This window comes from Paenibacillus sp. R14(2021), from assembly GCF_019431355.1.
Taxonomy (GTDB): Bacteria; Bacillota; Bacilli; order Paenibacillales; family Paenibacillaceae; genus Paenibacillus_Z.
In genome coordinates this window covers 400,113-630,798 of record NZ_CP080269.1, presented here as the reverse complement: position 1 = coordinate 630,798, position 230,686 = coordinate 400,113, and the positions used below count along the sequence as shown (strand labels likewise).

Sequence of the window (230,686 nt, the reverse complement as noted above, 5' to 3'; positions counted from 1 at the left end):
TTAAATGGCGAGCTAAACCTGACAATATAGCGCCGGGATGAACCGCAAAAGCGCGCACGCCGTGGTCTTGGCCTCGTTTGTCGAGCTCAACGGCTAATAATGAGCACGCGGTCTTCGACTCGCCGTAGGAGATAAACTTGTCGTATGGTCTTCTCGTGAAATGCAAATCATCGAATTCGATCGGTCCTGACATATGGCCGATAGACGAGAGCGCGACGACCCGAGCGTTCCCTGAGCGCTTCAACGCTTCCCATAAGCGTACCGTTAATTGAAAATGCCCAAGGTAATTCGTAGCGAAATGAGTATCGAATCCCCGCTCGTCTCGAATAGTTGGCGGGAAGCTAACGCCGGCGTTCAGAATCAGGTAGTCGAGTGGACGACCGGAGCTCAGGAAGGCATCGGCGAACTCGTCGATCGATGAAGGATCCGCTAGATCAAGTCGAATCACTTCGACAGTTGACAGTGGAGCGAGCGTTTCTTGTGCTTTCATGACATCGCGGGCTCCGACAATGACGGTTGCGCCGGCTCCGGCAAGGGCACGTGTTGTTTCCAGTCCGATGCCGCCATGTCCGCCTGTGACGATGGCTACCTTTCCACTTAGGTCTTGTCCAGCAATCACTTGTTGTGCGGTCGTATCAGATCCGAAACCAGACTGCAGCGGTTTTTGTTCGGTAATCATATGTTGGTTGCTCCTTTCCAGTTAGACATTATTCATAAAATGTCTATATGTCTATATTAGACGAGTAGACAAAGCTTGTAAAGTGTATAAAATGGAGATATGGAAGATAAAAAAAAGCTGCATATTGTTGCGACGGCATTAGAGGTGTTCTTCAAGTACGGTTACAAACGAGTATCGATGAATGAGATTGCGGAAGCGGCAGGCATTTCGCGCGCAGGACTGTATCTGTACTTTAAGAGTAAGGAGGAAATATTTAACGCCGTGATTGTTCATCATGGCGATATGCTCATAGAGGAGATCAAGGCAGGGCTGTCGACTCCTCATACAACGGAGGACAAAATTTTATACGCCTTTGAAATATGGTCGATCCGTAATTTCAATGATTCCCTGCATTCGCCGGAACATAAAGAAATAACCGACAGCTCTTATCAATTTGCCCAGGAGGCACTCGATACAAGCTATGGGAAATTGGAAGCCGTACTTACCGCTTTGTTCGAAGTGTACCCTGCCGCCTCCAGCGGGATTCCTCCAGAGCGATTAGCACATCTAGTGACAAGCGCACTACGCGGATTTAAGACGGTTGCCAAAAGCTCGGACGAGCTTCGCCATCTGATTCAAGACTTGCTCCGAGTTATCGAAAAGCGCGGATGAAAGCCGATTAGATGCCATTAAAAAAGTGAACCCCATTACGGGTTCACTTTTTGTAGTCTTGCGGTTCGTATACAGTTAACTCGTTACTTTCCCTTCAAATACAACGTCCTTCAGCGGCAGCCTTGTATTCGGCACTTCACGCTGCTGCATCGCTTCGGGAAGTTCGCTCTTTTCCCCTGGATAGCCCAGCGCAATCATGCAATGAACATCGAACGTATCTGGCACATGCAGCAGTTGCCTTGCTTTCTCTCGATCGATGCCGCCCATGGCATGCGTGTACAATCCAAGCATTCTTGCCTGCAAAGCCAAGTACCCCCACGCCGTCCCCGCATCGAATGCATGCGCTCCGTTCGGATCCCCGTTGCTCCTGTTTTTATCGGATGCGAGCAAGATCAGCACAGGCGCTTTCCCCGCCCACATGAGGTTAAATTCACTCAATATGGGATGGAACACGCGCAGCTGCTCTTCTGTCTTTGCGACGATAAATCGCCATGGCTGGTCATTGTACGATGACGGTGCCCAGTGCGCAGCCTCAAGAATCATGTTCAAGGTATCATCTGTTACTGGCTTGTTCGAGAAAGCTCTTGGAGACCACCGGTTTAAAAATACAGGATTAATCGCATAATCAGATTTACGGTTATGATCCACTTCTGCTGAAATTTGCGTAAGTACATCTAACGAATTCATGTTACTTTCCTCCCCTAGGCTGATTTATACTCATCGTCCCTTGTGTAAATCCTATCCTATACTCGCTATCCTGTACAGTTCGGTCTGAACTGATTTGTCTGTCATCGACTCTTCATTTCAAGTCGCTTACTTAATGTAAGAAACATTACTGAAAAATAGAACAATTATCGTTAAGATAGACAATGTGGCAAGGACATTACGACGAAGACTTCGAGAACCTTGCCCTAAATTCAAAGCATCGGTAATAGCTTGCTTGATCATGAGAGGATGAAATTTTTTTATGTCGACAATATTGGATGTAATGGGACCGCGTATTCAGCTCTTAACGGATTTATCGGAGAACCGGGAATATAGCCTTATGAAGGCTGAAGTTCCGCCTGGCGTGGTCGTGCCTGTTCACAGTCATGATGATCGCGAAACCTTTGTTGTTATCACAGGCGAACTTGAAGCTTTCACGGTAGATAGCTGGAAGACCGTTCGCGCTGGTGAAACGGTTGATATTGCGGGAGATGTAAAGCACGCTTGGAGAAATTCTTCGAATGAAACGGTAACGTTATTAGTCGCATCGACTGCGAAAATGGGCGAGTTTTTCAATGAGATCGGCCGTCCGGTCGAAACCGTCCAACCAGGTCCACCCGATCCTGCTGCCTTGATGCATTTCGTTGAACGGGCAATCGCTTATGGCTATTGGCTCGGCTCGCCGGACGATAATGCAGCGATCGGAATTACGCTTGGCTAAGTGCTAACGCTCATTCTTGGCCCCGCTTATTAGCTAAACCAACCACAGGTCATCGGCCTGGGGTTGGTTTGTTTGTATTGCCGATTCGTCGTTGTCTGTCGTCGATTGCCCTAAGTCTAATTTAGTATACAAAATAACACGCAGGGAATACTTGGATGAATCTGCTTTGAAGGAGAACACCAATGGAATCCACTGGAAAAACGGAACATATATCGGGAACGCAGTTATGCCTATTGATCTTTTCTTTCATCGCGCCAACTATCCTTCTGATCGTACCCAGCTTAATGGCCCAAATTTCCAAACAGGATTCATGGATAGCGATTTTCCCTGCCGTCTTGATCGGGTGCATCACGATTTGGGTCATGCTCGCATTGTCGAATCGTTACCCGGGTATGACGATCATCCAATACAGCTCGCAAATTTTAGGCAAATGGGCCGGCAAAGCGCTGAGCTGTTATTTTATTTATTATTGGATGACGTTCGACAGCATTATTCTGAATCAGCATATCCAGTTCATCAATACCGTTCTGCTCATGAGAAGTCCTGCTATTATTATCAGTTTAACTTTGGCGGTGCTAAGCGGAATTGCCGTCTATATGGGGATTGAATCCATCGCACGATGCAATGAGTATCTCGCTTTAGTCATTTTCGTTTTGCTGATTCCGCTCTTGATCCTCATGCTCGGGGAATCCAGTACGGAGCGGCTCCTTCCCGTACTGAGTAAAGGCTTCGTCCCCGTCCTTCAAGCTAGCGTGTTTCCGAGTGCGTATCTAGGTCAATTTTTTATTCTAGGCTGGCTTCTTCCTTATTTGAATAAGCCCAAACTAGCAGCCAAATCCTCATTCGTTTCCTTGATTACTATTTTTGGTCTGCTTTGCATTACGATTTTTCCCTTAATTATGGTCCTGGGACCATTAATGGAAAAGCTCACGTTTCCCGTTCTCAGCGTCATTCGGTATATCGGCATTAAGGGCAGCTTCGAACGGCTGGAAGCGTTAGCGGTTGCCATATGGGTGGCGGGCTGCTTTGTCAAAATCGCCCTTACCTTCTTCGTGATCAGTTTGAGCGTCAGCCAAGTGTTTAATGTTGGGAAATATCGGGACTTAATCTTCCCCATCGTGATTTTGTCCGTGATTAGTTCGGTTACGGTCTTTATCAATTACTCGACCGAGTTGAATTATTATCTGACCTACACGTTTCCAAGCTTTGCGATACTTACCCAATTGATTTTGCCCATTGGACTGCTCATTATTGACAGCATCAAAAGACAGTTGAAAAAGTCAGTGACCTGAACGATGCTGTGCCAAAATGAATTTCCCGACCGGCTCGAACATTGTTCGCAGCGGAGTTGTCAGGCTTGGTAATTGAACATGGGCAATCCATAACGAGCCGGTGATTACGCATATGCCCATCAAGCAGCTGTAAAAGACAGTTAGTCCCGACTGTTTCTTGCTTACAAACTGCCGTACCTGATAGATCGAGCATCCCATCAGGATGATGATGTAAGTCATTATTTCTAAAATCATTTATCCATCTCCTTATCTCTAAATTCAATAGAAGAACTGACCATACCTGCTCCATGCAGCCTCAGGCTGACGTCGACGCTAATATTCGCCCTCGGAAATTGTGTGTCCCATTGATCGCTCAAACCCGCCCACTTCACAGGGGCATATTTATACATTTCATGTCCAAAGCCCATGCTGTCGGCTCTAAGTTTGGTTTGGGTTTTTAGAATCAAGTCTTGGACCTCTTTCCTTACTGAATCTTCCAGCGCTTTCTTCATCCGTTTCAAATCTGCTGGCTTTGTAACGGTGAGCGGGGTGTTACTCTCCACCAAGCTGCCTTCGCCGAACAATCGGACCTTGAATTTTACGCCATCATGACCGGCCTGCGTGGTGATTTTGCTTCTTGTATGCATCAGCATCATGCCGATTTCCCCCTCGCCATGGGGTAAATCTGTTGTAATTCGACCGAATTTCAGCTTGTTCATCACCCACATCATCGCTAAAGTTTCTTGTTCATCTAATAAACCGGCAAGCTTAAGACCTTTAAAAACACCGGCGCCCGTGAATCTGAATAATTGCGAGCTTTTACCATGGATATCGGGTTCGATTACGCCTAAGACAGGTTGAATGCCTTCGCTTAGGTGCGTAATATAAAAATCGCGCAAGGTGACGGCTAAATCGTCCCCCGATCCATCAAACACCTTCACCGTTTCGATCGGTACTTGTTTTAACGGATAATTGATCTCCAGAATTTTCTTAGCTTCTGTTCCCTTTACAACCATCATGTAGGTCTTCAAACGGTTCCTCGGGTCATGCGTAAAAATATCCATCGCATTGTTAATGCCGTGCCTAGCCAGACGTTCGCTAATATACACAACGCTTCGATGCGAATATGTCAAGGTTCTGGAACTTTTCTTCTGGAGAAGCCGATGGATCTCGTTGCCGTTCTTGCCCTCCGCATAGATGACGTAAAATTTCTCATGATTGCCGCTTCCCCCGCCCGTAGCGCTTCCGCTTCCCGTTGCCGCAGGAATGGCAACTTGGAGGGAGCATAGAATTTTCCCATTGTCCGTTAGGTCGAGCGCTGTACCCATCACGAATGCAAGATCATTCATTTCCGTGCGATCCCAACACCCGCTGATGAAGACAACTGTAAGAAGCAGCGTATATCTGAGTCTCCGCAATTCATCACCCCCGGTCGTTCATTCTGAAGCTATTCATCTAAGCAGCTTAAAGCCAGCTAGCTTTGCTCTCCCTCTTGATTATTCCTTGGCATACGGAATTTCGCCCATGTCGGTATCCGGATCAACACATCCGTTAAGCCAGTCCATTTAAACGGCGTCAATGGAGAGAAATATAGAACCCCGAATGAGCGAAGCGACGTGACATGTAACATGACCCCGATAAATCCAAGTACAATACCGTAAAGACCGAGTGTCCCTGCTAAAAACAACATGGGAAAACGAAGCAGCCGGATCCCATTGGCAAAGCTGTAACGAGGAATCGTAAAGGACGAAATGCCGGTGATGGACACGATGATGACGACAGGCGCAGAGATGAATCCCGCTTCAACCGCCGCTTGTCCAATGACTAGACCGCCAACGATACTTATGGCTTGGCCGATTTGTTTCGGCAGTCGAATTCCGGCTTCCCGCAGCGCTTCGAATATGATTTCCATCAGCAGCGCTTCAATCATCGCGGGAAAGGGAACCGCTTCCCTCGAGGCCGCGATGCTCAGCACAAGATTTGTGGGAATCATTTCCTGGTGGTAGGTCGTAACAGCAACATATAGCGGAGGAGCGAATACCGCTAAATGGATAAACAGGATTCGGATCCAGCGAATAAAGGTGGCAACGGGCCAGCGAATGTAGTAGTCTTCACTCGCCTGAAGGCCCGTCCAGAACGTCATCGGCGCGACCATGACGAATGGGGTCGTATCGACAAGAATCGCGACTTTTCCTTCCAGCATCTCTGCCACGACCACGTCCGGTCGTTCCGTGCTGTGGACTTGGGGAAAGGGCGAAAACGGCTGGTCCTCAATAAATTCTTCGATATAGCCGGAGTCGAGGATACCGTCTAATTGGATCGGCTTTAATCTCGTTCGCACTTCGTTAACTAAGGTGTCGAGCGCAATACCTTCAAGGTAAGTAATGGCGATCCGCGTGCGGGAAAGCTCGCCCAGCGTAATATACTCCACCTTTAATTTAGGCGTTTTGAGTCTGGATCGAATCAGGCTGATATTGGTGGAAATCTGCTCGATGAAGCCGTCCCGTGGTCCGCGTATAACCGGCTCGGATGGCGGCTCTTCTAGACTTCTTTGGGTGGAATCGGGAATAGAAACCGTCAATACATCGCTGCTGCCGGGCATGAGAATGGCGGCATGACCCTCAAGCAGGTTACGGATCGTCTGAGAAATGCTGCTAGAGCAGCTCGTCATGCTGACGGAAATCACATCGTTCTTAAGCTCATTCGGTCCATTGGCGATACGGCCCGCCGCGGCGCTTGCTTGCATGGGCTTAATGACGAATTCCTCGAGCTGCTGCTTATCAATTAAGTTATCGATATAAACAACGAGCCATTGCGTGCTCAGATTAACGTCAATGCTTCGCCATTCCAAGTCGGAGCAACGCTGGAACGTATCTCTGATGATGTTCTCGTTCTGCTGGATATCCGTCGTAAATTTGGCATCTTTGTTTTGCTGGTTAACTTCCTCAAGGTGCATGCTTCTCATCTTAAGCGCGTTTCGGTAATGATGGTTTGCACCTGCTCTTCGATTCCATCTCATGAAAGCTCCTCCAAGGATGACAAATTCAACATTATTATGCCAAATCACGAAGAACGTATGCGATCATCTGCGGACGACAAAAAGCCTCTTGTCCTTTGCATGGACAAGAGGCTTAGCGGGCATGTATGCATTAAGATTTGGAATATTTAATGCCAAGCAATCCCATAAGCAAGGTAATGATGCCGACTACAAGGTAGATTCCGAGTGTAAAGCCATTAGGTGCACTGAATGTAAGCATGATGCACAGCAAGCCTAAGATGATGCACAATGCGCTTAGAATCGTCCGTTTATTCATGGGTGTAATCCTTCTCCTCTTGGGTCATGTAACACGTTTAACGATAAGACATTTAGTGTATCATAATTGTTTGCACGATTCGAATCTCAATTCCACCACCGCGTCTGCCGCCACGGTATACGCCAAGCATTGCAAACAGCTAATCGTTACTCTTGGACGAATGTTGGTGAAGCCGGATAATTAATGATGTTAATCGGCGATCCGTTCAAGAAGGCTTCTATATCCTCGACGATGCCGCGGAAGAAATTACGATACGCGGCTTCGGTGACGTAACCGATGTGCGGCGTGGCCAGCACGTTCGGCAGCGACCGAAGCGGGTCGTCCGCAGGCAGCGGCTCCGTCTCGAATACGTCCAGCCCGGCACCGGCAAGCTTGCCGCTGCTCAGCGCCGCGATAAGCGCCTCCCGGTCAACGATCGGAGCGCGGGAGGTGTTGATGAGATAGGCAGTCGGCCGCATGAGTTCGAGCTCCCTTACGCCTAGCAGTCCTCTCGTGCGGTCGCCGAGCACGAGGTGAATCGAGACGAAATCACTGCTCGAGAGCAGCTCTTCCTTGGAAGTTGCAAGCTTCACCCCTGCGGCATCCGCTTTGTCCGGGGTCAGATTCTGGCTCCATGCCGATACCTCCATGCCGAACGCCTGCCCGATTCGCGCTACGTTGCTTCCGATCCGCCCGAGCCCGAGCAAGCCAAGACGCTTGCCGATCAAATCGACGCCGATCGTGCTCTGCCAGTGACCGCCGCTTCGCAGCGCTTCATTCTCCTGCACCAGCTTCCTCGCTAGTCCCAGGATAAGCGCCCATGTTAGTTCGGTCGTTCCTTCCCCGCCCCCACCTGTCCCGCATACGACGATACCGTTGTCTGATGCGGCTCCCAGATCAATGGAAGCATTGCGCATGCCTGTCGTAATAAGCAGCTTCAAGCGCGGAAGACGCTGCAAGAGCGGTCTGCGGAAAGGCGTCCGCTCCCGCATAATCACGACAATCTCGCAATCCTCGATCGCGGCGGCCAACTCGTCCTCGTTATCGAAATGATTAGGGAATACCTTTATCTCCATTCGATCCGTGACCGTTGACCAATCGGCCATCGACATCGCGACCTTTTGGTAATCGTCCAACACGGCACATTTCATGACATGCAGCCCCTTCCTTATCGGTATCGTTCTATAATGGCGCTAATCTTCATGACCTATTCTTTCCCTCGTGTCCATCTACCGCTCGTCAATCGATGAAGCTTTTCAAATTGGGCGGCCGCCGGAACATCGTCCCCTGCTCGAAGGCATAGGCGAGGCGGATTAAAGTCGGTTCCTCGTAGGCTCTTGCCGTGAACGTTACGCCGAACGGAGGACCGGCCTTCGTGTAGCCCGCAGGTACGGCGATGGACGGGTAGCCCGCCCGCGCAGCCAGCCGCGAGCCGAAATCCGCCGGGAACAACAGCGCGTCAAGCTGATGCTCCTTCATCGTCGCGTCGATGCCTTCCTCCTTGCATAAGCGGATATCCAAAGCACGGTCGTTCAAATACTTAATGTCGGTCAATGTGCCGGAAGAATGGTACTCCGCGTTGATCAGCGTTTTTTGTCCGTATCGTAATGTTTCTACGGGATGCTCGTTGTTGAAAGCGATGATTTCCTTCAGCGTGCGCATGGGAGCGCCGGGACCGAGCTTCGAGAGATAGGCATTTAGGGAAGCTTTGAATTCATTAATCAGCACGGTCGAATAGACAATGCTTCTTGCGGTGGCGATATTCGCCGGATCAACGATTGTTGCGCCCATGTCTTGCATGATTGCGACAGCCCGGTCGAAGATCGCCAGCTGTTCCTCGGTCAATTCCTCGAAATAATAGTCTCGTGGAATACCGATTCTGGCGCCTCTTAGCCCCTCCCGGTCGAGATACGCGGAATAATCTGCCGGCTGCTTGCCGAGGCCCCCGCCCATTGCCGCGTCGCGCTCGTCGTAACCCGTCATGACTTGCAGCATCAGCACTGCGTCCGTTACCGTTCGCGCCATCGGCCCTGCGGTGTCCTGCGAGTTGGACAGCGGAAGAATGCCCGTCCGGCTTAAGAGGCCAACCGTAGGCTTGATGCCGACCACCGAACAGAGATTGCTCGGATTCAGAATCGAGCCCGATGTTTCCGTGCCAACAGCCGCCGCACAGAAGTTCGCCGCAACCGCAACACCCGAGCCGGCGCTCGAACCACCCGTCGGCGTCGAGATGTTGTACGGGTTCATCACCTGACCGCCGCGCGAGCTGTAGCCGGTCGGCATCCCATCGGTCATCATGTTGGCGAATTCGGTCATGTTCACTTTACCCAGAATAACGGCTCCGGCTTCCCGAAGCTTCTTGACGATATAAGCATCCTCGGGCGCATAGCTGTCCGCAAGGGCCAGGGAGCCGGCGCTTGTCGGCATTTTGTCACCGGTATCGACATTATCTTTCAATAATACGGGGATGCCGTGCAAGGGCCCCCGCAGTCCCTTGACCTCGCGTTCTCGATCCATCGCCTCGGCGATGAATAGCGCGTCGGGATTGATCGTGAGCACAGAATTGAGGAGCAGTCCGCTTTTGTCATGGTCCGCGATTCGGTTCAAATAAATTAGAACCAATTGCTTTGAAGTCAGCTCGCCCGAGGTGAACGCCGCTAGCATGTCCGATATTGTCGCTTCTACGATTTCAAATGCCACGCTTGTCACCCTTTCCAGTAATTTCTATCTCATTCTACTTTAATGGGCTTGTCTTCTAACGTCAAACCTGAAATCGAATATCCGGCAATTTCTAACTGAACAGAACAGGCCACCTATCTTAAACGGGTTCCAATCATCCGGAATTGGCCGACGAGATGCTGCAGCAGCGATGTTTGACGCGCCGATTCTCTTGGCTGATGGCCGCAATCCTCCCCCATGAGACCGACGACTTCACCAACGGCCGCTTCCACGGCCCGTGAACGCTGCCCTTCTTCGGCTTGGACTGCCGCAAGCTTCGCGTGCGACGCTTCTACAAGCTATTTACTCTGCTCGATAACGAGTGCGCCTTCATCCATTGAGGTACAGATGAGAATAATTCAATATTAATAGCCGTTTCTTATCGTTAAACGATAAGAAACGGCATTTTTTAGTTTACAATATGCATTATTTCTGGCACGTACATAGGGTTAATTGGTTTGTTCAACACCAAAACTGACTCCAATTCAAAGAATTTCATTCGCAAGTGTAACCTTTTTAACCAAAGGCCCGTCTACAACAACGAAAGCAACAACAAACAACTCCACGAGGTGATTTCGATGAATAAACCATTCAAGATGATTATGTTGTCCACCGCGGCTGTTATAGCGCTCAGCTTTGCAGGTCAAGAGATGGCTTCTGCGGCATCGTTCAAGGATATTGCTAACGTTCCGAGTAAGGATATAATTATTGCCATGCAAAATGGCGGTATGGTCAAAGGGGTCGGCGCACAGCAATTCGCTCCGTATAAATCCGTTTCGCAGGCAGAAGGCGTTGCGCTGATCGTCAAGGCGCTTGGACTGAACCTGGATCTGGTGCGATTCGATCATAAACCGAAAGCCACCGACTACTTCAAGAATGTCAGCAATAACGCCTGGTATTCAAATGCATTCATCATTGCGGCAGTCAACGGATTGGATCTTCCGAAGGATCTGATGCCCAACAAGAAGCTTAGCCGTGAAGCATTCACGTACCAGCTCATTCAAGCGATTGAAGTCAGCGGCAAACTGCCGATGGTCAAGCCGGTTGTTGTGAAGTTTAAAGACCAAGACCGCGTCACTAAGGGCTATTCCGCTGCGATCCAGCGCGCATTGAACTATGGTGTTGTGCATTTGGATGCCCATGGGAAGTTCAATCCGAAGAAGGAAATTAGCCGTGCGGATGCAACTGTAGAGATAAGCAACGCATTAGCTTATCTGAAGGCGCACACTGCTCCGGTCGTAGACAATAAGATGATTACGGGACAAGAAGCGGTACAATTGATCAAGAAAGTCGTTGGCCCTCGTGCGAACCTGCAAATCAAGATTGATCCGAACGCCATCGTAACTCGCGAGTCGTTCACGTCCCTGCTCGTTAATGCCCTTCAAACAAGCGGTCAACTGCCGAGGCTCAATCTGATCCCGGCGGATATTAAGGATAACAATTCCATTAATGTCCTGAACCAAGGCGCCATTCAGACAGCACTCGCCCTTGGCTTCGTGAAATTGGATCAAGCGGGCAACTTTAACCCGACTGCTGGTCTTACCCGTGCTGATGCAACGGAGATCGCGAACCAAGCGATTGCTTACTTGAAAGCACATCACGCTCCAGTTGACGATAACGAGACGATTACGGGTGAAGAAGCTGTACAATTAATCAAGCAAGCTGTTGGTCCGCGTGCGAACCTGCAGATCAAGATTGATCCGAACGCGATCGTAACTCGTGAGTCGTTCACGTCCCTGCTCATTAATACGCTTCAAACAAGCGGTCAACTGCCAAGAGTGAAAGTAAACCCTGCCGCGATCAACGATAACGATTCCATTAACGTCCTGAACCAAGGCGCGATTCAGACGGCGCTTGTTCTCGGCTTCGTGAAATTGGACCAAGCCGGTAACTTTAATCCGACTGCTGGCATTACTCGTGCCGATGCGACGGAGATCGTCAACCAAGCCGTTGCTTATTTGAAGGCTCACCCGGCTCCAGTTGGCGATAACGAGACGATTACGGGTGAAGAAGCCGTACAATTGATCAAGCAAGCGGTTGGCCCTCGTGCGAACCTGCAAATCAAGATTGATCCGAACGCGATCGTAACTCGTGAGTCATTCACATCCCTGCTCGTTAATACGCTTCAAACAAGCGGCCAGCTGCCAAGGGTGAAAGTAAACCCTGCCGCGATCAACGATAATGATTCCATCAACGTCCTGAACCAAGGCGCGATTCAGACAGCGCTTGTTCTTGGTTTCGTGAAATTGGATCAAGCCGGTAACTTTAATCCGACTGCAGGCATTACTCGTGCTGATGCTACGGAGATCGTGAACCAAGCCGTTGCTTATGTTAAAGCTCACCCGGCCCCGGCTGGTGAGAATGAGATGATTACGGCAGAACAGGCTGTACAGTTCATCAAGCAAGCCGTAGGATCTAACCTGCAAATTAAGATCGATCCGAATGCAAGCGTAACTCGTGAATCGTTCACGTACCTTCTCATTCATACGCTTCAAAAGAGCGGCAAGCTGCCGATGCTCAATCTGATCCCTGCGGAAATCAAGGATAACGATGCCATCAACGTGCTGCACCAAGGCGCGATTCAGACGGCACTTGCCTTGAAGATCGTGGATCTGGACGCGGCCGGCAACTTCAATCCTTTAGCCGGAGTGACGCGCGCAGATGCAGCCGCTATGGTTAGCCGCGTACATGATGTATTGAATAAATTCTCGAATCAGTAATCATTCCGAATTCGGAGAGGGCGCTCAGCGCCCTCTCTTTTTTGTCGTTGCGCCCCATTGCCTCCCTTGCTCTCCTCTCTACTCCTTAGAAGGCTCAAAGGTTCGGACGACTTCATACATGCCCGGCTCAAAGGCCGCGATCGTCAATGCTTCCTTAAGATACGGAAGCGGCTTAGGGTCATCGCGCATCGCTTGGTAATCTTCTTCGCTTCGCCACTGCGCATACATCGTAACCTTCGTCCCGTCTAGACTGCGATGGAGACTACAAAGCCGATCCTGATTCTTGGGATCAACCGTAAACACATTAATAAAGGTTAAGACGCGGTTATTCATGGAGATGAGGGTCATAAAGGCAGCTCCTTCGTCGTCAGATGTCAATTAAGCATGCTCCGGTAATCGGAGGCAACCTGCCGTTCCCATCTGTTCTGCTTAGCCTTAGCTTGATGTCATCACGATATACACAAATAACGGCTGCCGTAATCTAACCGGCAGCCGCTGTGTTTTCGTTGTTACTGATGGAGTTATTCTTACATCGGCAGATCGAAACCAGTGATCGTTTTCGTTTCCAGGCAGTCCTGCAGCCCGTGGATACCGTATTCACGGCCGATGCCGGAGTGCTTGAATCCGCCGAACGGGGCTTTCATTTCGAACCCTGCGCCGTTGATGAGTATCACGCCGGCTTGAATGCGTGACGCCAGATCGTTAGCCTTCTTCAGGTTCGATGTGCTGATGTAAGCACCCAGGCCATAGTCCGTATTATTCGCCATTTCAACGGCTTCTTCCTCCGTTCGGTACGTCAGAATCGACAGCACCGGTCCGAAAATCTCTTCCTTCGCGATCGCCATCGCTTCCGTAACGTTAGCGAATACCGTCGGTTTGACGAAGTTCCCTTGTTCCAGTCCTTCAGGATGTCCTTCCCCGCCGATGACGAGCTCAGCGCCTTCTTGCAGGCCGGCTCTGATGTAGTGCTGCACTTGATTATATTGCTTCTCGGTTACGATCGGACCAAGCATCGTATCCGCTTCGGAAGGCAGGCCGACTTTCATCGACAGAACCGTTTCACGGGCAAGCAGCTTCACCTCATCAAGCCGATGCTCCGGAACGAACAATCGGGTACCAGCTACGCAGGCTTGTCCATTATTCATGTAGCACGATCTAACGGCCGCAGGGATCGCCTTGGCAAAGTCGGCATCGTCGAGAACGATATTCGGCGATTTGCCGCCTAACTCCAAGGTCACGCGTTTCATGGAATCGACCGTCGACCTGCGAATTTCTTTGCCGACCCGCGTCGAGCCTGTGAAATTGACCATCGCGACATCCCGATTTCGAGTCAGCTCAGCCCCTACCGTAGCACCGAGACCATTCACGACGTTAATGACGCCGGCAGGAATATCCGCTGCGTGGAAGCATTCCGTAAGCAGCTGGGTTTGAAGCCCGCTCAGCTCGCTCGGTTTAATGACGACCGTACATCCCGCCGCAATCGCCGCGCCCAGCTTCGCTGTAATCTGAGAATAGCTTGCATTCCAAGGCGTAATAATTGCTATCACGCCGACAGGCTCTGATACGACCTTCGCCTTGCCGATATAGTGAACAAATTCGAACTGCTCCAGCGCTTCCTTGCTGTCCATCAAGTTCGCCGCAGCCAGCTTCACCCTGCCCGCAGCCGCCATCCGGGGTGCGCCATACTCGAGGATATTGGCTTCGGCCAGCTCGTCGGTTCGATCCAGGATGGCGTCGTTAAGACGCTGCAGCATTGCCGCGCGTTCCTGCACCGAAGTCTTCGTGAACGATGTGAATGCTGCTTTCGCTGCTGCAATGGCAAGCTTAGCATCTTCTTCGTTGCCTAGCGTTACCGTTCCAAAAACTTCTCTAGTTGAGGGATTGACCAGCTCCTGCCGATCTGTACCTTGAGGAGTCACAAATTTCCCGTTTATATAAACTTGTTCTAAGTTGCGCAATCAAAACACCGCCTATAAATTTATTTTGTTAGATGATTACGAAATGGCTGGCTGCTCTTCTGCTCGCTTGCGATTTCGGGCAAACGGCAAGTAAATGACGGTCGTCACGGCTAAGGCAGCTGACACGGCAATAAACACACCGCGGACTGAATTCGTGTGAAGCAGCAGCTCGATCCCTCTTACGAACAAAGGGCTGAGGAATTGGCAAGCATACACGCATGCCAGCAGTAAGGAAATGCCCGTAGTCAAGCCGAGCTTAGGCACAACCTCCGCCGTCTTAATGAAGGACAGCGGGAACAGCATTCCCTCCGCTAGGCCGATCAAGAATACCGACAGCGCGACCGTCCATACCGTGTGCGCCGATCCGATCATCAGGAATCCGCCGGCCATCACCCCTAAATTCAACGGGACAAGACGCTTCCCTAATGCGCCGCTAAGTCGCGCAGCAAGACCGCCTGCGAAAACACCAAGTAGAGCGAATGCGGTCAAGTAACCTACAGATGTGACACTGCCGATCCCGTTATTGGCCAGAAATAAAGAAAGATTCGTTGGATCAGCGTAAACAGCATCGCATGCAGTCCCCCTGCTATCGCTACGGAATAGAAGAACTTCGACAGCTTAACGGCTGCTTTAGCGCCTTGATTAGCCTGAGCAGGCGGAAATTTAGGAAGAAATACGAGCACCATAATGAATAATACAACAGCATAGAGATACGTTAGAAATACGTCTCTCCACCCCAGCGATGCGATAAATCCGCCGATAGAAAGGAAAATCGCTCCGCCGATCCCATTGATTGAGGTCTGCAAGCCGTTCATCCGCGATCTTTCATTGCCCTGGAAATTCTCCGCAATGAGCGTGTTGAACGTTGGCGAGATCAGGCCAATGCTTAAGCCCAAGATCGCCCTGAAGACTAAAATCATGTCAAACGAATGCATGAATGCCGGCCGACGCACCCAACGATGTACATGAGTAAGCCTGCAATTAAGATGGATTTGCGGTTAAATCGCCTGCCGAGCCTGCCTGCCATGAATAACGTCGGCAAGATAAACAAGGATGACATCGTTACAACCCACTGCACGAGCAGCGCGTTCGTATCCGGGAAAGCCACGGTCAGCAGCTTAACTGCCGGCGCGGCCATCATCGTTCCGAAGGTAGTAACAACAGCCATCGATAATAACGAAATTCTCGCGGTTATTTGCAATGATGCACCTTCTTTCTGCGTTTGGTTGAAGCGGTTAACCCATTAGGCCGCGTTCACGCACTTGCGGCTCCTGCTTACTCGTCCTCAAACTCGTCATACATGCGCGTTACTTCCGGATCCAATGCTTTCGCTTCGAAGTCCGTTGAGATGCTGAGCTTCGCCCAACGTTTCGTTTCCGCCAATTTCCCTGTATCAACCGCGTTTGCGATCGCGACCGCATCGCTTCCGAGCAGCAAACGAAGCGGCGGGTTATCCTCATTGACGATCGCGATGATCGCTTGAGCGGCTTTGCTTGGATCGCCATTCTCCTTGCCGGTAACATCGCGCAGATGCTTCAGCAAGCCGCCGACCGTATCCTTGTACGCGTCGCTCGGCTCAATATGCTGCATGGAGGAGCCTGCCCAATCGGTACGGAAACCGCCCGGTTCAATCAATGTGACCTTTAACCCTAGCGGGCTGACTTCTTTGGACAGTACCTCGGAGAAGCCTTCCACGGCCCATTTGGCCGCTTGATATGGAGCAAGACCCGGTGCGCCGGTCCGGCCGCCGATGGAAGAGAATTGTACGATATGACCATGACCCTGCTCTCTCAGCAATGGCAGCGCAGCTTTCGTGACGTTTATGACGCCCCATAGGTTTGTTTCCACTTGAGCGCGGAAGTCGTCCATTGACGTTTCTTCGATAGAAGAGACATTGCCATAACCTGCATTATTCACAAGGACATCTAACCGTCCAAATGTTTCGAAAGCGGCTTGGATGGCTGCTTCCGCCTGCTCGTATCGATTGACGTCCAGTTGTACGAGGCGGACTTGGCTGCCGTAGCGCTCTTCGAGATCGGCAAGCTGTTCGGTTTTGCGGGCCGTTGCGACGAGTTGATCTCCTTTAGCCAACACCGCTTCTGCAAGACTGCGGCCAAACCCTCGGGAACTTCCTGTGATGAGCCATACTTTAGACATGTATCATGACCTCCTCGAAAATGTTTGGAATGTTTGTTCCATAGTGAGTATAGCTCTTTGGTTGAACTACGTCAATGGATTTTCGGAATGAATATTCCATGAAGATTTATCCAATACATGTATTAATTCAGACATGTGCTTTGATATTTCTGTTCAGAGCACCATAGTTCGTGTGGAACAAGCAAGAAGCATACGGGGTTTTTGCGTTAAAACTGATATATACCGGAAAATTCATTCCATCCTTAAATCGATTGTTTGAACGGTTTCGGAATTAATATTCTAAATTTGAACCGAAGCTTACAAGAGAAATCCACAAAAAAACAGCCCGCTCAGACCGCTGCCGGTCAAAAGGGCTGTTATTAGACGAGGACCGCTTTCCACGAGGCCTCCAGCATTTGTTGAATCTGAATATCGTTCAGCGGGTATTTCTGTACATAATAGCCTTTCAGTATCGAAGTAATAATGCCGTGTATGAGCTGATGGCATAGATGAGAATCCATTTCTTTGATAATCCCCTGCTTCTGGCCTTCAATAATGACGGAAAGCACGACTTCTCGGGAATTGTGCGCATCGTCCATACTACGCAGCTCTGGTGATATATATGGCGAGAACGAATAGCTGTCGATAAACAGATACTCTTTAGGATGATGGATGCCAAATCGCAGTCGATTTAACTGAAGGCACTTAAAGCGCTCATACAGGCTCGCTTCAGGATCGTAACCCTGCAAGAGATATTCCCCCATAAGCATCCGCGCATCCTTGTAGACAGCATTAACGAGCTCTTCTTTATTGGCAAAATAATTATACAGCGTACCGGACCCTACGTTTGCTCGTTTAAATAACTTGGAGAACGTAACCGACTGCAGCCCCTCTTCATGAATCAAGTCGAGCGTAGCAGCCATAATGTCCTGTTTCTTGCTCATGTACTCCACCTCTTGCCACTAACATTAGTACGAGCCGATGTCAGATGTCAAGTAATCGCAGCCATGCGAGCCTCAAGCGAGCGTGTATTCGAATGAATAAAGCATGCGCCAAAACCTTAAATTAATTAACCTAAAAAGTAGAATCCCCGCGTAGCAGCAACAGTTATTTATTTATATAATAAGGCTGTCTATGGTTAAAGAAGATGAATGCTGGAGGGAACTGTTTTGACTTTTGTGAAATTTCCAGACGATTTCCAGTGGGGTACAGCCACGGCTGCTTACCAGATTGAAGGCGCGTTCGACGAGGATGGCCGCGCCCCTAGTATTTGGGATACATTCTCCAAGACGCCGGGGAAAGTGTTGAACGGCGATACAGGCGACATTGCTTGCGACAGCTACCATCGCGTTGATGATGATGTCCGACTGCTGAAAGAGCTGGGCGTGAAGATGTACCGCTTCTCGATCGCTTGGCCTCGAGTCATTCCGCAAGGCGCGGGCGAAGTGAATCCAGTGGGCTTGGATTACTATGAAGAGCTGGTGGATAAATTACTGGCGAACGGCATTGAGCCATTCTTGACTTTATACCACTGGGATCTACCGCAAGCGCTGCAGGATCAGGGCGGCTGGGAAAACCGCGCGACGATTGATGCCTTCGTTACGTACGCCGAAACCGTTTTCCAGCGTTTGAACGGCAAAGTGAAGAAATGGCTGACGCTGAATGAGCCATGGTGTATCTCCATTCTCTCTAACTACATCGGTGCTCATGCGCCGGGCAAGCAAGACCTGCAGGCTGCGCTGGATGTGGCTCACCATATCCTTGTTGCTCACGGCAAGACGGTTGAGCGCTTCAGAGAGCTCGGCATTGTCGGCGAGATCGGCTATGCGCCGAACACGGAGTGGAACGAGCCTTACAGCTCGCATCCGGACGATGTGCGAACAGCGGCGCTTCGGAACGGCGCGTTTAACGAATGGTTCTTGTCTCCGGTATTGAAAGGCACTTATCCGGAACATGTAAAGCGCTGGTATGCGGACAAAGGCTACACGGTCAAAATCCAACCGGGCGACATGGAAATCATCAGTCGGCCGATCGATTTCCTGGGCATTAACTACTACACGGGCACGCTCGTGAAATATAACCCGGGTGCGGGCGATCTGTACGACAGCTTGGATATACGCTCCGGCTTTGAGAAAACGGATTTCGACTGGAACATTTATCCGGAAGGCTTCTATAACGTATTGACGTGGATGACGTCGGAATACGGCGCGCTGCCGATCTATATTACCGAGAACGGCGCATGCTATGAAGCGAAGAACGTAAACGGCGAAGTGAACGACGCGAACCGGATCAGCTTCCTGCATAAGCACATCCTTGCCCTGCATCGCGCGCTGGAGTCCGGCGTTAATCTGAAAGGCTATATGGTGTGGTCGCTTATGGACAACTTTGAATGGGCATTCGGCTACTCGAAGCCATTCGGGCTGATCGACGTGAATTTCCAAACGCTTGAACGTACGCCCAAGGCGAGCTATTACTGGTACAACCAGCTGGCAGTTCGCAACGGACTCGAGGTTTAATGCCGTAACTGAAATTGGGATCAAGTGCTTGTCCGCCATCAGCGGACAAGATACTTGATCCCATTTAATTATGCCTTCTATGCTTATTTCGCAGCCACCGCTTCTCGAACGCGCGGTGCGACTTCGGTTCCCAATAGCTCGATAGCTTTCAGCACTTCATGATGCGGCATAGTGCCTACAGGTAAATGCAGGAAGAACCGCGAGAAGCCTAGATGTTCGCGCATGAACAAAATTTTGTTGGCTACCGTTTCGGGATCGCCTACGTAGAGTGAGCCTTCTAAGTTCCGTGAAGCATCAAAGTACGAACGGGTATATTCTCCCCAACCGCGCTCTTTGCCGAATAAATTAAACGATGCCTGAGTAGGCGGGAAATACCTGTCGACTGCAAGCGAATTCGTCTCCGCAACAAATCCCAGTGAATGTACAGCTACTTTAAGTTTGGATTCATCATGACCTGCACGGGCCGCGGCTTTCTTATAAAGCTTCACGATCGGAGCGAACTGCAGCGGACTCCCTCCGATAATCGCCAAAACAAGGGGCAATCCCAGTACGCCGGCGCGAACCGCCGAAGCTTGATTTCCCCCGCTGCCGATCCAGACAGGTATGGGAGTCTGAACCGGACGCGGATATACGCCGAGATTCGTAAAGGCCGGTCGATGGCCGCCTTTCCAGGTTACGATCTCGGATTCTCTTAATTTCAAGAGCAGTTCAAGCTTCTCTTCGAATAGCTCGTCGTAGTCATTCAAATCATAGCCAAACAACGGGAACGCGTCGACCATGGAGCCACGGCCCACGATCATCTCCGCACGCCCATTTGAAATCCCGTCTAGCGTAGCAAATTCCTGAAACACGCGTACAGGATCAGCAGCCGAAAGCACCGTTACTGAACTCGTTAAACGTATTTTTTTGGTCAATGCCGCTCCCGCCGCCAGCACAATGGTGGTCGCTGAATCCCCGAATTCCTTGCGATGATGCTCACCAACTCCGAATATATCGAGCCCGACCTGATCGGCAAGGGCGATTTCCTCTACGACCTCACGTATACGTTCCGCATGACTGATCGTCTTGCCTGTTTGCACATCAGGCGTTGTTTCGATAAATGAATCTACACCGATTTCCACGTTCGTTTCCCCCTATAGCACATCGTAAATAAACTATTATTAAATAATATAATTATAGGATTAATTTCTGTCAACCTTAAATTGAATAACGCGGGCCAGCGCCGAATGTTAAAAATGGAATCCAGGTTCATTTCCTGGATTCCATCATTTAGGATTACCAAGCGGAAGCTCCGCCGTCAACTGCGTAATTGGCGCCTGTGATGTAAGACGCCCGATCAGAAGCGAGGAAAGCTGCAAGCTCCACGACTTCCTCGGGTTGACCGAACCGCTTAAGAAGCGTCTTGCTGGTTATCGCGTCCCGGGCCGCTTGGTTGTCGCCGAGGTCGCGGTCGCTTGCCGGTGTCAGGATCGGTCCAGGACTGATCGCTACCGCACGGATTCCATGGCGCGCGCCTTCAAGCGCGAATTGCCGCGTCATGCCGATAACGCCCGCGTTTGCTGCGCTGTGCGCAACCATCGGAGGGGTCTCTCCTGCGACCATACCTGCCAGTGACGCGACATTGATGATGACACCGCCCCCGCGCTGTACCAAGTGCGGCCAAGCGTATTTCGATACGAAAAATGGAATATCAAGTTCGCCGGCAATCGTAGCCCGCCAATGATCGATAGAGAAATCCGGCATCGGGCCGAAATACTGCATAGCCGCGTTATTGTAGACGATGTCGAGTCCGCCATAAGCAGCGACGGCATCCTCTACAAGCTTCCGAGCCTGTTCAGGGTCAGTGAGATCGACAGGAGCGAAGCCTGTCATTGTACCGCCTGCTCTGCGTACCATCTCAACCGTCTCGTTGTTGCCATCAACCTTAATATCGGATCCAATAACAATTGCGCCTTCTCTTGCAAAGGTCAGTGCAGCAACGCGGCCTTGTCCGCCTCCGGTACCCGTAATGAGCACGATTTTATTATCTAGAATTCCCATGTCAATTCCTCCTCCTGTTTATCATGCGTGTTTTTACCGGCGTTTAGTTAAAGCCCGGGAAATCGGATAAAGCGGATGCGTGAAGAGCATACAATACGATTGCGATAATCGTCAGAAGAACAATCATAAATGTCTCTTTCATCGAATCGTTAGCCCGAATATGCGTGATAATGCCGCCGATTCCTGTAATACCGATAATGACGGCTCCTAGAGCAATCCAGCTCGCATCCCAATAGCCAACGATTAAAGCTCCGGCTCCGACGAGTTCAATCAGTCCCGTTACAACTCGGAACCATTGCGGCAGTCCCCAGCGTTTGAAGCCTTCAACTTGTACTTTGGCACCCGAGATTTTTCCAGAGCTAGCCATGAGGAACATCAGGGCCAACACGCTTTGTAATACGATGGTTAATATAGTCATTTCAATCTTCTCCTCTTAATTGATCTTTAATTGCAACTTTCACAGGCACATTATGTCTAGATATAACCTGTTATTAGACCGCCCCGCTTGTGCCCAAGGTGGAATGTCATACGCTTTTCCCTCCCGATATATGTGCTTACAATAAGCACATTAAGAATAAAATAAAAAGTGCAGTCCTTAACTGCAACTTTATTAAGCACAGTATAAAACAAAATCGAAAATATGGCTACCCATTCGTTAAAAAAAAATTAATTGACGAAGTAATCGACCCGGTTCATGACCTGAGTCAACGTATACCGACGCAGGAAATCGATCGTTTGCTGCTCAGCTTCTGCTAGGATTTTTTCCAGTTCCAGATCGAGCAGCTCGCCTGCTTCATCACAATCTTCTACGCTTTGCTCTTGTTCTGGTGAACATTGATTAACGGCAGCGTAAATATCCCCTAACGTAATTTGTTCAGCGGGTCTGCGCAGCATATATCCGCCTTCGCGACCTCCCCTGGATTCCACAATCCCTGCGACCGATAAAGTTTGCATGACGCGGCGCATGAACGTTGCGTGGGAATCAACCTGACTCGCGATCATAGCGCTTGATACGATCCCTCCGCTTTTTGCTAACCAGACAACCGAATGAACGGCAATTTTAAACCAAGGAGGACCGATATTAATGCCTCGATTCACTGTGCTCATTTGTTTCCCTCCTAATCATGATGATGCTTCTGTGGAGATGCAACTTTAATAAGCACATTATAGTATGCGAATCGCTTTCCAGCAAGTTTGCCGGTGCATGTTACCAATCTCCCCTACTATTCCCTCGTCGACGGAAGTCTCAGCTTGAATAGGCCGACGCTTCCTCCTTCATAAAATGAACGAATCGGTCGGTTGCCGGGGATAGAAATCGGTCCTTCTTGAGATGCAAGCCGATTTCCCAAACCCATTCCTCCTCTTGAATCGGAATCCATCGCAGCCCTTCGAGGTTCAAGCCGGCTGATTTGGGCAATACGGATACGCCGAGTCCAGCGGCTACGAATCCGGCCACCGTCTGGAGATCCTCGGCATCATAAGTGGATGACAGCGTGAAATTGATATGATGAAAGCGGGTCAGAATCGAGTCGCGTAACGAACAGTTCTGTTTCAGGCTGACAAACGGTTCGCCGGCAATTTCCTTCAGACTGATCGTTTCCATATCCGCAAACGCGTGTTCGGAGGAGACGATTAAGTACAGGGGGTACGTCCGAATTGGCACCCATTCATAGGTGTCGTTTACGGGTCTTTCTGAGGTGATCAACAGATCCGAGAAGCCGTCCTCGACCTGATCCAGGATCGTTCCCTTGTCCCCTTGAGATAACCGGAAGGTTATTGCGGGATTCGCTTTCTGGTATTCACGAATGAGATGGGGAATCAGTTCCACGCCCAATATATTCAAATAAGAAAGGTGGATTGTTCCCGATTCCGGGTTCGAGCATTCTTCAATTTCCTGTTTTCCCCGTTCCACTTCCTGCAATATCTTCTCCACACGCCGAGCAAACATCTTTCCGTAGCGATTAATTTGCAGGCTTCTTCCCTTCCGTTCAAATAACGGTACCCCGAGCTCAGCTTCAAGCTTCGAAATGGAATGGCTAAGCGCAGGCTGCGTGACAGATAGAGCCTCTGCTGATTTAGTCAGATGCTCGGTCTTTGCAACTTCCAGGAAGTATTCTAATTGAGTAAGTTCCATCTGAATGCCTCCTATTCATACGACTCATAAGCAATGTTTTAATCATACATACTTCTCATGATTAATGCCAGATCAGGCTTCAGGGACCACTATACATGAACGAAAATAATGATATATATTATTATAATAAATTAGACTTATGTATCAATAGGGCGTAAGCTAGCACATGTGACCGATACACAACTCATTTCATTCTATACACATGGAGGATATTCAATATGAATTTCGCTGCTTATGAGCATGAATTTCAAGGGAAACGCGCATTAATAACCGGAGGAACCAAGGGAATGGGGTACGCCATTGTGATGCGGCTGGCTGCAGCCGGCGCCACGGTGTTGACGACTGCGCGGACGATTCCGGCGGATTTTGATATCCCGGGGGTTCATTTCATTCAAGCCGATGTTACGAAGCCGGAAGGTACTACGCTGATTGTAGAAGCTGTGAAAGAGAAGCTGGGCGGCATTGATATCCTCATTAATACGGTAGGCGGTGCTTCCACTCCTCCAGGGGGCGCACTTGCCTTAACCGAAGAAGACTGGATCGGAACCTTGAACTTGAATTTGCTTGGCTCCGTCCGCTTGGACAGAAACTTGCTCCCGCTTATGGTCGAGCAAGGGAAGGGCGCGATTATTCACGTAAGCTCCATTCAGAGGAAGCTCCCGCTGTACGAGACGACCTTGGCCTATGCTGCAACGAAAGCAGCCCTTACCAATTACAGCAAGGGCTTATCCAACGAGTTTTCTCCGAAAGGCATTCGGATTAATACCATCGCGCCTGGATTTATTCAGACAGAAGCGGCAGATCGGATGATCGACCGAATCGCAACTGTTGCGGGAAGCCGCGAAGCCGCGCTTCAAGAACTGATGGACTCCCTTGGCGGTATCCCGATCGGTCGTCCGGGGCTGCCTGAGGAAGTCGCCGAGCTCGCTGCCTTCTTGGTTTCTGACCGTGCTGCCACCATTACGGGAAGTGAATATGTCATTGACGGCGGTACGATCCCTACGGTCTAATGGTTTAGTCCTACACGCAAAGGAGGTTTTGTTCATGATTCAATTGCCGGAATCCGTCCATGCTTACTTTAACGCCGCGAATGATGAACAGCCCGACATCTTTATCGCCGCGTTCGACGTTAATGCACAAGTCGTTGACGATAACAGAGCGTACAAAGGGCTGGAAGCCATCGACAATTGGAGCAAATCCGATGTGTTTGGCCCTCATGTTCGTTTTGAAATGACCGATACGTCAGAGCATGACGGGACTTACGTCGTCATCGCTTCGATTGACGGTGACTTCGATAAGACGAATCTTCCCGATCCGTTCTTATTGAAGCATACCTTTAAGCTCGAAGGCGGATTGATAAAACAGCTGCATATTTCTCTTCCTTAACAGGAGAATGGTCTGCAGCGATATAGCTACTTGAAGTCATCTCGCCATCCCATATGAATAACAAATCCCCATCGTAAATGCATAACGATGGGGATTTGTTCGTGTGGAAATCCGTCAATATGAGGCTGCTGCTTCCGACCACAAGCTGCAACGTTCTATGTGCATTTGGGGTAATTATCGCTTTTGCTTCTCGCGAGATTCTTCTACGCATGCTTGACAGATGCACGCGAGTCCGCGGCGATCATCTGGAATGAGGTTGAAGATTTCCTCAGAAAACGTCGTGCTGAAGCACCAGCAAGTCCCCTGCGGCATCCCCTTTAGATTCCCGCAGCGGTTGTCTTTTCCGCAGATCGGGCAAAGCGCGGGATCGACTGCGGATGGTTTGGCATCTTTCCGCATTCGCTCGTTCCTACGCTCAACTTTGTTCGCTTCCTCTGTATCGCTCAAGTCATCCATCCCCTCTCTTTCTGGTCGATAGAAACCTAAACTTCTTCTATTGGTTTACATGTATAGCTCTTATATTCGCCGTTATTTGAAGAGAACTTGAGTATATTACCATTGTCTGGCATCCCTTCAAAGTAAGCCCCAATGCATCCCGTCGTGCACCGATGCCCCGCTATTAATATATGTACATCTCTTGCTCCCGAGTTACTTTCAAGCTCTTTCATGAAATCAAACACCCGTATAACGAAGCCATTTATATCTTCAACACCTTTATATATTTCCGGGTCTGGAACAAGCCCTTTCCATTTCACTTCATCTCGGCGTAATCGATCAGCCTCCCCCAGATCAAAAACATCAAGTCTTGGATCGATGGCAGCTCTCTTTCCTGTTATGATTTCTGCAGTCTGAATAGCCCTTACTTGCGGAGATGAATAGATATGACTGAATGTAATAGAACTCAGCTGCATTCGGAGTGCTTCCGCCTGCTCGATACCTCGGGTATTTAGCTCAATGCCTTGTCTTCCTTGAAGTCTTCCTTGCTTGTTTAAATCTGTTTCTCCATGTCTAACGACATAAATCATGATAAGGTTTTCCCTCCTTATTCCATCCGGGTTTAATTACCCAGACCCTGTATCTGCTGTATGACTGACTGAACCTCAGTAGAATCTTTGAGCCCGCTTTCAAAACCCATATCGTGAAAATGTGAGGTACCGGGTTCCTAGTTTCTTATCCTTCAATTAAATTATAGTATCTTAGGTCACCATCTTTGGTTTCTGCAATTAAAATATCCTGTCTTTCTTTGACACGGTAGATTTTGGTCCCTTTTGCTAGTTTGTTTGCTGTACCATTTTTGAAGTCTTTACCATTGCTCTTTTGTTTACTAATTTCGGTTACCTGTTTATCTTTCGTCAACATTAATTCATCCACCCACGGAACGCCTGTATTAAATATCGTGTCGTTATACATGAAAATATTTGCATCTGGATCCATTCTTAACGCTTCTTCTGCCGTTGGATTTCCTCTTGTATGAGCTGCCTGACAAGCGGATAAAATTACAAGGAACACGAAAATGAAAGTTATCCTGCGCATGAGCTACCACCCGCTTCCTGACATCTTCTTAGGATCTTCCATTCTTCTCTAATCGTGCTATAAATTCCTTTACCTCGTTCCTTGTCTTTAATATTACAACCTGTTTACCTTCCTTCACTCGTTCAAGCATTTCAACAATTCTTGGTCTGCTGCTTTTCTTATAATTCCATACCCAGCTAATAAAAGCCCAATCTAGTTTCTCAGGGCAATCCTCATTTAAATCCGGTCTTGTTTTACCATGATATTGTATTCTTCTTTTGATAATCCGATAAATACACAAAATTCTTGGCATATCTAGAAACACGACCGCATTGGCAGCATGCAATCGAATACCTAATGTCCTCGTATAATTCCCGTCCATAATCCATCGCTCTCTACTTGCAACTTCTTCTAGGAATTCATCCCACTCTTCGCTCGGGGTTGCCAGCCAATTGGGCTTCCAATAATATCGGTCCAAGTGAACGACTGGTAACGAGAGCGCCTCGCCTAATCTTTGTGATAAGGTAGACTTGCCTGAACCGGCAGATCCGATTACAATGATTCGATTCATGATGTTCATCCTTCTCTCGCTCTTGCGACGATTTCTGACCCCGTATTATTCAAACTTCACGTAAAATCCTTCCTGTTTTATATTCGCGAACTGCATACAATCTCCTTTTTCAGGAAATTTAAGGAAGCACTTTCATATTCAAACGGCACCTACCCCAGACTAAAAAATAAAAAGCCTGATTTCTCAAGCTTTTCACCGTTTAAACATGTAGGAATCTTGTTATGCTGCCCGCTCAACCTTTGACCGCACCTGCCGTCATGCCTGCCACAATCTTCTTATTGAAGAAAATGAACAGGACCAGCATCGGAATTGAGATTAGCACGATGTCTGCGAACAGCAGGTTCCATGAGGTCGTGAACCGGCTCATGAAGTTGTACAGCGTCAGCTGCACTGTCGCGTTTGCCGAGCCTGGGAAGAAGTAAAGCGGGTTGACGAAGTCATTGAACACGTTGATCGAGGTAAGGACGATGATCGTCGAAGTCACCGGCTTAAGCAGCGGGAAAATGATACCGAAGAAGAGCCGACCGCCGCCGCAGCCATCAATCATTGCGCTCTCATCGATTTCACGCGGAAGCGATGCAACGAAAGCTTTATACAGAATCGCGGCGAACGGGAAATGCAAGGACACCTCGACAAGCGTAATGCCGGTCAGCGTCTTAAACAGGTGAATGCCGTCCAGTACCCAGATTGTAGGGACGATAGCGGGCGGAATCATCAGTCCGGCGAGCACCAAGAAATTGATCAAGGAGGAGGCGCGCCCACCTTCCCTGCGCTGCAGGACGAAGCCCGCCATCGCGGCGACAAGGACGAGGATGCCAATCGAGAGTATGGTCAGCAGCGCGCTGTTTAGGAAGGCGCGCACAAGCATATGCTCGGACGCAGACAAAACGGCTTTATAGTTCTCGAAGAAATGGAAGCTGGTTGGCCATGCCATGGACAGGTCGGCTGATTGCGTCTGGTTCTTGAGCGAATTGATAATGACGAAGTAGAACGGAATCCAGAAAATCATGGTGCTGATGAAGAGCGCAACCACGCCGAGCGCGAGCTGCCGGCCGCCTCTGCCCATTCCCCGGACTGCCGAGAAGTTCACGTTACGGCGCATGCTTTTACTCACCGGGGTGCTCATCCATTTGCTCATACATCCACCTCGCTTCTGGTCAGAAACTTATACAGCGGGAACGCCAGCACAGACACGCAGATGAAGAGGATGACGTTGCCTGCGGTTGCGAGACCGTAGAAGCCGGCTTGATACTGCTTGTATATGATCGAGGCGATCAGGTCGGTCGTGAAGCCCGGCCCCCCCTTGGTCATGGCCCAAATGAGATCGAACGAGCGTAAACCGCCAATAAACGCCAAGATGATGACCGAGTTCATGGCAGGTCGGCTGAGCGGCATGGTAATGTGCCGAAATGCGGACCAGTTGCTGCCGCCGTCGATCTTGAGCGCTTCATAATATTCCTGCGGAATGGCCGTAATGCCGGCGATGAAGATGACCGTAGCAACGCCGACACCCTTCCAAACATCAACCGAGGCGACGGACAGCAGCGCGAGCTTCGTATTGCCGAGCCAGTCCGGCCCGATGATGCCGATGGCATCCAGCGCCTTGTTCATGACACCTTGGGAGGGATGCATCATGGTGGAGAAGGCAATCCCGACTGCGATCGTACTGAGAAGCGTCGGGAAGAAGACGACCGAGCGCAAGTAGTTCTTGAACTTCACTTGCGAGGTCAGGAACGCGCCGAGCAGCAGGCCGAATACAACCTTCAGCCCGCATGTCACAATCGCATAGATCACGGTATTCTTAAAGCCGATACTGAGCGATGTTTCAGAGAAGAAGGTCGCGTAGTTCTCGAAGCCGATAAAATCCCATTTGGTGAGCGTCCATCTCGTCATGCTGAAGAAGAAGGACAAGATGGTCGGCAGCAGGTAGAAGACGAAATAAATGATTCCGGCCGGCAGCAGGAACAGGTAGGAATACGTCCGCATCGTTACTTTGGTCATCGGTCTCTCCTCTTTCTTTCGAGAAAGGGGCTCTGCAGCGCTTGTGCAGAGCCCTTCCCCATAATAATGCCATTCGTCCGCTGTCTATGCTGACTACCAGCCGGGCAGATTCAACTGCTGCGCCTGCTTCTGGACATCCTTGTCGTAGTCCTTTGCGCCCTTTGCAGCGTCGCTGATGCCGCTGCCGACCGCAACCGTGATGTTCTCGAGGTTCGGTCCTTTGACCGGCGATACGAACTCGAGCGCCGGCGCCGTCTTGCCTGCATCGAAGTACTGCTGCATTTCCTTAACGCCTTCGTAGGAATCCGCAGGCAGATCGATACCCTTGATGACGTAAGGACCTGCTGCTTTCACTTTGGATGCGAATGCCGCTTGTCCTTCCTTGGAGACGAAGTAGGCTACCCATTGCTTTGCCGCCTCGACCTTCTTGCTGTTCTTGTTGATATACATGCCGCTCGGCATCCATACCGTCAGCCCGTTCACGTCCGCCTTCTCGCTTGGAATCGGGAAGACGCCGATGTCGCCGATCTTGTCGGGGCTGTTCTGCATGACCGTATCCAGGCCGCCTGTCAGCATCGGATAATGAACGCCGGTGCCGTCTGCGAGCATCTTGAGTGCTACATCATAGGTTGTGGCGAGGAAATCCTTGTTCATATACCCGGCCTTGAATACTTCGGCCGTCTTCTCGAAGCCGCGCAGCGCCTCAGGCGTCGTGCCGTACTTCGCTTTGTTAGCCGTATAATCGGCAGCGAAGCTAGGCACCTGTGTCGACACGTTGTAAAAATCCCCTAGCACGAACAGCTGCGAGGTCCATGTGTCCTTGTAGGACGCGATGACCGCCGTCTTGCCCGCTGCCTTGATTTTTTCATTATTGGCCATGAATTCGGTCCACGTCGTCGGCACCTTCAGGCCGAGATCCGCATATACCTTCTTGTTGTAGAGAATCGCGCCGGCTTGGGATGAGCCGACCGGGGCGCCGAACACCTTGCCGTCAATGGTGACGACTGTCTTGAACGAATCCATCACGTCACCCATAAACGCTTCGTTCGCCAGATCCAGGAAGTTGTCTGCCGGGTTGAGCGCCTGCAGCAGAGAGCCTGTATTGTACACGAGCAGATCGTCCATATCGCCTGTCGCAAGACGCGTCTTGACGAGGTTGTCGCCTTCCGTGCCGTCTGGCTTAATATCGAATTCGATGGCGATATTGAGCTTCTTCTCGGCTTCGGCCGCGACGTTCTTGAGCGCGTCCAGCGTCGTGCCTGTATTGCCGACCATAAGCGTCAGCGTCTGCTTCTCGGCAGGTGTGTTCGCTGCATTCGCTTCATCTGGGCTAGCATTATCTGTATTGCCTGCTGCCGTGTTGTCTGCTTTGTTGTTCGTTGCCGCTGGTGTGTTTGCACCCGCGTTATTGCTTCCCCCGCTTCCGCCGCAGCCTGCAAGCAGGACGACGATGAGCAGCGTGCTCATAAAAATCGCAAGTGATTGGCGTTTCGTTCGACTCATTCTTGAACATCCTCCCTAATCGGTCTGTTTTTTTGACATCGTCAGCCGTTCCTTACGGACCCCTCGATATTTCAAAATGATTGGATGTATGCGCTTGCAATGAGGAGCGTACTGCCAAGGGCCCGGGCTCCCTTTACCCTTATTTTAGATGGAGCCAGCTGGCCTTGACACCTGCGGATTTGTCAGAATTGGGGGGGTGAATTTTCCTTTTTTCGTTTCGTGTAGGCATGAGGGCTCTCGCCCACGATTTTTTTGAATAAATGGCTGAAATGCTTCGCATCCTCGTAGCCGACCAGACTGCTTACATCGGACAGCCGCGCACCGCCTTCATTCAGCAGTTCCTTCGCCTTGGCGATTCGGTGGCGGATTAAATAATCGGAGAAAGTGAAGCCGGTCTGAGACTTAAAAAGTCTCGATAGATAGCTTAAGCTGATATGATTGTCGAACGCGAATTTCTGCAATGATAAGTCGTTCGGATAGTTCGCATGAATCCAATTCATAAGGACGGGAACAAGCCCCTTCGGGTTCGGATCGATCGGCACATGCTCACCAATGAGCGCGAACGTCTTATCGGTCAACCAGCGCGTCAATTGCTCATACGTGGTAAACGCACTCATGGTGCTGATATCTTCCTGCAGCTTGCCGAGGTTGATCTCGCTTCGCGAGGATGCCTGAAGGTTGTATTTCAGCGAGTAGAACAGGTCATTCACGAACAGCGTCAGCTGCTTCACGGTCATGTCCCTCCTGCTAAGCTCGCTAGCGATTTTCTGGATTGTTTCCCTTCCTTTCAGCATATCACCCTGTTTAAGGTGTATTTGGAGGACGCGAACCTTCTCCCATACGGCGGATAGTTCGGGAAGCTGCCCCTTCTCGCTGCGCGCCTGCGGCTCAGGCTCGATCCACGTTGATTGTCCGAATCTCAGCCGCGATTCGAATGTCTTCAACAGCCCTTCATAGCATCCGTTCAGACTTTTCGCTGCCTCCTTAAAGCAGTACCCGACATGCGCTTGCATCCCCGTCCGCGTTAACCTGCCATACAGCTGAGCAAGGCCGACTCGAAAGGCTCCCGCTAATTCGTCGTCTGGCGCAGGCGCTAGGATTACTTTGCGTCTCGGGTCGATCGTCATGCAGTTCAGCTCTTGGTCGCGCAGGCGGGGATGGCGAAAGTGCGACTTCAGCTCGTCTGTACGAAGTCCAGCACCAGAGTCCCCGGACTCGGCAGAGGCGGGCTTGATGTCGATCTGAATCAGCGCCATGCCATAACGCTTATCCATAAGCGTATCGGCGATTAAGTGATTCGCTGCATCCGCGGTAAGCATCTGCTGCATGAGCGACCAGCAGGCGCGGTCGTCGTTCTTCCTAGAGTCATCGGCGATGCTCTGCAGCGCCCGGTCGATTGCGTTGTAGAGCACGTCCTTCTTAACCGGCTTCAGCAGATAATCGATTACGCCAAGCTTCACGCCCCGCTGCGCATAAGCGAACTGGTCGTGAACGCTGAGCACGATCCCCTTCGCATCCGGATATAAGCCGATCAGCGCCTCGATTAGTTCAAGGCCGTCCATACCCGGCATCGTGATGTCGGTTAGCACGAGGTGCGGGGGGACCGTCGCCGCAGCGAGCAGCGCGTCCTCTCCGTTGCTGAAAGCATGGATGCTGTGGGCGGGCTGATAGCGCTTGAACAATTCCACCAGCTCTGCCAGCGCCCATCGTTCATCCTCGACGAGGAAGATATTCATTGACCGTCTCTCCTTCCTTGTGATCGTACCGCTGGTAAGGCAACGTGTGCCGCACCGTTAATCCGCCTCCAGCATTGCCGGCCAGTTCGATCCCGCAATTCTCTCCGTACAGCAACTGCAGCCGCTGGCCGATGTTTCGCAGTCCAATACCATTCGGCTCCTCCATCGGATCGAACAGCCGTCCGGGATACCGAAGGGTGTGCTGGAGCTCGTGCAGCCGATTCCCGTCCATGCCGGCGCCGTTGTCGGACACCTCCACGATGAGCATGCCCTTGCGCCTGCGCGCGCGAATGTCGATGCATCCCCCCGCTTTCACTTTGCCGAGTCCGTGAATGACTGCATTCTCAACGAGCGGCTGTATGGTGAGCTTGAGCACGGAGGCGTCCAGCAGCTCGTCCGGGATATCGGTGGACAGATCGAACCGATTGCTGAAGCGGTGCTGCTGGATTTTCATATAATTATGGATGTGGTCGAGCTCATCCCGCAGCGGCACGGGGTGCTGCAGGTTCTTCATGCTGTATTGGAACAATTCGGCCAGCGATTCCGACATCTCGGCCACCTCTTCAATGCCCCGAATGCGGCTGATCGACTTCATGATATTCAACGTATTATACAGAAAATGCGGATTGATCTGCGCCTGCAGCGCCGACAATTGGGCGTTCTTCTCCGCGAGCTTGGATTCGTATACCTCGGAGATCAGACGGGAGATACTGTCCAGCATGTTGTTGTAGATTCGGCTCAGACGGCCGATCTCATCGCTGCCCTGCACGGTCATCCGCTGGCTCAGATCGCCCAGCTCGACGCGCGACATTTTCTTCATCATGGAACGAAGCGGCAGGGTAATCTGATGCGACAGGACATAGGAGACAATAGCAATGAGCAGCGTGGCGAGCAGACCGACGAGCAGCAGGATATATTGTGCTTTCTTCTGCTTCGACAATAGGAATTCGTTCGGAATGAGGATGACCGTATTCCAATTGGTATAGGCCGACTTCTCCATCGTGTACAGATACGGTTGACCCTGCCAAACCAGCTCGCCGGAGCGTCCCGAGGGACGGAATGCGGACAGTCCAAGTTCCGCGTCGATCTGTCCCGTCAGCTTGTCCCGGTCATCGTAAACGATATGTCCGTCGTCCGTCACAATGAACACCCTCATATTTCGTTCCACTTCGTTGGCGTCGGAATTGACGAGCATGGATTTGAAGATGCTGACGTTGATGTTGATTTTCATATAGGCGGATATTTCGCGGTAAGGAATACGGTTAATGTTGCGGACGAACGAGATGACCTGGGCTTTGCGGTCGCCGCCCGTATCCTCTTCGGTGACCGGCAGCAGAAGAAATTTGTTCCGAAGAACGGCGTCCCGGTACGCGTACCAGGATTCGTCGCGCAGATGGAAGCTGGTTTTGGGTCCGCTTGCTTTAGAGATGAAATACGCGAAGTTGTCCAAGGAGAAAATATAGATGCTCTGAAGCTGCGGACGCGGCTGTAAATGCGAGAATAATCGGTTGTTGACCTGCAGCTCGATCTGGTTCTGCTCCACCTCGTCCGTTGATTTGTAGTGGTCAATGAGGCTCTGCTGAATGACGGGGTCGCCGATGATGGAGACCGACAGCCGCTCGATGTCCTGCACGTACAGCTCGAAGGTCCGGCTGAACTGACGCGTAATCGTATCGGACAACGCGATCGTCTGTGCCTTGAAATCGTTTACATTCTTAAGGTAAAAAATAAGGCAGGTCAGCGCGACGATAAACAGGGATGTTGCAGCGAACACAATGAACATCTTCGTTTTCAATAAATAGTTTCGCCAGCGAAGCCTGTCATTCATGCTTCATCATCCCCAGTTTCATTTTCAATACCGATTTGCCCGAAGCTTGTTTCTCGATTTATTTCGTCAACGGCCTATCCAAGACCTTTTGCCGCGCGGCCGTTACTTCAGTGACTTCGTAAGAAGAATTTCCAATGGCTCTTCTTCAAGAATCAAGCAGCCCGAATCGCGATAACCTAGTTTTCTGTAAAAGTGCTGCGCCTCTTCATTGGCCAAGGTAGAGGTCATTACGCATGTAAATCCCATCTTCTTCATTTCTTCCTCCCAGAAGAGAACGACTTTCTTGCCGAATCCTCTGTTACGATGCGCTTCGTCTATCCAAATCATATTCATAAAAGGCGTGTTATCCCAAAAGTAACCGTAACGCATCCACCCCACATTCATTTCGCTTTCATGCTGAAGGATGTAAATCTCGTTCTGCCTAATTTTAGGTAAGATTAATTTTTCAATGATATGACGGTCATGCTCTCTAATGTAAGCATAGTCCGAAATCGTTGCGGCGATTATTCTCATTGCGGCTGCACTCCTTTATATCCATTAGATCTCGCTGTCCAGCTGCCTGGCTGGCGAAAGCGCCGCAACCGGCTCATTCAAGAGAAGCTTGGATTCCCCTCTAAGTTCAACCTTGCTCAAGAACAGATGAATTCACAACCGCACCTCGCGGCAGGCAATGGTTGGATTATCGTTATTCGCCTTTAGGCCGTGCCTTGAGCAGCACCATCGTACTCAGAAATTTGCTGAGGCCGATCCATATGAACACGCTCGGTACGACAGCCAGCACGCCCCAGCCTCCATAATCCTGCAAGCCGGTAATCAGTGACATCAAGAAGACAGACGGGACGACAAGCCAGAAGCGAACGAGCCCGGACGATTCCCGAAGCGCATGGTCCGACCATTTGAATTGAGCAAAGTACGGTTCGGCCAGCATACTCCGCCAATGGGAAACGACCCAGGAAGACAGCAGCAGCGCCAGTACGATGAGCAGGAATGGCTTCAGCACCGTAGGCGACAGCAGGACAGCCACGGCGGAAATGACCGTAAAGATGAGCCAGGTCCGAATGAGCGGCAGCCTGCGAACGAACGATTTGATGATCATTTCGGCGAGAACGGCATCGCTCTGAAACCGTTTAAACAAACGGTTGGAGTGGCGAAAAACGACCGGGCGAGTCATGCGAATCCTCGGTTTGCGCGTCATTACGTTTCTTAGCAGCAGCTGCGTGCTGGCCAGCCGAGCCAGCTGTTCTTGTTGAACATCGGAGTCAAACATATCTCTTGCCCGCAGCTTCGACCTCATGAGGAGGATTAGCACCACAAGGCCCACGCAGATCGGAACGATCAGATCCAGCGGCTCCGAACCGAGCACAATCATCGGGATCAGATAGGTGACAGCCAATAGAAGCATGGCGGCGAGCTTGACCGCCCACTTCAGATAACCGGAGTAGCGGGCCTCCAACCTATTTCTCCATACCGCACCCATGCAGGCCCATATCCAGGTATAGATGACCATAACCGCTAGGGATGCTGCCGTAAAATGATGCACGACAACGAAGAAAGGAAGCAGCAGCGCATAAACAATTAACGTTAACAAGAGCAGCATACAAGCCGTGTAGCCAAACCCTCTAAGCTTCAGCCCTCTCCCCCATGTTTGTTTCTGCAGCAGGAACAGTACATCCGCTTCTTCGGTAAAGGTGCGCAGCCTGCCCAGGAAAATCACGAACAGCGGCAAGCGTTCACCTGTCCATATCGGCATGCCCGTTAACCATGATGCAGGATGATGCCAGATATCCAGGTAGGAGCCGCCCCCAAGCCACAATCCTGGTACGATGAAGTAAAGCCATACCGTCCAGTCGAGCGCGGTGCGCCATACCTTCCATTGCTCCATCCAAAACCGCCGCAGTCTTCGTCTAAACAGTACGGCATTCGTCCATTTGCTATATTGTTGATTCACATGCATCCTCCTTAAGTCAGCGCGTAGAAGCAATCCGTTAGCGGCGCATCCACCGCACAGCCCGACTGCTCTCTGACCTCCGCCAGCGTTCCTTGGGCAACGATTGAACCGCTGTTGATGAGAATGATGCGGTCACAAATTTTCTCAGCAGTATCAAGCACATGCGTGCACATCAATACGCCTGCGCCACGCCGGCGTTCGTCCTGCAGCAGCTCCAGGAAGTCCCTCGTCGCGCGCGGATCCAAGCCGACGAAGGGCTCGTCTACGACATAGACATCCGGCTTCAGCAGGAAGCCGATGATCAGCATCATCTTCTGCTGCATGCCCTTCGAGAAGCCTGTCGGCAGCTTATGGCGCTCATCCGACAGACGGAACCGCTCCAGCATCGCCTCCGCCCGCTCGTGAAACGTTGACTCGTCAAGCTCATAAGCGGAAGCGGCAAGCTGAAGATGCTCCCACAGCGTCATATATTCATAGAGTACTGGCTGTTCCGGCACATAGGCATATCGCCCCTGCTCGCCGCCGAACGTCATCTGGCCGTCCACGTAGCGGATGAGACCAAGCAGCGATTTGATCGTGGTGCTCTTGCCTGCTCCGTTCGGTCCGATCAAGCCGACTAACTCTCCTGCGCCAATGGAAAAACCTATATTCCGAATAACCGGATCTTCCGCGGAATACCCCGCCTTGCGAATATCTACTTCAAGCACTTGCATGGCTTAACCTCCATCCGGCTTGCGCCGCTATTCAATCTGCTTCATTTCTGCAACGATATCATACGAGATCTGCATCTGCCGAGCTTCCTGGCAAAAGCAAACTGCCGCCAATAGGCGGCAGTACTGTATTCGAGGTGGACATTTACGATTCAAGATTTCAAATAACGATCCGCGGCAACATTTGCATATCCCTATCATAGGTGATTCGACCAAGAGCGTCAAAACAAATCACCCTCGTAAAGACATTCCCCATTGTTCGACAATAGATCCTGACGGTATACTGGAACTAGGACTAATTTCTTATTCAGGGAAGGATATGCAGCCATGAGCGCCATCGACTCCGCGCGTCTGTTCAACGACATGCTGAACCTGACGACAGAACTGTTTTACCAGCAGGAAGAAAAGCTAATCTTGCGTGAACGACTTCAGTCTGCGTCATCCGTACTGGACATCGGTTCCGGAAACGGCTCCTACTTAGCGGAGATCAAGCAGCACTACCCGCATCTTCGCTGTACGGGTCTTGAGAAAGACGAGCGAATCTTTGCTTATGCCGAAACACGCAGCATGCCGGGACTTGATTTCATTCGCGATGACTATAAGAATTTCAAGGGTAAAGAGCCTTTCGACCTCGTCATATCCAGGCTCGTCGTCCCTCATCTGCCCGATTTGCCTCACTTCTTGGATTGGCTGCGATCTGTTACGCACAAAGACTCCACCATCATAATCATAGATTTGCTGGATGCCGCGACAGGCCCTGTGCCAGCTGAGGGTCTACCACTGTTTGAGGCACTCTTCCGTGCTTCCCGCAAGCCAATCACGGACAAGTTCCCAGGCTCCGTTGCCGAGCATATTCTCGATGCCGCTATCCAAGCCGGGTATAGCGAAGCTGCGATGCAGACTTACCGCATAAATGCTGCCGAGTCCGATTCGCGAAAGCTATTGCACCGTTATATGGGGACGGTTACGGAACTCATGCAGCGCGATGGATTGAAGAACGAACGAAACCGGGAACTAGACGGCTGGTTAACGAACGAAGATGCCTCCTATCAGGTTGGTATGTTCGCATTAACCATGAAGATAGATCAGAGAGGATGATTCAGCAATGCTATGGAAAACGGAGTATGAACAAGAAATGCAACTCGTTTTCAATGAAGCGGAAGCCCGCATCGGAGCATATCCCGCGTCTCTGAATGAACTTGGCTTGAATTACTTGAAGGCTTTCAATCCGTTGAACCCAGCCGGCACCAAGAACTATATTTGCTATCTGCTCCCTTACTGGATGGAACCGATCACCCAACTTCAACCGGAGCATTACCGTAAGCTTTCACTGGCCAACGTATTTGTCATGCTTTACTTCTTCATTCAGGATGACTTAATGGACACCGCTCCGGAAGATTGGAAAAACCAGCTTGCACTCGGCAATTTGTTTCAACTATCGATGCTTGAGCTTTACCAATCCTTATTCCATCATCAATCGCCCTTCTGGAGCTATTATCGTACCTATGTAACGGAATGGTCGATTGCGGTATCCAGCGAGAATACCGGCTATTCACATCCGATTGATATGCAGCAACTCGCGCTTAAAGCGTCTCCTGTCAAATTGGCGAGTACCGGAGCGCTGCTGCTAGCAGGAAAGCTAGAACTCGAACAAGAGACTACCTGTGCAATTGATCTCACGCTTGCAACGTTGCAGCTTTCGGACGACTATTCGGATTGGGAAGAAGACTTCGCGTTAAACACCGCTAACAGCTTATTAAACATGATCGCCCTAGAACAACAATCAACTCCTGCGGTTCCTATGACAATCGTCGAAATCAAAAACGCCATTTACCTCAATGGCGCATTAAATCGGTACGCACAGCTTGCTGCCGAAAACTGCGTACTTAGTCTGAGCTTGAACGTGTCAATCCCCCATTTAAATGCCTTTCAGGCTCATCTTCGTGATCAATTAACCATCGAAGCCTCTTCAATCGACCGTAACAAAAGGCTGCATCTTGATGGTGGATTTTCTCGTTTGTTGTCTACGATAAGGTGAAATTGGTTATACCGTCCTATTTACACACATTTTGTCGTATTTTATCAAATAATAGTAGAACAATAGTCTCACTTAATGGTACACTAGGACTGGTATTATATCCCTATCGAAGAGGTGTTCATCAATGAGTCAGGAACAAGAATTAAAACAGCAAATTATTGAAAAAGCCTGGTCGGACGAATCTTTCAAAGCTAAGCTGCTAGCTGATCCAAAAGGCGCGTTAAATGAAGCTTTTGGCCTGATTTTGCCGGATGACGTAGAAATTATTGTCGTGGAAGAATCGGAATCCAAAGTAGCTTTGGTTATTCCTCAAAACCCAGGTGATGCATCCAAATCGGATGGTGTCGAAGAGGTTTGGTAAAATATCAACCCCATTACATATACAAACGCGAAGGTCACATAGGGACCTTCGCGTTTGTTTTTTCAACGCTTGCAATAGGAAAGCGAATCGTTGCTTCCGTTCCAATTCCCTTCTGACTCTTGAATTCAATCGTCCCTTGCATGGCTTCAATAATCCGAAACGTAACCATCAGCCCTAGACCCGTACCTTTTGTTTTATTAGAAAAATACGGTTCACCGAGCCGGGCAAGAATTCGCTCATCCATCCCGTTGCCGCTGTCTGCGATATGAATAACAACGTGCTCCTTCTCCTGGTAAGCCCAAACGCGAACACTTCCGTCGCCTTCCAAAGCCTCTATACTGTTCTTGATGATATTGATCAACGCTTGTTTAAGCTTGGAAGAATTCCCGATAATCATCAACGTCTTAGGCACATTGATTTCAATTCGACCGCCCTGAAGATTTGCAAGCGGTACGATAATGCCCTCAACATGTTTGATTTCTTCGGCTAAATTAAGCTCAATCACTTGCTCAAGCTGCGGTTTGGCAAAGGTAAGGAAATCCGTAATAATTGTCGATGCGCGATCGAGCTCATCAATGGCAAGCTTATAGTATTCGCCTTCTCTTGTTGAGTAAGTGTTACGCTCTCCTAACAATTGAAGCATGCCGCGCGTCACCTGCAGCGGGTTGCGAACCTCGTGGGCGACTGAAGCAGCCAGTTGACTGATAATTTCCATTTTCTCCGATCGCTGAAGTTCAAGATTATAGATCTCTAAATCTCTAGAATACGTTACGATCAGCTTATGCTGGTAAGTAAATCTGCGGCCAAGAAGAATAATAAGGGAGAGCACAAACGCAACGAGTCCCCATTTCCACCAGGACAAATTATAGGTTTGCGAGGATGCATAAAATTTCAATAACTCAGCTATGCTTACGATCGCAAAAATCGCAAGCCCTGTTGAAAGGATAATGGAATCGATATTTTTCCTTAACAATTGTTGAAGAAGAATACCTAGAATAAGTATAAATTGCACAATCATAATTAAGCCTATGAAAGTAACCGAAACGAAAAAGTATGCATGTTGGAATTTATCCGCTGACATACGGTTAACAGCTAAAAAGATAAGGCCAAAGATGGAATAATAGATTTGAAATCGTCGGAAATACGATACGATATTGCGATAGCCGCTGCCGAATACCAATTCGAAGAAAAACATCAGTGCTGGTAAGAAAATGTACAGGGAGATATCGAAAATTGCTAAATAAATATACCCATATTGACCGTAGAAGGTATACAAGAATGGGGAGTAGCCAATCAAAATTCCACCGATCGGTAAAATAATGAAGCATAACGAAATCCAACTTTTGAGCTGATTGCGGACAAGAAACACGGAGCAAACCAACATAACAAGTGCCACGAAAATAAAAGCGCTGCCGATAATAATATCGAGTATATCGTATTTCGAATACGATCGGACAAGATTCTGATAATCTCCGATCTCCATTCCGGCTCCCAAGCCTAAACGATCCGTATCACTCTGCAGCTGAAAATAAATTTCTTTACCGGAATCTTGTTCCGACAGCGGGATCAAAACGCGATTAATGTCGAACCAGTACTTACGTTCCGAGTGGAACAACACTTGTCCGCTCTTATAAACAGTTACTGTCTGCCCGTAAACTAAAGGAAAGAACAAGCCTTCATTATTATTCAGTTTAGGCAGCTTAAATTTCACCCATGCAGAAACAGTTTCATCCGGTTTTGTTATAAGGGGATGTTGCATGTGAATGGTCTGCCATTCTCCGGCACCAGCTGCTTGTTCAGGAGACGCTGTTTTTTCCGATGCGCGCTCCCAGCGAATCTGCCAAGATGTAATTTCGTTATCGCTCGCGGCATTTGACGCCCCTTGAGCGATGCTTGGTCCAACGCCGACCAAACCAATGAAAATAATCAATAGTCTAAAAACTATTTTTAGCATCATCCCTGCTGGCACCTCAAACCTTTGTAATAGAAGCAATATCATCTCTTATTTCTTAAAAATTCGACAAAATTTTCACAATGCCTGCTAGATGAATGAACAAAATTATTTACTATTATCTTAGCGCATCTGGATGATATTGTCTCTTTTCTTATGCATTTGCAAATAAAAAGCCGCAAACCTGCGGCTTTTGTAATCATTCTTCCTATTTTTAGCGGTAAAAAAAATTACTCGCCAAATTCTACATTATGATAGACCTGCTGCACATCCTCTAGGTCTTCCAGCATATCGATGAGTCTTTCGAACTGTGCTTGGGACTCTTCCGGAATTTCCACATAGTTCTGAGGAAGCATCGTCAGCTCCGCAACTGTGAACTCTGTTATTCCCGCTTGCTTGAATGCGTCCTGTACGGCTTGGAATTGATTCGGCTCCGCATATACAATTACCGCTTCGTCCTCTTCGGTAATATCGCGTACATCCACGTCGGCTTCCATCATCAGCTCGAGAACTTCATCGACGGTTTTGCCTTCCACGCCGAAGACTGCTGTTGAATTAAACATATACGATACAGAGCCGCTGACGCCCATGCTGCCTCCATTCTTCGTAAATGCGGAGCGGACCTCCGGCGCTGTACGGTTCACGTTATTCGTCAGTGCATCCACGATCACCATCGATCCGTTCGGGCCAAAGCCTTCGTAACGCAGTTCAACGTAGTTCTCGTCGGAGCTGCCCTTCGCTTTCTCGATGGCACGGTCAATAATGGCGCGTGGTACATTATACGTTTTGGCGCGCTCCAGAACGAATTTCAACGCTTGGTTGGATTCCGGGTCCGGCTCGCCTTTCTTGGCGGCTACATAGATTTCAAGACCGAATTTCGCATATATACGGCTTGTATTGGCATCCTTCGAAGCTTTCTTTTCTTTAATGTTGTTCCATTTACGACCCATTGTGTTCGATTCCCGCTTTCATATGTTTTCAAATTGATGACAAGAACATTACTTTATTTATTATGACATGTTCGAATAGCCTTGAACAAGTTCTAACCGAAAAAATACCCAAAGAAATGACAATTTCCCGCGTACTTTTGATCGAATTACAACAAATAACCGGCTCCCGCTGCATGCAGGAACCGGTTACTCGTTATTACAGCTATCTTTCCGTTATTTATGGTTTTCGCTTCTTCATGTCTTGAACAATTTCTTTGGCCGCTCGTTCTCCGCTCTCAACCGCTCCGTTCATGTACCCTTGGAATGCAATGGACGTGTGTTCTCCGGCAAAGTGACAATTCCCGCCAGCCCCCTCCCGCTCCCCTTCCACGCCGGCGAATGCCGTATACTGCCCGATTTTGCGAAAGGAATAGGATCCAAGGGAATAGGGATTGCCCAGCCAGTAATCCCTGGCCGCCTTCCCGTTCCATTTCCCGCTGAGCCCAGGTAACACGGGTTCGATCTGCTGCAGAAACTGGATGGCCCGCTCATCAGCCGTTCCTGTAACCATGCCCTCGCCGATACGCCCTCCCGTGTAATCAACCAACATGCCTGCTGTCCCCGGCTGTCCGCGTACGACATCGAATGTGTTCTGGTAACCCGTATCGGCGATCGTGTCGCCGTTCGCATGCAGCGACTGCCAGTGACGGTCGGTGAATTGCAGATGCAGCTTGCTGTTGATCCCCATGCCGAGCTCTTGAATCGCTTGGCGTTTGAGGTGTTTGAACCCGGCCTTGCTTATATCGACGGAAGAACGCAGGATGCTGAACGGCACGGTCAGCACGACCTTATCCGCGATCACATCCATGCTTGCGGAATCGCGTTGGAACGTCAGCTTATAGCTCCCGTCCAATTGTTCGGCGATGGCTGTCAGCCGCGTCCCGCGAACGATATTCGCTTCATCCAGCTTGGTGCTCAATCGATGGATCAGCTGCTCGTTGCCGCCGCGTATATGAAACCGCTCATCGGAGAGGCCAAACATGCGAAAAGCATCCTCTTCCGCCAGAAATCCGTGCAAATAAATAAAATTCAGCGCGCTCTGAACGCTGGATTCCGCGCCGTATTCAATGTTGCAGGCGATATCCAGCAGTCTGCCGAATTTCGATTGCGTGCCGCCGGGAACGTTCAAATTGATCCAATCGATAACGGACAGTTGGTCGAGCTGGAACCCATGCTGCGTGTATCGATTGTACAACGTAGGATACCCCGCTTGCTTCGTATCCCGGTTCAGCTTGTTCATAATCGATTTAAAGTCCTCCGCCGCTTCGGTGAACGTATACGCCCCGCCGTCAAAAAAATACCGCGGCTCCGTACCGGCTGCTTCTGCTGCGAGTAAATCGGTCAATCGAAGCCCCAATTCACGCGCCAATCGAATGACGGCCCGATGTCCGGTATCGATGAGCATCCCTCCGCGCTCGGCGATTTGTCCTTCATCGAATTCGCCGTACCGGGTGCTTACACGTCCGGCATGCGGCTTGTCGTCGGCTTCGTACAGCATCGCGTTAATACCGGCTTGCTTCAGTCTATAGGCGCAAGCCAATCCGGCAAGGCCGGCTCCGATGATGACGATACGCGGCGCGACAGCTGCTTGTCCATGAACCTCTGCCTTTCGGGGGTCTGGTGTTTCTGGCGGAACCAATGCGCTATCCTCTTGTTCAAGCTTCGTCTCTCTCATACGTTGGAGTATGACTTTGCGGCGATCCTGCTGTTCGTGCAGGATATGCCCGATCGGTTGTTTCTTCTCCTTGGATAAGTTTGCAACCACATATATCTCTCGAAGCAATCTGGCTAACGGTGTGCGCGGCATGCTATCATCCTTCGAAACTCGTATTTGCTTGTCTACTTGATTCTCTTAAACCAGCATATGCAAGATCCAAATGATAGGAAGTACGCGAATAACTGTTTTTCGAATTTCCACGATCCACGAGCACATAAGAAAAAGGCCGTCGTTCACCTGATGGTTCAGATGATCGGCGGCCCGCAAACGATAGAAAGAATTAGATCATGAATCCGCCGTTAATGTCGATCGACGCACCCGTGATAAATGCTGCATCCGGCGATGCCAGGTATGCGACCAGACTCGCAATTTCGGATGTTTTGCCGTAACGGCCAAGCGCCATAAGCGAGTTAAGGAACGGCGCATTTGGGCCGTCAGCGGGGTTCATATCGGTATTAATCGGACCCGGTTGAATGTTGTTTACCGTTACGCCCTGAGGCGCCAAATCCCGTGCCAGAGCGTGAGTAAGACCGGCTACAGCAGCTTTGGACATGGAATACAAGCTCATTCCCGGGAAGCCACTCGAATCCGCATTAACGCTGCCGATCGTAATAATGCGATCGCCTTCGCCCATAAGCGGACCCGCCGCCTGCACGGCTGCGAATACGGCACGTACGTTAACGGCAACCATCTGATCGAATTCTTCTGTCGTGAATTCATGATAAGGCTTCGTGAGAAGCAGACCGGCATTATTGACCAGAATATTAACGCCGCCGTATACCTTCACCGCTTCGTCTACCGCGTCCTTAACTTCATGTACATTCGCGCTGTCTGCACGAATAGCTAGCGCACGACCGCCTGCCGCTTCGATCTCTTTCACTAATTCGGCTGCCTTCTGTTCCGCGCTTGCATAGGTGAACGCTACGGCTGCACCGTCCGAAGCGAGACGCTTCACGATTTCGGCTCCAATACCGCGGGAACCTCCGGTTACGAATGCTACTTTACCCGTCAGTGAATTTGTTTGTGTTGTCATATGGTTTGCATCTCCTTAACTAAATTATCGGGAATGAGCATTCCGAAAAAGGTCAAAAAAAATTACTTTAAAAAGGTGAGTGACATCTTTACGATATGATCTAACGACGACCGGTCCATTGCGGAAGCAGAGACGGTGATCCCGTTTCTCACATTCACGAGATATTTCGACAAGGCACGTAAATTAGGGCTGCCCTTCAGCTCGCCATTCGACATAGCGCGAGTCAGCAATTGGTAGAAAGCACGTTCATTGCCCGCCATTGATGCCTGCACTCTTGCCGAAACGTCGGCATGATCGCACATTTCCAAAGATGCATTCACCATCAAACAGCTATGAGGCGTATTATGCGCAATGAATTTATCGAAGAAGCGAAGGAGCAATTCTCTCGTTGGACCCGCTTCATAAAGAACAGCGGTGAGTGATTCACTTGTGCTGTCTCCGTAACGGTCTAAGGCCGATAGATATAGGTCCTTCTTGCTGCCAAAGGTTTCATAAATGCTGCTTCGACTCAGTCCGAGTGCGTCCACCAGGTCCTGCATCGAGGTGCCTTCATAGCCTTTCGCTCTGAACACTTGGATTGCTTTCTCGATTGCATCATCGATATTAAATTCCTTTGTTCTAGCCATTGGCATCTCATCCCCTGCACACATATTACTATAGGGAACGTCAGAAAACAATACTTTAAGGAACGATCATTCCGAATTTTTTTTCCGCGAGACCGCTACCCATGCTTCCAGGGTCAATCATAGTCGTCATGAATGATTTTACGGATTCGTGGTAAGATATACCTGCTCCTGCTCATTGCATATCATCTATCGTCTACTGGAGGGTTTACGCATGCTTTTTACCGTTATTTTGGTCGTTCTGCTCATTCTTATTCTCGTCCCTCCTCTGGTTTTTTTCGGTTATATGCTCGTATTATCCAAACAGCCGAAGCACTCCATCATCCGCTCGCATCCGTTTCTCGGTTGGGTCCGCTACCTGCTGGAGAAGCTCGGTCCGGAGTTTCGCCAATATTGGTTCGATAACGACAACGACGGCAGGCCGTTCTCGCGGGCTGATTTCGTCGGATTGGTCTATGCGGCCAAATACCGGACGGACCTTATCTCCTTCGGCGGAAGGCGAGATTACGAGAAGCCTGGTTATTACTTGTCGAATGCCATGTTCCCTAAGCTTACAAGCGAGCTTCGCGTCGATAACGATATAGTACGGCCAGGCAAGAAATACGTCATTACGAATGAAGGCCTTTTCACGCGCCAGGAGAAATTCATTCAAGATCAAGTGAAGCCATGGCTGCTGCACGAGGATGACGTCATCGTGATCGGACCTGATCGCAGGGAGCCTTGGCGGCTCAAGGGCATGTTCGGCGCTTCGGCCACTTCCTTCGGCGCAGTCGGCGAACACTATATTCAATCGACAGGAAGCGGCGCCTTGATGGCGGGCGGCTCATGGATCAATACCGGAGAAGGAGGCGTTGCGGACGTTCACCTTGAGACCGGTGTCGATATCATCTCCCAGATTGGGCCGGGCTTATTCGGCTTTCGCAATCAAGACGGACGATTCTCCTTGGAAGCCTTCAGATATAAAGCAAGCCTGCCGAATATCAAGGCTTTCGAGCTCAAATTCCATCAAGGCGCCAAAATCCGCGGCGGCCATCTAGAAGGCGCCAAAGTGACAGTGCCCGTAGCGAAAGCGCGCCTCGTCGAGGTTGGGAAGACCGTCAATTCGCCAAATCGCTTCGAGTCGCTGACGAACCCCGAGGAGGCACTGCGATTCATTCGTTCCCTGCAAGACGAAGGCGGCAAGCCTGTCGGCGTGAAGCTCGTCGTCGGCGATGGCAAACGGCTTGAACCGTTCTTCCAGGCAATGCTGGATACCGGCATCTATCCGGATTTCATCACCGTCGATGGCTCGGAAGGCGGTTCCGGCGCAACCTTCAAAGCGATGGCCGACGGCATGGGGCTTCCATTGTTTGCAGGGCTGCTCATCTTGGACGACACCGCGCGTAAATTTGGCATACGGGACCGAATTAAAATTTTCGCCTCCGGTAAGCTGGTTACCCCCGACAAAGTTGCCATAGCGCTTGCGCTCGGTGCAGACTGCGTCAATTCTGCCCGTGGCTTCATGATGGCGAACGGTTGCATAATGGCGATGCAGTGCCATACGGGCAAATGCCCGACCGGCATCACGACAACGGATTCCAAGTACCAGGAAGCGCTGGTCCCGGAAGAGAAGCAGTGGCGCGTCATGAACTATATTCTTCAACTCCGGGAGGGTCTATTCTCGCTAGCTGCCGCTTGCGGCCTGGAGAGTCCGCGCGGCTTCAGGCGCGAGCACGTCGTCTTCACGAATGAAAGCGGACAGAGCACGCGAATTGTCGACTTGTTCCCTTATCCTGAGACAATGGTGTGAGTATCCCTTAAGGAGAGGAATTCGCCACTCGCGAAATAGAAGCTGTCCCTGTCATCATTCAATGATGCGCACAGGACAGCTTCTTTAATGGCAAGCTTTAATTGGATGACACCATGAGGCGATGTCAACAGCAAGCATGCCGCATCGATAACGCTCTGGACATGACATCTTAGCGATCAGCGACTGTCACGCCCCTATACGATGCGTTTAGGCTTACGTAAGTCTTGTTATCCTGTATAATACATAGGAGTGCAATCAACTATACATAGATCAGATAGCAAATCCGTACATACGGATTTGTGAGCGGAGGCAACCAACAATGGATCTTCATTTGCTCCATGTCTTTCATATTACTGCTGCCCAAGGCAGCATTTCCAAGGCTGCGCAGCACTTGGGCTACGCGCAATCCAATGTCACCAACAAGATAAAGCAGCTGGAAGCGGATTTGAACACGCAGCTCTTCTACCGTCATAACAAGGGAATATTGCTGACCCCGTCCGGCCATACGCTGCTGCCCTTCGCCGAGAAAATCCTTCATCTGACGGACGAAGCCAAGCAGGCGATTACCGGCACCACCTCCCCTCAAGGCCCGCTGCACATCGGGTCCTTGGAGACGACAGCCGCCGTTCGACTGCCGACGCTGCTGACTAATTACCATAAACGCTATCCGAATGTCGATTTGTCTATCTCCACGGGGACGAGCGATGAAGGCATAAGCTCCGTACTCCATTATGAGCTAGATGGCGCTTTCGTCGCGTCTCCCGTCGAGCATCCGGATCTTGTTCAAGAAACCTTCATCGAAGAAGAGCTCGTTCTTGTCACGGCTGTCGACCATCCGGTCATCCGCCGGATCAGTGACTTGGCAAGCCGCACCATTCTGGTCTTTCGGAACGGCTGCTCGTATCGCTCGAAGCTATCCAGCATGCTGCACGACGAAGGCGCCGCTCAGGTCAAAATCATGGAGTTCGGCACGCTCGAAGGCATCATCGGCTGCGTAGCCGCGGGCCTTGGCATCACGCTGCTGCCGCGCTCCACCGTCGACATGCCGCAATATCGCGATCAAGTTCGCATCCACGAAATTGCCGAGAAATACGCCAAGGTCAGCACGGTTTTCGTACGACGCAAGGATGCATTGGTAACCCCTGCGCTTCAAGTATTCCTCTCGGAGATGCAGGATTCTAACGAGCAATTGGAAGCCCTATAGAGAAAACACACGCAAATGAAAGAGACCGCGTCTATGATGGCGCGGTCTCTTCTCGTATGACTTATTTTACTTCTCCTTATTTCACTGCTTCTATAGCTTATTTCACTTCAACCATCCACTGCAACCGATCGGTTTCTCTGCCGTATTGAATGCCCGTTAATGACCCGTAGAGTCTCTTCGACAGCTCTCCGGTCTCACCGCCGCATATGACCAGCTTCTCGCCTAACCAGCACAGCTCACCCACCGGCGATATGACTGCTGCCGTGCCCGTGCCGAAGGCTTCTTCGAGCGTACCGTCCCTGCCCGCCTCGTAGATCTCCTCGATAGACAGAACCCGCTCGACGACCGGAATGTTCCAATGCTTCAGCATTTGGATAACGGAGTTCCGGGTTATGCCATCCAATATACTTCCGTTAAGTGCAGGCGTATAAACGGTGCCGCCGATTTTGAAGAAGACATTCATGCTGCCGACTTCCTCGATATACTTGTGCGCAGCGCCGTCAAGCCAGAGCACCTGCGTGTAGCCCTGCTCCTTCGCTGCCGTCTGCGCCCTGAGTCCTGCTGCATAGTTGCCTGCTGTCTTCGCCTCCCCGACGCCGCCGATCATCGCGCGGACGTAATGCGATTCCACGAATATTTTGACGGGATTAATGCCTTCCGGATAGTACGCGCCGACCGGCGACATGATGATGATGAACTGATAGCGCTCCGAAGGCTGCACGCCAAGCGTCGCCTGCGTTGCGATCATGAACGGCCGGATATAAAGCGAGTTGCCTGCATCCGTCGGAATCCAATCTTGGTCGGCCAGCGTAAGCGCCTTAATCGCGGCCATGGCCATATCAATCGGAATGGGCGGCATGTTCATCCGTTCATTCGATCGGTTCATTCGCGCGAAATTGGCTTCCGGCCTGAACAACAAAATGCGTCCGTCCTCGGTTCGGTAAGCCTTTAACCCTTCGAATACCGTTTGTCCGTAATGAAATACTTTCGCAGCGGGATCAAGCGCAATGGATTGGTAGGGCACGATGCGCGATCCATGCCAGCCTTCTTCTGTCGTATAATCCATCACGAACATATGGTCGGTAAAATATACGCCGAAGCCCAGCTGATCCTGCGGCGGCTTGGCTTTAGGCGATTGTGTGCGTTCGATCGCAATCGATGTTGCTGCCTGCATATGAATCCCTTCCTTATTCAAAAGTCCGAACTAGTTGCTATTGTACTACGCGCATGACTATAGTAATAATATCGGTTTTATTAATTTCGCATACCTTCAAGGTATGCTAATGGGAGCTATTATGGAGCTAAAGCAGTTAAAATATTTTCTCGCCATCGCCGAGGAGAAACAGATTACCCGCGCGGCCAAACGCCTGCATATGGAACAGCCGCCGCTAAGCCGCCAGCTTATGCTCATGGAAGAAGAACTTGGTGCCAAGCTCTTCGAACGCGGCAGAAAGCAATTGACGCTGACTGCAGCCGGTGAACTCCTGAAGTCCAAGGCGGAGTCGCTGCTGTTCCAGCTTGACGAAACCATGTTGGAGGTCAAGGAGCTTGAAGAAGGGATCCGGGGTACCTTGTCGATTGGTGCCGTCGTGTCGTGCATCTCCATCCTGCCTGAACCGATCCGTAAGCTGCGTGAAGCCTTCCCTCAGATTACGTACAAGATCAACGAGGGTGATCACTTCCTGCTCGGCGAGATGCTGGAGAAACGAACTATCGAGCTGGTCATCTCGCGGCTGCCCTTCGAGACAGGCATTTTGCCTTCCAAATTATCGATGCTCCCGCTCCCTTCCGACCCCTATGTCACCGTCTTTCCGAAGTCTTGGACTCCCTTTGCCGGCGACGACGGATTAATCACCATGAAGGAGCTGGCGGAATACCCGCTGCTGACGCTGAAGACGGACAAGACAATTCGCATGCATGAGCAGGTTGTGAACGAGTTCCGTCGACATGGACTCGAGCCGAGCATCATCTGCGAATGCTCCAGCGTCGCGGTCATTATGTCACTGGTCGCAGCCGGCATCGGCGCGACCGTGTTTCCAAAATCGATCCTCTCTTCTTTTCCGTCCGGCGATATTCGCATGCTCCCGATTCGCGACGCCAGCTTCGAGTCCGATACCGGCATCCTGTGGCTGAAGGATCATCTCTTATCGAAGCGTGCGCAGCGCTTCATTGCCTGTTTCCAGGAAGCTTCGTCAGAGCGAACGTAGGAAGACATCCATGCGCTCCAATGCGCTCTCCAGCTGCGATGGGGATGTCGCATAGCAGCAGCGGATGAAGCCCTCCCCGCCGGCCCCGAAGACATGGCCGGGAACGGTTACGACACCGGCTTCATCCAGCAAGCGCCGCGCAAATTCATCCGAAGTCAGCCCTGTGTGCGCGATCGACGGAAACGCGTAGAAAGAACCAAGCGGCTCATGGCACGGCAGCCCAATCCCGCGAAGCCCGTCAACGAAGGAGAGACGCCGCTGGTTGTAGGAATCCACCATCCGGTCTTTCTCTTCGAGGCCGTTGACCAGCGATTCAATCGCACCGATCTGGCTCAGAATCGGCGCACACATGATCGTATACTGATGGATTTTCAACATGGCTGCAATGAGCTCCGCCGGTCCGCACGCATAGCCGACACGCCAGCCTGTCATGGCGAAAGCTTTGGAGAAGCCGCTGACAACAAGCGTTCGCTCCATCATGCCTGGGAGGGACGCGATGCTTGCGTGAACCGCGCCGAAGGTCAGCTCAGCGTAAATTTCGTCCGAGATGACGATGAGTCCATGTTCGAGGACAAGCTTCGCAATCGGAACCCAGTCCTCCCGTGTCATGATTGCGCCTGTCGGATTGCTCGGGTAACTGAGGACTAGCACCTTTGAACGATGCGTCAGCTTCGCCTTGAGCGCTTCCGCCGTAAGCTTGAATTGCTGCTCCGCCGTTGTTTCGATCGGCACGGTCACGCCTCCGCATAGCTCTGCGATCGGAGAATAGGCAATAAAGCAGGGCTCCGGAATGAGAATCTCATCGCCTTCGGAAATGATCGTCCGCAAGGCCAAATCGATTGACTCGCTGCTGCCTACCGTAACAATAACCTCGTTAGCGGGATCGTATTCCAGCTGAAATCCGTCTCGCAGGTAATTCACGATCGCCTCGCGCAGCTCCGGCATGCCGGCATTCGACGTATACGTCGTGCGGCCTCTCTCAAGCGCTTGTATGCACGCGTCGCGAACATGCTTCGGCGTCACGAAATCCGGCTCGCCGACGCCAAGCGAAATGATATCCTTCTTGCCCGCCGCATAGTCGAAATACCTCCGTATACCCGACGGCTGCATCCTGCGTGCAGCCGGGGACAATAAATCCGTTAACGTTGTTCCGCTCATCCGTTGCTCCTCCTTTGTTTCATTCAAAATGCACGCAAAAAAGCCCGTCCCCATAAAGGGACGAGCTGTTATACCCGTGTTACCACCCTAGTTCCAATTCCCCGCAGGAAATCGGCACTCTTCCGCGCATGCATGCATACGCGTCCCGTTAACGCCGGGCATACGGCATCGCTTACTTGACGTTCAGCGTGCTTCTCGGAGACGGCTTCGGCCAGCGCCTGAATGTTGGTTTGCACCTGCCCCAACTCTCTGTGAATCAGACGGTTTGACGTACTCTTTCTCTTCCACGAATGTTTACGTAATGAAGTTAGTTGTCATTATAGAGCAGAGATCAAAGAAGCGTCAATAGGCAATTCACCGCAGTCATGTCCATCACCGGATTATATAAGAAAGCCGAACCCGTCCACACAGGACGGATTCGGCTGATTCAAGGACCAAGCTGCTACTGCACGACAGAGTTGAACGACATGATCCACACCGAACCTAGCACGATAACGACCACGATGAAGAGTCCGAGTATGAGTGCCATGACATTGTAGCGCGGCTTCTCGCCCTCGCGGATATGCATGAAGAACAACAGTTGAACAAGCAGCTGAATGATAGCCATCGCTATAATTGTCGCGATGACGGCCGTTTTGCCCATGTTGGTTTTAAATACGATGATGAGCGGAATGAGCGTCAGCACGATGGATAGAATAAAGCCGATAATATACGACTTCAGCGATCCGTGCGACTCATGCTCGTCATGACCGTGGCTTGCTGCATGCTGGCTCATTTACATCACCCCTATCAAATACACGATCGTGAAGAGGAAGATCCAAACCACATCGAGAAAATGCCAATACAAGCTGATGACCGTGATCTTACGACGCGTGACAGGGTTAATCCCCTTCATCTTCAACTGAATCATAAGACCGATCATCCAGATCAGACCAACGGAAACGTGAATACCGTGCGTGCTGACAAGGACATAGAATGCGGTCAAGAACGCGCTTGTCGAAATCGTCGCGCCTTCATGCACCATGTTCACGAACTCGTTGATTTCAAGACCGACGAATGCTGCGCCGAGAATGGCCGTGACGATCAACCAGCCTATCAGCTGATTGACTTTGCCCTTATTCATTGCAAGAACGGCTAAGCCGCTCGTAAAGCTGCTTGTCAAGAGAATGAACGTCTCTGCGACAAATCCAGGGATTTCAAACAATTCCTTGCCCGTCGGGCCGCCAGCCGTATGCGCCTGAAGAACGACGTACGTAGCGAACAAAGTACCGAAGAGCAGACAGTCCGTGACGAGGAATATCCAGAAGCCGAGCACTTTGAGCGATTCTTGATCATGGTGGCCATGATCATGCGAATCCGCGCCGTGCTTCGAATGTCCTTGAATAGCGTGCGCCATATTAAACCGCCCTCCCTGCTGATTTCTCAATCTCGACCACTTCTTTAACCGGTACGTAATAATCCGTATCGTACTGGAAGGAGCGGATTAACAGCGTTATGCCGACACCGGCCAAGCCTGCGAAAGCAATCCACAGCCAGCCGAACACGAAACCAAAGCCCGCAACGAACCAGCACGCCGAGAAGATGAACGGTATGCCCGAATTTTTGGGCATATGAATAGCCTCCAGCTTCGAAGCCTGGACGGGCTCCGCAGGTGCGAAATTGCGGCGTTCCTTCTCTTCCCAATACGAATCGCGTTCATCGACCTCAGGTACAATCGCGAAATTATAAAGCGGCGGCGGCGATGGAATCGACCATTCAAGCGTACGGCCATTCCAAGGATCCCCAGTCGTATCGCGCTCGCCGAATTTGACGCTGTACAGAATTTGCCAGACTTGGAACACAAAGCCGATACCCATCAGTACTGCGCCGATGGTCGATACGAGGTTGAGCGGCGCCCAGCCCATATCCCAGCCGTACGTGTAGACACGGCGCGTCATGCCCATGAAGCCAAGCGCATATTGCGGCATGAAACAAACATAGAAACCAATATTCCAGAGCCAGAACGCATACTTACCAAGACGATCGTTCAGCTTGAAGCCGAACAGCTTCGGCCACCAGTAGTAAATCCCCGCCAAATAACCGAACACGACGCCGCCGATGAGCACTTGGTGGAAGTGAGCGATCAGGAAGTAGCTGTTATGGTATTGATAGTCGGCGGGCGCTACAGCGAGCATAACCCCCGTTGCTCCACCGACGACAAAGCACGGTATGAACGCGAGCGTCCACAGCATCGGCTGCTCCATCCGAATCCGTCCTCGGAACATCGTGAAGAGCCAGTTGAATATTTTCGCCCCGGTCGGTATCCCGATCGCCATCGTCGCTAACGCGAAGAAGACGTTGACGTCTGCGCCGGAACCCATCGTGAAGAAGTGATGGACCCAAGTGAAGAAGGCTAAGATACTGATGCTAAGCAGCGAATACACCATCGATTTATAACCGAAAATCCGTTTACGCGAGAACGTCGCCACGACTTCGGAGAAGATACCGAATGCAGGCAGCACCACGATATACACCTCGGGGTGACCCCACATCCAGATCAAGTTGACGTACATCATCGGGTTTCCCCCGCCGTCAATCGTAAAGATATGGCCGCCGAAGAAACGGTCAACGAAGAGCAGTGCAAGCGTAATTGTCAAGATTGGGAAAGCAAAGATAATCATGATGCAGCTAGAGAATACAGACCAGCTGAACAATGGCATTTTCATCATTTTCATACCTGGAGCGCGCATCTTGAGAATCGTAACGATGAAGTTGATCCCCGTTGCAAGCGAACCGATCCCCGATATTTGGATCCCCCAAATATAGAAGTTCTGCCCGACGCCGGGACTATGCGACATCTCGGACAACGGCGGGTAGCTGAGCCATCCTGCATCCGGCGAACCGCCGATAACGAAGCTTAAGTTGAACAGCATCGCGCCGAATAAGAACAGCCAGAAGCTGACGGCGTTCAAATATGGATAAGCAACGTCGCGCGCCCCGATCTGCAGCGGCACGACCATATTGAAGAGTCCGAACATCATCGGCATCGCCATGAATAGTATCATGATGGTACCGTGTGTCGTGAAGACCGAGTTATAATGATCTGCATGCAAGAATTCCACATTCGGAAAAGCAAGCTGCGCCCGCATCATGAGCGCATCCACGCCGCCGCGGAACAGCATCAGCAGCGATGCGATCAGATACATCATTCCAATCTTCTTATGATCGACGGTTGTCAGCCACTCTCTCCAAAGCCAGCCCCACTTCTTAAAATAGAAGAGGACGAAGACAATCGCAATCGAAGTCAGCGCGATCGATACATCAGCGCCATAGATGAGCGGATCGCCTGTCACAAAGAAAGAGGAGGCGAAAGATTTTATACTGGCAAACATAGCTGTGTTCCTCCCTCATCAATCCTGATGATTGTGATTCATTTCACTAGAATTCATATCGTTCATATCCGTCATATCCATGTCGCCCATGTCATGGTCGGTTTTGCCGCCGTCTTTGTCGGCATCCTTGTCATCACCCATGATCATATGATGGTTGCCATTCTTGATAACAACGGAATCGAACAGGTCCGGCGGGTATGAAGAAAAGGTTTGTTCTTCAGATCTGCCTGGTTTCGCAAGCTCATCATAGCCGGCTTTCGTCAGCTCATTCGACGTGCCTTGAACGCCCTTAACCCATTTGTTGAAATCTTCTTGCGACTCGGAAATGACGTTAAAGCGCATATGAGCAAATTCTTTACCCGAGAAGTTGGCTCCCGTACCGTAAAACTCGCCGGTATGGTCGGCCTGCAGCCACAGCGACATGGCCATGCCCGGCATCGTATATTCCTGACCGCCTAGCTGCGGAATCCAGAAGGAGTTCATCGGCGCATCGCTCGTTAGCTCGAAATGCACTTGCACCCCGGCAGGGATATGGACGTAATTGACTGTCGCAATATTTTGGTCTGGATATTGGAAGAGCCATTTCCAATCGAGCGAAGTGACTTGAATTTCAATCGGCTTCACATCCGTAACCGGCGGTTTCGCCAGCGCATACGTATCACGGGCCGTGTAGAAGCCCAAAATGGCAATAATGACAATCGGTATGCCCCACCAGAGGATTTCAAGCACTTTGCTGTCATCCCAGTGCGGTTTATAAGGCGCTTTATTGTCCGGCTTGTCGCGATATCGCCATACAATGAAAGCCGTAATCGCTAAGACTGGGATAACGACAATGGCGCAAAGCACCACCGATAAAATAATTAGTCGGTACTGCGTTTCGGCGACTGGACCTTGCGGGTTGAAGACAACGTATTTGCTGTCGCATCCTGACAGCAGCACCATGGTCAACAACCCGGTTATCAGCAGCATCAAGCCGCGGATTTTGGATGTTCTCTTCATCTGCTTCTCATCTCCTAGCACGTGCAGAATCACTTATTTTGTTTCTTTTGACGCTAGCATAGCAGATGAACGCCGGATTGAAACCGCAGTTAACAATTCCGTCAATGTTCTGTTTCTTTTCCGACACTTTTCGTTCAACAGTCGTTCAATATTGAGACCGCTTTCGTAATAATCGCCTTTTAAAACGTTTTCTTTTCCTGATCCTCACAGTCTTTTGGGCTTATTTCCCATGGCATTTTCCGGTCATGCAAGTTGTCATTATTTGCAATCTTGACAACGCAAAAAAAGAGACAGCGGCTGCTGTCTCTTTTTTTGAAAGCGCTAACCTTTTACGGCTGAATTTGATCCAACGATTGGACGGCAGGCAGGCTGCTCTCCTTCACGACCTTCGGCTGAAGCGCATGGAACAAGCTTCCGAGCAGCAGCACTTGCGTACCGCCGATGATGAACCCGAAACCGACCATTAAGCCGAGATTGGTATCTTTAAATTCATAAGCAAAGCAGCAGCTCATAATGAATCCGATCAGCATCAGTGCCAAACCGATCTTAGGCATAAGCGAAGTCCAATACGAAGGTTTCTTCGATTCTATAGGGGTAATCAATTCCGCGCCTGCTGTCTCATGACGTTTGTTCATTGCGCAACACTCCCGTTGACGGATTATGGCTATAGTATATCACAAATTCGCCACGAAGTGTTCACTATTTATACATATATTTTGAAAAAATTAACGCCTTCTTATTTCATAGATTACCTCTTCAGCAGGTGTTTCCATGTCAATATTTCTGACACATTGTACGGCTCTTTATAACTGAAAATGCTCTTGAAACTCCAGCAAGCCTGCCCGTTTCAGTTCATCCATATGAATTTCCGATAGCTCCTCAAGGATCCCCATCCCGCTCTCTGTTAGGCGGATAAAGATACTTCTGCGGTCATTAGGGTTCGGGAACCGCTGCACCAATTCAAGCTCCTCGCACCGATGAATCAGCTCCACGCAGGCGTGCGGCGTTATTTGCAACCTTTCCGCCAGCTCCTTGGGCGTTGCATACTCGCGATTCGGAAAGCCCATGATGGACAGCATCAGTTGATGATACTGAGGCGTAATTCCTTTGCTGCGGGCGGCCTCTTCACTAAAGCGAATAAACTTGCGGATCCGATAGCGAAAATAAGCGAGCTGTTCATACACATTCTTAGGCAATTTATTCTTATTCATAGCGAAGCTCCTCATCTGCGTTGTTTCATTAAATAGTAGCCTAAAGCTGCAGGCACCTAGTAGCATTATCGGCCTCTTGAGGTGCTAATGTAATATTAATTAACATCATACCTCAAAATCCGTTGACAAGGAAGATGATGTTATATAATATAACATTAATCAAATAGTTCGTAATACGATCTTTCTCGGAACGACCCCATTATACGTGCGATGCACGTTGGCAAGGTGATCAGCATGACGACAACGAAAGTGAAGAGTGTATGCCCGTATTGCGGCGTTGGCTGCGGCATTATTATGGAAGTTTCCAATAATCGCGTCGTCAAAGTCACTGGCGATAAATCCCATCCGACGAATTTCGGCAGATTATGCACGAAGGGCAGTACCTGCGGGACGGCGATCGCAGCACCCGGACGCCTCGACTACGCCTATAAACGGCAGAGCCGCAACGACGAACCGACACGTCTCGGCTTGGATCAAGCCATAACCGAAACGGCTGCCAAGCTGCGTTCCATTCTCGATAAGTATGGACCTGATGCGCTTTCCTTCTATGTATCCGGCCAAATGTCGCTTGAAGCGCAGTATCTCATCAATAAGCTAGCTAAAGGCTTCGTTCGCACGAATAATATCGAATCGAACTCGCGACTTTGCATGGCAAGCGCCGGCAGCGGCTATAAGCTCTCCTTAGGCTCAGACGGTCCGCCCGGCTCTTATCAGGATATGGATCATACCGATTTGTTCTTTGTGATCGGCGCTAATATGGCGGACTGCCACCCCATTCTCTACCTTCGGATGATGGATCGGGTGAAAGCTGGCGCGAGGCTCATCGTCGTCGACCCGCGCCGAAGCGCGACAGCGGATAAAGCATCGCTCTTCCTCCAGATCAAGCCCGGCTCCGACCTGGCTTTACTGAACGGCTTGCTCCATCTGCTCGTGAAGAACGGCCGAACCGATCCGGCCTTCATCGCCGAATTCACGACCGGTTGGGAAGCGATGCCGGCGTTCTTGGAGGATTACCCGCCAGACCGCGTCTCGCAGCTCACCGGTATTCCGGAAGCCGACATTCGTCAAGCCGCACAATGGATCGGCGAAGCGCCCAATTGGATCAGCTGCTGGACGATGGGGCTGAACCAGAGCACGCATGGCACTTGGCATACCAATGCCATCTGCAATCTTCACCTGGCTACCGGTGCGATATGCCGCCTTGGCAGCGGTCCATTCTCCTTGACCGGTCAGCCCAATGCAATGGGCGGACGCGAAATGGGCTACATGGGTCCTGGACTTCCAGGCCAGCGGTCCGTGCTGGTTGACGCGGAACGGCAGTTCATCGAGGACATGTGGCAGGTGCCTCGCGGAACGCTTCGCACTGAGGTCGGTACAGGAACCGTCTCGATGTTTCAAAGTATGCAGGCCGGCGACATCAAGGCGTGTTGGATCATTTGTACGAACCCGGTCGCTTCCGTACCCAATCGCAAGAACGTAATCGCTGGTCTTCAAGCCGCGGAGCTCGTCATTACGCAGGATGCATTTCTCGATACCGAGACGAACGCATACGCGGACTATATGCTGCCCGGCGCACTGTGGTCGGAAGCCGAAGGCGTGATGATCAATTCCGAACGCAATCTCACCTTGATGCAGCAAGCCGTCGAGCCGCCTGGCGAGGTAATGGCGGACTGGATGTTGATCGCGAAGGTCGCCTGCGAAATGGGATTTGCCGATGCGTTCACTTATGCTTCATCCAGCGAAGTGTTCGCCGAGATCCAGCAAGCCTGGAACCCAAAGACGGGTTATGATATCCGCGGTGCTTCCTACGAACGGCTTCGCGAAGCCTCGATGCAGTGGCCGATTGCCGAAGAGAGCGGCATGATCCGCAATCCCATTCGTTATTTAAACGACGGCGTCAGCCAGAAGCTGGTGAAGCTTCCGGACGGAAGCCAGCCGCGAATCGCATTTCCGACGGACAGCGGCAAAGCCGTTTTTTGGGCCCGCCCGTTCATGCCTCCGGCCGAAATGCCCGATGATACCTTTCCCTTCATTCTAAACACCGGCCGCGTGCAGCATCAGTGGCATACGATGACGAAGACGGGCAAGATTCCGACCTTGAACAAGTTGAATCCTGGCCCCTTCATCGAGATTCATCCCGAGGATGCGGCTCAGCTCGGCATTCGTGAGCAGGATCGCATTGCAATTGCATCCCGCCGGGGAAGCGCTGTTCTGCCGGCAGTAGTGACGGATCGCGTAATGCCCGGCAACTGCTTCGCTCCAATTCATTGGAATGATAGGTTCGGCAGTATGCTCGCCATCAACGATGTGACGAACGATGCCGTCGATCCCATCTCCATGCAGCCTGAAATGAAAGTATGCGCCGTCTCTCTTGTCCGCGCTGCTAACCTAAACTCCGAATTCACCGACTCCCCTGAACCAAGAGCCGAGGATGACGGCGCAGCGGGCGGAGGAAGCCCAATCTACAAGGAGGAAATGTATATGGCCAAAGTGGATACGCTCGCGAGTATGCTAGGCATTGAATCTTCGTCTACGCTTACGCTCGACAGTCACGAGAAAATGTACGTCGCAGGCTTCATCACCAGCCTGAGGACCGACGAATCCATGACGTCGCCGGGAATTCCCGTGCTGCCTCCGTCCGCGCCGCTCGAGCGCTCCAAACGAATATGGCTGGACGGCATTCTAGCCGGTATGTTCTCGCGTACATTCCTTCCCGACGATGCGGAAACCGGTTCTTCTTCACCGGCCTCCTCTTCCAGCATCGTAACGCTGGACCCGCCGCCTCCTGCAACTAGCTCTGAAAGTCCGGCATCCGTCGCACAGGAGGAGAAGCAGGCAGCATCGGCAGGCAATGCACGCGTAACGATCCTGTGGGCGTCGCAAACGGGAACATCCGAACAAGCGGCGCTGGATAGCGCGGCGAAGCTGCAATCCTCCGGGCTTAACGTGCGTGTTAGCAGCATGGACGCTTATACGTGGTCCGATTTGGCTTCAGAGCGCATGGTCTTGTTTATTACCAGCACATTCGGCGCAGGCGACCCGCCGGATAACGGAACAAGCTTCTGGGCATCGCTGCAGAGCGATCACGCTCCCAAGCTGCAAGAGCTGCGTTATGCGGTGCTCGCGTTCGGCGATTCCAGCTATGATCAATTTTGCGGATATGGCCGCAGCCTGGACGCAAGGCTTGAGCATCTAGGTGCACAGCGCCTTATGAACCGAATGGATCTGGATACCGACTACGAGTCGTTTGTCAGCGGCTGGCAGCAATCCGTTATGCAAACCATACAACAGGTCAACGCAGAGGCGCTGCGCCTAGAGAGCAAACAAACCTATGATCGCAATCAACCGCTCTTGGCGAAGATCGCCTCCGTTCAAAGCTTAAACAAAGAAGGCTCCGAGAAGGATACCCGCCATTATGTATTTGATTTGAAGAATACCGGTCTTCACTATGAAGCCGGCGACGCACTTGGCGTATGGCCGACGAATGACCCGGCACTCGTCAGCGAGCTGCTTGAAGCAATACAGCAGGATCCTTCATCCGTCGTCGAAGTGAAAGGCCGCGAGATGACGCTGGGTACGGCGCTGCAGAAGCATTACGACATCACGCGGATCACCCCCAGCATGCTCCAGTTCGTCCATGAACACTCAAGAAGCGAGGTGCTCGGCGGCTTATTGCAGGAAGAGAACAAAGCAAAACTCAGCAAATGGCTGTGGGGACGGCAGCTGATCGACTTGCTGCAGGAGTTCCCGATCCACGCAGCGCCTGAGGCTTTCTTACACGCATTGAAGCCAATGCAGCCAAGGCTATACTCCATCTCGTCAAGCGCCTTGCACAATCCGGACGAGGTGCATATTACCGTATCAACGGTCCGTTATAACTTCAACGGCAAGATCAGAAAAGGCGTCTGCTCCGTCTTCCTTGCCGAACGAACAGATGAAAGATCCGAAGTGCCGATCTTTGTACAGAAGGCGCCTCATTTCCGTCCCCCGGCGGATCCCTCGACGCCGATGATCATGGTCGGCGCCGGGACCGGCGTAGGTCCTTTCCGCGGCTTCATTCAGGAGCGCCATGCAGCAGGCGCCACAGGAAAGAATTGGCTCTTCTTCGGCGAGCAGCGTGCGGAATATGATTATTACTTCCAAGAAGAGCTTAAAGAGATGCAGCAGAATGGCCAGCTGCACCGATTAACGACCGCTTTCTCCCGCGATCAGAAGGAGAAGATCTATGTCCAGCATCGCATGCAAGAGCACGGTGCGGAGCTGTGGTCCTGGATTAAGGAAGGCGCCCACTTCTACATTTGCGGCGATGCCAGCCGAATGGCGAAGGAAGTGGATACGGCGCTGAAGAAGGCGATCCAGCAGCACAGCGGAATGAGCGCAGCCGAGACGGACGCTTACGTGAAAGAAATGTCCCGTACCAAGCGGTACGCGCGGGACGTTTACTAGCCGCTTCGCAGTCGGCCTGCCGCAAGGCAAACAACAAGAAGACCAGGCTTCGCCTACAGCGAAAGCTTGGTCTTCTTGTTGTTCATCTGCCAATTCGGCAAAGGCTGCCGCTCAAACTCCCTACTGCTGCTTGCTCCGTAGCAGCTTCTCGATCTCCTCATCGATAGCATCCGAGCTTGCGGCACGCGCAAGCTCCGCACGCGACTCCGCTTCCAGCGCCTCCTGCCGCAGCTGCTCCAAGCCGCCTTCCGCTTGCTGACCGGATATCAGCTTGCTTGCCTCCAGCTCCGCTGAAGCATGCAGCTTCCGAAGCAGCAGCATATCGCGCTTCGCCCCGGCTTCATCTACGGCCTGCTTGAACGAAGCGAACCTCTGCTTCGTTTGGAGCAGCGAAGCTTCCATGCTCTCGGCCTGCTGGATCATGACCGCGAGCTGGCTCCTCCCCTCAAACTCCCGTTCCAAATGGGATCTTGCAGCCCCCGCGTCCTGCCTAGCAGCAGCTGCTTCCGCCTCACCTCGCAAGCGAACCAGCTGACGTTCCTGCCCGCGAACACGGTCTCTCACCGTCAGCAGCTCAGACTCCAGCTTGCTGATGATGACCGCAAACTCGCGAAGACGCTCGCCCGCGGATTCCAAATAGGTTTCAAACGAAGGCTCCGTCGTGCGATTGGGCTCCTCGGCAGCTTGCAGCCATCCCTTTAACCGTCCCAGAATCCCCATGATTACAATCTCCGTTCATTAGTCTTCGCAATACTTCCGCGAGTCTGCCGGTTGAAACGACGCCTGCGTGATGAATCGGCCCGGCGCACCGTCGTCGCCGTACTCGTAGACGAAGACATGGCTTCTTAAGATTTCTTTGCCTAGCACATGCACATATGGCGCCGTCACGCGGTATACCGACGGGAATGGACAGCAGTACCAATACGAATCTTCTTTAATCATGCCGCGGGAGAGCAGCTCTTCGACCGTCGTTTCGTATTCCCGTTCAACCGGCGTTTCGACGAAGTTCTCCCAATGCTCGTTCAAGTCCTCGATTGCCTGCCTTCGCTCCCCCGAACGGTTGATATCCTGTATCGCCAGCTGCGAGGTGACCTTCCAGATATCCTTGGCATCCAGCTTGCAGGTACGGAAATTCCCTTTCGGCATGCGAGACGTCTGCTGTTTCAGCAGTCCCGGCTCCTTCAAGCCCTGTGCGATCAGAATGAAATTCGACAGTGCGATCCAGTACTGTTCTTCCGCTTCTTCATGGCTCTCCGCCGAAACGCGGCGCCCGTTCGTAATGTTGCCGACGATGGCATCGCCCGCTTGCCTGCGTGTTCTAGCTTCCTCGTACAGCAGAATTGCTTCTTTGTACGTATCACCTTCGCCGCGCGCGAGATCGACGTCCAATTTCAGCAGTTCCTCCATATCGGCGGCTGATCTGCGAAGGCCCGCCAAATGCGCTTCCGGACAAGGCTTCGGCCCTTCGATTTGCTTGTCAAGACGGATCGGCAGCTCCAAGCGGGCTGAATTGGCAAAAGCCGCTTCCTGCCGGGCAGCTACCATAATATCAGGCAATGCACCATACCACTCGTCGGCCTGGTCATGCGTGACGATCGGCACCGGCTTTGGCTCGCCGCCCTCGAACGCATCTCCGATCAGCGCATCAGCCATCGTCTGCAGGCTTCTTGCCGCTTGCACGAAGGCCAGCGCCCGCGGCGATTTGCAGTCGGCGAATTCCACATGCAGCGCGTAGACTTGCTCACCTAATCGCGTGTAGGCTTCCAAATGCTCGATCGGACAAATTTTCTGTCCCGTCAATCCTTCTCGAATCCAGTTCATCAATCCCATGATAATAACCTCCAGTAACGATAGTAATGAATGATACGCAGAAATTTTCACCATGTTTCGTAAATGTTGTAAAATAACGTTTCTATCTTACCATAGTTAGGCTGGTCCTGAGCTGCAAATCATGCGGCGCATACCAGCATTGCATAGAAAGAATACGATGCGGGGTAACCAAAAAAATCCCCCGGAATCCGGGGGATTCATGCATGCAGCATCGCTGCACCCTAATCCCTTTCTAGCTCAGCTGATGCTTCAAATGTTCAATGGATCTCCAGCGTGCAATGAGGAAATAGACCAATTGAATGAAAACAAACGATCCGAATATTTCGAGCGAATTCGCTAGGATCGAAAAATCAACCAGCTGCTGGAGCGCAATGAACGCGATTGTACTATGGAAGAGCGCCATCGCGAGAGGAACGAAAAACATAATAAACAGCTGGCGGGTCAGAATGCGGCTTAATTCCTTGCTGCTTAGGCCAACCTTTGCAATCATGCCGTACTGTTTCTCGTCACGTTCCAAGTCCGCATAGAGTCTGAAGTACAAGAAGCTCGCGGCGAACGTGAAGAATACGATGCCGACGAGACCGCTGACGATGAGCAGCATGCCATTCTGCTGCCTGGACGCAATCCATTCGAGGGAGAGCGACCGCAAATAATCGTCCGCAGCCGCGTCGTTTTGAATGCTTTCTTGCAGCTGCTGGGACAGCTCGCCAGTCGTCTTCCAGTCCTTCACGACAATTTGAACCGTCGTAGGCAAATTCGCGCGATCTTCGTAGCCGGCAAGCAGTTTCGAGTACAAACTATCCGTCACGACGGCTGTCCCCCCATAACCGATGCCGGGCAGCACGATAGTTGGAATGTACCTGATAAATTCGGCCGTCGCCTTTGACTTGCCGTTCGTCAACTCCACCGTTCCAGTCGGGGTACCGTCTTTTTCGTAATCGCTCTTCTGCCAGATATACGACGGCGTGGCGAACATCTCGCTATCATTGCTCAGCTTCTCCGTTTTGTAGCCCAGCGCGGCAGCCAGCCGGTTGTATTCGCTTAGTTTCACTAGCGTGAGGCCATTCTCGGTTGGAAGCGCGCTGACCGGTCCGGCTTGGAACGCATATCCGGCATGGGTCAATTCGTTCTCGATCGCCTTCAGCTTCTGCGCGGCATCCACATTGCTGGCCGTATAGAAATAGCTGAATGCATACGGATTCGACATGGAAGCCAAGCCTGGATCCCCGATAGCAAGCGTCGTGCCGATGCCCGTGAACGCCATGGCGGAGATGACCGATACGATAAAGAACATCGTCGCGTTGTCTTTCATCCGGTACGTGAGTTCAGCCAGCGTCAGCATATTCGTCCTGCGATAAAACAGCTTGTTCTTCCGCAGCGCCCGGAGCACGTAAATGCTCGTTTGCCTGAAGAGAACATACGTACCCGCGATAGCCAGGACCACGCCCCCGAGCAGCTGCTGCGGCGTAAAATGATGATGAATGGCGAAATCGAATTCCAGCCAGTAACCGGCCGCGATCAGCACGATAGCAAGCACGGACAACCCCAGCGAAGCGGTCGGCTCCGGCTTGGGACGGTCCTCTGACTGGATAAGCGCTGCCACCTTCTCTTTCCCCGCCATCTTGGAGGTTAGCGATGCAATAACGAGGAACAGCATTGCGAAGGCCGCCAAGGTGAGCCATATGGCGTTCAGGGGCACATAGAACCGCAACCCGTGGTCGATAGCGAGCAGCTTCGCGCATACTAACAGAATCAGCTTGGAGAATACGAGCCCGAGCCCGATACCGAACACAACCGCAGCCAAGCCGATCGAAGCATTTTCGACGAACAGCATTCGATTCAGCTGCTTCCTCGACATGCCGAGCAGAATAAGAATGCCGAATTCCTTCTTCCTAAGCTTCAAGAACGCGCCGACAGAATACAGCAGGAAGAAGAACGAGAAGACGAAGATAATGACTTCCGATACCTTCATTCCCATCGTCCCGAGCAGACTGAGTGTGTCATGAGATGCGACCAGCTCGCCTTGCAGATCGGGGTGGAACAGCAGCAGCGCATACGTGAAGAAGATCATTACCGAGAAGGCGCTGCTTAAGAAATAAGCGAGATAGACGCGCTTATTTCGCAGCACGTTAAGAATAGCGAACTGGCGAAAACTCATGCTCTGTCCCTCCCATCATGGACAGCAAATCAATGATTTTCTGGTAAAATGCCGCGCGGCTGTCTCCGCAGTGGATTTCGTTGTACAGCTTGCCGTCCTTGATAAAGATGACACGATTGCAATAGCTGGCCGCGGCTGGATCATGCGTCACGAGCAGCATTGTCGTCCGGTCTTCCTTACTGCGTTTCTCCAAAATCTCCATGACGTCGCGCGCGGCGCGTGAATCCAGATTGCCGGTCGGTTCGTCGGCCAAGACCAGCTTCGGCTTGTGAATCAGCGCCCTTGCAATTGCCGTTCGCTGCGCCTGTCCGCCGGAAATCTCATAGGTGCGTTTATTCATGATGGCTGTAATGCCGAGCTTATCGGCCATCTCCTCCACCCGTCGATTCATTTCGCCAAGGCCGATCCCATCCAGCACGAGAGGAAGCAGGATGTTCTCTTTGACCGTCAGTGTCTGCAGCAGATTATAGGCTTGAAAGACGAAGCCAAGCTCCCGACGTCTGAACAAGGCCAGTTGATCGTACGTTAAACGGTGCGGATCCGCTCCCCCGATTTTCACTTCGCCGGACGTCGGCCGATCGATCGTGGATACCATGTTCAGCAGCGTGGTCTTCCCGCTTCCGGACGGACCCATGATGCCGACGAATTCGCCTTCGCCGATCGTGAGGTCGATATTTGACAGCGCTTCGTAGGAAACGGCGCCTCCGTAGATTTTGCCAAGATTTCGAACGGTTACGATATCCACCTTGGTTATCCTCCTCTTATGCTTGATGCCGTAAGTGTAACCTACCCCGCGCCGCAAAACCTATTGATTCGCCTTTCAACTCCCTTACAACCTTGTAAGCTTACTCCCGAACAGGATACGCACTGCCGTCCCTACGCCGACCTCCGACTCCAATTGCAGCTGCAGATTCAATTTCTCGCTGACTTCCTTGACGAGGTATAGGCCCATGCCCGTCGATTCCTTGAAGGATCTGCCGTTTTCCCCTGTGTAGAACGCCTGAAATACGCGCTTACGGTCGGATTTGGGTATTCCGACGCCTCGGTCGCGAATTTCGAGGATTACGTTTCCTTCGTGCTCGAAGGCGGCTATCTTGATGGATTGTCCGCTGCTGGACGTATATTTGATCGCATTGGACAACAGCTGCATGACAATGAACCGAAGCCACTTGGCATCGGTTTGAACGACATAATGCTCGTCTACGCTGACCTCGGGATAGACGTGACTGCGGATAAACAACCGCTTATATTCGTGAACGGCTTCGCGCACCGTCTGCAGCAGCGCTACCTGTTCCACGCTGAAATCCTGTTCGAACGTTTCCAGCCTGGCCGTATAGAGCACCATTTCGATGCCGTGTTTCATCCGGTCGACCTCTTCCGAGATGCTTTTCAATCGCTCATCCTCTTCGCCTTGCGTAATCATTTCAATGACGGACAGCGGCGTTTTCATCTGGTGCGCCCACTGGTTGACGAACGTCAGATGCTCCCGCTGCTTCCGTTCCCAGACTTGCAGCTCGTTGCGGTAATGGCTGTACTGCGTTTCCAGCAGCTGCCCGAGCGCAGCCGGAAGCGGCGCTGATTCCCGGCGATTCACCGATTGTCCGAGCGAGGTGAGCCGGCTCGATAGACGTGCATAGAAGCCGCGATGCGTAGCGTACCGGATGCCCAAATAGCAGGCAAGCATAAAAAAGCTCAGAAATACCGCGTACAATGCGGTCGGCAGCCGATCATAGCCATCTAAGCGGTAGATGAGCAGCACTACCGTCCATTGGACGGCAGACCACCCCAGCAGGGGCAGATGCTCGCGCACGAACAGCTTCATCATTCGGCTTCATCCTTCCAAACCAGATTGAGCCGATAACCCGTTCCCCGGACGGTTTCGAGCGCATGCTCGATTCCGAGCTCTGCCAGCCGTTTGCGGATGCGCGTAATGTTGACGCTGAGCGTGTTATCGTCCACGAACGTATCATCCCATAGCTTGTCCAGAATCGTCTCCCGGCTGACGACCCGTGGACATCGCTCGAGCAGCGTCTCCATCAGCACGGTTTCCTTCTTGCTCAAGGTGACGAATTTGTCGTTCAGATGCAGTTCCATACGTTCCGGGTAGAGCAGCAGTCCGGACTGGCCAATAACGCGCTCTTCCGACTTGGACGCATAATCGCCGTAGGCACGCCGAAGCTGGCTGCGTATTTTGGCCATGACGATCTCGTAATGGAAGGGCTTTGTCATGTAGTCATCCGCCCCGTTCTCAAGCGCCATCAGCTGGTCCATCTTGCCGCTGCGTGCCGAGATGACGATGATTGGGCAGGTGGAGACGGAGCGGATCTGACGGCACCAATAATATCCGTCGTAGCTGGGCAAGTTGATATCGAGCAGCACCAGATGGGGCTTATGGGCCTGAAACTGTTCGAGAACATGCTCGAAATCGTCGACGATCGTGCTGCCGTAGCCGTATTTTTGAATATGGGCTTGCAGCAGCATCGCAATTTTGCGATCGTCTTCTATGATCATGATATCGTACATCATCTGGCTCCTTTATCGAATGATAGAAATGCGGGGCAGCAGCTGCTCTTGCGGCTGCGTACCTTTGTCATCCTCGTACTGCTTGACCGCACGGGTTCCGAGTGCGCACACGATTTCATTTGTAATCGTTCCGGTCCGTTTGGCAATCTCGCCTGCTGTTATGCGCAGTCCGCCGTCCTCCCCGATCAATGTGACCGTGTCTCCCTGCTGCACGTCTTCGATGCCGCTTACGTCAACGGTCAGCTGATCCATGCAGATTCTGCCTACGATCGGGACGCGCCGGCCGCGGATCAGGACGCTGCCGCCCCGTTCCGACAAATCCCTCGGAATGCCGTCCGCGTAACCGATCGTAACCGTGGCCACCTGCGTATCGCGTGCAGCCATGAAGCTTCTGCCATAACCGACGGATTCGCCCGCTTTGATCGTATGCACGCGAGAGACTGTCGCTCGCTTTGAGCGATAATACCGGACGCAGCTCGACATTCATACGGGTCGTATCGCTTTCCAAGGATAATAATCCGTACAACGCGATTCCTGGCCTCGCCATATCCATTCGAAGCTCCGGGAAATTCAATATGCCGTAGCTGCTTTGAAGATGAAGCCGTCCGGGGTCCAAGCTTTCGTCTCTAATAACGTCTACGATTTGGTGGAAGCGTCTGATCTGCTCCTTGCTGAATGCTGCGCCATCGCAATCCAAATTGTCCGCTTCTGCCAGATGGCTATACGTGCCGGTTACATGCAGGCGGCTGTGCCGATACATCGATAGAATCTCCTCGGGATGATCGCTTGGCTCGCCGAGGCGGTTCATGCCCGTATCGATTTTGACATGCACCTTGAAGCTGCTGCCGAAATCCTGAAGCCGGCGCGCATCATCGGCATGGATCACCGTCTGCGTCAGCTTCCATCGGACCAGTTCGCCCAGCTGCTGCGTCGGCGTATATCCGAGCACTAGAATTTCGCCCTTCACGCCGTGCTTCCGCAGTTCAACACCTTCGCCAATCTCAGCTACCGCAAAATGACGGATGCCCGAGCTGTACAAGCGCTTGGCGACTTGGACGCTGCCATGCCCGTACGCATTGGCTTTGACGACGGCCATCATCGCCGTTCCTTCAGGAAGGGACTGCTGCAAGACGCGCGTATTATGGTCGAGATGATTCAGATTGATTTCCACCCAGGTGCGCTGTTGATTTGGCATCGGACGTTTTCGTTTTAACGTGAGTATAGCAATCGCCAGCGCGAACAGCAACGATAGTGCGGTGACGCTCAGGAAGTTGACCATACTGCTGCCGAGTACCACGGATTGAAGCCCAGCAGCCTTAACGCCGCCATGTACAAGCGCGATCACAAGCGGATGAAGCATGTACACCGACGTACTCATGCTTCGGATGATGCGGCGCTCCTTGCCGCCCAGCAGCAGCAGCAGCCGGAAAAGCGCATAGTCGGCTGGAATCAGCGCAATATACATATCATTATGAATCGGCATGCCGTCATGATGAAGCGCTGTTCCTTCCGCGATCAGAAGCGCGAAGGAGACAAGAAACATGCCTCCGTACCAAGCCGAGTCGCGCGGCGCCGCATCCCTTCTTCCCGCCGACGCTCCAAGTGCAATGAAAATCGGTGCGAACAGGAGGCCGTTGCGCGTCTGCCCGAACAGCTGAAACAGATGATCGTAAACCTTGGAAACAGGCCCGAGCTCCAACGATAGACCGTAATAGCTGTCCCCAAGCAATGCAATGCCGTACAGCACGGCAGCGACAGTCAGGACGTATCGATTTGCGATCCATGTTCGAAGCGCATAAACGAGTGTCAACCCGAGCATCATCGCAGGCAAATACCAGAGATGATAGAACGTTCCGCCCCAGAGCAGCTCGCGAACGATCGAATATCCGCTCCAAGGCTTGTCGAAATGCCCGCTGTATAGATTGAGCGGCGCATACAGCAGAATGCCGATTCCGTAAAGTGCGCCAATACGGGCCATGAAGCGCCGCCAAGCGCGCCAGTTCCATTGTCCTTCCTCTATCTGGCGGAAGAAGAAGAACCCCGACGCCATGAAGAAGATCGGAACGCCAAGACGGGCAAAAATGCCGGTCAAGATATAGTCGGAAGCCGGACTTATAGACATCAGAGGGCCGATATGAATCGTAATGACCAGAACCGCGGCAGCCAGCTTGGCGAGGTCGACAGCTCCATAGCTCTTGTTAGACATGACTGGCGCCGTCCTTCGGATACGCGGCCGTCACGATGAAGCCGTCCATGTTATTGCCGGATATTCGCCACTTTACCTCGCTTGCTTCCGGAACCGGAACTGCCGACTTTTCGTTCCAGGCTGGAACGTAATAAATCTCGTACCAACTCGCATCGTTCTCGAATATAAAATGCGTTTCTCCGAATGTATGGCGTTTCAAGAAATCCATATATTCTTCCAAACATAAATCTTCGTTCACCATAACCGCTGAATGCGGGAATCCCACATAGCGGAAGTGCCACGGCTCGCTGGCGATGCCGGTAATCGGCGTCTTCCCCGCCTGATAGCGCTGAATGAACCCGAAAGCAGCGGCTTGCTGCTTGAATGAACCACTCACGCCGTCATCGGGAAACGAAGGCCGGATATAATCCAAGCTTTCATTAACAAGTCCAACATCCACGGCAAGTCCGGTCTGATGCTCGCTTGCCCCCGGAAGCGCAACATAGCTTTCCGTAAACACCGCACCGTTCGTTCGTGAGGAATTCAAGTATAACGCCGTCTGCGTTTCCTTGGAGCGATAGCCGCTTACGACGGAAATGCGCGACTTGCCGCCGCAGGCATCGAGCAGACCGCTGAGCTGCGACAGGCATTCCTCCTCTAGGGCAATCTGCGGCTCCATCTCGCCCGCTGCTTGCAAAATATCGCCGGACACAGCTCTAATTCGCGGCGGCAGGCTGCTTCTTACCGGATGCGCCTTGTTGACGAGGATCAGCGGACCGCTGAATTGCTGCTCCTCTCCGAGGTATATGGAGCTATATGAAACAGCTTGGAGCTCTGCGCTTCTTGATGTCCAGCCGTGTGCATCTGCTAATGCTTTTCTCGATAAAAGGTTCATAAGTGACACTCCTCGCTTCAGCTTGATGGCTTACTTGATTAAGCCGAGTGTAGCCGTTCAAGCCAATATCTCCTATTGATCCGTCTTTCAAATTGCTTACAATGTCGTAAGGTGACTAGACACGAAGCGCATCCGCAATCAATCTGTCCAATAAATCAGGAAAATCAAGACCCGCTTCGCGCATCATGCTTGGATAGCGGCTTGTGGATGTAAATCCGGGAATTGTGTTCACCTCATTGAAGTACAGCGTGCCGTCCGCCTGGAGAAACAGGTCTACCCGCGCTAAACCGCTGCAGCCAAGAACGCGATAAATACGCAGTGCCAGCTCACGTGCTTCCGTCGCTTTCGCTTCGCTCAAACGGGCAGGCAGATGAATGACCGACGTAAGCAGCGAATATTTCTCGGCATGGTCGAAGAAACCTCCGGTCAGCTCAATTTCATCCAGCTCTCCCGTCATGGGCTTCGCTCCCCCCAGTATGGCGCAGCCGAGCTCAACGCCTTCGATATGCGTCTCGATGATGATTTTGTCGTCATGCAGCAGTGCAGCCTCGATGCCTGCTGTAAGCTCAAAATCGTTATTCGCCTTCGTAATGCCGATGGAGGAGCCGGATCTTGCCGGCTTCACATACACCGGGTAAGACAGCTTACCGGGCTCGATTCTTCGCTCAGCCTCCCATACGTCTGCCCTGAGCGTAATCGAGGGCGGTACGGATATCCCCTCTGCTTGGATTATCGTCTTGGCGACGACCTTGTCCATGCAGATGGCAGACGACAAGCTGTCGCAGCCGACGAACGGGAAACCCGCAAGCTCCAAGAGTCCCTGCAGCGTGCCGTCCTCTCCGTTCTTGCCGTGAAGCACAGGGAACACAACATCCAGCGGAATGAACCTGTATTCCGTTCCCGCCAGTTCGAACAATCCCTTCATCGCCCGGTTCGATGACAGGAAGGCCGGCACACAGCTGGGATGCTGGCTCCATCGACCATCCTTGATTTCGGCTGCGCCGCCTCCATAACGATACCAATGTCCTTCCTGCGTGATACCGATCAGGACTATGTCATATTTCATGGGATCTAATTGTGAAATGACGGCAGCAGCGGATGACAGCGATACCTCATACTCCGTCGAAGCTCCGCCGAATAGAACGCCTAGTGTTAGTTTTGCCATATTCGATCTCCCTTTCCTTACGGCTTGATTGAATTCTTCTCAAGTGTAGCTGTTCGGATCCCCATTCTCCTATTGATTCGGCTTTCAACAAGCTTACAGCGTTGTAAGGATGACGCACTTGAATCCATTCCTTATGCTTGCGATCGAAACCTATGCGCACGAAAAAAAGCCGCCCGTTGAACGGGCGGCTTCGATTTGTATATATGTGTTTATTAGAACGTTTTTGCAAGTTCTTTCGTTAGTGATTTAGAACGTTTTTGCAAGTTCTTTCGTTAGCGATTTAGAACGTTTTTGCAAGTTCTTTCGCTTTAGCAATCGCTTTTTCTTTGATTGCAGGTGCTTCAGCAGGGTTCATAGCTACGCCTTCTACGAACAGAGGTTCGAAGGAAGGAATGCCTGTAAAGCCAGCGATTTTCTTCAGGTAGCTGAAGCCGCTCTCCATGCCAGCCGCTGGGCCTTCGGAGTATACGCCGCCGCTTGCTTGGATGTGAAGGCCTTTTTTGTCCGTCAACAAGCCGATTGGACCTTCAGACGTATATTTGAACGTTTTGCCTGCTACGCAGATGGCGTCGATGTATGCTTTTAGCACTGGAGGGAACGAGAAGTTCCACATTGGGGAAACGAACACGTATTTGTCAGCTGCTACGAATTGATCAACGATTTGACCAAGGCGCGCGATTTTTGCTTTCTCTTCATCGGACAATTGGTCGAAAGCCGTACCGGATTGAAGCTTGCCCCAACCAGCGAATACGTCTGCATCGATTGTCGGAATGTTTTCTTTATATAGGTCTACGTTAACGACTTCATCCGTCGGATTCGCCTCGCGGTAAGCATCGATAAACTCTTTTCCTACAGCCATGCTGTACGAAGCTTGATGATCATGCGGGTGTGCAGTAATAAAAAGAACAGTTGCCATTCTTAAAAACTTCCCTTCTTATTTGAATTGACTACTTTTAGTGCAAATTCATTATGCTTGATTTCCGAGAAATAAGTAAGTAGGCACAAAAAAGTGATCAGGTATCCTTTTTTATACCACCAGTATCTTCCTAAATAAAAAGAGCGTTAACAGCAACTTTGCCGCTCCGCCCAAGTTTACTCGCAACTCCTGAATAACGTACACAGTACACAGTACACAGCGCCATTCGGACGCCGCGGAATTCCCTATTGCTGCCGGAATTCCTGCGGCGTCATGCCTTTAAGCTTCAGGAACGAACGGTAGAACTGGCTCGTGCTCGCGAAGCCAGAGTCGCTGCTGATCTTCGCAATCGTTGCGCTCGAATGCAGCAGCTGGTTGATCGCTCCTTCTATGCGCAGCTTGAGCAAATATTGATACGGCGTCGTGCCTGTCGCCTCGCGGAACGAACGGATAAAATGATACCGGCTCTGCAGCGCAATGCCGGCCAGCTCATCCACGCGAATCGCATTCGCATAGCAATCTTGCATATAGGTCATCGCCCGCAGCATATGCGGATCGCTGATGCCAAGTATGGCAGGCTTAACGCTGCCGGCCGATGCTGGCTTGACTGAACCTGTCAGCTCGCCTACATAGCCGACAATCTCGCTCTCCACTTCCTGTACGGCAAGTGGATCAGCTGCCGTCTGTCCCTGCAGCAGCGCAACCATCCAGTTCCGGAAACGTCCGGTCACTTCGTCTGCATCGAACGTATACCGGATGTCGTGCGTGCTGCCGGCTTGATAGTCTGGCTGCATCGCATCCATGCCGCCTGCGCCTTGTTCGCGCACCTTGAGAATAATGACGCTCGTTTGTTTCCCGAGTTCAAAATGATGCCTGGCTCCCGGCGGCTGAATCAATCCGCTGCCCTGCTTCAATTCATAGTTCTTCTCGTCCTGCGTAAACAGGCAGGTGCCCTTGACGGGCAGCGTTACTTGCATCCAATTATCGTGCGCGTGGGAAATAGTCGCAAAATCATCCGTCCCCTGCCACAGCTCGATCCATTCCGTTCGAACTTTAATCTCCATCTCGCTTCACCCGCACCCATTATAGCAAAAATTGCGCGGTTGAAAGCACTATTCACAGGCGACCGCACGACCAATTTCCGTTAAAATAAGGAAAAACGAAAGGAGCAGTCATCATGACTCAAACTACCGTCCTCCATCCGCCGCGCAATCCCGCCATCTGGATGCTGCTCGGCGTCAGCTTCGCCCATCTGCTTAACGATGCCATGCAGACGGCCGTTCCTGCCTCATTCCCGTTGTTTCAGTCATCCATGCATCTCAACTTTACTCAAATCGGCTGGGTCGCCTTCATGCTCAACATTACCGCCTCCGTGCTTCAGCCGTTGATCGGCTTCATGTCCGACCGCAGGCCGATGCCGAATTTGCTCCCGCTCGGCATGGTGTTCTCGCTGATCGGCGTGCTGGGCTTCGCCTATGCGGATGCCTTGTGGATGCTTCTTGCCGCAGCCGTCTTCATCGGCATCGGGTCATCCGTGCTGCATCCGGAATCGTCCCGCGTCGCGCGAATGGCGGCAGGCCGCGGACGAGGCATGGCGCAGTCGGTGTTCCAAGTGGGCGGCAACACGGGACAAGCCCTCGCACCGCTCTTGGTCGCCTTCGTCCTTCTTCCGCTTGGACAGCACGGCTTCCTATGGTTCACGATCACAGCGGTCGCCGGCATTGCCGTCCAGTTCGTGATCAGCCGCTGGTACGCGGGCCAATTGGCCTTGGCGCCGGCGAAGCCCAAAGCTGGCGCGGGCGCAGACCGTAATACGCAGTCGCCGCATAAGCCGATGTTTATTCTCGGGACGATGTCGCTGCTGATCGTGCTGTTGTTTTCCAAATTCGTGTACATTGCCGGCATGACGGGCTTCTACTCGTTCTATTTCATGGATCATTACCATTTGCCGCTCTCGCGCGCTCAGATTTGCTTGTTCGTGCTGCAATTTGCCGGCATGGCCGGCACGCTGCTCGGCGGACCGCTCGCCGACCGATTCGGGCGCAAGACCATGATTTGGATTTCCATTGCCGGAACGGCGCCGTTCTCCTTGCTGCTGCCTTACGCGAGCCCAGCCTTCGCGATGGTGCTTTGCGGCGCCATCGGCCTCATTCTGATGTCGGGCTTCTCCGTCATCATCGTCTATGCGCAGGAGCTGATGCCTCGCCACGTAGGGACGGTATCCGGCCTCTTCTTCGGCCTTGCCTTCGGCATGGCGGGTCTCGGCTCCGTCGTGCTCGGCTGGCTGATGGACACGACGAGCTATTCGTTCGTCATCACCTTGTGCTCGTTCCTACCGCTTCTTGGGCTATGCGCCTTCCTGCTGCCGCGCGATGCCAAATTAATGAGAAAATCTGAAGTGAAGGCCTGATCGCCGCAGTTGAGCGGCTTAACCTCGAACAGAACCATATAAAAAGGCGACATCCTGAGCGGTTTACCGCTTGGGCTGTCGCCTTTTTCACGTGTACGATTATGTACCCCGCGCTTCCTTGAAGAAGATCGCTCGGATCGCGAATCGGGGCAGGATCAGCTGCCTCCTCCATCTGGACGGCTGATGGAGCAGCCGGTACAGCCACTCCGCGTGCAGCTGCTGCCAGAGGCGCGGCGCCCGTTTCACTTTGCCGGCCAGAATGTCCAAGCTCCCGCCCACGCCCATTGCCACGGTTGCTTGCAGCCGATCCTTATAAGCATGAATCCAGCGCTCGGCCTTTGGGGCGCCCAGAGCAACAATCAGCAGATCTGGGCGCAGCGACTGAATGTCCGATACGATACGCTCATCCTCCGACGCATCAAAGAACCCATGCTGCCTGCCAGCTACGGTTACCTGTGGGTAATTCGCCGCAATCACTTCCGCCGCGCGCTTATTCGTCGCTTCGTCAGCGCCCAGCAGACAGCGTGAAGAGCAGGTCGCAGCCCGTCACTCGCTCCGGAAGCGCGTTGCCCCTGATACGCGAAACCATGACAATACCTGCGCCGTCAGCCGTCAGCAGTTCTGCTTCGTCTATAATGCCGCGAAGCTCACGGTCCTTCTGGCAGGACATCGCGATCTCCGGATTCAGCGTAACCACGTGGTACAGCTCGTCCTTCTTCGCGGCAATAACATCATGAATACGAGTAACGGTTTCCGGCATGGTTAGCTTGGGAATCGGAATTCCCATAATGCGTGAATAGACATCCATCGATGCGAATCCACCTTTGGCTTGGAATATCCACATTTTAACACAGGAAGTCAGCCTAGACTATCGCTTCGAGGCCGTCTCCCCTGCACCGGATGACACTTATTTAATGATATTAAATTAATTATTTAATGACATTAAATCCGTATGCTGCAAATATGCCCTGCGCCTCGCTGGACTGAAGATAAGTAAAGAAATCAGCCGCCTCCTGCGGGTGCTTCGTTGCTTTCACAATCGCGCCCGGATACAGGATCGCCGAGTAAGCAGCGGAATCCACGGTAAAAGCGATACTGACCTGCTTCGAGGTCAGCGCGTCCGTCCGATACACGAAACCTGCATCTGCATTGCCAGTCTCGACATACTGCAGCACCTGCCTCACATCCTTGCCCTGCACGGTTTTGGCTTGGACCTTATCCCACAGCTTCGCGCCGTTCAAGGCTTCCTTGGCATAGCTGCCGGCCGGCACGCTCTCCGGGATGCCGATGGCAAGCTTCTTCACCTCAGGCTTCGCGAGATCGGCAATGGAAGCGACGGCTGCTTGTGCATTCTTCGGAACGACGACAACCAGCTTATTGGAGAGCAGATCCACTTGATCTGCGGGATCGATCAGCTGCTTCTCAGCCAAGGCATCCATATTCTTCGTTGAAGCGGACAGAAACAAATCGACCGGCGCCCCCTGCTCGATCTGCTTCTCAAGCGCGCCCGAAGCGCCAAGATTATACGTAATCGCCACGCTCGGATGCGCCGCTTCGTAACGCTGCTTCACGTCTTGCAATGCATCGGACATACTGGCCGCAGCAGATACGATGAGCTCGACAAGTTCATCGGAAGGCTTCGAATCGCTGTTCGGCGAGGCAGGGTTACCTTGCGTTGACGGCTGCGCCGGGCTGCCGGCTCCCGTCCCGCTGTCGCTCGCTCCCTTGTTCGCGCCGCCGCAGCCCGTCAGCATGATCGACACCATTAACATGAACAATAACCAAACCGCATGGCCTCGAATGAATTTAAACAATCTATTCCCTCCTGCATCATAACCCGTTATAACTAAGGATAGTTGGTTTTCATTATAAGCATTCCGCTTCGGCCTTGTAAACGTTGCTGCGGTCTTCCCGGCCCCAAAATGATACAAGGAGCTCAGCCTATTTCCATCATCCAAACTCATTTACGTTTATGATCTTTCCCGCACGGGCGAGATCCTGCTTGATACCTAATCGCATGAATGGCATCGCGCCCCCGACAAACAAAACCTCTGGACAAACGCCTGCGGCGCTCGTTCAGAGGTTTTGTTGAAGAAGCCTATTTCGAAGGATCCATCGCAATGATCCTATTCCTTATCGTCCTCGCCCGCTTCATCCGCAGAATCATCATCCGGCTGCGCATCCGGCAGCTGATCCTCTTCCTTGGCCTCCGCTGCCGTCGTCTCTTTCATCGCCCGCGCCGAGACCTTCGGCGGTTCGGGACGTGTACGCCCGTAGATGGACAAATAGATACCCTCAATATCTTCACCCGTAAGGTCGCCCTGCAGCAGCAGCTCCTCCGCGATGACATGCACGAAATCGGCATGCTCCCGCACCAGCTTCTTCACCTGCTGCATCTGATCCTTTAACAGCTCGTTGATCTTCGGACGCAGCATGCGAAGCGCCTCCGCCTGCGAACCGGTAGCGAGGAAGCTGAACAACTCGTCGCCCATTCCCACCATCCCGAGATATGCGCCAGCCATGGCCGTCGCCTGCTGCAGATCGGAAGTAACCCCATTCAGCTTCTTCCCGAGGAATTCCTCCTCTACCGCCCGCGCCGCCAAGCAGACCTGGATGCTTGCGAGAATTTCGCTGTCGCTCCGGTTGTAGCGTTCATGCGTCGGCTTCGTCGCAGCTAAACCAAGGGCGCTGCCGCGGCGAATGATCGTTACTTTCCATACGCGTTCATGCGGCTTGAGCAAATACTGCGCAACCGCATGGCCTGCTTCGTGGTAGGCGACATTCCGCTTCTCGTCGTCGCTCATGGAGCGAAGCGGCTGCTTCAATCCCCACTCGTACGTTTCCATCGCGACGCGGAAATCCAGATAGCCGGCAAGCAATGCCCCTCGCTGATGTGCGATAACGACGGATTCGTTCACAATATGCTTAATCTGAGCCGGACTATACCCGATCGTGTCGAGCGCAGCCTTCTCCGGCGTCAACGTATCATCCCGTCTGACCTTCTTCAAGTAATACTGGAAAATATCCACCCGGCCGTCATAGTCCGGCGTATCGATCCACAGCTGGCGGTCGAACCGGCCTGGCCGCAGCAGCGCAGAATCCAGCACATCGGGCAGGTTCGTCGCCGCAACGGTCAGCACGGCGGGACGCTCTGCCTTCTTCCGGCGCAGACCCACCATTCGAAGCAGCTTCGCTATCTTGGTGTTATCGATATTAGGCGGGTCCATTTGCAGCAGCAATTCATTGAGCAGGCCCGAACCGCCGCCCATGCCCATCATTCCGCCCATCATGCCGCCGCCGGACTGCCTCTTCATCCCAATCGCATCGATCTCGTCGATAAAAATAATGCATGCGCCATAGGCCTTCGCCAGCTTGCGTGCTTTCTTGTAGATCCGCATGACCTTTAAATTGCCGACGCCGAAGAACATGTTCTGGAAGCTCGGTGCCGACGCATAAGCGAAAGGCACCTGTGCCTCATTGGCAATAACCTGCGCCAAATAAGACTTCCCGGTACCTGGCGGGCCGCACAGCAGGAAGCCCCGAATCGCTTCCCCGCCCATGTCCTTGAAGGCTTTGACACCTTTCAGCAGCGTTACGATCCGCTTGGCGTTTTCCACAATTTCGGGATTCCCGCGGTAATCGTCCCACGTCGCCCCTGTTTCTCCGGGCAAAATCCAGTACGTTCGCCCTCGCGCAAGAAACCAGAAGAGCGCCGCGAATTGAACGATCATGAACAGCACGGCAAAAAGCAGTTGGAGCAGCAAGCTGAGCACACTGAACGTAACCATCCAGACAGACGGTCCTCCGGAATAGATCAGCCAAAACCCGATGCCGAGGACCACCAGCCAGATGATGAACGAACGCCACTTCACCCACTGATATCTCCTCATGGCACACACTTCCTTCTCAATAGAACGTCTTAACCCATTGTTATTAGTCTATGGATTAAAATATTCGCGCCAAAGAGAAACAATCTATCGATCTAACAAGTTATGGTAAGTTTCGTTCCGAAGCCGCTTAACCTTCAATAAACGATAGTAGTTTCATCCCATTCTGGTTAGAAATCTACAAGCAGCCGATCGTTCTGAATAATAACCGCGCGTGCCTCCGTTCGAATTCGCAAGCGGTCACCTCGATTCCAAATAGTCCTTCTTCAATAAGGAGAAGATCGCTGCGTCCATAAATTGATTCTTTTCAAAAAAATACTCGCGCAACAGTCCTTCTTCAAGAAAACCCGAGCGCAGCAATAATTTTCTGGAACGGCTGTTCGCAGGGTCGATGCATGCTTCGATGCGGTTAAGCCGCAGCTCTTCAAATCCGAATTGAATCACGGCTTTCAGTACTTCTGTCATAATTCCCCGATTCCATACGGACGGCGACAACTCATAGCCGATCTCGGATTTCATATGCTCCTTCGTCCAATTGTGGAAGCCGCATGTGCCAATAACCCGATCCTCTGTTTTGTGCGTGATGCCCCATCTATACCCTAGCGAACGGTCAAAACGCTGCTGCCAGTTGTTAATTAATTCTTCCGCCTGCTTCTGCTCTGTGAAACTGTCCACGTCATAATAGCGCGTAACCTCGTCCATGGCGAAATAATGGAATAGATCCTCTGCATCCTCACCGCGCAGCTGCCGCAGGACAAGTCGTTCCGTTTCGAGCGTGGGGAAATTAGCCATTGGTATCCTTCCTTTCTTCTGATCTTCCGCTTAATTATGGATTTGGACATGTTGCACAACATCGCCATTTCTTTCATCTACTATAGAGAATCTAATAGAAAAGAGGTGATTCGAGTGGCTGGTAGAAAAGCTCTTCGGCAGCCTGATTTAGTTCTGATCAGTTGGTCGAGAAACCCCCTTAATGCCGGTTCTCCTCGCCGGATTATTTCCGCTCGCGTAATTGGAAGCGCTAGACCTTGCACTTCTCACTTGGTGCCGGGCGGGTTGCTTATCAATGCGCTAACCTGCTTATTGGACAATGACATCGGTTTTAAAATCGTATTTCGCAAGAAAACATCAAGCATCAGCGGCTATTTGTTGTTGCAGCGCTTTTGACTTTCATTCTTTCGGAGCAGCGATATCGCTGCTCTTTCTGTTTATTTCGCCATCCACTTCGCACCAGTCATGACGCAAACAAGACTGCCGGAATCGACAGTCTTGTCTCAGAACAGGTAATGGAGTAACGATCAGATCATGATCGCAGGACTGCTTACCCGCTTGTCCATGATGGTTTTGATGTCCTTCACCAATTGGATGGAGGCTTCGATCTCCACCTTCCTTGTTGAGACGCTTTCGACGCTGCAGCCAACCGGAATGCCTTTCTCGATTCCGAACTCCAACAGCTCTTCGAATATTTTTTGCGTCAGCTTGATGGACTTGTCCAAGACATCATGGGAATACTTCAGATCGTTTTCCAGCCATTTCGGAATGCTGATGCCAAGCCACTTCATGAACTCCAGCGTTTTCGCGGAACCGCAAGGCGCAATATTAAATAAGATCGGCACCATTTCCAGTTCATTGGCGGTGCAGTAATAATAATAATCCGACAAGAAATTTTTGGAGGCTTCTACATTATAGGTAGCCTGCGAGACGAAGAAGCTGCATCCGTTCTTCATCTTATTGACGACCCGTACATGCTCGTCATGCTTGACCATATGCCGTTCGGGAATGACTACGCCGCCTAGCGTCAACTCGTCATGGAATGGCTTGCTTAATGCATACGCTTCATCTAACGCCAAATTCACCTGCTGCTTGCTCGACGAGCTGCCTACGAATACGGAATACCGTTCTTGCTCGCTTCCCGTCTTCAGCCAGTCCTCGAACTGCGATTCCGTATATTTGCCTACGCTTCGATAAATGATCTTGGGAACCGTCAGCTGGTTAAAATAGGTGCCGCTGTAGGTAACCGGGTCGATCATTTGGGTATAAGGGAATGGCCTCTCCTCTTCCATCCGGTCCGCTTCCTCTTGGACGTCATACAGGATCAAGGCGTCAATCTGTAACTCATTGATACGCTCGCACTGCTTTCGTGCAATCTCTGCAAGCTTCTCCGGCGTATTATCTGCCTTCGGAGGCGTCATGCCATACGTCAAAATCCCGGTTTGCTTTGCTTTTATTTTGTCTCTCAACACCTGCGCCACGTCCTCACCCGATGATTTCCACATTCATTGTAATCGTATTATTCGACTTCAATACCCCCGTTTCCTTTGACCTATATAATGGGAATGGCGTCTTCCGCGCTCCCTCCACCCTTACACTCACATGGAATGCGCAGATTCTCGCGCGTCCTGCCCCTTGCGCCTTGTAAGCAGACTGGGATCAAACCAGATTTGCGGCATGCAGATGCTCGCCTCCTTAGGGGTGAATGTTAATCGTTCTCTAAGACAACAGCCAGCCAGAGCGCAATCCGCGTTCCAGCTGGCTGCTATCCTCGCTTGAGGCCATGCAGGGGATCAAACCTCGCCCCAATACACTTCCGTCTCGTAGTCAAACTGAATCTTACCGTCCTCCGCATTTGCATCGAAGAGCTCCCGCAGCGCCGCAATCATCGGCTCATAATGCGGATGGCCGGGCATCGGGCTGTAGGAGGAAGATTGCAGCCGCCCCTTCAAGCTTTCGTAATCGAACGCTTGACGCATCGTAAACCGGGCTTCCTGCATCGTCTCCGGCTTGAAGAAGGCAGCGAGATCCGCAGAAGAGATGTTTTTGTGCGTCATCTGCTCGTAGTCGGTCGCGAATCTGCGCAGCAGATCGTCATATCCCTCTCGGAACGGAGTGCCCTGCGTAAGCCGCGAATTCCAGATCAGCACGGCTTGCCCGCCGGGCTTCAGAATCCGTTTAAACTCCGCTTGCGCCGCCGGCCGGTCAAACCAATGAAACGCCTGCGCGCATACGATGAAATCCACGGACTGGTTCGTCAACGTAGTCGCCTCGGCTGATCCGCACACCGCGAGAAAATTCGATTCCTGCGCCAGGGTCGCTTCCGCCGCTGACCGCATTTCGTTGTTTGGCTCCACCGCGATAATGCTGCTTCCTCGTTCGAGAAGCAGCTTCGAGAAAATCCCTGTTCCTGCACCCACGTCTGCCACGACCGAATCCGGCCGCAAGCCAACCACAGCGTACAAATGGTCGATGGCCTCCACCGGATAGCTCGGACGAAACTTCACATACGTATCCACCCGATCCGAGAATCGTTCCTTGCTATTCATTGCCCGGCACGCTCCTTGTTTGATGACTTAAGCCCCGGCGATTATTCCTTTCACCGGCTGCATGATATCAAAATATACGTTCCCATCCGATAGAATCGGCTCGAACGTATCCAGTCCCTGCTGGACGGCGTAGACTGCCCGGCCTTCCTTATCAAAGCCCGCGCCGTGACATGGGCACAGGAAATACAATCCCTTAATCCCGCCGCTGCGTTCGGCCTCAGCGGCTGGCTTTACCGTAGCCCAGATGCGAGCACGTCGGAGACATAATTAGCAGTCTGCCTGCCTCGTCAACCGTCACGTAGACGAAGCCCTTCACCGGTTTCGTATACCATGCATCTACGATTTCGGCTTCGTAATCATAGACGGTCACGCCCTGAAGGAGCTTCAGATCCGCAGCTTTTCCAAGCAGGACGATGTTCTTCGGAGGCGCTTCGCTGCCGACTTTACGATGCGTAACCGCGCCATAATAAAATAACCCTGTACATCCCGTAAGTATACCGCCAATGCCAATGGTTAGTTTAGCGGCACTACTGAGAAAAGCTCTTCGGGTGACTCTCTTAGGAGACATGCGTTGATCTATGCAAATGACCTCCTTCGCGGCGGTTCGAAAAAATTCGCGTCACACCTGTCCTTGCGCTTGCTGTTCTTGCAGCCGTCGATCCAACATTCCCTGCACCAGCCAGGCATAGATGATATACCCGATCAACACAGCCGCAGCTGTCAGAATGAAAGGCAGCGAATAATGATTCCCAGCCAAAATATAACCTGCCCAATACGATGCGATCGTATTGCCGATGCTGCGGGACACCGTCCGCATACCCGCGAATAGATTGCGCTCCCCTTCGGCTACAGCCGACATGCATTCGCTGTCGGTTAAATTGTTCAGCATCGTGAAGCCCGTTCCCCGCAGGAGCAGCAGCACGGCGAACACGGCAGCCGGCATGGCGGCCGCCATCAGCGCTACGACGAGAACATTATAGAGAAACAGCACGACGAATGTCTTGCGGCTGCCCCACTTCTCCACGAGATAAGGCATCGCGATCGACCCTACGAAGAAGAAGAAGCCGGACAGCGCCAGCAAACCGGAAATATTCCCGTCCTCCATATGAAAGCGGAACTTCAGTATGACATTCAGAAAGGGACTGAGCAGCCCGAACGTAAAACCGCCGTTAAATATAAGCAGCGAGAGAATGAGCAGGAAGTATAACGAGTGCCCTTTCTTCCGCGCAGCTGGCTGCTCCGCGAGGCTTCCGCCAGCTCCCGCTTCTGCACCCTCATCCGCTCTCGCATTCGTGGACGGGAGCAGCAGTCCTCGTAAAATGCCGGACAAGCCGAGGCATCCACCCGCGACGAAGAACGCATATTGATAGACCGTGGAATGCCCAGGGAGCCAATCCGGCAAATAACCGCCGATCCACGTGCCGACGCCGGTGAAGAACGTAAACATGGCGAACAGCAGCGAATACGCGCTCGTCTCTTCCTTCTTGCTTCGGCAATATTGGAAGATTAATTGAATTTCGGAATTTACGATTGCCGTAATGCCAAGCGACCAGATCAGCTGCGCTGCGGTGACTTCCGTCATCGTCGTTCCGAAGCCGAATAGCACTAGCGACAGAAACGCAAGCAGCATGCCGGCGACGAGCATCGGTTTACGCCCGACACGCTTCACAACGTAGCCCGCCGGCAAGCTCGTCAGGCCGACCGTCAGTGCGCCGAGTGAGGTGATCTGTCCAATCGCACCTTTGGAGAACCCGAGATCCAGCAAATGCAAATTTAGAATGAGACTGAATATCCCTGCCCCAATGCCAAACAAACTTTCCGTTGCAATGAATCGCTTCACGCCCGGAGATAAATCACGGACTAAATTAACCGTATACGTCCACATCGATGTGCCTTTCTTCTTGCTGCATATAATGTGTTTATCTTACATGGAGGCGCTTGCCGGTTCAACCTCAGTCTTCCGGTTCTTCATAAAATTGAAAATATTGGCCGATTTGCGTATCGCACCCCGTCAATAGGTATGTCTTCGGGCCATCGTTCTGGCTCTTCAAATCAACGCCGGCGCACACTGCGCTTGGCCTGCCTAGATTCGTTCCAAGCGGATCCATGGCGTTATCGTATGTAAAATGAATACGCTGGCCGTCATACGTCAGCTCGCTGAAGATCGGGGCACCTTCGAGGGAGTATTCGGTGATGCGCACCTGCTCATGCTTGAACCTATGCTTCTTCACGGCGGTCAGAAATTGACGCCATTTCCCCAGGTTTCTGTATGTGCCGTGATCGTTCACGACGTCGCCGTTCTGAATAGCCTGCTCCACGGTATAGGGCTTCGTTGGTATCGGAAACCCTTCCGCACCGCCGCTCCCGAACGCAGATCGCTGACAGCCCGACAATAATACGGCCGCCAGCAAGAACGGCAGGAGTATCTTCTTCTTCATCCGCCTTCACCTCTTGTCATTTCAACGCAGCCTGCGGCCGGAAAGTTTCGGTGGATTTCCAAATACTTACTTGTTAAGCCTTCTAGGCCCGCACAACCATCAGCATATTGCTGTTCGGGTCGCGGAAGACGAACCAATGATTATGCTCGATTGCGCTCGCCAGCTCCACGCCCTGTTCCTGCATGAAGCGGTAAGCGCCTTCAAGATCCCCGGTCGGAAGCATGGCCGACGGCGTCTGATAGGTTGTATTCACTCCAACATTTGTAAATCCCATCAAGTACTTTTAATTATAGTGAAAATCGACGGTTTGGCTATGGCGAATGTGCTGAATCCCGTATGCCGCGCTGCGATCATCCATTTCGCAGCGCGCCTGCCCTTCGTTCGGTCAATTCGATTTCACCGGCCCTCCCTTAAGCAGCACGGCAAGCTCCGACGTGTATCGGGCCAGCTGCACGCTGATTTCCGAACGCATCACGTCGCGCGTCATACCGAACCGGTCCTCGTAGCCCCGGCAGTAATACCGGTGGTACACGACCAAGTCCGACTGCTCCTCACTCAGAATCCGGATATTGCGCCGCTTCAGTTCCCGCCGCAGTCCGTACAGATCCTGCACGATGCGGTCCAGAATCTTCTGCCCAGCCATCAAATACCCGCGTTTCAAAATATTCGTGGTATGCTCCACGTCGGCGATGCTCTTCTCCACCATCTTCTCCATATGCGGCAGCAAGATATAGTCGCGCAGCATCGTCCGCTCTTCCATCGTAATGATATTGCGCTGTTTGGGCACGGGCGCCTTCGCGGCCGCGGCATCCTGGCCGCCGCCTCCGGCATGCTGCTGGTCATACTGCTCCGCATGCTCGGTGAGTAACATCTTGGATTTCCATCGTTCGTTGCCGTCCAGCCTGCTCATTTGTAGTGTCCTCCAATTTGCTCTGCCCTTTCCCGCGCCACGCCGGCATCCAGCAGCGAGGAGGCGCGCATAATCGCATCGCTCCCGTAGCGGTCTTTGATCTCGTCGATAACCCGTTCCTTGCGGTAAGCGCGGGCCCGATCCTCAAACAGCGTCAGCTGAATGGCGCTGTCGTCCGTCAGCTGCGACAATGCAATACTGAGCCGGCTCACGGGCCGCCCGCTCCAGTGCGCCTTGAACAGCTTCAGCACGGCGGCCGCCACCTCGTGAGTCAATGACGTCGGCTGCGGCAGTGTCATCTGCCGGCTGAACCAGCTGGAGCGGACGCCGTCGGTTTCCGCAGCCGCGACCGATACGACCGCGCCGAGGAATCGATTCCGCCTCGTGCGCTGGCAAACCTCCACGACCAATTCCAGCAGTACGACCTCGATATCCGCCAGCTCGCGGTACAGATTCCAGCGAAGCGCCTTGCCGTGGCTGACGGATTTCAGCTGATGCCGGATGCCCGCTTCCACGGGGCTCGGGTCGATGCCCCGTGCCGTCTGCCAATAGTAACCCGCCTGAATGTCGCTCTGCTTGCCCATCTCGCGCCGCATGCGCCGCTTGAACTCGCCGAAATCCATACGGGCGATATCGCCGATATACGATAACCCCATCCGGGTGAAGTGACGCGTCATCGCCGAGGCGACCATGAACATCTGATGCACCGGAAGCTGCCACAGCGTGGATTCCAGCTTGTCGTACGAGAGCTCGAAGACGCCTTCCGGTATTTTTTTGGCATAATTGTCGGTAGCCATCTTGGCCAGAATCTTCGTAGGTCCGATACCGACCCGCGACAGAACGCCCGTCGACAGGAGAACATCGTGCTGGATGCACGCAGCCAGCTCCTCCGGAGAGCCGAAATATTCCAGAGAACCCGTGACGTCGAGAAACTGCTCATCGATGCTGTAAGGCTCCACCAGCTCCGTATACGATTCAAAAATTTCGGTAATCAATAAAGAGATTTGGATATACGTTCCCATCCGGGGCCGGATTACGACAAGCTCCGGACACCGGGCAAGCGCCTCTCCGACGCGCGACGCCGTGGTCACGCCGCGGGACTTGGCGATGGGACACGCCGCGAGTATAATGCCGTTCATCCTTGACGGATCGCCTACGGCAACCGGTTTATCGCGATACTCCGGGTGGGCAGCCTTCTCCAGGGAGGCATAGAATGACTGTCCGTCGATCAGGAAGATTTGCCTCGACATCGGTGATCCCCTCCACGAAAGCGAATATATGTTCGTATAAATATTATATACCGAACATACGCTCTTAATGCAAGGTCAAAATCTGCCTGCATGCCCATTTTTTATTTTCGCCCCCTGGCATACCGCTAAACAACAAAAAAGCGGCATCCAGCGCTTACAGCAAGCGCTGAACGACCGCTATTTACCACCGTTTTCGAAGATGGATCCTATCCCTGCACGGAATGCCGTTCTCGTAGATCGGCTCCGCGTAATGCTTGATAAAATAATCCGGCTCCACGCCGACGATACGAAAGCCGCATTTCTGGTACAAGGCCAGCTGCTGAAGGCTGGAGTTGCCGGTTCCAATGTGCATCTGCCGATAACCGAGCTCCGCGCTGTACCGGACCGCGTGCTCGATGAGCCGCTTCCCGAAGCCTCTGCCCTGATGATCCTCGCGTACCGCTATATTTATGATTTCCATCGTATCCGGTCCAGCGGCCAGCAGCAGACAGGCGCAAATAGTTTCATTCTCCAATTCCGCTACGAAGCAGACGCTCCGATGCACATAGGCTTCAATAACCGAGCGATCCGGATCAGCAAGCAGAAGCAGCGCATAAGGCGGCGCTTCCCCGGGCTTCAACATTCGAATCATCGCGGGTACGTCCTCCTCTCGCCATATCTCATGCAGCGAGTGTTGCAGCTTTCTCTATAACAGCGTCAGCAGCTCGTTCAATCGCTTGATCGCGTGCAGCGGCTTCGCTTCGAGGCCGTCCCGCCAAGGCTGATTCGCTTGCACCCAGATGGTCGCCATGCCGCAGCGAGCCGCGCCCTCGATGTCATTGACGGGATGATCGCCGATGAACAGACATTCCTCCGGCCGAACGCCCAGCCCGTCGGCCGCCAGTCCGAAGATGCGGGCGTCCGGCTTTTTCACGCCCGCCTCCTCCGACACGAGGATAAGGTCAAAATCGCCCCGGATGCCGAGGTGATCGATTTTGCCGTACTGGACTTGCGTCGTGCCGTTCGTGACGAGCCCGATCCGGTATTTGCTCTTCGCGCGCTCGATCACTTCCCGCGCCTGATCCGCCAGAACGGAACTGCTCGCATAGCCCGTCTTCCAGTGCGCCATCAGTTCGCTATGCAGGGGCCGAACCTGCCAAGGCAGTTCATCAAGCAGCTCGGTGAACAGCGCATGCCTGTCCTTATAACCGTCCTCGTCCAGCTCCACGATGCGGCGCAGCATCGCCCGCCGATCCTCCACATGGCCGAAATGCGTCGTCAGGAACGCCTCCGCGAATCCGCTGAACGTACGCGTCCGATCCAAGATCGTATTGTCCAAGTCGAACAAAACCGCTTTAATCCGCTCCATCGTTCAGTCTCCCTTCACCCGTATGCACGCCTCGTCCCGGCTTTGCACGAATCGCCCTCTTGCCGCTCACACTTCTGCCGTTAGCTTCCTCACGGCCAGCGTCACGCAATCCGAGGTCAGCTTCCCCGGCTGCCCTTGCCGTTCAATATCGAAGGCCAGCGGTTTAACGAGCCGCCTCAGCACTTCCCAGCCCGCATACTGCCGATCCAATAGCGCCAGCAGCTGCTCCGCCGCCAGGTTAATCTCGAACAACGGGTCGAGCTCTTCGCTCGTAGCGACCAGCGTTTCCCGCTGGTTCGTACCGATCACCAAACAGTTAATGCCGTTAACCTTCGTCCCTCGAGCCATCTCCGCGAGCTTATCCCCAGCGCATCGATCGTGCAGACATGCTCCAGCGCAGACACCGCCACAATATAATCATAGGCGCCCGGCTCAATCTCGAACGCTTCTATGCCGGACAACACCGGCCGGATGAAGGCGTCCACGCCGAACTCCCGGCTGTAAGCGGTCAGTCCGCTAATCGCCGATTCCAGCACATCCACGCAGACGACGCTGCCCCGGCGATGCATCAAGCATTCCGCAATCGGAATGCTGTTTCTGCCGACGCCGCAGCCCAGGTCGAGCACGGTCAGCTCCTCATTGCCGTCGAAGGCTTCGAGCAGCTCCATTACTGTCTGTACCGGCTTATGCAGCCAAGAACCGGGCTCAAAGAGCTTGCTCCGCGCATAGCAATCGTCGTGGTACTGCTTCTCTTGTTCCCGAATATAAGCGACGCGATCCATGCCTTCACGCTCCCTTGCGAACAATTAACCGATGATTTTCTGATAGCTGGCAATGTCCAGCCGCCGTCCGAATTTCAGCCCGACTTCCTGAAAATGCGCGCACTTCACATAGCCATGCCGATCGAATAACCGCATGCTCCGTTCATTCTCTGTGCAAATCGTAGCAACAAGCACATGAAATCCACCTGCACGGCAGGCCTCCTCCACGAAAGCGATCGCTTTGCTCCCGACGCCGCGCCCCAAATGGTTCGGATCGAGATAGACCGTAACTTCCGCCGTCACGTCGTAAGCCTGCTTGTTCTTATGCTGCGTGAGGAGCACATAGCCGATCAGTACATCACTTTCCAAGATAGCGAAGGTTTTGAATTTGGGACTGGCGTTCATGACGTTAACGCGAATCTCGTCCAGCGTCAGCGGCTCCGTGTGAAATGAAACGGTCGTATGCTCCACGTAATAGTTATAAATGGCTAGTATCTTCGGCAGATGCGACTCGTCGACTTCTTTGAACAAGGTGGCAGGTTCAGGTTCGGTAGGCATGTTTGATTCTCCTCGCAGGTCGATCTTCATAAGTCTTCACTCCTAGCGTTTTCTCATCGTGATCGCATACGCTTCGAATCCCGCGCTCCGCCAGAAACGCTCGCCGGCGGGGTTCGAGCTGAGTACGTCAATAATAACCGTCGCGCCGGGAGGAAAAGCCCGCTCCTGCAGCAGCTGAACACCCGCCCGCCCAATGCCTCTTCCACGGTACGCAGGCTCAATATAATACTGGCGCAGATAAATCTCCTGCCGCTCCGCGTCGTAGGGATGACGCCGCAGCTGATAGAGCGCATAGCCGGCAATCGCAGCGTCCAGCCGCAGAATCGCGCATGTGTAGCCCGACGCCATCAACTTCAACATCCGTGCCTCCAGCTCGTCCAAGGACATCGGATTCTCGCTTTGCTCGTCTAGAATCAACTGCCGGTTCATGCGCGCCGCAAGCGCGGCATCTTCCTTACCCGCGAAGCCGAAAGTGAGCTCTTCCAGTGCGATCCCCCCTGCTTTCTTATCCGATCCCTGTGCCCGCAGCAGCTTGCTCTGGCCAGCATTCATCTAAGCATCCGAAGCGCCCGGCTTCCAGCCGATTTTCTGGCTCCATCTGCTCGCACTGCGCATCATATCCCAAATGTAGGGCTCTTTCTCCTCCACGTACCGTTCGCGGTCATTCCGGTGCGAATTAGCCAGCGCGTATTTGATTGCCGCATATCGCTTCGCTTCATGCTTGTGCGCCCGTACATAATCTCGGAAAAGCAGCGCGAACTGCTCGGAGAAGCTCCCCTGCTCGCGAACATGAATATGCGTCCGGCGCATCCCTTCCGATTCCCGGAAATACCGCTTGGATAAATCCAAATTGTCCATCCGGCGTACGTAGCCAAGCGATGCCAGTCCTTCCGACATGGCCTCCAGATCCTCGAGCAGCGCAATCGATATCTGAATATCAATGACCGGTTTGGCATCCAGACCGGCAATCGAAGTCGAGCCTATATGGTCGATGCGAAGCGCGTGTTCGTGCAGGCCCCTGCGAAGCCCGGAGCCGATCTCTGCAAATTCGGCTTTCCAGTTGGGGTCATAAGGAACAATGACAATAGCATCCTTCATCGGCTGGCCCTCCTTATCGCCCGAAACACGGCAAAAATAGCCAGATAGAGCGCAAAGCACAGCAAGAAACAAGCGCCGTAACCGACCCAACCTACATGGAGGACCAAGAAATAGCTGTCATGGTACTGGAAGTCCGTCTCCTGATGTTTAATTACAGCTTGCGCGCCTAATAGAAGAAGATAGATGATCAAAGGCACCGCAGCAGATACAGCTACAGCGGTTGACAGTTGACGTAAACGCATGTCATTCCCCCTTCACTGCATATATGTGCGCATATCTGGCTTAACATTCCGGCGCCAGAGCCGCCGAAGTCCTCTGCAGTCCAGCAAGCCTATGCCGTACCCCAACGAATTCAGAATGGGAGTGAACACTACAGAAATTAATGACATTAAATATAGGCCTATCGGCATGGACACGACGTGTCCGCGCAACGATTTCTTGCGAATGAGATTCCAGCCGAGGAGAAGCGGAGAACATGCCGCTCGCCTCATCGCATTCCTTCCCGATCCCGACAAATGGCATAGGCAAGCTGGTACAGCTCCGCCAATTCGAAGCGCCCGTTCCCTTGCAGCCTCCGAACCGCTTCATCGAGTTCTACCGCCTCGACGCATACAATCTGCTCGCCGTCAGGAGGATTAAGCGGTTTGCCGACGATCCTGACTTCCCCGTAACCAACGACACGCCGAAATCGAGGATAAGGAATATACGGCCGATAAGGGGCTGCGGCGCTGGATTCGCACAGAAAGCAGCCGAAGATCCGGTAGGACACAAGCTCGGCACCGAGCTCTTCCGCCATTTCGCGCCGCAGCGCAGCCCAATAGGACTCCCCTTCTTCAAGCGTACCGCCGGGCAGCTCCCAGCGTCCGTTCTCCTGCTGAATGACCACGACTTTGTTCCCGACAAAAGGGATGATGCTGACATTGCTTACAAGCGACTCGTCGCCCGCGTCTTCCGCACGCGCAAAAACCGCCGTGACCGGCCCCCAATTAATCGGCCGCGCAAGCGTCGGAAATTCCCTGCCGTCCAATGCATCCATGTCATTCGTCTCCCTTTCGGTTTCTTACGAACGCCGAGGAATAGGTACCTTGTTCATAAATTAAAGCATTCAACTGCTGGCCGTAGGCGCAGCCGCCGTCAATGCCGATTTTATCGCCTCCGAACCAAACGGCGGCAGAGTCTTGCAGCTCCGACGTTCGCGTATGGCCGAAAATAACCAGTCGGTCCACCACCGTCTTAACATGAAGGAATTCACCTTTAATATTCATAAAGTCGTGCTCCGGCTGTTCCTTCCAATTCGCGTACAGCGGATTCAGGCCAGCATGCACATAAATATGTTGGAGATTTTCATGATAGAGCGGCAGCCCTTGGAGAAATGCAATATGCTTCGCATAGTTGCCGCTCAAATACTGTGAGAACTCTTTCAAATCATACGGATCGAAGGATTCACTGCGGATCCCGGCATAGCTCTGCAACGTCGTCAATCCCCCATGTTCCATAAATTTTATTGGAACTTCAGGATCATGGGATATCGCCAAATCGACCAACCGCTGGTCATGATTGCCACGGAGAGCAATGACATTGGGCTGTCTGGTCAATTCCATGACTAGTTCTACGGTTTCTTTGCTTTGCGGGCCGCGGTCCACGTAATCCCCCAGCAGCATAAGCTGATCCTCATCCGCGCGATAGTTTACAAGCTTCAGCAGCTCGTCCAGCTGTACCGCACAGCCGTGAACATCGCTAATCATGAGTATTCGTGTCAACCCGTCACCTTCCATCTACAAGAATGTTGGGACAAGAATGAGTGCGATGGCTGCCATCACCATAACTGCCGTAACAGGCAGCGTTAACCTCTTATTGCGCGGCGATGAATGCCAGCCCCTGAATTGAAGCCGGTTTCTGTACAGCACGAAGAAGAATAGAAAATTCCCGAGTCCCCGCAACAAATGCGCCGCAGGCTGCCCTGGCATATCGCGAAGCAAATATCGTTCCGCGCCATCGAGCACATACAGCGCAACAGCTAGCAGCAAGCAAATCCGCAGTAGTTCAAGACCAGCCGTACCCCATCTTGCCATGGATCGCGATCCTCCGCCTTTCATTCAGCGTTCAACCGGTCCGGTTCATTGTTTCACGCTGCAGACGGGAAGCTTCGTCCATGATCGTTTTGAAGATCTTCTGCACCATTTCGTTTGTAAGCGGACCATCGTTCAACTGATTAAGGTGGTTAAATATATGCCGTTCACGCTCGGGATCGAATACTTCTTTCGCCATCCCTTTCTTCACTTGACCGATCTCAATTGCGACCTCAGCGCGTTTATTGAGCAAGTAAAGAAGCTCCAGGTTCAGTCCGTCAATTTCAGCACGCAGCTGATCCAAGGTTTTCGTCATCGTGTCTCTCCCTCATTGTGTTCGACCTTGTTCATCATTTCCTAATATTGTATCTGATGGGGGCCGTTCTGTCTTTCCCTTTTTATTGGCAAGCTCACGTTCGCCCCAAGCCCCACCCGCCCCTAGAACACCTTCGGATCTCGGAGCTCCGCCCACTGCATCGCGGGCTGGCCCGTTTCCTCAAGCGTAATCGTGCCGGTAAATACCTGCTCCGCGTCTACATGGTCCCGATAATGTGCCAGCATGAAGGCATTAATTGTGGAAAAAGTCAGCTGCGGCCATGCTTCCTGATCAACCCAGAACAGCTCCCCCTCGTCCGAAGCGCGAACCGATCGTCCGGTCGTTCGGCCGAAATACACGTATTGCTGCCTGATCTCGGCTTCTTTCACCCGCAGCAGGATGTAACGAAGCTTCAAATCAATCAGCTCGGACGCCTGAATCCCCGCTTCTTCATAAATTTCTCGCAGGCATGCTTCACGCGGACTGTTCAGCTCATGCGGCTCCATATGCCCGCCAACCCCGCTCCAATATGTCTCCGCGTGCAGACGGCTGCCTGATTTTCTAATGAGCAGCAGCTCATCCCCGTGAAATAGATAGGCAACGGCCATTTGTCTTACTTCCATCCGACCTCTTCCTGCCGCTTACCCGCCCTCCGAAAGCGCTGCCATTTATAAAAGTGACCGCCTACAGATCGATAGCCATCTGAATGGTGATGACGTCCCGTTTATTTTCCATCGGAATCCGTTTCATGTCGTACGGTTTAAACCCATGCTTGTGATAAAAAGCCAATCCTCGCGCGTTAGTCTGATGACAGGAAAGCAGCAGCTTCTGCATGTGAAGCTCTGACTTGGCCTTATGCATCATCGTCTTCAGCAGCACTTCCGCTGCGCCCTGGCCCCGGTAGCGCGGAGACACAATTACGTTGCCCAGCCAGCAGCTTGTTTCCTGACAGTCGTACAAATTGGCGTAACCCGCCGTATGTCCTGTCGCCGCGTCGATTACAACGGTTGGCAAGCGCCGGTACTCAAGCAGCTTCATGATTTGATCCGGCGTCAGCGGATAGTGAAACCTCGGACTGACATAAAACAATTCATCCGCGGATTGCGGGAACGAAGCGATCCATCTGAGATCCTCGCCCATTAAGGACCGATGCGTAAACATGCCTGCTCCCCCTTTATCGAGGAGTGCCGCGGCATCTGCTTGCCTGGCCCTCCTGCTGCTGCAAAATCGAAGGGATCTATGATCCAGCTTCGCATAACCTTCTCCGACCCTACTGCTCGGAGAAGGACAACCCTTTCGCCTTCATCGCTTGGCGGATTTTCTCGAGCGCATTCGGACCGATGCCATGGAGCTTCTTGAAATCGTGCTCGCTCATTCGCGAGACATCCGCCAGGCTGGACAGCCCGGCGTTTGCCAGTGCGCGGTGGGCGGGCTTGGCCAGCCCGCCCGGAAAATCCTGCTTCTGTTGATTGCCTTGCTCTCTCTGCATGCCGTCCCTCCATTCTAGCGGATTGTGCGAATGGGCTTCTCGATCGCGTACAATTCATCGTCAATCTGAGCCATCTTCTCTTGAATCAATTTCCGAGCATCTGCGAGTGCTTGGTTATACATGTAAGGACCAAGCTCGCCGATCATGAAGTCGATCAGCGTCTCGGCGCCCAATTCGCCGATCGTCTCGGAGCGTTCCTCCTCGAAGTAGGTCTGCAGGCTGCGGATCAGCGCTTCCTTCTGCTCCCGCGGCAGTTTAATGGATGTGAACATCATGTAACCCTCCTGATTGTGGGACAACTATTTTTTCCTTCGGCCAAACAATATTCAAGCTATCACCTGCCCTCTTCCACGGCACCTAGTCCGCGATGTAATACTCGCAGCTCTCCAAGTCGATAGCATGCGATACCCATTGGCCGACGGCTTCCGCGTGTCTCTCCGACAATGTGAAATGACCGGTCACGGGATGATCCTTCGAAAGCCCAAAAAGCATACGAAGCTGATTGAGCGACACCGATACCAGTTCTTCTTCGCCCTCGATCGTTAATTCGCCTTTTCGCGTCCAAAATAAAGATCTGGCATCACTGCTGCTTAAGTACGGCGATACGCACTCATCCACGTACAGCCCCTGCTGCCTGGCAAAGCGCACAGCATCCCGGCATGGCCTGCTGCTGCCGATATAGAGACAGTCGTCGTAGCCGAAATGCACGAAGAAACGATTGCGGCGTACCAGCATGCACCAAATGATACTCCGGTAAGCCATGCTGCAAATGTCCGCGATCCTCGCGGCGTCTACGAGCTGGTCATCCTGAAGATGAATATCCGCGAATCTAGCTTCGAATAAGGGATCCACCTTGCTCCGCAAGTGAGCGGTCGGGTTGATGACGCGCACTTCGTCCACATCCGATTCACGAAGGAAAGCCTGTACTGTGTCGACGTATGCCGCTTCCGCTTGAACATAAGCCTCCATCGTAAGCGGCTCGCTCTCGCTAAGACGACTGCTCTCCGGCGGGCTCGTCCTGTCCTGCTTCATTTTAGCGCCGCTGGAATCCCGCTCGGAAGGATTATGTTTGCTGACCCGCCAATAAAACATACGCATGCCTCATTTTCTTCAATCAAATTGACCTTCTATTAAACGGATAAGGCCCGGATTGCGAAAAGGCCGACTGAAGAAAGCGCGGGACGCCATTCTCATTATTGCTTCCGATCAACCGGTCCGCCGCAAGCTTCACTAATTCGTGCGCGTTGCGCACGGCGTATTTCTCGTCAGCCGCTTCGAACATCGGCAAGTCGTTCAAGTTATCACCGAAGCAGACGAGTCTGTCAAACCCGTATCGGGCCTTCAAATCAAGCACCGCTTCCCGCTTAGTCGCCAGATAGCTTGCGATCTCGAGCCAGTGGTAACCGGGGGTGTAAATATCGGGACCATAGTGGCAGATGCAGGCCGCGTCCTGCTTGAACCTGTCGTTCGTCGCTTGCAGTCGTTCCGGCACATCGATGGCGTTTATCGTAATGATTGATTCATCCAGGCATTCCTCGTAACTGTCGACGAGCCTGAAACGGGCATCTCCGCCGCTCAGCCGATTGACGATGTAGTGCGCTTCGCTAGGATTGAAGACCCCTCGGTAATAGATGCGGGACTGACCATCTCGGTCGACCGTGTACATGAGCGGATTCAGCCCGGCTTCCAGATACGCGCGGATGATTCGCTCACCACGTTCGCGAGGCAGGTAATTTGCACGGAGATGCTTGCTGAGCCCGGTATCATAAATAAAGACGCCATTGATGAGCACAACCGGCAACTTCAAATGAATGCCTTTCATAAGGTCACGCGTGGATTCCCATGAACGGGCCGTCGCGATCGTAAATGGAAGACCTCGGTCGATCAAGTCATTCAGGATGCCGGCCGTTTCTGCGTTCACGGTCTGATTGTCGTTTAGCAGCGTACCGTCCAAATCGGAAACATAGAGTGTGCGCATGCAGGACTCCTTTGCTTGTATTGACATAATGCCGAACCTATTCAAATGTACGCCCTGAAGTGGAAAAATGTTGCATTTACAGGCATTCCAGCCTTTCGATCATCCTAACGACTAATCTAGCTGCTCCGCTTCCACACGCGATAAGCCGTATACACTGCGAGCAGGAAGCCCGCATAGACCGCTGCAGCCGGCAGCACCGAGCGCCAACCCTCCGAAATTCCGTCGCCGATAAAGGCGAAGATAAGCATCGCCGGAATTTTGCCGAGCAAGGAAGCTGCGGCATAGCTCAGCAAAGGAATAGACACAATTGCCGCGTAAATATTCACTGCCGTTTGGGGCAGAATCGGCATAAGCCGCGCCAGCAGAATGGATCGAAACGGATGCTGCTCCACCATCGACGTCCAACGCTCCGTCAGTCGGTAACGACGAAGCATGGCCCGTCCCCGCTCGCGCAGTGCATACCGGAACAGCCCGTACATGAGCAGCGCGGCAAGCCACGCACCGAGCAGACTGATCAGCGCGCCGCTCAGCGGTCCGTATAGAAACCCCATTGTGCCGATGACGACGCTGAACGGGATAACGGGGATGCATGCCAATAAGGCGACGAGCAGCAGAATGAGCGCAAGCGGCACAGTGCCTCCTTTCATCCATAGGAGCAGGCTGCTTTTGTTCAGCCACACCGCGCTCACGATACCGAGATAGAAAAGCAGAAGCAATCCGCGCCTTACTCTAGCTGCGCTGCTCCTGAATGCGGTTCCGACTTGCCTTGTATCTTTACTCATCCGCGTCTCCTAACACTTGTCGATATGTATCTGTAATCTACTGGAAGGAAACGGATATGCCTCGGAATAAAACGAACGAACAGCGCAAATCCTACTTCTATTAAATGACTGCGACTTCGCGAGGCCTGAACATGCCTTTACGAAGGCTGAAGACCGCGAAAGGCGGCCTCGACCAGCTGTTTCACAAACTCATCGCGCAGCGGCTCACCTGTGACCAGCATACGGTAAAAAATTGGCCCGTAAAGCAAGTCAACGCAAATCGCCAAATCCAGCTCTTTGCGCAGCTCCCCTCGTTCTATGCCCCGGCTCATCATCATAACCGCCTCGGATCTACGGGGATGTATATAGCGGGATCGACAAGCTTCCATTAAGACCTTATCTTGCTGACCTTCTCCGATAATTTCGGCGATTATTCTGCCTTGTTGACTTTCCATGAATCTGCACAGGTTCGTTGCGTGAATAAGCACGTCTTCGAAGACGCTGCCCGTATCGGGGACAGGAAGTCGATTTGTGGCCGCAGCCAAAAAACCATCCATCACCACGGCTGCTTTGTTGGGCCACCATTTATAAATGGTCGCTTTGCTAACCTCGGCGCGTTCTGCAATCTTCTCAACGGTCACGCCTTTAAATCCACTTTCCAAAAGAAGCTCATACGAAGCCGTTAAAATGGATGTTTGCGTAATCGGATTTCGCGGCCTGCCTCTGCTTGGCATCATGTCTCTCCTTCACCCAGCTATTTCCTATAGCTAGTATATTCATTTTCCAAGGCTAAATAAAGTTGGTTATTTACAAAACGGTACGTTCAGTATATATTTATTCCATTCCAATAAGTAAACGCATCGTTCAGTTATTGCCCTCACTGGCGATACTAAGAGGAAGGATGATACGAATGAGTCAACCACGTCCGGAGAATAAGCGAATCTCCGCGGGAATCATGTTCTTATTGGCTGCAGCATGCGGTCTTGTTGTTGCTAACCTGTATTACTCCCAAACGCTTGTCGGCCTGATCAGCGCCGACCTCAGCATCGCGCCGGGAGCGGCCGGACTTATTGTCACCATCACGCAAATCGGTTATGTCGCAGGCCTGCTCTTTATCGTTCCGTTAAGTGACATGCTCGAGAATCGCCGGCTGATCGTGGCCATGGTTGCATTTATCGTACTCGCTTTGTGCGGGGCTGCTTTTGCTTCCGGGTCGCTGATGTTCATGACCGCGTCGCTAATGATCGGATTGGGCTCAGTCGTTGCGCAGATTCTAGTACCCTTCGCTTCTTATTTATCAACTGAAGAACAGCGGGGCCGAGTTGTTGGCAATGTCATGAGCGGACTCTTGCTCGGAATCATGCTGGCACGTCCTGCCGCGAGTTTGGTTGCCGGCGTCTGGGGGTGGAACGCGATCTTCGCTATTTCTGCCGCGCTGATGGCCTTGTTAGGGATTTTGCTAGCCTTCATGCTGCCCGTACGACGGCCAGCAAGCAGCCTGCATTACGGGCAACTGGTTGCTTCCCTATGTAAATTATTCATAAAAACGCCAATTCTAAGGCGCCGAGCGTTCTATCAGGCTTGCCTGTTCGCGGCATTCAGTCTATTCTGGACGACGGTTCCCATACGATTGACGCAAGTATACGGCTTGTCCCAGAAAGAAATAGCGCTGTTTGCTTTGGTCGGCGTGGCAGGCGCTGTAGCTGCTCCAATCGCCGGAAGATTGGCGGATAAAGGTCGGACGCGCTCGATTACGCTGGGCGCCATATCCCTCGCCGTTGCGTCTTTCATTATCTTGGCGCTTGTTCATGCCAATCCGCACGTATCGGTCGCGCTGCTTCTGCTTGCGGCGATTATGCTAGACATGGCGGTATCCGGAAATCTCGTTGCCAGCCAACGGGCGATTTATTCGCTCGGCCAAGAAACAAGGGGGCGACTCAACGGCCTTTTCATGGCCATCTTCTTCATCGGCGGGGCTGTCGGCTCGTTCATAGGCGGCTTGGCCTATGCGCACGCGGGATGGACGACTACCGCATGGATCGGAGCGCTGCTGCCATTTGCGGCCTTCGTTTACTTCTTCACGGACCGCAAATCCTAATGTCACAATTTCAAGGCGCAGCAAAAAGCAGCCCCTCCTCTTCCGAGAAGGGGCTGCCCCTGTTCCTATAACGTGCTCGTTACAGCGTCTTACGCATATCCACGTGCGGAATGCCCGCGTCCATGTACGGCTCGGCGGACACTGTCGTGTAGCCAAGCTTCCTGTAGAAGCCTTCCGCAGAGCACTGCGCTCCTAGTATGGCTGCCGTATAACCACTCGATTTCGCGTGTTCCTCTATGAAAGCAATAAGCTGACGGCCGACACCGGTCCCCCGGTAGGGCAGCAGCACAGCGATGCGCTGCAGCTTGGCTACGCCTGGCTCATACGTCTTCCACCTGCCTGCAGCAATCGCCCGTCCATCGTCTTTCACGATGAAGTGATGACACGAAGCCGGCGAATCGTCGTACTCGTCCCGCTCCAAATCCGCGGGCACCTTCTGTTCGTTAACGAACACCTCAAACCGGACGGCGATCGCTTCTTCCAATTGTTCGTTCGTAGTGATTTTCAAGTATTCCATGTTGACAACCTCTTCCCCATCTATTCCCCATCTATTGCATTTGCAGATCTGCGGTCTGATCCTTCACGTCGTAGAACATTCGAGCTTCTCCTTGCAGGAAAGGACCGGCTTCGCGTTCGGCGAACAAATGAAGCTCGTGCATCGCGCGGGTACACACCGTATAGAACAGCCGCCGCTCGCTCTCCTTGCTGTAGCCTGACGGCGAAGACGAGGCATCGTAGACAAGCACCGCATCGAACTCGACGCCTTTCGCCAAATAAGAAGGGATAACAACAATACCCGGTTCGAATGTAGACGTCTCGGTCTTGATCAGGCGAAGCGAAGCCATGTCCTTCAGCGCTTCATAAGCTTCCGCGCTCTGGGCGGCGGTTTTGCATATGAGGGCGATGGTCCGGTTCCCTTCGGCAGCGAGCACCGTGATCCGCTCTCGGATCAGACTGTGAAGAGCTTCGGCATTAGACGCAATCCGCAGCGTCGGCCTCGCGCCGTCGCGGTTGAACGGCTGAATCTCATTGCCGCCCGGAATGAGCTTGCTCGTGAATTCTACGATGGGTCTGGTCGAACGGTAGCTCTGCTTCAGCACGACAGTCTCGGTCTCCTCGGCGGGGTACAGCGACGCAAGCGCAACGAAACCGGTGCTCGCACTCGCATCCGCGTGGGCATTGATGGACTGATTAAGATCTCCAAGTGCAGTAATGCGGCTGAACGGGAACAGCCGTTTCAAATAAGCAAATTGGAAAGCCGTATAATCCTGGGCTTCGTCAATCAGCACATGCCGAACGGAGGTGTTCGTTTGAAACCCTCGAAGGCGCTCCACCACATACAGGAACGGCGTTGCATCCTCGTAGGCCATCTCCTTACGGACCAAGCGCTCGTAGGTGTTTTGGCAGATCGCCTGCCAATCCGATGGAAGCTTCACGCCCTGTTGTACCGCCAATTCCGCTCCCAATGCCGGATCACGGAAGAGCTGCAGGAACGTCGAACGCACATCCACGAAAGCAAGCTTACGAATGCGTGAACGCACCGGCTTGACGGCTTCCTGCACGACATATTGACCAAGCAGCTCCCGCTCCCGGTCGAAATCGTCGAAGGAATCATCCCGAAGGCTCCGATTTTGACGTCTTAAGGTCTGGTAAGCTTTCATGTACGTATCTTTGTCGAGCAGCTCTACCGCCTCGTCGACCCAAGTCTCCTCCAGCGCTGAGCGATGCCTTGTTTTCAGAAGACCTAGCAGCCATTCAGCCGTCAACCGCATGCGATTGGGCACGGCAATAGCGGAATCAAGCCCATAAAAATAATCGCCGATTTCGGCGGCCGAAGCAAGCGTCTCATCTCTGAATGTGACGTCGCGGAAAACAAGCCCCTGCCCGCCCAAATAACCCATGTAACGGTCAATCAGCGCGACATAGTCCGTCGTCGCCTTGAAGCGAATGCCCGACATACGCGCATCGTAAGCGGTATCCTCGACTGAGGTTAAGGCATATTCCAGCTGCGTATAGGGATTCTCGAGCTTGAACGCACGCCCGATCCGTACGGCTAGATAGTCTTGAAATGTAGCCTGCTGCATGTTTTCTTCGCCAAGCTCTGGAAGAACCGTAGCTACGTAGCTGTTGAACATCGGATTCGGCGAAAACAACACGATCTGATCCGCCGTCAGCGTTCCGCGGAACCGATAGAGCAAATACGCTACGCGCTGCAATGCCGCCGAAGTTTTGCCGCTCCCAGCGGCGCCTTGAACGACCAGCAGACGGCTGTGTTCGTTCCGAATAATGCAGTTCTGCTCCCGCTGGATCGTGCCGACGATGCTTCTCATCTGTGCATCAGATTGCTTGCCCAGTACCTCCTGCAGCAGCTCATCGCCGATCGTGACGCCCGTATCGAACAAGCTGATGATTTCGCCTTCTCGAATGACGAATTGACGCTTCAGCAGCAGCTCGCCAGTGACAAGACCATCAGGCGTCTTCAGCTCCGCCGGACCCGGCGGATAATCGTAGTAAAGACTGGCAATCGGCGCCCGCCAATCATAAATTAAATAATCCTCGTCGCTGCTATCCCGGACGGAAGCAATGCCGAGATAGACTTGATCGACAGGAGCCCCTTCGCTTGCTTGGCGAAAATCGATCCGTCCAAAATACGGCGAGGACTGCAGCTTCCGCAAGGTTTTTAATTGCTGTGCCGCATGTCGATGCGTCCGCTCCCGCTCAGAGAGAATTTCCGCCTGCTGCTTGAGGCTGGCGAACGTTTCAGCCATTTCCGCGGAATCTTCCAGGTTCACGGTAACGTCGTCCCAGAAGTTTTTGCGGATATCGACCATTTCCAAATGCGTATCCGAGGTTTGCAGCTCCAGCGCTTCAATTCGTGTATCAATTTGGCGCACGACATCATCAACGCGTCGCTGCTCGTGCGACCATAATTCGTGTTTCTCACTCACGTTAAATCCACCCTCTCTTTTCATCAACTTTAGGCAAACCAGAGGTTGACTTCGCAAGGTTCACTGTGATATAATTATTTTGGATAATTGCGGTTAAATGGTTCTTCCTCAACAATGCTCTTTCGATTTTAACAAACTACATACTGAAAATCAATATGTAAGTGCGATCCCTTCTTCCCTCTGTTCGAGGAAATGAGGGTTTTTTTGATTTAGAGAAAGGGCTGCGATGAGTTCATCATCACAGCCCCTTTGTCTTTAGAAGCTTTTGGCCGCTTCACGGGCTTTCTTAATCGCCTCGGTTTTAATTTCCTGCGCCTTATCCGGCATGGCAGCCATACCTTCGCAGAAGACGGCATCGATGGTCATAATCCCGATGAACTTCATAATTGCGTCCAAATGACGGTGCGCCATTTCGAAGTCGGCATACATGCCAGATGACAGCACGCTGCCGCTTGCTTGAATGTGGAATGCTTTTTTCGTGGTCATGAGACCGATCGGACCTTTGTCGGTATATTTAAATGTTTTGCCTGCTACGACGATCGAATCGATATAGGCTTTGAGCAGCGGCGGATACGAGAAATTCCAGATCGGATTCACGAATACGTACTTGTCCGCTGCGACGAACTGATCCGAAAGCTCACCTAATCGGCCCACCTTCGCCTTCTCGTCAGCCGATAGCTGATCAAACGCCGTTCCTGAAGCTAGTTTGCCCCAAGCAGTGAAAACATCTCCGTCTATATAAGGAATATTAACTTTGTACAAGTCCAAATGAATCACTTCATCCTGCGGATTGGATTCCCGGTAGGTATCGATGAACGCCTTGCCTACGGCCATACTGAACGATGCGTGATGGTCATTCGGATGCGCGGTGATATACAGAACAGTTGCCATGATAAATGCGATCCCTGCCTCTTCTCTAGAATGACGGACAACACTTAGCTTGTTCAGCAAGCTGCTGCATCATGTAATAGCAGCTGTACAAAATGATTCGCAGCCGGGGGCAGCGCTTCATTCTCCCTCGTAAACAGCACGATCGCATTCCGCAGCTCCAAATCCTTCACCCCAAGACGCACCAGCTCCCCGCGCGCGACCGCCGCCGAGGCTTCCAGCGATGAAACCAACGTCAAGCCGATGCCGGCGGCCGCGGCATGCAGCGATTCATGCACGCCGCTCACCTGCAGGGCAGCTCTCGGCGCCCCCGTACCGTGCACGCGGCACAAGGCTAACAGCTGCTCCCGGGCGGCGCTTCCGCTCTCCCGCATGATGAAGGGCTCCTGCATAAGCTGCTCAAATGCGACCTGCCTCTGCGCATAAGGATGCGTTGGCGCGGCGATAAACCACAGCTCGTCCTCACCCAGCAGCTGTTTGCACAGCCCGGGATAATCCGGCGCACCGCCTCCAATGATGGCCGCGTCCGCTTCGTAGTGCAGCAGTGACTCCATCGCCTCATTCGCGTTCAGCGTCAACAGGGATACGAGAACATCCGGGCAGGTCTCGCGATAAACCGACAACAGCTTCGGAAGCAGGAAGTTCGCCGGCAGCGAAGTAGCCGCGAGCCGAAGCTCGCCTGCCGCTCCAGTCCGGTAATCGGCAAGATCGCGATCGATCTCCTGCTGAAGGGCATATAATCGGGCAGCATGCCCCGCGAGCCGTTCTCCCGCTTCCGTCAGGAAAATCCCCCTTCCCTTCGGCGCAAGCAGCGCGAATCCCAGCTCGCTTGCCATATTTCGTACATGCGCGGTTACGGCCGGTTGGCTGATCCGCAGCAGCTCCGCCGCCTTGGTGACACTTCCGGTCGAGGCAACATGATGGAACACAACCAGTCCATATAAGTTCATCGTCGTTCTCTTCCTCCGCCAATATCATAATAATTTTTTATGTAAACCTTACATATTTGTATTGGTATTATTAATGACTTCAATTTATTGTAGAAGTCAAGAGACGTCTCCCACAAGAGAACAAAGTTTAAAAAACGGATAAAGGGGGAATTATGTCGATGCTTGCAGCTTGTATCCTATGCGGAGCACAATATCCACTGGCGGCTAAGCCGATGCGATACCGTTGTACGTGTGGCGGATTGCTGGAGATCATACAGTCATTCGGTCATGTTGAAGCCGAGAAAATGAAAGACCTATTTCATAAGCGGCTCGGTGAGAGACATTCAGCGGCGGCCAGCGGGGTATGGCGCTACAAAGAACTCATTGCGCCGGATCTGCCGGAGAACATGATCGTAACGAGGAACGAAGGCAATACAGGCCTATACGAAGCCCCATCCGTTCAAGCCTTCGTCGGCATTCGGCGGCTTTGGCTGAAAGCGCAGAGCGAGAACCCAAGCGGTTCCTTCAAAGATAACGGCATGACAACAGCCGTCTCGCACGGCCGCAGCTTGGGCTACACAGGATTCGCATGCACGTCGACGGGCAATACATCCTCCTCTCTGGCTATGTATGCCTCGACTAGCGGCGACTCGTCGCTCGTCCTCTTGCCGGACCACGATATTTCCATCAATAAAGTGCTGCAAACGACTGCTTTCGGCGCGAAGGTGTATGCTTTTCCCGGCTCCTATGATGATGGTATCAAGTGGCTGGAGGCACATGCGGAAGACCTCGGCCTCTACATCTGCAACTCGGTAAATCCGGTTCGAATCGAAGGACAGAAAAGCATCATTTACGAAATCGCGCAGGATCTGAATTGGAAACTGCCGGACTGGATTCTGCTGCCCGGAGGAGCACTGAGTAATGCTGCCGCGCTGGGAAAAGGACTTCAGGATCTATTCTCGCTTGGTTTTATCACGAAAATGCCGCGAGTGGCGATTATTCAAGCCGAAGGCGCGAGTCCCTTTCATCGCATGATTGCGCAGTCTTCGTGCATACTCCTCCCTGAGCCTTGCCCCCATACTGCAGCAAGCGCGCTTAATATCGGCAATCCGCCCAGCTGGCGCAAAGCGCGATGGACGCTCGATCGAACGAACGGTGTTACAGCATCCGTCAGCGACGACGAAATCATGGAAGCAAAGGCTTGCATCGATCGCAGCGGCATTGGCTGCGAACCGGCATCGGCTGCCGCGGTCGCTGGGCTGCGGAAGCTGGTGCTGGCTGGAACTATCCATCGGGATGAGACGGCCGTTTGCCTGTTGACCGGCCATTTGCTCAAGGACACGGATGCGATACGCGCCTATCATCTGAATAATCATCCCCTTGCCGGCAGCCTGCCGCTGCGCAACGAAATCGTCCATGTCAATCTGGATAGCGACTTACGAAGCCGTTTGTCGGCAGCCACTGGCCGCAATTAAAGGCACAAGCCTATTCGGAGCGAGACACCAAAAAACGCATGTCCTGCGGGTAACAGGACATGCGTTTCAATTATCCTTGCTTGCTCGCAAAATCAGGCAGCGTCACCGTTATGGTCGTACCGACCCCGGGCTTGCTGCTGACATGAAGCTTGCCGCCATGCAGGTCGACGATGACTTTCACGATCGATAAACCAAGGCCGCTGCCGCTCTGCCTGCGGTTGCGCGATTTATCCGCTTTGAAGAATCGTTCAAAAATATGCGGCAGATCGGCTTGGGCGATTCCGATGCCGTTATCCGAGATACAGACCGATGCACCGTCTTTTGCCGCCTTCACCTCAACGGACACGCTCCCGTTCTCCGGCGTGAATTTCAAGCTGTTCGCCAGTATGTTCATCCACACCTGTGAGAGCAGCTCCTCGTCGCCGCTTAGCATCACCTTCTCATCCAAATTCACGTCCATGAGAATATTCTTCTCCGTCCAGAGCGGTTCGCAGGCCAGAATCATGGCGCGAAGCTGCTGATCGAGCCGGAATGCCTTCGGGTGCAGCTGCTGCTGGTCTGCTTCAAGCGTCGTAAGCTTCATAAGGTTATCGCTCAGCCTCGAGAGCCGGATGCTCTCCGTTTCGATAATCCCCGCGTAATGCTGCCGCTGCTGTTCATCGAGCCCTTCCTGCTGAATGGCGCGCGCGAAGCCGCGAATGGACGTAAGCGGAGACTGGATCTCGTGCGATACGTTGGAAATGAATGATTGCCGCATCCGCTCCATTTGGTTCAGTTCAACCGCCATATCGTTAATGCTGGCCGCCAGCTCGCCGAAATGGCCCGGCATCTGATCGGACTTATCGATCGTGACTGTGAAATCCCCCTTGGACATTCGCCGGATGGCCGAAATGTACACATAGATGCCGCCTCGCTCCCGCCACGGCCTCCCAATCAGAAGCATACCGATAAACATAAGAAGGAAGCCGAGAAACATAATAAGCACTTGCTGCCAGAAGCCTTTATAGAAGCTTGGCGCCTTCTGCTGCACGAACAGACTGTACGTCTGCCCGTCTATCTTGACCGGGATGCCCAACATGGCAATGCCTGTGGCAAAAGGCTGCTTCCTATCGAGATGTTCCAGCACATCGCCGCCCATAACCGCCGCGATATTTTCCTTGCCGATTGCAGGGAAAACAGGCGCTGCAGGCAGCACATCTGAAGCAATCCGCAGCTGCTCGCCGGAAGGCTCCGCCAGCGTGATGACGTACGATTGGCTGCGCGCAATGTTCGACAATGTTTTGCCCCAGAGCTCGGGAGCTTCGCCCGCAAGCACGCTGCCGATCAAGCGTGCGTCCTGCTGCAGTTCTGCGGTCACCGCGGCATTGCCATGCTTCTCCTTGTAATAACCGACGATCGTGAAGGCAATCGAGAAGCAGAAATAGATCAATAGGTTCATCGCGATGACGCCGCCGATAACTTTCAAGCTCTGTAATAGCCATTTCGGTAGTTTCGCCACGATCAGACCTCCAATCGATAGCCGAGACCTCGAATGGTCTGAATGCGAAATCCGCTCCGCTCCTCGGGAAACTTCTCCCTTAGACGCTTTATGTGAACGTCGACCGTCCGCTCGTCGCCTTCATAGTCGAAACCCCAGAGCTGTTCGATCAGCTGTTCACGCGAGAAGGTTTTGCCGGGGTAGCTGGCCAGCTTGAAGATGAGCTCGAATTCCTTCATCGGCAGCGTCATGGACGAGTCCCCCATCGTGACGACATACGTTTCGCGGTTAAGCTGCACCCCGCCAACCTGCACCGCTTGCGACGTCGCGATGCGATACCGTTTCAGCAGCGCTCTTACGCGGGCCACAAGCTCCAGCGGCTCGAACGGCTTGACGAGGTAATCGTCTGCGCCGAGCTCGAAGCCTTTGACCTTCTGGCTTGTTTCGCCCTTCGCCGTCAGCATGAGCACGGGCAGCTCCGCAGCTCTGCGAAGCTCGCGGCAAAGCTCCCAGCCATCCATATTCGGCATCATCACGTCGAGAATGACAAGCAGCACCTGCGTATGCTCAAGCACGGCGAGCGCTTCTTCGCCGTCTCCGGCTTCTACAATATCAAACCCCTCACGGGCAAGGAAAATCCGAATCAGCTCACGGATATGGGGATCATCATCAACAACCAGCAAGGTCGCCACAGCTATCAACTCCTGATGCAATAAACTAGACCTGCTCCCGCAGGCTCTGCTGTCTTACTATAGAACCGATCTATGAACGGAATATGAACGGACGGTACGCCGGGTTCAATCGCTCACACGCAGAAGCGAACCATTCGGCCGTTCCATCGCCAGAAGCCGGAGAATCTCGGCGGCAACCTCATCCGAGGTCCGCAGTTCCCCCTGCTCGTGGCTCTCCCGAAAGAAATCGACATAAGGGAAATCGCCCTTCGGCTGGCTTCGCGCCGTTACCTGCATCTGCGTCTCGGTCATGCCCGGATCCACGGCGTAAGCAAATACCGGATAAGGCCGATCCCGCTGTTCGTCGGCGATGCATCGCGTCAGCATGTTCAGTGCCGCCTTGCTGCTGCAATACAAACTCATCGACGGCGCGGAATAGAGCGCAAGCCCCGAGGTGACGTTCACAATTCGTTTCAACATAGGTAAGCTGGCTGTATTGCGAATAAACGCGCTGCATAACGCCATCGGCGCAAGCAGGCTTGTCTGAATATGATCTGTCATTTCCGTTACAGAAACGGCCTCAAGCGGCCTGAGCGGCTCCTGCATAGCTGCATTATTGATGAGCAGCAGTTCTTCGGCCGACGCAAGAGGATACTCGCGAAATAACCGCTCCGCGAGCAATCCGACCTGCTCCGCATCCGATAGGTCGCACGACATTGCCGTATAGTGCGCCTCGTCATGCAGTCGCTGCGATTCCGACCGCGATACGCCGTAAACGCGATAGCCCTGCTCAAGCAGTGCAGCTCCAAGCGCTTCGCCAATCCCGCGTGAAGTACCGGTTACGATGGCGGCTTTCGTTCTCATCGGCATGATTGCATTCCTCCTAAACTACGAATAAAGAAGCCTGAAGGAGCCTGGCAGAGTTCGCTTTCTATGAAAATATGATGAAAGCTTTCTCGGACAGCCAGCTCCTGTACCTATGCAAACGACGAAGGATGATTTTGCAATTTGAGCCTTTTTCCCAGAAAATGCTACGAAGGAGGGTTGACCGGCAAGCTCATTCAAGCGCTAACAGGCTCCACTATCGCTGACCTGCTGACCGCGAAGGTCCTTGATCCGCTCCAATGCAGCGCAACGGAATGGGTCTCTGTTCCGAAGGCGAGTCTCGTTTGCGTCTTTCAGGCAGACGGCAGTTATGCCTCCGTCCGAATCGAATCGAACGAAGGGCATGAGCGCAATCTCTACACGAGCTCGCTTGACCTTGCACGCTGGGGAATGCTGCATCTAGGCAAAGGCATCATTAACGGCAATCGTCTGCTTCCGCCAGAACTATTCGACCTGTATGATGAGCTTCTGACATCCGAGGAAGCCGGGAAACGCCTCTTCGGCTGTATCATCAGGACAATTGGTATTATGCGTCCGGAGCCGCCGGCTGCCACTGCGTCGTACTACCAACGCATAACGCCGTCGGCGTTCGCATGCTCAACCGCTACACCGACAACTACAAGGAGGATCAGGCTGCGTTTAACCATACCCTGCTGCAAGCCTTAGAAGGGAACTAAGATGTCCGGTGCTGTTCCATCCGCTGCGTCTCCTCTTCGATCCGGCTGACGTCGATGCGTTCGAACAGCAGCGTCAAATCGTTAATCTGCTGGCCAGCCGAGGCGGCAACAGGCTCCCATACCGGAGGCTGAAACGCGAGAAACCGCCTGATCCGATCGCACGAGAACGGAACGAACGGCTGAAGCAGGTTCGCCAGGTTGGCGATAATTTGAACGCAGACATACAATGTATTTCCACACGCCGCGCGATTTTCCTTGATTTGCAGCCACGGCTTCTGCTCATCAAAATATTTGTTGGCCTGGCGGACGCTTGCGAAGATCAGCTCGATCGCTTCTTTAAAATGGCCATGCTCGATGAGTGCGCCTGAATCCGAGTATAGACGCGCAATCGCCGCTCCCCATTCTTCGTCAAGCGTTCCTTCCGGTACCCGCCCCTCGAAGGACTTTACGATAAAGGCCAGCGTCCGGTTGACGAAATTGCCGAAGGCGCCAAGCAGCTCGCCGTTATGACTGTGAATAAATTCCCGCCAGGAAAAGTCGGTATCCCTCTTCTCAGGACCATTCGCGATCAGAAAATAACGAATCGAATCCGGCCCATACCGGCTCAGAATATCCGGCACCCAAACTGCCCAATTACGGCTCGTCGAAAATTTCTTTCCCTCTAGAGTCATGTACTCGCAGGAAACGATTCGGTCGGGCAGGTGCAGGCCGCCTGCGCCCATTAGGATCGCCGGCCAAATGAGCGTATGGAAAGGCACATTGTCTTTGCCGTGCACGTAATAGGCGGTGATCGGTTCGTTCCCGTCCACCCAAAAATCCGTCCAGCTGCCGCTGTTCTCCTCCGCCCACTGCTGGCTGGCCGACAAGTAGCCGCTGACGGCTTCGATCCACACATAGATTTTCTTGTCTTCGAATCCCGGTACGGGAACACTCACGCCCCACGATAAATCCCGGGTTACGGCACGATCCTGGAGGCCTTCTTCCAAGTAACGCTTCGTAATCTGGATGGCGTTCTCTCTCCATTCCGGATGATCCTTCGCGTAATCCGCGAGTGCTGCCTGAAAGCGGCTGAGCGCCAAATAATAATGTTCCGCAGGGCGGTCGACAGGCGGGTTGCCGCAAAGCTTGCATGTCTTATCCGTGAGGTCCGATGGATCGAGCAGCGTCGAGCAATAGTCGCATTGGTCCCCGCGGGCGCGATTTCCGCATACCGGACACGTGCCTTCCACATATCGGTCGGGCAGGAAACGCTGATCCGTCTCGCAGAAGCTTTGCTGAACCGTTTTCTTGTACAACCAGCCGTTCTCCAGCAGCTGGAGGAATAGATCTTGAACGACACGATGATGGAATTCCTGGTCTGTGCGGGTATAGAGATCGTACGAGAAGCCGAGCTTCTCAAAGCAATCCACGAACTCCTCGTGATAGCGGCTCGCGACAGCCTTGGGTGAAACTCCCTCCTGCGCGGCTTGCACGGCGACGGGCGTCCCATGACAGTCGCTCCCGGAGACGTACAGCACCTTGTCGCCTCTTGCACGGTAATAACGCGCCAGCACGTCGCCCGGCAGCAAGCTCGCCAGCCGGCCCAGGTGCAGGGAACCGTTCGCATAAGGCCATGCCCCACCGATAAAAATATTCGCCATTCCGCTTCCCTCCTTGTCTTAGAACGCAAAAAACTCCCATCCCAAAGGGACGAGAGTTGAAACTCACGCGGTACCACCCAATTTTACCAATGCCTCTCGGCATTTGCCTCTTCAGGTACGACGCGGCTCGCGTGTATACCCTAGCACGTTAACGGATGCGGGTTCCGGCGCAGTCTACAACCACGTGGGCTTCGATGCGCAGCTCAGAGACCATATTCCCAAGTCGGTGCTTTACCCCTTCCCAGCTGCCGGGGCTCTCTGCGAAAGACGTCGCCAAGGTACTCTTCTCTTCTTAGCCATTCAAGATATTGAAGTTATTGCAAATAATAACAATCGCCGCATCCAATGTCAATCGGCTTCCGCATAGGAGCTGTACCAAGCAGGAACGATACGTTCGAAGCTGTCGTGATCGTCCAAGACCGCGTTAATCTTAAGCAGCATGAGGTCAAGCTCCTCCGGCTTCACGTTAAGAATCCACACGACGGATGAGATAAGCGTCATCGCCAAGTAGAGCGCGTACAGCTGCCAGAAGCGCTCGTCTGGCTCGCTGCCGTTCCAATACCCTCGAATTTGGCCAACAGCAAAAGGCACGCTGACTTTTGCGCTGAACATACCGGCCTTCAGGAAATCATGCAGGGGATCTCCCCAATCGAAGCGATTAAAATCAATGACCCCGGACAGACGGCCGCCTGCAATCACCAGGTTGCCGACGTGGTAATCATCATGCTGAAACCGGTTCGGCCTGTCCTGCATGAGATGAAGATGCCCGTCAATAAAGGACAAGAGCTTCGCCTCATCCCGGAGAATCGTGCCGCAGCTGGCATAGGCCTCCCGGTAAGCGGCATGCTTGACCGCCATACGTTCATGCCAAGGCCGAATCGGATCGGCCGGACGCACCTGATGGATGCCGCGCAGCTCGATGCCAGCTTGAACGCCGACCGCATACTGCTCGCGACCCGTCAGAAGCGGCAGCGCATCCGTCGCTTCAGCTCCCTCGATGTAGGACAAGAGCATGTATCCGATGCCGAGATCCGGCAGATCGCCGATTTCAATCGGCCGCGAGCAGGGCACGCCATGACGCTCCATCAGCTGAAGGGCTGCGAATTCCGATTCCTTTCTCGTTTTCTCATCTAAGCTATAGGTTCTAAGCAGGTAGAGCGGCCGGTCATCGCTGGCAAAGCCGATCAATTTGGTGTCGCCCGAGTACCCTTTATAGATACGTTCGAGCTTCGTACAGGCGTGCAGCGACGGAATCCGACTACGAAGAAGCGCTTCATCATCCAACCATTCTCTCATGGTACACCTGCTTTCTTTCTGAATAGAATTGACTTCGGTTCGACCGAAGCATGGAGATCTGTATGTAAAAAAGGCGACTGGAAGCTTCTATGCCTGCCAATCGCCCAAACTCGCTATTTGAAAGTCGTGATGCTGTCTGCTGTTCGTCTTCTTCCTGCCTGCGACAACCCATCCATGCTTAGAGCAGCGATGACTCCGACTGTATAACGCAGGAAGTCTACGGCAAGGAAGCCTTGTCCGAGCACGAGCCCGCCAAGCTTTGTATGCCTGAACGCGTTGATCCAATCGGCCTGATAAAGCTGGCTGCACTCGATCGCGCAACAGAACAGAAGACTCGTGCAGGCTGCGAATCGCAGACTTCGGCCGGGACAGAGCAAGCGGCAGCCGAAGTAAACCATGCACGCCCAGAGCGCATCGCCCGCATGGTCCGCCAGCCAATCCGGCAAGTCATGGGCATAATGCCTGGAGCCGAGCCCCAGAACAATCGCAGCCAGCACTGACAGCCCGTATCCGAACCGCGTGTTGAGCAAGCGCAAGACTCCTCTCATGGCTCCCGTCCGCCGCATTAATACGGCAGATCGTCTTTAGGCGTTTCCTTCTCTTTCTTACGTCCCACGACTTCCAGCACTTCAAGCAAATCCGGCGGCTGCAGCAGCTCGACCGGCGACATGCTGCGATCGAATTGGAAGAAGTCACCTTCGACGAGGGCGATATAACGGCCATTGTAGGTGGCAAAATGAATGGTCTGCCCGAACTCTGACAGCGGCCCCTTCACCGAAATATCCCCTAGCTTGAACGCCACGCTGAGATTCGGCTGCTGCTCCACGAGCACTTCCGCCGCGGCGATGACCCGCTCCTGCGGCCACGACTCCTGCAGCTCGCGCTTCTCGCTGGCCGCCCATACCTCGAACTGCTGCGCCTCCTGCTGGCGCTCCTCGCCTTCGTGGCCCTGCCACTTGTCCTCCATGTAGTCATGCACCATCGTCAGCACCTGCTCGTTCATGAGCTCCGGCATGGCCTTCTCGTAGCTGATAAAACGCAGGAAATCCTCGAAATACCGGGCATGCGAGGCTTGGTGGATCTTCAGCTCCCAGTACTCCAGCATGCCTTCTTCCGGCATATGCGGATATTGAATGGACTTCATGTTGCGTGCGCTTATGGCCATTTCCACATGGGAGATCAAGTTGTCCGCATCGGTGATCCGCGCGATTTTCGGTTCGAAATCGCATTTCAGCACGAACAGAATCGGCTGATCCGTATGCCGGTTAGGCGTAGCGTGCACAACGATGAAGGCGCCGCCGCGAACGGATGCCGCCTCCATGTACAGTCGGACAAGCTCGTCGGCGAAGCCGTGAAACTCCGCTGCCGATTCCGCCGTGCGCAGCCGTTGGAACGTATTGTAGTTCGGATTGCTGTCGAGCTCGTAGCCCGGCTCCACGATAAAGCGGCCGATCTTCGTCGGCGCTGCATCCGTGCTCGGGTGGCGCTCAGCTTTTCGCTTCACGATCCGCGTAAATTCGCCGTCCAGGAACGATTTCAGCTCGCTGTCCGCATAATCATAGCGATCCAAGGTTTGGTAATGGGTAAACGTCTTCGCCGCGGCGCTGTCGCCGCCTTCCCCCTGTATGACAAAAAAAGATAAGTATTCCACGATAAAATCCATCTGTCGCAATTCCCCTCTGCTATCAAACGGTTATACCAGGCTAAGCCTTGGTCTACAAGCCATTAGCATAGCATATCCGGTCCGCTTCTGTCCCGCATTTAGGAAACGGCGGCAGGCTCCGCGACAAGCGTCGTCAGCTCGCCGCAATAGAGAAGCTTCAGCTTATGAAGCGCCCGCGTGCAAGCCACGTAGAGCAGCTTGGCGTCATTGCTGCCGAAGCTGCCGCTGTCGGCATCGGCGACGAGCACGGCATCGAACTCCAGCCCTTTGGCCAAATAAGCGGGCACGACGGTAAGTCCGCCGCCGTAGGCTTCCTGCTTGCTTTGGACGAGCGCGGCTTCAATGCCGGCGGCGGCAAGCCGCTTCGAAATGGCTTCACAGGAGGCGGTGTTGCGCCCTAGCACGGCAATCGTACGATAGTCGGCGTTCTGCTGCCACGATTGAATCGTATCTGCAATGGTATCAAGCCGTTCGGCGTCATTCGCCAGCGGCACGACGTCGACCGCTTCGCCGCTCCGGAATACCGGCACAGCCGGCTTCACACCGTCGCCCATGGCACCGAGCACGCGGTTGGCGAAGTCGATAATCTCCATCGTCGACCGGTAGCTGCGATCCAGCTCGAAATAGCCGGTGTCGGCTTCAAGGAACAACGACGTCAGCTCTGTCCAGCTGTGAATACCGGCATAGCCGTGAATCCCCTGCTGCAAGTCGCCTAGCACCGTCATCGACGGCTGACGCTGACACTGCTTCAAGGCTTCCAGCTGGAACGGCGAGTAGTCCTGCGCCTCATCGATTACGACATGATCGTACGGCAGCCCGTCGAATCCGTTCAGGCGGACCTGAATATAGACAAGCGGCGCCAAGTCTTCCGGCCATACGAGCTTCGTCTTCAGCAGCTTGATCGTTGCCGCGCAGCCTTTGGAAGTGAGCAGCTCTTGAGCGGCGGCGTCGCCGAGCAGCGAGCTGTACAGCTGCGGCGCGGTCGGCGAAGGAATCTTCTTGACGTAGGCATTCAGCTTCGTGTTCAGCTTCGTCTTCAGCTTGCTGTCCGTCAGACGGCGCGTCTTCCATTCCGATTCCAGCCAGCGCTTCAGGCGGCTGACCAGCCGGTTGCGGCGCTTCATATACGGCTCGCTGCTCTCGTCGGTCGACAGCCATTCCGTAATCATCTCAGGTGTGACGCGCCAGCCAGGCATAGGCTCGAACGATTCCACCGGGATGAGCGAAGATTCCGTCAGCGCGAGCTTGGCATCAATCAAGGCCTTGAATGCCAGGCTTCCCTTGATGCGGCTCGAGGAGCCTTGAATTTCTTCGCGGGTTCGCGGCTGCTCGAACCAGTAATTCATCGGGTCGTACGCTTCGTCCAAACGTACCGTCTGCTGGAGCTGCTCCAGCGCCCAGTCCGGAAACGTGGTCTGAAGAATGTCGCCAACGCCAAGCTCCGGAAGCACGCCGGAAATATAATCGAGGAACATCCGGTTCGGCGCGAAGATGACCATGCGTTCCGCCCGGATCGATCCTGCGTAACGGTACAGCAAATAAGCGAGCCGATGCAGCGCAACGGTTGTTTTACCACTGCCCGCGACCCCTTGTATAAAGACGGCTTTATTTTTATCCGTACGGATAATGCGGTCCTGCTCCTGTTGGATCGTCGAAACGATATCGCGCAGCTTGTTGTCCTTGCTCTCGCCCAGCCGGTAAAGCAGGAATTCGTCCGTAACGCTCTCCTCTTCCTGGCCGCGCACGTAGCTGTCGACCACGCGCTCGAGCTTCCCTTCGCGCACCATCAAGTTGCGCTTCAGGTGCACCGTGCCTTCAACATCGCCGTCCGGTGACTCGTAGGATACAGGCGCTTCTCCGCCGCTGAAGGCGTAGAACAAGCTCGCAACAGGCGCGCGCCAGTCGACGACCAGCACCTCATTGGATTTCTCATGCGCAACGCCGGCCTTGCCGATATAGAGCGGCTTAGGAGCGGGATGCACCGTTTCCTGAAAATCAATGCGGCCAAAATAAGGCTCCCGCTCTGCGACGTTCAGCCGCTGCTCGCGCTGCTCGCGCTGGATTTCCAGCATCTGCTCCGTGAAATCGTTGCCGGTGTACCGAGGTCCGATTCCGCGCAGCTGCTTGCGGATTTGCAGCAGTACTTCGTCGATGCGATTAGCCTCTTCTTGAAAGGCACTTTGAACGGTCATGTCAGTTACCTCCCTCTGCGACTGCAAGCTTGTAATTGCATGATAACGGCTGCCGCGGCCTCACGGTAATATGTAAAAGAAGGCGGCGAAAGCCGCATTTGCATGCGGCTTGGTCTGATCGTATAGCGGATAATGGGATGCGCTCACGGGGAGCACGAGTGAACAATATAGCATAGGGCCGCGGGAGTGTCAATTGGTTCCAGTTCGCGGCGCAGCGTCACGGATAGAGAATGCCGGCAATGCGTGCTTGAACGGTATCCGACAGCACGCCTTCCAGCGCGGTGATCTGCAGCCATTGCTGCGGTTTGGATGCGTCAGGCGCGTTCTTAAGGTTGTCGAAAGCACGCATGAGCGCCCATTTCGCTTTCAATTCTTGTTCCGTCTGGTGCAGGGTGTTACCGGGATCTCTGTACATGGAGTAATGCTGCTTGAAATTGGCTCTGGCTTCGGTCAGCGAATAATCTGCATTGGGACCGCCCCAGACCTGGTCTGCGTAGAGATCGTCCTGCCCATTGTCTTCCCAGCCGCATAACCGGCAAATCTCCCAAACGCGCGGCTGCTCCAAGGTCGGATAGCCGCAGCAGGGACATGAATAACGAATCATTGCAACGATTCCTTTCTGCTTACATTTGAGGCTTCTGCTTCTATTGGATTGCCCAAATAACCAAAACAATATGAACGACCAGCATGACCGGCAGGCCCACGGAGAAAGCAGGATGCTTCGTCTTGTGACGGAACATCCGCATGGCGGCAAATGCGCCAAGCGCGCCGCCGGCGGCGCTCACGCCGAGCAGCTTGCGTTCCGGGATTCGATGCCTGCGATCCTTGACCGCACGGATTTTGTCTACTCGCATAAGCGAGAAGGCGTAGAGGTTTACGATAATTGCATAAGCAAGGCATAGCTTCTCGAATAGTGTCACGGAAGCAGTCTCCTTCATGATCATAGAATAAGTGCAAAGCGCCCGCAAGAATTGCGAGCGAAAATTAAGCTTGCGGCGGCCGGGGTTTAGCCCGGTTCGTCGCAGGCGCTTCAAGCGGGTTGTCCGGCCAGTAATGCTTCGGATACCGGCCTTTGAGATCCTTCTTGACATCAAAATACGCATGCTGCCAGAAGCTCGCAAGATCCTGCGTCACCTGCACCGGCCGGTGAGCCGGCGAAAGCATATGGATCGTGACAGGCAGCTTCCCGCCTGCGATTCGCGGCGTCTGCCGCAGGCCGAACAGCTCCTGCAGCCGGACGGCAAGCACTGGCGCGGCAGGGTCGCTGTAATCGAGCGGAATGCGCGAGCCGCTTGGCACCGTCAGATGCGTCGGAATCTCCACGTCCAGCTGTTGGCGTTCCTGCCAGGACAGCAGTGATTCGATGATCGGCGCCATCGACAGCCGGGACAGATCGTTTCGGCTGCGCATGCCGCCAATATAGGGACCGAGCCAAGCTGGAAGCGACGCGCGCAAAGCGGCTTCGGACGCATCCGGCCATTCCGGATTGTGCGCGTGCATGAGATTGATGCGGTCCTGCAGCTGCCGGGCCTGCTTGGTCCACGGCAGCAGCTCAAGCCCGTTGTCGGCAATGCCGCCGAGCAGCGCTTCGGCGACTTGTCCCGCATCCGCATCAGCAAGCTGCGATTCTTTCAGAATAAGCGCGCCCAGCCGCACCCGGCGTCTCGCGCGCACGGCTTCGGCCTGCCGATCCCATCTCACGTCCGTCTCCGACTCTAATTGATCGGCAAAATAGGTCTCCAGGTCCGCCAGTGTAAGCGGTGCGGCCAGCAGGATCCGGCTGTCGCTGCCGCTGTCCTCCAGCTCCGCGGTCGCCAAGTACGGCGCCGACGAGAGCTGCTGCAGCTCCTGCACGGCGGCACCGCGCCCGCTTCGTAGCAGGAAGCGACCGTCGCCGCGCCGCTGCGCGATGCGATCGGGATACGCGAGCGCGAGCAGGACGCCGCAGGCGGTATCCGGCTGCAGCGCCGCGAGCGGCTGCGCTGCAGCCGCGGATGCGGCCAAGCGCGGCGAATCGCCTTCGGCTGCGCCGGCCCTGCCTGCCGGGCCGGCAGCCGCGGAGCCTGCGCCGCCGGTGCCGCCCTGCCGGCGCGGCGATCCGGCTGAGCCGCCCTGCTCCTGCGGATGCGGTGCGATGCCTGCCGCCCGCATCCACTCGCGCGCTTCCGCGGCGATTCGCTTCGCCGCGGCCGGATCAACCGCAGCAGCTTCGGCACCGCGTCCGTGCAGCGCGTCGAGGCGCAGCCGCAAGTCAATGCTGCGCGTGCTGCGCAGCAGATCGCGGTCGCTTAGCAGCGCCGCAAGCTCGCAAGCGAGCGCGCCAAGCCCGAGCGGCTTCGCCTCCAGCACCATATGCGCTAGGCGCGGATGCATGCCGAGCTCCGCTATGGCTCGCCCATGCGCGGTCGGCTTGCCGGTGTCATCCACGGCGCGCAGCTCTCGCAGCAGCTCCATCGCCTGCGCATAGGCAGCGGCGGGCGGCTTCGTCAACCATGCCAGCTCCTCCGAGGGGTCTTCGACCCCCCAGATCGCAAGCTCCAGCGCCAGCGGCGCAAGGTCAGCGCCTAGCAGCTCCGGATCGCTCTGCGGCTGCAGCCGGCGATGCTCGCTCTCGCTCCAGAGCCGGAAGCATACGCCCGGCGCTTCCCGCCCGGCGCGGCCTCGCCGCTGATCCGCCGAAGTGACGGATACCGGCACGGTCTCAAGCCGCGCCATGCCTGTCCGCGGCGAGAAGCGCGGCACGCGGCTGAGGCCGCCGTCCACGACGATACGGACGCCGCGAACCGTCACGCTGGACTCCGCAATGGAGGTGGCGAGCACGATTTTGCGTTCGCCGCCCGCGCTTGCTGCGACCGCTCGGTCCTGCGCTTCCGGTGAAAGAGCGCCATACAGCGGAAGCACCACCACTGCAGGCCTATGCCCAGCATCCGCTGCACGTCCTCCAATGGCCCCGCGAAGCAGCCCTTCCGCGCGGCGGATTTCGCCGGCGCCGGGCAGAAACACGAGCACGTCGCCATCATATTGCTTCATCGCGTCCAGCACGCAGCGAACGACGGCATCCTCGAGACGCCCGCCGACCGGCTTCGGCACGTAGAAGGTATCCACCGGGTACGCGCTTCCTTCGCTGACCAGCAGCGGCGCACCGCCGAGCAGCTCCTTGACAGGCTCCGCTTCCAGCGTCGCGGACATCACCACCAGGCGAAGATCTTCGCGAAATACCGACTGCGCCTTCAGGCAGAGCGCTAGGCCTAGATCACCGTGCAAATGCCGCTCATGAAACTCGTCGAAGATGACGATGCCGACGCCTTCCAGCGAAGGGTCCTGCTGGAGCATGCGCGTTAAGACGCCTTCCGTAATGACTTCGATGACCGTATTCGGTCCGACTTTCGTATCCATCCGCACGCGGTATCCGATCGTCTCGCCAACCTGCTGCCCCAGCGATGATGCCATATACCGGGCAGCCGAACGCGCCGCCAGGCGGCGGGGTTCCAGCATGAGTATGCGCTGCCCCGCAAGCCAAGGCGCCGCAAGCAGCGCCAGCGGCACGCGGGTCGTCTTGCCGGCGCCGGGCGCCGCGACGAGCACCGCCGAGGTTCTTTCTTCCAAGGTCTGCAGCAGCTCCGGCAGCAGGCTGTCGATCGGCAGCTCTGTCTGGGTGATTTTATCGTAAGCGTCTTTCATGTCGAGTTCCCCTGTTCTATCTTTCCTATGCTCTATTATAGGGACTTCAGGCTTTCATCGTCAAAACAGCCGCCAAACCGCCCCATGAAAAAACGCACGGAACCGTCTCCGGTCCGCGCGTTTCCTCCTTCTCCGCTATTGCTCGCCCTGCGTCCGCACCGCTTCGAATACCGTCTCGTAAACGAGGCGGCCGATCGCATCGCCGATCGTGGTCGCTGCACCCGCATAGGGATGCGTCCGCATATATCGGTCACTTTGACTTGAAGCGATCACGATTGAGTCCGTCGTCGTCCCCGTCGCCGGCAGATCATGCTGCTTATCGCGAATGCCGCAGTCCTGCAGCGCCGTAGTCTTGGCTTCCGTTGCCGTAATGACCGCGTTCACCATCGCCGAAGCAGTCAGCCGTCCGTCGATAAGGAGGAAAGTATTGATCGTTCCCGGCGTATATAGCGCGTAGGTTGGGTGCGGAAGCCCGGAACGGGCCGCGTTGCTGGTACCTGCCGTTGTGCAGCAGAGCATAGTGAACGCCTCGCCCTCAGTCTCCGCGATAGATGCATGCGTCAGCTTCGCCGCGGTCAGCATGCCGATGGTCGTATGCAGCGAGTAGCCCCATTCGTTCAGCTTCTCTCCAAAATCGCGCACCGGATCGCTGCAATCATAGCTAAGCGGCACCTTCCAGTTCATGAAACGATACGCGCTCCCGAAGCCGCCTCCATGCACAGCGCTGCTCAGCGTCAAATAAGTTTCGCTCGTTTTGATCATCATGCGATCCTCGGCATGGCGAATCGATATACCGGGACAAATCGACGAGCTATACATGTGATTCTCGTTTCGAAATGGTTGACTCATCGCCGCACCCCCCCCCCCTATCTGGACAAGCCTATGATTTGCTTGATTCGCTCGATATCCGTATTGTTGCGAATATGATCAGCCAAGCGCGTAAACGCCTGCTCTCTCCGCTCACTGACCCGGACGCCGGTCGCAAGCCCATCCAAGCCGCGCACAAGACGAAGCCGGTTCAACCAAGCTCTCCGGTAATCATCATTATGCAGCACGCCATGAAGAAACGTTCCCCACACACGGCCGTCTCCGCTTGCGCAGCCCTCAGCCTGAAATTCGTTCGTCTGCAGCTGCTCGCCCGGAGCCATGCTTCTGCGAAGCAGGAACGGCCTGACGGTCGAGGCGGAGTCAGACTGTAACGTGTTCCCGTACACTTGAAGGGGCACATGCGAATGCCACTGGACCTCGCCCGTATGAATCTCGTAACCCTCGACCGGATATTCGCCGGGCATGCCTGGCAGCGTCGCGAAGCCTTCCACGCGCTCGGTCTGTTTCTCGGCTGCGAATTTCACGTCAAACGGAAACCAGCCCAGCCCCGGCGTTTCATCCAAGTCCGATTCCGTATGATCCGGATCGAGCAGCGCAGCGCCAAACATCTCATAACCGCCGCAAATGCCGACGACATGTCCGCCCAAGCGCATGAATTGGTCCAATAATGCGGCCAGACCGCTCTTGCGCAAGAAGAGCAAATCGTCCACCGTATTTTTGCTGCCGGGGACAATTACCGCATCCGGCTGCCCCCACTGCTCCTTTGATGCGACAAAGCGGACGGACGTATCCTCTTCGGCACGAAGCGGATCGATATCCGTGAAATTCGAAATATGCGGCAGGCGGAGAACGGCAATATCCAGCTTCCCGTCGTGCGAAGCTTTGCTGAACAAAGCCCGATCTGCGGCAACAGCATGATCCAGCGATAAGGAATCCTCATCCTCCAAGCCCACGTTCGGCAAATACGGCACCACCCCAAGAACCGGCTTGCCTGTTTTCGCTTCCAGCCAATCCAAACCCGGCTGCAGCAGCGACACATCGCCGCGGAACTTGTTAATGATAAAGCCGCGCACACGGTCCCGTTCATGCGGCTCCAACAGCTCGAGCGTCCCGACGATCGATGCAAATACGCCCCCGCGGTCGATATCCGCCACGAGCAGGACAGGAGCATCCGCCCAAACGGCCGCCCGCATGTTGACGATATCCTTGTCCTTCAGGTTGATCTCAGCCGGACTTCCCGCACCCTCCAGCACGACGACGTCATACGCTTCTCTAAGCCGGAGCAGTGCGTCTTGAACGATCACTCCGGCTTCCGCCAACACTTCTTCCCTGTACACCCGCGCTTCGAAATCGCCAAGCGGCTTGCCGTGCACCACCACTTGGGACACCATTTCTTTCTTCGGCTTAAGCAGGATGGGATTCATATCCGTCGTGGCCAAAATCCCGCATGCATCCGCCTGCAGCCCTTGCGCGCGGCCGATTTCTTTGCCGTCCCAGGTGACATAGGAGTTTAGCGACATGTTCTGGGATTTGAATGGCGCGGTCGCATAGCCGTCTTCCGTCAAAATCCGGCAGAACGCGGCTGTCAAGAGGCTCTTCCCGACATCCGAAGCCGTGCCTTGGATCATTAGCGTGCGTGCCAGCTCGTTATTCTTCCGTTTCAAAAGCCATCCTCACCCTCTGAGCTTTCTTTGCCAAGCAGTTCGCCCAGATGCCTTAGCAGCAGCTCATTGTCCGTTCGCAGGCGTACCGCAATGCGGCAATATCTGTCGTTCAAGCCTATGAAATGCGACGCATCGCGAATAAGCAGACCTCTATATCCAAGCGCTTCCTGCAGCCGGGCTGCCGTCCACCCGAGTTCTTCGGGAATGGCCAGTAATAGATAATTAACCGCCGCACTGCCAAATGCAACCAGTCCGAGAGCGGATATGTTTTCGATCAACCAGCGCCGTTCTGCTTCCAGCCATGCCCTCGTCGATTGGGCGTACGCGTTATCCTCCAGCACGGCTTCGCCGATCTGCTGCGCCAGCGAATTGACGCTCCAAGGGACTTGAAGCGCCGCCAACTGCCTGATCAGAGAAGGATGGGCCGCCATGTAACCAAGCCGGATTCCCGGAATCGCATAAAACTTCGTCATCGACCGGATGACGATCAATCGCTCGCGAGATGCTGCATCGCCCAGCAAACTTAACTCCCGTTCATTGCCGGCAAAATCCATGAAAGCTTCATCCACTGCAACTGTTTCTCCACAACGAAGCAGCTCCCTTACGATGTCAGCCGGCACGACCTGTCCAGTCGGATTGTTCGGCGAACCGAAGAACCACAGCGTTTGCCCGCCGGTTCTACCAGCGTCACGCAGCTGCGCGAATGTATCCTCAATGACACCCATCGTCAGCCGAAACTCTTGCTCTGCTTGCAGCGCAATCGTATGAACTTGGCTGCCGCACTTCACTGCGGCATCCCGATATTCACTGAAGCACGGCTCCGCCAGCACCGTCATCGCCGGCTGCAGCAGGCGAAACAACAAGTCGATCAATTCCGCCGCGCCGTTGCCGACAAGCAGGCTATCCGCATCAACATCATGATGGAGCGCAAGCTTGCCGCGCAGCCCACGAACCGCCGGGTCCGGATACCGCGCAATCCAATCGCCATAATTTCGAATCAATTCACCCACGCACGCCGGTGGGCCGAACGGGTTCATATTTGCGCTGAAGTCGACGAAATCCGGCTTCTCTTCCCCAGATCCATACAACTCCTGAGCAGTGCGCCAATCACCGCCATGACCGTAACGTTCCAGCATCTGATTGTCCTCCTATGTCAATTTCAGCATGAGTGCAAACAACAGCACCGCTTCAATGATTTCGACTGATGCACCATAGGTATCGCCGGTCAAGCCGCCCAGCTTGCGAGTCAACCAGACGGAGAGCAGAGCGCCGGTGATGAGCGCAAGACCAGCCATCAGCATGATCGTGCATAGCCCGGCTGCATTCAACGATGGAAACAACAGAAAGCAAAGCGCAGTCAGAACAAGCTGCAAGATGAACGATGCCGCCGCATGCTGGGGACGAACCTCTTTGAATAAAGAAGCCAATCCTTCGTCCGGTCTGGCAAAAGGCCAGCATACCATCGCGAAAACAAGCCACAATCTGCTGAGACCGCAGGCTAATGCAAGCAGGGGTGCAGCTGTCGGCCAATTGGTCCAACCGTCAAGCCATGTGCTTAGGGTGGAAAATTTGAACAGCAGCAGCATAACCGCCGCAAGAACCCCCATCGCCCCTACCCGGCTGTCCTTCATGATTTCAAGCATCCGCTCCCGCTTGCGGTGGCTCAAGACGCCGTCTGCCGTATCCATCAGACCGTCCAGATGCAAACCGCCGCTCAGGAGCAGCCAAAGGAACAGTAGGATGACGGCAGACGGCATCGGCGGAACCCGCCCATCCATTAACCAACCGGCAGCTGCAACGATACCGCCGATTACCGCGCCGACCAGCGGGTAATAGACAACGCTGCGTGCCAGCATTTGCGGCGTGAACGGGATCGCCGCAGGTACCGGAATGCGCGTCAGCAGCTGGAAAGCCGCGCCCGCCGCTTGAAGCTGCTGCTTCAGGAAACCCATAACCATGCTGCAAGCACCCCCGCTAGACAAAATAGACTAACTGCGTAAAGCAATGTGACAGTTCGAACGATATCCTCCGCTTCAAGCGGACGAAGCGGCCATCCCAGACGGGCCCGTTCGCTGACGACGCCGAAGTAGACATTCTCTCCGCCGAGTTCGATACCTAGCGCACCGGCAACAGCGGATTCCGGAATCCCGCTGTTCGGGCTGGGATGACGATGCGCGAATGTGCGAACAGCGCGGATCGCCCGCCCGGCGGACAATCCCGGCCTCACCCAAGCTGCAGCGGCAAGAAGCAGCCCGCAAAGCCGGGCAGGTATATAGTTGAGCACGTCGTCGAACCGGGCAGACGCCCATCCGAATTGGGCATAACGTTCGTTACGATAGCCGACCATGGAATCCAGCGTATTGGCCGCGCGGTATAACATTGCAATCGGCGCGCCGCCAAGAAGAGCGAACACGAGCGGCGAAAGAAACGCATCCACCGTGTTTTCCGCCACGGTTTCAATCGCAGCCCGCGCGGCTTCCTTTTCTCCCAGCGCCGACGTATCGCGGCTCACTATATAGCCGACATGGATGCGGGCTAGCGCCAAATCGCCTGCCGCGAGCGGACGATAGACGAGCATCGCCGCGTCTTTCAATCCCTTGACAGCCAACGTTGTCGAAATGAGCCAAGCCGATACGGCATACCCGAGCCACGGGTGAATCCAAGCGGCCAGCATACATGCCGCGTAAGTCAGACAGGAGGAAACAAGCACCGTCGTCAGCGTAAGCACAACACCGCGCCGTTTGAGCTGTGCCGGCTTCAATTCCGCTCCGGGAGGCCTTAAACTTCGCTCGAGCCGCGTGATCAAACGGCCCATCCGAATCACGGGATGCGTCAGCCAGTTCGGGTCTCCGACCACCCAGTCGATGACAATGGCAGCTGCCGCCAGCAGCAGGATTTCATTGATGGAGTAGAACAGCATCCTCGACTAGTCCTCCTCCAGCTGAAAAGCGTGCTTCTTTAAATCCAGCGGAAGCCCTGCTACCACGAGATAGGCTTCGCCGCAAATGGCAGCCAGCTTCCGATTTAATCGGCCCGCTTCGTCGCGGAACCTGCGCCCAAGCGGGTACGCAGGCACAATTCCGCTGCCGACCTCGTTCGTCACGAGCAGCAGCGGCCCCGAATAAGCGGCGACGGCTTCGATCAGCTTCTCGATCTCCGCATGCAGGTCCTCGTAATCGTTCACATCCAGCTCGCCGTCCGTTCCTTTGTCCAGCCGAAGCAGCCAGTTCGTCAACCATAGCGTGAGACAGTCGACGAGCACGGCTGTACGCTCGCCGCCAGCTGCGGAATGCTGCTCTTCCAGCTTCCTCAGCAGCCCTGCGAGCTCGAATGGTTCTTCAATCGTTTGCCAGGGATACTGAGACTTCTCGCGATCCAGCCGATGACGCGCCGTCCTTGCCTTCATCTCGTCATCCCAGCTTTGGGACGTAGCGATGTATACGCCCTGCTTCGCCAGCTTCATCGCGTAGGCTTCCGCAAATCCGCTCTTTCCGCTCCGCGCGCCGCCCGTAATGAAGATCGCCACTTGCTCACCTCGTTTCGCCGTCATTTCGAACCATGTCTTCTCATTGCTTTTCCTTGCTACCCCCGCGAAACGCCCGCGCTTTCGAAGGTCGCCATTTCCCGCATCACGGCAATCGCCGCATCCACGAAATGAAAGCCAAGTACGGCGCCCGTTCCTTCTCCTAGCCGCATATCGAGGTGTATCATCGGCGACAATCCGATCCGCTGCAGCAATCTGCGGTGGCCCTGCTCTTGGGACAGATGCGACCCCATCATAAACGCAGCGGCTCCCGGCGCGATCGAAGCGGCGACCAATGCGGCAGCCGAGGATATAAAGCCGTCTATGACGACAAGGCAGCGGTTTGCCGCAGCGCCGAGAATAACGCCGACGAGACCGGCAATCTCCAATCCGCCTACCTTTGCAAGTACGTCGACCGGATCTGCCGGATTAGGCGCATTGCACGCGATCGCGCGGTGCACCACATCCACTTTATGCAGGCGCCGTTCTTCCGGAATTCCAGTGCCAAGCCCGACGGCTTCATCAACGGACATGCCGCCGAGCACCGCGCAGATCGCCGCGCTTGCCGTCGTGTTGCCGATGCCCATCTCGCCGGTCGCCAGCATCCGGTAACCGTCCACCGCGAGCTTGCCCGCTAGTTCGAAGCCGCCGCGAATCGCTGCAACCGCTTCTTCGCGCGTCATGGCGGGCCCCTTCGTCATATTCGCCGTCCCTTTGCGCGTCTTGTACGACAGCAGAGACGGATGGGCCAATTCCGCATTTACGCCCATATCGACGCAGAATACGTCGGCGCCCGTTCCTCTTGCGAGCACGTTCACGGCCGCTCCTCCCGCTAGAAAATTCAACACCATTTGCGGCGTCACCTCGGCCGGGAACGCGCTGACGCCCTCTTCGCATACGCCATGGTCGCCTGCCATGACAATAACAGCCCGCTTCGACACATCCGCCGCGATTTCCCCGGTAATACCTGCCGCTTGCACAGCGATCTCCTCGAGCTTGCCAAGGCTGCCCGGCGGCTTCGTTAAACTGTTAAGATGCTTCCGCGCAGCTTCCATCGCAGCAGCATCAAGTGGTCTGATTTCATTAATGAATGACATTAATTCTTGATTCATCATCGCAGGTTCTCTCCTTCTCGAATATATGCTCGGTTTGCTTCCGCTGGCGGCGCATCCGGCAGCAGCAGCAGCTGCGGCACGCCGGTATCGGGGTGCGGGAGCACGACCGCCCGTGCTCCGAACACCTGCTTGATCAGTTCAGGGTTCATCACTTCGGACGGCGGCCCGAAGGCTCTTATGCCGCCTTCATGCAGGACAAGCAGCTCATCGCAATAATGAGCCGCCAAATTCAAATCATGAAGCACGGCGACGATCGTGAGCTCCCGCTCCTCCTGCCATTTCTTGACGGTGTCCAGCAGCTGCACTTGATAGCCGATATCCAAGTAGGTCGTCGGCTCATCCAGCAGCAGGAGCTCCGGCTCCTGCGCCATAACTTTGGCGAGCGCGACCCGCTGGCGCTCACCGCCGCTAAGACCGTCCAATCGGCGTTCCCGCAGCGCTGTCAGCCCCATCGCTTCCAAGGCGTTCTCTACGACAAGCCCGCCTTGCGAAGCTTCCTCGCCAAGCCAGTTCTGGTAAGGGAACCTTCCCATCGTCACAGCCTCGCGCACCGTAAACATAGCGGCCGGCAGACCGCCCTGCTGAAGAACGGCGACCCATCTAGCCAGCTCCTTGCGTTTATAGGAACCAGCCGGTTTGTCCTGCAGCAAAACTTCGCCTGACGTGGGCTGATCCATGCCGGACAGCAGCTGCAGCAGCGTCGACTTGCCGACCCCATTTGGTCCAATGATGCCGTACATCGCACCTCTTCTCATCGAGAAGCTTATGCTGCGCAGCACGTCATGGCCTGCGATTGTCTTGGACAACTGCTTCGCTTCAATCATGACGTTCCTCCTTGCAGCACTTTGCGACGATAGAGCAAATACGCGAAGAACGGTGCGCCGATCAAAGCGGTCACGATACCAAGCGAAATTTCCTTCGGACTAAGCGCCGTTCGCGCAAGCGTATCCGCCCACAACAGGAAGATTCCGCCGCCGAGCGCGGAAATGGGCACGATGATGCGGTAGTCGGGCCCAACGAGCAAACGGATCAAATGAGGCACGACGAGACCGACAAAGCCGACGACGCCTGCGATGGATACGGCAACCGCCGTCAATAACGTAGATGCGATAAGAACGACCAGCTTCGTGCGTTCAACATGAATGCCCATATGCGCCGCGTGCCGCTCGCCGAAAACGAATAGATTGAGATGCTGAGCGTAGCGGAGCATGACAGGAAGGCCTGCAATGAGAAATGGCGTAATCAGTTTGACATGCTCCCAGCTTCGCGCGCTCAAGCTGCCCATCAGCCAGAACATCGCCTCATTGACGACACCTTTAGACAATGACACCATGAACGAAACGAAGGCGCCTAGGAACGCTTGCACGATAACACCGGAGAGAATGAGCGTCTCCACATGCATAGAGCCTCTTGCCCGTGACAGTCCGAACACAATAAGAAGCGTGATCATCCCCGTGGCAAACGCGACCAGCGGCACCGTCCAGAGCCCCAGCATCGTTTGAAACCCGAAGACGATCATGAAGGCAGCGCCGACGGAACAGCCGGATGCCACGCCGAGCGTAAACGGATCGGCTAGCGGGTTCCGCAGCACGCCTTGAAAGCCCGATCCTGCGAGCGCAAGGCAGGCGCCGACCAGGACGGCGAGCACAACGCGCGAGAGCCGTAGCTGCGTGACAATCGCAATCTCGCTGGCATCCCATTTGGCCGAAGCATCCGTCATGCCCGGCAGCTGATGAACGAGAATGCCCCATACATTCTTAAGCGGCAAGCCTGAGGAGCCTAAGGAAAGACTGACGACGATAGATGCAAGTAAGAGGAGCATCGCTGCTCCTCCATACACGTATAACTTGGTCCGCATCTTACTTAACAAGATCCGGATGAAGCTTCTTGGCGACCTCGAGCAGACCGTCCGCCAGGCGCGGGCCGACGCGTGTCAGCGGATCCTGGTCTACCTCGAAAATCTGCTTATTCTTCATAGCGTTAATCGTATTCCAGCCCGGACGGGATTCGATCGCGGCAAGAATCGGGTTTTTCTCGCCTTCCTTCACGGTCATGGACGCATAGATGATGCTGCCCGGGTTCGCTTTCACGACCGCTTCCGGATCGATCTCGTACCAGCCCGGCTTCTCAGCGATGTTCGTGCCTCCGGCGATCGTGAGCAGTTCATCCAGAAACTCGCCTTTGCCGACCGTCCAGCCCGGCGAGAACTCTAGGTAAACCTTCGGTTTCGGAGCATCCTTCACAGCTTCCGCTACCTGCGTCCGAACTTCGTTCATATGGTCAGCAACGGCGGCTGCTTGCTCGGACTTATTCAGAATAATGCCGATTTGTTTCACCTTCTCGACGACGGCATCATATGTTTTAGGATCCGTTGCGTAAACTGGCAGCTTCAAGGCGCGCAGTTTGTCGACGACGGCCTTGCTCATGCTGTACGTTGCCAGGATCAGATCCGGCTTCAGCGATACGATCTTCTCGATGTCCGCTTCCATGCCGCCGATTTTTGGTTTATCCGCCGCTTCCTTCGGGTAATTGGAGTAATCATCTACAGCGACGATCGAATCGCCGGCGCCGATCGCATAGACGATCTCCGTCTCGCTCGGCACCAGTGTCACGATGTGCTGCGGTGCTGCTTGGAAGGTCAGCTCTGTGTTTGTTGCGTCTTTAACCGTAAGCGGATACGTTGTTGTCGCTTGCGCCGCCGGCGTTCCCGCATTATCCGATGCGGCTGTGCCCGTATTCTCCGCGCCGCTTGCCGAATTGTTCGCTGCGGCAGTGTTTGCAGGCGTATTCGCACTGCCGGACGCATCGTCAGCGGTATTTTTCGCCGTTCCGCATGCGGCTGTAAGCAGCAGCAGCGCGGCAATCATCATCGACAGCACCAGTTTCATATAGGCCGATTTCTTTTTTAACTTCATCCTATTCTCTCCCCCATCTTCTTCTGCTTGTTATCTGCACGCATTACCGTCGGCACGCTGCTCCCTTTTACGTTCAGGCAACAAAAAAAGCATTTCCGACTCTAGTGTCAGAAATGCTCATGTTCCAAAGAACATCGGCAGGCAGGCAAAACACCCGTTCGGCCGCTTCACTCGCGTTCGAATTCATGTCTATGCCCATCTCTAACACCTCCCTAAATCCACGTAGGTAGCGTTTGTCGCATTACAGGCAGGTTTCCTGACTTGGAGTCGATGGCATCAAGGTCTTCCCAGACGGGGATATCCGTCCAGTGACTTCGCTATGATCCATTGCTTGGCTCACAAGGCAGCCAAGCGCTCCTTACAGTGGCGGGTCCGTGCCGGTCTTTCACCGGTCTTCCCTATTAAGCTGAAGCTCGCCTTCCGGCGTCTATCAGCACCTGTAACAACACCTATGTAATTGTGCTTGAGTAACTATACCACTCCCTTTATAGGTTGTCTATACTGCGGGAGCGCAAAATTGAGGTCTTTTGATCGAGTTCTGCCGCATACGTATTACAGGTTTCTATTTCCAAGCAGGACACTCGACATTAGGAGGTTTCCCCTTGGTCAATCGGAAAAAGACTGCTGCCGTTCGGGGCCGCACAGCCCTGTATGCCGCCGCTGCCGTGCTTGCCGTGATCCGCGTGCAAGCAGGCGCGGAGCTGTCCCTGTCTTCCCGTTCTACACGGCCGTCCGACGATTCAAATAACGGCTCATCTGCCCATTTAAACGAACCGCATTCCCCACTACGGAAACCGAGCTGAGCGCCATCGCCGTTCCCGCCATCCACGGCTCGATGACGCCAACGGCCGCAAATGGAATGACGACCGCATTATAGATGACCGCGAAGGATAGGTTTTGGCGGATGTTGCGTACGGTTAAGCGGCTGATCTGAAGCGCTTCCGGAATGCCGGTCAGCCGCGAACGAAGCAGCGTCATGTGTCCGGCATCCAGTGCCGCTTCCGTACCGCCGCCCATGGCAATGCCGACATCCGCTGCGGCCAGCGCAGGCGCATCGTTCCAGCCGTCCCCGGCCATGGCAACGATATGTCCCTCGTGCTGGAGCCTTCGGACAAGCGCGGCTTTATGCTCCGGCAGCATGGCCGCGTGCACATCATGAATGCCTGTCGATGTCGCAACGGACGATGCCGCGGCATGATGATCGCCGGTAGCCAGCACCACGTGCACGCCTCCGTGCGTCAAGAGCTCCACGGCTGACTGCGATGTTCGCTTCACCTGATCGGACAGCGCAATCGCTCCTGCACATACGCCGTCGACCGCCGCGTAGATCACCGTTTCTCCAGCCTCCTCCTTGCGGCTTACGAACCCCTGCAGCGTCCGGTGAATCTCCCATGATTGTTCGGCCGCAAAGCTAGCGTTGCCGATCTCGATTACTTTCCCTTCCACCTGAGCAGTAATTCCTTTGCCGGGGTAGGCTTGGTAGAACGCGGACGCCGGGACGACGATCCCCGCCCGCCTCGCCGCCTCCCGCACCGCCTCGGCGAAAGGATGCTGCGAGCCCGCCTCGGCAGCCGCCGCAAGCCGCAGCAGCGCATTCGGCGAGCTGCTCAGCGCCGTTATTCCTGTAACCGCCGGCTTGCCTTCCGTCAACGTGCCTGTCTTATCCAGCACGATCGTATCCAGCTGCGCGAGCCGCTCCAGCGCACTTGCTTCCTTGAGCACAATGCCGCGCCTAGCCAGCTTGCCCGTCGCGAGCACGAGCGAGATGGGCGCTGCCAGTCCGAGTGCGCATGGACAAGCGGCCAGGAGTACGGCCAAGGCATGTACGGAAGCACTCTTCCAGTCGCCCGGGCTCAGCCATAACAGCCACAATAGGAGCGTGCTTAACGAGAGGAGCATCATAACCGGTACGAATACAGCGGCGAGCCGGTCGACTTTCCGCCCGATGGAGGATTTCGTCGACTGTGCCTGACGAGTTAATGCCGCGATACGGCTCAGCATCGTATTAGGGCCGGTTGCTGAAACCCGTATGCGCAGTGTCTGCCCTCTCACCGTCGTGCCGGCATACACGTGATCCCCGATCCCCCGCTTCACCAATCCGCTCTCACCGGTCAGAAATGATTCATCGAGCGTTGACTCTCCTTCCACGATCATGCCGTCTGCCGGCAGACGCTCGTTCACTTCCACAATCAGCAGATCACCGACACGGAGCCGGTCCAGCGGAATTCGCTCCTGGCGGCCGCTGCGCACGACGGAAGCTTCTTTCGCCTGCAGCGACGAATAGCTGTCGCTCTCCTTCATGACCCGTTCGGATGCGGTCGCTTCCAGCAGCTTGCCGACCAAGACCGCCGTAATGACGACTGCCGGCGTTTCGAAATAGAGTGCTCCCCCCGTAAGCATGGCAATGTAGCTGTAGAGGAATGCGGCCGTTGTGCCGATCGCCACGAGCACATCCATATTCGCCGTTCGTTCACGAAGCGCATAATAGGCGCCGAAATAGAAAGGCATGCCGATAAAGAACTGCACCGCCGACGCCAAAAACAGCTGCAGCATAGGCTCTTGAATGAAGCCGGGCACCGGTATGCCGCTTAGCCAGACATAGTGATGCGCCATCGTCCACAGCAGGGGGAGCGTGAACAGGCTGCCCGCGAAAACCCTCAGCTTTAGAGCATCGACTTCCGAGCCTTCGTTCTCGTCCCGACCATATGGAAAGGCTTGAAAACCGATTTGTCCGATTCGTTCGATAATGCCGGACGGCGTCACGGTACCCGGTTCGAACGTAATGTACGCCGACTTCGCCGCATAATGAACCGATACACCGGATACGCCGGCCAGCTTGCCGACCGCACGTTCTATGCGTGTTGCACATGCCGTGCAGCTCATGCCGTGAATTCGTAAATCCAGCACATCCTCCGCGCTATCGTGCTGCATAGCCGGCCTCCTTCGTTATGCGGCCAGATGACTACGGCCCGCATACGTCTACCCTTGCTCAAGCTGTCCTACTCTCCACTATATGGCAGCCACCCCTGTCTCATGATACAAAAAAAAGCACTTCCGCCATTGCATGCGAAAGTGCTGATGCTCTATATCGATTATTCGCCGGTAACCACGTCACCGGGCCAGCTTAGCATGCCGCCTAGCACGTTGACCACTTCATAGCCCTGCGCGGCCAAATAATCGCAAGCCTTCCCGCTCCGGTTGCCGCTTCTGCACACCATATACAGAGGCTCTTCGAAATTGCCCAGCTCGCCCAAACGTTCAACAAATACGGACAACGGAATGCTGACCGCTTCTTTAATATGGCCGGACTCCCACTCATCGGGCTCCCGCACGTCGATAACGCTCAGCTTCTCGCCTTCGCGCAGCCGGGTTTCAAGTTCACTTGCCGTTATTTCTCCCATTTCGGTTACCGCTCCTTCAAACGACTGGATTCAAGAATCTCATTTGCATTTTACTCTTCCTCCGCTATCCATGTCCAGCGCTTCCTCTATAAGCAAACAGCATCCGCATATGCTGCAGATGCCGTTCGATCCGATATGCAGTTCATGTCATTAAATGCGTACGGCCGTTCCACTGACAGCGACCATCAGCATACCTTCGCGAACGACTTCATAGTCGATGTCGATGCCCACGATCGCACTTGCGCCGAGGCGGGACGCCTGACTGGACATTTCGTTAAATGCCACGTCGCGGGCTTCCTTCAGCTTCGTCTCATAGGCGCCGGAACGGCCGCCGACGATGTCGGTAATGGAGGCGAATATATCGCGGACGATATTGGCGCCCATAATAGCCTCGCCAGTCACAACGCCAAGGTACTGTTGAATCGGTTGGCCTTCAATTGTAGGTGTCGTAGAAAAAATCATCGATAATCCCTCCCAAACGGTATAGTCGGTCATACGCGCGTATGCAACGAAAGGATTCAAAAACTCGACGCTTGCGACAGTCGGCAGCTTATTGCCCCCTGCCGCTCTCCGTAAACTGAATGCGCATCACTTGTTCGCTATCCGGTTTAAAATAAATCCGCACCGTCACTTCGAACTTGCGTCCGCCGTCGCTTAGCAGCAGCCTGAAATTCTCGGATAATAGACCGGCCTGTTCCGTCTGCCGCCCCAAATGCTTGTAGTCCACAATGTCCGCCTGATAGCGCTTTGCCGTTTCTTTCATGGCGAGCTGTCCCCATTTGGCATAGGACGGCTCGGCTGAAACCGCGGTCATCCGGCCTGCGAAGACAACTATTAGCACAACCATGATTCCGAATCGTTTCATCGTTCTTCACGCACCCCCTGCTACTTGGCGATGGTAGAATCCCCCATGAACAGCGGCTTTATGCAAGTGAAGCGTCGCCTTACACCATTCGGTTCGGCCGCGTTAACCGAGCCTGCCCGGTGTGAACGGTTCTCCGTTTGCCCGCAATCATTCGGCAGCAGATCAGCAGCATGATTGACCAACACCAGATAAAAGCGCACCAAAGCGGTATAAATTCGCCTTTGGGCCGAGACATCCAGTAGTGACCATTAGGCAATAATCCCGGCCACAGGATCGCAAGGATTTTCAGCGAGGACATCGTGAGCAGGAGCAAGACTACGGCGCCTATCCCTTTAGCGAGACTGCCGTTCCTTGCAGCCGTATACAGCATGGAAGCCGCCAGGATGCCGAACAGCGCAGCAGAGAGCGGCGCCACGATCGCCACGCTCACGATATTGCTCCGATTCATCGAAAACAGCAATTTTACCGCGAATAAAATAAAACCGAAGCCTGCGGCATATACCCATAGCAGCAGCTTCATGCCCGCGGTCTCGACCGCCGGAAGGCTCCTTGGTTTTGCGGCAATACGCCATCGGATATAGCGATTGAGCAGCAGAAGTGCAGGAACGATCACCCCGATCAGCGAGAATCCGTACTGCAGCAGCTGATAGAGCGGTTCGCCTACATACTTCCGGTGCAGCGCGGGAATCCACTCTACATAGATACCGGTCCCATGCGTCCAGGCATCCATAAAGATATGTGTCCAATAGCCGAGGAGCAAGGAAATCAGGAAAACAAGCCATGTACGCCCTGAGCGAAGCTGCCAATCACCTGTTAAGCTCTTCACGAACTGATCGATACCGCCCGCGGCAGGGAACAACTTAGGCAGGACCGGCTTTACAATGAGATGGAAGGCAAACGCCGTTGCAATGCTGAGCGGCAAGCCCTGCACCAGAAAGCCAAGAAATGAATGACCGATGGTTTGGTACGATTCCATCGCCATGAAATACTCCATATCCGGAATCATGCTGCCCAGCGCAAGACCCGTCACACTGAGCCATTTAGGCGCAATTCGTCGCAGCGGCACCGCAAAGAGCGGATGTGAGAATGTGAACGGCATCCGATTAATCCAACTGCCCAAACTTGCTTAACGGCCACAACCGGAAAATAGCTCGTCCCTCGAGACTCGACAAGGCAATCGGGCCAAGCACCCTGCTGTCTTGGCTGTTCTCGCGGTTATCACCCATGACGAATACCGTCTTCGTCGGAACCGTATAGGGAACGTTCAGCCCGTTCGAGAACGTACGCCCTTTGACGTAGCTTTCCTGCTGCACCGCATTATTGACCAGCAGCCGGCCGTCAGCCGTAAAATTAAGGACATCGCCCGGCAGGCCGACCACGCGTTTTATTAACCGTTTATCGCTTTCGGGACCGTCGATGATGACAATATCTCCCCGATTCGGCATTTCAAAATGATAGCTGATCTTGTCCTCAATGAGACGCTGCCCTTCGACGAGCGTTTTCTGCATCGATATGTTCTTTACTTCGGTTTGCGCGAAGGCGTAATTTTGGATGAGCAGCGCTGCCGTCATCGCGATTCCAAGCGTGACCGCCCAATCCCTAACCTCTCGAATCCATGATTTTTTCAATGCTGCTTACTCCTCTCCAGGTTCGCATTTCCAATTGCTACGCTAACTAATACGACGATAGCGATAAATAAGTTTCTTGGAAAGCGCCATTTTGCCTAAAAAGCATTGCTCTGCCTGATATCCTATTATACAGTTAGAAGACTGACTCTACTTTCCCCGGAAGGAGCGAAACTTTCTTTGTCCGCTGTCCCTACGACCCAGGAACATGCAGCTGCCATACCAACAAATCGGTCTGATCATGCCATCTTCATTACCGTCACGCTGCTGTATTGGTCAACGTTGTATATCTATGTGCCGATCCTATCTCCGTTTATGAAGAGCAGCGGCTACGCCGACGTCCTGATCGGCATCGTGCTCGGCAGCTACGGCTTCATGCAAATGTTCATCCGCTTCCCGCTCGGACTCTTGTCCGACAAGCTCCATAAGCGCAAGCCGTTTCTCATGCTTGGTATGATCAGCGGCGCGCTAAGCTGTCTCTTGTTCATGGTGCCCGGCTCTTGGCTGTGGCCGCTTGCAGGACGTATGATGTCCGGCGTATGCGCATCCGCATGGGTTGCTTTCACTGTCCTCTATGCCGCTTATTACGCCTCATCCGAGGCAACGAAGGCGATGAGCAATATCAGCGTCATGACCGTCTCTGGGCAGCTCATCGGCATGACGCTGAGCGGCTGGCTGGCTGGCGCATACAGCTGGCATGCGGCATTTCTCGCAGGCATCATTCTAGGCGCAGCCGGCTTGGCCTTATCCTTCGCGGTCAAAGAGCCGCGTGAAGGCGTCGCGCGTTCACCGATCTCGCTTCGGCATTTGCGGGAAATCGTGCGGACGCCTTCCTTGCAGCAAGTATCCACGCTATCTATTCTGGCGCACTGCGTGCTCTTCATTACGATGTTCGGATTCACGCCGCTTAAAGCAACCTCATTAGGTGCCTCCAGCGGTCAGTTGACGCTCATTGTCGTCGCCTTCATGATTCCGCATGCAGCTGCTTCCTTAATTACCGGCCGGTGGCTCGTCCCTCGGTGCGGGACCTGGAATGTCATCGCAATCGCCTTCCTGCTGAGCGGTATCTTCACGGTTGCCATAGCCTATTCGCCCAGCCTCGGCTTGCTCGCGCTGACGCAGGTGTTGAACGGCTTCGCGCAGGGCATGCACCTGCCTATCCTGCTCGGTCTTGCCATTCAGCCCTTCGCATCCTCCAAACGCGCGACAGCGATGGGATTCTACCAAGCCGTTTATTCGATCGGCATGTTTGCCGGCCCCTTCTTGGCGGGCTTCGTTAACGACATGTTCGGCCGTGATTACGGCTTCTGGCTCGGCGGCGCATTCGCGCTAATTGCCCTCTTGCTCGCGCTGTTCTGGAAACGATCCAGTGCCGCCCCCGCCAAAACCGCATCTTGAATCAAAAAAACACCTGTCGATGCTGCAAAGCACAATATCGGCAGGTGTTCGTTTATTTAATTACATGCACTCTTCCGGATCTTCGGTTTGTGCATCTTCAATGGTAATTTTCTCTGCAACCGTATCGCGAATAACGGAAACGATTGTCTGCAGCAGATAGTTGATATCCGCTTGGCTTTGCTGGAATTCGGTTACGATCGGAATGCCGTCCAGCTCATCCTGAAGCACTTCGATCTCTTGCTCGATCTTCGCGACCATATCGGCGTTCTTGAACGTCGTCTCGAACGCAACGATTTCTTTCTGCTTCTTCTTGATTTGGGCAATCAAGCCCTGAATGCGGTCGTTGCCTTGAATTTGCTTCTCGGCGCGCTGGAACTGCTGCACTTCCTCCGACGTGAAGATCATGCCTGCGAGCTCTTTCGTTTTGGCCATAATATCGGCGCGTACGATGATGTCTTCGGTATTGAATTTCGGAACGTCGAATCTGATGCCGTGATGGTGATCATGGTCATGATCGTGTTCATGTTTAGCTGTTTGTTCGTTTGCCATTATTCCATCTCCTCCAGCCGATACATTAAGATACGGCCTCATGTTTTATGATTGGCTCCGCTTTGATATACCAGGTTTGTGCTTCCGTAACCCGCGCATTAATGAACTGTCCGATCCACGACGCCGGCCCTTGAATATGGACCAGCTTATTGGTACGCGTCCGTCCCGATAAGACATCCGCATTATTCTTGCTATGGCCTTCGATCAGTACTTCGACCTCTTGACCCTGCATCGATTCATTGCTTTGACGGCTGAGTTCGGCAACGACAGCGTTCAAGCGCGCAAGACGCGCCCGCTTCACGTTCTCAGGAATATTATCTGCCATATCCGCCGCAGGCGTACCTGCGCGCGGCGAGTAGATGAAGGTGTAGGCCGATGAGAATCCGACCTCCTTCATGAGCGTGATGGTCTCTTCGAACTGTTCTTCCGTCTCCCCAGGGAATCCGACGATAATGTCGGTCGTCAGCACCACGTTCGGAATCGCACGCTTGATCTTGCCTACCAGCTCCAAGTACATCTCGCGGGTATACTTGCGGCTCATTCGCTTTAACACTTCCGTGCTGCCCGACTGTACCGGCAGGTGGATATGCTCTACCAGGCTGCCGCCCGTTGCAAGCACTTCAATAAGATGATCGTCGAAGTCGCGGGGGTGGCTCGTCGTGAAGCGAATGCGCGGCAGATCGATCTTGGCGATATCCGCCATGAGGTCGCCGAACCGGTAAGCGATATCCTCAAAATCCTTACCGTAAGCGTTGACGTTCTGGCCGAGCAGCGTAATTTCCTTGAAGCCCTGGCGTGCCAGCTCCCGAACCTCGGCAATGACATCCTCGGGCCGCCTGCTCCGCTCTTTGCCTCGTGTATACGGGACGATGCAATAGGTACAGAACTTGTCACAGCCGTACATGATATTGACCCATCCGCGCATGCCTTCGCGTTTCTTCGGCAAGTTCTCGATGATGTCGCCTTCCTTGGACCACACTTCAACGACCATTTCCTTGCTGAAGAGTGCATCCTGAAGCAAATACGGCAGACGGTGAATATTATGCGTACCGAAGATCAGATCCACGAAGCCGTGCTTCTGCATGATCCGTCCGACCACCGATTCTTCCTGGGACATGCAGCCGCATACGCCCAGAATTAACCCGGGCTTCTCCAGCTTCAGATGCTTCAGGTGCCCTAGCTCGCCGAAAACCTTATCTTCCGCGTTCTCACGCACCGCACAGGTGTTTAATAGAATCACGTCCGCTTGATTGCGATCCTCGACAGCCGTATAGCCCAGTTGTTCGAAAATACCTTTCATGACCTCGGTGTCATGTTCGTTCATCTGACAGCCGTACGTCGTAATGTTGTAGGTTTTTCCCTTGCCCAGCTCCAAGAGCTCTGGAGGAATCGCGGATTCGTAATGCACCTGTATCTCTTCTTTTCCTCTGCGCTTCTCATCCTTATAATTCGGTGCTGCATTTATCGTTATATCCCGACCGTTGATCCGGTAGGTTGTTTTTCCATCCGATTCCTTCAGTACCTTCGCGCTCGAATAGTCAAAGTACTTAGAGAAGTCCTTATCGCCGCTGCTCACAACCATTCACGTCCCCTCTCTATACGTGTCCATTCCAAGATTATATCAAAATCCATTCCGATTAGAAAGGAAAATGCACCCTCCAGCCCCATCAATCCGCAAAGTTGTGAGAAAAAAGAGACAATCGCCGATTTACCGGCAATTGTCTCTTGATTCGTTTCTATCGGTAACTCTTTTCTCTTTAGCCTAGGCTGATGATTTCAGCTTCGTCTCCGGTTTTGGCGCCTGCGGCATTCGCTTCATCCGTATCAATATGCATGTCCAGTGCAAACTCGGGTGATACCCGCGCAATGACATTCTCCAGAACGACGCCGCGCTCTCCATGCAGACGGACGGACAAACGCTGTTTATCGGCAATCCCCCAGCGCTCCGCGTCGCTCGTATGGAAGTGAATATGACGAGCGGCAACAATAACGCCTTCTTCGATCGTCACCTCGCCTGCCGGTCCTTTAATCGTAATTCCCGCAGAGCCCGCAATATCGCCCGACTCGCGTACGGGCGGATTTATACCAAGCGTAAACGCATCTGTCCGGGATACTTCAAGCTGCGTACGTTTGCGGACAGGCCCAAGAATACGTACTTTACCGAAGCTGCCTTTCGGCCCCGTAACCTCGACCGTTTCGTTCGCGGCGTATTGACCGGGCTGGGAGAGCGGCTTGAACACCGACAGTTCTGCTCCTTGTCCAAACAAAATTTTTACATGTGCCTGCTCTAAATGGATATGTCTGGCGGATACGCCGACTGGAACTTTCATCATGTCATACTCCTGCTTTCTGTCTCGTTTCGTTTCGTTAAAGAAAGGCATACCGTTCACAAGCCGAACGGTATGCCTTATTCGTATTTGATCTGCAGACAATTATTTAAACTCGGCTACGAGTTTATCGAACTGCTCCTGTGACAAAGTCAAATCTTGGTTTGCCAGTGCTTCAGGCTGGAAGCCTGTAACCAAATCCTCGTAGGATTTGCGTTCTTTGTTCTGATAGATCAATCCTGTGAGCATGCCGTTTGTTTCCATAATTTTGTTCATCGCCGCAATACGGTTCGTGGCATCGTAATCCGGGAATTGATCCAGGTTCACGATATTTTCTTTGAACCAGTCGTACGTGTTCACTTTGTTGAACGTTACGCATGGGCTGAACACGTTGATCAGCGAGAAGCCTTCATGGTTCAAACCAGCTTCAATCAATGCGGTCAGCTGCTTCAAATCGCTCGAGAACGACTGCGCAATGAAAGTAGCGCCGGCCGACATCGCAATTTCAAGCGGTGAAAGCGTGGACTCAATGGAACCTTCAGGCGTCGACTTCGTCTTGAAGCCTTCTGCGCTTCGCGGCGATGTTTGACCTTTGGTCAACCCGTAGATTTGGTTATCCATAACGATATACGTAATGTTAACGTTACGGCGAATCGCATGTACAGTATGTCCCATACCGATTGCAAAGCCATCGCCATCGCCGCCGGAGGCGATAACCGTCAGCTCGCGGTTTGCCAGCTTCACCCCTTGCGCGATCGGCAATGCGCGGCCATGAATACCGTGGAGGCCGTATGCATTGACGTAGCCGGAGATCCGGCCAGAACAGCCGATTCCGGAAATAACAGCCAAGCCTTCCGGCTCAAGACCAACGTTTGCAGCAGCCCGCTGAATGGCAGCCTGTACGGAGAAATCCCCGCAGCCCGGGCACCAGTTAGGCTTTACGTTGTTACGAAACTCTTTAAATGTTGCCATCTTAGACCAACTCCTTGCATGCTTTGTGCACATCGGAAGGCAGGAACGGATTACCGTCGTATTTCAGAACGCTCTTAATCTTGTCAGCATGGCCTGCGTGAAGCTTCACTTGGTCAGCCAGTTGACCGGTTGCATTGTTCTCCAGCACGACGACTTTAACCGCGCTTTGCAGATAAGGTGCTACGAGCTCCTTAGGGAACGGATGAATCTGACGGATCGTCATGTGGTTCGTCTTCAGACCATCAGCTTCCAAACGAAGGCGCGCTTCGTCGATGGTTCCGCCCGTTGATCCCATGCCGATGATGAGCAGATCCGCTTCAGCATGCGGCGCGTCTACGCGAACAGCATCACGGATGTACATGCCGTCCAGCTTCGTGAGACGTTTATCCATCATTTTCTTGCGGTTGATTGCGCTCTCCGATGGGCGTCCTGTCTCGTCGTGCTCAACGCCTGTTACGTGATGAAGACCGAATTTATCGCCTGGAATAACGCGCGGGGAAACGCCGTCTTCCGTAAGTTCATAACGTTTAAACAGCTCATTGGTTTCAAGCTCAGGCAGCTCACGAACGAGCTTACCGCGGTTAATGGGTACTTTATTGAGATCAAGCGGCTCGCAGGATTGTTTACCGAGCGAGAGCTGAAGGTCAGTCATGAGAATAACGGGAATCTGGTATTGTTCCGAGAGGTTGAAAGATTCGATCGTATCGTAGAAGCAGTCTTCCAACGTAGCAGGCGCGATGACCACTTTCGGAATTTCACCGTGCGTACCGTAGATCATTGCGTTGAGATCGGATTGTTCCTGCTTCGTCGGCAATCCTGTAGAAGGACCTCCGCGCTGCGTATCCACGATGACCAGCGGTGTTTCCGTCATGCCTGCAAGGCCGATCGCTTCCATCATCAGGGACAAACCAGGACCTGCCGAAGCCGTCATCGTACGCACGCCGGCGTAGTTGGCGCCGATTGCCATCGTTACAGCCGCAATTTCGTCCTCCGTTTGAATAACGGTGCCGCCGAACTTAGGAAGCTTCTTAATCAAATATTCCATAATCTCGGAAGCAGGCGTAATGGGATAAGCGGACATCAGACGGCATCCGCCTGCTACCGCGCCAAGTCCAATCGCTTCGTTGCCGATCATGAACAGCTTTTGTTTGCCGTCAGCCGGTTCAAGTTGAAATTCTTCAAGCGGTCCGCCTGCCAGCTCAAGAACGAAATCGGAGCCGCGTTTAACCGCTTCGATATTTTTCTCTACGATAGCCGGACCTTTACGGCCGAATTCTTCCTCGACCGCTTTATTGAAAACATCGATAGGCAGACCAAGAAGCGCCCAAGACGCGCCGGACGCTACCATGTTTTTCATTAGGGATGTGCCTAACTCTTCAGCAATCGTCGTGATGGGTACCGGGAACAGTCTGGCATTAATGCCTTCTGGAAGTACCGGGTTGAACTTGGCGTCGGCAACAACGACACCGCCCGCACGCAGCTCATGCGCATTCAAATCAATACTTTCCTGGTCAAATGCAACCAAGATGTCGAGATCATCCGAAATAGCCAGCATTGGCTTCGTGCTGATCCGAATTTTATTGTTTGTGTGACCGCCTTTGATCCGTGACGAAAAGTGACGGTATCCGTACAGATAGTACCCCAGACGGTTTAGAGCTGTCGAGAAAATACGGTCGGTACTTTCAACGCCTTCCCCTTGCTGTCCCCCGATTTTCCAAGACAATTGACTGATCAAAATGCCCATCTCCTCTTTTGAATAAACCTGCAAATTTTTCAACAACTCTTTACAAAAGTGTGAATTTATTCGATGCAACGGTCAAATAAATTTTATGTCTCAGATTGTGAAATTGCAAGGCATTCCAGCTTTTAATTCGTATAGTTCTTTTCGATTATATCCATATCGTAAAGAGATTGGAATAGGATTTTTCGTTCACGCCGGCAGATGCTTTGAAAGAAAAGCAAGTGCGTTGCCTGAAAAGAACGACTTCACGATATCTTCCGTGTATACAGCAAGCAATGCGTCTTGCAGATGATGCAGCTCGCCAGGATGGGACAGCGCCTCGACATGCGTCTCGATTCCATCGAAATCCGACCCGAACATGAGCTGCTTCTCTCCTCCAAGCTCGCAAATCCGTTCTACGTGACGCAGCACGTCAGCAATTTCGGAAGGAACGCGCACGGAAACGAATTGCGGCACGAACGTAACGCCAATCATGCCGCCGCTTGCGATAAGCGCCGAGATCTGTTCATCCGTCAAATTGCGTGGATGCGGGCAAAGACTGCGTGCATTCGAATGCGAAGCAATGATGGGCTTGGATGTAATTTCCAGCATATCCCAAAACGCTCTGTCGCTCAAATGCGACACATCTAACAGTATACCCAATCTATTACATTCTTCTACGAAAGCACGGCCTTTTTTTGTCAGTCCGCCGCCGCGGGGCTCCACAACACCGTCCGCCCCCCAATTAGCGCCATTCCAAGTTAAGCCGGCCGCCCGGATCCCCAGCATAAACAATACGCGAAGCATCGCCAGATCGCCCTGAAGTCCGTCAGCGCCCTCCAAGGAAAGCATTGCACCAATTATACCTTTCTTTCGCTGAAGCGTCGAGATGTCCCGTGAAGACCGGATAAGCATCATCTTCGGCGAGGCGGCTACTTTACGATAGAAGAGATCGATGCTTTGCAGGATCGGAACCATAGATTTATCTATTCGCTCAGGCACGTAGACTGCAAAGGTTTGAAGAATCGCTTCTGCTTGCCTTAGCCGTGGAAGGGTGACATCCAATTTCCCCTGCTCATCTTGCATGAACGATAGTGTCGGATCCTCTAGCAGCTTCCATAGTACGTCACAATGAAAATCAACGCTTCGTATCCGGGTCATGTCACGACCTCCCCATTTCATCAAGATTATAGACACGCAAAAAAACCTGCCTACGTCGTAAACAGGTCCAGTCTTCACATGTGGGCATTACCGGTGTTATCTTGGTTCGACGATGAGTTTAATTGCTGTCCGATCTTCACCGTCAATCACGATATCTGTGAACGCCGGAATACAGATGAGATCCACTCCGCTTGGAGCAACAAAACCTCTTGCGATCGCAACCGCCTTAACCGCTTGATTCAACGCACCAGCCCCGATTGCTTGCAATTCAGCCGCTCCGCGTTCACGCAACACGCCGGCGAGCGCTCCTGCAACAGAATTTGGATTAGACTTTGCTGAAACTTTTAAGACATCCATGGAAAAGTACCTCCTCGGGAATGATGGATGAATACCGCTATTTAAATAGTATTCGAGAGAAGCGAAAAAATTCCTTCTTTCTGGCGCTCCATTCGCAAAATCTTCTGAATTGCAAGAATATTAATAGAGGAAAATGACCGTTTCTGCTGATTGACGCCGCTTCCCCCAATCTGATTCTATCGAGGTTAATAGGATTTCACTTGGCCGATGCAGCTCCTATTCTTCTTTAAATAAAAAAATGGCTGCTACATGAGCAGCCATTCCGTTTCGGTAAGCCTGATCTTCTGGATCTTCTTCGCCTTGCCGGTCGCTTCGTCGATGTCCACGATGACGGCATGGAACTGCCAGTCTCCTTCATCAACGACAAAACGTACAGGAAGCTGCGTCAGGAACCGATGAAGCACGGCGCCGCGCTCCATTCCCAGCACACCTTCTTTCGAACCAACCATACCGACATCCGTTAAATAGGCTGTACCATTTGGCAGAATTTGGTCATCGTTCGTTTGCACATGCGTATGCGTCCCGACGACAAGCGATGCCTTTCCATCCAAATGCCAGCCCATTGCAATCTTCTCGGAAGTTGCTTCTGCATGAAAGTCGACTAAAATGTTCTTGGTCTGCCGCTGGAGCTCCTCGATCAGTTCATCCGCTTTCCGGAAAGGACAGTCGATGGGAGGCAGAAAGGTCCGCCCCTGCAAATTGATAATGGCCAGCTCCTTGCCGTTTGCTTTAATTACCGCAGCGCCTTGCCCAGGCGCTTCCGGCGCATAATTGGCGGGGCGAACGATTCGCGGCTGATCGTCGATCCACTCAAAGATATCCTTGTTGTCCCACGTATGGTTGCCCATCGTGATACCGTGCACGCCCGCATCAAACAGTTCTTTCACAATCGCGGCGGTAATGCCTCGTCCAGCCGCCGAATTCTCGCCGTTTGCGATAATAATATGCGGATTATACTTAGATTTCAGCGCAGGCAATACTTTCTTGACTGCCGTACGTCCTACATTGCCAACAATATCACCAATAAATAATACGTTCATTCACATAACCTCTCTGTTATAAACCAGAAAAGTGGCCGACAAGCAGCCACTTTTCTGATTGTATTCCTATGTTGTTATTTGGCATATTCGACAGCGCGCGTCTCGCGGATGACTGTCACTTTAATATGGCCTGGGTAATCGAGCTCACTCTCGATTTTCTTCGTAATATCGCGCGCTAAGCGGAATGCTTCGGTATCGTCGATTTTATCCGGTTGAACCATGACGCGAACTTCGCGACCGGCTTGAATCGCGTACGATTTCTCAACGCCTTCGAACGATTCCGATATGCCTTCGAGCTTCTCCAGACGTTTGATATACGTTTCGAGCGTCTCTCTTCTTGCGCCCGGTCTTGCCGCTGACAACGCATCAGCTGCGCCGACGAGCATGGCAATAACGGAGGTTGCTTCACAATCGCCATGATGAGAAGCGATACTGTTAATAACAACAGGATGCTCTTTGTATTTCTTAGCCAGTTCAACGCCGATCTCGACATGTGAGCCTTCCACTTCGTGATCCAGCGCTTTACCGATGTCATGCAGCAATCCGGCACGTTTGGCCAGCGTAATATCTTCACCCAGTTCTGCTGCCATCAAACCGGTCAAATACGCAACTTCCATGGAATGCTTAAGCACATTCTGACCATAGCTCGTGCGGTATTTCAGTCGGCCCAAAATCTTGATCAGATCTGGATGCAAGCCGTGTACGCCAACTTCATACGTCGCCTGCTCTCCGTATTCACGGATGCGCTCGTCCACTTCCTTACGCGATTTCTCGACCATTTCCTCGATGCGGGCTGGATGGATACGTCCATCAGCAACCAATTTCTCGAGTGATGTGCGTGCAATTTCGCGGCGGATGGGGTCGAAACCAGACAGTATGACCGCTTCCGGTGTATCGTCGATAATGAGATCGATACCGGTCAACGTCTCCAGTGCGCGGATGTTGCGGCCTTCACGGCCGATAATGCGGCCTTTCATTTCTTCATTCGGCAATGCAACAACGGATACCGTTGTTTCAGCCACGTGATCAGCTGCACAGCGTTGGATAGCAAGCGAGATAATATCACGAGCTTTCTTATCTGCTTCTTCCTTAGCTTGCTGCTCGATTTCTTTAATCATTTGAGCTGTTTCATGGCGAACTTCTTGCTCAACGTTGGTCAAGATGATTTGTTTCGCATCTTCCATCGTCAGGTTCGAAATACGCTCCAGTTCATGAAGCTGCTGCTTGTAAAGGGAATCGATCTGTTCTTGTGTCTCCTCGATTCGCTTCTCTTTGTTGGCTACTTGCTCTTCTTTGCGTTCCAGCGCTTCTATTTTTTTATCCAACGACTCTTCTTTTTGAATAAGTCGTCTTTCAAGACGCTGTACCTCATTGCGACGTTCGCGAGTATCTCTCTCAGCCTCGGTACGGAGCTTGTGGACTTCATCTTTCGCCTCGAGAACCGTTTCTTTCTTCAGCGCGTCGGCTTCTTTCTTCGCATTGTCAATAATTTGACTAGCGGCCTGCTCGGCGCTGGAAATTTTGGCCTCGGCGATCGATTTTCGAATAAAATAACCGACACCAAAGAAAATTGCACCAACAACGAGAGCGATCAGGATAACTGCCCATACTTGGACCATCATCTTCACCTCCTCGTTGTTCACCTAAGCAAACGCTTGGGACATTATTTGGTTGTCTAGCCGGTTTTTAACCCGATGGATACAATTCTTAATTTGACGAAAATAATCGTTTCGAATCAATTTTTGGAAGGAAAATCGATTCTGTAAGAAAGAATACAAACTTATTTTATCTTTTGTGAAAATCACTTGTCAAGCATATGCCCTTGTTCCTCGTCCTGATCCGCTAGAACAGCAGCTTTTACAGCATCTCTTACAGCCGAAGAGGGAAACCCTCTGCGCAGCAAAAATGCCGCCAGCTTCTGTTTTCGCTCGCGAAGCTCTCCTTTAATATGCGGCCATTTCTTCATTCCTGCTCGTATCGCAATTTCGGTCTCCGACTCTGGATTTAGATTCATCGCCGCTTGCTTCGCGGTATCCTTCTTGATACCCCGTTGGAGCAGCTCTTGCTGCAGAAGGCGCCTTCCTTTCAGTTGTGTCCGCATTCGCTGCGCCGCATACTGATCGGCATACAGCGAATCGTTGACAAGCCCTTCCCGGCTCAACCGCTCTATGGCTTTGCGGGCCGCTCCCTCGTCAATCTCTTTCTTGGATAGATAGCGGTGAATTTCCTTCTCAGTCCGCTGCCTGGCGCCTAGATAAGCCAATGCCAATATATATGCGCGGTGATGGCTGTCTTCATGTACAATCTGCTTCAACTCGTCCGGTTCGATCTCCCGACCCTTCAACAATCGATATTTAATCAGGACATCCTCATGTACGCTAGTAAATGGATCTGCAGCATCGTTGACATACAAATGATAGCGCTGCTTCTTCTTCGAATCTTGTTCAACACCGGTTATGGTCAGCAATAGGTTCGCCCCTCTGTCTAAACAAGAAAAGCACCCCTTATCCAGCAGGTGCTTCTCGCTAAGTTATATCAGATCTATCAATCCCTGAATTAATTCAAGTCCAAATCCAATTCGTCCTCAGACTCGTCATCTTCGCTAACAGCATCATTAATGGCAGAAGCCGCAGCAACATTGCTCGCATCGCGAATCAGCTTCTCAATGACAGCAGAAATATCGTGGTGATCCTTCAGGAACTGCTTCGCATTCTCACGGCCTTGTCCCAGACGTTCGCCGTTAAAGGAGAACCATGCGCCGCTCTTCTGGATGATATCATGCTCGACGCCGATATCCACAATGCTGCCTTCCTTCGAAATGCCTTCACCGTACATAATGTCAACCTCAGCCTGCTTGAATGGAGGAGCAACTTTGTTCTTGACGACTTTAATCCGCGTACGGTTACCAACCACATCATTGCCCTGTTTAATGGACTCGATACGGCGAACATCCAAGCGTACGGAGGAGTAGAACTTCAATGCGCGGCCGCCCGGCGTCGTCTCCGGATTACCGAACATCACGCCGACTTTCTCACGCAATTGGTTGATAAAGATCGCAATCGTCTTCGATTTGCTGATCGCCCCGGAAAGCTTGCGAAGCGCCTGAGACATTAGACGGGCTTGAAGACCAACGTGGGAATCCCCCATGTCGCCTTCAATCTCCGCTTTCGGTACGAGTGCAGCGACGGAGTCGACAACGACGATATCCACTGCACCGCTTCGTACGAGCGCCTCGGCTATTTCAAGCGCCTGTTCACCTGTATCCGGCTGCGAAAGCAGCAATTCATCAATATTAACGCCGAGCTTGTTCGCATAGGAAGGATCAAGCGCATGCTCTGCATCGATAAATGCGGCTTGTCCGCCAGCACGCTGCACTTCTGCGATGGCATGCAAAGCTACAGTCGTTTTACCGGAGGATTCCGGTCCGTATACTTCAATGACGCGGCCTCTCGGGAATCCTCCGATTCCAAGGGCGATATCTAACGCAAGCGCACCACTGGACACGGTTTCAACTTGCATATGAGTGGATTCACCAAGTTTCATTATGGAGCCTTTGCCGAATTGTTTCTCTATTTGACGCAGTGCCATTTCGAGTGCAGCCTTACGATCTGCCAACGAACTCACATCCTTCATGATTTATACTTTCATGATACCTTGTTTCAACAGCTTTGACAAGACTTTTTGCGAACATATATTCTTATTTCTCATTTGGCCAAAAGAGAGAATAAAAAAAGAACCGCAGCAAAGTATTCTTCGCCACGGTTCTTCCGTCTAATGTCGATTATAGTCGATCATGAAAACATTGGCAAGCTTATTCTTACAGTAACAGCTAGTTCTCTTCCTTACCTGACAACGCCTGCCACAGCCGGTACAACAACGATTTGGCGGCGCGAACACGAATGATCTCGCGGTTCCCGCTTAAGTTCGCCGTGAATACCTTCGTCGGTCGCCCCTTTTCGGCGAGACCGAAATACACGAGCCCCACCGGCTTCCCCTCCGACTCCGAAGGACCGGCAACGCCTGTCAGCGAAACGCCAAAGTCGCTGTCCGCCAGCTCCCTGACCCTCTCCGCCATTAGCGCTGCCGTGGATTCACTGACTGCCCCAGGAGCCTCTTTACCTTCCAATTGGGACATAGGGATGCCGAGCAAACGATGTTTCATGACGTTAGTATACGTAACGACGCCGCCGGTAAATTCGCCGCTGCTGCCGGGAACCCGAGTGATCAGCTGCGCGAACAAGCCGCCTGTCAGGCTCTCTGCGCTTGCCAATGTCCGGCTCGTTGCACGGAGCTGTCTGACCACAGCTTCTTCCAGCGTAATGTCTTCCCTTGCATACATGTGCTGCCCAACCCGCGCTTTAATCTGTTCCTCCGCCGTATCCAGCCTTGCTGCCGCCTCCGCCTCGCTCAGCGCTTTCGTGGACACCCGGATGGCCACTTCGCCTTCCTTGGCGTATGGCGCGATCGACGGGTCCGTCTGCGCCTCTATGAGATCGATGATCGCCTGCTCCAAGGTCGATTCGCCAATACCGGCGAATTTGAGGAGACGGGAGTATAGCTTGCGGTCCTCGTTCAAAATCGAGCGCAGCCAAGCTTTGGCAGGACCGTCGAACATCGGCTTCATTTCCCGGGGAGGACCGGGAAGCAGCACATAATGAGTTCCCGCAGCGATCAGTGCATTACCGACCGCAAGGCCCGCTTCGTTCTCGAGCGGAACGCTGCCTTCAATGAGGTTCGCCTGCCTCCGGTTGCTCTCTACCATGTGAATGCCGCGCGATGCAAACATGTCCTCGATTTTATCCATGGAGGGCTTGTGCAGTTCAATCGGCAGGTTCAGATATTCCGCAAGCGCATCCTTCGTTAAATCATCCATGGTTGGCCCGAGACCGCCCGTAAACAGAATCAGATCGGCTCGTGTACGCGCAAGCTCAATCGCTTGACGAATCCGGCCGGCATTGTCGCCGACCACCGTTTGAAAATACACATCGATGCCGAGCTCTGCAAGACCTTGCGACAAATACGTTGCGTTCGTGTTTACGGTCTGACCGAGCAAAAGCTCCGTTCCAACAGCAATGATTTCAGCGCGCATGTAAACATCTCCAATTCTATGTAAGGGATTTACTGCATGCAAAGCGGGAAAAGCAAAGCACCACCCCTTCAAGCTCATAACGAAGGAGTGATGCTATACATGTCATTCTAGGCCGTAAGCGGAATGAGATTTTTGTTTTTGACGAAGTAATCGATTCCGGAGTAAACCGTAATAAGTGCCGCCGCATAGATTGAGATCTGATCAAACGGGAAATCGACGAACGCAAACGGAAAATTGTTGAGCAGCAGCGCGATAATCATCGTGATCTGCACAGCCGTCTTCCATTTGCCCCACTTGCTTGCAGCGACAACAGTACCTTCCAGAAGCGCAATTTGCCTAAGCCCAGTCACGGCAAACTCGCGGCTAATGATGACAATTGCAATCCAGGCATGCAGCTTCTCCATCTCTACCAGCGAGATGAGTACGGCTGCAACGAGCAGCTTGTCCGCCAGCGGGTCAAGCAGCTTGCCGAGGTTGGTCACGATCTTGTTCTTACGGGCAATATAACCATCCAGCCCGTCCGTGCTCGCCGCAACGATAAATACGAGAGCTGCCAGAATTTGATTCCATGTGATTGTAAAATCGGAACCGTCGATCGTCAGCGGCTTTAAATCCACGTTAATAAGCAGCAGAACCATAATGATTGGCACCAAGAAGATCCGAGCCATCGTTATTTTGTTGGCTAAGTTCACGATAGCCCCTCCCCGGACATATCAAACTCGTAAGCATGCGTAATACGCACCTTCTGAATTTCACCGATCGCTGCCTTGCAGTTGGAAATGAAAACTTCGCCGTCGATTTCAGGCGCGTCGTATGGCGAACGGCCGACATATACGTCGCTTCGTCCGTCGTAGCGTTCAACGAGAACGTCGATTTCTTTGCCGATATGCTTGCCGCTCAGCTCTTTGGACACTTCGCGCTGAATTTCCATCAACGTGTTTGAGCGCCATTCTTTTACCTCGTCAGGTACCGCGTTCGGCAATCGAACAGCAGGTGTATCCTCTTCCGAAGAGTAGGTAAATACGCCGAGGCGGTCAAACTTCATCTCGCGTACGAAGTCGCACAACCGATTAAAATCTTCCTCCGTCTCGCCCGGGAAACCAACGATGATGGAAGTCCGCAGCGCTACATCCGGAATACGCGAACGAATCCGCTGCACCAGCTCACGCGTATCCCGCTGACGTCCAGGACGGCGCATGCGCTTCAGAATGGAATCCTCGCTGTGCTGCAAAGGCATATCGATATAGTTAACTACCTTCGAATTGGAAGCGATCGTGTCGATCAGCTCATCGGAGAAGAAGCCCGGATAGGCGTAATGCAGCCTTACCCATGCGATTCCTTCCACTTCGCTGACACGGTTAAGAAGCTCCGGCAGCATAAACTTGTCGTAAAGATCCGTACCGTAGTTCGTTGAGTCCTGCGCAATCAGGCTCACTTCTCTGACGCCTTGATCGGCAAGCTGCTGCACTTCGGCAACAATCGACTCGATGGAACGGCTGCGGAACTTTCCGCGCATTATCGGTATGGAGCAGAACGTGCAGGCATTGTCACACCCTTCGGCGATTTTGACATAAGCCGTATACCGGGGCGTCGTTACGAGCCGCGGCAGCTTCTGATCATAATCGAAAGCAGGATTGCCGACTTTCACCGGACGTTTACCGTGAAGCGCTTCATCGACAATGTCGGTGATATGGTGAAAATCTCCGGTGCCGACGATGCCGTCGATCTCCGGCATCTCATCCATCAGCTGCTTCTTGTAGCGCTGGGTTAAGCAGCCGGAAACAATTAGCGCCTTCAATCGACCCGTCTGCTTAAATTCCGCCATGTCCAAAATCGTATTTACGGATTCTTCCTTAGCGGCGTCAATAAAGCCGCATGTGTTGACAATAATTACTGTAGCATCGTCCGCCTGATCGACCAGCTGATACCCGCGTGCATCAATCAAACCTGACATAATTTCCGAATCGACTAGGTTTTTCTCGCATCCTAACGTAACTACTTTCACTCGTTCTGTCATCGATGTATCCCCCAAACCCCTCCGTAAAGCTATCCTTACAAGTATAATACATGGCATATGCAGTGTCAAAACAGGAGAAGCCCCCTCTGTCCGCAGCTTTCAGCAGTCATAGGGGACTTCTCCATATGTAATTTTGTACGTATCGGCTCGTTATTTGTAATTCGTAAATTGAAGGTCGATTTGCAGATCGGCCCCTCTCAGCATAGCCATGACCGCTTGCAAATCATCGAGGCTTTTGCCAGTCACGCGAATGGAATCGCCCTGAATTTGGCTCTTCACCTTCAGCTTGGAGTCGCGGATCAAAATGTTGATTTTCTTGGAAATATCCTGCTCGATGCCTTGTTTGAGCTTAATCTTCTGCCTAACCGTTCCCATAGATGCCGGCTCGACTTTGCCAAACTCCATATTCTTGATCGGTACGCCGCGCTTCACCATCTTCGATTGGAGAATATCAATAACGCTACTCAGCTTGTATTCGTCATCCGAGACGACGACGAGATCTGCCTTCTCAAGCGTGAAGCTGCTCTTGGTTCCCTTAAAATCAAAGCGTGTTTCGATCTCCCTCTCCGCTTGCGTAATTGCATTGCTTAGCTCCTGCATATCGACTTTCGATACGATATCAAATGAATTTTCAGCCATGACCTTCTGCAGCTCCTTTTCTTTCCTTTACTTGTCACGTATTATAACCCATCTCGCAGCACAAGAAAAGGCATCCCGGCCGGAACAACCTCTGGCCTGGATGCCTTTAATACCTCAAAAACTATTGACCTGTCGTCGCGTTCGTCGTATCCGTCGTTTTCGCAGGGTCTTCCACAGGCGTCAGCTGCATTTTGCGCGAGCCTCCGACTTTGTTGCCGTCATCGATGGCTACGCCGTCAATCGTCACTTCCACATAATCGGCCCGTCCGAGGTTAACATAGACAGCGCCGTCCACATCTAGCGAAATCGTATCTCCGGCTTCCATGTTTTTGCTAATCAAGGATTTCCCTTTGCGGCTTGTTTTATTGACGCCGATCCAGCCATGACCGGTTGCCTTCAATTCGATCTTATGCGTACCGCCTGTCGAGACATTGTAATAATCGGTTGTACCCGATGTCCGGTCCAGCGTCAACGTTGTGGCAGCTGGCGGGGGCGGCTGCTGATCGACCGGCGGCGTTTGCTCCTCAGGCGGCGGCTCCGTTTCCGTATTCTTGCCGTTGTCCGTACCAGAACCATTCGAATTACCACTCGTGCCGTCGCCGTTCTTAACGGTATCCTTATCCGGCGTCGTTGCAGGCGGCTTCGTATCATCTGTCATTTTGGTCTGATCAGCGGAATCGACATGGTCCTTGCCCGGCTGCTTGATTGCATAAATATACACCAGCACAATGATTAGAAGCAGAAACGACCACATTAATGTCCGAAATCCCCATCGGCTGATACGATCAGAGGTTTGCGTCTGTGCGCGTCGCGGCCGCTGGATTGGCTCAATGACTTGCTGCTCTGTTACGGTCGAGGGGATCTCTTTATTGTATAGCCGCAGCACTTCATCTGCATCGAGACCCACAGCTTCAGCATAGTTCTTCACGAATGCGCGAACATAGAAAGAACCGGGAAGTACGCTGTAATCGCCTTCCTCTATCGCTTCAAGATACCGTTTGCGAATCTTCGTCAACTCTTGGATATCATCGAGCGACAAGTTCCGCTGCTCCCTCGCCTTCTTAAGCAAAGCACCCAAATCCGACACACTCACACCTCCTCAACTCTATAGATCTAGAAATCGTTAAAGCCCATCGTGAACGATTCATACGAAATTTCCTCATCCGGCGTATTCCTAAGCTCAATGATGTAATCGAAATCACTATACTCGTAAGCAGACTCCTTCACGAAAATATCGGGATGTTCAATAACCTTCGTTGAAGGCATTGCCATAATTTCCTGCAAAAGCGCATGGTGCTTCTCATTGGAACGAACGGTGCTGACAATGCCGTCGATAATAAAAATATTGTTGTTCGTCATCTCTTCCTCGGACAGTTGACTGCGGACCGTCTGTCTGAGCAGCGTTGAGGAAACGAAGGTCCAACGTTTATTGGAGCAGACGCTGCCTGCAATAATGGACTCCGTCTTGCCTACGCGGGGCATGCCGCGAAGACCGATTACTTGATTCCCTTCTCTTTTAAACACTTCCCCCAGAAAATCAACCAGCATTCCCAATTCATCGCGCGTAAATCGGAAGGTTTTGCGGTCGTCGGAGTCACGCTCAATGTAGCGGCCATGACGCACAGCCAAGATGTCAACGAGCTTCGGCTCGCGCAGCTTCAACACCGTGATATTATCGACCTTCTGAAGCATGCGGCCCAAAATTTCAATTTTCTCATCGTCATTCGTTTGAAGCAGCATGCCGCGCGTCCGGTTCTCAACGCCGTTAATCGTTAAAATATTCACTTCAAGCATACCGAGCAAAGAAGCGATATCGCCTAGCAAGCCGGGACGGTTCTTATGTATTTTGTATTCCATGTACCATTGTTTGAATTCCATATGATGACACCTCTGTCTGAGGAATATAAGAATGTTTGAAACTCGAATATCAGATGCGATTAGGCATTAAAAAGTTTATTCTACAATATCCGTCAAAATCCTGCAACATTCTTCGAACATTACAGAAAAGCCTCCGCAATTGGAGGCTTTTCTCGTGGACAGTTTACGATTTTTGTACAAGCTTGACCATCAGGCCGGCAAGCGCTTTTCGTTCAAATTCATCGCCGGCATCCCATAGTTCCTTGAGCGTACGCTGCTCTTCGTTTTTGGGATCTACCCTCTCGTCGAGGAAGGAGCCGATCTCAAAGGCGAGGTTTGCAATCGTATCCTCGTTCAAACCCATACTTTTCGCTTGTTGTACACGATCCGACAAAAATTCTTTCCAAGTGCCGAAGTTAGTAAGGACAGTTGACATTGGTGCTGTTCCTCCTTTGCGGTGTTGGCTGTTGATCAGCAACAACAACCGTATTGTTGACGCAAAGGCGAAATCTTATGCGAACCCGTACGATCTGCCAACAAATTCAAATCGCAGCATATGGAGCAGCAGCCACGTATGCAATCTGTGTCAGGTCAACCATCCGCCATTCGGGCTAATGATTTGCCCGGTTATATATGCGGACTCCGGCAATGCCAGAAAGTAGACAAGCGATGCAATTTCTTCCGGCTGTGCGAAGCGGCCAACGGGTATTTCGGATTCCAACGCGCTCTTCTCAGCTGCATCCAGGTTGTCCAACATGACGGTATCGACGGCTCCCGGAGCAACGGCATTAACGGTTACGCCGGAAGGCGCCAGCTCCTTCGCCAACGCCTTGGTGAACGCGTTCATGCCGCCCTTGCTGGTTGAGTACAGAACCTCGCAGGAAGCACCGGATAATCCCCATATGGACGATACGTTAATAATGCGGCCAAACCGCTGTGAAATCATAGCAGGCATAAAGAGCTGTGTACATAGGAACATTCCCTTTAAGTTAATGTCCATAACCTCATCCCATGTTTCGTCCGTCACATCGGCAAGCATGCTGTAATGCGCGATGCCTGCATTATTCACCACAATGTCAGGTACCATACCGCGCTGCTCGAGCTTCTCACGCATACGGATGAGCTGGTCTCTGGAACGGACATCAGCTGACACGGTAAAAACATCAGCCGCACCAAGCCGCAAACAGCTGCGAGCGGTTTCGTTCGCAGCTTCGTGCGCTTGATTATAGTGAATGACGACATTCATGCTTTCCGCAGCGAATCGGCGCGCTATAGCCGCTCCGATTCCGCGGCTTCCCCCAGTCACGAGAACCGTCATTTCTTTGAACGTTTTCAATTCGCGTCCTTCGACACGATGGAAACAGCCATGCGATCCCAGTCAAAATGACTCCGAAGACGCTCATTCGCTTCCTCGAGCGTAATTTCTTCATAAACCGGAAGCAGCTTAAACAAGTCAGCGCCGCGGAATCGGTAGCGTGTGAACTCACCGGCAATCGCCTCAGGGGAATTAAGCATCCGGAGATAACCGCCGATTTTCTTGCGCTTCGTGCGCTCGAACGTTTCTTGATTCAATCCGTTTTTTTGGGCATGCTCAATCGCGTCCCGCAGTCTGCGAAGCAGCTCATCCGGATCACGCGTCTCGCCCCCGACGACGGAGAAAGCATAATCTTCGCTGCTGTTATACTCATGACCGAACGAATCGGTAATCAAATCATCATCATACAGCGCATGATAAATCGGCGAGCTGGAGCCAAGCAGCGATTCCAGCATTAATTTGGTCGTCAGCTCCGTGCGAAGCAGCTCATTCGGTTGAAGCGGCGTCCGGCTCTCTTTGAATCCGATCATGCACTTCGGCATAGAAACGGGAAGTGCAGCCGTTTTCCGAGGGATCTTGACCGAAGCCGGTTCTTTCTCGAAGAAACGGGAAATTTCGCCCTGCGGCTGAAACGACTTGCCTGCTTGATTATCCCTGACCAGCTTCAAGACTGCTTCCGGTTGAACGCCGCCCACTACGAATAGGAACATGTTCGACGGGTGATAAAACGTTTCATAACAGCGGTATAGCGTCTCTTTATCGATTTGGCGGATCGACGCGACGGTCCCGGCAATATCGATATGTATCGGATGATGATGGTACAGCGCATCGATCAACCCAAAGTAAACGCGCCAATCGGCATTGTCACGGTACATGTTGATTTCCTGCTCGATGATGCCTTTCTCCTTCTCCACGTTCTCATCTGTGAAATAGGGATTCTGGACAAAATCGATCAAGGTAGTCAAGTTCGCATCGATCTGCTCCGTGGCCGAGAATAAGTAGACGGTACGGTCAAAACTAGTGAACGCATTAGCAGACGCGCCTTGCGATGCAAATGTTGCAAAAATATCGCCTGTCGGCTCTTCGAACATCTTATGCTCCAAAAAATGCGCAATGCCGTCAGGCACGGAAATCGGCGGTTGATTGCCAACAGCGAAACGATTATCGATCGACCCGTATTTCGTTGCGAAGGTCGCATACGTCTTGCTGAAGCCTTCCTTCGGAAGGACGACGACCTCGAGGCCATTGGGCATGATTTCACGGTACAGCGTTTCTTGAACGCCGGGGTATGCTAACGTTTCCACCGATTAGCCCTCCTTCTTGTCGCGCAGGAAATAAATCGTATCGAGCTCGGTTTTGCGTGCCACCGCTGCGATTTGCTCGGCGGTCACTGCCTGTACCTGCTTCAGAAGCTGCTCCGCGGAACGCTCCCGTTTTGACAAAATCGCATTGAAGTCAAAGCCGATCATCTCGTTCGCGGAATCCTGCAGCTCGCGCAAATGATTCGCAATCATTGCTTTTGTCTGGTTCATCTCCAGGTCGCTGTAAACGCCAGTTCGCATTTGCTCCAGCTGCTCTTGAATAATCGTTGAGGCCTTGTCGTAATTCCCGATTTCAATGCCGGATTGAATCGTGCATATGCCTTTGTGGCCATCGAGCCGAGAAGCCGCATAATAGGCCAAGCTGGCTTTCTCCCGAACATTCAAAAACAGCTTGGAATGCGGGTAGCCGCCCAAAATCCCATTGAACATCAGCGCTGCCGGATAATCGTCATCACCGTAAGAAGTGTTGATCCGCAGGCCCAAATTCAGCTTTCCTTGCGTAACTTCCATACTCTCGATAACCGTACGAACGTCTTTGACCGGTTTGTGAACCTGCGGAAGCATGTAATTCGCAGGCTTGCCTTCATTCTGATGAAAAGCCGCACCGACAAGTGCCTGCACTTCCTCCAGCGTCGTATCGCCGACGACATACAGATCAAACGCCGCCTGCGACAGCCAGGACCGATATGCCTTCGTGACGGACTCCGCCGTAATTGCATCAATATCCTCGAGTCGGCCAAGCGGATGAAGTCTGTATGGTTCGTCCTCACACATGACTTCCAGGCAGCGCTCGGCGGCATACCTGATTTTATCGTTAATAATCGCTTCCAACCGCTTGCGCAGCGTGTCTTTCTCGGCTTCAACGTACTTGGCGCGCAGCTGACCGTTCTCCAAAACCGGCTCCGTTACAACCTCGCCCAGCAGTTTCAGCGATGCAGCCAGCAGCGGCTGATTGGAAGAAACAAAACGGTCGTTAATGACGTCCATCCGAAACTGGATAATCTGGGCGTCTCCTCGTTTGTATACATCAAACCCGAATCCGGCGCCGTACAGCTCATCCAACCGTTCGCGAAAGGCAATCGTTTCCGGTGTAGAGGCTGTCCCCCTTCGAAGAATAAAGGGAATCAGCGCTGCCGAAGTCACCGTAGATTCTTCAAGCGGCAGACCCGCATAGAGGGAAATGGAAAAGGTTTTGAAACGTTGTGTCGGCAATACATGCAATCGAATTCGATTCAGCTGACCTCGTTGAAATGGAGCGTTGCTCACGCCTCACGTCCCCTTCCGCTCAAGTAATATAAAGTCAATCTATTCCATTTTGCTGTGATCTATTCCATTCTACCCGATCGGAAATGGAAGAAGCAACCCGCGTCAATAGGCAGGCTGCTTCGATTCTTGCTACATGCAGAAAATATGTTTTCCGATTGTTTTCACTTGCGGACGCGTCCAAATCCATTTGGATGTTGCCGTCTCCGGATTGAAGTAATAGAGGCAGCCTCCCGTTGGATCCATGCCGTTAATCGCATCCTGCACGGCTCGGGCAGCCTTCTCATTCGGCGTCAAATAAATTTGACCGTCCGCTACCGCCGTAAATGCACCAGGCTGAAAAATAACGCCGGACACCGTATTTGGGAAGCTAGGCGATTTGACGCGGTTGAGAATAACAGCGGCAACTGCAATTTGCCCCAGGTACGGCTCGCCCCGGGATTCGCCGTAAACCGCATTGGCCATCAGCTTCAGATCATTCGCTGATAAGCCCAGCTTATTGGACTTGTTCATGTCCCCTGCTGACGATTCGGAACCGCCGCTTGACTTGCTGCCATTACCGCCACCCGTACTAGGGGCTGTAGGCCGCCAATTCTTCGTCGCTTCCCACAGCTTCAGCTTCGTCTTCGCACCAACGACGCCGTCGGATTTGAGCCCGAATTTCCATTGAAACCAGGTGACGGCATTTTTGGTTGATGCGCCAAACTTACCGTCTATAGCGCCGTTAAAATAACCGAGCGCCTTGAGCCGACCTTGCAGCTCCGAGACATCTTTACCGGATGAACCGACCTTTAGAATCGCATTGCTGAACGTTTCGGTTGTTTTGCCGAAGTGCGCGTGCTTGACCGTGAACGCACCAAACAACAGAAGGACGATGACGATGGTCACCGAAATTAAACGATTTCTCATCTTAGGATCTGCCTTTCTCTTGCAAATGGTTTCTCAAAGCAAGCGGAGCATATTCCTATTATGAGAAATCGAGGTAACTTCTATGCATGATGTTTCCTTAAGAGCTGATCCTGCCCGCATCGTATTGATCGACGGTCGTCAGCACTTCACGCGGCTTGCTTCCCTCATACGGGCCTACAATGCTTCTGGCCTCCATCTGATCGATTAGTCTGGCAGCACGGGTATAACCTATGCGCATGCGGCGCTGCAGGAGCGATACGGACGCCTGCTTCGCCTCCAGTACGATCCGGACGGCTTGTTCGTAAAGTTCGTCCAAAATTTCTTCATTCTCCATTACGGAATCATCGATTTCGGGAACCAGATCTTCCTTGTATTCAGCCTCGCCTTGTCCTCGGGCATAGGCGACGATCGATTCCACTTCTTGGTCGGAAAGGAACGCCCCCTGCACGCGGATCGGCTTGGACATGCCGACCGGCAGGAAGAGCATATCGCCCCGTCCAAGCAGCTTCTCAGCGCCAACCATATCTAGAATCGTCCGCGAATCTACTTGGGAGGATACGCCGAATGCAATTCGGGAAGGTATATTCGCTTTAATCACGCCTGTAATGACGTCTACGGAAGGACGCTGCGTAGCGATGATCAAATGAATGCCTGACGCGCGGGCCATCTGAGCTAGCCGGGTAATGGCATCCTCGACATCGTTGGCTGCAACCATCATCAGATCGGCAAGCTCATCGACAATAACGACGATATATGGCAGCACCGCGGCAGGATTCTCAGCCATCAGCGTATTGTAGCCTTCAATATTCCGCGTTCCGGATTTGGAGAACAGTTCATATCGTTTCTCCATCTCGACGACGATTTTCTTCAATGCCAGCGAAGCCCGTCTTGGATCCGTCACGACGGGAGCCAGTAAATGCGGGATGCCGTTGTACATGTTAAGCTCGACCATCTTGGGATCGATCATCAGCAGCTTCACTTCGTCCGGGCGTGCTTTATACAGAATGCTGGTGATGATGCCGTTGATGCAAACGGATTTCCCCGAGCCGGTGGCGCCTGCAACGAGCAGATGGGGCATTTTAGCTAAATTGCCGACGATCGGCTGCCCCGAAATATCCCGTCCGAACGCGATCGACATCTTCGATGAAGCGTTTTGAAAAGATGGGGTTTCCATGACCTCGCGCATCGTGACGACGGAAACCTCCGTGTTCGGCACCTCGATACCAATCGCGGATTTGCCGGGAATCGGCGCCTCCATCCGAATATCCTTCGCAGCGAGTGCAAGCGCGATATCATCCGTCAAGCTTACGATTTTGCTGACTTTAACGCCGGTGGCCGGTTGGACTTCATACCGGGTAACCGCAGGGCCGCGGACAACGTCCAATACCTTCGCGCGTACGCCAAAGCTTTCGAGCGTCGCTTCCAGCTTGCGCCGCGATTCCACGGAATCAGCCGAGTCTCCCGTTTTCCCGCTCCCGCTCGGCTTCTGCAGCAAATTCAGAGAAGGTAGAAAATACGGCTTCTCCGCCGGAGGTTTGGTTATACTGCCTGCCGTCTCTAAGCTGTCATCCTCACCGTCCGCAGCGATGGCAGGACTTCGAGGAATGGATGGAGCAGGTGCTATGAACTCATCCTGCTCTTCTTCTATGTAGGCATCTTCTAGTTCTTTCTGCGGCGGATATGAAGCCGGCTCCGGCTCATGTTCTGAATCCGATTCTTGTACGCTTGCGGTAGTCATCTTCCAATCTGGAATCTCTGCGGGAATCGCCGTACCGGCCGACTCAACGTTCTCAAGAACTGGCGATCGCCAAGCTTCCGCGCTTTCATCTTCGTCCTCGTCGTCCTGCCATGCGGGTGCCTGTCCAGCTTTGCCAAATGAACCTGTAGATTGACCATCTTCCATCTGCCATTCATGGTCATGGTGCTCCGCTTCACTTGGTTTGGATACATCATTGAACCAAGAGAAGATCGGGGAACGCTTCTTCTGGCCGCGAGTCTTTATGGACTGGGCGTATGCATCGTCGTCATCCTCATCGTCCAAATCATCCATGACCATGACAGCCTGCTTGCCTGAAGCCTTAGGCGATGCAGCAGAAAGCGTCTGACGCTTCGAAGCGAATTTCATGCGAAGCAGTGATAAGAACCGCCCGCCTCTAATGCGTAATGTTCGAAGCAGGTCCACATACGATTTGCCCGTCATCAGCATGATCGAGATCGCAAACATCACAATCATGATAAACTTTGCGCCAAAATAACCGAACAGCCAGAATAACAGCGTATATTGAATCGCGCCGGCATAACCCCCGCTCGCAGATTGTACCGGGGCATTCCCCTGCGAATCACCAGGCGCGTTAAACAGCGCTCCGTGAATGTCGCTTCCCAATTGAGCCATGATATACGAAGGGGTCAGTCCGCCTGTCGGCTCCGTCTTCTGATCCATAACCGCACTCGCGCTCCATAAGGTACATGCAAGCACGAGCAGCAGCACGCCTGTTTTACGAGTCGACCAGCCTGAAGGCCATGTGCGTTTAATCATGACGGCAAGTCCGACATAAATGCCTACTAATGCCAAAACAAAATAGAACTTGCCGAGTACAAGTCCAAAAAGTTTCGATAATGAACGGCCGACCGCTGCTTCTCCCGATAGAGCGATTACAGAAATCGTGATGAGCAAAATACCGTATACTTCATACTTCAGGCTCGTCCCGATTGAGCTCTTTCTCTTCCTCTTTTTCTTAGCCAAAATCGTCACCTCTGCTTGCCATTATACCATAGGAGCAGGGTACGATGTGTTACTATTATCCAGTTAACTTGCCCATTACGCGTATGAACTGCCGTAGGCAATCAACGTTCCAGGCGTGAATTCAGGACGCAGGAATGCGTCCAGCGGCCCGTCGAGCAGCCTCACTACACGGCCAATTCCCGGCGAGACCGCTTCGATTTGAAGATGCACGTTTCCAACTTGTATGGACACATAAGGACCCGGCTGTTCATGAATGCCGTCAAAGACTAACTCAAGCGGCATCATTGTATAAATGGTCATTGTGTAAGCCCCCTTCCTTCCGTGCCGGCAGCTTTCTTCGCATCAATCAACAGGTTCAACTGGCGGAGCGCCTGTCCGATGCCGCCAACCTGATCGATCAGTCCATGCTTCACCGCATCCATCCCGATTACCGTCGTTCCAATGTCCCGCGTAAGCTCGCCCGACTTTAACATAAGCTCCTTGAACTTCTCTTCCGTCACATTGGAATGCGACGTCACGAACCGAACGACCCGCTCCTGCATTTTCTCCAAATATTCGAACGTCTGGGGCACGCCGATGACAAGTCCGTTTAAGCGAATCGGATGAATGGTCATTGTTGCCGATTCAGCGATGAAGGATGTATTGCCGGCAACGGCAATCGGTACGCCAATGGAATGTCCCCCGCCTAGGACAAGCGTAACCGTCGGCTTCGTCAGCGACGAAATCATTTCGGCAATTGCCAGACCCGCTTCGACATCGCCACCAACCGTATTCAATACGATCATGATCCCTTCGATCTTGGCATTCTGCTCAGCCGCTACCAGCTGCGGAATCAGATGCTCGTATTTGGTCGTTTTGTTTTGCGGCGGAAGCACGATATGCCCTTCCACTTGTCCGATAATCGTCATGCAGAACACATTCGACTCCGATGCCGGCGTCATTGTCTGACCCAGCTGCTGAATCGTTTCTACGACGGAATTGCTCAAGGGCGGTTTACGATCGCCTGCCGGCGGCTCCGGCTGTTCTGATTTAAATGTTTGAACTTCCTCCCACATTTGCTTGTCCTCCTCCAAATACCTAACCAAGGATAGCTATGGCCGGCTCTGCATAGTATGGAATTTGGCCTTGGAATTATACAACATTCTGCAAACAAAAAGACGATCCCCTTAAAGAAGCATAGCTTCCTTAGAGAATCGTCTATCGCATACGGAATGGATTAAACTTCCATAATAATCGGCAAAATCATCGGACGGCGGCGAGTCTGCTCGTACAAGAAACGTCCAAGCGCGTCCTTCACATTCGTTTTGAGCGATGCCCACTCATTCACTTTGTCGTTCATGAGCTTATGCAGTGTCGAAGTGACGATACGGTTCGCTTCTTCGAGCAGCCCTTCTGACTCCCGTACATACACAAACCCGCGGGAAATGATATCCGGACCGGATAGAATTGCGCCGTCTTGCTTGCTTAGCGTAACGACGACGACAAGAATTCCGTCCTGCGAAAGAAGCTTGCGGTCACGGAGAACAATATTGCCCACGTCACCGACGCCGAGTCCATCAATCAAGACGTTACCGGCTGGCACCTTGCTGCCTTTGCGGCCTGAACCGCCTTGGAATTCAACCGTGTCGCCATTATCGATAATAAATATGTTCTCACGCTCGATGCCAACCGCCTCGCCGAGGATAGCATGTTGACGGAGCATGCGGTATTCACCGTGAATGGGAATGAAATATTTGGGACGGATGAGGTTCAGCATCAGCTTCAGCTCTTCCTGACTGCCGTGACCGGATACGTGCACGCCGGAAACGGATCCAGGTCCGTAAATAACATGCGCCCCTAAACGGAACAATTCGTCGACCGTACGGCCTACATAACGTTCGTTGCCTGGGATCGGCGTTGCTGCGATGATAACGGTGTCACCCGGCATAATATCGATTTTGCGGTGGGTCGAACGCGCCATTCTCGTTAGCGCCGACATCGGCTCCCCTTGACTGCCTGTCGACAATACCGCTACGCGGTCAGCGGCCATTTTGTTGATTTCCTCCGGCTCGATGATCATGCCTTCCGGAATATTCAAGTAACCCAGCTCCGAAGCTACGGAAACAACGTTGACCATGCTGCGTCCTACAACTGCGATTTTACGCTTCGTTGCAGCAGCCGCGTTTACGACTTGTTGAATCCGATGAACGTTAGAAGCGAAAGTGGCAACGACTACGCGTTGTGTCGCCTTCCGGAAGATATCCTCCAGCTCCACACCGATCATGCTCTCAGACGGCGTAAAGCCCGCACGTTCAGCGTTCGTGCTGTCCGAAAGAAGCGCCAGCACGCCGCGGCGTCCAATATCAGCGATACGCTGCAGATCCGCGTACTGATTATTGACAGGCGTGTGATCGAACTTAAAGTCGCCTGTGTGAACAACCGTTCCTTCAGGCGTGTCCAAGCAGACGCCGACCGAATCGGGAATACTGTGGTTAGTTCTGAAGAACGAAGCTTTAATGGAGCCGAGTTGAACTTCGGATTCCGCGTTAATCAGGATTCTCTTCGTTTCACCCAGCAGGCCAGCTTCCTTCAGCTTGCCTTCGATCAGACCAAGCGTCAATTTCGTGCCGTAGATCGGAACATTCAGGTGTTTGAGTACATAAGGCAAGCCGCCGATATGATCCTCGTGACCATGCGTAATTAAAATCCCTCTTACTTTGTCGCGGTTCTCCGTCAAATACGTAATGTCAGGAATGACGATATCAATTCCAAGCATATCTTCTTCAGGGAACTTAAGCCCCGAATCTACCACTACGATATCATTTCCGTACTGAATAACATACATGTTCTTACCGATTTCACCGACGCCGCCCAATGCAAAAATCAGCAGCTTATCCTGGATGTTTTTCTTAGACAAGTGGATTCGTACCTCCTAATAGTTTACGAAACAAACCAGACCTCGACTTGCTGCATCAGCAACCGAAGACAGGCGTTTCAACTTATAATTAATAGTTGCGCAATTAAATCGCATAGCCAGCCGATTTCTCCCGCAGGATCGCGCTGCACGCAATTCATAACAAGTGCTGTCGAACGCCGCCCTTGGCGTTACACATTTTCAAAATTTTGCCGCACACCGTCACTTGGTTTCATTATACATGATTGAAAATACGAAAAACAAGTAATGGATATAATGTCTGCTTTAAGCAGGGCTTGTCCGCCTGCAGCATCTAATCGTTCATGACGCTTCAAACAGGCCAAATGAAACAAAAAACCGATGCAAGCGCACCGGTTTGTGGCGAATGCGGGTGAAGCAACCACGAGCAGTGAATGGAATGACTAGCCGTTAAGCAGTTGTTTAAGTACGTCGATTTCCGCCTCGTTCGCATCCACCAGAGGCAGGCGAACGCCGCCAACAGGAAGCCTTTTGAGCGCCAGCGCAGCTTTAACCAGGACTGGATTCGGCAGGTCAAACAGCCCTTTAAAAACGCGAAGGCTCTCGCCGTGCAGCTTGGCTGCTTCGCCGTTATTGCCATCCAAATACGCATGAATCATGGCCTTCATTTCTTTGCCGATGACATGGCTCGCTACGCTTACGATCCCGTAAGCGCCGACCGCCAGCGCCGGAAGCGCCGAACTGTCGTCGCCGCTGTATACGCGGAAATTGTCGGGAGCCTCTCTTACAATCTCGGCCACTTGATCTAGCGAAGCACATTCTTTGGTAGCTACGACGTTAGGGAGTTGAGCCAGGCGCAGCGTCGTCGCCGCGGACAAGCTCACGATTGTCCGGCCGGGAACGTTATATAATATAACCGGCAAGGTCGTGGATTCTGCGATTGCCTTGAAATGCTGGTACATGCCTTCTTGTGTCGGCTTATTGTAATACGGCGCGACCAGAAGTACGGCATCCACTCCGCATTGCTGCGCAATTCGAGTCAAGTGGATCGAATGAGCCGTATCGTTGCTTCCTGTTCCTGCAATGATTTTGCAGCGCCCGGCCGCGTGCTTAACCGCGAACGTAAACAGCGCTTCTTTCTCTTCGTCGCTTACCGTCGGAGATTCGCCGGTCGTACCGCATACAACGATACTATCGTTCTGTTGATCTTGAATTAAATAATCCATTAATCGGCCTGTCGTATCCAAGTCTATCGATCCGTCCGCATGGAACGGAGTAACCATTGCAGAAACTAAACGTCCAAAATCCAAAATATCTCCTCCTAAGAATTTTTGCAGTGCAAAAATCTACTGAGCCTTCGCATGGCAAAAATCGTCTAAAAATTTTGCAGAGCAAAACAGAACTATAAGAGTATATTCACTAAACGCATCGGCCGTTTATTCGTGCAGAGCAAACTTAGCATGCAGCGCTTGCAGCGCAGTCACCATGTAACTCTCGCGAACCAATACCCAGATGGTCGTGTTGGAATCAGCGGATTGAAGAATTGGAACGCCCTTCTCAGTCAACGCTTCCACGATGCGCGCCATAATGCCGGGAACGCCGTTCATTCCGCCGCCGATCACCGATATTTTGGCGCATCCGCTTACGGCGCGAGGCGCGTAACCGATTTCCTGCAAAACGTTTACCGCCTTATCCGCATCATGATCGAATACGGTGTATACCGCGCCGCCTGGATTCACGTTAATAAAATCGACGCTGATATGATGTTTAGCCATCGCTTGAAACACTTGAAGCTGTACATCGGTATGTCCGTCCTGCGCTTGAACCGTTATTTGCGTAACGCCGCTCACATGAGCAACACCCGTTACATGACGGTCACGAACAAACGAAGACTTTAATGCATGGACAGTATCGGTCACAAGGGTCCCCTCGTCCTCGGAGAACGTGGAACGGACGCGCAGCGGAATCCGTGCTTGTTGAGCGATCTCGACGGCGCGCGGATGAATAACCTTCGCACCTTGCCTAGCCATATTGCCGATTTCCGAGTAACTGATTATAGTTAATGGCCTTGCATCCTTCACGATTCTTGGATCAGCCGTAAGAATGCCGTTTACATCCGTATAAATATCGACCCGTTCCGCTTGAAGCGCTGCGCCGAGCGCTGTTGCCGAAGTATCGCTGCCGCCTCTGCCGAGGGTCGTGAATTCCCCTGCTTCTGTAACGCCTTGAAACCCGGTCACAATAACGACATGACCTTCCTGAAGCGCTTTATGAATGCCTTCTGTGCGAATTTCCAAAATTCGAGCCCGGCCGAACTGATTGTCGGTAATAATACCAGCACCGCCGCCAGTCAACGCGATAGCCGTAATGCCTGCGGCGCGCAGCAAGCTGCACAGCACGGAGGCGGAGATGATTTCTCCGCAGCCTTGGAGCATGTCTCTTTCTTTGGCCGGGAGAGAATTCCCATGATGAGCGATAAGGGAAAGCAGCGTATCCGTTGCATACGGGTCGCCTTTACGCCCCATTGCAGAGACGACAACGACAAGTCCAAATTGTCGTTGCCGCTCCCGCTTGATATGTCCGATTACGAGTTGCCTTGCTTCGTCCGTAGACAGCGATGTGCCGCCGAACTTTTGCACGAGGATGCGCATTGCCAAACCTCCGTATCCGACTGGCTGTTAACGCCGGACCGCTGCAGTTTAACAATCTGCTCTTGGATTAATCGTTACTGTTTCTCGATGGCAATGTATTCTGCGATTTGGACAGCATTCCATGCTGCGCCTTTGAGCAGATTATCAGAAACGATCCACAAGTTTAAGCCGCGTGCATGGCCCAAATCACGGCGCAGTCGTCCAACGAACACCTCAGGCTTACCTGCTGCTTCCGTTGCCAGCGGGTACATTTGACCTTGAGGGTCATCGACCAAAACAACACCTGGAGCATCAGCAATCAGCTTCTTGACGTCTTCCAGTTCATAATCGTTCTTAAGCTCTACGTATACCGATTCCGAGTGACCATAAACGACAGGAATGCGCACGCATGTCGCCGTAACCTCAATGGATTCATCATCCATGATTTTCTTGGTCTCGCGAACCATTTTCATTTCTTCCAATGTATAGCCGTTGTCTTGAAACTTATCGATTTGCGGAATAGCATTGAATGCAATTTGATGCTTCACAGGAAGAGATCCAACAGGCAAAATATCTGGATTCACAACATGGCCGTCCAACACCTCGCGTGTTTGACGAAGAAGTTCGTCAATTGCGCGGCTGCCGGCCCCCGATACCGCTTGGTACGTCGATACGATAATGCGGGAAATTCCGTAGCTGTCCTGCAGCGGTTTGAGCGCTGTAACCATTTGAATCGTGGAACAGTTCGGATTCGCAATGATGCCTCTGTGATCGTTTACCTTATCGAGATTGACTTCTGGCACGATGAGCGGAGTATCCGGATCCATACGGTAGGCATTCGTATTATCGATACAAACCGCCCCATGCTCAACAGCGTGGGGGGCAAGTGCTTTCGTCACATCGCCGCCCGCACTGAACAAGGCAATTTCAACACCTTTAAAACTTTCCGGCACAGCTTCTTCTACTGTATATTCGATTTCCTTAAACATAAGTTTCTTGCCCGCGGAACGTGCGGAAGAAAGCAACTTAAGCTCGCCGATCGGAAAATCCCGCTGCTCGAGCAAACCGATGATTTGTTCGCCTACTGCGCCTGTCGCCCCAACTACTGCGACGTTAAACAACTTCTGATTCGACATTGGTTGTCGTCTCCCTTCCGAAACTTATGTCAAGGGCTGCTCCAAGTACATAGTATGGTCGTCAAAAACGATCGTTAAGCGCGCTCGATCAGCATCGGCTGCAGCTGTTTGCCTAGAAGCGCAGCCTCGCAGGCCTCAGGAACGAGTTCCATCTTGGCAACGAGCGAATTGGGTTTCTGGATCGGATTATCTTGACCAAAAGGAACGAAATACACATTTTTGCAAACTAATAGTTTTGCAATATTAGCCGCATTTAAACCAAGACCGTCGTTCGTCGAAATGGCGAGCACCAAGGGACGCTGGTTCCGCATCTGTGCTTTGGCAGCCATCAGAACCGGACTGTCGGTCATAGCATTTGCTAGTTTGCTTGTCGTATTGCCCGTGCATGGCGCAATGACAAGCACGTCGAGCAGTTTAGACGGCCCCAGGGGCTCTGCATCGACAATTGTCGAAATGATTTCATTGCCAGTGATCGACTTCAGCTGACGCTGCCACTCCGCTGCCGTGCCGAAGCGAGTATCTGTCGTAATCAGCGTCTGCGTGACAATCGGAACGACGTTCGCTCCTTCATCCACGAAGCGTTGAATGACCGGCATAACCTCTGCGAACGTACAGTGAGAACCGGAGAGCGCGTAGCCCACCGTTTTGCCTTGCCATTTCATTGCCCATTCCCCCGTTGCCTGGAATCTTCCATAATCAATCGACATAAACAATCCGCTATGATGCGTCCAGCAGTTTTAGGTGCGACGATTCCTGGCAGGCCGGGGGCGAGCAACGCTTTAATTCCGCGCTTCTCAGCAAAGCGGAAATCCGTTCCGCCAGGCTTGGAAGCGAGGTCGATAATAACCGCTCGCGATGGCAAATTTGCTATAATTTGCGCTGTGACTATCATAGTCGGAATTGTATTAAAAAGCAAGTCAATATTCCCCACAAACTGTAACAATTGCTTGATGTAGAAGGGCTCGAAGCCCATCTCATACGCCCTTGCAAAATGCTCTTCTCGGCGTACGCCAACCATAACTTTGGCCCCCAGACCCTGCAGCGTACGCGCGAGCGTAAACCCTGTCCGGCCGATTCCCAGCACCATGCAGGATGAGCCGTGAATGGTGATGTCCGTATTCTGAATCGCCATCATAACCGCGCCTTCAGCGGTCGGAATGGAATTATAAATCGCCACGTCGTCGCGGTCGAACAGCTCGATCAGCGCAATGCCGTGCTTCTGACAAAGATTGCGCAGATATGGCTTCGCCATCCCCGCATATACCGTACAATGCTTAGGCAGTTTGGCAACATACTCCTCGGTCAGAACCAGCTCGCGATCGCTGAACACGGCGACTATCTTGCCTTCGTCGTCCGTTCCAACCGCAGGCAGCACGATTGCGTCTGCATGCTCGAACAGCTCTTCGCTCATCTCCGCGCGAACCGCTCCGTCCAGAGACGAGTGCAGTTGGTCAAAACCGGCAACCGTGACTGTTGCATCGAGCTCGGTCAGCTTGCGGATGACCTCGAGCCCGCGGGCGTCGCCGCCAAGCAGCACGACCTGAACTCCTGTCAGCATAAGGTTTCACTCCTTTCAACTGCAATCGCTGCTCGCTGCACAGAGGCAACGGCCCGATCGACAGTACAAACTGGAACCGGAAGCCTGCGTTCAGGCTTGCCGGTTGACAGCGTGCGCTCTTAGTTATAGACCATCTTATGCATCCGCCCAGAGCGGGGTGAAAATGAATTCTTCGAAACGGAGAATTCGCCCAGCCAATGCGCGGCAGTTCCTATATCCACATGCAAAAGAGCACCGAAGCCGCTGCTTCGGTGCTCTGTCATGAGTCATAATGATTGCAAATCGATAACGTCAGACGCCTGTATGCCCGAACCCGCCCGCACCGCGAATGGTCTCCGGGAGGTTATTCACTTCGGCAAGCTCGACGACCGGAACGAGCTGGAACAGCATTTGCGCAATGCGTTCGCCGCGCTCAATGACGAACGGCTGCTGCCCGAGATTAATAAGCAGCACCTTAACTTCGCCTCTATAGTCCGCATCGATCGTTCCCGGAGAATTCAAGCATGTAATGCCATGCTTATATGCAAGGCCGCTGCGCGGGCGAATTTGCGCTTCCAGATCAGCCGGCATCGCCATAGCGAATCCCGTTGGAATCAGCTTCCGCTCACCCGGCTGGAGCGTCACCGGCTCATCAACCGCAGCATGAAGGTCGAACCCCGCCGCCAAGTCTGACATTTTGCGGGGAAGCTGCACATCCTCGTTGCCGGGCAGCCGTTTAAATAATACTTGAAACAAGCGAATCCCTCCCGATGGCTGCAGCTGCTTTGTCATTGCTTCCGACCATTGCAACCGCGAATGGAACCGAGAGCATCCGCTTGGTTACTTCACGGATGTCATTCATATGAACGGCATCGATCCGCTCCAGCATTTCGTCAAGCGTGTAATGACGGCCGAGCATAAGCTCATTTTTGCCCAGACGGTTCATTCGGCTGCTTGTACTCTCCAGGCTGAGAATCAGACTGCCCTTCAATTGTTCTTTGCCGCGGTGCAGCTCGGCATCCGTTAATCCTTTGACCGCCAAATCATGCATTTGCTCCAACGTCAGATCCAGTACGTCCTTCGTCTGCTTCGGCGCAGTGCCTGCGTAGACCGTAAACAGGCCGCTGTCTGCATAGGACGTATGATAGGAATACACGGAATAAGCAAGGCCCCGCTTCTCCCGAATCTCTTGGAACAACCGGGAGCTCATACCGCCGCCGATAGCATTGTTCAGCAGGATCATTGCATACAGCTGCGGGTCCGCAATCGAGCAGCCAGGGAACGAGATGCAAATATGGTTTTGCTCGGTTTTCTTCTTATGGAACAAATAATTCCCGCTGAACGCCGGGACCGTTAGCGCAGGCTCTGAACCCGTAGTCTTGAACCCGCTGAAATGCTTCTCGAGCAGCTCCAGCAGCGCAGCCTCCTCCACATTGCCGGCAACCGCGATGACTGTGTTGTCAATCCTGTAATGCCCGTTCATGTAGCCGCGCAAGAAATCGCCGTCCATCGCGTTAAGACGTTCTTCCAATCCGAGAATGGAATATGCAAGCGGGTGATCACCGTAGGCTGCGCGCGATGCTTCATCATGCACCTTGTCATCCGGCGTATCCTCGTACATCGCGATTTCTTCCAGAATCACGTTCTTCTCTTTACCCAGTTCCGCCGCGTCCATTTGGGAATTGAAGAACATGTCGGCCAGTGCATCCACGGCGATCGGAAGATGTTGATCCAACACTTTGGCAAAATAGCACGTATACTCTTTCGCCGTAAATGCATTCACGTTGCCGCCGATGCCATCGAATAGATCAGCAATGTCTTTGGCGCTGTGGCGTTCTGTACCTTTAAAGAGCATGTGCTCGATAAAATGTGAAATACCGTTATTCTCCGGCGTTTCGTTGCGTGAGCCGGTCTTTACCCAAATTCCGAAGGAAACCGACCGGCAGGTCGGAATGTATTCCACAACGACTCGCAGGCCGTTGCTGAGTGTATAATTGTTCAAAAGTGACCCCTCCTACATCAGAAGCATGAAATCAATGACTTCACTATAACAAAATTATGGTCCTGCCTCAACTAACGACACCCTTTTAGAGGAAAGTGTTTCACTGACCGTGCCCAGCATAAGCCCTTTTCCCTTAATGGCTGCGATTATTCCGGGCAGTGCCTGACTAGAGGAATCCGTCGGATGCATGAGAATCAAAGAGCCGGACTCAACACGCGTCTTCACTTTGCGAATGATGGAATAAGCCGGGGGGTGCATCCAATCTACGGTATCCAGCGTCCACAGCACCGTCTTGAGTCCTTGTTCAGCCGCTACATCAACCGTCATTTGATTAAAGTCTCCTGACGGCGGCGCGAACCAGGCATTCTTGACATTCAGCGTCGACGACAGCAGCGCTTCCGTCCTCGCAATCTGATTATAAGCGGAAAGCCGGTCAAGCTGGCTCATATTGGGGTGCGTATAAGCGTGGTTCGATATTTCGTGGCCTGCGGCTTGAATTTCTCTTGCTACATTCGTGTTCTTCTTCAGCCAAGACCCATCGAAGAAAAAAGTCGCCTTCACATTTTCCTTCTTCAACGTCGCCAGCATCGAAGGAATGAATTCGTTGCCCCAAGCTACGTTAATCATGAGCGCAACCATCGGCTTATTCGGATTGCCTTTGTAAATCGGAGCACGACCAAGATCATTCAAACTCACTTTGGGCTCCACTTCCCGGTATACAAAACGGATGGGTTCATTCACGGGTGCATGAACCATAAGCCTGTACGTCTTATCGACATCGACTTCAAGCCCGTTATAGCCGGGTATGGCTTTCCATATGCGGTCGATACGTGCATCGACAGGGGCTATCCTCCTTTTATCGGCTTCCAATTGGATCATTTCACGCAATGACACGCTCTCATATGCCGATGGATCCAAGAAGGTTTGCGAAAATACGGCTGTTGCTGCACCTCCCTGCTTCATGGCATACACGTATTCCGACATAGGTCCGTTCAGCCGGATTGTAATTAGCAGCGCGCACATGGTCAATGCCATGATGATCCCTTTCTTCAGCTTCATAACTTTGTCCCACCCTTCTCCTACATCATATTATGACCCCGATTACAATATGAGAATTCAGGCAGACAAAGAAAAAGAGACAGGTCTCCCTGTCTCTTGAAGGAATTGCTGTTAGGATTGTTGTGCTGGCACTTCTGGCGCCAGCACGGCTTTACGAGACAGGTTAATGCGGCCTTGTGCATCAATCTCTGTTACTTTGACCGTGATTTGATCGCCGATTTTAAGAACATCCTCGACTTTAGCAACCCGTTCCGTGGATACTTGCGAGATATGAACCAAACCATCTTTGTTCGGAAGAATCTCAACGAAGCAGCCGAATTTCTCGATCCGCTTCACTGTGCCCAAATAAACTTCGCCGACAACGACTTCGCGTACGATGCCTTCGATAATTTGTTTCGCACGCTCATTCGCTTCCGCGTTGGAGGAAGCGATAAACACCGTACCATCCTGCTCGATATCGATTTTCACGCCGGTTTCATCAATGATTTTGTTAATGATTTTACCGCCGGAGCCGATAACGTCACGGATTTTGTCTGGATGGATGTGCATGATGACGATTTTCGGCGCGTACTGGGACAGGCTCGTACGCGGTGTTTGCATCACTTCATTCATCTTGCCGAGGATATGCATGCGGCCTTCGCGCGCTTGCTCCAAGGATTGTGCCAGAATCGCACGGTCAATCCCGTTGATCTTGATATCCATTTGAATGGCGGTTACGCCTGCTGCCGTTCCCGCGACTTTAAAGTCCATATCGCCGAGATGATCCTCCATACCTTGAATATCAGAGAGGATGGAGAAATGATCGCCGTCCTTGATCAGACCCATCGCGATGCCTGCAACCGGTGCCTTGATCGGTACGCCTGCATCCATCATCGCCAGCGTGCTTGCGCAGATACTTGCTTGGCTTGTGGAGCCGTTGGATTCCAGAACTTCGGATACCAAACGAATTGTATATGGGAACTCCGTTTCGCTCGGAATGACCTTCGAGAGCGCGCGTTCACCCAAAGCGCCGTGGCCGATTTCGCGGCGGCCCGGAGGACGAAGCGGTCTTGCTTCCCCTACGCTGAACGGCGGGAAGTTGTAATGATGCATGAAACGTTTCGTTTCCGTCAAATCGATGCCGTCCAAAATTTGCACGTCGCCAAGCGCACCTAATGTACAAATGCTGAGCGCCTGCGTTTGACCGCGCGTGAACAAACCGGATCCGTGCGTACGCGGCAGGAGCGCGACGTCGCATTCGATCGGACGAATTTCTGCCAATGCCCGTCCATCCGGACGTACCTTGTCATGCGTAATCAAACGACGGACTTCTTCCTTCACGATATCGTACAGTACTTCTTTCACATCGCCGAGCAATTCCGGCGATTCCGCGTATTCTACGCCAAAATGAGCGATGGCATCGCTATTGACGGCATCAATGGCTTCTTGGCGGGCATGCTTCTCGACGACGCGCACTGCTTCGACCAAGCGATCTCCTGCGAACGCGCGAACCGCCTCGTTAACGGCAGCATCCACCGTGTGCAGCTTCACTTCGATTTTCTCTTTGCCGGCAAGTGCCTGCAGCTCCTCGAGCGAAGCAACAATGCGTCTGATTTCGTCATGACCGAACATGATCGCTTCAAGTATAACGTCTTCAGGTACTTCGTTCGCTTCTGCTTCAACCATCATGATGGCGTCTTTCGTACCCGCAACAACAACGTATACGTCGCTCTTCGCTTCTTGTTCCACGGTCGGATTAATTATGAATTGTCCATCGATACGGCCTACGATAACGCCGCCGATCGGTCCGTTAAACGGAATATCGGAAATCGTAAGCGCTGCAGACGTACCGATCATTGCTGCAATTTCAGGGGAGCAGTCTTGATCGACGCTCATGACGATATTGGCGATTTGCACTTCATTGCGGAAACCGTCAGGGAAAAGCGGACGAATCGGACGGTCAGTCAAGCGGCTGGCCAGAATGGCTTTCTCGCTCGGACGTCCTTCACGTTTAATGAATCCGCCAGGAATTTTACCGACGGCATACAAACGCTCTTCGTAATTGACGGTCAGCGGGAAGAAATCCAGATTCTTCGGTTCCGTGGATGAAACAACCGTACAAAGAACCACCGTTTCTCCGTACTTCACCGTTACCGCAGCGTTAGCTTGTTTCGCTAAACGTCCCGTTTCCAAAACAAGCGGGCGGCCGCCCAATGTTGTTTCTACGCGATGCATATATATCCTCCTCACTGCAACGACCGGCAATCCATCTAGGGACCGCCGTATTGTCAGTATATTATTTTCCATTCTTTCGTTCGTTAGCCATAAACTGCCGGAAAAAAATCTATAAGAAAAGCCCCGAATGGAGCTATTCAAACGTTGGTTATGTAAGTATGCTAAGTTAATTTACAAAAAGCAACCCAGCGCAGGCACGCCCGTAATTCCCGGGCGGCCTGACAACCAGGTTGCTTTTATCCCCGCATCTATTATCGGCGAAGGCCGAGTTTTTCGATCAATGCGCTGTAACGTTTTACGTCTTTGTTTTTCAGGTAAGCCAACAATTTACGGCGTTGACCAACCATTTTGAGCAGACCGCGGCGCGAGTGGTGATCCTTCTTGTGCGTCCGAAGATGATCTGTCAAATTGACGATGTTTTGCGTCAGGATAGCGATTTGAACTTCCGGTGAGCCCGTATCGTTCGCGTGGGTTTTGTGCTCGTCAATCAATTGATGTTTGCGTTCTTGCGTAAGTGCCATCCATGTTCACCTCCTTGTATCATAATCGCCGTTAGCCTCGCCAGCGCCCGGTGAATGACGGACAGGCCAAGCTAAGGTTCAATGCTGCGTTTGCTGGAAATAGAATGCGACTACGCAACGTCTAAGAGTATACCACATCTTCCAGGGAGAAGTAAATGCAGTTTCTATTTCTGATTATAAGCCGTCAATTCCGAGCGGGCTTGATCCGCATCGGACTTGATTTGTGCGATTAGTTCATCAATAGAACCGAATTTCTTCTCCGTCCGCAGAAACGTAATAAATTGTACAGAAACATTTTTCCCGTACAGGTCCCCGCTGAAATCAAACAAGTGTGCTTCCAGAACCGGTTCAGGCAGCGTCTCATGAAAGGTAGGCTTGACGCCTATATTCATGACGCCGGGATAGCGGCTTCCCTCCACCTCAGCCATAATGGCATAGACACCTTGGCGGGGAATAAGAGCGCCTGGCTCTTGCTGAATATTCGCAGTCGGGAACCCGATCTTGCTTCCTCTGCCTTCGCCCTGTACGACAACGCCGCGAACTTCATAAGGCTCGCCAAGCAGGTTGGCCGCATCCTCAGGACGTCCGCTCGACAGCGCCTCGCGTACGAGAGTGCTGCTTACTTTCTCACCGTTTTGCATCAATGGATCCACGATCTCCACTCCTATATCCGGCTCGCCCAGCGACCAGAGAGTGTCCGGATTGCCGGCTCCCTTAGCCCCGAAGGTGAAATCAAAGCCTACAATGGCCCGTTTCACCTGTAAAGGTCTCAGAACACCGTCGACAAACTCGGCGGGCGAAACCTTGGCAAAGTCCAGATCAAATTTAACGACATACACAACGTCAACGCCCAGCTTGCGGAAACGCTCCACTTTAACTTCGAGCGGCGTTAGTGCGGTCAGATATTGTCCGCTCCGGCCAAGCACTTCTTTGGGGTGAGGATGAAACGTCATCACAGCCCCTTGGAGACCCGCAGCCCGGGCCGATGCCATGGCACGCGATATGACATTCTGATGGCCAAGGTGAACGCCGTCGAAATGACCGATTGCCAATGTCTTGGGCCGTGCGCGGAGCGCTGCTTCAGAACCTGCGATCGGGTACTGTAACGAAATAATTTCCACTGCAGTCACACCTGCTTTATAATCTTCACTACTCCGCCGTCGGTGTAAACACCTTCACAGCTTTAAGTGATTGGGTTTCATCATCCGGTTGAAATAGGCCTGCAAACAAGCCGTCTTCCCCATACACGCGCAGCAAGGAATCTTGCTCGAAAGCATTTTGCTCCAGCAATCCGCGAAGCGGAATTCGCTTGCCTTGAAACGCGCGCTGCACATCGGCAGCGCTGACAGTTACACGCGGGAAATGATCCAGCGCTTCATCAGAAGCCATCAGCTTGTCCTCAATAGTTCCGGATGCCTTGAGCTGCGCAATTTCTTCCAGCGTCAAGCATTGCTCACGCGTGAAGCCACCGGACATGGTCCGAGTGAGCTCCGCCATAGCCGCGGGAACGTTCAATGCTTTGCCAATATCGACGCACAGGGTTCGGATATAGGTGCCCTTGGAACAAACGACGGAGAAACGAATGAGCGGCCGCGGTTGGTTCAGTTGCAGCTCCAGAAGCTCCAGCTTATATATGGTTACACGTCTGGACTGCCGTTCGACCACTTGTCCTTCGCGAGCCAATTCGTACAACCGCTTTCCGTCCACGCGTACCGCAGAGAACATAGGAGGCACTTGATCGATTTCGCCTACGAAGGATGCAAGCACATCGCGTATCTGCTGTTCAGTTAACTCAACCGAGGGCATCTCCGATACGATTGTGCCTGTCAAATCCTCTGTATCCGTAGCTATGCCGAACTGCATAACCGCTTCATACGACTTGGGACGCTCTTGCACATATTCCACAACGCGCGTAGCACGTCCTATACAAAGCGGCAGCACGCCGGTTACCTGCGGATCCAGCGTTCCGGTATGTCCGATCCGCTTTACCTTTAATATACCCCTTACTTTGGCTACAACATCGTGCGAGGTCCAGCCCGCAGGCTTCCAAACTGCCAAAACACCATCCATCATCCGTTCAACGCCTCTCTAACGGCATTTACAACAGCAGGGATGGAGTCATCAATGCCTACCTGCAGCCTGCAGCCCGCTGCACGAACATGACCGCCGCCGCCGAAGGACTGTGCAATGGCGGCTACGTCGGCTTTCCCAGAAGAACGCATGCTGACTTTCACGTCGCCATTCTCGGTCTCCTTGAATAGGATTCCGACTTCTACGCCTTCCACATTGAGCGCGTAATTCACGAGGCCTTCCAAATCATCCCCGACCGCTCCCGTATCCGCCATATCGGTAATCGCTACATAGAGCCAGGCGATTTGGTTATCTTCCGAGAAGGTCAAACGGTTCAATCCGCGCTGCAGAAGCAGCAGCTGCGGCTTTGTCATCCGCTCAAGGAGATGGTTTGCGATCCAATGCCCCTGTACATCCTCTGCGAGCATGCGGGATGCAATCTGCATAACGCGAGGACTCGTGTTGGAATAACGGAAACCGCCGGTATCCGTCAATAATCCGGTATAAATGGCAGTTGCCGCTTCCTTATCTATCGATAAGCCAGCATATTCAATAAGATCGTTTAAAATTTCAACCGTTGCGGCTGCATCCGCTCGAATCAAGTTCACGGAACCAAATCCGTCGTTCGTCGGATGATGATCAATATTAAGAAGCTGCGCTTGATCGGCAAACAGGTCTTTTACAAGACCAATTCGCCTAAAATCAGCGCAGTCAACGGCAATAATTCGATCAAAGAATTCAGTCGGCGGCTGTTTGCTGTAATTGATGATTCCGGCTGTTTCCTCCATATAATGAAGGCGGGTTGGTACCGCGCCTTCATTAATGAGGACAGCTTGCTTGCCCAGCTGGCGAAGAATCCAACTAACGACGAGCGTCGAGCTGATGGCGTCGCCATCAGGCTGTACATGCGAAACAACTAGAACCTGGCTGCCGGAGCGAATGAAATCAAGCGCGTCCTGCAGCTGCTTGCCGTAAGCGGCTGGAAATGCCGCAGCTTCCGCCGCGGTCATTGTCCGCTCCTGCCACTGCCTGCATTGATCGTATTCAGCAAGGCTTCAATGCGGCTGCCATACTCGATGCTGCTGTCGAATTTGAACAGCAGCTCCGGAGTATGACGGAACCGAATCCGCTTGCCAAGCTCCGAACGAATGAAACCTGTACCGCGACCCAGCGCTTTGAGCGTTTCTTCCTTCTGCTCATCGCTGCCGAGTACGCTCAGGTATACCCGCGCCTGTGACAAATCATTTGTCACTTCGACGCCGGTTACCGTTATGAAGCCGATCCGCGGATCCTTCAGCTCCGTTTGGATAATGGTGCTGAGTTCTTTCTTAATTTGTTCGCCTACACGTCCTACGCGGACTTTCGCCATAGGTCAATCACCTCTCTACTGTTTCCAAGACGAAGGCTTCAATAATATCTCCCTCTTTGAGGTCGTTATACTTATCGAGCGTAATACCGCACTCGTAGCCTTGCGCCACTTCTTTCACATCGTCCTTAAAGCGTTTGAGTGATTCGATCTCGCCTTCGAACACAACGATACCACCGCGGATCAAGCGCGCTTTTGCGCTGCGCGTGATTTTGCCGGAAGTGATCATACAGCCGGCGATAACGCCAACTTTGGTAACTTTGAAAATGTTGCGGATCTCGGCTTGACCGATAACCACTTCTTTGAAGACAGGATCCAGCATCCCTTTCATTGCGTGCTCGATTTCGTCGATGACGTTGTAAATGATGCTGTGCAGACGGATGTCGACTTTCTCTTGCTCCGCTGTCGCGAGCGCCTGAGGCTCTGGACGTACGTTGAAGCCGATGACGATTGCGCTGGATGCAGCAGCAAGGTTGATATCGGATTCCGTGATAGCGCCTGCGCCGCTGTGAATGATCTTCACACGAACGCCTTCGATGTCAATTTTCGCCAAGGAGCCTTTAAGCGCCTCGGAAGAACCTTGAACGTCCGCTTTAATGATCACGTTAAGATCTTTGATCTCGCCTTCTTTAATATGATTGTACAAATCTTCGAGCGTTACGCGGGAGTTTGCGCCAAGCTCGGATTGACGATGCTTGATGGCGCGGCGATCCGCGATTGCGCGTGCTTTGCGCTCATCTTCATATACGAGGAACGGATCGCCCGCTTGCGGAACCTCCGTCAGACCCGTAATCTCGATCGGCGTGGATGGACCAGCTTCCTTGAGACGACGGCCCTTGTCGTTAACCATGGCACGTACGCGTCCGAAGCAATTGCCGGCAACGAAGGCATCACCGATTTTGAGTGTACCGTGCTGCACGAGAATCCGGGCAACTGGACCTTTACCTTTATCAAGCTCGGCTTCGATTACGGTACCGCGCGCCCGTTTATTAGGGTTCGCTTTGTAGTCATTCACTTCTGCGACGAGAAGAATCATCTCGAGCAATTCTTCAAGGCCGGTACGTTGTTTCGCTGAGACGTTAACGAAAATCGTGTCGCCGCCCCACTCTTCGGGAACAAGCGCGTATTCCGTCAAGCTTTGCTTGATTTTCTCTACGTCCGCACCCGGTTTATCGATTTTGTTGACTGCAACGATGATTGGAACACCTGCTGCTTTCGCGTGGTTGATTGCTTCCACGGTTTGCGGCATTACGCCGTCATCAGCGGCAACGACAATGATTGTAATATCCGTAACTTGAGCACCGCGGGCACGCATGAGCGTAAACGCTTCGTGACCAGGCGTATCGAGGAACGTGATTTTCTTGTGGTTGATTTCAACTTGATACGCACCGATATGCTGCGTGATACCGCCAGCTTCACCGCCGGTAACGTTCGTTTGACGAATAGCATCGAGCAAAGTCGTTTTACCATGATCGACGTGACCCATGATAGTAACAACCGGTGGACGGGCTTCCAGCAATTCTTCGTCGTCCTTCTCTTCGATCGTTTCGAATTGATCTTCCTCGACAGGAATCTTCACTTCGACCTCAACGCCGTATTCCGAAGCGATGAGCTGAACCGTATCCAGATCCACCTCTTGGTTGATCGTCGCCATAACGCCAAGCGTAATGAGCTTCTTGATGACTTCAGATGCATCCTTGTGAAGCAATTTAGCCAGATCGCCTACCGTTACCGTACCGCGTACGATAATTTTCTTCGGCGTATTGTCGATCTTCTCGCGGCGCTCTTGCTGTTGACCGCCCTTACCGCGATTGTTCTTGCCGCCGCGGCCGCTCTTGAAATTGCCTGTGCGATTATCGTCGAAGCGTTTGTTATTGCCGTACGAATTGTTCGACGATTTGGAGTTATTGTTATTGCTGCGCTTCTTCTGATCATCGGATGGACCGCGATTCTCGAATGTGCGAGCAGGCGCGCTGTTGCTGCGGCTTGGCTGCGCATCCGGACGTGGAGCCGATGAACGGAAGCCGCCTTGGCCGCCGCCCTGACTGCTGCTTTGACCGCCTGAAGGACGGTTGCCTTGGTAACCGCCGCCTTGACCCTGCGGACGTTGACCACCCTGGCCGCCTTGGCCGCTGCCGCTTTGACCCTGCGGGCGATTGCCCTGATAGCCGCCGCCTTGGCCTTGTGGACGGCTGCCTTGGTAGCCTCCCTGACCTTGACCTTGCGGACGGTTGCCTTGATAGCCGCCGCCTTGACCTTGCGGACGACTGCCTTGACCGCCTTGACCCTGCGGACGGTTGCCTTGATAGCCGCCTTGGCCTTGCGGACGATTACCTTGACCGCCTTGACCTTGCGGACGTTGATTGGAAGTGGAAGTGCCGCCTTGCGAAGCCGTACCAGTTGAAGCTGTATTGGACGCTGCAGACGTGCTTGACGTTGTGCCGGAAGCCGGCGCTTGACTGCCAGTCGCAGCTGCTGGTGTGTTGGCAGATAAGGACGCAGTCGTATTAGGTGTATTAGATTGAGTTGTATTCATATTCCCCTGTTGTTCTTTCGTATTTTTGTTGCCTTGACCTTGTTGTATGGAAGCATTCAGTGTCTGCTGCGGTTTACGCTCCTGCTGACCCTGCTGTGGACGATTAGACGATTGTGCAGCTGCTGATACCGTCGCGTTCTCCTGCGCACGTTTCGCTGCAGCGTTCGCTTTAATATCGCGGAAGAAACCTTCCACCTTTGAAACCATCTCATTTTCCATGACGCTCATATGATTGTTCACGGGAAGACTGAGACGCTTAAGAATGGTAATGATTTCTTTGCTGCTCATATTGAGCGATTTTGCGTATTCATAGACACGTAATTTATCTTTATTATCTTGTTGTTTAGTCAATATACTCCACCTCCGAAGATTCAGTTAAGCTTTGTACAATGCTCTTGGCAAAGCCTGCATCGGTTAACCCTAGAATTACCCGTTCTGATTTGCCGATCGCTTCACCTAGTGTGATCCGGTCAAAAGCCTCCATGCACTTCACGTTATATGTCGCACATTTATCCCGAAACTTCTTCTTCGTATTATCTGATGCATCCGCAGCAAGTATGACTAATTTTGCTTTCCCCTGCCGGACCGCCTTCAGCACGGTTTCGTCCCCGGTTATAAGCTTTCCGGCGCGCATAGCCATTCCCAGCGTGGAAAGCGTTTTAGGCCTCGTCTTCATCATCCGTCTCATCCTTACTGGCGTTAAACGCGTCCTCGACAGCGATAAAATCCTGCGCGAGTCCGTCGTAAATCTCTGGACCGACTGCCTGTTTCAATGCCCGATCCAGCGCCCGGCTTTTCTTAGCAAGCCTGAAGCAGTCCACTTCCCCGCACAGGTAAGCGCCGCGTCCTGCTTTCTTGCCCGTTAAGTCAATGAGAATGGCTTCGTCCGGCGTACGGACGATCCGAATCATTTCTTTTTTCGCCTTCATCTGCTGGCAAGCCACGCATTTGCGCAGCGGTATTTTTCTAGGTCTCACCATTCATCCCTCCTGCAGGCATCCCTCAGCTCGAAGCTAATCGATGGAAACGGAATCCTGATGCATGGTGCTCATCGCAGATTTCGGACGGCCGAATTCTTGCTCGGCTTGTGTCTCGCTCTTAATGTCAATTTTCCAACCGGTTAATTTCGCCGCAAGACGCGCGTTTTGACCCTTGATGCCGATTGCGAGCGAAAGCTGGTAATCCGGCACGATAACCCGTGCCATCTTCTCTTGCTCATATACGATAACTTCGATGACCTTCGACGGGCTGAGCGCGTTAGCTACGTACTCCTCTACGTTCTCCGACCAGCGGACGATATCGATTTTCTCGCCTTTCAATTCCGTAACGATCGTTTGCACGCGCATTCCCTTCTGTCCGACGCAGGAGCCTACCGGATCCACTTCGGGGTTGCGGGAATGAACGGCGATTTTAGAACGGAATCCGGCTTCGCGCGCAACGGAGCGAATTTCGACGACGCCATCGTAAATTTCCGGCACTTCCAATTCAAACAAACGCTTAAGCAAGCCCGGGTGCGTACGCGACAAGAAGATTTGGGGCCCCTTCGTCGTGTTCTCCACCTTCGTGATGAACGATTTCACACGGTCGGCGTGCTTGAATTTATCCGTCGGCATCAATTCGGTCAGCGGCAGCACCGCTTCGACTTTACCGAGATCGATAAACAAATTGCGCACATCCTGGCGCTGCACGATACCATTGACGATATCTTCTTCTTTGTCGATGAAAGCATTGTAGATCAAGCCGCGCTCCGCTTCGCGAATGCGCTGCGTGACGACCTGCTTCGCCGTTTGCGCTGCAATTCGTCCGAAGTCGCGCGGCGTTACCTCGATCTCCGCGACATCGTCAAGCTGATAGTGCGGGTTAATTTCACGTGATGCCTCCACGGAAATTTCCATACGCGGATCAAGAACATCGTCAACAACCGTTTTGCGTGCATACACTTTGATCACGCCCGTAAAGCGGTTAATATCAACCCGGACATTCTGGGCCGTGTTAAAATTGCGTTTGTAACTCGAAATCAGGGCAGCCTCGATCGCCTCCAGCAAAATATCTTTGCTGATCCCTTTCTCTCTTTCAATTTCCGTTAAAGCTTCAATAAATTCCGCGCTCATTGGAAATAAGTTCCCCCTTTCAACTGGTTCCCTAACGTTATAGTGAAGCCTCGTTCTTCTCGAAATTAGAAGACGATGGCTAAACGGGCGCTTGCTACTTTCGGATACGGAATGATATGTTTTTTCTTGCCGATTTCAATCACGATTTCGTCTCCGTCAAAGGAAAGCAATGTTCCCTCAAATTCTTTCAAGCCTCCGATCGGCTCATAGGTCGTCACGAAAACATGTTTGCCGACGGATTTCGTTACATCCTCGGGCTTCTTCAGCGGACGTTCCGCACCTGGAGAGGATACTTCTAGAAAGTAAGCTTCGGCAATAGGATCGTTCTCGTCGAGCTTCTCGCTCAAATACTCACTGATCCGGCCGCATTCATCGATATCAATGTTGCCTTCTTTGTCCACGTAGACGCGAAGAAACCAGTTACTTCCTTCTTTGACATACTCTACGTCGACGAGTTCAAATCCATTTTCGTCGAGGAACGGTTTGACCATCTCTTCAACGGCGGTTTTGATTTTAGGTGTGCTCAAAAACGATGTACCTCCCACTGCAGCAAGGCATTCTCTCAAAAGCGCGCTGTCAGTATAATTTTCGGTTAGAATCGACCGGTACTTACTGCCCCGGTAGTTAATCGTAAACGTAAAAAGGTGCAGACAAAACGTAAAGAGTGGGTTTCCCCACTCTTCTGCGAAAAAGTCGTATCATCATCATTACCAGAAAGATTATACCATAACCATGAAGTGGTGACAAGATTGCACTGAGGATGCGCTCTGGGGCGATCACTCCGAGCTGGGCAGACCTAGACTTAAAGCGTTGAAAGCAGAAGCATCGGGTTACGTCGGTCTTACATCAACCCGGTTCAGTAATCGTCTAAAACAACGATAATTGGTTCGATTCAGGCAAACCGCGGAAACAGCCCATGCCTGTGAGCACCTCGATAATCGTCTTGGTTGCCTTGGACTTCTGCTGAAAGTCTTCGATGGACAGAAACTCGCCGAAGTCGCGTGCCGCCGCGATGTTTCGCGCTGCGTTCTCGCCGATGCCGCTGATGGCGCCGAATGGCGGAATAAGTGAACTGCCGTCCACAATGAATCGCGTCGCATCAGAGCGGTACAAATCCACCATTTTGAAGGAAAAGCCGCGAGCCGTCATTTCGAGCGCCATTTCCAGCAAGGAGACGCTGTTTTTTTCTTTCGGCGTTGCATTGAAGCCCTTGGCCTCAATTTCCGTCAGCTTGCGCGAAATCGCTTCATACCCTTGGCATAGCAGCTCCAAATCGAAATCTTCCGCACGAATTGAGAAATACGTCGCATAGTATTCGATCGGATGATAGAGCTTGAAGAACGCTGTCCGCACGGCAGAGATGACGTAGGCTGCGGCATGCGCTTTCGGAAACATGTACTCGATTTTGAGACAGGAATCAATGTACCACTGCGGCACCTTGCACTGCTTCATCTCTTCGATCCATTCCGGCGTAAGGCCTCGGCCTTTACGCACGCTCTCCGTGATTTTGAAAGCCAGTCCCGCATCCATGCCCGCTTTGTAAATCAGAAATAGCATTATATCGTCCCGGCAACCGATAACCGTCTTGATCGTGCACGTTCGGTTCTTGATCAGTTCCTGTGCGTTGCCTAGCCATACGCCTGTTCCATGAGATAAGCCGGAAATTTGGAGTAAATCCGCAAAGGTGGCCGGCTTCGTCTCCTCAAGCATCTGGCGAACGAACTTCGTCCCCATCTCCGGGACGCCGTAGGTAGCCACGGTAGAACGAATCTGCTGTGAGGTTACGCCAAGCGCGTCCGTCGAACTGAACATGCTCATGACCTTCGGATCGTTCATCGGAATCGTCGTCGGATCGATGCCGGTCAAATCCTGCAGCATGCGCATCATCGTGGGATCGTCGTGGCCCAGAATATCGAGCTTGAGCAGGTTTTCCTCGAAGGCGTGATAGTCGAAATGGGTTGTTTTCCACTCGGCATTCTGATCATCCGCCGGATATTGCACGGGTGTCACGTCTTCCACGTCGATATAGGAGGGGACGACGACAATGCCGCCGGGATGCTGGCCGGTGCTTCGTTTAACGCCGGTGCAGCCGCTGGCCAGCCTCGATAACTCCGCTCCACGCCATTTCTTGCCTTTGTCTTCCTCGTATTTCTTCGCAAAGCCGTAAGCCGTCTTCTCGGCGACGGTACCGATCGTACCTGCCCGGTAAACGGACTTCTCGCCGAACATCGTCTTCGTGAAATTATGCGCCGTTGCCTGATATTCGCCGGAAAAGTTCAAGTCGATATCGGGAACTTTATCGCCTTTGAAACCGAGGAACGTTTCGAATGGGATATCCTGGCCTTCGCCTTTGAGCGGCTTGCCGCAATTCGGACAAAGCTTGTCCGGCAGATCGAAGCCAGACGGGTAACTGCCGTCCAGAAACCATTCGCTGTATTTGCATTCGATGTTCAAGCACGTATAATGCGCAGGCAGCGGGTTTACCTCGGAAATACCAAGGAACGTAGCCACGACCGAAGAGCCGACGGACCCCCGAGATCCTACGAGATAGCCGTCTGCATTGGACTTCTTAACGAGACGTTCGGAAATGAGATAGTTCGCCGAGAAGCCGGCTTTCGTAATCGGAATAAGCTCCTTCTCCAGCCGTTGCACGACAACGTCAGGAATTGGTTCCCCATAGAGTCGCTTGGCCGTTTCATAGCAGGTGTTGCGCATTTCCTCGTCCGCGCCTTCCATGATGGGAACGAACAGCTTGGAAGGGAACATATCGAACGGCTCGAAGCGGTCCGCGAGCTCGTTGGTATTCTTCACGACGACTTCATAGGCGCGAGCCTCGCCAAGAAAAGCAAATTCGGCAAGCATCTCCTTCGTCGTGCGGAAATGTGCATCGGGTTTGTTCTGATCCTTCAGCGGACTGAATCCGGTAATACCGTGGATAGTAATGTCACGGAACATCTTATCCCGCTCCACGAGGTAGTGAACGTTACCCGTCGCAATGACCGGCTTGCCCAGCTTGTCGCCGATTTCGCATACACGGCGAATCGCCTGCTCGATCTCCGCCCGGCTTGCAACGAAGCCCTTATCGACGAGATGCATATAGAACGTGACCGGCTGAATTTCAAGAACATCATAATAATGGGCAGTCTCTTCCGCTTCCTCCATCGATTTATTCATGACTGCTTCAAAGAATTCGCCCTTCTCGCAGCCGGAAATAATAAGCAGTCCTTCCCTTAGTTCGGTAAGCTTACTCTTCGGAATGGTAGGAACGCGTTTGAAGTACTCTGTATGAGATATGGAAATTAATTTGAATAAGTTCTTTTTGCCCGCGGCATTAAGCGCATAGATGCAGCAGTGAAACGGTCGCATATTGGATAGATCGAGTCCCACATAATCGTTGAGCATTTGAAGCCCCGTAATGTTGCGTGCAGCTGCGTCGTTAATGAGACCGAAGAGCACGCCGCCAAGAGCGAGGGAGTCGTCGATCGCGCGGTGAGCGTTCTCGAGGCTGATTTTGTACTTATCCGCCAGCGTCCCGAGCCTGTGATTCTTCATCGTTGGATGAAGGAAACGGGCAAGCTCCAGCGTATCCAGCACGGGGTTCTTTACTTCCGGCATGCCAAATCGTTTGCAGCATTCTTGAATAAAGCCCATATCGAATCTCGCATTATGCGCCACAAGAATCGAATCGCCGATAAATGCAACAAATTCCCGGAGCTTAGGCTCCAGCTCGGGCGCATCGGCGACCATCTCGTTCGTAATGTTCGTCAGCTGTTGAATATGGTATGGAATGTCTTCGTGCGGGTTGATGAAGGTCGAGAACCGATCGATCTCTCTACCCTCCAGCATTTTCACGCCAGCAAGCTCGATGATCTTGTTGTTCATAACCGATAACCCGGTAGTCTCGATATCGAAAACGACGTAAACGGCCGTCGACATGACGTCTTCACGCGCATTCATGACCATCGGAATTGCATCGTTGACGACATTGGCTTCCAATCCGAACAACGCCTTGATCCCGTTCTTCTTCGCCGCCTTCGCCGCTTCCGGATAGCACTGCACATTTCCGTGGTCCGTAATCGCGATGGCCTTATGTCCCCATTTGGCTGCCTGTTTAATGTAAGCGTCCACTGGCGTCACTGCATCCATCGTGCTCATTGTCGTGTGCAAATGGAACTCGACGCGCTTCTCCTCCGCATCGTCCTTCGGTTCCCTCGGTGCCATCACCTCGTGAAGATCGGAAGGCATCATGACGAGCTCCGGCTCCATCATGAAACGGTCATATTCAACGCGTCCTCGCGCTTTGATCCATTTGCCGTTAGCGAGCTGCTTCAGCACCTTGACGTCGTCTTTCGTCTTCGCGAACATCTTCATAGCGATGGAATCCGTGAAATCCGTCACATTGAACGTGAACAGCGTGCTGCCGTTACGAAGCTCTTTCTCGTCGAGACCGAAGACCGCGCCCTGCACGGCAATCTTCTTCTCTTCCTCCAACACGTTCATGATCGGAACGGGTGCCTCGCGAATATCGTAGCCGACCACGAGACGAACATCGCCCTCTTCCACCTGCGGAGCTTCTGGAAGAGAACTTGTCATCATTTGCTGAATAACGTCACGTTCTTCTTGCTCCCGCTTCTGCGCGAACTGTTCGTAGACATCCTGCTTGGATTCCGTCGCAGCGGCCACGACAAGCTTCATTCGGCAGCCGATTGAGAATTGATCGTTGAAGAAAGCGACAGCCAGCTCGTCGATTCGTTTCTTCTTCGCCATATCCAGACCCATCTGGTCCATCATATGAAGCGTAATCAAATCGCCGTCCGTTTCCATCTGTGCCTTGTTCATCCATCCGTTGATCGAAGCATTGCTCTTCTGGAGCCACTCCAGAAATGCGGGCCAATATTCCGTAATCAAATCTGATTTGGCCACATCGTCGCTATAGTGAAATTGAAACGAAACTTGCGCAATATGGGCAAACTTCAACTGTATCGCCCTGCAAAAAACACCAAAAGCCGGTAAAGGAACCAAAGACGTTTTGCGTATGCAAAACGTCCATTCCCGGTTACTCCGGCTTACAATCACTTTGTCTATATACCCATCGCCAAAATGTTCATCCGTCAATTGCTGCGGCAGCTCCGCCTGCTTCATGAGCAGTTCGAATCGCTGCCGCTTATCCCCGGTTTGGTTCATGATGCCCTCCCCCAAAAATCAATACGCCCGAGCAAACACAACGGAATGCGCCGACTTCTCCCCGCATACCAAACAAGTTGTTTTGTGCTCTGCAGGTTCGAACGGAATGTTACGGCTTGTTGCTCCCGTCTCTTCCTTCACCTGACGCTCGCAAGCCTCGGAACCGCACCAGCCTGCAAGTGCAAAGCCGCGCTGCTCTTCGAACAAAGCTTTCATCTCGTCCAGCGTCTCCACTGAATACGAGTGCTCCGAACGGAATTGCTTCGCACGCTCAAGCATATCATTGTGGATCTCGGTCAGCATACGATTAATTTCTTCCTTCAAGCTAGCTTGCAGCACGATGCGTTTCTCGCCTGAGATCCGCGAAACAAGAACAACTTGTCCGTTCTCCATATCCCGAGGACCCAGTTCAAGGCGAATCGGAACGCCGCGCATCTCGTACTCGTTGAATTTCCAGCCCGGGCTCATGTCCGTGCGGTCATCCACCTTCACGCGAATGCCGGCTTTCTTAAGCTCGACATACAGCTCGTCCACGCGGCCAACAACCTGCTCGCGTGTCTTCGGAGGTCCGATCGGAATCATAACGACCTGCGTAGGCGCTACCTTCGGAGGAAGGACTAGACCGCGATCATCCCCATGCACCATGATCATCGCGCCCAGCAAGCGCGTGGAAACGCCCCAGGACGTCGTATGAACAAATTGCTGCGTGTTTTCGCGATCCAAATATTTAATATCGAACGCAACCGCAAACTTCGTACCCAGATAATGCGAAGTCCCTGCTTGTACCGCACGTCCGTCCTTCATCATCGCCTCGATGGAATACGTATCCACTGCACCCGCAAAACGTTCCGAAGGCGTTTTCTGTCCCATAATGACCGGAATCGCCAAGAAGTTCTCGCAGAAATCGCGATAAATCTCCAGCATCTGGTTCGTTTCTTCGCGAGCTTCCGATTCCAGCTCATGCGCGGTATGGCCTTCCTGCCACAGAAACTCTGTTGTACGCAGGAACGGCAGCGTCCGTTTCTCCCAACGAACGACGTTGGCCCACTGATTGATTAAAACAGGCAAATCCCGATATGATTGTATCCATTTAGAATACATATGGCCGATAATCGTTTCGGATGTCGGACGGATTGCTAGACGTTCCTCCAGCTTCTCGCCGCCGGCTTCAGTCACCCATGGAAGCTCCGGGTTGAACCCTTCGACATGCTCCTTCTCTTTCTGGAAGAAGCTCTCTGGAATAAACATCGGGAAGTACGCATTGCGATGACCGGTTTCCTTGAAGCGGCGGTCCAGTTCATCGCGCATATGTTCCCAAATTTCAAAGCCTTCCGGACGGAACACGATGCAGCCGCGAACCGGTGAATAGTCCATCAGTTCCGCTTTCTTGATGACATCGATGTACCAACGGGAGAAATCCTCGCCCTGCGGCGTAATTTCCGTTACGAATTGTTTTTCTTTCGACATGACCGACTAGTGCTCCCCTCTTACCAAGCGCAAAATATCATTATACGTAACAGCCAGCATCAGCAGCATCAGCATCGCAAACCCGATGAAATGCACCATGCTTTCCCGGTTCGGATCGACCGGACGGCCGCGAACTGCTTCCAGGCCAAGGAAGAGCAGACGGCTGCCATCGAGCGCCGGAACCGGCAGCAGATTGAATATCCCCAAATATAAACTTAATACAGCTACCCATGAAGTGAGCTGCGTGAAGCCTTGCTCTGCGATTTGGCTCGTCACTTGGGCCGTACGTAACGGACCGCCAAGATCATCCATTTTGAAATCACCGATAAGGATTTTCTTAAACCCGCCAAAGATCAAAATCGTCATGTTCTTCATTGCCTTGCCCGCGTAGGTGAAGGTTTCACCGAAGGAAACCGGTCGCGAAGGAATCGCTGCCGAAATACCGAGCTTCCCTACTCCGGTATCTGGATCCTTCTTCGGTGTGATTTTCGAAGTCAGCGGTTTGCCGTCCCTGATGACGGTAAACGTCAGCGGGACATTCACCGACTTGCTGATGATGCCGATCATTTTCTCGGAATCCGCACCGATCTTGATCCCGTTAATGGAATCAATTACGTCACCGACTTTGATATCCGCTTTGGATGCCGGCATACCAGCGACGATATCTCCTATAAGTAGCTTGTCTGGGTTCTCCATTGGCACCCCTGCCATTTGGAAATACGCAGCAAACAGCGCGAATGCCAGTATAAAGTTCATAACTGGCCCTGCAACAATCGCAAGCGCGCGCTGGCCTACCGTCTTGCTGCCAAACTGCCGATCGAGCGGCGCGATCTGCGTTTCTTTCCCCTTGCTGATCATGAGCGCCTGCGGATGAATGTCGAACGATTCAATCACGCCGTCAGCATTCAAGGCAAGTTTCAGCTTCCGTTCAATATCGATTGTTTCAACTTCTCCGCGTACGACATTGCTGCGTTCATCGAGCCGATCCAAGTAAATACGGGTGACGACGCCGTCCTTCACGCGCACAGCCACGGTTTGACCGGTCTGCACCTCAACCAATTCCGGATCTTCGCCAGCCATCCGTACGAATCCGCCCGCCGGTACAAGTCGCAGTGTATAGCGCGTTTCGCCTCGCTTAATGGAAAACAGCTTCGGCCCAAATCCGATTGCAAATTCTCTTACCAAAATTCCGGCACGCTTCGCAAAATAAAAGTGACCCCATTCATGGATGGTCACAATGACGAAGAAGACCATTACCGTCATAAAGACGACCTGTATCATATGCATCGCTCTCGAGCCTCCTGTTCGTAACGGCCTGTACTTAGATTATCATTATTCTCCCGTTCGATTCAAGAGAACCCCCTGTTAGAAGCTAAGCGCTGCCCGGCGCGCCCATGCATCTACTTCTGCAATCGCCTCTATGTCCGGGACATCGATGACATCATGGCGGTTCAGGACCGATGCGATAACATGCTCGATTTCAAGGAAAGAAATCTTCCCATCCAAGAATCGAGCAACAGCGGTTTCATTTGCAGCATTGAAGACGGTCGGTGCCGATCTGCCAGTCCTCCCGCTCTCGTATGCGAACCGAAGGCAAGGATACCTGTCGAAGTCCATTTCGCGAAAATGAAGCGCAGCCAGCTTCGCCAAATCCAAAGCTTCCGTCGGTGTCGATCTGCGTTCAGGATAAGTCAGTGCATATTGAATCGGAACGCGCATGTCCGGCATGCCGAGCTGCGCGACGATGCTGTGATCGATAAATTCCACGTACGAATGAATGATACTCTCCGGGTGGATTAACACCTTGATCTGATCATATGGCAGATCGAACAGCCAGTGCGCCTCGATGACCTCTAAGCCTTTGTTCGCCATTGTAGCGGAATCGATCGTTACCTTCGCACCCATGGACCAGTTGGGGTGATTGAGGGCTTCAGCGACGGTGACACCTTCAAGTTCAACTCTCGTACGATCGCGGAACGATCCGCCTGAAGCCGTCAGCGTAATTTGTTTCACGTCGCTTCGACGTTCACCGTTCAAGCATTGAAAAATAGCGGAATGCTCGCTGTCGATCGGAAGAATAGGGACGCCTCGCTCTGCCGCTCTTCGCATGACCAAATGTCCAGCGGTTACCAGCGTTTCTTTATTGGCCAGTCCGATTGTTTTACCTGCATCGATGGCTGCCAGCGTCGCCGGAAGCCCTCTGCTGCCAACAATGGCGGTCACGACATAATTCGCATCCGTCGAAGCGGCAATTTCTATCAAACCTTCATCTCCAAAAACAACCTTTGTACCGGCAGGAAGTGCTGCCTTCGCTTCCTCTGCAAGCGACCTTGTCGATACACAGACCATTTTCGCATGAAACTGTTTGGCTTGTTGAATAAGCAGCTCCACGTTGTTCCCTGCTGCCAGCCCTTCAACCTGATAACGATCCGGCTCGCGGCTGATAATGTCCAGCGTTTGCGTGCCGATCGATCCCGTAGATCCCAAAATCGTAATTTTCTTCAAGCAATTTGCCTCCTATGTCTCAGAGCGGCAGCAGATTGGTCATTACGAGCAGCGGAAACACGATTAACCAGCTGTCGCAGCGGTCCAGTACACCGCCATGGCCAGGGAGAATGGAGCCCGTATCCTTAATGCCGCGGACGCGCTTGTATGCGGATTGAATCAGGTCACCAAGCTGTCCCGCTACGGCTGCTGCAAGGCCAATAAGAAGTGCCCGTCCAATGCTGATCACATCCGGATAAGCGAACGCAAAAATAAGCGAGACGATAATAGCAAGCACGACGCCGCCCAGTGAACCCTCAACCGTTTTATTGGGACTGATTGCCGGCCACAGCTTATTCTTGCCAATCGCCCGTCCAGTAAAGTACGCTCCTATGTCAGATGCCCAGATCGCGCCGAATGCCATGCATGTCGTCATTAATCCATGCGAATCGCCATGACGAACCGCATACATCGCATGAAAGCCATAACCGATATACAGTGCGCCTAGGAGCATCAGTGCTGCACCGTCGATCGTAATGACATTCTTGGAAAGTACAGTGACCGTAAGCAGCAAAAACAAAACCAGCCAAAGCGTATGTAAAGCTGCCGGCTCCTTCAAGCCAAAGTCGCTCCAGGGCAAGAAAAGGACCAGCATCCCTGCGAGTCCAATCCATGCCAGCGGATGTTTAATTGAAACGCCGTTCATCCGGATGTACTCCATAAATCCAATTACGGCCAATAAGAGTAGAAGTGCGAAGAAAAACCATCCGCCAAGAATCGTCAGTACAATAAAGCCAGTGCCGCCTATGACACCAGTCACGATGCGTTGTTTCATCTGAAAAACACTCTCCAGTTCGGCTCGTTACAGTCCACCATATCGGCGAGCCCTGCGCTGATATTCACGGACCGCCTCATTGAAGTGCTCTTCTGTAAATTCGGGCCAATAAACGTCTGTAAACCACATTTCACTGTAAGCAAGCTGCCAAAGCATAAAGTTGCTGAGACGAAGCTCGCCGCTCGTACGGATAAGCAAATCCGGATCCGGCACATCGGCCGTCAACAGATACTGCTGCATATGAGATTCTTCAATCTGTCCAGGCGAAAGCTTCCCGTCCTGTACATCTTGTCCGATGCTCCGCACGGCTTCGATCATTTCCTTGCGGCTGCCATAATTCAGGGCAAAGGTAAGCACGATACCGTCATTGTTAGCTGTTTTGGCTATGGCGTCTTCCACGGCCTTCAGCGTATGATCCGGCAAATCGCCTTTATATCCCATCATCCGAATTTGGACGCGCTTCTCCATTAAATCCTTCAGCTCGCTCGCCAAAAACTCTTGCGGGAGCTTCATCAAAAATTCCACTTCCGCCTTCGGACGTTTCCAATTCTCCGTCGAAAAAGCATATAGCGTTAAATATTTGACACCAAGCCGATCTGCAGCCATTGTAATTCGCTTGACCGCTTTCATACCGGAATGATGACCGGCCATACGCGGCAGTCCGCGGCTCTTCGCCCACCTGCCGTTGCCGTCCATAATAATCGCGATATGCTGCGGTATGTTATCAGTATCAAGCATCTGCAACGGTTTTACGGACGCTTTGCCGAATAAGGCTCTTAATCGCTGTAACATGTTCGTCCTCCCGCCGCTAATGTCGATTTATGCAACAAACCCCACCATTCGGAGGGGCCGGTGAGCTTGTATTATACTTCCATGATCTCTTTCTCTTTCGAAGAAAGCACTTTTTCGACCTCAGCGACGAATTTGTCGGTCGTCTTCTGAACGTCGTCTTGATGACGACGGGATTCGTCTTCGGAGATGTCCGTCTTCTCTAATTTCTTGATGTCATCGTTTGCGTCGCGGCGAATGTTACGAATCGCAACCTTTGCTTCCTCGCCGAACTTCTTCGTCATTTTGACAAGTTCCGTACGACGCTCTTCCGTTAACATCGGGATTCCGATCCGGATCGTGATGCCGTCATTGGACGGAGTCAAGCCGAGATCCGATTTCAAAATCGCTTTCTCGATCGCTCCAAGCGAGGACTTATCCCATGGCTGAATGAGGAGCGTACGCGAATCAGGGGTATTGATGTTCGCCAATTGATTAACAGGCGTCATTGAGCCGTAGTATTCAACTTGAAGGCGGTCCAGAAGCGCAGGCGTAGCGCGGCCTGCACGAAGCGTAGACAGATCGCGTCTCAGCGCGCCGATTGCTTTCTCCATCCGCTCTTCTGCGTTTTTCTTAATGGATTGCGGCATTAGTTGACACTCCCTTTCATTACGATGGTTCCGATTTTCTCTCCAAGGACAACACGCTTAATATTACCTGCTTCCGTAATGGAGAATACGACAAGCGGAATGTTATTGTCCATGCAAAGCGATGAAGCCGTTGAATCCATAACACCTAGATTACGGTTCAACACTTCCATATAAGTCAACGTCTCGAACTTCTCGGCAGTCGCATCCTTAAACGGATCCGCCGAGTAGACGCCGTCTACTTTGTTCTTAGCCATCAAGATGACTTCTGCTTCTATTTCAGCTGCACGCAAAGCGGCAGTTGTATCCGTTGAGAAGAACGGGTTTCCAGTACCCGCTGCGAAAATAACGACGCGCCCTTTTTCCAAATGACGAATCGCACGCCGGCGTATGTACGGCTCAGCGATTTGCTGCATCGCGATGGATGTTTGCACCCGTGTCGGCACTTCGATTTGCTCAAGTGCGTCTTGCAGCGCCAATGAATTCATAACAGTCGCTAACATGCCCATATAATCGGCAGTTGCACGGTCGATACCTTTCGCCGAACCCGCAATGCCGCGCCAGATGTTACCGCCGCCAACGACGATAGCCACCTCAACATTCAATTCAACCACTTCTTTAACTTGCTCCGCGATCGAAGAAATCATTGCGGAATCAATACCATAGCCATTGTTACCCGAGAGCGACTCGCCGCTCACCTTCAGAACAATACGTTTGTACACGGGACTTTGCAACGTGGTTTACCTCCATCTTTGACCTTGTTTAAAGGCCGCATACTGTTATTAATGCTGCCTGTGGATAGAAAAAAACGGCGGGGCGAACGCCCCGCCCCGCCAGTGCGTTCGGATTACAATTTTGCTTGGGACATAACCTCAGCAACGAAGTTGTCTTCTTTTTTCTCCAAGCCTTCGCCAAGTTCATAACGAACGAAACGACGGATGGAAATGTTTTCACCGATTGTGCTGATTTTTTCTTTCAGCAGCGTGTGAATTGTTTTATCCGGATCTTTAATGAATGCTTGCTCAAGGAGGCAGTGCTCTTCATAGTATTTGCTGATGCGGCCTTCAACCATTTTTTCAACGATTTTCTCTGGTTTGCCTTCGTTCAGCGCTTGAGCTTTCAGAATCTCGCGCTCTTTGTCCAGCTCTTCTTCGGATACTTCTTCACGGCTGACAAACTTAGGGCTTGCAGCAGCGATTTGCATCGCGATGTCACGAGCGAATTCACGGAATTGTTCGGTTTTACCGACGAAGTCCGTTTCGCAGTTGATTTCAACCAGAACGCCGATACGGCCTCCAGCGTGAATATAAGATTCTACTGTTCCTTCAGTAGCTACGCGACCTGCTTTGTTCGCAGCAGCAGAAAGACCTTTCTCGCGAAGCAGATCAACCGCTTTCGCAATATCGCCGTTTGTTTCGTCAAGCGCTTTTTTGCAATCCAGCATACCTGCGCCTGTTCTTTCACGCAATTCTTTAACCGCACTAGCACTAACCGCCATGAGTCTAGACCTCCTGAAATAGTTGAATTCGTGATCATTTTAAAAAAAGGGCGGTGAGAGGTTATTCACCTTCTGACCACCCTTTCTGTTGTATCGCTAATGAAAATTAAGCAGTTGTTTGTTCGCCTTGGTGCGATTCAACGATTGCATCAGCCATTTTAGCTGTCAGCAATTTAACTGCGCGGATTGCATCATCGTTACCTGGGATCACGTAGTCGATTTCGTCCGGATCACAGTTCGTATCAACGATACCAACGATTGGAATACCAAGTTTGCGTGCTTCAGCAACCGCAATACGCTCTTTGCGCGGGTCGATGATGAACAATGCGCTTGGCAGGCCTTTCATGCCTTTGATACCGCCGAGGAATTTCTCAAGACGATCTTTCTCTTTGCGGAGAATGATAACTTCTTTCTTAGGAAGCACGTTGAAAGTGCCGTCTTCTTCCCATTTCTCGAGCGTTTTCAGGCGATCGATACGTTTTTGGATCGTTTGGAAGTTAGTCAGCGTGCCGCCGAGCCAACGTTGGTTAATGTAGAAGTTTCCGCAGCGTTCTGCTTCTTCTTTCACAGAGTCTTGCGCTTGTTTCTTAGTTCCTACGAAGAGAATCGTTCCGCCTTCTTCGCCGATCGAACGCACGAAGTTGTAAGCTTCTTCGACTTTCTTAACCGTTTTCTGCAAGTCAATGATGTAAATCCCGTTACGTTCTGTGAAGATATAACGATCCATCTTAGGGTTCCAACGACGTGTTTGGTGACCGAAGTGTACCCCAGCTTCTAGAAGCTGTTTCATGGAAATTACCGCCATCTCTTCAACACCTCCTGTTAAATGGTTTTTTTTGTGTTTCCTCCGCCGATCTCATTTTTCGCCATCACTCCGACCGGGTCGAAGCACCAATGACGAAATTAATCGACGTGTGATTTTAACACCGTCAATTACTATACCACATCTATATGCAGCCGCGCAACCGCAATTGACAGGATTCTCGGGATGCGCGAGGAGCTTGATAAAGTTACTTCTTGCCTGCTGCGCTCATTTCCGATTTTGCAGCATCCGGATCAAGCGGCTTACTCATAATGATGGCACTGACCTGCTGGAGCGTTGGTTTCCCGGTAAATGCAAAATAGCCCGCCCGCACCGTCTTTGTACGCATCAGGTCGATAAACGTCTTCTTATTCGATATGACCCCGCTCAAAGCCAGTAAATCAGCAACTTCCGTTACATTAGCATTCGGCGGGATTCGTACAACGGTACGCTTTGGCGGTATTGGTGCATCTGCTGCTGCTTTGACCGCCGTACTGTCTGTACCCTCTTGAACAGGCTTCTTCCCTGCGTCAGCCTTGGCTGGCTCCTTCGATCCGCCCTTTTGCGGAGGTGATGAAGCCGCAGATGCAGCCTTTAGTTCCTTCTCCACCCGCTCCCGTTCGGCTGCCACTGCCTGATCCAGTTCCGCTTGCGTATACGACTTCACAGCTGCAGGACGATCGTTATAATGATCCAGCTGCGTTGCTTGCTTCTCTCCCATGAGCATAAGCTGAAGCAGCCCTGCGCCTGCAATAATACCGACGCCAATACCGAACAAAAAAATACGTTTATTCATGGCGGGCTGCTTCCTCCTGCTTAGAAAGCTGTAGAATCAGCTGGATTTCCCCTTTGTTCCGGCCAAGCTTTTTGGCGATTACGTCAATGGATTTACCGCTGCGATACATATCAAACAGTTCCGCATATCGTTCCTGAATGGAAGGTGTCTGCTCTTGAGCAGCTGCGGACTCCTGTTCCAATACTGCCGATGGCGAAAGGTTCGAAGCAATCGTTGGAGGCACTTCGTACGTCAAAGTCGCTTTCTCAGGCAGCTGGACAGGTACATGCATCGGCTTCAACGATTGATCCGCAAGCTTCTGCTCCAATTCCGCACACCGCTTCTCCAATTGCAGCAGACGCTCGTCGCGTTTAGCAGCCAGCGCTTGCGATTCCTGGTTAGATTTACTGACCAAATTCGCGATTTCGCGATTGTCCGCCTCCATATTCTCCATAAATTGCTCCAGCGCCGTCTCCATATTCCGAACGGACTGATTCGTACCGTCCTGCTTGGCATTCGATGCGGCTCTCCGAGGAAGAACCGCGGCACAGACGACCGCAATGCCGCCAATAATCATTATTGTTTGCCATGGTTCCATTCCATTCACCTGCAATTGTAGTTTGGTGCGAGTAGGTTACAGCGAAACATCGATATGCTTGCCTTTGTATGGATGCTGCTTCGTCGGTACATCCTGCTGCTCGTCGTCGTCTTCTTCAGCCCTCGAATTCTTACGCTTCCCTCGCGCCGACGAACGGGTGCTGCGCTGCTGGTTAGAAGAGATAACGTGGCTGCCCCCCTGCTCTACGGCTGTATTGCGGGTCCTCAGCCGTTCTGTCTGCTTCGACGTATCGTGCTCTAGATGCGTTTGATTCACAATCGGCTTATGGTTGATATGGCTTTGCTGCGAACCGCTCTCGAGCGTTCGTGGAATCGACACCTGAAAGTCAATCGGCTTATACGGCATCTCTGTCCACTCCCCTGTTCAAGCTCGTTCAATTGGGTGAAGCTACACGTAAGTTCCCATGACGATATCGCCTTCCGAATAACGAAACGATACGCGCTGCGTTGTATCTTTAATGAAGCGCGTGTAGCGGCCGATTACGATTTTGGTCCCGCCGTAAATAACATTGACGACATCCACCTTAGCGCGGTCGGTATCTTCAAGCGATCGCTCAATTTCAAGCACGCGTTCCTTCGCTTGCGCCAGTTCTTCGGCAGCTGCGCGCTTCGTAGAGGTCAGCTTAATGCGCATCGCCATTTTGTCGGGAGGCAGCTGACCCGCTGCCGCCATGTGGTCAAGCAAATTTAAAGCCTTGTCTGTTTTATCCATATTATCCATATTCCGCTTAATTTGTGTGCGAAGCTCGCTTAGCTCGGAACGAAGCTCCGGTCTAACCCCGACCTCTAATATCGTGGCGGTAGACATCGTATTACCGATCGTTCTCGCGACGACGCGCTCACCCGCCTGAACATTCCCGCCGACGATAAGCCCCTTCGCACCGCTGCATATGACATTTCTGCCTGCCCTTACGCTGGAATGCATGATACTTTGCGAGACGAGCACATCCTCAGACGCTATGACGTTTCCGTCCTGAATGAATGAGCACTTTACATTCTTCCCTGCCTTGATATAGCCTTTATTGCTCGCCAATACGCCGCCAGATATTTCAATCGAGCCGTCGGATTCCAGGATCGCTCCTTCGACGCCGCCGACAATTCGAATATCCCCTGAGGACCTGACACGGAAGCCCGTCAGCACATTGCCTCGAATGACAACCGTACCGACGAAATCAATATTGCCTACTTTATAATCAACATCGCCATTGACTTCAAATACAGGAAAAACATTAATCTTATTCTTGTCCGTAATCGAGATAAGCCCGTCAATCGCGGCATACATAGCCGTTTGTTCTGGATTTACAACGACATTCTTACCTACCTTGAAATGAGCTTCTTTACCATTCTTGCATGGCAAGCTGTCACCGGTGACGGCCATTCCGTCCGTACCGCTCGTGGCTTTTACTTTCTCCGCAATCAATTGTCCGCGGTTTACGTTCTTCAGTTGCGTTACTTCCTTAAAATCAATTTTGCCGCCTTCCGTTTCAACCGGCTTGTATTCATCCTCATTCATATCATAGGAGAAGCGAATGCTGCCATCGATTCCATTGACGGGAGCCTCTCCTTGTGCAACTACGGTCTGGCTATGAAAATAGCTGCTGGGCTGCTGGGCTATTTTCATTAATACTTCCGGCAGGATGCCGTGACTGACGCCATGACTTTTCAAAAACTCTTCCAATTGCGAGCTCGAACATGAGAAACTATCATCCGCAATATTGAATTGTATCCAAGCTGTCAATTTATCCGTTGATGTTTGAACAACAAGATAGTTTTGAAGCTGCTCAATCGTAGACAATGCTGCCCCCCCTTTAGTTGCTAATGCTGCATGAGTTGGTCTTTCTGCTTATCTAGTGCACCGCGCAGCCGCAAGATCGCTTTAGAATGCAGTTGTGAAATACGAGACGGCGACAGTGACATCACATCTGCAATTTCGCTAAGCGAAAGCTCCTCATAATAGAAAAGCGAGATGACGGTCCGTTCTTTCTCCGTCAATCTATCAATGCCGCGAACCAGCGATTCTTTCAAGAAAAATTCATGAACCTTATAGTCCGGATTCTTCGCTTTCTCATCGACGAGCAGCGACAGTCTTGTTTCCGACTCCTCTTCACGAATCGGATCCTCCAGCGAACAAACCGTCGTTACTGCAATTTCTTGCAGCATGACTCCGAATTCCTTCTCGGTTACATTTAAATAGCAGCTAATTTCCGAATCGGATACCGAACGCATAAATTGCTGCTCTAATATTTGATAAGCTTCTTCAATCTTCTTCGCCTTCTCTCGAACGGAGCGCGGCACCCAATCGCCCTGACGCAGGCCGTCAATAATTGCGCCGCGTATCCGCCAGGAAGCATAAGTCTCGAATTGAAGACCTCTTCTGTAATCAAATTTCTCAATCGCATCAATAAGTCCCATAACGCCGTTGCTGGCCAGATCATCCTTGGAAACATTCTTCGGCAGTCCAATCGCCATCCGATTGCTAACATATTCGACCAAGGTCAAGTAATATTCGATCAGACGCTTCTTTGCTTCAATGTCTCCGTCTTCTTTCCACTTCTGCCAAATCTCGATGTTAGACAAATGAGGCGCTTTCGGCTCAATCATCGTCTCACCCTCCTGTTAGGTGACGTATAGCTTTAGCCAGTTCTTCAGGCTCTTTGTTTTGCGTAGAAACTAGTTTGGGCGGCGACAACGGCTTGAATCCTGGATGCTGTTGATCCGGCTCTAACATCCCGCTGCTGTCCATTTGATTTTTCAGCAGACTCTTTAATTCTTCGTCCTCTTCAGGAGTGGAATAATCAATATTGTGGCCTCGAGTCGGCTCCATAGGCTCGGAATGCATTAACGCCGCGGATGGACTCGGTTTTAGACTAAACGCAACTAGTGCGCGAAAGAAAAAAGTCAGTACAAAAAACGCCGCAAATGCGTACAGACATCGAAGGCTGGTAATGCCCAGCCCATTGCTGCCCAGTGAGAAAAGCAAGGTCAGTAAGCTTCCGCCTACGCCGAGTGAAACATTCCAGCGCCATGAACCTATCATGCTAAATCTCCTTTACTCCTTGCTGTACGCTTCGTATCGTAAGCATGCCGCTCAGGCTGTTAAACTCAATTGTTCTGCCATAATTCGCCCCCGTGTCTTCCGCAAGCAGCGGAATGGAGAACTGCTGCAGCATCAGCCTGCAGGATTCCACGTTACGAGGCCCGATTCGCATGGAATCATTGCTCGAGCTAAAAGCAAACATTTGAGCACCGCCGGCCATTTTCGCGACGAACCGTTCGGGCTCTGCACCCGCCTGTTTCATCAAGTCGATCAGATGCGGGATCGAAGTATCAGCATATTTTGCAATATTGATAGCGGCTTCTCTGGCTATTTCTGAGGATGGCAGCATGACATGCACCATTCCGGCTACCTTGGTACGTTCATCGAACAAGGTCAGTCCCACGCAAGAACCAAGTCCTGTCGTCTTGAGTATTGCTCCTTCGGCAGCGACCTTCAGGTCGGCCATGCCTACTTTCACAACATTCTCCAGCATCATTCGTTAGGCACTCCCAAGGCGCTGAAAATTTTATCAAATGAATCCGGATCCGGAATGAGGAAGAAATGACCCGCTAGTTCCTCTCTTCCCTCCAGGAACGTTGTATCGATCAGCAGTGCGGAATCTCCCATTTCACCATATTGGACAAGTCCGTAGCTGAGAATGGCGCCAGCCATATCGATGGCAATCGACGGAACGGTTGGGGAAAGATACAGCTGTGTAAAATCAGCCAACGAAGATAAGTAAGAGCCTGCCAAAATATTGCCGATTTCCGCTAAAGCCGAATATTCCATTTCGGAATAGCCTTCATCGCTGCCATCCAAGGCCAGCAGATTGCGCAGCAGCTTCTTAGCCGAATCTTCTTCGATAAGAAAAAACATATTACCTGGCGCATCGCCTTCAACGCGAAGGAATACGGCAATGACGACCTGTTCGAAGCCGCCGACACGATCGGCAACCTGTTCGAACGGGATTAAGCTGACTGTAGGTACATTCATATCGACAGGCTTGTCCAGAAGCCGGGACAGCGCGGTGGCGGCGTTACCCGCACCGATATTCCCGACCTCCTTCAGAACATCAAGCTTGAATGCTTCGAGCTTGTGAAGTGGATTCACGGCTTAAACCTCTTGCTGTTCAAGCTGAATAATTTCACTCTTATTCAAAACTTCGGACAAATTCAGCATGATGAGCAATCGGCTGTCTCCGATTTTGGCCACACCGTGCAAATATTTGGCTTTAATGCCGCCGATCACTTCTGGAGGCGTATCGATGCTGTCGGAATCGATATCGATGACATCATTCGCGGAATCGACGATGAAGCCGACTTCCAAATCATTCACGGCAACGATAATAATCCGGGAGCTGTCCGTCGCCTCAGATTCTTCCAACCCAAAGCGTCCGCGCAGATCGATGACCGGGAGCACAACGCCGCGTAAATTAATAACACCTTTAATAAAGGCCGGCGTTTTCGGGACACGCGTAATCGGCATCATCCGCTCGATTGTACGTACTTTTTCCACTTCGATCCCATATTCCTCGTTAGCCAATCCAAACACGATAACTTTCAATTCCTCACCCATACGTAAACCCTCCTTTATTTAATAAGCGCATTCGGATCTACAATCAATGCCACTTGCCCATCGCCCAGGATCGTGGCTCCGGAGACAGCTTCTATATTCGTTAAGTATTTACCGAGTGTCTTAAGCACGATTTCACTTTGACCGATGAATTCATCCACCGTCACGGCTCCGATTTTGTCGCCTTTGCGAATGACGACGATTTCGGTCTCCTGCTCTTCCTCTTCAGGGAAGGATGTGCACGCCAGCACCTGCGCCAATGAAATGAGCGGTATGACCGAGCCGCGGTAGTCAATCATCCGGTTGCCGTGAATTTTGCGGATTTGCTCCCTTGGCACAATACCAGTTTCCACGATGGACGAGAGCGGAATCGCGTATTTCTCGGAACCGAGCTTCACGAGCATTGCGGAAATAATCGAGAGCGTAAGCGGTAGCTGGATCGAAAATTTCGTTCCTTTGCCTTCTTTGGACTCGACGGTTACATGTCCGCCGAGCGAGGAAATCTTGGATTTAACAACATCCAAGCCGACGCCTCGCCCGGAGATATCCGAAATCTTGTCCGCCGTACTGAACCCTGCAGCGAAGATCAGCATATTCACTTCACTGTCGGTCAGCCGCTTCGCTTCTTCAGCGGTCACGACACCGTTCTTGATTGCAATCTGCTTGACCTTCTCGCGGTTGATGCCGCGTCCGTCTTCTTCGACTTCGATAAAGACGTGGTTGCCGCTGTGGTAAGCCCTCAGGTGAACCGTTCCCGTCTCGGATTTGCCTGCGGCAATACGATCCGCAATCGGCTCGATGCCATGGTCAAGCGAGTTGCGGAGCAAGTGAACGAGCGGATCGCCGATCTCGTCGATAACCGTACGGTCCAACTCGGTTTCCGCGCCTGAGAGAATGAGGTCGACTTTCTTGTCCAATGACTTGGCCAAGTCGCGAACCATCCGAGGAAAACGATTAAATACCGATTCCACCGGGACCATCCGAAGCTTCAATACGATATTCTGCAAATCGCTGCTCACGCGGGACATATGCTCGACCGTTTCGGTCAAGTCGTTGCGCCGTACTTCGCTGGCCAATTGCTCGAGCCGCACCCGGTCGATAAGCAATTCGCTGAATAGATTCATCAACGTATCCAAGCGGTCGATATCAACCCGAATCGTTCTAGAGACGTTCGCTCCTGCCGCAGCCGGGGCTGCTTGCGCTGCAGGGGCGGACGCGGCGGCTGTCTGCGAGCGACCCGTATCGACAACGGCTTGTGCGGCGGCGAATGATGCGGATGCCGTCGGCTCGCCCTGCGATGCTACGCCAAGCTGCTCAAGCGATTCACGGTCAAGCTGCGTAATGACCGCGCTTTCGATTTCGGAGACTGATTCAATTCCTTTACGCAGCTCATCCTCCGAAATGCTCGCGATGGTGAATACGGTAAAGGAGCGGTCGAATTTCTCCTGCTCGATTTCTTGCACGCTAGGCGACGATTTGACGATTTCCCCGCTGTGCTCCAGGAAATCGAAAACCATGTAGGCACGGGCTGCTTTAAGCACGCAATCTTCCCGGACGGTTACCACAATGTGGAAGACTGCCATTCCTGCTTCGATCGATTGCAGCAGAATCGAGCTTTGGAATTGGTCAAGCACGCTGCCGTCATTTGAGCCGGCACTTGATGTTGATGTCGCTTTACCGGATGGCGCATCTTTCTTGTAGTCGCCCTTAACGATCGCTTTCAATGACGCTACGATCGCCGTTACATCCGCCTTGCCGGTACCGCCGCCGATAATATCCTGAACCATGGACTCCAGTGCATCAAGACCTTTGAACAACGTGTCAAAAATAAAGTTGTCCATTTTGAGCTTGTTGTTCCGGACGAGGTCAAGCACATTTTCCATTTCATGCGTCAGTGAAGCAAGATCCTCAAAACCCATTGTGGCCGACATGCCCTTCAGTGTATGAGCAGAACGGAAAATGATTTGAACGATGCTGATGTCTTCTGGAGCACTCTCGAGCTTCAGCAAATTTTCGTTAAGCGACTGCAGGTGATCGTTTGATTCGTCTATAAACATTGATAGATAAGCGTTCATATCCATTTCCATGCACCTCCTGATTGAATGGTTGCCAAACGAAATGTTTGCTAGCTTTACTGCGTTACAGCACTTGTTAACGCGGGAGCGATTTGTTTGAGCGGCACGACGGTCTTCGCGACGCCTGCTTCGACTGCTGCACGGGGCATGCCATACACGACGCATGATTCCTCCGCTTCGGCAATAGCCGTCTCGGCACCGCTCTCCATGAGCTGCTTCATGCCTTTAACACCGTCATTTCCCATCCCCGTCATAATGACGGAATGTCTGCGAAGCTCTGGAAACCCTGCACACGATTCGAACATCGTATCGACCGATGGCCGATGTCCGCCGCGCGGGGCATCCTCTGATAACTTAATGAAATATCCTGCTCCGTCCTTGGCAAGCTCCATATGGCTGCCTCCTGGAGCTATGTAAACCATCCCTGCATAGACGCGTTCACCTTGCACGGCTTCCGTCACATGCAATGCGCTGAAGGCATCCAGCCGCTGCGCTAGCGAGCGTGTGAATTTAGGCGGCATATGCTGCACGATCAAGACAGGAGCCGGAAAATCACCGGGCAGCGAAGTGATTACTTCATGCAGCGCGCGCGGCCCCCCCGTCGATGTTCCAATAGCAACGAGATGGCGGAATGTCTTGGATGGCTTTGGCTTATGGATCGTCTTGGCAGCCGCTGGCTCATTCTCGGACTTGGCCGAGATTTCCGGCTCTTCCTCAAGCCTGACGATCGGTGGCTCAGCCTGTTTCTTGGGGGCGAGCCTTTCTGGTGCTGCCGTTTTCCCCGCTTTTTCCTGCTTCTCGGCCTTTGCCGATTTATTCGGCTGCTTAAGTGCTGGCGGCTTAGCCGCTTCAGTGGTTTGCGGCGGCTTCTCCTTCGCCGATGCCGGTTGTTTGGTTATTTTCGGCTCGAACAAGCTGGAATGACGCTTCGTGAGGACAGCGATTCGAAGCTTCTCTAACAGCTGTTCGCCGACGGTCTTGATATCCGGCGACAGCGGGCCTGACGGCTTGCGAATGAAGTCGAACGCTCCGTTCTGGAGAGCCTTGATCGTTTCTCTCGTACCGTCATCGCTTATGCTTGAGAGCATTATGACAGGCACAGGATGTATGCGCATGATGCGTTCCAACGCCTCGAGTCCGTTCATTTCAGGCATTTCCAGGTCCATTGTAATAACATCGGGCTTCAATGCTCGCACGGCTTCTATGGCTTCACAGCCGTTAGTTGCGGTTGCGAGAATTTCAAATTGGGCATCTTCCGCGATCAAATCACAGATTATTTTTCGCATGAAAGCGGAGTCGTCTACGACAAGGACGCGTGAAGTCACATTCATCGTCTTGCCTCCTAATTTCAAAGGTTAGTGTGATAGTCTGAACATCTTTTGTAAGAACCCTTTGACGCCGCTGTTTGCGGCAGCAGGAGATCCAGGAATCTCCGCAAACCGTTTTGCTATCTCCATGACCGATCGTGCAGCATCCGAGCTCGGAAACGCGATTGCGAAGGGCACTTGCTTCTTCACTGCTTTCGTAACGATTGGGTCGTCCGGCATAATGCCAAGCACAGGAATTTCGATATCTAGAAAACGCTGCGCGACAAGGCCGATTTTATCGGCGGTTGCCTTCCCTTCCTTGTCATCGGTCGCGCGATTGACGATCAGCTTAAACTTCACGTCATGCTCCATCGCTGTCACCATTTTGATTAAGGCGTAAGCATCGGTGATGGAGGTAGGCTCAGGCGTTGTAACCACGAACGTTTCCTGCGCTGCCGTAATGAACTTGATCGTTTCTTTGGACAATCCGGCCCCCGTATCGAACAAGATCACATCGTACTGTCCGTGCAATCTGCCGATTTGTTCGGCAAAATAGTCCAATTGCGCCGGAGACAAGTCGAGCAGGTCTTTAAAACCCGAACCTCCGGCAATAAAGTGCACGCCTTGCGGTCCTTCTTGAATGATGTCCCAAATCGTTTTTTCCTGCTTCAATAAATGATAGAGATTATAAGGAGAAGTAACGCCCATCAGCACATCGATATTCGCCATACTGATATCGGCATCGAAAATCAATACTTTCTTGCCAATTCGCGATAAGGCTAGCGAGAAATTAAGACTGAAATTCGACTTGCCAACCCCGCCTTTACCGCTCGTTACCGTTATAACGCGTGTTGACCTGCCTTCACCCTTCAATTCTTGATTGCGTACCATGTGCCTGAGGGCTTCTGCTTGATCATTCACCATGAGGATCCCCCAGCAGCTGCGCGACATAGCCGGCGGCTTGGAAGACAGCGATGTCATCGGGCACGGTTTGACCGTAAGCAATATAAGTCGGCCTTAGTCCGTGTCCCAGCGCCAAATTGAGAATCGCCCCATTCGCGTGGGTCTCATCTTGTTTGGTATAGAGGACGCGGTTAATGCCGAATTTGGAGAAGTTCTCCGCTACCTTGGACATATCGCTGAATTTGCCGGTTAAGCTGAGCACCAGAAACGTTTCAGATTCTCTGCCTGGCTGTAGCAGGCTGTTCACTTCAGATACGTATAGCTCGTTACGGAAATTTCTGCCTGCCGTATCCATGAAGATCAATTCCCGGTCCTCCAGCTGCCTAAAGGCGCGTGCTACCTCGGAAGGCGAGAACACGACTTCAAGCGGTACGTTTAGAATCGTTGCATAGGTGCGCAGTTGATCGACAGCCGCGATTCGATACGTATCGGAGGTGATAAACCCGACCTTTCGACCGGCCTTTAACGTCTGTTCCGCTGCAAGCTTGGCAATGGACGTTGTTTTGCCAACGCCCGTAGGGCCGACAAAGTGGATCACGCGCGTGTTCTTGTTGATCTCGGCAGCCCCAAAGTCCTTCAGCCAATCCAGCAGCGTACGGGCTGCAATCTCCCAAACCGATGTTCGATCCGGCATATCAAGTTGCCCGGTTAACGCTAATTGTTCTTCTATGGTCGTGACCAGTTTATCGACCCAAGGTTGGCTAACTTCTTGATCCAGCAGTCGGTCGTTCAGTGCTTGAATGGCTTCCGGCCATGCATTAACCTGCTGCTGCTTTGACATACGCACGATCCACTGCTTCATATCGCGTATTTCTTCCATGAGCGCATCTTCGGAAACCTGCGATTTCTTTGGAATCGGTGCTGTTTCAGGAAGTTCGGCAATGGCAGCAGTCCTTGCTTCATATACCGCCGCTGGACCTGACTTTCTGACTGTCTCTGGCAGTGGAGGCGTCATCACAGCCGTAGTGCTCGAAGGAGCCGTTCCTGCTCCTCCCGCCTGCTCGCGATTCGCAGCCGCTGACGACAACGAAGCAGCCATGGATGCGATCACTTCCGGCGTTATAGCCGGTTTGCCTGAAGTTTGTGCCTGTGTACGAGCTGCCGGTTTCGCGGTGGAAGCGCTGGTATTCGTTTCAACAGCAGCGATAACCTCAGTCTTCTTCTTGCCGAACATCCCCAGGAAGCCGCCGACGCGTATTTCCTTCGTGTTTAAGATGACGGCGTCCATGCCAAGCTCGCTTCGAATCATTGGCAGTGCTTCAGGTAATGCATTGACGATATAACGCTTCACCTTCATAGATTCACCACTCCAATGCTTTGGACTTCAATGCTTGGTTCAAGCTCGCTGTACGATAATACGGGTATATCCTGCATGGTCCGCTCTACGATTTGACGCAAATACATGCGTATGGTAGGCGAAGCAAGTACAATCGGCTGCTGGCCGGACTGGATTTGCTTGTTCACCTGTTCATTCAGCCGCTGGTAAATCGTTTGCGTCGCGACAGGATCGAGGGCCAAATAACTGCCCTGATCGGAGCTTTGAACCGATTCCGCGATTTTCTTCTCAAGCGAAGGGCCGACCGTTATGACGCGAAGCGTATCGCCTTGATTGGAGAACTGCTGCGTAATTTGTCTCGATAACGCTTGGCGTACATATTCCGTCAGGATATCGGGGTCCTTCGTAAACGGACCGTGGTCGGCCAGCGATTCGAAGATCGTAACCATATCGCGAATCGATATTTTCTCGCGAAGCAGCTTCGCAAGCACCTTCTGGACATCGCCCACATTCAGGATGGAGGGAATCAACTCGTCAACGAGCGCAGGATACGACTCTCTGACGTTATCGATGAGCGCCTTCGTTTCCTGGCGACCGATCAATTCATGCGCATGGCGTTTAATCAGTTCCGTTAAATGCGTCGCAACGACAGATGGCGGATCCACCACCGTATAACCGGTCAGTTCAGCGCGTTCTTTGGTCGATTCATCGATCCAAATCGCGGGCAATCCGAATGCCGGCTCTACCGTTTCGATACCAATGATAGATTCGTCGTCGAAGCCTGGGCTCATCGCTAAGTAATGATTGAGGAGCAGCTCGCCTCTGGCGACTGTATTTCCTTTGATCTTAATCACGTATTCATTGGGCTTCAGCTGAATGTTATCCCGGATCCGAATGACCGGCACAACAAGCCCCAGCTCTAAAGCGCACTGTCTTCGGATCATAATAATCCGATCAAGTAAATCGCCGCCCTGCTGCGTGTCCGCGAGTGGAATGAGACCATACCCGAACTCAAACTCGATAGGATCCACTTGAAGAAGACTGATGACACTTTCGGGGCTTCTCACTTCTTCAATCTCCTGTTCCTCGACAAGCAATTCCTCGGCCTGCTGCTGTTTCGTAATGTTCAGCTGCATACGGTACGCCGCAACCCCGATCACAATGGCAAATGGAAGCGTGGCCACTGGACCGATTGGCGTTCCGATGCCTAGCAAGGCTACCGTACCTGCAACGATATACAGAAGCTTGGGATAGCGAAACAATTGTACTGTGACATCATGCGCCAAATTTCCGTCGGATGCCGCACGTGTAACAATCAAGCCGGTCGCCGTGGAAATGAGCAGCGCCGGAATTTGGCTGACCAATCCGTCACCGATGGTAAGCACCGAGAACGTATTGAGCGACTCCGAGAAGGAGAAGCCGTGCACGGACATCCCGATAATGAAGCCGCCGATGAGGTTAATAATTAGAATGATGATGGATGCAATCGCATCCCCTTTTACGAATTTACTGGCACCATCCATGGACCCGTAGAAATCCGCTTCCCGCTCGATCTTCTGACGGCGTTCCTTGGCCTGCTGCTCGTTGATGAGACCCGCATTTAAATCAGCGTCGATACTCATCTGCTTACCCGGCATCGCATCGAGCGTGAATCGTGCGGCAACCTCGGCTACGCGCTCCGATCCCTTCGTGATTACGATGAACTGAACGACCACCAGAATGAGGAAGACAACGAATCCGATGGCTATTTGGCCGCCGGCCACCCAATTTCCGAAGGTTCCTACCACTTTACCTGCATGTGCATGCGCCAAAATATTACGTGTCGTGGATATGTTCAGCGCCAAACGAAATAAAGTCGTGATGAGCAGGAGTGCTGGGAAAATGGAGAATTGCAGCGCATCCTGCGTATTCATGGATATGAGCAGAATCATTAATGCGGCGGAGATGTTAACGATGAGAAGAACGTCCAACAGCCCTGTAGGAATCGGTATAACCATCATAAGTACGATGCCGATAATCCCGACGAGTATGGTTAAATCCCTTGCCTTCATGACGTTCCTTCCCCCCCTGCGATGATCGATACTTATTTCGCTTTGTTCTTAAGCTTATATACATATGCCAATACTTCCGCCACAGCCTGGAACAAGTCGGCAGGCACGGTATCTCCGATTTCCGTCCGATCATACAAGGCTCTGGCGAGCGGCCTGTTTTCCATCATGATGACCCCGTGCTCCTTGGCGACATCTTTGATCCGAAGTGCGACAAAATCCATGCCCTTCGCGATGATCGTCGGAGCCTCCATCTTAGAACCGTCATACTGCAAGGCGATTGCAAAGTGGGTCGGATTGGTAATGACGACATCCGCTTTCGGTACCTGCTGCATCATTCGCTGCAAAGCCATACGCCGCTGCCGTTCTCGAATCTTGCCTTTAATGAGAGGGTCGCCCTCTGATTTTTTGTATTCGTCTTTGATGTCCTGCTTGGACATCCGTAAGCTTTTCTCGTGTTCGTAACGCTTGTAGAGATAATCAAACGCAGCCAGTACGACAAGAATGGCGCCGATCTCAATGCCCAGCTTGATCGTGATCTGAGCGATAAAGCTGAATATGCCGCTTATGGATACGGTAGCAAGCCCTAGTATCCGGTTTCGTTCACTCCACAAAGTGAGATAAACGATTACGCCGATAAGCAACAGCTTTAAGATGTTTTTGACAAATTCGACGACAGAATGCATCGAGAAGATTTGCTGAAACCCTTTGATGGGATTCAGTTTATTGAAGTTCATTTTGAGCGGCTCGCCTGTAAACAAAATACCGATCTGCATGTAGTTGCCGAGCAAGCCGAAAAGTACCGTGATCGCAAAGATTGGAGCCAGCAGCATAAATCCCTGCATCATTAAATCGGAAAACAACGTAACGATGTTGCTGGTTGTCACTTCCATCAACAGCTTCTGTTCAAACAGTAATCCGAAAATACGCATGAGCCGCACTTTGTAATAACCGCCCAGCATGATGAAGCTGAGAAAGACAAACAAGAGAATGAACGCCGCAGGCAGTTCCTGGCTCTTAGCGAGCTGCCCTTTCTTACGTGCCTCCTGGCGTTTCTTCGGTGTTGCACGCTCCGTCTTTTCTTGTGAGAACATCTGTAAATCGAGCGTCCAACGGTAATTCGTCATCTTTAGAGCCCTCCCACTTAAGCTGCAGGACCTTGCAGGATAGAGAACAGCTTCTGCATCGCACTAAACATCAGCTCAAAAATATGCTCGTACAGCGTAACAAGACTCGGCATCAAAATAATCAGTATGAGAAAACCAACAAGTATCTTAATTGGAATGCCGATGACGAATACGTTATACTGAGGAGCCGTGCGAGCAAGAAACCCAAGGCCTACGTCTGTTAGGAACATCGCCACGACAAGCGGTGCGGCCATTTGAATCGCCAGCAAAAACGTTTGCGCAACCATGCCGGTAAGAAAGCTCGTTATGCTGCCCGACTTCATATGCAGGAACAACGTGTTTGAGATCGGAATCCAATCATAGCTCTGAAGCAGTGCCGACAGCAGATAATGATGGCCGTTGATGGACAGAAAGACGAGCGTCGCGATCATGCCCTTAAAGTTGCCGGTGAGCGGTGCCGATACGCCCGACATGGGATCGATCACGTTGGCCATGCCGAATCCCATCTGCATATCGATCAAGCTGCCTGCCGTGTTCACGATCGCGAAAAACAAATAAGCGGTGTAACCTAGCAGCACCCCTGCCAGAATCTCTCGAATGATCGCAAGTATATACTCCGCGTCAGGCACGATCGTCTGCTTGATGCCATATGTAAGAAAAACGAGGAAAGAAACAAAAAAACAAAAACCGATCTTAAAAGTATTCGGCACATTTCGAGTCGAAAAGATAGGTGCGACGACGAAAAATGCTGTGATTCGACAAAAAATAAGCAAAAAAATAGGGAACCCTTGAAGAAACAACTCCATCGATCCACAGCCCTATCCGATATATTTATACAAGTTATTCAGCAGGTTGTAAGTGAAATCGACCAGCGTATTCAAAATCCATGGACCAAATAACAAGATGGACAGCAGCACAGCTGCCACTTTAGGAACGAATGCCAGCGTCTGCTCCTGGATTTGGGTCGTCGCTTGAAATATACTGACGATCAAGCCGACAATCAAACCGATGAGAAGCATTGGCGCGCTGGCCTTTAACACGGTATAGACCGCCTGTGCAGCCAAGGCGATGATGAAATCTGTACTCATGATTGCACTCCTCTCCGCAGGGGCTACGTTGTGTTAAAGCTGAGTAATAGTGACTTGACAACGAGATACCAGCCGTCGACAAGGACAAAGAGCAAAATTTTGAAAGGCAGCGATATCATGACAGGAGGCAGCATCATCATCCCCATCGCCATAAGCGTACTGGCAACGACCATGTCAATGATCAAGAAAGGAATAAAAATCATAAATCCCATCTGAAACGATGTTCGGAGTTCACTTAGCGCATAAGCCGGAACCATGACCGTAATCGGAATATCTTCGTACGACTTCGGCTTCTCCGTCTTCGTGTACTTCATGAACAACAGCAGATCTTTCTCACGTGTCTGGTTAAACATAAATTTTTTCATCGGAACGGCAGCTTTGCTAAGTGCCTGGGTCTGTGTGAGTTCTCCCTTAAGATATGGCTGTAATGCCACATCATTAACCGCACCAAGCGTCGGCGACATGATGAAGAAGGTCAGAAACATCGCTAATCCGACCAATACCTGATTGGGCGGCATCGACTGCGTGCCTAGAGAAGTTCGAACAAAGCCTAACACGATGACGATTCGGGTAAAGCTCGTCATTAAGACGAGAATTGCGGGCGCGACACTTAACACCGTAATGATTAAGAGAAGCGACAATGCACTTGTACCCGGCTGACCGCTGCCGCTGTCCCCTATACTTACGCTCACATTAGGCAGCGGTTCTGCAAATGCATGGGTGTGAAATAACAGTCCTAACAATTGAACCGCCAGTACCGTCAGTACGATTTTTTTGTTCATTCATCCAACAACCGATCATTATGATTTTGCTCTTTAAGCAGATCTTCTACTTTCTGTTTCTGATCCGACTGTCTCTTCATACCGTCACTCAGCAGCTCCTTGAACGAAGCGGAGGATTGCCACGGCTGATTGTTAGGCTCGGCCCCATCATTCTTCTTGCGGAATCGACTTACGAAATCCGCTAGTGTCGGAGAGTTCCATGTTCGGCTGTTTTGCTGCTCAATCGCATCCAGCACGGCGGCTGCCGTTTCTGGATCATCGATCTTGTCAAGCAGCGTAATGTCTTCGCCGACACCGACAACGTACACGCGTCCGGATAGCTCGACTACTTGAAGCGATTTATTCTGACCAAGAGGAATGCCGCCAAGCGAGCGGAGTGCCCGATTCGTGCCCCAGCCCCGATTACGGCTTGCGAGCCACTTGATGAGCAATATGATGAGACCAATGACAAGTAAAAGGGCAACAATGACCCAGACTAAGTATCCAATGCCCGTACCGATCTCCGGCTTGCCTTCATCTGAGTCCACTGCTGCTGATGCAAGACTTGCTGTCATTAGCCAGCCGAAGACAGCAAATCCAGCAAGTCGGTAATTCTTTAAACCTTTCATCTTCCTAACCTAGCGTTTTCTTAATCGCTTCAATAACGCGGTCAGCTTGAAAAGGCTTCACGATAAAGTCTTTCGCGCCTGCTTGAATGGCATCGATGACCATCGCCTGCTGACCCATTGCAGAACACATGATGACTTTAGCGTTGCCGTCCAGCTTCTTGATTTCCTTCAAAGCAACAATGCCGTCCATTTCCGGCATCGTGATATCCATCGTGATGAGATCAGGTTTCAGTTCCTTATATTTCTCGATCGCTTGTGCGCCGTCTTGCGCCTCGCCCACGACCTCATATCCGTTTTTCGTTAAAATATCGCGGATCATCATTCTCATAAACGCTGCATCATCAACAATCAAAATGCGATTTGCCATTGTTTCTTCCCCCTAAGGTGTTATTGTAATTTTTGGATACGATCCCATTGGCTAACAATATCAGTGACACGAACACCAAAATTCTCATCAATAACGACAACTTCGCCTTTGGCAATCAGCTTGTTATTGACCAGGATGTCGACCGGTTCGCCTGCCAGCTTGTCCAGCTCAATGATGGAACCCTGAGACAATTCAAGAATATCCTTAATTTGCTTCTGAGTCCTTCCTAATTCTACTGTGACCTTAAGCGGAATGTCGAGCAATAAATTTAAATTTGAATCGTCTCCCGGAACATAGGAAGCGCCTTGAAAATTAGCGAATTGAACCGGCTGCACATTTACGTTCCGATTCGGCATTCCGCCGTACGTTTGAGGCCCGGAAGGCGGCGCTGCAGTATACTGCGGCATTGGCGGCGGCGTGTGCGAGACAGGCGGCTGTACAGGCGCTGGCGACTGGGAGTATGCAGGTGCAGGCGGTGGTGTCGGCTCTGCGTAAGCGGCTGCTGCAGGGGCTGCTACAGCCGCTGAGGCCGGCGTCGGCGCAGGTGCCGGTTCGGAAGTTCCTCCCATCAGCGTATCTACCATTTCTTTAGCAAACGAAATTGGCAGCAGCTGCATAATCGTAGAATCAATTAAATCCCCAATTGCCAAACGGAACGACACTTTAATGAACATATCGTCCGGAGGCAAATTATCGACGCCTTCGCCGTTCGAGACATCGAGTATATCGATGCCTGGCGGAGAGATATTGACAAAACGGTTGAAGATCGTCGACATCGACGTCGCCGACGAACCCATCATTTGATTCATTGCTTCCTGCACAGCACTGATATGGATTTCATTCAACTCAGAGCCAAGCAGCTTGCCTTCTCCACCAAGCATGAGATCTGCGATGGTTTGTGCATCCTTCGTCTTAATAACAAGCGAATTGATGCCTTGGAAGCCGTCAACATAGCTTACCGATACAGCAACATGCGGCTTCGGAAACTCATCGTCGAGCTCGCTGCGCTTGATCAGCGATACTTGAGGGGTCGTTATATCAACCTTTCTGCCAAGCAGGGTTGAAAGCGCCGTGGCCGCGCTGCCAAATGTGATGTTACCGATTTCTCCAAGGGCGTCCTGCTCGATGGCGCTCAAATACTGATTCAATTCTTGCTCCCGGCTTAACGTCTCCGGCATATCCGGCTCATCGGAAGACTGACGCAGCAAGGCATCGATTTCTTCTTGCGATAAGTAATCTTTACTCGTCATACTCTTCTTCCACTCCTTCGGTCAGAATTTCGTCAATTTGAACGGCCATGCGATCCTTGACCGAACCTGGGCTGCCATGAAATTTCAACTTGTCACCGACCCGGACATCCAGTCCTTCATGAATCGGTTTATTCAACGAAATGACGTCTCCGATTGCAAGGCCAAGAAACTCGCGAATCGAAATGCTGGAATGACCCAGCTCGCAGACGATCGGCAGCTTTGCTTTGCTGACCCGTTGCTTCAATACCTCGATCTCTTCAGGCGCACGCGTCTTCTTCTGCGACACGAACCAATGATGGACCGAGAGACGCGGCATGATCGGCTCGATAACGACATGAGGGATACATAGATTAATCATCCCAGTGGTGTCGCCGATCTTCGTGCTGAGCGATATTAGCGCGATCGTCTCATTGGGCGAAACGATTTGCATGAATTGTGGATTGGTCTCCAAGGCTTCAAGACGCGGCTGAATATCAACGATCGTTTTCCAAGCTTCCTGCAAACTCTCGAAAGCCCTGCTGAAGATCCGCTCCATAATCGTTGTTTCGATTTCAGTGAGCGCATTGATTTTGGAAGGCGCAAGCCCTTGACCGCCAAGCATACGATCCAGCATTGCGTAAGCGACGTTCGGGTGCACTTCAAGCACCATCCGTCCCTCAAGCGGTTCTGCTTCGAAGATGTTGAGAATGGTCATCTTCGGAATAGATCGAATAAATTCATCATAAGGCAGCTGTTCAACCTGAACGACATTGATTTGGACAAATGTACGAAGCTGCGCTGAGAAATAGGTGGTCAAATATCGCGCGAAGTTCTCATGGATCCGCGTCAAACTGCGGATATGATCCTTCGAAAAACGAACGGCACGCTTAAATTCGTAAACCCGAATTTTTTTCTGCGTCTCTTCCTTCTTCAATTCTTCTGCATCCATTTCACCGGATGATAAAGCTGCAAGCAACGCGTCAATCTCGTTCTGCGACAAAACATCAACCAATTATCTCACCCCCTTCAAAGGAATGCGGCATAAACGCAAGATGATTACAGCTTCGTTACAATAAAGTCAGTGATTTCAACCTTGGTGAGCTTACCAGTTGGCAGCTCGCGATTTATTAAATTAAGCAGTTGTGCACAAAGCTTGTCTTTCCCTTGCGAGCCATTGATTTCTTCCGGCTTCATATCAGAAAGTGTCCGGATAATAATCGGCTTGATCTGAATGTCTTTGATTTTATCGAAATCTTCTTTCGTCGATTTCTCATCCAGTTGAAAAGCAAGCCCCATAACTGCAATGTAATCAGGGTCGGATAAATTTGTTTTGATTTGTTCGAGTGTGCTAGTCAGCTCTACCCGTTCATCAGCTGTAAGCTTCTCGACTTTAACGGTTTCGGCGTTGCTGGCTGCTTTGCCCGCCGAATCTTTGGGATCGTCGCCGCCCATCACCGATTTAAACAGGATAACAGCAACGATTGCGATCAGTGTAATGGCCAGCAGAATCGTAATGAGCCAAGGCAGCAGTTTCTTCATTTTGATGTTCCCTCCGTTTGATCACTCTTTTGGGACGCCGCATAGACGCCGATTGAGCGAAGATAAGACTGTATGGAGGAAATGACTTCAACTGCTTTCTCCAACACCAGTATTTTTTTACCTGTCGTCAGCGTAATCAGGGTATCGGGCGTTTCTTCGATCAGTTCGATAAGCAGCGCGTTGATATGTACCGTTTTCCCGTTCAAACGCGTCACAGCAATCATGGGCTTCCTCCTAAACCTAGCAAGGAGGCGGGTTAGGCCTCCCCTACGGTTATTTACCTATCTTTTGAGATTAACAACCTCTTGCAAGATTTCATCAGATGTCGTAATAATTCGGGAGTTTGCTTGGAAACCGCGCTGCGCAACGATCATCTCCGTGAATTCGGAAGTCAAGTCTACGTTGGACATTTCTAGCTGGCCGGAAATAATTGCCCCCGTGCCCGCATCAGGATCCCCTGCAGTCGTCAAGGTCACTTCGCCGTCAACGTTCGCATTCGGAGTCATGCGGTACAAGTTGCCGCCGATTTTCTCAAGTCCATTCGGATTCGTAACCTTCACGATGCCAAGTTGAATGCCTGTTGCTTGGCTTGTTCCATCCGCATTAACCGCGATGATGGAACCGTCTTGCGCGATCGAGAACGATTTTACTTCAGCCGGATCCAATACGATTGGCCCGCCGTTGGAGTCGAGAACGAACATGCCGTCGCCGTTTACCATCTGGCCGTTCGCATCCACCGTAAAGTTACCCGCACGCGTCAGATAAGGAGCTTGACCTCCGTCCGCTGTCGGGGAAACTGCGAAAAATCCATCTCCATCGATCCGAACGTCTGTCGGAACGTTTGTCGTCATTGCGCTTCCTGGCGTATGTACGGTATCAATGGAAGCAATCGCAACGCCAAGGCCAACTTGCTTCGCGTTTATTCCACCCGTCGTTCCTTCTTCTGGACGAGTTACGCCGGATACGGTTTGGCTCAAAATATCTTTGAACAAAACGCGACCTGCTTTAAAACCTACCGTATTCACGTTCGCAATATTATTGCCGATGACGTCCAACTTTGTTTGAAAACCGCGCATACCGGAAACACCGGAGTACATGGAGCGTAACATTCGATTGACAACCTCCCACAGATATAAGTCAGATTAGGACTTCCGTGCGTTTCTCCTAGATCGAGCCGCTTCCGTCGATCCACGGCTCTTCGGCTTCCTCAACTTCAGGTCCAGCCGTCTTACGAAACAATCACTGCACTGTCGATTTGCGTGAATACATTGCCCTGCATTGCGCTGCCGTCCATCGCCGTAACGACCGTTCGGCTAGGCACATTAACAATCATCGCAATATCCCGGTAGACGACCAAGGAGTCTTTCGCTCCCTTAGCGGCTGCCTGGTCAATCGCATTTCCGATTTTCGTCAACGTTTCAGGTTTCAGCGTAATGCCTCGCTGCGCAATCCGCTGCTCTGCATGATGGCTGAATTTAAGCACGTTCCGGTCCAAGACCTCTTTAAACGTAGGGCTCTGGGCAGAAGCGGCTTCTTGCGTATTCGGTTTACGGAACTGCGCCGCCGCAGCTAATCGCAAATGGCCGATTTTCATGACGTCATCCATCTGCAGGCTCACCGCCTTCATCGCCGGTATCGGCAATGGAAACAATATCAGCCAGCTTCACATCGGCGTTGCCTACCTGCGCATACTGCTCTTTATCCTTAATGACAATGGAATCCACGTTGCCGCTCATCGGAACAAGCTCGCCGGTATCCGAATAACTGTACCACTTGATGTTCTTGCCGATCATGCTTGAAGCCGTGCCCAAGTTCTGTCTCAGCATCGTAAGTTGATCCGACATGTTCGTCAGCTGCTCAACGGACGTAAACTGCGCCATCTGCGCGATAAAATCTTTATCTTGCAAAGGCTGCATCGGATCCTGATTTTGCAGCTGGGTTACTAGAATTCGCAGAAAGTCGTCTTTTCCAAGCGACTTATCTTCCTTCTTGGCCGCTGCGGATTGCACATTGCTTGAGCTGTAATAGGGCCATACATTCTGTGTTGAAACGCGATCGCCGGACATTCTACTTGTCACCTCCGTTCCATTGTGCTTGAGGTTTCATCTGGCGTCAGAGGCTAGGCGGTCGTATGAATTCCCCGGCCTAAGCCCAGATCTCTGTCAACCACTTGCTGCGTCGAAAGCTCTTCGATCTCAGCATTAAAATCGATTTCTCCGATGGCGTCGTTCTTGGACTGATTCCGCTTGAAGGCACCTTGGTCTTTACCTTGTTGGCCTTGACGATCCTGGAACAGGTTCGGCTGCACCGACGTTTGCGAAACCTCAAGCTTCTGGACATTTAAGCCCTGGGATTGCAGCGCGGAACGAAGCTGAGCCATCTGATTCTCGAGCATATCCTTTGCAGTCGCCGAATCTGTGACAAACTGTGCAGTCAACGTGCCGTTATGCACGGAAATGTTGACGTTCACTTGTCCTAGGTGCTCAGGGAAAAGCGTAAGCTGAGCTTGGGAAACACCATTGCCAGAGGAAAGATTGAAGTCCCTCACAATAAGTCCTTGCACGGTTGAAGCGAATTGTTGAACGGGTACTGGCTGCATGATAACCGGCTTAACTGTTGTTGACGAGAGCTGGCGCTGCAGATCGACTGTCGCACCGTTCACCTGCTGCAGTCCAAGTTCATTCAAATCCTGGTTGTTCTCCGTGACGGATGCTGCCGCTTCTTGTTCCTGCGGCTTCTGAACCGCGTTCAGCAATCCTACATGAAGGAGCTGATGGGACATTCGCTGCAGGTGACTGTTCGCTGCAGGGGCTTTTTGAATCACGCTTATGGAATCCGCCTGATCAACCGCTGCGGGAGCTGCCGACTGAGACTGTTGGTTTGGTTGGCTTTCGGGCTTCGTTCCGAGAATAAGCTGCTCAATGGAAGCAAGCTGCTTGCTGATGAGGGCAGTCTGTTCACGTCCGGCCGTGCCGGATTTGGTCTGCTGCAGAAGCTCGCGCAAATCAGTCAATGCTTCCTGCAATCCCGACTTCAAGGCTGTAATGACAGCCAAATCCGAATCGGACGGGTTAGCCGTTCCAGTCGAATCAGTCCCTGCAAGTCCAGTTAATCCTTGTGTTGCTGTTTGACTAATGGCATTCAGTACAGCCATTAAAGTGTCGGCAGACTGCGCCGAGCCTTCATTTGTTCCTGCTTCGGCAGAATCCGGCGATTGCAAATTCAAAGCTTGCCATTGCATAGTCGGAACGCCTGTCAACGTGCTCAGCAGATTATCTAATTGAACCAAGGCGTCAGCCAAATCGTCTTTTGACGTGGTATCCGCCAACGCTTGCGCGTCTGTTCCATCGAGCTTCTGTATCATCGCTTCAATCGCAGCAAGCAAATCTGTTGCAGACATATTTCCGCCTAGCAAGGAAGCCAGTAAATTGGGTTTAACCGCAACCCCAGCTGCTTCGCCGCCAGCCTGACCCTCAGCATTGCCCGCTTGAGCGCCTGCAAGCGTTTGAACGAGCGCCTGGCTAAAAGCTGCGCCGTCGGCTGCTTTCGCCGAACCCGCTCCTGAAGCCGCTGGCGCTGCGCCGGTTGACGTGCTTGAAATTGGCATTTGCATCTATTTCACCTCCTTTCTGAATGAAGGCTGTCAATTCCTTGTCGTTCCTTACTTGCCCGTCATTAATTTCGAAACCAGCTGTGCGGTTACGTCTTTATTGGCCGCTGACATTTCACCAATGATTTTGGAACGAGGTGCATCGTCAACCGCATTAAGTATGCGGAGCACCTTGCTTGGACTGACATCCGCCATCTTCAGAAGAAGATCCGCAGCGCTCTTGGCATCCATCTTCGAGAACGTCGAGTTCAACTGCGTGTTGCTCAGAACGACTGGCGTCTGTGATACCGAAGTATCTTGTTTCTTAATTCTTGCCTGCAGGGCAGCGATTTCGCGGTCCTTAGCCGTTTTCACGTCTTTCAGCATGACCGTGACGTCTGCCGCTTTTTTCGGAGACATCTTCTCCAAAATGTTTACACGGTCATCCGGTTTCATGGCGTCAAGCACGAGTACGGCTTCCTCAAGCTCCATGCTTTCCAGAATTGGCGCCGCCTTGCTAGGTGCGATTTTGGCATACATCGTAGCAAGCTCTCCGACTTTGCTCTGATAAGCCGCATCATCCAATTGCTTCTCCGTATTTGCCTGCTTCAATTGATCGATCTGGCTTTGAAGCTCCTTCACTGATTTCGTCAGCTTGGCTTTGTCTTCTGCAGCCTTGGTGAGCTCTGTTTCTTTCGTCGTCAGCTGTGCGCGCAATTCGGTGATTTTGGCCGTCGTATTCGCTGATTTCACCGCATCTTCATCTGCGGCTTGACTGCCTTCAGCCGCTGGCTCAGGAATGACCCGATTCAAGAAGGGAATGGTATTCCCAATTTCCAGCGCCTTGTTTCTCAAATCGAAATTGAACAAGGTAACAAGTACACCAAGCAGAATCAGTGTAAATAAGATCGGCGTTACAAAAAACATAAAGCGCTCAAAACCACTGTAGCCTTGCTTTTCCATTTCCATGTCTGCCAAAATAGTTTCCCTCCCTCGGGCATGAGTTCCCGATTCGCAAAGCTTTGTCTGACGTTAAGGAGCCGAATACATGAATCGTACGGTTGCGAGCTCATCCAGTGCATGCTGTTCTTTCACCATCATATCGGCACGGAACCTCTGAAAAGCATTTTCTTTCGTTTTCTGCCATACCTTCTCGTCCATCACGCGCTCCGACAAGAAGCTCCGACTTTCGTCCACTGCCGCTTGTGCTTGCCGAACATCGCGAAGCTTGCAGATAATGCTGTTATCGAGGTGGTCGATGTAGGCTTGCATCGTCATGACCTCGGACAGCGAAACCGATTGGATCGAAGCCTCTTGCAGCCGCTCGCACCAGGATGCTCGCTCCTGATGGAGCTTTTGCAGCAATTGCTCTTCATTCATCAGCTTCCCGACGACGACAGACAGCTGCCACTCCGCCTGCGACTTCTCGCTTACCTTAAGATCTACTATTTTTTGAAAGGCGTACTGAAAGCGTGACATCTAGCAAAATCAGCTCCCCTGCTCATGATAGAAATCCTGGATAAGCCGCTCGCGCGATTCTTCATAGCCGACTTTTTCATTCGTTTTCTGCCGCGTGAAGGAGCGAATCACCTCAAATGCGTCAATCGCTTGATCAATTAATCCATTCGAGCCTCGCTGGTACGCCCCGATATTAATGAGGTCTTCCGAACTTTTATAAATGGCAAGCAGTCGTTTCAATTCATTTGCGGCATCCTGCTGCTCTTCCGGTACGATTTCTTTCATAACACGACTGATTGATGCAAGCACGTCGATGGCAGGAAAATGCCCTTTATTCGCCATATCACGGCTCAGTACGATATGTCCATCCAAGATGCCGCGGACCGCATCGGCGATTGGCTCGTTCATGTCGTCACCGTCAACAAGCACGGTGTAAAAGGCTGTTATCGAACCTCTTTGACCCGTTCCCGCGCGCTCTAGCAGCTTCGGCAGATTGGCGAACACGGAAGGCGTATAACCGCGCGTTGCCGGCGGCTCGCCAATCGCGAGTCCGACTTCGCGCATGGCCATCGCGTACCGGGTAACGGAATCCATCATCAGCATGACATTCAGGCCGCGATCGCGAAAATATTCGGCAATCGTCGTCGCGATTAATGCACCTTTGATTCGAATGAGCGCCGGCTGGTCCGAGGTGGCCACGATGACGACTGAGCGCGCAAGACCTTCGGGTCCTAGATCCTTCTCAATAAACTCCAGCACCTCGCGGCCGCGTTCGCCGATAAGCGCGATGACGTTGACATCCGCTGATGTGTTTCTGGCTACCATGCCGAGCAACGTACTCTTGCCGACACCGGAGCCGGCGAAGATCCCGACGCGCTGGCCTTGACCTACCGTCAGCAATCCGTCGATCGCCCTTACGCCGACACTTAGCGGTTCCTTGACTCTTGGCCGCATCAGCGGATTGCTAGGCTGGTTATTCGTTGACTGATGCGGCATACGGCTTGGAATGTGAGAACCATCAAGCGGCTGCCCTAAGCCGTCCAATACTTTGCCAAGCAGCTCGGAGCCTACCTGAACGGTCAGCGGTTTGCCCGTTCCGACGACATCGCAGCCTGGGCCGATCGCATGCAGCTCGCCTAGTGGCATAAGAATGACCTTGTTGTCTCTGAAGCCGACGACCTCCGCTTTGAGCGGTTTGGAAGACTTAGCGGGATAGATGAGACACACATCGCCGATGCTGGCGTCCGGCCCTTCCGATTCGACGGTCAATCCAATGACTTGCGTGACTTTACCGTTAACGCGAACAGGATCAATCGGTCTTAGATGCTCAATATACCGTTCGGCGTCCAATCGATTAGCTTTCATCGGCTGCTCCTCGCTCTTCCGCCTGCAGCGCAAGCTGGATCAATTCGCGTTTGATCTCCGCCAGCTGCGTATCGATTCTAGCATCGATGCTGCCGAACGAAGAACGAATGACACAACCAAACTCTTTAACCGAAACATCCGGCACAATTTGGAGCTCGGCCTGGGAATCGATTACAAGCGACAATTCTTCACGTGCGGCTTGTACAAAGCCGAGCTGCCTTGGCGACACGCATAACGTGATGACGCCTTGCTCGCGACGGCGTTCAAGCGACTTCCGGATAATATCCAGTGACCAATCCGGTGAAATCGTCAATTGCTTGTTGATGATTTTCTCCGCAATTGCGGCACTAAGCGCTACAACGAAGGGTTCGGCTTCTTGAATGATCTGTTCTTTCGTTTCATAGGCAGAATCCAAAATGGATTTCGCTTCCGTCAGCATCACTTCCCAGCGGGAGCGCACTTCCGCCTCAGCCTGCGTTCTGCCTTCTTGATAACCAAGCGCAAATCCCTCTTGACGGGCCTGTTCGATCAGTTCTTCATCCTGCAGGCGGCGATCAAGCCACCACTGATCAATCTGGGCGTTGGCATCACCATACATCGTTTCAATTTGCTCGCCGGTTTCTTGGATGCGCTGCTTCGCAAAGTGTTCGGCGTCATCTAAAATTTGATCGCGCAGTGAAATCGTCTCTTCGCTGGGTCCCTCGGGTACTTCCTCATCAGGAGACGGCTTCTGAACATATTTGTTGTACCATTCAAGCCGTTTTAAATCTTCAACCGAGATGACATGGGAAGATTTATACAACTTAGACAATGATATCATCCCCTCCACCGCGGGCGATGATGATCTCACCGGACTCTTCGAGTCTGCGGATTGTCGCTACGATGCGCGTTTGGGCTTCCTCAACGTCACGCAGCCGAACGGGTCCCATGTACTCCATTTCTTCCTTGAATGTTTCGGCCATCCGCTTGGACATGTTGCGGAAGATCGCTTCCCGTACTTCTTCGCTGGCCACTTTAAGGGCAAGCTGCAGATCGGCATTCTCGATATCGCGGATAATCCGTTGAATGGAACGGTTGTCGATATTGACGATATCTTCGAACACAAACATTCTTTTCTTGATTTCTTCGGCCAATTCCGGATCTTGAATTTCAAGCGCATCGAGGATGGTACGTTCTGTACCGCGGTCGACGCCATTTAATATTTGAACAATTGATTCAATACCGCCCGCACTGGTGTAATCTTGAGTAACGGTTGCGGAAAGCTTCTGCTCCAGGACACGTTCCACATGTGAGATGACTTCAGGCGAAGTGCTGTCCATGAGCGCTACGCGGCGCGCAACCTCTGCTTGCTTCTCTTGCGGCAGCGAGGACAAGATTTGCGACGCTTGCTCGGCTTGCAGGTAAGACAACACGAGCGCGATCGTCTGCGAATTCTCGTTTTGAATAAAGTTTAGAATCTGACTAGCCTCAGCCTTGCGGGCAAAGTCAAACGGACGAACCTGCAGCGTGGCAGTCAAACGGCCGATAACTTCCATAGCCTTTTGGTCGCCGAGCGCTTTTTGCAAAATCTCGCGGGCATACGTGATACCACCTTGCGAAATATACTCTTGCGCAACGCAAATCTGATGAAACTCACTAAGAATCGTCTCTTTGTCGAGCGTTTCTACTTTACGCACGTTGGCAATCTCAAGCGTCAGCTGTTCAATCTCTTCTTCTCTCAAATGTTTGAAGATTTGAGCGGAAACTTCAGGACCAAGCGCAATTAACAAAATAGCTGCTTTCTGGCGGCCGCTGAATCCCTGTAACTTTGCCACTCTCTCCACCTCTATTCGTCAACAAGCCACGTCCGGAGTAAATTCACAAATTCCTCTGGTTTACGTTTGGCAAGTGTTTCAAGCTGTTTTCGAACTTGACTTTCATTTTGCACATTATCCAAATCAATGGTCGGATATTCCACTTTGCCTGGTGCAGCCATTTCTTCTACGAGCGCCGCTTGTTTTCTGCGACGAACGACGACATAACCAAGTCCGCCGATCAGTGCAAGCGCTGCAACTCCGATACCGACCAACCAGCCTGTGGATAATACAGCAGATGATGCCGAACCGCCATTGTCAATAAATGTCTGCGCCATGATCGAAACTTTTTTATTGATCAGTTCGTCACTACTCATGTCTTGACCGGACTCGACGAGCTGAGACCGAACAATGGATGCAACGACATTATTCATCTCGGTTTTCGCTTCTGCACTTAATTTACTTTTTTCTACACCGATACTAATAGATAAGTCCTTAATTACATAAGGGCCGGATTCGATTTGAATATTGCTCTTATTGTAATCGTAGTTCGTCGTCCGGCTGTTCTCTTCCGAGGTGCCGCCGGAGCTGCCGGCAGTGGCTTGGTAGCCTGGAACATCCGTCTCTCCCGTTCCAGCAACGCCGCCAGCGCCGCCTGCTCCGTCTGTAGCTGTTTTGTTCGAGGAGGATTCGCTGAGCACGATGCCGTTGTTGTTGTTGTTCTCGAGCGGTGAAACGAGCTGCTGATCCGATTTCTTTTTGTCGAAATTAATCGAGCTCGATACGTTTACGACCAGATTGTCCATGCCAACCATCGGAGCAAGGAATGATTGAATTTTTTGCTTCAAATCATTCTCGTATTTGTGCTGGATTTGATAATGAGTCTCAATCAAATCTCCACCAATAGCGCTGCCTCCGACTTCGCTCGAAGCCATCAGTTCGCCCTCAGGACTAGAAATCGTAACGTTATCAACTTTAATATTTGGAATCGAGGTTTTCACAAGATTGTAATAGCCGTCTACTTCCTTCTGAGAAGGACGGTAACCCGGTCGAAACGTGATCATGATGGACGCCGAGGCCTGTTCTTTCTCTTCCGTCGTCATGAATGGTGTCGATTCAGGCAGATTGACAAGCACGTTTGATTTCTGAACACCCTGCATACCATTAAGCAAGCGCTGGATTTCGCCGTTCAATGCGCTTCTGTATTTGACGTCGAATTCGCGATCGGTCGATCCGAACATGGACGAACTATCGTTGAACGACTCAAATCCGATGGAGCCATTCCTTACGATGCCTTGAGAGCCGGCTTCTACTTTAACCCTGGAAGCTTCAGCGGTCGGAACCATGATCGTTTGACCGGCATCCGAAAGCTTGTAAGGGATTTTACTGGAGTCCAGATAGGCCATGACGGCCGCTGCATCACTGCTGTCCAAATCGCGGAACGCGACTTCGTAGTTCGTTCTTGAAAATAGGAATGTCAGCAAGATGATTGACAAGATGAGGATCGCGGCGGAGGCGCCCAACCAAATCTTCTGTTTCTTCTCCATTACATTCCAATATTGAGCAAGTTTCGCTCGATACTGGGCAAATTTCTCGTTCACGATTTCACCTCACTGTTAGCTTCTAATGCCTTATGCCCGTCATTAGATTTGCATCCGCATAATCTCTTGATAAGCTTCTACCACTTTATTGCGGATTTGTGAGGTAAGCTGCAGTCCGAGCTCTGCCTGCTGTGTAGCCACCATGACTTGAGAAACATCCACATTGCCCAGCAAATATTGATCATTCATCGTATGTACGTTCTTTTCTTGGTCACTTACGCCGTCGATCGCATTTTTCAGGAAATCGCTGAAGGTCTGCGTCATTTGTGATGGGGTTGTTTGGTCCTTGAGGCTATTTGATACGATGGGCTTAATCGACTGCGAAGGCGCCGCCGCACTAAATGACATTGGATTAATCAATGGAATCCCTCCGAATTATCTCTGTTTATTTGCCAATTTCAAGCGCTTTGACGAACATGCCTTTCGTTGCGTTTAAAGCTGTTACGTTGGCTTCATACGAACGAGATGCCGAGATCATGTCTACCATTTCCTTCAGCACATCAACGTTCGGCATTTTGACATAGCCGTTCTCGTCTGCGTCGGGATGTGTAGGGTTATAAACAAGCTTCGAAGGCGTTTGATCTTCTATGATCCGGGATGCTTTGACCCCCGGCGTTGTCTTAGAACCGTCCATCTGTCCGCTCAGGACATCCGCAAATGATTTCGAGGTCGGTTCTAGAACCACCAATTTGCGTTTGTAAGGTTCATATCGTCCATTAACGTATTGCGCTCTTGTCGTCTCGGCATTCGCGATGTTTGATGAAATAACATCCATCCGGAGACGCTGAGCTGTAAGCGCAGATGCGCTGGCATCAAAACCATTCGTTAATCTCAAATTCAGCCTCTCCCTTCAATACCGATTCGCATCATTTTCACGTCATGATTCATTTGCTGTACATAAAAGTTATAGTTGAGTTGGTTCTTGGCGAGCAACGACATTTCTCGATCTATGTCGACATTGTTTACATCGTTGTTCATCACACTCGTCTCATCCGTAACGACCTGGGCTTGTGGCGCCGAAGTTGATGTCCCGATCGGAATGTGTCTTGGGTTATTCCTTCTTCCAGTCAATTGAGAGATTCCGTTGCCCATGCTTTGTTCCAACATTTGTTCGAAAACAACCTCGGAACGCTTGAATTTCGGCGTATCTACGTTGGCAATGTTATTGGTAATGACGCGTTGTCGCATCTCCGCAGCATTCACCGCACCCTGTAGTCTGCTAAATTCTGGGCCATTCAACAGGTTCACTGAAAAACCCCGCTTTCGTTTCGTCTGTAAGTTAAACATTCAACAGAATCCTTCTCATTCCTTCTTTGTTCGACAAAGAATTATTAAAAATATGAGAGACTTGTGTCGAACTTTACTGTCAGATTAATCTTCCTCAACTTCCTAATTTATTACAATAAGAAAAAAGCCCTATCTTTGTCGAAGATAGGACTAAAAATAGGGAAATTTGAACTGGTTTTTGAATGATTTTGTAATGGAAATATGCAATAA

233 protein-coding genes, 1 pseudogene, 1 riboswitch and 2 other annotated features (1 of these 237 running past the window's edge) are annotated in these 230,686 nt (G+C 52.4%); of the genes and pseudogenes, 20 read left to right on the top strand and 214 right to left on the bottom strand.

The annotated features are described in order from the left end of the window. A protein-coding gene (locus KXU80_RS03255; protein WP_219836866.1) for an SDR family NAD(P)-dependent oxidoreductase crosses the window boundary here: on the bottom strand, nt 1-679 show its 5' portion. It extends 311 nt beyond the left edge of the window; only the first 679 of its 990 coding nucleotides appear in the window; its start codon is at nt 677-679; its stop codon lies beyond the left edge, outside the window. 99 nt (nt 680-778) lie between these two features. On the opposite strand from KXU80_RS03255, the gene KXU80_RS03250 reads away from it, so the two are divergent. Further along, nucleotides 779-1,330 (top strand): TetR/AcrR family transcriptional regulator, encoded by a 552-nt coding sequence (locus tag KXU80_RS03250; RefSeq protein WP_219836865.1) that lies wholly within the window; start codon nt 779-781, stop codon nt 1,328-1,330. 75 nt (nt 1,331-1,405) lie between these two features. On the opposite strand, the gene KXU80_RS03245 is transcribed toward KXU80_RS03250, so the two are convergent. Then, complete coding sequence (locus tag KXU80_RS03245; RefSeq protein WP_219836864.1) at nt 1,406-2,017, bottom strand: nitroreductase family protein; 612 nt, start codon at nt 2,015-2,017, stop codon at nt 1,406-1,408. Between the two features lie 280 nt (nt 2,018-2,297). Here KXU80_RS03245 and KXU80_RS03240 point away from each other — a divergent pair, with 280 nt between their 5' ends. Next, nucleotides 2,298-2,756, top strand: a complete 459-nt coding sequence (locus tag KXU80_RS03240) for a cupin domain-containing protein (RefSeq protein WP_219836863.1) — start codon at nt 2,298-2,300, stop codon at nt 2,754-2,756. A gap of 182 nt (nt 2,757-2,938) precedes the next feature. Next, on the top strand, nt 2,939-4,048 hold the full coding sequence (locus KXU80_RS03235) for a GerAB/ArcD/ProY family transporter (protein WP_219836862.1): 1,110 nt from the start codon (nt 2,939-2,941) through the stop codon (nt 4,046-4,048). On the opposite strand, the gene KXU80_RS03230 is transcribed toward KXU80_RS03235, so the two are convergent. From KXU80_RS03230 to KXU80_RS03200, 7 genes are all read right to left on the bottom strand, one after another. Next, the gene (locus KXU80_RS03230) at nt 4,037-4,282 is read right to left on the bottom strand and encodes a hypothetical protein (protein WP_219836861.1); all 246 of its coding nucleotides are present in this window, start codon (nt 4,280-4,282) and stop codon (nt 4,037-4,039) included. The genes KXU80_RS03235 and KXU80_RS03230 overlap by 12 nt on opposite strands. Then, a complete protein-coding gene (locus KXU80_RS03225) occupies nt 4,279-5,376 on the bottom strand; it encodes a Ger(x)C family spore germination protein (RefSeq protein WP_258171223.1) in 1,098 nt (365 codons plus the stop codon). The genes KXU80_RS03230 and KXU80_RS03225 overlap by 4 nt, the downstream gene beginning before the upstream one ends. 125 nt (nt 5,377-5,501) lie before the next feature. After that, a complete protein-coding gene (locus KXU80_RS03220; protein ID WP_219836859.1) occupies nt 5,502-7,046 on the bottom strand; it encodes a spore germination protein in 1,545 nt (514 codons plus the stop codon). Between the two features lie 130 nt (nt 7,047-7,176). Beyond that, a complete protein-coding gene (locus KXU80_RS03215; protein WP_219836858.1) occupies nt 7,177-7,341 on the bottom strand; it encodes a hypothetical protein in 165 nt (54 codons plus the stop codon). 146 nt (nt 7,342-7,487) lie between these two features. Beyond that, entirely contained in the window at nt 7,488-8,471 is a 984-nt protein-coding gene (locus tag KXU80_RS03210) for a D-2-hydroxyacid dehydrogenase family protein (RefSeq protein ID WP_219836857.1), read from the bottom strand. A gap of 88 nt (nt 8,472-8,559) precedes the next feature. Beyond that, entirely contained in the window at nt 8,560-10,029 is a 1,470-nt protein-coding gene (locus KXU80_RS03205) for an amidase family protein (protein ID WP_374987744.1), read from the bottom strand. Between the two features lie 104 nt (nt 10,030-10,133). Beyond that, nucleotides 10,134-10,271: a hypothetical protein gene (locus tag KXU80_RS03200; protein WP_219836855.1), complete on the bottom strand. Its 138-nt coding sequence runs from the start codon at nt 10,269-10,271 to the stop codon at nt 10,134-10,136. 345 nt (nt 10,272-10,616) lie between these two features. Between KXU80_RS03200 and KXU80_RS03195 the strand changes: the two genes are divergently transcribed. Continuing rightward, a complete protein-coding gene (locus tag KXU80_RS03195) occupies nt 10,617-12,758 on the top strand; it encodes an S-layer homology domain-containing protein (protein ID WP_219836854.1) in 2,142 nt (713 codons plus the stop codon). 78 nt (nt 12,759-12,836) lie between these two features. On the opposite strand, the gene KXU80_RS03190 is transcribed toward KXU80_RS03195, so the two are convergent. From KXU80_RS03190 to KXU80_RS03160, 7 genes are all read right to left on the bottom strand, one after another. After that, nucleotides 12,837-13,106: an antibiotic biosynthesis monooxygenase gene (locus KXU80_RS03190; protein ID WP_219836853.1), complete on the bottom strand. Its 270-nt coding sequence runs from the start codon at nt 13,104-13,106 to the stop codon at nt 12,837-12,839. Nucleotides 13,107-13,285: 179 nt separating this feature from the next. Beyond that, complete coding sequence (locus tag KXU80_RS03185; protein WP_219836852.1) at nt 13,286-14,716, bottom strand: aldehyde dehydrogenase family protein; 1,431 nt, start codon at nt 14,714-14,716, stop codon at nt 13,286-13,288. Nucleotides 14,717-14,752: 36 nt separating this feature from the next. Then, a complete protein-coding gene (locus KXU80_RS03180; RefSeq protein WP_374987743.1) occupies nt 14,753-15,205 on the bottom strand; it encodes an MFS transporter in 453 nt (150 codons plus the stop codon). Between the two features lie 5 nt (nt 15,206-15,210). Beyond that, nucleotides 15,211-15,651, bottom strand: a complete 441-nt coding sequence (locus tag KXU80_RS03175) for an MFS transporter (protein ID WP_219836850.1) — start codon at nt 15,649-15,651, stop codon at nt 15,211-15,213. Further along, the gene (locus tag KXU80_RS03170; RefSeq protein WP_219836849.1) at nt 15,633-15,917 is read right to left on the bottom strand and encodes an MFS transporter; all 285 of its coding nucleotides are present in this window, start codon (nt 15,915-15,917) and stop codon (nt 15,633-15,635) included. Before KXU80_RS03170 ends, KXU80_RS03175 begins: the two co-directional genes overlap by 19 nt. Nucleotides 15,918-15,991: 74 nt before the next feature. Further along, entirely contained in the window at nt 15,992-16,873 is an 882-nt protein-coding gene (locus tag KXU80_RS03165) for an oxidoreductase (protein ID WP_219836848.1), read from the bottom strand. Between the two features lie 359 nt (nt 16,874-17,232). Continuing rightward, entirely contained in the window at nt 17,233-17,796 is a 564-nt protein-coding gene (locus tag KXU80_RS03160; protein WP_219836847.1) for a TetR/AcrR family transcriptional regulator, read from the bottom strand. 225 nt (nt 17,797-18,021) lie between these two features. Here KXU80_RS03160 and KXU80_RS03155 point away from each other — a divergent pair, with 225 nt between their 5' ends. Continuing rightward, nucleotides 18,022-19,368 carry a GH1 family beta-glucosidase gene (locus KXU80_RS03155; protein ID WP_219836846.1) on the top strand — a complete coding sequence of 449 codons (1,347 nt, stop codon included), beginning with the start codon at nt 18,022-18,024 and terminating at the stop codon, nt 19,366-19,368. Nucleotides 19,369-19,451: 83 nt separating this feature from the next. Here the strand turns inward: KXU80_RS03155 and KXU80_RS03150 are convergent, their stop codons facing one another. The 5 genes from KXU80_RS03150 to KXU80_RS03130 form a co-directional block, all read right to left on the bottom strand. Beyond that, the gene (locus tag KXU80_RS03150; protein WP_219836845.1) at nt 19,452-20,489 is read right to left on the bottom strand and encodes an LLM class flavin-dependent oxidoreductase; all 1,038 of its coding nucleotides are present in this window, start codon (nt 20,487-20,489) and stop codon (nt 19,452-19,454) included. Nucleotides 20,490-20,643: 154 nt separating this feature from the next. Further along, nucleotides 20,644-21,408 carry an SDR family NAD(P)-dependent oxidoreductase gene (locus KXU80_RS03145; protein ID WP_219836844.1) on the bottom strand — a complete coding sequence of 255 codons (765 nt, stop codon included), beginning with the start codon at nt 21,406-21,408 and terminating at the stop codon, nt 20,644-20,646. A 43-nt stretch (nt 21,409-21,451) separates the two neighbouring features. Then, nucleotides 21,452-21,826: a DoxX family protein gene (locus KXU80_RS03140; protein WP_219836843.1), complete on the bottom strand. Its 375-nt coding sequence runs from the start codon at nt 21,824-21,826 to the stop codon at nt 21,452-21,454. 248 nt (nt 21,827-22,074) lie between these two features. After that, the gene (locus tag KXU80_RS03135; protein ID WP_219836842.1) at nt 22,075-22,515 is read right to left on the bottom strand and encodes an RrF2 family transcriptional regulator; all 441 of its coding nucleotides are present in this window, start codon (nt 22,513-22,515) and stop codon (nt 22,075-22,077) included. A gap of 139 nt (nt 22,516-22,654) precedes the next feature. After that, the gene (locus KXU80_RS03130) at nt 22,655-23,542 is read right to left on the bottom strand and encodes a LysR family transcriptional regulator (RefSeq protein ID WP_219836841.1); all 888 of its coding nucleotides are present in this window, start codon (nt 23,540-23,542) and stop codon (nt 22,655-22,657) included. A 218-nt stretch (nt 23,543-23,760) separates the two neighbouring features. Between KXU80_RS03130 and KXU80_RS03125 the strand changes: the two genes are divergently transcribed. After that, nucleotides 23,761-24,552, top strand: coding sequence for an SDR family oxidoreductase (locus KXU80_RS03125; RefSeq protein ID WP_219836840.1), 792 nt, complete (start codon nt 23,761-23,763; stop codon nt 24,550-24,552). A gap of 34 nt (nt 24,553-24,586) precedes the next feature. After that, nucleotides 24,587-24,928, top strand: coding sequence for a nuclear transport factor 2 family protein (locus tag KXU80_RS03120; RefSeq protein ID WP_219836839.1), 342 nt, complete (start codon nt 24,587-24,589; stop codon nt 24,926-24,928). A 174-nt stretch (nt 24,929-25,102) separates the two neighbouring features. On the opposite strand, the gene KXU80_RS03115 is transcribed toward KXU80_RS03120, so the two are convergent. The 12 genes from KXU80_RS03115 to KXU80_RS03060 form a co-directional block, all read right to left on the bottom strand. Then, a complete protein-coding gene (locus tag KXU80_RS03115) occupies nt 25,103-25,375 on the bottom strand; it encodes a cysteine-rich CWC family protein (RefSeq protein ID WP_258171222.1) in 273 nt (90 codons plus the stop codon). Between the two features lie 35 nt (nt 25,376-25,410). Beyond that, nucleotides 25,411-25,953, bottom strand: a complete 543-nt coding sequence (locus tag KXU80_RS03110; RefSeq protein WP_219836838.1) for a histidine phosphatase family protein — start codon at nt 25,951-25,953, stop codon at nt 25,411-25,413. Between the two features lie 145 nt (nt 25,954-26,098). Next, entirely contained in the window at nt 26,099-26,437 is a 339-nt protein-coding gene (locus KXU80_RS03105) for a hypothetical protein (protein WP_219836837.1), read from the bottom strand. A gap of 52 nt (nt 26,438-26,489) precedes the next feature. Continuing rightward, on the bottom strand, nt 26,490-27,011 hold the full coding sequence (locus KXU80_RS03100; RefSeq protein WP_219836836.1) for a DNA topology modulation protein: 522 nt from the start codon (nt 27,009-27,011) through the stop codon (nt 26,490-26,492). A 232-nt stretch (nt 27,012-27,243) separates the two neighbouring features. Continuing rightward, entirely contained in the window at nt 27,244-28,077 is an 834-nt protein-coding gene (locus KXU80_RS03095) for a carbohydrate ABC transporter permease (protein ID WP_219838845.1), read from the bottom strand. Between the two features lie 68 nt (nt 28,078-28,145). Next, entirely contained in the window at nt 28,146-29,012 is an 867-nt protein-coding gene (locus KXU80_RS03090; RefSeq protein WP_219836835.1) for a carbohydrate ABC transporter permease, read from the bottom strand. Between the two features lie 93 nt (nt 29,013-29,105). Beyond that, nucleotides 29,106-30,515, bottom strand: a complete 1,410-nt coding sequence (locus KXU80_RS03085) for an ABC transporter substrate-binding protein (protein WP_219836834.1) — start codon at nt 30,513-30,515, stop codon at nt 29,106-29,108. 182 nt (nt 30,516-30,697) lie between these two features. After that, entirely contained in the window at nt 30,698-32,251 is a 1,554-nt protein-coding gene (locus KXU80_RS03080; protein WP_219836833.1) for a response regulator, read from the bottom strand. Continuing rightward, a complete protein-coding gene (locus KXU80_RS03075; protein WP_219836832.1) occupies nt 32,226-34,079 on the bottom strand; it encodes a sensor histidine kinase in 1,854 nt (617 codons plus the stop codon). The genes KXU80_RS03080 and KXU80_RS03075 overlap by 26 nt, the downstream gene beginning before the upstream one ends. Nucleotides 34,080-34,181: 102 nt before the next feature. Continuing rightward, nucleotides 34,182-34,592 carry a GNAT family N-acetyltransferase gene (locus KXU80_RS03070; protein ID WP_219836831.1) on the bottom strand — a complete coding sequence of 137 codons (411 nt, stop codon included), beginning with the start codon at nt 34,590-34,592 and terminating at the stop codon, nt 34,182-34,184. A gap of 172 nt (nt 34,593-34,764) precedes the next feature. After that, nucleotides 34,765-36,027, bottom strand: a complete 1,263-nt coding sequence (locus KXU80_RS03065; protein WP_219836830.1) for an ABC transporter permease — start codon at nt 36,025-36,027, stop codon at nt 34,765-34,767. Between the two features lie 11 nt (nt 36,028-36,038). Then, nucleotides 36,039-36,740 (bottom strand): ABC transporter ATP-binding protein, encoded by a 702-nt coding sequence (locus KXU80_RS03060; protein ID WP_219836829.1) that lies wholly within the window; start codon nt 36,738-36,740, stop codon nt 36,039-36,041. Between the two features lie 324 nt (nt 36,741-37,064). On the opposite strand from KXU80_RS03060, the gene KXU80_RS03055 reads away from it, so the two are divergent. The 3 genes from KXU80_RS03055 to KXU80_RS03045 all read left to right on the top strand — a co-directional run bounded on the left by KXU80_RS03055 (nt 37,065) and on the right by KXU80_RS03045 (nt 39,136). After that, a complete protein-coding gene (locus KXU80_RS03055; protein WP_219836828.1) occupies nt 37,065-37,835 on the top strand; it encodes a class I SAM-dependent methyltransferase in 771 nt (256 codons plus the stop codon). Between the two features lie 7 nt (nt 37,836-37,842). Beyond that, the gene (locus KXU80_RS03050; protein ID WP_219836827.1) at nt 37,843-38,775 is read left to right on the top strand and encodes a hypothetical protein; all 933 of its coding nucleotides are present in this window, start codon (nt 37,843-37,845) and stop codon (nt 38,773-38,775) included. Between the two features lie 124 nt (nt 38,776-38,899). Next, nucleotides 38,900-39,136: an NHLP leader peptide family RiPP precursor gene (locus tag KXU80_RS03045; RefSeq protein WP_219836826.1), complete on the top strand. Its 237-nt coding sequence runs from the start codon at nt 38,900-38,902 to the stop codon at nt 39,134-39,136. Between the two features lie 34 nt (nt 39,137-39,170). On the opposite strand, the gene KXU80_RS03040 is transcribed toward KXU80_RS03045, so the two are convergent. The 5 genes from KXU80_RS03040 to KXU80_RS03020 all read right to left on the bottom strand — a co-directional run bounded on the left by KXU80_RS03040 (nt 39,171) and on the right by KXU80_RS03020 (nt 45,452). Next, on the bottom strand, nt 39,171-41,093 hold the full coding sequence (locus KXU80_RS03040; protein ID WP_219836825.1) for a sensor histidine kinase: 1,923 nt from the start codon (nt 41,091-41,093) through the stop codon (nt 39,171-39,173). A 224-nt stretch (nt 41,094-41,317) separates the two neighbouring features. Further along, nucleotides 41,318-42,037 (bottom strand): YebC/PmpR family DNA-binding transcriptional regulator, encoded by a 720-nt coding sequence (locus KXU80_RS03035; RefSeq protein ID WP_219836824.1) that lies wholly within the window; start codon nt 42,035-42,037, stop codon nt 41,318-41,320. A gap of 217 nt (nt 42,038-42,254) precedes the next feature. Beyond that, a complete protein-coding gene (locus KXU80_RS03030) occupies nt 42,255-43,883 on the bottom strand; it encodes a flavin monoamine oxidase family protein (RefSeq protein ID WP_219836823.1) in 1,629 nt (542 codons plus the stop codon). A gap of 190 nt (nt 43,884-44,073) precedes the next feature. Beyond that, nucleotides 44,074-44,826, bottom strand: a complete 753-nt coding sequence (locus tag KXU80_RS03025; RefSeq protein ID WP_219836822.1) for a 3-oxoacyl-ACP reductase family protein — start codon at nt 44,824-44,826, stop codon at nt 44,074-44,076. Between the two features lie 62 nt (nt 44,827-44,888). Next, nucleotides 44,889-45,452, bottom strand: coding sequence for a TetR/AcrR family transcriptional regulator (locus KXU80_RS03020; RefSeq protein WP_219836821.1), 564 nt, complete (start codon nt 45,450-45,452; stop codon nt 44,889-44,891). 211 nt (nt 45,453-45,663) lie between these two features. On the opposite strand from KXU80_RS03020, the gene KXU80_RS03015 reads away from it, so the two are divergent. Then, nucleotides 45,664-47,238, top strand: a complete 1,575-nt coding sequence (locus KXU80_RS03015; protein ID WP_219836820.1) for an FMN-binding glutamate synthase family protein — start codon at nt 45,664-45,666, stop codon at nt 47,236-47,238. 319 nt (nt 47,239-47,557) lie between these two features. After that, a complete protein-coding gene (locus KXU80_RS03010; RefSeq protein WP_219836819.1) occupies nt 47,558-48,442 on the top strand; it encodes a LysR family transcriptional regulator in 885 nt (294 codons plus the stop codon). A 97-nt stretch (nt 48,443-48,539) separates the two neighbouring features. On the opposite strand, the gene KXU80_RS03005 is transcribed toward KXU80_RS03010, so the two are convergent. Then, on the bottom strand, nt 48,540-49,616 hold the full coding sequence (locus KXU80_RS03005) for a branched-chain amino acid aminotransferase (protein WP_219836818.1): 1,077 nt from the start codon (nt 49,614-49,616) through the stop codon (nt 48,540-48,542). 121 nt (nt 49,617-49,737) lie between these two features. Between KXU80_RS03005 and KXU80_RS03000 the strand changes: the two genes are divergently transcribed. Continuing rightward, nucleotides 49,738-50,649, top strand: coding sequence for a LysR family transcriptional regulator (locus KXU80_RS03000; RefSeq protein WP_219836817.1), 912 nt, complete (start codon nt 49,738-49,740; stop codon nt 50,647-50,649). Here KXU80_RS03000 and KXU80_RS02995 read toward each other — a convergent pair. From KXU80_RS02995 to KXU80_RS02965, 7 genes are all read right to left on the bottom strand, one after another. Beyond that, on the bottom strand, nt 50,635-51,807 hold the full coding sequence (locus tag KXU80_RS02995) for an aminotransferase class I/II-fold pyridoxal phosphate-dependent enzyme (protein ID WP_219836816.1): 1,173 nt from the start codon (nt 51,805-51,807) through the stop codon (nt 50,635-50,637). The genes KXU80_RS03000 and KXU80_RS02995 overlap by 15 nt on opposite strands. A gap of 53 nt (nt 51,808-51,860) precedes the next feature. Then, nucleotides 51,861-52,103 (bottom strand) — a binding site (T-box leader). A gap of 146 nt (nt 52,104-52,249) precedes the next feature. Further along, nucleotides 52,250-52,582 (bottom strand): cytochrome o ubiquinol oxidase subunit IV, encoded by a 333-nt coding sequence (gene cyoD, locus KXU80_RS02990; protein ID WP_219836815.1) that lies wholly within the window; start codon nt 52,580-52,582, stop codon nt 52,250-52,252. Further along, entirely contained in the window at nt 52,583-53,203 is a 621-nt protein-coding gene (gene cyoC, locus KXU80_RS02985) for a cytochrome o ubiquinol oxidase subunit III (RefSeq protein ID WP_219836814.1), read from the bottom strand. A gap of 1 nt (nt 53,204) precedes the next feature. Continuing rightward, nucleotides 53,205-55,178 (bottom strand): cbb3-type cytochrome c oxidase subunit I, encoded by a 1,974-nt coding sequence (locus tag KXU80_RS02980; protein ID WP_219836813.1) that lies wholly within the window; start codon nt 55,176-55,178, stop codon nt 53,205-53,207. Nucleotides 55,179-55,196: 18 nt separating this feature from the next. Beyond that, nucleotides 55,197-56,177 (bottom strand): ubiquinol oxidase subunit II, encoded by a 981-nt coding sequence (locus KXU80_RS02975; protein ID WP_219836812.1) that lies wholly within the window; start codon nt 56,175-56,177, stop codon nt 55,197-55,199. Nucleotides 56,178-56,506: 329 nt separating this feature from the next. Beyond that, nucleotides 56,507-56,812, bottom strand: a complete 306-nt coding sequence (locus KXU80_RS02970; RefSeq protein WP_219836810.1) for a hypothetical protein — start codon at nt 56,810-56,812, stop codon at nt 56,507-56,509. A gap of 168 nt (nt 56,813-56,980) precedes the next feature. Then, complete coding sequence (locus KXU80_RS02965; RefSeq protein WP_219836808.1) at nt 56,981-57,388, bottom strand: MarR family winged helix-turn-helix transcriptional regulator; 408 nt, start codon at nt 57,386-57,388, stop codon at nt 56,981-56,983. A gap of 234 nt (nt 57,389-57,622) precedes the next feature. Here KXU80_RS02965 and KXU80_RS02960 point away from each other — a divergent pair, with 234 nt between their 5' ends. Further along, a complete protein-coding gene (locus KXU80_RS02960; protein WP_219836807.1) occupies nt 57,623-61,834 on the top strand; it encodes a sulfite reductase subunit alpha in 4,212 nt (1,403 codons plus the stop codon). A 120-nt stretch (nt 61,835-61,954) separates the two neighbouring features. Here KXU80_RS02960 and KXU80_RS02955 read toward each other — a convergent pair whose 3' ends face one another. From KXU80_RS02955 to KXU80_RS02905, 12 genes and pseudogenes are all read right to left on the bottom strand, one after another. Further along, nucleotides 61,955-62,554, bottom strand: a complete 600-nt coding sequence (locus KXU80_RS02955) for a hypothetical protein (protein ID WP_219836806.1) — start codon at nt 62,552-62,554, stop codon at nt 61,955-61,957. 18 nt (nt 62,555-62,572) lie between these two features. Next, nucleotides 62,573-63,664, bottom strand: a complete 1,092-nt coding sequence (locus KXU80_RS02950; protein ID WP_219836805.1) for a hypothetical protein — start codon at nt 63,662-63,664, stop codon at nt 62,573-62,575. Nucleotides 63,665-63,896: 232 nt separating this feature from the next. Next, entirely contained in the window at nt 63,897-65,822 is a 1,926-nt protein-coding gene (locus tag KXU80_RS02945) for an FtsX-like permease family protein (protein WP_219836804.1), read from the bottom strand. Then, complete coding sequence (locus KXU80_RS02940; RefSeq protein ID WP_219836803.1) at nt 65,794-66,567, bottom strand: ABC transporter ATP-binding protein; 774 nt, start codon at nt 66,565-66,567, stop codon at nt 65,794-65,796. The genes KXU80_RS02945 and KXU80_RS02940 overlap by 29 nt, the downstream gene beginning before the upstream one ends. An 84-nt stretch (nt 66,568-66,651) precedes the next feature. Then, complete coding sequence (locus tag KXU80_RS02935) at nt 66,652-67,644, bottom strand: sensor histidine kinase (protein ID WP_219838844.1); 993 nt, start codon at nt 67,642-67,644, stop codon at nt 66,652-66,654. Beyond that, the gene (locus KXU80_RS02930) at nt 67,644-68,345 is read right to left on the bottom strand and encodes a response regulator transcription factor (RefSeq protein WP_219838843.1); all 702 of its coding nucleotides are present in this window, start codon (nt 68,343-68,345) and stop codon (nt 67,644-67,646) included. The genes KXU80_RS02935 and KXU80_RS02930 overlap by 1 nt, the downstream gene beginning before the upstream one ends. Nucleotides 68,346-68,357: 12 nt before the next feature. Next, nucleotides 68,358-68,828, bottom strand: a complete 471-nt coding sequence (locus tag KXU80_RS27785) for an alanine racemase (RefSeq protein WP_258171221.1) — start codon at nt 68,826-68,828, stop codon at nt 68,358-68,360. Between the two features lie 22 nt (nt 68,829-68,850). Continuing rightward, a pseudogene (alr, locus tag KXU80_RS02925) lies at nt 68,851-70,551 on the bottom strand (alanine racemase); the annotation flags it as partial. Beyond that, the gene (locus tag KXU80_RS02920) at nt 70,544-71,425 is read right to left on the bottom strand and encodes a D-alanyl-D-alanine carboxypeptidase family protein (protein WP_219836802.1); all 882 of its coding nucleotides are present in this window, start codon (nt 71,423-71,425) and stop codon (nt 70,544-70,546) included. The pseudogene alr and the gene KXU80_RS02920, both read right to left, overlap by 8 nt. A gap of 115 nt (nt 71,426-71,540) precedes the next feature. Continuing rightward, nucleotides 71,541-72,590, bottom strand: a complete 1,050-nt coding sequence (gene vanG, locus KXU80_RS02915; protein ID WP_219836801.1) for a D-alanine--D-serine ligase VanG — start codon at nt 72,588-72,590, stop codon at nt 71,541-71,543. 280 nt (nt 72,591-72,870) lie between these two features. Further along, nucleotides 72,871-73,506, bottom strand: coding sequence for an FMN-dependent NADH-azoreductase (locus KXU80_RS02910; protein WP_219836800.1), 636 nt, complete (start codon nt 73,504-73,506; stop codon nt 72,871-72,873). Between the two features lie 245 nt (nt 73,507-73,751). Then, on the bottom strand, nt 73,752-74,570 hold the full coding sequence (locus tag KXU80_RS02905) for a helix-turn-helix domain-containing protein (protein ID WP_219836799.1): 819 nt from the start codon (nt 74,568-74,570) through the stop codon (nt 73,752-73,754). Nucleotides 74,571-74,683: 113 nt separating this feature from the next. Here KXU80_RS02905 and KXU80_RS02900 point away from each other — a divergent pair, with 113 nt between their 5' ends. Continuing rightward, nucleotides 74,684-75,916 (top strand): MFS transporter, encoded by a 1,233-nt coding sequence (locus KXU80_RS02900; protein ID WP_219836798.1) that lies wholly within the window; start codon nt 74,684-74,686, stop codon nt 75,914-75,916. Nucleotides 75,917-76,015: 99 nt separating this feature from the next. On the opposite strand, the gene KXU80_RS27780 is transcribed toward KXU80_RS02900, so the two are convergent. The 5 genes from KXU80_RS27780 to KXU80_RS02880 all read right to left on the bottom strand — a co-directional run bounded on the left by KXU80_RS27780 (nt 76,016) and on the right by KXU80_RS02880 (nt 80,595). Beyond that, nucleotides 76,016-76,393: a WecB/TagA/CpsF family glycosyltransferase gene (locus KXU80_RS27780; protein WP_258171220.1), complete on the bottom strand. Its 378-nt coding sequence runs from the start codon at nt 76,391-76,393 to the stop codon at nt 76,016-76,018. A gap of 28 nt (nt 76,394-76,421) precedes the next feature. Further along, a complete protein-coding gene (locus KXU80_RS27775; protein ID WP_258171219.1) occupies nt 76,422-76,724 on the bottom strand; it encodes a WecB/TagA/CpsF family glycosyltransferase in 303 nt (100 codons plus the stop codon). Between the two features lie 121 nt (nt 76,725-76,845). Then, entirely contained in the window at nt 76,846-77,730 is an 885-nt protein-coding gene (gene modA, locus KXU80_RS02890) for a molybdate ABC transporter substrate-binding protein (protein WP_258171218.1), read from the bottom strand. 312 nt (nt 77,731-78,042) lie between these two features. Further along, a complete protein-coding gene (locus KXU80_RS02885; protein WP_219836797.1) occupies nt 78,043-79,806 on the bottom strand; it encodes an AAA family ATPase in 1,764 nt (587 codons plus the stop codon). Nucleotides 79,807-80,043: 237 nt separating this feature from the next. Beyond that, nucleotides 80,044-80,595, bottom strand: coding sequence for a GNAT family N-acetyltransferase (locus KXU80_RS02880; RefSeq protein ID WP_219836796.1), 552 nt, complete (start codon nt 80,593-80,595; stop codon nt 80,044-80,046). Nucleotides 80,596-80,709: 114 nt separating this feature from the next. On the opposite strand from KXU80_RS02880, the gene KXU80_RS02875 reads away from it, so the two are divergent. Beyond that, nucleotides 80,710-80,970 (top strand): hypothetical protein, encoded by a 261-nt coding sequence (locus KXU80_RS02875; protein WP_219836794.1) that lies wholly within the window; start codon nt 80,710-80,712, stop codon nt 80,968-80,970. 131 nt (nt 80,971-81,101) lie between these two features. Here KXU80_RS02875 and KXU80_RS02870 read toward each other — a convergent pair whose 3' ends face one another. The 28 genes from KXU80_RS02870 to KXU80_RS02740 form a co-directional block, all read right to left on the bottom strand. After that, nucleotides 81,102-82,079, bottom strand: coding sequence for a methylenetetrahydrofolate reductase (locus KXU80_RS02870; RefSeq protein WP_258171217.1), 978 nt, complete (start codon nt 82,077-82,079; stop codon nt 81,102-81,104). 288 nt (nt 82,080-82,367) lie between these two features. Next, nucleotides 82,368-83,123: a class I SAM-dependent methyltransferase gene (locus KXU80_RS02865; protein ID WP_219836793.1), complete on the bottom strand. Its 756-nt coding sequence runs from the start codon at nt 83,121-83,123 to the stop codon at nt 82,368-82,370. Between the two features lie 217 nt (nt 83,124-83,340). Next, nucleotides 83,341-83,691, bottom strand: coding sequence for a hypothetical protein (locus tag KXU80_RS02860; RefSeq protein WP_219836792.1), 351 nt, complete (start codon nt 83,689-83,691; stop codon nt 83,341-83,343). A gap of 51 nt (nt 83,692-83,742) precedes the next feature. Beyond that, entirely contained in the window at nt 83,743-85,008 is a 1,266-nt protein-coding gene (locus KXU80_RS02855; RefSeq protein WP_219836791.1) for an MFS transporter, read from the bottom strand. 67 nt (nt 85,009-85,075) lie between these two features. Then, a complete protein-coding gene (locus KXU80_RS02850; protein WP_219836790.1) occupies nt 85,076-85,561 on the bottom strand; it encodes a DUF4362 domain-containing protein in 486 nt (161 codons plus the stop codon). An 82-nt stretch (nt 85,562-85,643) separates the two neighbouring features. Next, nucleotides 85,644-85,814 (bottom strand): VOC family protein, encoded by a 171-nt coding sequence (locus KXU80_RS02845; RefSeq protein WP_219836789.1) that lies wholly within the window; start codon nt 85,812-85,814, stop codon nt 85,644-85,646. A 132-nt stretch (nt 85,815-85,946) separates the two neighbouring features. Then, complete coding sequence (locus KXU80_RS02840) at nt 85,947-86,471, bottom strand: YhjD family protein (protein WP_219836788.1); 525 nt, start codon at nt 86,469-86,471, stop codon at nt 85,947-85,949. Beyond that, nucleotides 86,468-87,721, bottom strand: a complete 1,254-nt coding sequence (locus tag KXU80_RS02835) for a DNA polymerase IV (protein WP_219836787.1) — start codon at nt 87,719-87,721, stop codon at nt 86,468-86,470. The genes KXU80_RS02840 and KXU80_RS02835 overlap by 4 nt, the downstream gene beginning before the upstream one ends. A 181-nt stretch (nt 87,722-87,902) precedes the next feature. Beyond that, nucleotides 87,903-88,352 carry a GNAT family N-acetyltransferase gene (locus KXU80_RS02830; RefSeq protein ID WP_219836786.1) on the bottom strand — a complete coding sequence of 150 codons (450 nt, stop codon included), beginning with the start codon at nt 88,350-88,352 and terminating at the stop codon, nt 87,903-87,905. Nucleotides 88,353-88,406: 54 nt separating this feature from the next. Next, a complete protein-coding gene (locus KXU80_RS02825; protein WP_219836785.1) occupies nt 88,407-89,069 on the bottom strand; it encodes an HAD family hydrolase in 663 nt (220 codons plus the stop codon). A 66-nt stretch (nt 89,070-89,135) separates the two neighbouring features. Beyond that, nucleotides 89,136-89,417: a hypothetical protein gene (locus KXU80_RS27770; protein ID WP_258171216.1), complete on the bottom strand. Its 282-nt coding sequence runs from the start codon at nt 89,415-89,417 to the stop codon at nt 89,136-89,138. Next, nucleotides 89,375-89,851 (bottom strand): class I SAM-dependent methyltransferase, encoded by a 477-nt coding sequence (locus KXU80_RS02820; protein WP_258171215.1) that lies wholly within the window; start codon nt 89,849-89,851, stop codon nt 89,375-89,377. The genes KXU80_RS27770 and KXU80_RS02820 overlap by 43 nt, the downstream gene beginning before the upstream one ends. Nucleotides 89,852-89,875: 24 nt before the next feature. Next, the gene (locus KXU80_RS02815; protein WP_219836784.1) at nt 89,876-90,388 is read right to left on the bottom strand and encodes a GNAT family N-acetyltransferase; all 513 of its coding nucleotides are present in this window, start codon (nt 90,386-90,388) and stop codon (nt 89,876-89,878) included. Nucleotides 90,389-90,430: 42 nt separating this feature from the next. Then, nucleotides 90,431-90,940 carry a GNAT family N-acetyltransferase gene (locus tag KXU80_RS02810; protein WP_219836783.1) on the bottom strand — a complete coding sequence of 170 codons (510 nt, stop codon included), beginning with the start codon at nt 90,938-90,940 and terminating at the stop codon, nt 90,431-90,433. Then, nucleotides 90,941-91,486 carry a GrpB family protein gene (locus KXU80_RS02805; protein WP_219836782.1) on the bottom strand — a complete coding sequence of 182 codons (546 nt, stop codon included), beginning with the start codon at nt 91,484-91,486 and terminating at the stop codon, nt 90,941-90,943. It lies immediately after the preceding gene. Further along, nucleotides 91,483-91,728 carry a hypothetical protein gene (locus KXU80_RS02800; RefSeq protein ID WP_219836781.1) on the bottom strand — a complete coding sequence of 82 codons (246 nt, stop codon included), beginning with the start codon at nt 91,726-91,728 and terminating at the stop codon, nt 91,483-91,485. Before KXU80_RS02800 ends, KXU80_RS02805 begins: the two co-directional genes overlap by 4 nt. A 245-nt stretch (nt 91,729-91,973) precedes the next feature. Further along, a complete protein-coding gene (locus tag KXU80_RS02795; RefSeq protein WP_219836780.1) occupies nt 91,974-92,522 on the bottom strand; it encodes an NUDIX hydrolase in 549 nt (182 codons plus the stop codon). Nucleotide 92,523: 1 nt separating this feature from the next. Then, complete coding sequence (locus KXU80_RS02790) at nt 92,524-93,246, bottom strand: metallophosphoesterase family protein (RefSeq protein ID WP_219836779.1); 723 nt, start codon at nt 93,244-93,246, stop codon at nt 92,524-92,526. A gap of 15 nt (nt 93,247-93,261) precedes the next feature. After that, entirely contained in the window at nt 93,262-93,558 is a 297-nt protein-coding gene (locus tag KXU80_RS02785; RefSeq protein ID WP_219836778.1) for a hypothetical protein, read from the bottom strand. Between the two features lie 31 nt (nt 93,559-93,589). Beyond that, a complete protein-coding gene (gene pheA, locus KXU80_RS02780; RefSeq protein WP_219836777.1) occupies nt 93,590-93,871 on the bottom strand; it encodes a chorismate mutase in 282 nt (93 codons plus the stop codon). Between the two features lie 122 nt (nt 93,872-93,993). Next, a complete protein-coding gene (locus KXU80_RS02775; protein ID WP_219836776.1) occupies nt 93,994-94,494 on the bottom strand; it encodes an NUDIX domain-containing protein in 501 nt (166 codons plus the stop codon). Nucleotides 94,495-94,555: 61 nt separating this feature from the next. Beyond that, nucleotides 94,556-95,032: a GNAT family N-acetyltransferase gene (locus KXU80_RS02770; protein ID WP_219836775.1), complete on the bottom strand. Its 477-nt coding sequence runs from the start codon at nt 95,030-95,032 to the stop codon at nt 94,556-94,558. 109 nt (nt 95,033-95,141) lie between these two features. Beyond that, nucleotides 95,142-95,360 carry a helix-hairpin-helix domain-containing protein gene (locus KXU80_RS02765; protein ID WP_219836774.1) on the bottom strand — a complete coding sequence of 73 codons (219 nt, stop codon included), beginning with the start codon at nt 95,358-95,360 and terminating at the stop codon, nt 95,142-95,144. A gap of 14 nt (nt 95,361-95,374) precedes the next feature. Continuing rightward, nucleotides 95,375-95,635 carry a DUF2164 domain-containing protein gene (locus KXU80_RS02760; protein ID WP_308858173.1) on the bottom strand — a complete coding sequence of 87 codons (261 nt, stop codon included), beginning with the start codon at nt 95,633-95,635 and terminating at the stop codon, nt 95,375-95,377. Nucleotides 95,636-95,717: 82 nt separating this feature from the next. After that, nucleotides 95,718-96,452: a DUF7683 domain-containing protein gene (locus tag KXU80_RS02755; RefSeq protein WP_219836773.1), complete on the bottom strand. Its 735-nt coding sequence runs from the start codon at nt 96,450-96,452 to the stop codon at nt 95,718-95,720. A gap of 22 nt (nt 96,453-96,474) precedes the next feature. Next, nucleotides 96,475-97,338, bottom strand: a complete 864-nt coding sequence (locus KXU80_RS02750; protein ID WP_219836772.1) for an HAD family hydrolase — start codon at nt 97,336-97,338, stop codon at nt 96,475-96,477. A gap of 116 nt (nt 97,339-97,454) precedes the next feature. Next, entirely contained in the window at nt 97,455-98,120 is a 666-nt protein-coding gene (locus KXU80_RS02745; protein WP_219836771.1) for a TVP38/TMEM64 family protein, read from the bottom strand. A 137-nt stretch (nt 98,121-98,257) separates the two neighbouring features. Continuing rightward, nucleotides 98,258-98,836: a TetR/AcrR family transcriptional regulator gene (locus KXU80_RS02740; protein ID WP_219836769.1), complete on the bottom strand. Its 579-nt coding sequence runs from the start codon at nt 98,834-98,836 to the stop codon at nt 98,258-98,260. A 173-nt stretch (nt 98,837-99,009) separates the two neighbouring features. Here KXU80_RS02740 and KXU80_RS02735 point away from each other — a divergent pair, with 173 nt between their 5' ends. Further along, entirely contained in the window at nt 99,010-100,197 is a 1,188-nt protein-coding gene (locus KXU80_RS02735; RefSeq protein WP_219836768.1) for an MFS transporter, read from the top strand. A gap of 79 nt (nt 100,198-100,276) precedes the next feature. Here the strand turns inward: KXU80_RS02735 and KXU80_RS02730 are convergent, their stop codons facing one another. The 4 genes from KXU80_RS02730 to KXU80_RS02715 all read right to left on the bottom strand — a co-directional run bounded on the left by KXU80_RS02730 (nt 100,277) and on the right by KXU80_RS02715 (nt 104,983). Next, the gene (locus KXU80_RS02730) at nt 100,277-100,714 is read right to left on the bottom strand and encodes a GNAT family N-acetyltransferase (RefSeq protein ID WP_219836767.1); all 438 of its coding nucleotides are present in this window, start codon (nt 100,712-100,714) and stop codon (nt 100,277-100,279) included. 31 nt (nt 100,715-100,745) lie between these two features. Next, nucleotides 100,746-103,145 (bottom strand): RNA polymerase recycling motor HelD, encoded by a 2,400-nt coding sequence (gene helD, locus KXU80_RS02725; RefSeq protein ID WP_258171214.1) that lies wholly within the window; start codon nt 103,143-103,145, stop codon nt 100,746-100,748. Between the two features lie 255 nt (nt 103,146-103,400). Then, nucleotides 103,401-104,036, bottom strand: coding sequence for an FMN-dependent NADH-azoreductase (locus KXU80_RS02720; protein ID WP_219836766.1), 636 nt, complete (start codon nt 104,034-104,036; stop codon nt 103,401-103,403). Nucleotides 104,037-104,089: 53 nt separating this feature from the next. Further along, a complete protein-coding gene (locus tag KXU80_RS02715) occupies nt 104,090-104,983 on the bottom strand; it encodes a LysR family transcriptional regulator (protein WP_219836764.1) in 894 nt (297 codons plus the stop codon). Between the two features lie 158 nt (nt 104,984-105,141). Here KXU80_RS02715 and thrC point away from each other — a divergent pair, with 158 nt between their 5' ends. Continuing rightward, nucleotides 105,142-106,437 carry a threonine synthase gene (gene thrC / locus KXU80_RS02710; protein WP_219836763.1) on the top strand — a complete coding sequence of 432 codons (1,296 nt, stop codon included), beginning with the start codon at nt 105,142-105,144 and terminating at the stop codon, nt 106,435-106,437. Between the two features lie 70 nt (nt 106,438-106,507). Here thrC and KXU80_RS02705 read toward each other — a convergent pair whose 3' ends face one another. The 3 genes from KXU80_RS02705 to KXU80_RS02695 form a co-directional block, all read right to left on the bottom strand. Next, nucleotides 106,508-107,935: a sensor histidine kinase gene (locus KXU80_RS02705; protein ID WP_219836762.1), complete on the bottom strand. Its 1,428-nt coding sequence runs from the start codon at nt 107,933-107,935 to the stop codon at nt 106,508-106,510. A gap of 2 nt (nt 107,936-107,937) precedes the next feature. Then, a complete protein-coding gene (locus KXU80_RS02700) occupies nt 107,938-108,606 on the bottom strand; it encodes a response regulator transcription factor (RefSeq protein ID WP_219836761.1) in 669 nt (222 codons plus the stop codon). A gap of 105 nt (nt 108,607-108,711) precedes the next feature. Next, nucleotides 108,712-109,455, bottom strand: coding sequence for an SDR family NAD(P)-dependent oxidoreductase (locus tag KXU80_RS02695; RefSeq protein ID WP_219836760.1), 744 nt, complete (start codon nt 109,453-109,455; stop codon nt 108,712-108,714). Nucleotides 109,456-109,629: 174 nt separating this feature from the next. On the opposite strand from KXU80_RS02695, the gene KXU80_RS02690 reads away from it, so the two are divergent. After that, complete coding sequence (locus tag KXU80_RS02690; RefSeq protein ID WP_219836759.1) at nt 109,630-110,136, top strand: serine hydrolase domain-containing protein; 507 nt, start codon at nt 109,630-109,632, stop codon at nt 110,134-110,136. 7 nt (nt 110,137-110,143) lie between these two features. On the opposite strand, the gene metG is transcribed toward KXU80_RS02690, so the two are convergent. The 24 genes from metG to lepB form a co-directional block, all read right to left on the bottom strand. Then, a complete protein-coding gene (metG, locus tag KXU80_RS02685) occupies nt 110,144-111,787 on the bottom strand; it encodes a methionine--tRNA ligase (protein ID WP_219836758.1) in 1,644 nt (547 codons plus the stop codon). A 42-nt stretch (nt 111,788-111,829) separates the two neighbouring features. Next, nucleotides 111,830-112,090, bottom strand: a binding site (T-box leader). 45 nt (nt 112,091-112,135) lie between these two features. Then, complete coding sequence (locus KXU80_RS02680; RefSeq protein WP_219836756.1) at nt 112,136-113,083, bottom strand: phosphotransferase family protein; 948 nt, start codon at nt 113,081-113,083, stop codon at nt 112,136-112,138. A gap of 113 nt (nt 113,084-113,196) precedes the next feature. Beyond that, nucleotides 113,197-113,613 carry a ribosomal maturation YjgA family protein gene (locus KXU80_RS02675; protein ID WP_258171213.1) on the bottom strand — a complete coding sequence of 139 codons (417 nt, stop codon included), beginning with the start codon at nt 113,611-113,613 and terminating at the stop codon, nt 113,197-113,199. Between the two features lie 35 nt (nt 113,614-113,648). Next, on the bottom strand, nt 113,649-114,746 hold the full coding sequence (locus tag KXU80_RS02670; RefSeq protein WP_219836754.1) for a DUF3900 domain-containing protein: 1,098 nt from the start codon (nt 114,744-114,746) through the stop codon (nt 113,649-113,651). Nucleotides 114,747-114,844: 98 nt separating this feature from the next. After that, complete coding sequence (locus tag KXU80_RS02665) at nt 114,845-116,938, bottom strand: HelD family protein (RefSeq protein ID WP_219836753.1); 2,094 nt, start codon at nt 116,936-116,938, stop codon at nt 114,845-114,847. A gap of 217 nt (nt 116,939-117,155) precedes the next feature. Further along, nucleotides 117,156-117,542 carry a CPCC family cysteine-rich protein gene (locus tag KXU80_RS02660; protein ID WP_219836752.1) on the bottom strand — a complete coding sequence of 129 codons (387 nt, stop codon included), beginning with the start codon at nt 117,540-117,542 and terminating at the stop codon, nt 117,156-117,158. Nucleotides 117,543-117,582: 40 nt separating this feature from the next. Beyond that, complete coding sequence (locus KXU80_RS02655; RefSeq protein ID WP_258171212.1) at nt 117,583-117,858, bottom strand: DUF1294 domain-containing protein; 276 nt, start codon at nt 117,856-117,858, stop codon at nt 117,583-117,585. Nucleotides 117,859-117,922: 64 nt separating this feature from the next. After that, complete coding sequence (hrpB, locus tag KXU80_RS02650; RefSeq protein WP_219836751.1) at nt 117,923-120,619, bottom strand: ATP-dependent helicase HrpB; 2,697 nt, start codon at nt 120,617-120,619, stop codon at nt 117,923-117,925. A gap of 135 nt (nt 120,620-120,754) precedes the next feature. Beyond that, a complete protein-coding gene (locus tag KXU80_RS02645; protein ID WP_219836750.1) occupies nt 120,755-121,468 on the bottom strand; it encodes an adenosylcobinamide amidohydrolase in 714 nt (237 codons plus the stop codon). Nucleotides 121,469-121,485: 17 nt separating this feature from the next. Next, on the bottom strand, nt 121,486-123,111 hold the full coding sequence (locus tag KXU80_RS27765; RefSeq protein WP_258171211.1) for a cobyric acid synthase: 1,626 nt from the start codon (nt 123,109-123,111) through the stop codon (nt 121,486-121,488). Beyond that, nucleotides 123,108-124,247, bottom strand: coding sequence for a pyridoxal phosphate-dependent aminotransferase (locus KXU80_RS27760; protein WP_258171210.1), 1,140 nt, complete (start codon nt 124,245-124,247; stop codon nt 123,108-123,110). Before KXU80_RS27760 ends, KXU80_RS27765 begins: the two co-directional genes overlap by 4 nt. Nucleotides 124,248-124,259: 12 nt before the next feature. Continuing rightward, nucleotides 124,260-125,069, bottom strand: coding sequence for an adenosylcobinamide-GDP ribazoletransferase (gene cobS / locus KXU80_RS02635; RefSeq protein ID WP_219836749.1), 810 nt, complete (start codon nt 125,067-125,069; stop codon nt 124,260-124,262). After that, a complete protein-coding gene (gene cbiB / locus KXU80_RS02630; RefSeq protein WP_219836748.1) occupies nt 125,051-126,031 on the bottom strand; it encodes an adenosylcobinamide-phosphate synthase CbiB in 981 nt (326 codons plus the stop codon). The genes cobS and cbiB overlap by 19 nt, the downstream gene beginning before the upstream one ends. Before the next feature lie 6 nt (nt 126,032-126,037). After that, nucleotides 126,038-126,661, bottom strand: a complete 624-nt coding sequence (gene cobU / locus KXU80_RS02625; RefSeq protein WP_258171209.1) for a bifunctional adenosylcobinamide kinase/adenosylcobinamide-phosphate guanylyltransferase — start codon at nt 126,659-126,661, stop codon at nt 126,038-126,040. Nucleotides 126,662-126,693: 32 nt separating this feature from the next. Next, a complete protein-coding gene (cobT, locus tag KXU80_RS02620; RefSeq protein ID WP_374987741.1) occupies nt 126,694-127,749 on the bottom strand; it encodes a nicotinate-nucleotide--dimethylbenzimidazole phosphoribosyltransferase in 1,056 nt (351 codons plus the stop codon). Beyond that, the gene (locus KXU80_RS02615) at nt 127,746-128,573 is read right to left on the bottom strand and encodes an ABC transporter ATP-binding protein (RefSeq protein ID WP_219836747.1); all 828 of its coding nucleotides are present in this window, start codon (nt 128,571-128,573) and stop codon (nt 127,746-127,748) included. The genes cobT and KXU80_RS02615 overlap by 4 nt, the downstream gene beginning before the upstream one ends. Beyond that, nucleotides 128,570-129,607 (bottom strand): FecCD family ABC transporter permease, encoded by a 1,038-nt coding sequence (locus tag KXU80_RS02610; protein WP_219836746.1) that lies wholly within the window; start codon nt 129,605-129,607, stop codon nt 128,570-128,572. Before KXU80_RS02610 ends, KXU80_RS02615 begins: the two co-directional genes overlap by 4 nt. A gap of 1 nt (nt 129,608) precedes the next feature. Further along, nucleotides 129,609-130,664: an ABC transporter substrate-binding protein gene (locus KXU80_RS02605; RefSeq protein WP_219836745.1), complete on the bottom strand. Its 1,056-nt coding sequence runs from the start codon at nt 130,662-130,664 to the stop codon at nt 129,609-129,611. 228 nt (nt 130,665-130,892) lie between these two features. Beyond that, nucleotides 130,893-131,120: riboswitch (cobalamin riboswitch) on the bottom strand. A 264-nt stretch (nt 131,121-131,384) separates the two neighbouring features. Continuing rightward, nucleotides 131,385-133,595 (bottom strand): heavy metal translocating P-type ATPase, encoded by a 2,211-nt coding sequence (locus KXU80_RS02600; RefSeq protein WP_219836744.1) that lies wholly within the window; start codon nt 133,593-133,595, stop codon nt 131,385-131,387. A 161-nt stretch (nt 133,596-133,756) separates the two neighbouring features. Next, nucleotides 133,757-134,065 carry a rhodanese-like domain-containing protein gene (locus KXU80_RS02595; protein ID WP_219836743.1) on the bottom strand — a complete coding sequence of 103 codons (309 nt, stop codon included), beginning with the start codon at nt 134,063-134,065 and terminating at the stop codon, nt 133,757-133,759. 150 nt (nt 134,066-134,215) lie between these two features. Beyond that, nucleotides 134,216-134,527, bottom strand: a complete 312-nt coding sequence (locus KXU80_RS02590; RefSeq protein ID WP_219836742.1) for a heavy metal-binding domain-containing protein — start codon at nt 134,525-134,527, stop codon at nt 134,216-134,218. Between the two features lie 88 nt (nt 134,528-134,615). After that, nucleotides 134,616-134,930, bottom strand: coding sequence for a DUF3889 domain-containing protein (locus tag KXU80_RS02585; RefSeq protein WP_219836741.1), 315 nt, complete (start codon nt 134,928-134,930; stop codon nt 134,616-134,618). 79 nt (nt 134,931-135,009) lie between these two features. Further along, nucleotides 135,010-136,029, bottom strand: coding sequence for a DUF4184 family protein (locus tag KXU80_RS02580; protein WP_219836740.1), 1,020 nt, complete (start codon nt 136,027-136,029; stop codon nt 135,010-135,012). 4 nt (nt 136,030-136,033) lie between these two features. Next, nucleotides 136,034-136,558 (bottom strand): signal peptidase I, encoded by a 525-nt coding sequence (gene lepB / locus KXU80_RS02575; RefSeq protein WP_258171208.1) that lies wholly within the window; start codon nt 136,556-136,558, stop codon nt 136,034-136,036. Nucleotides 136,559-136,735: 177 nt separating this feature from the next. Here lepB and KXU80_RS02570 point away from each other — a divergent pair, with 177 nt between their 5' ends. Then, nucleotides 136,736-137,953, top strand: a complete 1,218-nt coding sequence (locus KXU80_RS02570) for an MFS transporter (RefSeq protein WP_258171207.1) — start codon at nt 136,736-136,738, stop codon at nt 137,951-137,953. 60 nt (nt 137,954-138,013) lie between these two features. Here KXU80_RS02570 and KXU80_RS02565 read toward each other — a convergent pair whose 3' ends face one another. From KXU80_RS02565 to flgB, 92 genes are all read right to left on the bottom strand, one after another. Continuing rightward, the gene (locus KXU80_RS02565) at nt 138,014-138,502 is read right to left on the bottom strand and encodes a YlbF/YmcA family competence regulator (RefSeq protein ID WP_219836739.1); all 489 of its coding nucleotides are present in this window, start codon (nt 138,500-138,502) and stop codon (nt 138,014-138,016) included. Between the two features lie 25 nt (nt 138,503-138,527). Beyond that, on the bottom strand, nt 138,528-140,078 hold the full coding sequence (miaB, locus tag KXU80_RS02560) for a tRNA (N6-isopentenyl adenosine(37)-C2)-methylthiotransferase MiaB (protein ID WP_219838833.1): 1,551 nt from the start codon (nt 140,076-140,078) through the stop codon (nt 138,528-138,530). 181 nt (nt 140,079-140,259) lie between these two features. Beyond that, on the bottom strand, nt 140,260-140,835 hold the full coding sequence (locus KXU80_RS02555) for a phosphate propanoyltransferase (RefSeq protein ID WP_219836738.1): 576 nt from the start codon (nt 140,833-140,835) through the stop codon (nt 140,260-140,262). Nucleotides 140,836-140,934: 99 nt separating this feature from the next. Then, nucleotides 140,935-141,801, bottom strand: a complete 867-nt coding sequence (locus KXU80_RS02550; protein ID WP_219836737.1) for a 2-oxoacid:ferredoxin oxidoreductase subunit beta — start codon at nt 141,799-141,801, stop codon at nt 140,935-140,937. Between the two features lies 1 nt (nt 141,802). Next, entirely contained in the window at nt 141,803-143,536 is a 1,734-nt protein-coding gene (locus KXU80_RS02545; protein WP_219836736.1) for a 2-oxoacid:acceptor oxidoreductase subunit alpha, read from the bottom strand. A gap of 195 nt (nt 143,537-143,731) precedes the next feature. Continuing rightward, on the bottom strand, nt 143,732-144,682 hold the full coding sequence (locus KXU80_RS02540) for a dipeptidase (RefSeq protein WP_219836735.1): 951 nt from the start codon (nt 144,680-144,682) through the stop codon (nt 143,732-143,734). Between the two features lie 96 nt (nt 144,683-144,778). Next, nucleotides 144,779-145,039, bottom strand: coding sequence for a stage V sporulation protein S (locus tag KXU80_RS02535; RefSeq protein ID WP_028597363.1), 261 nt, complete (start codon nt 145,037-145,039; stop codon nt 144,779-144,781). Nucleotides 145,040-145,284: 245 nt separating this feature from the next. Continuing rightward, on the bottom strand, nt 145,285-146,079 hold the full coding sequence (locus KXU80_RS02530) for a TIGR00282 family metallophosphoesterase (protein ID WP_219836734.1): 795 nt from the start codon (nt 146,077-146,079) through the stop codon (nt 145,285-145,287). 74 nt (nt 146,080-146,153) lie between these two features. Further along, entirely contained in the window at nt 146,154-147,698 is a 1,545-nt protein-coding gene (gene rny / locus KXU80_RS02525) for a ribonuclease Y (RefSeq protein WP_374987771.1), read from the bottom strand. 182 nt (nt 147,699-147,880) lie between these two features. Further along, nucleotides 147,881-148,546 carry a RecX family transcriptional regulator gene (locus KXU80_RS02520; protein WP_219836732.1) on the bottom strand — a complete coding sequence of 222 codons (666 nt, stop codon included), beginning with the start codon at nt 148,544-148,546 and terminating at the stop codon, nt 147,881-147,883. A gap of 89 nt (nt 148,547-148,635) precedes the next feature. Further along, a complete protein-coding gene (gene recA / locus KXU80_RS02515; protein ID WP_308858169.1) occupies nt 148,636-149,694 on the bottom strand; it encodes a recombinase RecA in 1,059 nt (352 codons plus the stop codon). Between the two features lie 214 nt (nt 149,695-149,908). After that, nucleotides 149,909-151,168: a competence/damage-inducible protein A gene (locus KXU80_RS02510; RefSeq protein WP_219836730.1), complete on the bottom strand. Its 1,260-nt coding sequence runs from the start codon at nt 151,166-151,168 to the stop codon at nt 149,909-149,911. A 107-nt stretch (nt 151,169-151,275) separates the two neighbouring features. Then, a complete protein-coding gene (gene pgsA, locus KXU80_RS02505) occupies nt 151,276-151,860 on the bottom strand; it encodes a CDP-diacylglycerol--glycerol-3-phosphate 3-phosphatidyltransferase (RefSeq protein ID WP_219836729.1) in 585 nt (194 codons plus the stop codon). Continuing rightward, entirely contained in the window at nt 151,857-153,185 is a 1,329-nt protein-coding gene (gene rimO / locus KXU80_RS02500) for a 30S ribosomal protein S12 methylthiotransferase RimO (RefSeq protein ID WP_219836728.1), read from the bottom strand. The genes pgsA and rimO overlap by 4 nt, the downstream gene beginning before the upstream one ends. Before the next feature lie 150 nt (nt 153,186-153,335). Then, entirely contained in the window at nt 153,336-153,824 is a 489-nt protein-coding gene (locus KXU80_RS02495; protein ID WP_219836727.1) for a YajQ family cyclic di-GMP-binding protein, read from the bottom strand. Nucleotides 153,825-153,945: 121 nt separating this feature from the next. Next, nucleotides 153,946-154,911, bottom strand: a complete 966-nt coding sequence (locus tag KXU80_RS02490; RefSeq protein ID WP_219836726.1) for a helix-turn-helix domain-containing protein — start codon at nt 154,909-154,911, stop codon at nt 153,946-153,948. Between the two features lie 26 nt (nt 154,912-154,937). After that, on the bottom strand, nt 154,938-155,702 hold the full coding sequence (locus KXU80_RS02485; protein ID WP_219836725.1) for a DUF3388 domain-containing protein: 765 nt from the start codon (nt 155,700-155,702) through the stop codon (nt 154,938-154,940). Nucleotides 155,703-155,865: 163 nt separating this feature from the next. Continuing rightward, on the bottom strand, nt 155,866-156,117 hold the full coding sequence (locus KXU80_RS02480) for a DUF3243 domain-containing protein (protein WP_219836723.1): 252 nt from the start codon (nt 156,115-156,117) through the stop codon (nt 155,866-155,868). Between the two features lie 150 nt (nt 156,118-156,267). Next, entirely contained in the window at nt 156,268-156,999 is a 732-nt protein-coding gene (gene ymfI, locus KXU80_RS02475; protein ID WP_219838832.1) for an elongation factor P 5-aminopentanone reductase, read from the bottom strand. 14 nt (nt 157,000-157,013) lie between these two features. Beyond that, entirely contained in the window at nt 157,014-158,300 is a 1,287-nt protein-coding gene (gene yfmH / locus KXU80_RS02470; protein WP_219836722.1) for an EF-P 5-aminopentanol modification-associated protein YfmH, read from the bottom strand. A gap of 3 nt (nt 158,301-158,303) precedes the next feature. After that, a complete protein-coding gene (gene yfmF / locus KXU80_RS02465; RefSeq protein WP_219836721.1) occupies nt 158,304-159,584 on the bottom strand; it encodes an EF-P 5-aminopentanol modification-associated protein YfmF in 1,281 nt (426 codons plus the stop codon). A gap of 129 nt (nt 159,585-159,713) precedes the next feature. Further along, nucleotides 159,714-160,490: a spore cortex-lytic enzyme gene (gene sleB, locus KXU80_RS02460; protein WP_219836720.1), complete on the bottom strand. Its 777-nt coding sequence runs from the start codon at nt 160,488-160,490 to the stop codon at nt 159,714-159,716. Between the two features lie 97 nt (nt 160,491-160,587). Further along, entirely contained in the window at nt 160,588-163,233 is a 2,646-nt protein-coding gene (locus KXU80_RS02455; protein ID WP_219836719.1) for an FtsK/SpoIIIE family DNA translocase, read from the bottom strand. Between the two features lie 75 nt (nt 163,234-163,308). Further along, entirely contained in the window at nt 163,309-163,533 is a 225-nt protein-coding gene (locus KXU80_RS02450) for a YlzJ-like family protein (RefSeq protein ID WP_219836718.1), read from the bottom strand. Beyond that, nucleotides 163,530-164,288 carry a ClpP family protease gene (locus KXU80_RS02445; RefSeq protein ID WP_219836716.1) on the bottom strand — a complete coding sequence of 253 codons (759 nt, stop codon included), beginning with the start codon at nt 164,286-164,288 and terminating at the stop codon, nt 163,530-163,532. The genes KXU80_RS02450 and KXU80_RS02445 overlap by 4 nt, the downstream gene beginning before the upstream one ends. A gap of 161 nt (nt 164,289-164,449) precedes the next feature. Next, a complete protein-coding gene (locus KXU80_RS02440; RefSeq protein WP_219836715.1) occupies nt 164,450-166,129 on the bottom strand; it encodes a ribonuclease J in 1,680 nt (559 codons plus the stop codon). A 419-nt stretch (nt 166,130-166,548) separates the two neighbouring features. Further along, nucleotides 166,549-167,415, bottom strand: a complete 867-nt coding sequence (dapA, locus tag KXU80_RS02435) for a 4-hydroxy-tetrahydrodipicolinate synthase (RefSeq protein WP_219836714.1) — start codon at nt 167,413-167,415, stop codon at nt 166,549-166,551. A gap of 126 nt (nt 167,416-167,541) precedes the next feature. Then, the gene (gene dapG / locus KXU80_RS02430) at nt 167,542-168,756 is read right to left on the bottom strand and encodes an aspartate kinase (RefSeq protein ID WP_219836713.1); all 1,215 of its coding nucleotides are present in this window, start codon (nt 168,754-168,756) and stop codon (nt 167,542-167,544) included. A 74-nt stretch (nt 168,757-168,830) separates the two neighbouring features. After that, the gene (locus tag KXU80_RS02425; RefSeq protein WP_219836712.1) at nt 168,831-169,871 is read right to left on the bottom strand and encodes an aspartate-semialdehyde dehydrogenase; all 1,041 of its coding nucleotides are present in this window, start codon (nt 169,869-169,871) and stop codon (nt 168,831-168,833) included. A 74-nt stretch (nt 169,872-169,945) separates the two neighbouring features. Then, complete coding sequence (locus tag KXU80_RS02420; protein WP_219836711.1) at nt 169,946-170,533, bottom strand: dipicolinate synthase subunit B; 588 nt, start codon at nt 170,531-170,533, stop codon at nt 169,946-169,948. Beyond that, entirely contained in the window at nt 170,530-171,429 is a 900-nt protein-coding gene (gene dpsA, locus KXU80_RS02415) for a dipicolinate synthase subunit DpsA (protein WP_219836710.1), read from the bottom strand. The genes KXU80_RS02420 and dpsA overlap by 4 nt, the downstream gene beginning before the upstream one ends. A gap of 291 nt (nt 171,430-171,720) precedes the next feature. Further along, nucleotides 171,721-172,200 carry a dUTP diphosphatase gene (gene dut, locus KXU80_RS02410; RefSeq protein WP_219836709.1) on the bottom strand — a complete coding sequence of 160 codons (480 nt, stop codon included), beginning with the start codon at nt 172,198-172,200 and terminating at the stop codon, nt 171,721-171,723. Next, complete coding sequence (locus KXU80_RS02405; protein ID WP_219836708.1) at nt 172,145-173,410, bottom strand: M16 family metallopeptidase; 1,266 nt, start codon at nt 173,408-173,410, stop codon at nt 172,145-172,147. The genes dut and KXU80_RS02405 overlap by 56 nt, the downstream gene beginning before the upstream one ends. A gap of 54 nt (nt 173,411-173,464) precedes the next feature. Further along, the gene (locus KXU80_RS02400) at nt 173,465-174,469 is read right to left on the bottom strand and encodes a polysaccharide deacetylase family protein (RefSeq protein WP_219836707.1); all 1,005 of its coding nucleotides are present in this window, start codon (nt 174,467-174,469) and stop codon (nt 173,465-173,467) included. 111 nt (nt 174,470-174,580) lie between these two features. Beyond that, entirely contained in the window at nt 174,581-176,683 is a 2,103-nt protein-coding gene (gene pnp / locus KXU80_RS02395) for a polyribonucleotide nucleotidyltransferase (protein ID WP_219836706.1), read from the bottom strand. A gap of 251 nt (nt 176,684-176,934) precedes the next feature. Beyond that, on the bottom strand, nt 176,935-177,204 hold the full coding sequence (rpsO, locus tag KXU80_RS02390; protein ID WP_090574209.1) for a 30S ribosomal protein S15: 270 nt from the start codon (nt 177,202-177,204) through the stop codon (nt 176,935-176,937). Between the two features lie 164 nt (nt 177,205-177,368). Further along, a complete protein-coding gene (locus KXU80_RS02385) occupies nt 177,369-178,325 on the bottom strand; it encodes a bifunctional riboflavin kinase/FAD synthetase (protein ID WP_219836705.1) in 957 nt (318 codons plus the stop codon). Nucleotides 178,326-178,353: 28 nt separating this feature from the next. Then, on the bottom strand, nt 178,354-179,277 hold the full coding sequence (gene truB / locus KXU80_RS02380) for a tRNA pseudouridine(55) synthase TruB (protein ID WP_308858168.1): 924 nt from the start codon (nt 179,275-179,277) through the stop codon (nt 178,354-178,356). Further along, a complete protein-coding gene (locus KXU80_RS02375) occupies nt 179,274-180,284 on the bottom strand; it encodes a DHH family phosphoesterase (RefSeq protein WP_219836704.1) in 1,011 nt (336 codons plus the stop codon). Before KXU80_RS02375 ends, truB begins: the two co-directional genes overlap by 4 nt. Beyond that, entirely contained in the window at nt 180,281-180,643 is a 363-nt protein-coding gene (rbfA, locus tag KXU80_RS02370) for a 30S ribosome-binding factor RbfA (RefSeq protein WP_219836703.1), read from the bottom strand. The genes KXU80_RS02375 and rbfA overlap by 4 nt, the downstream gene beginning before the upstream one ends. Before the next feature lie 7 nt (nt 180,644-180,650). Then, a complete protein-coding gene (gene infB / locus KXU80_RS02365; protein ID WP_219836702.1) occupies nt 180,651-183,527 on the bottom strand; it encodes a translation initiation factor IF-2 in 2,877 nt (958 codons plus the stop codon). Next, nucleotides 183,520-183,855, bottom strand: a complete 336-nt coding sequence (locus KXU80_RS02360) for a L7Ae/L30e/S12e/Gadd45 family ribosomal protein (protein WP_258171206.1) — start codon at nt 183,853-183,855, stop codon at nt 183,520-183,522. The genes infB and KXU80_RS02360 overlap by 8 nt, the downstream gene beginning before the upstream one ends. Next, entirely contained in the window at nt 183,836-184,153 is a 318-nt protein-coding gene (rnpM, locus tag KXU80_RS02355; protein ID WP_219838829.1) for an RNase P modulator RnpM, read from the bottom strand. The genes KXU80_RS02360 and rnpM overlap by 20 nt, the downstream gene beginning before the upstream one ends. Before the next feature lie 36 nt (nt 184,154-184,189). Then, nucleotides 184,190-185,287 (bottom strand): transcription termination factor NusA, encoded by a 1,098-nt coding sequence (gene nusA, locus KXU80_RS02350; protein WP_219836701.1) that lies wholly within the window; start codon nt 185,285-185,287, stop codon nt 184,190-184,192. Between the two features lie 65 nt (nt 185,288-185,352). Further along, complete coding sequence (gene rimP / locus KXU80_RS02345; protein ID WP_219836700.1) at nt 185,353-185,814, bottom strand: ribosome maturation factor RimP; 462 nt, start codon at nt 185,812-185,814, stop codon at nt 185,353-185,355. A 340-nt stretch (nt 185,815-186,154) separates the two neighbouring features. Then, complete coding sequence (locus tag KXU80_RS02340; protein ID WP_219836699.1) at nt 186,155-190,471, bottom strand: PolC-type DNA polymerase III; 4,317 nt, start codon at nt 190,469-190,471, stop codon at nt 186,155-186,157. An 18-nt stretch (nt 190,472-190,489) separates the two neighbouring features. Beyond that, a complete protein-coding gene (gene proS / locus KXU80_RS02335) occupies nt 190,490-191,938 on the bottom strand; it encodes a proline--tRNA ligase (RefSeq protein WP_219836698.1) in 1,449 nt (482 codons plus the stop codon). Nucleotides 191,939-191,944: 6 nt separating this feature from the next. Beyond that, on the bottom strand, nt 191,945-193,225 hold the full coding sequence (gene rseP, locus KXU80_RS02330) for an RIP metalloprotease RseP (RefSeq protein ID WP_219836697.1): 1,281 nt from the start codon (nt 193,223-193,225) through the stop codon (nt 191,945-191,947). Between the two features lie 78 nt (nt 193,226-193,303). Next, the gene (locus KXU80_RS02325) at nt 193,304-194,443 is read right to left on the bottom strand and encodes a 1-deoxy-D-xylulose-5-phosphate reductoisomerase (RefSeq protein ID WP_219836696.1); all 1,140 of its coding nucleotides are present in this window, start codon (nt 194,441-194,443) and stop codon (nt 193,304-193,306) included. Nucleotides 194,444-194,462: 19 nt separating this feature from the next. Beyond that, nucleotides 194,463-195,257 carry a phosphatidate cytidylyltransferase gene (locus KXU80_RS02320; RefSeq protein ID WP_219836695.1) on the bottom strand — a complete coding sequence of 265 codons (795 nt, stop codon included), beginning with the start codon at nt 195,255-195,257 and terminating at the stop codon, nt 194,463-194,465. Nucleotides 195,258-195,284: 27 nt separating this feature from the next. Further along, on the bottom strand, nt 195,285-196,049 hold the full coding sequence (locus KXU80_RS02315) for an undecaprenyl pyrophosphate synthase (RefSeq protein WP_219836693.1): 765 nt from the start codon (nt 196,047-196,049) through the stop codon (nt 195,285-195,287). A 71-nt stretch (nt 196,050-196,120) separates the two neighbouring features. Beyond that, nucleotides 196,121-196,675 carry a ribosome recycling factor gene (frr, locus tag KXU80_RS02310; RefSeq protein WP_219836692.1) on the bottom strand — a complete coding sequence of 185 codons (555 nt, stop codon included), beginning with the start codon at nt 196,673-196,675 and terminating at the stop codon, nt 196,121-196,123. Beyond that, the gene (gene pyrH, locus KXU80_RS02305) at nt 196,675-197,406 is read right to left on the bottom strand and encodes a UMP kinase (RefSeq protein WP_219836691.1); all 732 of its coding nucleotides are present in this window, start codon (nt 197,404-197,406) and stop codon (nt 196,675-196,677) included. Before pyrH ends, frr begins: the two co-directional genes overlap by 1 nt. 113 nt (nt 197,407-197,519) lie before the next feature. Then, a complete protein-coding gene (gene tsf, locus KXU80_RS02300) occupies nt 197,520-198,170 on the bottom strand; it encodes a translation elongation factor Ts (protein ID WP_219836690.1) in 651 nt (216 codons plus the stop codon). A gap of 106 nt (nt 198,171-198,276) precedes the next feature. Beyond that, entirely contained in the window at nt 198,277-198,975 is a 699-nt protein-coding gene (gene rpsB / locus KXU80_RS02295) for a 30S ribosomal protein S2 (RefSeq protein WP_219836688.1), read from the bottom strand. Between the two features lie 205 nt (nt 198,976-199,180). Continuing rightward, nucleotides 199,181-199,768 carry an MltG/YceG/YrrL family protein gene (locus KXU80_RS02290; protein WP_219836687.1) on the bottom strand — a complete coding sequence of 196 codons (588 nt, stop codon included), beginning with the start codon at nt 199,766-199,768 and terminating at the stop codon, nt 199,181-199,183. After that, nucleotides 199,761-200,345: a hypothetical protein gene (locus tag KXU80_RS02285; protein WP_219836686.1), complete on the bottom strand. Its 585-nt coding sequence runs from the start codon at nt 200,343-200,345 to the stop codon at nt 199,761-199,763. The genes KXU80_RS02290 and KXU80_RS02285 overlap by 8 nt, the downstream gene beginning before the upstream one ends. A 36-nt stretch (nt 200,346-200,381) precedes the next feature. Next, nucleotides 200,382-200,711, bottom strand: a complete 330-nt coding sequence (locus tag KXU80_RS02280; RefSeq protein ID WP_219836685.1) for a hypothetical protein — start codon at nt 200,709-200,711, stop codon at nt 200,382-200,384. A gap of 42 nt (nt 200,712-200,753) precedes the next feature. Next, entirely contained in the window at nt 200,754-202,160 is a 1,407-nt protein-coding gene (locus KXU80_RS02275) for a flagellar assembly protein A (RefSeq protein WP_219836684.1), read from the bottom strand. Nucleotides 202,161-202,180: 20 nt separating this feature from the next. Next, nucleotides 202,181-202,966: a FliA/WhiG family RNA polymerase sigma factor gene (locus KXU80_RS02270; RefSeq protein ID WP_219836683.1), complete on the bottom strand. Its 786-nt coding sequence runs from the start codon at nt 202,964-202,966 to the stop codon at nt 202,181-202,183. Nucleotides 202,967-202,970: 4 nt separating this feature from the next. Beyond that, complete coding sequence (locus KXU80_RS02265) at nt 202,971-203,402, bottom strand: hypothetical protein (protein WP_219836682.1); 432 nt, start codon at nt 203,400-203,402, stop codon at nt 202,971-202,973. Between the two features lies 1 nt (nt 203,403). After that, nucleotides 203,404-203,898, bottom strand: a complete 495-nt coding sequence (locus KXU80_RS02260) for a chemotaxis protein CheD (protein ID WP_374987740.1) — start codon at nt 203,896-203,898, stop codon at nt 203,404-203,406. After that, complete coding sequence (locus KXU80_RS02255) at nt 203,895-204,512, bottom strand: chemotaxis protein CheC (protein WP_219836681.1); 618 nt, start codon at nt 204,510-204,512, stop codon at nt 203,895-203,897. Before KXU80_RS02255 ends, KXU80_RS02260 begins: the two co-directional genes overlap by 4 nt. Nucleotides 204,513-204,515: 3 nt before the next feature. Beyond that, nucleotides 204,516-204,977, bottom strand: coding sequence for a chemotaxis protein CheW (locus KXU80_RS02250; protein ID WP_219836679.1), 462 nt, complete (start codon nt 204,975-204,977; stop codon nt 204,516-204,518). 14 nt (nt 204,978-204,991) lie between these two features. Beyond that, nucleotides 204,992-207,055, bottom strand: coding sequence for a chemotaxis protein CheA (locus tag KXU80_RS02245; protein WP_219836678.1), 2,064 nt, complete (start codon nt 207,053-207,055; stop codon nt 204,992-204,994). Nucleotides 207,056-207,105: 50 nt separating this feature from the next. Next, the gene (gene cheB, locus KXU80_RS02240) at nt 207,106-208,380 is read right to left on the bottom strand and encodes a protein-glutamate methylesterase/protein-glutamine glutaminase (RefSeq protein WP_219836677.1); all 1,275 of its coding nucleotides are present in this window, start codon (nt 208,378-208,380) and stop codon (nt 207,106-207,108) included. Nucleotides 208,381-208,404: 24 nt separating this feature from the next. After that, complete coding sequence (locus KXU80_RS02235) at nt 208,405-209,277, bottom strand: MinD/ParA family protein (RefSeq protein WP_219838827.1); 873 nt, start codon at nt 209,275-209,277, stop codon at nt 208,405-208,407. After that, entirely contained in the window at nt 209,270-210,616 is a 1,347-nt protein-coding gene (gene flhF, locus KXU80_RS02230) for a flagellar biosynthesis GTPase FlhF (RefSeq protein ID WP_219836676.1), read from the bottom strand. The genes KXU80_RS02235 and flhF overlap by 8 nt, the downstream gene beginning before the upstream one ends. Continuing rightward, on the bottom strand, nt 210,613-212,646 hold the full coding sequence (flhA, locus tag KXU80_RS02225) for a flagellar biosynthesis protein FlhA (RefSeq protein WP_219836675.1): 2,034 nt from the start codon (nt 212,644-212,646) through the stop codon (nt 210,613-210,615). The genes flhF and flhA overlap by 4 nt, the downstream gene beginning before the upstream one ends. Nucleotides 212,647-212,678: 32 nt before the next feature. Beyond that, on the bottom strand, nt 212,679-213,770 hold the full coding sequence (gene flhB / locus KXU80_RS02220; protein ID WP_219836674.1) for a flagellar biosynthesis protein FlhB: 1,092 nt from the start codon (nt 213,768-213,770) through the stop codon (nt 212,679-212,681). Between the two features lie 17 nt (nt 213,771-213,787). Next, a complete protein-coding gene (fliR, locus tag KXU80_RS02215; RefSeq protein ID WP_219836673.1) occupies nt 213,788-214,576 on the bottom strand; it encodes a flagellar biosynthetic protein FliR in 789 nt (262 codons plus the stop codon). A gap of 12 nt (nt 214,577-214,588) precedes the next feature. Continuing rightward, entirely contained in the window at nt 214,589-214,858 is a 270-nt protein-coding gene (gene fliQ, locus KXU80_RS02210; protein WP_219836672.1) for a flagellar biosynthesis protein FliQ, read from the bottom strand. Nucleotides 214,859-214,881: 23 nt separating this feature from the next. Next, entirely contained in the window at nt 214,882-215,640 is a 759-nt protein-coding gene (fliP, locus tag KXU80_RS02205; RefSeq protein WP_219836671.1) for a flagellar type III secretion system pore protein FliP, read from the bottom strand. Next, nucleotides 215,637-216,248 carry a flagellar biosynthetic protein FliO gene (locus tag KXU80_RS02200; RefSeq protein WP_219836670.1) on the bottom strand — a complete coding sequence of 204 codons (612 nt, stop codon included), beginning with the start codon at nt 216,246-216,248 and terminating at the stop codon, nt 215,637-215,639. The genes fliP and KXU80_RS02200 overlap by 4 nt, the downstream gene beginning before the upstream one ends. A gap of 4 nt (nt 216,249-216,252) precedes the next feature. Continuing rightward, a complete protein-coding gene (locus KXU80_RS02195; RefSeq protein WP_091218732.1) occupies nt 216,253-216,615 on the bottom strand; it encodes a response regulator in 363 nt (120 codons plus the stop codon). Nucleotides 216,616-216,635: 20 nt separating this feature from the next. Further along, a complete protein-coding gene (gene fliY / locus KXU80_RS02190; protein WP_219836669.1) occupies nt 216,636-217,865 on the bottom strand; it encodes a flagellar motor switch phosphatase FliY in 1,230 nt (409 codons plus the stop codon). Next, nucleotides 217,855-218,856 (bottom strand): flagellar motor switch protein FliM, encoded by a 1,002-nt coding sequence (fliM, locus tag KXU80_RS02185; protein ID WP_219836668.1) that lies wholly within the window; start codon nt 218,854-218,856, stop codon nt 217,855-217,857. The genes fliY and fliM overlap by 11 nt, the downstream gene beginning before the upstream one ends. A gap of 44 nt (nt 218,857-218,900) precedes the next feature. Further along, on the bottom strand, nt 218,901-219,383 hold the full coding sequence (locus tag KXU80_RS02180; RefSeq protein WP_219836667.1) for a flagellar basal body-associated FliL family protein: 483 nt from the start codon (nt 219,381-219,383) through the stop codon (nt 218,901-218,903). Then, nucleotides 219,380-219,607: a flagellar FlbD family protein gene (locus tag KXU80_RS02175; RefSeq protein WP_219836666.1), complete on the bottom strand. Its 228-nt coding sequence runs from the start codon at nt 219,605-219,607 to the stop codon at nt 219,380-219,382. Before KXU80_RS02175 ends, KXU80_RS02180 begins: the two co-directional genes overlap by 4 nt. A gap of 57 nt (nt 219,608-219,664) precedes the next feature. Continuing rightward, complete coding sequence (flgG, locus tag KXU80_RS02170) at nt 219,665-220,492, bottom strand: flagellar basal body rod protein FlgG (protein ID WP_219836665.1); 828 nt, start codon at nt 220,490-220,492, stop codon at nt 219,665-219,667. A gap of 119 nt (nt 220,493-220,611) precedes the next feature. After that, nucleotides 220,612-220,989 (bottom strand): TIGR02530 family flagellar biosynthesis protein, encoded by a 378-nt coding sequence (locus KXU80_RS02165; RefSeq protein WP_219836664.1) that lies wholly within the window; start codon nt 220,987-220,989, stop codon nt 220,612-220,614. Next, nucleotides 220,982-221,449, bottom strand: coding sequence for a flagellar hook capping FlgD N-terminal domain-containing protein (locus KXU80_RS02160; protein WP_219836663.1), 468 nt, complete (start codon nt 221,447-221,449; stop codon nt 220,982-220,984). Before KXU80_RS02160 ends, KXU80_RS02165 begins: the two co-directional genes overlap by 8 nt. Nucleotides 221,450-221,502: 53 nt before the next feature. Next, on the bottom strand, nt 221,503-222,996 hold the full coding sequence (locus tag KXU80_RS02155) for a flagellar hook-length control protein FliK (RefSeq protein WP_219836662.1): 1,494 nt from the start codon (nt 222,994-222,996) through the stop codon (nt 221,503-221,505). Nucleotides 222,997-223,044: 48 nt separating this feature from the next. After that, a complete protein-coding gene (locus tag KXU80_RS02150; RefSeq protein WP_258171400.1) occupies nt 223,045-223,941 on the bottom strand; it encodes a magnesium transporter MgtE N-terminal domain-containing protein in 897 nt (298 codons plus the stop codon). Nucleotides 223,942-224,004: 63 nt separating this feature from the next. Continuing rightward, entirely contained in the window at nt 224,005-224,451 is a 447-nt protein-coding gene (fliJ, locus tag KXU80_RS02145) for a flagellar export protein FliJ (RefSeq protein WP_219836660.1), read from the bottom strand. Between the two features lie 9 nt (nt 224,452-224,460). Beyond that, nucleotides 224,461-225,795 carry a flagellar protein export ATPase FliI gene (gene fliI, locus KXU80_RS02140; RefSeq protein ID WP_219836659.1) on the bottom strand — a complete coding sequence of 445 codons (1,335 nt, stop codon included), beginning with the start codon at nt 225,793-225,795 and terminating at the stop codon, nt 224,461-224,463. Then, entirely contained in the window at nt 225,785-226,606 is an 822-nt protein-coding gene (locus tag KXU80_RS02135; RefSeq protein ID WP_219836658.1) for a FliH/SctL family protein, read from the bottom strand. Before KXU80_RS02135 ends, fliI begins: the two co-directional genes overlap by 11 nt. Further along, nucleotides 226,599-227,609 (bottom strand): flagellar motor switch protein FliG, encoded by a 1,011-nt coding sequence (fliG, locus tag KXU80_RS02130; RefSeq protein WP_219836657.1) that lies wholly within the window; start codon nt 227,607-227,609, stop codon nt 226,599-226,601. Before fliG ends, KXU80_RS02135 begins: the two co-directional genes overlap by 8 nt. A gap of 11 nt (nt 227,610-227,620) precedes the next feature. Further along, on the bottom strand, nt 227,621-229,189 hold the full coding sequence (gene fliF / locus KXU80_RS02125; RefSeq protein ID WP_219836656.1) for a flagellar basal-body MS-ring/collar protein FliF: 1,569 nt from the start codon (nt 229,187-229,189) through the stop codon (nt 227,621-227,623). A 42-nt stretch (nt 229,190-229,231) separates the two neighbouring features. Beyond that, the gene (gene fliE, locus KXU80_RS02120; protein WP_308858164.1) at nt 229,232-229,549 is read right to left on the bottom strand and encodes a flagellar hook-basal body complex protein FliE; all 318 of its coding nucleotides are present in this window, start codon (nt 229,547-229,549) and stop codon (nt 229,232-229,234) included. Nucleotides 229,550-229,574: 25 nt separating this feature from the next. Beyond that, nucleotides 229,575-230,024 carry a flagellar basal body rod protein FlgC gene (gene flgC / locus KXU80_RS02115; RefSeq protein WP_219836655.1) on the bottom strand — a complete coding sequence of 150 codons (450 nt, stop codon included), beginning with the start codon at nt 230,022-230,024 and terminating at the stop codon, nt 229,575-229,577. Between the two features lie 2 nt (nt 230,025-230,026). After that, nucleotides 230,027-230,437, bottom strand: coding sequence for a flagellar basal body rod protein FlgB (gene flgB / locus KXU80_RS02110; protein WP_219838825.1), 411 nt, complete (start codon nt 230,435-230,437; stop codon nt 230,027-230,029). Nucleotides 230,438-230,686: the final 249 nt, after the last annotated feature.

Coding starts and splice junctions, on each gene's coding strand:
- KXU80_RS03250 (WP_219836865.1), top strand. CDS start 779: ATGGAAGATAAAAAAAAGCTGCATATTGTTGCGACGGCATTAGAGGTG.
- KXU80_RS03245 (WP_219836864.1), bottom strand. CDS start 2,017: ATGAATTCGTTAGATGTACTTACGCAAATTTCAGCAGAAGTGGATCAT.
- KXU80_RS03240 (WP_219836863.1), top strand. CDS start 2,298: ATGTCGACAATATTGGATGTAATGGGACCGCGTATTCAGCTCTTAACG.
- KXU80_RS03235 (WP_219836862.1), top strand. CDS start 2,939: ATGGAATCCACTGGAAAAACGGAACATATATCGGGAACGCAGTTATGC.
- KXU80_RS03230 (WP_219836861.1), bottom strand. CDS start 4,282: ATGATTTTAGAAATAATGACTTACATCATCATCCTGATGGGATGCTCG.
- KXU80_RS03225 (WP_258171223.1), bottom strand. CDS start 5,376: ATGAATGATCTTGCATTCGTGATGGGTACAGCGCTCGACCTAACGGAC.
- KXU80_RS03220 (WP_219836859.1), bottom strand. CDS start 7,046: ATGAGATGGAATCGAAGAGCAGGTGCAAACCATCATTACCGAAACGCG.
- KXU80_RS03215 (WP_219836858.1), bottom strand. CDS start 7,341: ATGAATAAACGGACGATTCTAAGCGCATTGTGCATCATCTTAGGCTTG.
- KXU80_RS03210 (WP_219836857.1), bottom strand. CDS start 8,471: ATGAAATGTGCCGTGTTGGACGATTACCAAAAGGTCGCGATGTCGATG.
- KXU80_RS03195 (WP_219836854.1), top strand. CDS start 10,617: ATGAATAAACCATTCAAGATGATTATGTTGTCCACCGCGGCTGTTATA.
- KXU80_RS03190 (WP_219836853.1), bottom strand. CDS start 13,106: ATGACCCTCATCTCCATGAATAACCGCGTCTTAACCTTTATTAATGTG.
- KXU80_RS03175 (WP_219836850.1), bottom strand. CDS start 15,651: ATGCATTCGTTTGACATGATTTTAGTCTTCAGGGCGATCTTGGGCTTA.
- KXU80_RS03165 (WP_219836848.1), bottom strand. CDS start 16,873: ATGTCTAAAGTATGGCTCATCACAGGAAGTTCCCGAGGGTTTGGCCGC.
- KXU80_RS03160 (WP_219836847.1), bottom strand. CDS start 17,796: ATGAGCAAGAAACAGGACATTATGGCTGCTACGCTCGACTTGATTCAT.
- KXU80_RS03145 (WP_219836844.1), bottom strand. CDS start 21,408: ATGGGAATTCTAGATAATAAAATCGTGCTCATTACGGGTACCGGAGGC.
- KXU80_RS03140 (WP_219836843.1), bottom strand. CDS start 21,826: ATGACTATATTAACCATCGTATTACAAAGCGTGTTGGCCCTGATGTTC.
- KXU80_RS03135 (WP_219836842.1), bottom strand. CDS start 22,515: ATGAGCACAGTGAATCGAGGCATTAATATCGGTCCTCCTTGGTTTAAA.
- KXU80_RS03130 (WP_219836841.1), bottom strand. CDS start 23,542: ATGGAACTTACTCAATTAGAATACTTCCTGGAAGTTGCAAAGACCGAG.
- KXU80_RS03125 (WP_219836840.1), top strand. CDS start 23,761: ATGAATTTCGCTGCTTATGAGCATGAATTTCAAGGGAAACGCGCATTA.
- KXU80_RS03120 (WP_219836839.1), top strand. CDS start 24,587: ATGATTCAATTGCCGGAATCCGTCCATGCTTACTTTAACGCCGCGAAT.
- KXU80_RS03110 (WP_219836838.1), bottom strand. CDS start 25,953: ATGATTTATGTCGTTAGACATGGAGAAACAGATTTAAACAAGCAAGGA.
- KXU80_RS03100 (WP_219836836.1), bottom strand. CDS start 27,011: ATGAATCGAATCATTGTAATCGGATCTGCCGGTTCAGGCAAGTCTACC.
- KXU80_RS03095 (WP_219838845.1), bottom strand. CDS start 28,077: ATGGGCAGAGGCGGCCGGCAGCTCGCGCTCGGCGTGGTTGCGCTCTTC.
- KXU80_RS03090 (WP_219836835.1), bottom strand. CDS start 29,012: ATGACCAAAGTAACGATGCGGACGTATTCCTACCTGTTCCTGCTGCCG.
- KXU80_RS03085 (WP_219836834.1), bottom strand. CDS start 30,515: ATGAGTCGAACGAAACGCCAATCACTTGCGATTTTTATGAGCACGCTG.
- KXU80_RS03080 (WP_219836833.1), bottom strand. CDS start 32,251: ATGAATATCTTCCTCGTCGAGGATGAACGATGGGCGCTGGCAGAGCTG.
- KXU80_RS03075 (WP_219836832.1), bottom strand. CDS start 34,079: ATGAATGACAGGCTTCGCTGGCGAAACTATTTATTGAAAACGAAGATG.
- KXU80_RS03070 (WP_219836831.1), bottom strand. CDS start 34,592: ATGAGAATAATCGCCGCAACGATTTCGGACTATGCTTACATTAGAGAG.
- KXU80_RS03060 (WP_219836829.1), bottom strand. CDS start 36,740: ATGCAAGTGCTTGAAGTAGATATTCGCAAGGCGGGGTATTCCGCGGAA.
- KXU80_RS03055 (WP_219836828.1), top strand. CDS start 37,065: ATGAGCGCCATCGACTCCGCGCGTCTGTTCAACGACATGCTGAACCTG.
- KXU80_RS03050 (WP_219836827.1), top strand. CDS start 37,843: ATGCTATGGAAAACGGAGTATGAACAAGAAATGCAACTCGTTTTCAAT.
- KXU80_RS03045 (WP_219836826.1), top strand. CDS start 38,900: ATGAGTCAGGAACAAGAATTAAAACAGCAAATTATTGAAAAAGCCTGG.
- KXU80_RS03040 (WP_219836825.1), bottom strand. CDS start 41,093: ATGATGCTAAAAATAGTTTTTAGACTATTGATTATTTTCATTGGTTTG.
- KXU80_RS03035 (WP_219836824.1), bottom strand. CDS start 42,037: ATGGGTCGTAAATGGAACAACATTAAAGAAAAGAAAGCTTCGAAGGAT.
- KXU80_RS03030 (WP_219836823.1), bottom strand. CDS start 43,883: ATGCCGCGCACACCGTTAGCCAGATTGCTTCGAGAGATATATGTGGTT.
- KXU80_RS03025 (WP_219836822.1), bottom strand. CDS start 44,826: ATGACAACACAAACAAATTCACTGACGGGTAAAGTAGCATTCGTAACC.
- KXU80_RS03020 (WP_219836821.1), bottom strand. CDS start 45,452: ATGGCTAGAACAAAGGAATTTAATATCGATGATGCAATCGAGAAAGCA.
- KXU80_RS03015 (WP_219836820.1), top strand. CDS start 45,664: ATGCTTTTTACCGTTATTTTGGTCGTTCTGCTCATTCTTATTCTCGTC.
- KXU80_RS03010 (WP_219836819.1), top strand. CDS start 47,558: ATGGATCTTCATTTGCTCCATGTCTTTCATATTACTGCTGCCCAAGGC.
- KXU80_RS03005 (WP_219836818.1), bottom strand. CDS start 49,616: ATGCAGGCAGCAACATCGATTGCGATCGAACGCACACAATCGCCTAAA.
- KXU80_RS03000 (WP_219836817.1), top strand. CDS start 49,738: ATGGAGCTAAAGCAGTTAAAATATTTTCTCGCCATCGCCGAGGAGAAA.
- KXU80_RS02995 (WP_219836816.1), bottom strand. CDS start 51,807: ATGAGCGGAACAACGTTAACGGATTTATTGTCCCCGGCTGCACGCAGG.
- cyoD (WP_219836815.1), bottom strand. CDS start 52,582: ATGAGCCAGCATGCAGCAAGCCACGGTCATGACGAGCATGAGTCGCAC.
- cyoC (WP_219836814.1), bottom strand. CDS start 53,203: ATGGCGCACGCTATTCAAGGACATTCGAAGCACGGCGCGGATTCGCAT.
- KXU80_RS02980 (WP_219836813.1), bottom strand. CDS start 55,178: ATGTTTGCCAGTATAAAATCTTTCGCCTCCTCTTTCTTTGTGACAGGC.
- KXU80_RS02975 (WP_219836812.1), bottom strand. CDS start 56,177: ATGAAGAGAACATCCAAAATCCGCGGCTTGATGCTGCTGATAACCGGG.
- KXU80_RS02970 (WP_219836810.1), bottom strand. CDS start 56,812: ATGAACAAACGTCATGAGACAGCAGGCGCGGAATTGATTACCCCTATA.
- KXU80_RS02965 (WP_219836808.1), bottom strand. CDS start 57,388: ATGAATAAGAATAAATTGCCTAAGAATGTGTATGAACAGCTCGCTTAT.
- KXU80_RS02960 (WP_219836807.1), top strand. CDS start 57,623: ATGACGACAACGAAAGTGAAGAGTGTATGCCCGTATTGCGGCGTTGGC.
- KXU80_RS02955 (WP_219836806.1), bottom strand. CDS start 62,554: ATGGGGATTCTGGGACGGTTAAAGGGATGGCTGCAAGCTGCCGAGGAG.
- KXU80_RS02950 (WP_219836805.1), bottom strand. CDS start 63,664: ATGGGATTGATGAACTGGATTCGAGAAGGATTGACGGGACAGAAAATT.
- KXU80_RS02945 (WP_219836804.1), bottom strand. CDS start 65,822: ATGAGTTTTCGCCAGTTCGCTATTCTTAACGTGCTGCGAAATAAGCGC.
- KXU80_RS02935 (WP_219838844.1), bottom strand. CDS start 67,644: ATGAAGCTGTTCGTGCGCGAGCATCTGCCCCTGCTGGGGTGGTCTGCC.
- KXU80_RS02930 (WP_219838843.1), bottom strand. CDS start 68,345: ATGTACGATATCATGATCATAGAAGACGATCGCAAAATTGCGATGCTG.
- KXU80_RS27785 (WP_258171221.1), bottom strand. CDS start 68,828: ATGTCGAGCTGCGTCCGGTATTATCGCTCAAAGCGAGCGACAGTCTCT.
- KXU80_RS02920 (WP_219836802.1), bottom strand. CDS start 71,425: ATGAACCTTTTATCGAGAAAAGCATTAGCAGATGCACACGGCTGGACA.
- vanG (WP_219836801.1), bottom strand. CDS start 72,590: ATGGCAAAACTAACACTAGGCGTTCTATTCGGCGGAGCTTCGACGGAG.
- KXU80_RS02910 (WP_219836800.1), bottom strand. CDS start 73,506: ATGGCAACTGTTCTTTTTATTACTGCACACCCGCATGATCATCAAGCT.
- KXU80_RS02905 (WP_219836799.1), bottom strand. CDS start 74,570: ATGGAGATTAAAGTTCGAACGGAATGGATCGAGCTGTGGCAGGGGACG.
- KXU80_RS02900 (WP_219836798.1), top strand. CDS start 74,684: ATGACTCAAACTACCGTCCTCCATCCGCCGCGCAATCCCGCCATCTGG.
- KXU80_RS27775 (WP_258171219.1), bottom strand. CDS start 76,724: ATGGATGTCTATTCACGCATTATGGGAATTCCGATTCCCAAGCTAACC.
- KXU80_RS02885 (WP_219836797.1), bottom strand. CDS start 79,806: ATGAGGAGATATCAGTGGGTGAAGTGGCGTTCGTTCATCATCTGGCTG.
- KXU80_RS02880 (WP_219836796.1), bottom strand. CDS start 80,595: ATGGCTAATTTCCCCACGCTCGAAACGGAACGACTTGTCCTGCGGCAG.
- KXU80_RS02870 (WP_258171217.1), bottom strand. CDS start 82,079: ATGTGGAAATCATCGGGTGAGGACGTGGCGCAGGTGTTGAGAGACAAA.
- KXU80_RS02865 (WP_219836793.1), bottom strand. CDS start 83,123: ATGAATAGCAAGGAACGATTCTCGGATCGGGTGGATACGTATGTGAAG.
- KXU80_RS02860 (WP_219836792.1), bottom strand. CDS start 83,691: ATGTCTCCTAAGAGAGTCACCCGAAGAGCTTTTCTCAGTAGTGCCGCT.
- KXU80_RS02855 (WP_219836791.1), bottom strand. CDS start 85,008: ATGTGGACGTATACGGTTAATTTAGTCCGTGATTTATCTCCGGGCGTG.
- KXU80_RS02850 (WP_219836790.1), bottom strand. CDS start 85,561: ATGAAGAAGAAGATACTCCTGCCGTTCTTGCTGGCGGCCGTATTATTG.
- KXU80_RS02840 (WP_219836788.1), bottom strand. CDS start 86,471: ATGAGCAGGCTGGACGGCAACGAACGATGGAAATCCAAGATGTTACTC.
- KXU80_RS02835 (WP_219836787.1), bottom strand. CDS start 87,721: ATGTCGAGGCAAATCTTCCTGATCGACGGACAGTCATTCTATGCCTCC.
- KXU80_RS02830 (WP_219836786.1), bottom strand. CDS start 88,352: ATGATTCGAATGTTGAAGCCCGGGGAAGCGCCGCCTTATGCGCTGCTT.
- KXU80_RS02825 (WP_219836785.1), bottom strand. CDS start 89,069: ATGGAGCGGATTAAAGCGGTTTTGTTCGACTTGGACAATACGATCTTG.
- KXU80_RS27770 (WP_258171216.1), bottom strand. CDS start 89,417: ATGGCTCGAGGGACGAAGGTTAACGGCATTAACTGTTTGGTGATCGGT.
- KXU80_RS02820 (WP_258171215.1), bottom strand. CDS start 89,851: ATGGATCGCGTCGCTTATATTCGGGAACAAGAGAAGCAGTACCACGAC.
- KXU80_RS02815 (WP_219836784.1), bottom strand. CDS start 90,388: ATGCCTACCGAACCTGAACCTGCCACCTTGTTCAAAGAAGTCGACGAG.
- KXU80_RS02810 (WP_219836783.1), bottom strand. CDS start 90,940: ATGAATGCTGGCCAGAGCAAGCTGCTGCGGGCACAGGGATCGGATAAG.
- KXU80_RS02805 (WP_219836782.1), bottom strand. CDS start 91,486: ATGAAGGATGCTATTGTCATTGTTCCTTATGACCCCAACTGGAAAGCC.
- KXU80_RS02800 (WP_219836781.1), bottom strand. CDS start 91,728: ATGCGTTTACGTCAACTGTCAACCGCTGTAGCTGTATCTGCTGCGGTG.
- KXU80_RS02795 (WP_219836780.1), bottom strand. CDS start 92,522: ATGGATGCATTGGACGGCAGGGAATTTCCGACGCTTGCGCGGCCGATT.
- KXU80_RS02785 (WP_219836778.1), bottom strand. CDS start 93,558: ATGGCAAGATGGGGTACGGCTGGTCTTGAACTACTGCGGATTTGCTTG.
- pheA (WP_219836777.1), bottom strand. CDS start 93,871: ATGACGAAAACCTTGGATCAGCTGCGTGCTGAAATTGACGGACTGAAC.
- KXU80_RS02775 (WP_219836776.1), bottom strand. CDS start 94,494: ATGGAAGTAAGACAAATGGCCGTTGCCTATCTATTTCACGGGGATGAG.
- KXU80_RS02770 (WP_219836775.1), bottom strand. CDS start 95,032: ATGTTTACGCATCGGTCCTTAATGGGCGAGGATCTCAGATGGATCGCT.
- KXU80_RS02765 (WP_219836774.1), bottom strand. CDS start 95,360: ATGCAGAGAGAGCAAGGCAATCAACAGAAGCAGGATTTTCCGGGCGGG.
- KXU80_RS02760 (WP_308858173.1), bottom strand. CDS start 95,635: ATGATGTTCACATCCATTAAACTGCCGCGGGAGCAGAAGGAAGCGCTG.
- KXU80_RS02755 (WP_219836773.1), bottom strand. CDS start 96,452: ATGTTTTATTGGCGGGTCAGCAAACATAATCCTTCCGAGCGGGATTCC.
- KXU80_RS02750 (WP_219836772.1), bottom strand. CDS start 97,338: ATGCGCACACTCTATGTTTCCGATTTGGACGGTACGCTGCTAAACGAC.
- KXU80_RS02745 (WP_219836771.1), bottom strand. CDS start 98,120: ATGAGTAAAGATACAAGGCAAGTCGGAACCGCATTCAGGAGCAGCGCA.
- KXU80_RS02740 (WP_219836769.1), bottom strand. CDS start 98,836: ATGATGCCAAGCAGAGGCAGGCCGCGAAATCCGATTACGCAAACATCC.
- KXU80_RS02735 (WP_219836768.1), top strand. CDS start 99,010: ATGAGTCAACCACGTCCGGAGAATAAGCGAATCTCCGCGGGAATCATG.
- KXU80_RS02730 (WP_219836767.1), bottom strand. CDS start 100,714: ATGGAATACTTGAAAATCACTACGAACGAACAATTGGAAGAAGCGATC.
- KXU80_RS02720 (WP_219836766.1), bottom strand. CDS start 104,036: ATGGCAACTGTTCTGTATATCACCGCGCATCCGAATGACCATCACGCA.
- KXU80_RS02715 (WP_219836764.1), bottom strand. CDS start 104,983: ATGAACTTATATGGACTGGTTGTGTTCCATCATGTTGCCTCGACCGGA.
- thrC (WP_219836763.1), top strand. CDS start 105,142: ATGCTTGCAGCTTGTATCCTATGCGGAGCACAATATCCACTGGCGGCT.
- KXU80_RS02695 (WP_219836760.1), bottom strand. CDS start 109,455: ATGCCGATGAGAACGAAAGCCGCCATCGTAACCGGTACTTCACGCGGG.
- metG (WP_219836758.1), bottom strand. CDS start 111,787: ATGGCGAATATTTTTATCGGTGGGGCATGGCCTTATGCGAACGGTTCC.
- KXU80_RS02680 (WP_219836756.1), bottom strand. CDS start 113,083: ATGAGAGAATGGTTGGATGATGAAGCGCTTCTTCGTAGTCGGATTCCG.
- KXU80_RS02670 (WP_219836754.1), bottom strand. CDS start 114,746: ATGGATTTTATCGTGGAATACTTATCTTTTTTTGTCATACAGGGGGAA.
- KXU80_RS02665 (WP_219836753.1), bottom strand. CDS start 116,938: ATGACCGTTCAAAGTGCCTTTCAAGAAGAGGCTAATCGCATCGACGAA.
- KXU80_RS02660 (WP_219836752.1), bottom strand. CDS start 117,542: ATGATTCGTTATTCATGTCCCTGCTGCGGCTATCCGACCTTGGAGCAG.
- hrpB (WP_219836751.1), bottom strand. CDS start 120,619: ATGAAAGACGCTTACGATAAAATCACCCAGACAGAGCTGCCGATCGAC.
- KXU80_RS02645 (WP_219836750.1), bottom strand. CDS start 121,468: ATGAGTCAACCATTTCGAAACGAGAATCACATGTATAGCTCGTCGATT.
- KXU80_RS27760 (WP_258171210.1), bottom strand. CDS start 124,247: ATGCTGGAACGTTACGGTCATGGCGGTGATTGGCGCACTGCTCAGGAG.
- cobS (WP_219836749.1), bottom strand. CDS start 125,069: ATGGTTATGGGTTTCCTGAAGCAGCAGCTTCAAGCGGCGGGCGCGGCT.
- cbiB (WP_219836748.1), bottom strand. CDS start 126,031: ATGCTGTTCTACTCCATCAATGAAATCCTGCTGCTGGCGGCAGCTGCC.
- cobU (WP_258171209.1), bottom strand. CDS start 126,661: ATGACGGCGAAACGAGGTGAGCAAGTGGCGATCTTCATTACGGGCGGC.
- cobT (WP_374987741.1), bottom strand. CDS start 127,749: ATGATGAATCAAGAATTAATGTCATTCATTAATGAAATCAGACCACTT.
- KXU80_RS02615 (WP_219836747.1), bottom strand. CDS start 128,573: ATGATTGAAGCGAAGCAGTTGTCCAAGACAATCGCAGGCCATGACGTG.
- KXU80_RS02610 (WP_219836746.1), bottom strand. CDS start 129,607: ATGCGGACCAAGTTATACGTGTATGGAGGAGCAGCGATGCTCCTCTTA.
- KXU80_RS02605 (WP_219836745.1), bottom strand. CDS start 130,664: ATGAAGTTAAAAAAGAAATCGGCCTATATGAAACTGGTGCTGTCGATG.
- KXU80_RS02600 (WP_219836744.1), bottom strand. CDS start 133,595: ATGCAGCACGATAGCGCGGAGGATGTGCTGGATTTACGAATTCACGGC.
- KXU80_RS02595 (WP_219836743.1), bottom strand. CDS start 134,065: ATGGGAGAAATAACGGCAAGTGAACTTGAAACCCGGCTGCGCGAAGGC.
- KXU80_RS02590 (WP_219836742.1), bottom strand. CDS start 134,527: ATGATTTTTTCTACGACACCTACAATTGAAGGCCAACCGATTCAACAG.
- KXU80_RS02585 (WP_219836741.1), bottom strand. CDS start 134,930: ATGAAACGATTCGGAATCATGGTTGTGCTAATAGTTGTCTTCGCAGGC.
- KXU80_RS02580 (WP_219836740.1), bottom strand. CDS start 136,029: ATGCCGTTCACATTCTCACATCCGCTCTTTGCGGTGCCGCTGCGACGA.
- KXU80_RS02565 (WP_219836739.1), bottom strand. CDS start 138,502: ATGGCAAACGAACAAACAGCTAAACATGAACACGATCATGACCATGAT.
- KXU80_RS02555 (WP_219836738.1), bottom strand. CDS start 140,835: ATGATGAAAGTTCCAGTCGGCGTATCCGCCAGACATATCCATTTAGAG.
- KXU80_RS02550 (WP_219836737.1), bottom strand. CDS start 141,801: ATGGCAACATTTAAAGAGTTTCGTAACAACGTAAAGCCTAACTGGTGC.
- KXU80_RS02540 (WP_219836735.1), bottom strand. CDS start 144,682: ATGACCCGGATACGAAGCGTTGATTTTCATTGTGACGTACTATGGAAG.
- KXU80_RS02535 (WP_028597363.1), bottom strand. CDS start 145,039: ATGGATGTCTTAAAAGTTTCAGCAAAGTCTAATCCAAATTCTGTTGCA.
- KXU80_RS02530 (WP_219836734.1), bottom strand. CDS start 146,079: ATGAACGTATTATTTATTGGTGATATTGTTGGCAATGTAGGACGTACG.
- rny (WP_374987771.1), bottom strand. CDS start 147,698: ATGGTCCAAGTATGGGCAGTTATCCTGATCGCTCTCGTTGTTGGTGCA.
- KXU80_RS02510 (WP_219836730.1), bottom strand. CDS start 151,168: ATGCGCGCTGAAATCATTGCTGTTGGAACGGAGCTTTTGCTCGGTCAG.
- rimO (WP_219836728.1), bottom strand. CDS start 153,185: ATGACAGAACGAGTGAAAGTAGTTACGTTAGGATGCGAGAAAAACCTA.
- KXU80_RS02495 (WP_219836727.1), bottom strand. CDS start 153,824: ATGGCTGAAAATTCATTTGATATCGTATCGAAAGTCGATATGCAGGAG.
- KXU80_RS02485 (WP_219836725.1), bottom strand. CDS start 155,702: ATGGAATTCAAACAATGGTACATGGAATACAAAATACATAAGAACCGT.
- KXU80_RS02480 (WP_219836723.1), bottom strand. CDS start 156,117: ATGTCAACTGTCCTTACTAACTTCGGCACTTGGAAAGAATTTTTGTCG.
- ymfI (WP_219838832.1), bottom strand. CDS start 156,999: ATGACGGTTCTCGTGACTGGGGGAAGCCGCGGAATCGGAGCGGCTATA.
- sleB (WP_219836720.1), bottom strand. CDS start 160,490: ATGAGAAATCGTTTAATTTCGGTGACCATCGTCATCGTCCTTCTGTTG.
- KXU80_RS02450 (WP_219836718.1), bottom strand. CDS start 163,533: ATGACCATTTATACAATGATGCCGCTTGAGTTAGTCTTTGACGGCATT.
- KXU80_RS02445 (WP_219836716.1), bottom strand. CDS start 164,288: ATGTGGGAGGAAGTTCAAACATTTAAATCAGAACAGCCGGAGCCGCCG.
- dapG (WP_219836713.1), bottom strand. CDS start 168,756: ATGCGCATCCTCGTGCAAAAGTTCGGCGGCACATCGCTGTCTACGGAC.
- KXU80_RS02425 (WP_219836712.1), bottom strand. CDS start 169,871: ATGTCGAATCAGAAGTTGTTTAACGTCGCAGTAGTTGGGGCGACAGGC.
- KXU80_RS02420 (WP_219836711.1), bottom strand. CDS start 170,533: ATGAAATGGCAAGGCAAAACGGTGGGCTACGCGCTCTCCGGTTCTCAC.
- dpsA (WP_219836710.1), bottom strand. CDS start 171,429: ATGCTGACAGGAGTTCAGGTCGTGCTGCTTGGCGGCGACGCCCGCGGG.
- dut (WP_219836709.1), bottom strand. CDS start 172,200: ATGACAAAGCAGCTGCAGCCATCGGGAGGGATTCGCTTGTTTCAAGTA.
- KXU80_RS02400 (WP_219836707.1), bottom strand. CDS start 174,469: ATGAAGCTGAAGAAAGGGATCATCATGGCATTGACCATGTGCGCGCTG.
- pnp (WP_219836706.1), bottom strand. CDS start 176,683: ATGCATCGCGTAGAAACAACATTGGGCGGCCGCCCGCTTGTTTTGGAA.
- rpsO (WP_090574209.1), bottom strand. CDS start 177,204: ATGGCACTTACGCAAGAACGCAAACATCAATTGATTGACGAGCACAAA.
- truB (WP_308858168.1), bottom strand. CDS start 179,277: ATGATGGATGGTGTTTTGGCAGTTTGGAAGCCTGCGGGCTGGACCTCG.
- KXU80_RS02375 (WP_219836704.1), bottom strand. CDS start 180,284: ATGACCGCGGCGGAAGCTGCGGCATTTCCAGCCGCTTACGGCAAGCAG.
- rbfA (WP_219836703.1), bottom strand. CDS start 180,643: ATGGCGAAAGTCCGCGTAGGACGTGTAGGCGAACAAATTAAGAAAGAA.
- KXU80_RS02360 (WP_258171206.1), bottom strand. CDS start 183,855: ATGATGAAGACGAGGCCTAAAACGCTTTCCACGCTGGGAATGGCTATG.
- nusA (WP_219836701.1), bottom strand. CDS start 185,287: ATGAGCGCGGAATTTATTGAAGCTTTAACGGAAATTGAAAGAGAGAAA.
- KXU80_RS02340 (WP_219836699.1), bottom strand. CDS start 190,471: ATGAACCAAACCGGGGATAAGCGGCAGCGATTCGAACTGCTCATGAAG.
- proS (WP_219836698.1), bottom strand. CDS start 191,938: ATGTCGAAAGAAAAACAATTCGTAACGGAAATTACGCCGCAGGGCGAG.
- rseP (WP_219836697.1), bottom strand. CDS start 193,225: ATGCATATGATACAGGTCGTCTTTATGACGGTAATGGTCTTCTTCGTC.
- KXU80_RS02320 (WP_219836695.1), bottom strand. CDS start 195,257: ATGAAACAACGCATCGTGACTGGTGTCATAGGCGGCACTGGCTTTATT.
- KXU80_RS02315 (WP_219836693.1), bottom strand. CDS start 196,049: ATGTTACAGCGATTAAGAGCCTTATTCGGCAAAGCGTCCGTAAAACCG.
- frr (WP_219836692.1), bottom strand. CDS start 196,675: ATGCCGCAATCCATTAAGAAAAACGCAGAAGAGCGGATGGAGAAAGCA.
- tsf (WP_219836690.1), bottom strand. CDS start 198,170: ATGGCGGTTAGTGCTAGTGCGGTTAAAGAATTGCGTGAAAGAACAGGC.
- rpsB (WP_219836688.1), bottom strand. CDS start 198,975: ATGGCGGTAATTTCCATGAAACAGCTTCTAGAAGCTGGGGTACACTTC.
- KXU80_RS02290 (WP_219836687.1), bottom strand. CDS start 199,768: ATGAATAAACGTATTTTTTTGTTCGGTATTGGCGTCGGTATTATTGCA.
- KXU80_RS02285 (WP_219836686.1), bottom strand. CDS start 200,345: ATGGAACCATGGCAAACAATAATGATTATTGGCGGCATTGCGGTCGTC.
- KXU80_RS02280 (WP_219836685.1), bottom strand. CDS start 200,711: ATGCCGTATAAGCCGATTGACTTTCAGGTGTCGATTCCACGAACGCTC.
- KXU80_RS02270 (WP_219836683.1), bottom strand. CDS start 202,966: ATGATTGAGCCGAAAGCGCCTCATTTGTCTAACATCGAGATTTGGCAG.
- KXU80_RS02265 (WP_219836682.1), bottom strand. CDS start 203,402: ATGATAGGTTCATGGCGCTGGAATGTTTCACTCGGCGTAGGCGGAAGC.
- KXU80_RS02260 (WP_374987740.1), bottom strand. CDS start 203,898: ATGATGCTGGAGAATGTTGTGAAAGTAGGCATGGCCGACCTGAAGGTC.
- KXU80_RS02250 (WP_219836679.1), bottom strand. CDS start 204,977: ATGGGTGAGGAATTGAAAGTTATCGTGTTTGGATTGGCTAACGAGGAA.
- KXU80_RS02245 (WP_219836678.1), bottom strand. CDS start 207,055: ATGGATATGAACGCTTATCTATCAATGTTTATAGACGAATCAAACGAT.
- cheB (WP_219836677.1), bottom strand. CDS start 208,380: ATGAATGTGACTTCACGCGTCCTTGTCGTAGACGACTCCGCTTTCATG.
- flhF (WP_219836676.1), bottom strand. CDS start 210,616: ATGAAGGTGAAGCGTTATATCGTCAATGCATTACCTGAAGCACTGCCA.
- flhA (WP_219836675.1), bottom strand. CDS start 212,646: ATGAAGGCAAGGGATTTAACCATACTCGTCGGGATTATCGGCATCGTA.
- flhB (WP_219836674.1), bottom strand. CDS start 213,770: ATGACGAATTACCGTTGGACGCTCGATTTACAGATGTTCTCACAAGAA.
- fliR (WP_219836673.1), bottom strand. CDS start 214,576: ATGGAGTTGTTTCTTCAAGGGTTCCCTATTTTTTTGCTTATTTTTTGT.
- fliQ (WP_219836672.1), bottom strand. CDS start 214,858: ATGAGTACAGATTTCATCATCGCCTTGGCTGCACAGGCGGTCTATACC.
- fliP (WP_219836671.1), bottom strand. CDS start 215,640: ATGAACAAAAAAATCGTACTGACGGTACTGGCGGTTCAATTGTTAGGA.
- KXU80_RS02200 (WP_219836670.1), bottom strand. CDS start 216,248: ATGAAAGGTTTAAAGAATTACCGACTTGCTGGATTTGCTGTCTTCGGC.
- KXU80_RS02195 (WP_091218732.1), bottom strand. CDS start 216,615: ATGGCAAATCGCATTTTGATTGTTGATGATGCAGCGTTTATGAGAATG.
- fliY (WP_219836669.1), bottom strand. CDS start 217,865: ATGACGAGTAAAGATTACTTATCGCAAGAAGAAATCGATGCCTTGCTG.
- KXU80_RS02180 (WP_219836667.1), bottom strand. CDS start 219,383: ATGAAGAAACTGCTGCCTTGGCTCATTACGATTCTGCTGGCCATTACA.
- KXU80_RS02175 (WP_219836666.1), bottom strand. CDS start 219,607: ATGATTGCTGTGACGCGTTTGAACGGGAAAACGGTACATATCAACGCG.
- flgG (WP_219836665.1), bottom strand. CDS start 220,492: ATGTTACGCTCCATGTACTCCGGTGTTTCCGGTATGCGCGGTTTTCAA.
- KXU80_RS02165 (WP_219836664.1), bottom strand. CDS start 220,989: ATGGATGACGTCATGAAAATCGGCCATTTGCGATTAGCTGCGGCGGCG.
- KXU80_RS02160 (WP_219836663.1), bottom strand. CDS start 221,449: ATGTCCGGCGATCGCGTTTCAACACAGAATGTATGGCCCTATTACAGC.
- KXU80_RS02155 (WP_219836662.1), bottom strand. CDS start 222,996: ATGCAAATGCCAATTTCAAGCACGTCAACCGGCGCAGCGCCAGCGGCT.
- KXU80_RS02150 (WP_258171400.1), bottom strand. CDS start 223,941: ATGGAAATGGAAAAGCAAGGCTACAGTGGTTTTGAGCGCTTTATGTTT.
- fliJ (WP_219836660.1), bottom strand. CDS start 224,451: ATGTCACGCTTTCAGTACGCCTTTCAAAAAATAGTAGATCTTAAGGTA.
- fliI (WP_219836659.1), bottom strand. CDS start 225,795: ATGAAAGCTAATCGATTGGACGCCGAACGGTATATTGAGCATCTAAGA.